Annotated in this window: 233 protein-coding genes and 2 pseudogenes (1 of these 235 only partly in view); 133 read left to right on the top strand and 102 right to left on the bottom strand. The window is 62.0% G+C overall.

What is annotated here, in order from left to right; translation table 11 throughout:
* From RhoBH5_RS12830 to RhoBH5_RS12785, 10 genes are all read right to left on the bottom strand, one after another.
* On the bottom strand, positions 1–668 hold the 5' end (the start) of the coding sequence (locus RhoBH5_RS12830; protein ID WP_037132261.1) for an MCE family protein. Its footprint begins 727 nt before the window's first position; 668 of the gene's 1395 nt are visible here — the first part of the coding sequence; it begins with the start codon at positions 666–668; its stop codon lies off the left edge, out of view.
* Positions 665–1912, bottom strand: a complete 1248-nt coding sequence (locus RhoBH5_RS12825) for an MCE family protein (RefSeq protein WP_270008379.1) — start codon at positions 1910–1912, stop codon at positions 665–667. The genes RhoBH5_RS12830 and RhoBH5_RS12825 overlap by 4 nt, the downstream gene beginning before the upstream one ends.
* Complete coding sequence (locus RhoBH5_RS12820) at positions 1912–3216, bottom strand: MCE family protein (protein ID WP_007734341.1); 1305 nt, start codon at positions 3214–3216, stop codon at positions 1912–1914. Before RhoBH5_RS12820 ends, RhoBH5_RS12825 begins: the two co-directional genes overlap by 1 nt.
* Complete coding sequence (locus RhoBH5_RS12815) at positions 3213–4271, bottom strand: MCE family protein (protein WP_003945728.1); 1059 nt, start codon at positions 4269–4271, stop codon at positions 3213–3215. The genes RhoBH5_RS12820 and RhoBH5_RS12815 overlap by 4 nt, the downstream gene beginning before the upstream one ends.
* Positions 4268–5287, bottom strand: a complete 1020-nt coding sequence (locus RhoBH5_RS12810) for an MCE family protein (protein ID WP_192712139.1) — start codon at positions 5285–5287, stop codon at positions 4268–4270. Before RhoBH5_RS12810 ends, RhoBH5_RS12815 begins: the two co-directional genes overlap by 4 nt.
* Positions 5287–6471, bottom strand: coding sequence for an MCE family protein (locus RhoBH5_RS12805; RefSeq protein WP_003945815.1), 1185 nt, complete (start codon positions 6469–6471; stop codon positions 5287–5289). Before RhoBH5_RS12805 ends, RhoBH5_RS12810 begins: the two co-directional genes overlap by 1 nt.
* A gap of 11 nt (positions 6472–6482) precedes the next feature.
* Positions 6483–7334, bottom strand: a complete 852-nt coding sequence (locus RhoBH5_RS12800; protein WP_042920421.1) for an MlaE family ABC transporter permease — start codon at positions 7332–7334, stop codon at positions 6483–6485.
* Between the two features lie 64 nt (positions 7335–7398).
* Positions 7399–8163, bottom strand: coding sequence for an MlaE family ABC transporter permease (locus tag RhoBH5_RS12795; protein WP_003945687.1), 765 nt, complete (start codon positions 8161–8163; stop codon positions 7399–7401).
* Positions 8164–8665: 502 nt separating this feature from the next.
* Positions 8666–9583, bottom strand: a complete 918-nt coding sequence (locus RhoBH5_RS12790; RefSeq protein ID WP_047269585.1) for a 3-oxoacyl-ACP reductase — start codon at positions 9581–9583, stop codon at positions 8666–8668.
* Positions 9584–9692: 109 nt separating this feature from the next.
* Positions 9693–9884: a ferredoxin gene (locus RhoBH5_RS12785; protein WP_007734330.1), complete on the bottom strand. Its 192-nt coding sequence runs from the start codon at positions 9882–9884 to the stop codon at positions 9693–9695.
* Positions 9885–10149: 265 nt separating this feature from the next.
* On the opposite strand from RhoBH5_RS12785, the gene RhoBH5_RS12780 reads away from it, so the two are divergent.
* The 3 genes from RhoBH5_RS12780 to RhoBH5_RS12770 all read left to right on the top strand — a co-directional run bounded on the left by RhoBH5_RS12780 (position 10150) and on the right by RhoBH5_RS12770 (position 14158).
* Positions 10150–11331 carry an acyl-CoA dehydrogenase family protein gene (locus RhoBH5_RS12780; RefSeq protein ID WP_003945878.1) on the top strand — a complete coding sequence of 394 codons (1182 nt, stop codon included), beginning with the start codon at positions 10150–10152 and terminating at the stop codon, positions 11329–11331.
* Positions 11332–11343: 12 nt separating this feature from the next.
* Positions 11344–12465 (top strand): acyl-CoA dehydrogenase family protein, encoded by a 1122-nt coding sequence (locus RhoBH5_RS12775; RefSeq protein ID WP_192711956.1) that lies wholly within the window; start codon positions 11344–11346, stop codon positions 12463–12465.
* Positions 12466–12526: 61 nt separating this feature from the next.
* On the top strand, positions 12527–14158 hold the full coding sequence (locus tag RhoBH5_RS12770; RefSeq protein ID WP_192711955.1) for a long-chain-fatty-acid--CoA ligase: 1632 nt from the start codon (positions 12527–12529) through the stop codon (positions 14156–14158).
* 9 nt (positions 14159–14167) lie between these two features.
* Here the strand turns inward: RhoBH5_RS12770 and nagB are convergent, their stop codons facing one another.
* From nagB to RhoBH5_RS12725, 9 genes are read right to left on the bottom strand one after another with little or no spacing between them, the layout of a single operon-like run.
* Positions 14168–14947, bottom strand: coding sequence for a glucosamine-6-phosphate deaminase (gene nagB, locus RhoBH5_RS12765; RefSeq protein WP_054188081.1), 780 nt, complete (start codon positions 14945–14947; stop codon positions 14168–14170).
* Between the two features lie 11 nt (positions 14948–14958).
* Positions 14959–16140: an N-acetylglucosamine-6-phosphate deacetylase gene (locus RhoBH5_RS12760; RefSeq protein WP_073512001.1), complete on the bottom strand. Its 1182-nt coding sequence runs from the start codon at positions 16138–16140 to the stop codon at positions 14959–14961.
* Entirely contained in the window at positions 16140–16772 is a 633-nt protein-coding gene (locus tag RhoBH5_RS12755) for an SGNH/GDSL hydrolase family protein (RefSeq protein WP_245219755.1), read from the bottom strand. The genes RhoBH5_RS12760 and RhoBH5_RS12755 overlap by 1 nt, the downstream gene beginning before the upstream one ends.
* Positions 16773–16828: 56 nt before the next feature.
* Entirely contained in the window at positions 16829–17536 is a 708-nt protein-coding gene (locus tag RhoBH5_RS12750; protein WP_192711953.1) for an N-acetylmannosamine-6-phosphate 2-epimerase, read from the bottom strand.
* A complete protein-coding gene (locus tag RhoBH5_RS12745) occupies positions 17533–18462 on the bottom strand; it encodes an ROK family protein (RefSeq protein ID WP_270008378.1) in 930 nt (309 codons plus the stop codon). Before RhoBH5_RS12745 ends, RhoBH5_RS12750 begins: the two co-directional genes overlap by 4 nt.
* A 1-nt stretch (position 18463) precedes the next feature.
* Positions 18464–19393, bottom strand: coding sequence for a dihydrodipicolinate synthase family protein (locus tag RhoBH5_RS12740; RefSeq protein WP_270008377.1), 930 nt, complete (start codon positions 19391–19393; stop codon positions 18464–18466).
* A gap of 46 nt (positions 19394–19439) precedes the next feature.
* Entirely contained in the window at positions 19440–20498 is a 1059-nt protein-coding gene (locus tag RhoBH5_RS12735; protein ID WP_270008376.1) for a Gfo/Idh/MocA family protein, read from the bottom strand.
* The gene (locus RhoBH5_RS12730) at positions 20495–21490 is read right to left on the bottom strand and encodes a Gfo/Idh/MocA family protein (RefSeq protein ID WP_065351957.1); all 996 of its coding nucleotides are present in this window, start codon (positions 21488–21490) and stop codon (positions 20495–20497) included. Before RhoBH5_RS12730 ends, RhoBH5_RS12735 begins: the two co-directional genes overlap by 4 nt.
* Entirely contained in the window at positions 21487–22545 is a 1059-nt protein-coding gene (locus tag RhoBH5_RS12725) for a Gfo/Idh/MocA family protein (protein ID WP_042449499.1), read from the bottom strand. The genes RhoBH5_RS12730 and RhoBH5_RS12725 overlap by 4 nt, the downstream gene beginning before the upstream one ends.
* A 274-nt stretch (positions 22546–22819) precedes the next feature.
* Here RhoBH5_RS12725 and RhoBH5_RS12720 point away from each other — a divergent pair, with 274 nt between their 5' ends.
* The 6 genes from RhoBH5_RS12720 to RhoBH5_RS12695 all read left to right on the top strand — a co-directional run bounded on the left by RhoBH5_RS12720 (position 22820) and on the right by RhoBH5_RS12695 (position 29362).
* Positions 22820–24445, top strand: a complete 1626-nt coding sequence (locus RhoBH5_RS12720) for an ABC transporter substrate-binding protein (RefSeq protein ID WP_270008375.1) — start codon at positions 22820–22822, stop codon at positions 24443–24445.
* Between the two features lie 43 nt (positions 24446–24488).
* Entirely contained in the window at positions 24489–25448 is a 960-nt protein-coding gene (locus RhoBH5_RS12715; protein WP_003945671.1) for an ABC transporter permease, read from the top strand.
* On the top strand, positions 25448–27526 hold the full coding sequence (locus RhoBH5_RS12710) for a dipeptide/oligopeptide/nickel ABC transporter permease/ATP-binding protein (RefSeq protein ID WP_269613361.1): 2079 nt from the start codon (positions 25448–25450) through the stop codon (positions 27524–27526). The genes RhoBH5_RS12715 and RhoBH5_RS12710 overlap by 1 nt, the downstream gene beginning before the upstream one ends.
* Entirely contained in the window at positions 27523–28341 is an 819-nt protein-coding gene (locus tag RhoBH5_RS12705; RefSeq protein WP_042449495.1) for an ABC transporter ATP-binding protein, read from the top strand. The genes RhoBH5_RS12710 and RhoBH5_RS12705 overlap by 4 nt, the downstream gene beginning before the upstream one ends.
* Before the next feature lie 60 nt (positions 28342–28401).
* Entirely contained in the window at positions 28402–29139 is a 738-nt protein-coding gene (locus tag RhoBH5_RS12700; protein WP_007734278.1) for a FadR/GntR family transcriptional regulator, read from the top strand.
* A 67-nt stretch (positions 29140–29206) separates the two neighbouring features.
* On the top strand, positions 29207–29362 hold the full coding sequence (locus RhoBH5_RS12695; protein WP_003945810.1) for a hypothetical protein: 156 nt from the start codon (positions 29207–29209) through the stop codon (positions 29360–29362).
* 55 nt (positions 29363–29417) lie between these two features.
* On the opposite strand, the gene RhoBH5_RS12690 is transcribed toward RhoBH5_RS12695, so the two are convergent.
* Positions 29418–30533, bottom strand: coding sequence for an NAD(P)H-dependent flavin oxidoreductase (locus tag RhoBH5_RS12690; RefSeq protein WP_007734277.1), 1116 nt, complete (start codon positions 30531–30533; stop codon positions 29418–29420).
* Entirely contained in the window at positions 30533–32206 is a 1674-nt protein-coding gene (locus tag RhoBH5_RS12685; protein ID WP_039973409.1) for an acyl-CoA synthetase, read from the bottom strand. The genes RhoBH5_RS12690 and RhoBH5_RS12685 overlap by 1 nt, the downstream gene beginning before the upstream one ends.
* Before the next feature lie 79 nt (positions 32207–32285).
* On the opposite strand from RhoBH5_RS12685, the gene RhoBH5_RS12680 reads away from it, so the two are divergent.
* A complete protein-coding gene (locus tag RhoBH5_RS12680; RefSeq protein WP_007734275.1) occupies positions 32286–33110 on the top strand; it encodes a crotonase/enoyl-CoA hydratase family protein in 825 nt (274 codons plus the stop codon).
* Between the two features lie 137 nt (positions 33111–33247).
* Here the strand turns inward: RhoBH5_RS12680 and RhoBH5_RS12675 are convergent, their stop codons facing one another.
* Together RhoBH5_RS12675 and RhoBH5_RS12670 are read right to left on the bottom strand one after the other, a co-directional pair.
* Positions 33248–34222, bottom strand: a complete 975-nt coding sequence (locus RhoBH5_RS12675) for a hypothetical protein (RefSeq protein ID WP_042920440.1) — start codon at positions 34220–34222, stop codon at positions 33248–33250.
* 173 nt (positions 34223–34395) lie between these two features.
* On the bottom strand, positions 34396–35433 hold the full coding sequence (locus RhoBH5_RS12670) for an LLM class F420-dependent oxidoreductase (protein ID WP_125050319.1): 1038 nt from the start codon (positions 35431–35433) through the stop codon (positions 34396–34398).
* A 73-nt stretch (positions 35434–35506) separates the two neighbouring features.
* Here RhoBH5_RS12670 and RhoBH5_RS12665 point away from each other — a divergent pair, with 73 nt between their 5' ends.
* From RhoBH5_RS12665 to RhoBH5_RS12640, 6 genes are all read left to right on the top strand, one after another.
* On the top strand, positions 35507–36484 hold the full coding sequence (locus RhoBH5_RS12665) for a Zn-ribbon domain-containing OB-fold protein (RefSeq protein ID WP_021342921.1): 978 nt from the start codon (positions 35507–35509) through the stop codon (positions 36482–36484).
* 10 nt (positions 36485–36494) lie between these two features.
* Positions 36495–37565, top strand: coding sequence for a thiolase domain-containing protein (locus tag RhoBH5_RS12660; protein WP_007734273.1), 1071 nt, complete (start codon positions 36495–36497; stop codon positions 37563–37565).
* Positions 37565–38746 carry a thiolase domain-containing protein gene (locus RhoBH5_RS12655; RefSeq protein ID WP_070160561.1) on the top strand — a complete coding sequence of 394 codons (1182 nt, stop codon included), beginning with the start codon at positions 37565–37567 and terminating at the stop codon, positions 38744–38746. The genes RhoBH5_RS12660 and RhoBH5_RS12655 overlap by 1 nt, the downstream gene beginning before the upstream one ends.
* A 36-nt stretch (positions 38747–38782) precedes the next feature.
* Positions 38783–39646 (top strand): TIGR03619 family F420-dependent LLM class oxidoreductase, encoded by an 864-nt coding sequence (locus RhoBH5_RS12650; protein ID WP_270008374.1) that lies wholly within the window; start codon positions 38783–38785, stop codon positions 39644–39646.
* A gap of 9 nt (positions 39647–39655) precedes the next feature.
* Positions 39656–40066, top strand: coding sequence for a nuclear transport factor 2 family protein (locus RhoBH5_RS12645; protein WP_007734269.1), 411 nt, complete (start codon positions 39656–39658; stop codon positions 40064–40066).
* Positions 40067–40239: 173 nt separating this feature from the next.
* On the top strand, positions 40240–40620 hold the full coding sequence (locus RhoBH5_RS12640; RefSeq protein WP_020906296.1) for a VOC family protein: 381 nt from the start codon (positions 40240–40242) through the stop codon (positions 40618–40620).
* A 194-nt stretch (positions 40621–40814) separates the two neighbouring features.
* On the opposite strand, the gene RhoBH5_RS12635 is transcribed toward RhoBH5_RS12640, so the two are convergent.
* The gene (locus RhoBH5_RS12635; protein WP_007734267.1) at positions 40815–42065 is read right to left on the bottom strand and encodes a cytochrome P450; all 1251 of its coding nucleotides are present in this window, start codon (positions 42063–42065) and stop codon (positions 40815–40817) included.
* A gap of 174 nt (positions 42066–42239) precedes the next feature.
* Here RhoBH5_RS12635 and RhoBH5_RS12630 point away from each other — a divergent pair, with 174 nt between their 5' ends.
* The 4 genes from RhoBH5_RS12630 to RhoBH5_RS12615 all read left to right on the top strand — a co-directional run bounded on the left by RhoBH5_RS12630 (position 42240) and on the right by RhoBH5_RS12615 (position 45130).
* Entirely contained in the window at positions 42240–43403 is a 1164-nt protein-coding gene (locus RhoBH5_RS12630; protein WP_003945509.1) for a steroid 3-ketoacyl-CoA thiolase, read from the top strand.
* A gap of 1 nt (position 43404) precedes the next feature.
* Positions 43405–43893: a nitroreductase family deazaflavin-dependent oxidoreductase gene (locus RhoBH5_RS12625; protein WP_047269597.1), complete on the top strand. Its 489-nt coding sequence runs from the start codon at positions 43405–43407 to the stop codon at positions 43891–43893.
* Positions 43894–43950: 57 nt separating this feature from the next.
* Complete coding sequence (locus RhoBH5_RS12620) at positions 43951–44364, top strand: hypothetical protein (protein ID WP_007734258.1); 414 nt, start codon at positions 43951–43953, stop codon at positions 44362–44364.
* 94 nt (positions 44365–44458) lie between these two features.
* Complete coding sequence (locus tag RhoBH5_RS12615; protein ID WP_003945460.1) at positions 44459–45130, top strand: GNAT family N-acetyltransferase; 672 nt, start codon at positions 44459–44461, stop codon at positions 45128–45130.
* Between the two features lie 67 nt (positions 45131–45197).
* On the opposite strand, the gene RhoBH5_RS12610 is transcribed toward RhoBH5_RS12615, so the two are convergent.
* Entirely contained in the window at positions 45198–46112 is a 915-nt protein-coding gene (locus tag RhoBH5_RS12610; RefSeq protein WP_003945561.1) for an SDR family oxidoreductase, read from the bottom strand.
* Between the two features lie 102 nt (positions 46113–46214).
* Between RhoBH5_RS12610 and echA20 the strand changes: the two genes are divergently transcribed.
* Genes echA20 through RhoBH5_RS12590 form a run of 4 tightly spaced genes read left to right on the top strand, consistent with a single transcriptional unit; the run spans position 46215 to position 49717 of the window.
* Positions 46215–46991, top strand: coding sequence for a (7aS)-7a-methyl-1,5-dioxo-2,3,5,6,7,7a-hexahydro-1H-indene-carboxyl-CoA hydrolase (gene echA20, locus RhoBH5_RS12605; protein WP_003945611.1), 777 nt, complete (start codon positions 46215–46217; stop codon positions 46989–46991).
* A gap of 7 nt (positions 46992–46998) precedes the next feature.
* Positions 46999–47907, top strand: coding sequence for a cholesterol ring-cleaving hydrolase subunit IpdA (gene ipdA, locus RhoBH5_RS12600; protein ID WP_042449482.1), 909 nt, complete (start codon positions 46999–47001; stop codon positions 47905–47907).
* Positions 47904–48659, top strand: coding sequence for a CoA-transferase subunit beta (locus RhoBH5_RS12595; protein WP_042920450.1), 756 nt, complete (start codon positions 47904–47906; stop codon positions 48657–48659). Before ipdA ends, RhoBH5_RS12595 begins: the two co-directional genes overlap by 4 nt.
* A complete protein-coding gene (locus RhoBH5_RS12590; RefSeq protein WP_270008373.1) occupies positions 48656–49717 on the top strand; it encodes an NAD(P)H-dependent flavin oxidoreductase in 1062 nt (353 codons plus the stop codon). The genes RhoBH5_RS12595 and RhoBH5_RS12590 overlap by 4 nt, the downstream gene beginning before the upstream one ends.
* Before the next feature lie 78 nt (positions 49718–49795).
* Here RhoBH5_RS12590 and RhoBH5_RS12585 read toward each other — a convergent pair whose 3' ends face one another.
* Complete coding sequence (locus RhoBH5_RS12585; RefSeq protein WP_007734248.1) at positions 49796–50515, bottom strand: IclR family transcriptional regulator; 720 nt, start codon at positions 50513–50515, stop codon at positions 49796–49798.
* A gap of 250 nt (positions 50516–50765) precedes the next feature.
* Here RhoBH5_RS12585 and RhoBH5_RS12580 point away from each other — a divergent pair, with 250 nt between their 5' ends.
* Both RhoBH5_RS12580 and RhoBH5_RS12575 read left to right on the top strand, forming a co-directional pair.
* Positions 50766–51530, top strand: a complete 765-nt coding sequence (locus tag RhoBH5_RS12580; RefSeq protein WP_058039200.1) for an SDR family NAD(P)-dependent oxidoreductase — start codon at positions 50766–50768, stop codon at positions 51528–51530.
* Between the two features lie 83 nt (positions 51531–51613).
* Entirely contained in the window at positions 51614–52768 is a 1155-nt protein-coding gene (locus tag RhoBH5_RS12575; RefSeq protein ID WP_269613097.1) for a Rieske 2Fe-2S domain-containing protein, read from the top strand.
* 245 nt (positions 52769–53013) lie between these two features.
* On the opposite strand, the gene RhoBH5_RS12570 is transcribed toward RhoBH5_RS12575, so the two are convergent.
* On the bottom strand, positions 53014–54219 hold the full coding sequence (locus RhoBH5_RS12570) for a winged helix-turn-helix domain-containing protein (RefSeq protein ID WP_007734244.1): 1206 nt from the start codon (positions 54217–54219) through the stop codon (positions 53014–53016).
* 34 nt (positions 54220–54253) lie between these two features.
* On the bottom strand, positions 54254–55513 hold the full coding sequence (locus RhoBH5_RS12565; protein ID WP_270008372.1) for a TetR/AcrR family transcriptional regulator: 1260 nt from the start codon (positions 55511–55513) through the stop codon (positions 54254–54256).
* A gap of 541 nt (positions 55514–56054) precedes the next feature.
* Between RhoBH5_RS12565 and RhoBH5_RS12560 the strand changes: the two genes are divergently transcribed.
* From RhoBH5_RS12560 to RhoBH5_RS12510, 11 genes and pseudogenes are all read left to right on the top strand, one after another.
* Complete coding sequence (locus RhoBH5_RS12560) at positions 56055–56864, top strand: MlaE family ABC transporter permease (protein ID WP_270008371.1); 810 nt, start codon at positions 56055–56057, stop codon at positions 56862–56864.
* The gene (locus RhoBH5_RS12555; RefSeq protein WP_003945491.1) at positions 56864–57721 is read left to right on the top strand and encodes an MlaE family ABC transporter permease; all 858 of its coding nucleotides are present in this window, start codon (positions 56864–56866) and stop codon (positions 57719–57721) included. The genes RhoBH5_RS12560 and RhoBH5_RS12555 overlap by 1 nt, the downstream gene beginning before the upstream one ends.
* Before the next feature lie 3 nt (positions 57722–57724).
* On the top strand, positions 57725–58948 hold the full coding sequence (locus RhoBH5_RS12550) for an MCE family protein (RefSeq protein ID WP_007734237.1): 1224 nt from the start codon (positions 57725–57727) through the stop codon (positions 58946–58948).
* Positions 58945–59976 (top strand): MCE family protein, encoded by a 1032-nt coding sequence (locus RhoBH5_RS12545; protein ID WP_042449469.1) that lies wholly within the window; start codon positions 58945–58947, stop codon positions 59974–59976. The genes RhoBH5_RS12550 and RhoBH5_RS12545 overlap by 4 nt, the downstream gene beginning before the upstream one ends.
* Positions 59976–61031 (top strand): MCE family protein, encoded by a 1056-nt coding sequence (locus tag RhoBH5_RS12540; protein ID WP_007734231.1) that lies wholly within the window; start codon positions 59976–59978, stop codon positions 61029–61031. Before RhoBH5_RS12545 ends, RhoBH5_RS12540 begins: the two co-directional genes overlap by 1 nt.
* Positions 61028–62125 (top strand): MCE family protein, encoded by a 1098-nt coding sequence (locus RhoBH5_RS12535; RefSeq protein WP_003945762.1) that lies wholly within the window; start codon positions 61028–61030, stop codon positions 62123–62125. The genes RhoBH5_RS12540 and RhoBH5_RS12535 overlap by 4 nt, the downstream gene beginning before the upstream one ends.
* A 32-nt stretch (positions 62126–62157) precedes the next feature.
* Positions 62158–63186 carry an MCE family protein gene (locus RhoBH5_RS12530; protein WP_228401890.1) on the top strand — a complete coding sequence of 343 codons (1029 nt, stop codon included), beginning with the start codon at positions 62158–62160 and terminating at the stop codon, positions 63184–63186.
* On the top strand, positions 63183–64403 hold the full coding sequence (locus tag RhoBH5_RS12525) for an MlaD family protein (protein ID WP_047269602.1): 1221 nt from the start codon (positions 63183–63185) through the stop codon (positions 64401–64403). Before RhoBH5_RS12530 ends, RhoBH5_RS12525 begins: the two co-directional genes overlap by 4 nt.
* Positions 64390–64947, top strand: coding sequence for a hypothetical protein (locus RhoBH5_RS12520; protein WP_047269603.1), 558 nt, complete (start codon positions 64390–64392; stop codon positions 64945–64947). Before RhoBH5_RS12525 ends, RhoBH5_RS12520 begins: the two co-directional genes overlap by 14 nt.
* Positions 64948–64971: 24 nt before the next feature.
* Positions 64972–65877, top strand: coding sequence for an oxygenase MpaB family protein (locus RhoBH5_RS12515; protein ID WP_047269604.1), 906 nt, complete (start codon positions 64972–64974; stop codon positions 65875–65877).
* A 484-nt stretch (positions 65878–66361) separates the two neighbouring features.
* Positions 66362–66688, top strand: a pseudogene (locus RhoBH5_RS12510) (transglycosylase family protein); the annotation flags it as partial.
* 368 nt (positions 66689–67056) lie between these two features.
* On the opposite strand, the gene RhoBH5_RS12505 reads toward RhoBH5_RS12510, so the two are convergent.
* Both RhoBH5_RS12505 and RhoBH5_RS12500 read right to left on the bottom strand, forming a co-directional pair.
* Positions 67057–67548, bottom strand: a complete 492-nt coding sequence (locus RhoBH5_RS12505; RefSeq protein WP_270008370.1) for an NUDIX domain-containing protein — start codon at positions 67546–67548, stop codon at positions 67057–67059.
* Between the two features lie 101 nt (positions 67549–67649).
* Positions 67650–68237: a hypothetical protein gene (locus tag RhoBH5_RS12500; RefSeq protein ID WP_154100282.1), complete on the bottom strand. Its 588-nt coding sequence runs from the start codon at positions 68235–68237 to the stop codon at positions 67650–67652.
* An 89-nt stretch (positions 68238–68326) separates the two neighbouring features.
* Between RhoBH5_RS12500 and RhoBH5_RS12495 the strand changes: the two genes are divergently transcribed.
* Entirely contained in the window at positions 68327–69283 is a 957-nt protein-coding gene (locus tag RhoBH5_RS12495; RefSeq protein WP_058227638.1) for an SMI1/KNR4 family protein, read from the top strand.
* Between the two features lie 235 nt (positions 69284–69518).
* Here RhoBH5_RS12495 and RhoBH5_RS12490 read toward each other — a convergent pair whose 3' ends face one another.
* Both RhoBH5_RS12490 and RhoBH5_RS12485 read right to left on the bottom strand, forming a co-directional pair.
* On the bottom strand, positions 69519–70940 hold the full coding sequence (locus RhoBH5_RS12490; protein WP_065351939.1) for an alpha/beta hydrolase: 1422 nt from the start codon (positions 70938–70940) through the stop codon (positions 69519–69521).
* 5 nt (positions 70941–70945) lie between these two features.
* Entirely contained in the window at positions 70946–71218 is a 273-nt protein-coding gene (locus tag RhoBH5_RS12485) for a DUF2277 domain-containing protein (protein WP_003945457.1), read from the bottom strand.
* Positions 71219–71350: 132 nt separating this feature from the next.
* Between RhoBH5_RS12485 and RhoBH5_RS12480 the strand changes: the two genes are divergently transcribed.
* Together RhoBH5_RS12480 and RhoBH5_RS12475 are read left to right on the top strand one after the other, a co-directional pair.
* Complete coding sequence (locus RhoBH5_RS12480) at positions 71351–72229, top strand: bile acid:sodium symporter family protein (RefSeq protein WP_270008369.1); 879 nt, start codon at positions 71351–71353, stop codon at positions 72227–72229.
* A gap of 82 nt (positions 72230–72311) precedes the next feature.
* Positions 72312–73322, top strand: coding sequence for an ABC transporter substrate-binding protein (locus RhoBH5_RS12475; RefSeq protein ID WP_270008368.1), 1011 nt, complete (start codon positions 72312–72314; stop codon positions 73320–73322).
* Between the two features lie 47 nt (positions 73323–73369).
* On the opposite strand, the gene RhoBH5_RS12470 is transcribed toward RhoBH5_RS12475, so the two are convergent.
* Complete coding sequence (locus RhoBH5_RS12470) at positions 73370–73957, bottom strand: TetR/AcrR family transcriptional regulator (RefSeq protein WP_042449458.1); 588 nt, start codon at positions 73955–73957, stop codon at positions 73370–73372.
* A gap of 96 nt (positions 73958–74053) precedes the next feature.
* Between RhoBH5_RS12470 and RhoBH5_RS12465 the strand changes: the two genes are divergently transcribed.
* Complete coding sequence (locus tag RhoBH5_RS12465) at positions 74054–75454, top strand: cytochrome P450 (protein WP_007734205.1); 1401 nt, start codon at positions 74054–74056, stop codon at positions 75452–75454.
* 98 nt (positions 75455–75552) lie between these two features.
* Positions 75553–75870, top strand: coding sequence for a DUF4333 domain-containing protein (locus RhoBH5_RS12460; RefSeq protein WP_020906277.1), 318 nt, complete (start codon positions 75553–75555; stop codon positions 75868–75870).
* A gap of 54 nt (positions 75871–75924) precedes the next feature.
* Here RhoBH5_RS12460 and RhoBH5_RS12455 read toward each other — a convergent pair whose 3' ends face one another.
* From RhoBH5_RS12455 to RhoBH5_RS12440, 4 genes are all read right to left on the bottom strand, one after another.
* Complete coding sequence (locus RhoBH5_RS12455; protein ID WP_007734192.1) at positions 75925–77073, bottom strand: acetyl-CoA C-acetyltransferase; 1149 nt, start codon at positions 77071–77073, stop codon at positions 75925–75927.
* Positions 77074–77084: 11 nt separating this feature from the next.
* Positions 77085–77756: a TetR/AcrR family transcriptional regulator gene (locus RhoBH5_RS12450; RefSeq protein ID WP_003945807.1), complete on the bottom strand. Its 672-nt coding sequence runs from the start codon at positions 77754–77756 to the stop codon at positions 77085–77087.
* Positions 77757–77832: 76 nt separating this feature from the next.
* Positions 77833–78645 carry an SDR family oxidoreductase gene (locus tag RhoBH5_RS12445; RefSeq protein WP_003945582.1) on the bottom strand — a complete coding sequence of 271 codons (813 nt, stop codon included), beginning with the start codon at positions 78643–78645 and terminating at the stop codon, positions 77833–77835.
* Positions 78645–79874 (bottom strand): acyl-CoA dehydrogenase family protein, encoded by a 1230-nt coding sequence (locus RhoBH5_RS12440; RefSeq protein ID WP_007734188.1) that lies wholly within the window; start codon positions 79872–79874, stop codon positions 78645–78647. The genes RhoBH5_RS12445 and RhoBH5_RS12440 overlap by 1 nt, the downstream gene beginning before the upstream one ends.
* A gap of 55 nt (positions 79875–79929) precedes the next feature.
* Here RhoBH5_RS12440 and RhoBH5_RS12435 point away from each other — a divergent pair, with 55 nt between their 5' ends.
* The 8 genes from RhoBH5_RS12435 (at position 79930) to RhoBH5_RS12400 (ending at position 88323) form a co-directional block, all read left to right on the top strand.
* Positions 79930–81471 carry a FadD3 family acyl-CoA ligase gene (locus RhoBH5_RS12435; protein WP_270008367.1) on the top strand — a complete coding sequence of 514 codons (1542 nt, stop codon included), beginning with the start codon at positions 79930–79932 and terminating at the stop codon, positions 81469–81471.
* A complete protein-coding gene (locus tag RhoBH5_RS12430; protein ID WP_007734183.1) occupies positions 81468–82340 on the top strand; it encodes an enoyl-CoA hydratase in 873 nt (290 codons plus the stop codon). Before RhoBH5_RS12435 ends, RhoBH5_RS12430 begins: the two co-directional genes overlap by 4 nt.
* Positions 82340–83500 carry an acyl-CoA dehydrogenase family protein gene (locus tag RhoBH5_RS12425; RefSeq protein WP_270008366.1) on the top strand — a complete coding sequence of 387 codons (1161 nt, stop codon included), beginning with the start codon at positions 82340–82342 and terminating at the stop codon, positions 83498–83500. The genes RhoBH5_RS12430 and RhoBH5_RS12425 overlap by 1 nt, the downstream gene beginning before the upstream one ends.
* Positions 83497–84462: an acyl-CoA dehydrogenase family protein gene (locus tag RhoBH5_RS12420; protein WP_007734178.1), complete on the top strand. Its 966-nt coding sequence runs from the start codon at positions 83497–83499 to the stop codon at positions 84460–84462. The genes RhoBH5_RS12425 and RhoBH5_RS12420 overlap by 4 nt, the downstream gene beginning before the upstream one ends.
* Entirely contained in the window at positions 84459–85511 is a 1053-nt protein-coding gene (locus RhoBH5_RS12415) for an acyl-CoA dehydrogenase family protein (protein WP_003945931.1), read from the top strand. Before RhoBH5_RS12420 ends, RhoBH5_RS12415 begins: the two co-directional genes overlap by 4 nt.
* 146 nt (positions 85512–85657) lie before the next feature.
* Positions 85658–86422, top strand: a complete 765-nt coding sequence (locus tag RhoBH5_RS12410) for an SDR family NAD(P)-dependent oxidoreductase (RefSeq protein WP_270008365.1) — start codon at positions 85658–85660, stop codon at positions 86420–86422.
* A gap of 122 nt (positions 86423–86544) precedes the next feature.
* Positions 86545–87210 (top strand): hypothetical protein, encoded by a 666-nt coding sequence (locus RhoBH5_RS12405; RefSeq protein WP_042920471.1) that lies wholly within the window; start codon positions 86545–86547, stop codon positions 87208–87210.
* Between the two features lie 225 nt (positions 87211–87435).
* Complete coding sequence (locus RhoBH5_RS12400; protein ID WP_007734173.1) at positions 87436–88323, top strand: alpha/beta fold hydrolase; 888 nt, start codon at positions 87436–87438, stop codon at positions 88321–88323.
* A 1-nt stretch (position 88324) separates the two neighbouring features.
* Here RhoBH5_RS12400 and RhoBH5_RS12395 read toward each other — a convergent pair whose 3' ends face one another.
* Positions 88325–89143 carry an HAD family hydrolase gene (locus RhoBH5_RS12395; RefSeq protein ID WP_031332850.1) on the bottom strand — a complete coding sequence of 273 codons (819 nt, stop codon included), beginning with the start codon at positions 89141–89143 and terminating at the stop codon, positions 88325–88327.
* Positions 89144–89205: 62 nt separating this feature from the next.
* A complete protein-coding gene (locus RhoBH5_RS12390; RefSeq protein WP_007734171.1) occupies positions 89206–89676 on the bottom strand; it encodes a MarR family winged helix-turn-helix transcriptional regulator in 471 nt (156 codons plus the stop codon).
* 111 nt (positions 89677–89787) lie between these two features.
* Between RhoBH5_RS12390 and RhoBH5_RS12385 the strand changes: the two genes are divergently transcribed.
* From RhoBH5_RS12385 to RhoBH5_RS12375, 3 genes are read left to right on the top strand one after another with little or no spacing between them, the layout of a single operon-like run.
* Positions 89788–90285, top strand: coding sequence for a VOC family protein (locus tag RhoBH5_RS12385; RefSeq protein ID WP_007734170.1), 498 nt, complete (start codon positions 89788–89790; stop codon positions 90283–90285).
* 37 nt (positions 90286–90322) lie between these two features.
* Positions 90323–91111, top strand: coding sequence for a pirin family protein (locus RhoBH5_RS12380; protein ID WP_270008364.1), 789 nt, complete (start codon positions 90323–90325; stop codon positions 91109–91111).
* 1 nt (position 91112) lies between these two features.
* Positions 91113–92177 (top strand): maleylacetate reductase, encoded by a 1065-nt coding sequence (locus RhoBH5_RS12375; RefSeq protein ID WP_270008363.1) that lies wholly within the window; start codon positions 91113–91115, stop codon positions 92175–92177.
* A gap of 7 nt (positions 92178–92184) precedes the next feature.
* Here RhoBH5_RS12375 and RhoBH5_RS12370 read toward each other — a convergent pair whose 3' ends face one another.
* Positions 92185–92706 (bottom strand): Lrp/AsnC family transcriptional regulator, encoded by a 522-nt coding sequence (locus RhoBH5_RS12370; RefSeq protein WP_058227650.1) that lies wholly within the window; start codon positions 92704–92706, stop codon positions 92185–92187.
* A gap of 109 nt (positions 92707–92815) precedes the next feature.
* Here RhoBH5_RS12370 and ald point away from each other — a divergent pair, with 109 nt between their 5' ends.
* Both ald and RhoBH5_RS12360 read left to right on the top strand, forming a co-directional pair.
* Positions 92816–93916 (top strand): alanine dehydrogenase, encoded by a 1101-nt coding sequence (gene ald, locus RhoBH5_RS12365; protein ID WP_003945541.1) that lies wholly within the window; start codon positions 92816–92818, stop codon positions 93914–93916.
* A gap of 53 nt (positions 93917–93969) precedes the next feature.
* Positions 93970–94845, top strand: coding sequence for an aldo/keto reductase (locus RhoBH5_RS12360; RefSeq protein WP_063315018.1), 876 nt, complete (start codon positions 93970–93972; stop codon positions 94843–94845).
* On the opposite strand, the gene RhoBH5_RS12355 is transcribed toward RhoBH5_RS12360, so the two are convergent.
* From RhoBH5_RS12355 to RhoBH5_RS12345, 3 genes are all read right to left on the bottom strand, one after another.
* Positions 94846–96096, bottom strand: a complete 1251-nt coding sequence (locus RhoBH5_RS12355; RefSeq protein ID WP_007734160.1) for an NADH:flavin oxidoreductase/NADH oxidase family protein — start codon at positions 96094–96096, stop codon at positions 94846–94848.
* Between the two features lie 28 nt (positions 96097–96124).
* Positions 96125–96628 carry an SRPBCC family protein gene (locus RhoBH5_RS12350; RefSeq protein WP_019746932.1) on the bottom strand — a complete coding sequence of 168 codons (504 nt, stop codon included), beginning with the start codon at positions 96626–96628 and terminating at the stop codon, positions 96125–96127.
* A gap of 72 nt (positions 96629–96700) precedes the next feature.
* Entirely contained in the window at positions 96701–97276 is a 576-nt protein-coding gene (locus RhoBH5_RS12345; RefSeq protein ID WP_270008362.1) for a TetR/AcrR family transcriptional regulator, read from the bottom strand.
* Positions 97277–97361: 85 nt separating this feature from the next.
* On the opposite strand from RhoBH5_RS12345, the gene RhoBH5_RS12340 reads away from it, so the two are divergent.
* The 3 genes from RhoBH5_RS12340 to RhoBH5_RS12330 all read left to right on the top strand — a co-directional run bounded on the left by RhoBH5_RS12340 (position 97362) and on the right by RhoBH5_RS12330 (position 100916).
* Positions 97362–97820 (top strand): PaaI family thioesterase, encoded by a 459-nt coding sequence (locus RhoBH5_RS12340; RefSeq protein ID WP_003945940.1) that lies wholly within the window; start codon positions 97362–97364, stop codon positions 97818–97820.
* A 227-nt stretch (positions 97821–98047) separates the two neighbouring features.
* Positions 98048–99349: a TrpB-like pyridoxal phosphate-dependent enzyme gene (locus RhoBH5_RS12335; RefSeq protein WP_003945451.1), complete on the top strand. Its 1302-nt coding sequence runs from the start codon at positions 98048–98050 to the stop codon at positions 99347–99349.
* Between the two features lie 142 nt (positions 99350–99491).
* Positions 99492–100916, top strand: coding sequence for an outer membrane protein assembly factor BamB family protein (locus RhoBH5_RS12330; protein WP_158170148.1), 1425 nt, complete (start codon positions 99492–99494; stop codon positions 100914–100916).
* Positions 100917–101558: 642 nt separating this feature from the next.
* On the opposite strand, the gene RhoBH5_RS12325 is transcribed toward RhoBH5_RS12330, so the two are convergent.
* A complete protein-coding gene (locus RhoBH5_RS12325) occupies positions 101559–102776 on the bottom strand; it encodes a PucR family transcriptional regulator (protein WP_041814672.1) in 1218 nt (405 codons plus the stop codon).
* Positions 102777–103177: 401 nt separating this feature from the next.
* Here RhoBH5_RS12325 and RhoBH5_RS12320 point away from each other — a divergent pair, with 401 nt between their 5' ends.
* Together RhoBH5_RS12320 and RhoBH5_RS12315 are read left to right on the top strand one after the other, a co-directional pair.
* Positions 103178–104518 carry an MFS transporter gene (locus tag RhoBH5_RS12320; protein ID WP_058039219.1) on the top strand — a complete coding sequence of 447 codons (1341 nt, stop codon included), beginning with the start codon at positions 103178–103180 and terminating at the stop codon, positions 104516–104518.
* A 257-nt stretch (positions 104519–104775) separates the two neighbouring features.
* A complete protein-coding gene (locus RhoBH5_RS12315; protein WP_003945449.1) occupies positions 104776–106086 on the top strand; it encodes an NAD(P)/FAD-dependent oxidoreductase in 1311 nt (436 codons plus the stop codon).
* Positions 106087–106251: 165 nt separating this feature from the next.
* Here RhoBH5_RS12315 and RhoBH5_RS12310 read toward each other — a convergent pair whose 3' ends face one another.
* Together RhoBH5_RS12310 and RhoBH5_RS12305 are read right to left on the bottom strand one after the other, a co-directional pair.
* The gene (locus RhoBH5_RS12310; RefSeq protein WP_070161117.1) at positions 106252–107124 is read right to left on the bottom strand and encodes an alpha/beta hydrolase; all 873 of its coding nucleotides are present in this window, start codon (positions 107122–107124) and stop codon (positions 106252–106254) included.
* Entirely contained in the window at positions 107121–108347 is a 1227-nt protein-coding gene (locus tag RhoBH5_RS12305) for a metal-dependent hydrolase family protein (RefSeq protein ID WP_256261713.1), read from the bottom strand. Before RhoBH5_RS12305 ends, RhoBH5_RS12310 begins: the two co-directional genes overlap by 4 nt.
* 98 nt (positions 108348–108445) lie before the next feature.
* Here RhoBH5_RS12305 and RhoBH5_RS12300 point away from each other — a divergent pair, with 98 nt between their 5' ends.
* Positions 108446–109009, top strand: coding sequence for a TetR/AcrR family transcriptional regulator (locus RhoBH5_RS12300; protein WP_270008361.1), 564 nt, complete (start codon positions 108446–108448; stop codon positions 109007–109009).
* Positions 109010–109259: 250 nt separating this feature from the next.
* Complete coding sequence (locus RhoBH5_RS12295) at positions 109260–109628, top strand: cupin domain-containing protein (RefSeq protein ID WP_058039220.1); 369 nt, start codon at positions 109260–109262, stop codon at positions 109626–109628.
* Positions 109629–109654: 26 nt separating this feature from the next.
* On the opposite strand, the gene recD is transcribed toward RhoBH5_RS12295, so the two are convergent.
* Genes recD through recC form a run of 3 tightly spaced genes read right to left on the bottom strand, consistent with a single transcriptional unit; the run spans position 109655 to position 118122 of the window.
* Positions 109655–111523: an exodeoxyribonuclease V subunit alpha gene (gene recD / locus RhoBH5_RS12290; protein WP_069146985.1), complete on the bottom strand. Its 1869-nt coding sequence runs from the start codon at positions 111521–111523 to the stop codon at positions 109655–109657.
* The gene (locus RhoBH5_RS12285; protein WP_270008360.1) at positions 111520–114837 is read right to left on the bottom strand and encodes a UvrD-helicase domain-containing protein; all 3318 of its coding nucleotides are present in this window, start codon (positions 114835–114837) and stop codon (positions 111520–111522) included. Before RhoBH5_RS12285 ends, recD begins: the two co-directional genes overlap by 4 nt.
* Before the next feature lie 3 nt (positions 114838–114840).
* Positions 114841–118122: an exodeoxyribonuclease V subunit gamma gene (gene recC / locus RhoBH5_RS12280; protein ID WP_270008359.1), complete on the bottom strand. Its 3282-nt coding sequence runs from the start codon at positions 118120–118122 to the stop codon at positions 114841–114843.
* 97 nt (positions 118123–118219) lie between these two features.
* On the opposite strand from recC, the gene RhoBH5_RS12275 reads away from it, so the two are divergent.
* The 4 genes from RhoBH5_RS12275 (at position 118220) to RhoBH5_RS12260 (ending at position 121835) form a co-directional block, all read left to right on the top strand.
* Complete coding sequence (locus tag RhoBH5_RS12275; RefSeq protein ID WP_063315026.1) at positions 118220–119053, top strand: ABC transporter ATP-binding protein; 834 nt, start codon at positions 118220–118222, stop codon at positions 119051–119053.
* Positions 119050–119880: an ABC transporter permease gene (locus RhoBH5_RS12270; RefSeq protein ID WP_063315027.1), complete on the top strand. Its 831-nt coding sequence runs from the start codon at positions 119050–119052 to the stop codon at positions 119878–119880. Before RhoBH5_RS12275 ends, RhoBH5_RS12270 begins: the two co-directional genes overlap by 4 nt.
* Positions 119877–120674, top strand: coding sequence for an ABC transporter permease (locus RhoBH5_RS12265; protein WP_003945590.1), 798 nt, complete (start codon positions 119877–119879; stop codon positions 120672–120674). The genes RhoBH5_RS12270 and RhoBH5_RS12265 overlap by 4 nt, the downstream gene beginning before the upstream one ends.
* A gap of 78 nt (positions 120675–120752) precedes the next feature.
* The gene (locus tag RhoBH5_RS12260; RefSeq protein WP_270008358.1) at positions 120753–121835 is read left to right on the top strand and encodes an ABC transporter substrate-binding protein; all 1083 of its coding nucleotides are present in this window, start codon (positions 120753–120755) and stop codon (positions 121833–121835) included.
* A gap of 10 nt (positions 121836–121845) precedes the next feature.
* Here the strand turns inward: RhoBH5_RS12260 and RhoBH5_RS12255 are convergent, their stop codons facing one another.
* Positions 121846–122445, bottom strand: a complete 600-nt coding sequence (locus tag RhoBH5_RS12255; protein WP_031332839.1) for a TetR/AcrR family transcriptional regulator — start codon at positions 122443–122445, stop codon at positions 121846–121848.
* Positions 122446–122563: 118 nt separating this feature from the next.
* Between RhoBH5_RS12255 and RhoBH5_RS12250 the strand changes: the two genes are divergently transcribed.
* Positions 122564–123508 (top strand): alpha/beta hydrolase family protein, encoded by a 945-nt coding sequence (locus tag RhoBH5_RS12250; protein WP_081557356.1) that lies wholly within the window; start codon positions 122564–122566, stop codon positions 123506–123508.
* 17 nt (positions 123509–123525) lie between these two features.
* On the opposite strand, the gene RhoBH5_RS12245 is transcribed toward RhoBH5_RS12250, so the two are convergent.
* Positions 123526–123882, bottom strand: a complete 357-nt coding sequence (locus RhoBH5_RS12245) for a hypothetical protein (protein WP_270008357.1) — start codon at positions 123880–123882, stop codon at positions 123526–123528.
* A 125-nt stretch (positions 123883–124007) separates the two neighbouring features.
* Here RhoBH5_RS12245 and RhoBH5_RS12240 point away from each other — a divergent pair, with 125 nt between their 5' ends.
* Entirely contained in the window at positions 124008–124442 is a 435-nt protein-coding gene (locus RhoBH5_RS12240; protein ID WP_003945598.1) for a cupin, read from the top strand.
* On the opposite strand, the gene RhoBH5_RS12235 is transcribed toward RhoBH5_RS12240, so the two are convergent.
* Positions 124431–125636, bottom strand: a complete 1206-nt coding sequence (locus RhoBH5_RS12235) for a cytochrome P450 (protein WP_270008356.1) — start codon at positions 125634–125636, stop codon at positions 124431–124433. The two genes, RhoBH5_RS12240 and RhoBH5_RS12235, sit on opposite strands and share 12 nt — an antisense overlap.
* A 139-nt stretch (positions 125637–125775) precedes the next feature.
* On the opposite strand from RhoBH5_RS12235, the gene RhoBH5_RS12230 reads away from it, so the two are divergent.
* The 3 genes from RhoBH5_RS12230 to RhoBH5_RS12220 all read left to right on the top strand — a co-directional run bounded on the left by RhoBH5_RS12230 (position 125776) and on the right by RhoBH5_RS12220 (position 129514).
* Positions 125776–126636 carry an SDR family oxidoreductase gene (locus tag RhoBH5_RS12230; RefSeq protein ID WP_270008355.1) on the top strand — a complete coding sequence of 287 codons (861 nt, stop codon included), beginning with the start codon at positions 125776–125778 and terminating at the stop codon, positions 126634–126636.
* On the top strand, positions 126633–127361 hold the full coding sequence (locus RhoBH5_RS12225; protein WP_042920495.1) for an acetoacetate decarboxylase family protein: 729 nt from the start codon (positions 126633–126635) through the stop codon (positions 127359–127361). The genes RhoBH5_RS12230 and RhoBH5_RS12225 overlap by 4 nt, the downstream gene beginning before the upstream one ends.
* Before the next feature lie 95 nt (positions 127362–127456).
* The gene (locus RhoBH5_RS12220; RefSeq protein ID WP_020906162.1) at positions 127457–129514 is read left to right on the top strand and encodes a neutral/alkaline ceramidase; all 2058 of its coding nucleotides are present in this window, start codon (positions 127457–127459) and stop codon (positions 129512–129514) included.
* Between the two features lie 81 nt (positions 129515–129595).
* Here the strand turns inward: RhoBH5_RS12220 and RhoBH5_RS12215 are convergent, their stop codons facing one another.
* The gene (locus RhoBH5_RS12215) at positions 129596–130792 is read right to left on the bottom strand and encodes an MFS transporter (protein WP_270008354.1); all 1197 of its coding nucleotides are present in this window, start codon (positions 130790–130792) and stop codon (positions 129596–129598) included.
* A gap of 143 nt (positions 130793–130935) precedes the next feature.
* On the opposite strand from RhoBH5_RS12215, the gene RhoBH5_RS12210 reads away from it, so the two are divergent.
* Entirely contained in the window at positions 130936–131382 is a 447-nt protein-coding gene (locus tag RhoBH5_RS12210; protein ID WP_003945852.1) for a MarR family winged helix-turn-helix transcriptional regulator, read from the top strand.
* Here the strand turns inward: RhoBH5_RS12210 and thrS are convergent.
* Entirely contained in the window at positions 131379–132599 is a 1221-nt protein-coding gene (gene thrS / locus RhoBH5_RS12205; protein ID WP_270008353.1) for a threonine--tRNA ligase, read from the bottom strand. The two genes, RhoBH5_RS12210 and thrS, sit on opposite strands and share 4 nt — an antisense overlap.
* Before the next feature lie 330 nt (positions 132600–132929).
* On the opposite strand from thrS, the gene RhoBH5_RS12200 reads away from it, so the two are divergent.
* Entirely contained in the window at positions 132930–134204 is a 1275-nt protein-coding gene (locus tag RhoBH5_RS12200; protein WP_003945674.1) for a DUF445 domain-containing protein, read from the top strand.
* Positions 134205–134206: 2 nt separating this feature from the next.
* A complete protein-coding gene (locus RhoBH5_RS12195) occupies positions 134207–135031 on the top strand; it encodes an Abi-alpha family protein (RefSeq protein WP_003945623.1) in 825 nt (274 codons plus the stop codon).
* Positions 135032–135098: 67 nt separating this feature from the next.
* Here the strand turns inward: RhoBH5_RS12195 and hsaB are convergent, their stop codons facing one another.
* The 4 genes from hsaB to hsaA are packed head-to-tail and all read right to left on the bottom strand — an operon-like array spanning position 135099 to position 138646.
* The gene (hsaB, locus tag RhoBH5_RS12190; RefSeq protein ID WP_003945677.1) at positions 135099–135683 is read right to left on the bottom strand and encodes a 3-hydroxy-9,10-secoandrosta-1,3,5(10)-triene-9,17-dione monooxygenase reductase subunit; all 585 of its coding nucleotides are present in this window, start codon (positions 135681–135683) and stop codon (positions 135099–135101) included.
* Positions 135680–136582, bottom strand: coding sequence for an iron-dependent extradiol dioxygenase HsaC (gene hsaC / locus RhoBH5_RS12185; RefSeq protein WP_003945585.1), 903 nt, complete (start codon positions 136580–136582; stop codon positions 135680–135682). Before hsaC ends, hsaB begins: the two co-directional genes overlap by 4 nt.
* Complete coding sequence (gene hsaD, locus RhoBH5_RS12180) at positions 136582–137460, bottom strand: 4,5:9,10-diseco-3-hydroxy-5,9,17-trioxoandrosta-1(10),2-diene-4-oate hydrolase (RefSeq protein WP_003945808.1); 879 nt, start codon at positions 137458–137460, stop codon at positions 136582–136584. The genes hsaC and hsaD overlap by 1 nt, the downstream gene beginning before the upstream one ends.
* 10 nt (positions 137461–137470) lie before the next feature.
* Positions 137471–138646 carry a 3-hydroxy-9,10-secoandrosta-1,3,5(10)-triene-9,17-dione monooxygenase oxygenase subunit gene (hsaA, locus tag RhoBH5_RS12175; RefSeq protein ID WP_039973406.1) on the bottom strand — a complete coding sequence of 392 codons (1176 nt, stop codon included), beginning with the start codon at positions 138644–138646 and terminating at the stop codon, positions 137471–137473.
* A 195-nt stretch (positions 138647–138841) separates the two neighbouring features.
* Here hsaA and RhoBH5_RS12170 point away from each other — a divergent pair, with 195 nt between their 5' ends.
* Both RhoBH5_RS12170 and RhoBH5_RS12165 read left to right on the top strand, forming a co-directional pair.
* The gene (locus RhoBH5_RS12170) at positions 138842–140002 is read left to right on the top strand and encodes a Rieske 2Fe-2S domain-containing protein (protein WP_003945847.1); all 1161 of its coding nucleotides are present in this window, start codon (positions 138842–138844) and stop codon (positions 140000–140002) included.
* 2 nt (positions 140003–140004) lie between these two features.
* Positions 140005–140376, top strand: a complete 372-nt coding sequence (locus tag RhoBH5_RS12165) for a hypothetical protein (RefSeq protein WP_003945499.1) — start codon at positions 140005–140007, stop codon at positions 140374–140376.
* Positions 140377–140449: 73 nt separating this feature from the next.
* On the opposite strand, the gene RhoBH5_RS12160 is transcribed toward RhoBH5_RS12165, so the two are convergent.
* The 7 genes from RhoBH5_RS12160 to RhoBH5_RS12130 form a co-directional block, all read right to left on the bottom strand.
* On the bottom strand, positions 140450–141283 hold the full coding sequence (locus RhoBH5_RS12160) for a hypothetical protein (RefSeq protein WP_069146974.1): 834 nt from the start codon (positions 141281–141283) through the stop codon (positions 140450–140452).
* Positions 141284–141480: 197 nt separating this feature from the next.
* Complete coding sequence (locus RhoBH5_RS12155; RefSeq protein WP_007734097.1) at positions 141481–142107, bottom strand: TetR/AcrR family transcriptional regulator; 627 nt, start codon at positions 142105–142107, stop codon at positions 141481–141483.
* Between the two features lie 74 nt (positions 142108–142181).
* Positions 142182–143438 (bottom strand): NAD(P)/FAD-dependent oxidoreductase, encoded by a 1257-nt coding sequence (locus RhoBH5_RS12150; RefSeq protein WP_221741620.1) that lies wholly within the window; start codon positions 143436–143438, stop codon positions 142182–142184.
* Positions 143438–143629: a rubredoxin gene (locus tag RhoBH5_RS12145; protein WP_007734094.1), complete on the bottom strand. Its 192-nt coding sequence runs from the start codon at positions 143627–143629 to the stop codon at positions 143438–143440. Before RhoBH5_RS12145 ends, RhoBH5_RS12150 begins: the two co-directional genes overlap by 1 nt.
* A 30-nt stretch (positions 143630–143659) precedes the next feature.
* A complete protein-coding gene (locus tag RhoBH5_RS12140) occupies positions 143660–143830 on the bottom strand; it encodes a rubredoxin (RefSeq protein ID WP_007734092.1) in 171 nt (56 codons plus the stop codon).
* Positions 143827–145002 (bottom strand): alkane 1-monooxygenase, encoded by a 1176-nt coding sequence (locus RhoBH5_RS12135; RefSeq protein WP_003945652.1) that lies wholly within the window; start codon positions 145000–145002, stop codon positions 143827–143829. The genes RhoBH5_RS12140 and RhoBH5_RS12135 overlap by 4 nt, the downstream gene beginning before the upstream one ends.
* A 171-nt stretch (positions 145003–145173) precedes the next feature.
* Entirely contained in the window at positions 145174–145650 is a 477-nt protein-coding gene (locus RhoBH5_RS12130; protein ID WP_007734089.1) for an HIT family protein, read from the bottom strand.
* Between the two features lie 140 nt (positions 145651–145790).
* On the opposite strand from RhoBH5_RS12130, the gene RhoBH5_RS12125 reads away from it, so the two are divergent.
* Positions 145791–147398: an FAD-dependent monooxygenase gene (locus tag RhoBH5_RS12125; protein WP_270008436.1), complete on the top strand. Its 1608-nt coding sequence runs from the start codon at positions 145791–145793 to the stop codon at positions 147396–147398.
* Here RhoBH5_RS12125 and RhoBH5_RS12120 read toward each other — a convergent pair.
* The 6 genes from RhoBH5_RS12120 to RhoBH5_RS12095 are packed head-to-tail and all read right to left on the bottom strand — an operon-like array spanning position 147385 to position 152964.
* Positions 147385–147873 (bottom strand): VOC family protein, encoded by a 489-nt coding sequence (locus tag RhoBH5_RS12120; protein WP_270008352.1) that lies wholly within the window; start codon positions 147871–147873, stop codon positions 147385–147387. The two genes, RhoBH5_RS12125 and RhoBH5_RS12120, sit on opposite strands and share 14 nt — an antisense overlap.
* Positions 147870–148622, bottom strand: coding sequence for an SDR family NAD(P)-dependent oxidoreductase (locus tag RhoBH5_RS12115; protein WP_019746895.1), 753 nt, complete (start codon positions 148620–148622; stop codon positions 147870–147872). Before RhoBH5_RS12115 ends, RhoBH5_RS12120 begins: the two co-directional genes overlap by 4 nt.
* Before the next feature lie 3 nt (positions 148623–148625).
* The gene (gene dmpG, locus RhoBH5_RS12110; RefSeq protein ID WP_007734084.1) at positions 148626–149669 is read right to left on the bottom strand and encodes a 4-hydroxy-2-oxovalerate aldolase; all 1044 of its coding nucleotides are present in this window, start codon (positions 149667–149669) and stop codon (positions 148626–148628) included.
* Entirely contained in the window at positions 149666–150568 is a 903-nt protein-coding gene (locus RhoBH5_RS12105; RefSeq protein WP_047269619.1) for an acetaldehyde dehydrogenase (acetylating), read from the bottom strand. The genes dmpG and RhoBH5_RS12105 overlap by 4 nt, the downstream gene beginning before the upstream one ends.
* An 8-nt stretch (positions 150569–150576) precedes the next feature.
* Positions 150577–151362 (bottom strand): 2-keto-4-pentenoate hydratase, encoded by a 786-nt coding sequence (locus tag RhoBH5_RS12100; protein WP_003945480.1) that lies wholly within the window; start codon positions 151360–151362, stop codon positions 150577–150579.
* A gap of 3 nt (positions 151363–151365) precedes the next feature.
* Positions 151366–152964: an FAD-binding protein gene (locus RhoBH5_RS12095; protein WP_047269620.1), complete on the bottom strand. Its 1599-nt coding sequence runs from the start codon at positions 152962–152964 to the stop codon at positions 151366–151368.
* Positions 152965–153079: 115 nt separating this feature from the next.
* Between RhoBH5_RS12095 and kstD the strand changes: the two genes are divergently transcribed.
* From kstD to RhoBH5_RS12080, 3 genes are all read left to right on the top strand, one after another.
* Positions 153080–154804 (top strand): 3-oxosteroid 1-dehydrogenase, encoded by a 1725-nt coding sequence (gene kstD / locus RhoBH5_RS12090; protein ID WP_007734077.1) that lies wholly within the window; start codon positions 153080–153082, stop codon positions 154802–154804.
* Positions 154794–155651 (top strand): MaoC/PaaZ C-terminal domain-containing protein, encoded by an 858-nt coding sequence (locus tag RhoBH5_RS12085; RefSeq protein ID WP_003945880.1) that lies wholly within the window; start codon positions 154794–154796, stop codon positions 155649–155651. The genes kstD and RhoBH5_RS12085 overlap by 11 nt, the downstream gene beginning before the upstream one ends.
* A 69-nt stretch (positions 155652–155720) precedes the next feature.
* Entirely contained in the window at positions 155721–157484 is a 1764-nt protein-coding gene (locus tag RhoBH5_RS12080; RefSeq protein WP_042449392.1) for a cholesterol oxidase substrate-binding domain-containing protein, read from the top strand.
* Between the two features lie 136 nt (positions 157485–157620).
* Here RhoBH5_RS12080 and RhoBH5_RS12075 read toward each other — a convergent pair whose 3' ends face one another.
* Positions 157621–157857 carry a hypothetical protein gene (locus tag RhoBH5_RS12075; RefSeq protein ID WP_231782917.1) on the bottom strand — a complete coding sequence of 79 codons (237 nt, stop codon included), beginning with the start codon at positions 157855–157857 and terminating at the stop codon, positions 157621–157623.
* 484 nt (positions 157858–158341) lie between these two features.
* On the opposite strand from RhoBH5_RS12075, the gene RhoBH5_RS12070 reads away from it, so the two are divergent.
* The 4 genes from RhoBH5_RS12070 to RhoBH5_RS12055 all read left to right on the top strand — a co-directional run bounded on the left by RhoBH5_RS12070 (position 158342) and on the right by RhoBH5_RS12055 (position 161879).
* Entirely contained in the window at positions 158342–158629 is a 288-nt protein-coding gene (locus tag RhoBH5_RS12070; RefSeq protein WP_270008351.1) for a MerR family transcriptional regulator, read from the top strand.
* A 133-nt stretch (positions 158630–158762) separates the two neighbouring features.
* Positions 158763–159950 carry a serine hydrolase domain-containing protein gene (locus tag RhoBH5_RS12065; RefSeq protein WP_231782916.1) on the top strand — a complete coding sequence of 396 codons (1188 nt, stop codon included), beginning with the start codon at positions 158763–158765 and terminating at the stop codon, positions 159948–159950.
* A 188-nt stretch (positions 159951–160138) separates the two neighbouring features.
* Positions 160139–160948, top strand: a complete 810-nt coding sequence (locus tag RhoBH5_RS12060; RefSeq protein ID WP_003945630.1) for a PE-PPE domain-containing protein — start codon at positions 160139–160141, stop codon at positions 160946–160948.
* Between the two features lie 82 nt (positions 160949–161030).
* Positions 161031–161879, top strand: coding sequence for a sterol desaturase family protein (locus tag RhoBH5_RS12055; protein WP_209922145.1), 849 nt, complete (start codon positions 161031–161033; stop codon positions 161877–161879).
* Between the two features lie 18 nt (positions 161880–161897).
* Here the strand turns inward: RhoBH5_RS12055 and RhoBH5_RS12050 are convergent, their stop codons facing one another.
* Both RhoBH5_RS12050 and RhoBH5_RS12045 read right to left on the bottom strand, forming a co-directional pair.
* Positions 161898–163205: an FtsX-like permease family protein gene (locus tag RhoBH5_RS12050; protein ID WP_058039238.1), complete on the bottom strand. Its 1308-nt coding sequence runs from the start codon at positions 163203–163205 to the stop codon at positions 161898–161900.
* Positions 163202–164047 carry an ABC transporter ATP-binding protein gene (locus RhoBH5_RS12045; protein ID WP_007734065.1) on the bottom strand — a complete coding sequence of 282 codons (846 nt, stop codon included), beginning with the start codon at positions 164045–164047 and terminating at the stop codon, positions 163202–163204. The genes RhoBH5_RS12050 and RhoBH5_RS12045 overlap by 4 nt, the downstream gene beginning before the upstream one ends.
* Here RhoBH5_RS12045 and RhoBH5_RS12040 point away from each other — a divergent pair.
* A complete protein-coding gene (locus tag RhoBH5_RS12040; RefSeq protein ID WP_042920562.1) occupies positions 164022–164771 on the top strand; it encodes a helix-turn-helix transcriptional regulator in 750 nt (249 codons plus the stop codon). The two genes, RhoBH5_RS12045 and RhoBH5_RS12040, sit on opposite strands and share 26 nt — an antisense overlap.
* A gap of 9 nt (positions 164772–164780) precedes the next feature.
* Here RhoBH5_RS12040 and zapE read toward each other — a convergent pair whose 3' ends face one another.
* The gene (gene zapE, locus RhoBH5_RS12035) at positions 164781–165728 is read right to left on the bottom strand and encodes a cell division protein ZapE (RefSeq protein ID WP_270008350.1); all 948 of its coding nucleotides are present in this window, start codon (positions 165726–165728) and stop codon (positions 164781–164783) included.
* A 111-nt stretch (positions 165729–165839) separates the two neighbouring features.
* On the opposite strand from zapE, the gene RhoBH5_RS12030 reads away from it, so the two are divergent.
* Complete coding sequence (locus RhoBH5_RS12030; RefSeq protein ID WP_007734055.1) at positions 165840–166406, top strand: TetR/AcrR family transcriptional regulator; 567 nt, start codon at positions 165840–165842, stop codon at positions 166404–166406.
* 10 nt (positions 166407–166416) lie between these two features.
* On the opposite strand, the gene RhoBH5_RS12025 is transcribed toward RhoBH5_RS12030, so the two are convergent.
* Positions 166417–167577: a lipase family protein gene (locus RhoBH5_RS12025; protein ID WP_047269627.1), complete on the bottom strand. Its 1161-nt coding sequence runs from the start codon at positions 167575–167577 to the stop codon at positions 166417–166419.
* 209 nt (positions 167578–167786) lie between these two features.
* Between RhoBH5_RS12025 and RhoBH5_RS12020 the strand changes: the two genes are divergently transcribed.
* Entirely contained in the window at positions 167787–168581 is a 795-nt protein-coding gene (locus tag RhoBH5_RS12020; RefSeq protein ID WP_270008349.1) for a putative protein N(5)-glutamine methyltransferase, read from the top strand.
* Here the strand turns inward: RhoBH5_RS12020 and RhoBH5_RS12015 are convergent.
* Genes RhoBH5_RS12015 through RhoBH5_RS12005 form a run of 3 tightly spaced genes read right to left on the bottom strand, consistent with a single transcriptional unit; the run spans position 168572 to position 170985 of the window.
* Complete coding sequence (locus RhoBH5_RS12015) at positions 168572–169201, bottom strand: TetR/AcrR family transcriptional regulator (RefSeq protein WP_270008348.1); 630 nt, start codon at positions 169199–169201, stop codon at positions 168572–168574. The genes RhoBH5_RS12020 and RhoBH5_RS12015 overlap by 10 nt on opposite strands.
* Positions 169202–169231: 30 nt before the next feature.
* On the bottom strand, positions 169232–170032 hold the full coding sequence (locus tag RhoBH5_RS12010; protein ID WP_003945537.1) for an ABC transporter permease: 801 nt from the start codon (positions 170030–170032) through the stop codon (positions 169232–169234).
* Positions 170029–170985, bottom strand: a complete 957-nt coding sequence (locus tag RhoBH5_RS12005) for a daunorubicin resistance protein DrrA family ABC transporter ATP-binding protein (RefSeq protein WP_003945489.1) — start codon at positions 170983–170985, stop codon at positions 170029–170031. Before RhoBH5_RS12005 ends, RhoBH5_RS12010 begins: the two co-directional genes overlap by 4 nt.
* Before the next feature lie 440 nt (positions 170986–171425).
* On the opposite strand from RhoBH5_RS12005, the gene RhoBH5_RS12000 reads away from it, so the two are divergent.
* Positions 171426–172988, top strand: coding sequence for a glycoside hydrolase family 71 protein (locus RhoBH5_RS12000; protein WP_142006470.1), 1563 nt, complete (start codon positions 171426–171428; stop codon positions 172986–172988).
* A gap of 33 nt (positions 172989–173021) precedes the next feature.
* Here RhoBH5_RS12000 and RhoBH5_RS11995 read toward each other — a convergent pair whose 3' ends face one another.
* The 6 genes from RhoBH5_RS11995 to RhoBH5_RS11970 form a co-directional block, all read right to left on the bottom strand.
* A complete protein-coding gene (locus RhoBH5_RS11995; RefSeq protein ID WP_270008347.1) occupies positions 173022–174473 on the bottom strand; it encodes an MFS transporter in 1452 nt (483 codons plus the stop codon).
* Entirely contained in the window at positions 174470–175318 is an 849-nt protein-coding gene (locus RhoBH5_RS11990; RefSeq protein WP_003945658.1) for a mycofactocin-coupled SDR family oxidoreductase, read from the bottom strand. The genes RhoBH5_RS11995 and RhoBH5_RS11990 overlap by 4 nt, the downstream gene beginning before the upstream one ends.
* Positions 175319–175421: 103 nt before the next feature.
* Positions 175422–176561, bottom strand: a complete 1140-nt coding sequence (locus RhoBH5_RS11985) for a serine hydrolase domain-containing protein (protein WP_270008435.1) — start codon at positions 176559–176561, stop codon at positions 175422–175424.
* Between the two features lie 180 nt (positions 176562–176741).
* Positions 176742–177152 (bottom strand): VOC family protein, encoded by a 411-nt coding sequence (locus RhoBH5_RS11980; protein ID WP_270008346.1) that lies wholly within the window; start codon positions 177150–177152, stop codon positions 176742–176744.
* Positions 177153–177286: 134 nt separating this feature from the next.
* Positions 177287–178288, bottom strand: coding sequence for an AraC family transcriptional regulator (locus RhoBH5_RS11975; protein WP_270008345.1), 1002 nt, complete (start codon positions 178286–178288; stop codon positions 177287–177289).
* 31 nt (positions 178289–178319) lie between these two features.
* A complete protein-coding gene (locus RhoBH5_RS11970; RefSeq protein WP_058227269.1) occupies positions 178320–178886 on the bottom strand; it encodes a GNAT family N-acetyltransferase in 567 nt (188 codons plus the stop codon).
* Between the two features lie 85 nt (positions 178887–178971).
* Between RhoBH5_RS11970 and RhoBH5_RS11965 the strand changes: the two genes are divergently transcribed.
* Complete coding sequence (locus RhoBH5_RS11965; RefSeq protein WP_270008344.1) at positions 178972–180276, top strand: HNH endonuclease signature motif containing protein; 1305 nt, start codon at positions 178972–178974, stop codon at positions 180274–180276.
* Between the two features lie 111 nt (positions 180277–180387).
* Here the strand turns inward: RhoBH5_RS11965 and RhoBH5_RS11960 are convergent, their stop codons facing one another.
* The 6 genes from RhoBH5_RS11960 to RhoBH5_RS11935 all read right to left on the bottom strand — a co-directional run bounded on the left by RhoBH5_RS11960 (position 180388) and on the right by RhoBH5_RS11935 (position 187428).
* On the bottom strand, positions 180388–181557 hold the full coding sequence (locus RhoBH5_RS11960; protein ID WP_019746856.1) for a lipid-transfer protein: 1170 nt from the start codon (positions 181555–181557) through the stop codon (positions 180388–180390).
* Positions 181554–181994, bottom strand: coding sequence for a MaoC family dehydratase (locus RhoBH5_RS11955; RefSeq protein ID WP_270008343.1), 441 nt, complete (start codon positions 181992–181994; stop codon positions 181554–181556). Before RhoBH5_RS11955 ends, RhoBH5_RS11960 begins: the two co-directional genes overlap by 4 nt.
* Before the next feature lie 2 nt (positions 181995–181996).
* Positions 181997–182998 carry a bifunctional MaoC family dehydratase N-terminal/OB-fold nucleic acid binding domain-containing protein gene (locus RhoBH5_RS11950; protein WP_270008434.1) on the bottom strand — a complete coding sequence of 334 codons (1002 nt, stop codon included), beginning with the start codon at positions 182996–182998 and terminating at the stop codon, positions 181997–181999.
* 7 nt (positions 182999–183005) lie between these two features.
* Positions 183006–184157: an acyl-CoA dehydrogenase family protein gene (locus RhoBH5_RS11945; RefSeq protein ID WP_058227266.1), complete on the bottom strand. Its 1152-nt coding sequence runs from the start codon at positions 184155–184157 to the stop codon at positions 183006–183008.
* Complete coding sequence (locus RhoBH5_RS11940) at positions 184142–185182, bottom strand: acyl-CoA dehydrogenase family protein (protein WP_270008342.1); 1041 nt, start codon at positions 185180–185182, stop codon at positions 184142–184144. Before RhoBH5_RS11940 ends, RhoBH5_RS11945 begins: the two co-directional genes overlap by 16 nt.
* A gap of 83 nt (positions 185183–185265) precedes the next feature.
* Positions 185266–187428: an acyl-CoA dehydrogenase gene (locus tag RhoBH5_RS11935; protein ID WP_042920534.1), complete on the bottom strand. Its 2163-nt coding sequence runs from the start codon at positions 187426–187428 to the stop codon at positions 185266–185268.
* A gap of 94 nt (positions 187429–187522) precedes the next feature.
* Here RhoBH5_RS11935 and kstR point away from each other — a divergent pair, with 94 nt between their 5' ends.
* Positions 187523–188161: a cholesterol catabolism transcriptional regulator KstR gene (gene kstR / locus RhoBH5_RS11930; RefSeq protein ID WP_003945752.1), complete on the top strand. Its 639-nt coding sequence runs from the start codon at positions 187523–187525 to the stop codon at positions 188159–188161.
* An 87-nt stretch (positions 188162–188248) separates the two neighbouring features.
* On the top strand, positions 188249–190789 hold the full coding sequence (otsB, locus tag RhoBH5_RS11925) for a trehalose-phosphatase (protein WP_270008341.1): 2541 nt from the start codon (positions 188249–188251) through the stop codon (positions 190787–190789).
* A gap of 3 nt (positions 190790–190792) precedes the next feature.
* Here otsB and RhoBH5_RS11920 read toward each other — a convergent pair whose 3' ends face one another.
* The gene (locus RhoBH5_RS11920) at positions 190793–191881 is read right to left on the bottom strand and encodes a LacI family DNA-binding transcriptional regulator (protein ID WP_007733995.1); all 1089 of its coding nucleotides are present in this window, start codon (positions 191879–191881) and stop codon (positions 190793–190795) included.
* Between the two features lie 139 nt (positions 191882–192020).
* On the opposite strand from RhoBH5_RS11920, the gene RhoBH5_RS11915 reads away from it, so the two are divergent.
* The 7 genes from RhoBH5_RS11915 (at position 192021) to RhoBH5_RS11885 (ending at position 197919) form a co-directional block, all read left to right on the top strand.
* Positions 192021–192971 carry a metal ABC transporter solute-binding protein, Zn/Mn family gene (locus tag RhoBH5_RS11915; RefSeq protein WP_042920537.1) on the top strand — a complete coding sequence of 317 codons (951 nt, stop codon included), beginning with the start codon at positions 192021–192023 and terminating at the stop codon, positions 192969–192971.
* A gap of 120 nt (positions 192972–193091) precedes the next feature.
* Positions 193092–193934 (top strand): metal ABC transporter ATP-binding protein, encoded by an 843-nt coding sequence (locus RhoBH5_RS11910; RefSeq protein WP_020723636.1) that lies wholly within the window; start codon positions 193092–193094, stop codon positions 193932–193934.
* Positions 193931–194812 carry a metal ABC transporter permease gene (locus RhoBH5_RS11905; protein ID WP_270008340.1) on the top strand — a complete coding sequence of 294 codons (882 nt, stop codon included), beginning with the start codon at positions 193931–193933 and terminating at the stop codon, positions 194810–194812. Before RhoBH5_RS11910 ends, RhoBH5_RS11905 begins: the two co-directional genes overlap by 4 nt.
* Positions 194813–194846: 34 nt before the next feature.
* Positions 194847–195608, top strand: coding sequence for a LamB/YcsF family protein (locus tag RhoBH5_RS11900; RefSeq protein WP_270008339.1), 762 nt, complete (start codon positions 194847–194849; stop codon positions 195606–195608).
* Complete coding sequence (gene pxpB, locus RhoBH5_RS11895; protein ID WP_080961071.1) at positions 195605–196219, top strand: 5-oxoprolinase subunit PxpB; 615 nt, start codon at positions 195605–195607, stop codon at positions 196217–196219. Before RhoBH5_RS11900 ends, pxpB begins: the two co-directional genes overlap by 4 nt.
* A gap of 57 nt (positions 196220–196276) precedes the next feature.
* Positions 196277–197149, top strand: a complete 873-nt coding sequence (locus RhoBH5_RS11890; protein WP_270008338.1) for a biotin-dependent carboxyltransferase family protein — start codon at positions 196277–196279, stop codon at positions 197147–197149.
* A 77-nt stretch (positions 197150–197226) separates the two neighbouring features.
* On the top strand, positions 197227–197919 hold the full coding sequence (locus tag RhoBH5_RS11885; RefSeq protein ID WP_039973380.1) for an LpqN/LpqT family lipoprotein: 693 nt from the start codon (positions 197227–197229) through the stop codon (positions 197917–197919).
* A gap of 88 nt (positions 197920–198007) precedes the next feature.
* Here the strand turns inward: RhoBH5_RS11885 and RhoBH5_RS11880 are convergent, their stop codons facing one another.
* Complete coding sequence (locus RhoBH5_RS11880) at positions 198008–198697, bottom strand: hypothetical protein (RefSeq protein ID WP_270008337.1); 690 nt, start codon at positions 198695–198697, stop codon at positions 198008–198010.
* A gap of 308 nt (positions 198698–199005) precedes the next feature.
* Here RhoBH5_RS11880 and RhoBH5_RS11875 point away from each other — a divergent pair, with 308 nt between their 5' ends.
* Complete coding sequence (locus RhoBH5_RS11875) at positions 199006–199725, top strand: hypothetical protein (protein WP_003945935.1); 720 nt, start codon at positions 199006–199008, stop codon at positions 199723–199725.
* A 181-nt stretch (positions 199726–199906) separates the two neighbouring features.
* Complete coding sequence (locus tag RhoBH5_RS11870) at positions 199907–200704, top strand: helix-turn-helix domain-containing protein (protein ID WP_270008336.1); 798 nt, start codon at positions 199907–199909, stop codon at positions 200702–200704.
* A 4-nt stretch (positions 200705–200708) separates the two neighbouring features.
* On the opposite strand, the gene RhoBH5_RS11865 is transcribed toward RhoBH5_RS11870, so the two are convergent.
* A complete protein-coding gene (locus RhoBH5_RS11865) occupies positions 200709–201698 on the bottom strand; it encodes an iron-siderophore ABC transporter substrate-binding protein (RefSeq protein WP_003945426.1) in 990 nt (329 codons plus the stop codon).
* A gap of 200 nt (positions 201699–201898) precedes the next feature.
* Here RhoBH5_RS11865 and RhoBH5_RS11860 point away from each other — a divergent pair, with 200 nt between their 5' ends.
* Together RhoBH5_RS11860 and RhoBH5_RS11855 are read left to right on the top strand one after the other, a co-directional pair.
* The gene (locus RhoBH5_RS11860; protein ID WP_075832090.1) at positions 201899–203527 is read left to right on the top strand and encodes an ABC transporter transmembrane domain-containing protein; all 1629 of its coding nucleotides are present in this window, start codon (positions 201899–201901) and stop codon (positions 203525–203527) included.
* Complete coding sequence (locus RhoBH5_RS11855) at positions 203524–205305, top strand: ABC transporter ATP-binding protein (protein WP_270008335.1); 1782 nt, start codon at positions 203524–203526, stop codon at positions 205303–205305. Before RhoBH5_RS11860 ends, RhoBH5_RS11855 begins: the two co-directional genes overlap by 4 nt.
* 34 nt (positions 205306–205339) lie before the next feature.
* Here RhoBH5_RS11855 and rlmB read toward each other — a convergent pair whose 3' ends face one another.
* Genes rlmB through carD form a run of 5 tightly spaced genes read right to left on the bottom strand, consistent with a single transcriptional unit; the run spans position 205340 to position 209406 of the window.
* The gene (gene rlmB / locus RhoBH5_RS11850) at positions 205340–206311 is read right to left on the bottom strand and encodes a 23S rRNA (guanosine(2251)-2'-O)-methyltransferase RlmB (protein WP_003945749.1); all 972 of its coding nucleotides are present in this window, start codon (positions 206309–206311) and stop codon (positions 205340–205342) included.
* A gap of 2 nt (positions 206312–206313) precedes the next feature.
* On the bottom strand, positions 206314–207708 hold the full coding sequence (gene cysS / locus RhoBH5_RS11845) for a cysteine--tRNA ligase (RefSeq protein WP_003945830.1): 1395 nt from the start codon (positions 207706–207708) through the stop codon (positions 206314–206316).
* Positions 207709–207719: 11 nt separating this feature from the next.
* Positions 207720–208196: a 2-C-methyl-D-erythritol 2,4-cyclodiphosphate synthase gene (gene ispF / locus RhoBH5_RS11840; RefSeq protein WP_003945901.1), complete on the bottom strand. Its 477-nt coding sequence runs from the start codon at positions 208194–208196 to the stop codon at positions 207720–207722.
* Entirely contained in the window at positions 208197–208895 is a 699-nt protein-coding gene (gene ispD, locus RhoBH5_RS11835) for a 2-C-methyl-D-erythritol 4-phosphate cytidylyltransferase (protein ID WP_039972758.1), read from the bottom strand.
* 22 nt (positions 208896–208917) lie between these two features.
* Positions 208918–209406 (bottom strand): RNA polymerase-binding transcription factor CarD, encoded by a 489-nt coding sequence (carD, locus tag RhoBH5_RS11830; RefSeq protein ID WP_003945666.1) that lies wholly within the window; start codon positions 209404–209406, stop codon positions 208918–208920.
* Between the two features lie 265 nt (positions 209407–209671).
* Between carD and RhoBH5_RS11825 the strand changes: the two genes are divergently transcribed.
* Both RhoBH5_RS11825 and radA read left to right on the top strand, forming a co-directional pair.
* Entirely contained in the window at positions 209672–210307 is a 636-nt protein-coding gene (locus RhoBH5_RS11825; protein ID WP_270008334.1) for a hypothetical protein, read from the top strand.
* Between the two features lie 98 nt (positions 210308–210405).
* Complete coding sequence (gene radA, locus RhoBH5_RS11820) at positions 210406–211839, top strand: DNA repair protein RadA (RefSeq protein ID WP_003945739.1); 1434 nt, start codon at positions 210406–210408, stop codon at positions 211837–211839.
* A 23-nt stretch (positions 211840–211862) separates the two neighbouring features.
* Here radA and RhoBH5_RS11815 read toward each other — a convergent pair whose 3' ends face one another.
* Entirely contained in the window at positions 211863–212423 is a 561-nt protein-coding gene (locus RhoBH5_RS11815; protein WP_003945494.1) for a PaaI family thioesterase, read from the bottom strand.
* Positions 212424–212858: 435 nt separating this feature from the next.
* Between RhoBH5_RS11815 and RhoBH5_RS11810 the strand changes: the two genes are divergently transcribed.
* The 3 genes from RhoBH5_RS11810 to RhoBH5_RS11800 all read left to right on the top strand — a co-directional run bounded on the left by RhoBH5_RS11810 (position 212859) and on the right by RhoBH5_RS11800 (position 214745).
* The gene (locus RhoBH5_RS11810) at positions 212859–213101 is read left to right on the top strand and encodes a hypothetical protein (protein WP_270008333.1); all 243 of its coding nucleotides are present in this window, start codon (positions 212859–212861) and stop codon (positions 213099–213101) included.
* A gap of 73 nt (positions 213102–213174) precedes the next feature.
* On the top strand, positions 213175–213975 hold the full coding sequence (locus tag RhoBH5_RS11805; RefSeq protein WP_270008332.1) for a hypothetical protein: 801 nt from the start codon (positions 213175–213177) through the stop codon (positions 213973–213975).
* Positions 213972–214745 (top strand): phage antirepressor N-terminal domain-containing protein, encoded by a 774-nt coding sequence (locus tag RhoBH5_RS11800; protein WP_270008331.1) that lies wholly within the window; start codon positions 213972–213974, stop codon positions 214743–214745. The genes RhoBH5_RS11805 and RhoBH5_RS11800 overlap by 4 nt, the downstream gene beginning before the upstream one ends.
* Before the next feature lie 90 nt (positions 214746–214835).
* On the opposite strand, the gene RhoBH5_RS11795 is transcribed toward RhoBH5_RS11800, so the two are convergent.
* Together RhoBH5_RS11795 and RhoBH5_RS11790 are read right to left on the bottom strand one after the other, a co-directional pair.
* Positions 214836–215042, bottom strand: a complete 207-nt coding sequence (locus RhoBH5_RS11795) for a hypothetical protein (RefSeq protein WP_270008330.1) — start codon at positions 215040–215042, stop codon at positions 214836–214838.
* Positions 215043–215186: 144 nt separating this feature from the next.
* Positions 215187–215405 carry a hypothetical protein gene (locus RhoBH5_RS11790; protein WP_270008329.1) on the bottom strand — a complete coding sequence of 73 codons (219 nt, stop codon included), beginning with the start codon at positions 215403–215405 and terminating at the stop codon, positions 215187–215189.
* An 81-nt stretch (positions 215406–215486) separates the two neighbouring features.
* On the opposite strand from RhoBH5_RS11790, the gene RhoBH5_RS11785 reads away from it, so the two are divergent.
* The 26 genes and pseudogenes from RhoBH5_RS11785 to RhoBH5_RS11670 all read left to right on the top strand — a co-directional run.
* Complete coding sequence (locus RhoBH5_RS11785; protein ID WP_270008328.1) at positions 215487–215693, top strand: hypothetical protein; 207 nt, start codon at positions 215487–215489, stop codon at positions 215691–215693.
* On the top strand, positions 215690–216487 hold the full coding sequence (locus RhoBH5_RS11780) for a phage antirepressor KilAC domain-containing protein (protein ID WP_270008327.1): 798 nt from the start codon (positions 215690–215692) through the stop codon (positions 216485–216487). The genes RhoBH5_RS11785 and RhoBH5_RS11780 overlap by 4 nt, the downstream gene beginning before the upstream one ends.
* The gene (locus tag RhoBH5_RS11775) at positions 216484–216669 is read left to right on the top strand and encodes a hypothetical protein (RefSeq protein ID WP_270008326.1); all 186 of its coding nucleotides are present in this window, start codon (positions 216484–216486) and stop codon (positions 216667–216669) included. The genes RhoBH5_RS11780 and RhoBH5_RS11775 overlap by 4 nt, the downstream gene beginning before the upstream one ends.
* A gap of 110 nt (positions 216670–216779) precedes the next feature.
* Positions 216780–217133 carry a hypothetical protein gene (locus RhoBH5_RS11770; protein ID WP_270008325.1) on the top strand — a complete coding sequence of 118 codons (354 nt, stop codon included), beginning with the start codon at positions 216780–216782 and terminating at the stop codon, positions 217131–217133.
* On the top strand, positions 217130–217357 hold the full coding sequence (locus RhoBH5_RS11765) for a hypothetical protein (protein ID WP_270008324.1): 228 nt from the start codon (positions 217130–217132) through the stop codon (positions 217355–217357). Before RhoBH5_RS11770 ends, RhoBH5_RS11765 begins: the two co-directional genes overlap by 4 nt.
* Positions 217354–217512: a hypothetical protein gene (locus RhoBH5_RS11760; RefSeq protein ID WP_270008323.1), complete on the top strand. Its 159-nt coding sequence runs from the start codon at positions 217354–217356 to the stop codon at positions 217510–217512. Before RhoBH5_RS11765 ends, RhoBH5_RS11760 begins: the two co-directional genes overlap by 4 nt.
* Positions 217509–217790, top strand: a complete 282-nt coding sequence (locus RhoBH5_RS11755) for a hypothetical protein (RefSeq protein ID WP_270008322.1) — start codon at positions 217509–217511, stop codon at positions 217788–217790. Before RhoBH5_RS11760 ends, RhoBH5_RS11755 begins: the two co-directional genes overlap by 4 nt.
* 1 nt (position 217791) lies before the next feature.
* Complete coding sequence (locus tag RhoBH5_RS11750; protein WP_270008321.1) at positions 217792–217926, top strand: hypothetical protein; 135 nt, start codon at positions 217792–217794, stop codon at positions 217924–217926.
* Positions 217923–218093, top strand: a complete 171-nt coding sequence (locus tag RhoBH5_RS11745) for a hypothetical protein (RefSeq protein ID WP_270008320.1) — start codon at positions 217923–217925, stop codon at positions 218091–218093. The genes RhoBH5_RS11750 and RhoBH5_RS11745 overlap by 4 nt, the downstream gene beginning before the upstream one ends.
* Positions 218090–218935 (top strand): PD-(D/E)XK nuclease-like domain-containing protein, encoded by an 846-nt coding sequence (locus RhoBH5_RS11740; RefSeq protein ID WP_270008319.1) that lies wholly within the window; start codon positions 218090–218092, stop codon positions 218933–218935. The genes RhoBH5_RS11745 and RhoBH5_RS11740 overlap by 4 nt, the downstream gene beginning before the upstream one ends.
* Positions 218922–219950 (top strand): hypothetical protein, encoded by a 1029-nt coding sequence (locus RhoBH5_RS11735; RefSeq protein ID WP_270008318.1) that lies wholly within the window; start codon positions 218922–218924, stop codon positions 219948–219950. The genes RhoBH5_RS11740 and RhoBH5_RS11735 overlap by 14 nt, the downstream gene beginning before the upstream one ends.
* Positions 219947–220216: a hypothetical protein gene (locus RhoBH5_RS11730; protein ID WP_270008317.1), complete on the top strand. Its 270-nt coding sequence runs from the start codon at positions 219947–219949 to the stop codon at positions 220214–220216. The genes RhoBH5_RS11735 and RhoBH5_RS11730 overlap by 4 nt, the downstream gene beginning before the upstream one ends.
* Complete coding sequence (locus tag RhoBH5_RS11725) at positions 220213–220542, top strand: hypothetical protein (protein WP_270008316.1); 330 nt, start codon at positions 220213–220215, stop codon at positions 220540–220542. Before RhoBH5_RS11730 ends, RhoBH5_RS11725 begins: the two co-directional genes overlap by 4 nt.
* Before the next feature lie 73 nt (positions 220543–220615).
* Entirely contained in the window at positions 220616–221587 is a 972-nt protein-coding gene (locus tag RhoBH5_RS11720) for a hypothetical protein (protein WP_270008315.1), read from the top strand.
* A gap of 136 nt (positions 221588–221723) precedes the next feature.
* Positions 221724–221900 (top strand): hypothetical protein, encoded by a 177-nt coding sequence (locus tag RhoBH5_RS11715; protein ID WP_270008314.1) that lies wholly within the window; start codon positions 221724–221726, stop codon positions 221898–221900.
* Positions 221897–222238, top strand: coding sequence for a hypothetical protein (locus RhoBH5_RS11710; protein ID WP_270008313.1), 342 nt, complete (start codon positions 221897–221899; stop codon positions 222236–222238). Before RhoBH5_RS11715 ends, RhoBH5_RS11710 begins: the two co-directional genes overlap by 4 nt.
* Positions 222235–222381 (top strand): hypothetical protein, encoded by a 147-nt coding sequence (locus RhoBH5_RS11705; RefSeq protein WP_270008312.1) that lies wholly within the window; start codon positions 222235–222237, stop codon positions 222379–222381. The genes RhoBH5_RS11710 and RhoBH5_RS11705 overlap by 4 nt, the downstream gene beginning before the upstream one ends.
* Positions 222378–222737 carry a hypothetical protein gene (locus RhoBH5_RS11700; protein WP_270008311.1) on the top strand — a complete coding sequence of 120 codons (360 nt, stop codon included), beginning with the start codon at positions 222378–222380 and terminating at the stop codon, positions 222735–222737. Before RhoBH5_RS11705 ends, RhoBH5_RS11700 begins: the two co-directional genes overlap by 4 nt.
* 150 nt (positions 222738–222887) lie before the next feature.
* A complete protein-coding gene (locus RhoBH5_RS11695) occupies positions 222888–223463 on the top strand; it encodes an HNH endonuclease (protein WP_270008310.1) in 576 nt (191 codons plus the stop codon).
* Between the two features lie 49 nt (positions 223464–223512).
* On the top strand, positions 223513–223833 hold the full coding sequence (locus tag RhoBH5_RS32675) for a helix-turn-helix domain-containing protein (protein ID WP_442972458.1): 321 nt from the start codon (positions 223513–223515) through the stop codon (positions 223831–223833).
* Positions 223834–224019: 186 nt separating this feature from the next.
* The gene (locus tag RhoBH5_RS11690) at positions 224020–224307 is read left to right on the top strand and encodes a zinc finger domain-containing protein (protein WP_270008309.1); all 288 of its coding nucleotides are present in this window, start codon (positions 224020–224022) and stop codon (positions 224305–224307) included.
* Entirely contained in the window at positions 224304–224885 is a 582-nt protein-coding gene (locus RhoBH5_RS32670; RefSeq protein WP_442972456.1) for an NUMOD4 motif-containing HNH endonuclease, read from the top strand. Before RhoBH5_RS11690 ends, RhoBH5_RS32670 begins: the two co-directional genes overlap by 4 nt.
* Complete coding sequence (locus RhoBH5_RS11685) at positions 224873–225427, top strand: crossover junction endodeoxyribonuclease RuvC (RefSeq protein ID WP_270008308.1); 555 nt, start codon at positions 224873–224875, stop codon at positions 225425–225427. The genes RhoBH5_RS32670 and RhoBH5_RS11685 overlap by 13 nt, the downstream gene beginning before the upstream one ends.
* Positions 225424–225879: a hypothetical protein gene (locus tag RhoBH5_RS11680; RefSeq protein WP_270008307.1), complete on the top strand. Its 456-nt coding sequence runs from the start codon at positions 225424–225426 to the stop codon at positions 225877–225879. Before RhoBH5_RS11685 ends, RhoBH5_RS11680 begins: the two co-directional genes overlap by 4 nt.
* Positions 225876–226847 (top strand): hypothetical protein, encoded by a 972-nt coding sequence (locus RhoBH5_RS11675; protein ID WP_270008306.1) that lies wholly within the window; start codon positions 225876–225878, stop codon positions 226845–226847. Before RhoBH5_RS11680 ends, RhoBH5_RS11675 begins: the two co-directional genes overlap by 4 nt.
* 277 nt (positions 226848–227124) lie before the next feature.
* Positions 227125–227757: pseudogene (locus RhoBH5_RS11670) on the top strand (hypothetical protein); the annotation flags it as partial.

The raw sequence follows: 227757 nt of genomic DNA, 5'->3' as shown, positions 1-227757 counted from the left end.
GCGTCGCTGCTGACCACCTGGGTGTCCAGGAGTGGACCGGCCTGCTCGATCAGGGTCTTGGTCGCGTCGGAGTTGTTGTTCGCCTCCTCGACGAACAGCCGAGCCGAGTCGATCAGCTTCTGCAGATCCGGGCCGGCACCGTTGAACGCCTTGAAGGATTCGTCGATGACAGTCTTGAGCTTGGTGTCGGAAATGCTCTGCAGCAACACATCTGCCTGATCGAGCATCGCGCCGACATCCTGCGGAATGCTGGTTCGGTCTTCGGGAATCACCGATCCGTTTTCCAGATGCCCGTCGACCACGATCGCTCCGGAGCTGTCGGTGTGCGGAATCAGATCGACGAACTGCTCGCCGATCGCCGACACACTCTTGACCGCAGCGTCGACGTCCGAGGGCACCTTGACGCCGCTCTCGAGAGACAGACGCGCATTCACGCCCGTTTCCGACAACTCCACCGCGTTCACGACGCCGATGGTCTGACCGCGGTAGGTGACGTTCGAGTTCTTGTACAGCCCACCGGTGGCAGGCAATTCGACGGTGACGTCGTATCGGCCGATACCGACCATAGCGGGAACACGCACGTACTGAGTGGCCATCACTATCAAACCGACGACCGTCAAGACGGCGAAGATGATGAGCTGGATGCGGACGAACTTTGTGAGCATCATGGTGCCGGTGCCCCCTGAGGAAGTCCTGGAATGTTGATCGGCGGAAGTCCCGGAATCTGAATGGTATTCGGATCCGCTGCCGGAGCCTGTCCTGCGGGAGCCTGTCCGGCAGGGGCCTGTGCGGGCGGTGCGGCAGGCTTGAGCGGATCGCTCAACGGGTTGCCTGTCTGTCCGGCCAGCCCGGCCTGCTTACCCAACACGCCTTCCGGTCCGGAGAGCGTTCCGGCCAACGGAGTTCCGGTGAGGAAGTTCGCGTCCAGTCGGGGCAGCGAGATGTCGATGGTCATCGCCAAGTTGGCGTAGTCACCGCGAATGACGTTGTCGATTCCGTTCTGTGGGAACGGGAACGTCAAGAGGACTCCGAGAACCTGCGTGAGAGCGTTGCCCGAATCCGCCAACGCTTTCAGAGTCGGCGACAGCGCGCGAACGTTGGTCGCGAAATCGTCACCGCTCTCATGGATGACGCGACTGGCCACCTCGCTGAGACCACCGAGGGAGGTCAAGGCGTTGGTGATGTCCTGACGCTGAGCGACAAGAACCTCGAGTGCCGGCGGAATACCTTCGAGCGCTTTGTTCAGGGTGTCGTGCTGGGCCTGGACCGTCGAGGACAGTCGATCGAGTCCCTCCATCGCCGAAACGATGTCGCCCCGTTGCTTGTCCAGACTGCCGACCAGCTGATCGAGCTGAGGCAGGAGGTCGCGAACCGAATCTTCACGCCCACCGAGAGCGGCGTTGAGTTCCTTCGTGATGTCCTGAACCTGAGCGAGACCGCCGCCGTTGAGAACAACCGACAGCGACGACAGCGTCTGTTCCGTCGTCGGGTAAGCGCCCGCCCGCTCGATCGGAATCAGGTCACCGGCTTCGAGTCGGCCCTCGGGCTCCTCCCCTACCGGCGGCGCCAACTCGATGTGCTGAGAGCCGAGCAAGCTGGTCTGACCGATTTTTGCCGTCGCGTTGGCCGGCAACTGAACCTCGGGATTCAGCGACACCGTCACCAGAGCGTGCCAGCCTTGAACCTCGATGTTCGAAACGCTTCCCACTGCCACGTCATCCACCCGGACGGGCGAATTCTGCGACAGCGTAGTCACGTTCGGCATCTCGATCTGAACCTCGTATGCGCCTTCGCCCCGGCCTTGAGTGCCTGGCATCGGCACCGAGTTGAGACCGTTCCATTCACAACCGCTGGCGCCGAGAGCCACTGCCGTGGCCAACACGGCAACCGTGGTCTTGCGAGCTACCCGCATCAGTTCCCTCCGCCCATGTTGAAGAGTTCGGCGAGATCCTTGGGAACACTCGTCATGGGAGCACCTGACATCGGTCCTGCGACGGTTTCCGGCTGATTCTGACTTGCCGCTTCCAATCCCGGCTCGGTGTAGACGATCTGATCCGGGAAAGCCTGCACACCCGCGACCGGGTTGAACAGGAATCCGGGGTAGTTGCCGATCATCGTGCTGAGCACCGGCCCGAGGTACTGCTTACACAGGTCGGCACTGTTCTGGGAGTTACCACTCTCGATACCTTCGATGGAACCACAGATCCACTGGATCGGATTCTTGAAGTTACTCAGTGCAATTGCGCCGGTCATACTGCCCTGAGCCGGCTTGTAGATCTGATAGAAGTTGGCAAGCGACGTCGGTCCGGAGTGCAGAACCTGCTCGATCTCCGGGCGCTTGTCAGTCAGTACCTGAGTGGCATCGGCGAGACGCGCAACCGATTCGCTCAGTCCCTCGCTGTTGTCCTTGACGAACCGCTGGACGTCGCCGACGGCCAGGTCGAGATCACTGAGGGCGGTACCCAACTCGTCGGAGCTGCTTGCGAGAACGCTTGTCACCGAAGCGAGGTGACCGCTGAACTGCACGATCTGCTCGTTGCTCGAGGACAACGCAGTGACAAATGCCTGCAGGTTCCGAATGGTGGAGAACAAATCGGTCCGGCCTTCGGACAGCGTGTGCATCGTGGCCGAGAGTTCGCGCAGCGTCGACCGAATCGACTCACCGTTACCGTCGAGGTTCGTTCCCACGGTGTCGATGAATCGACCGAGGGAACCCTGATCGTCCAGACCCTCCGGTCCGAGGGCGTCCGACAGTTTGGTCAGTTCGGTCTTGATCTCGTCCCACTCCACCGGAACGGCGGTGCGCTCGATCGGGATCTCGCCGCCGTTGGGCATCTGTTCCCCGCCGGAGTACACGGGGGTCAATTGCACGAAGCGTGCGGACACGAGGCTTTGAGCAACGATGAGCGCCTTGGCATCTGCCGGAACGTCGACGCTCGAGTCGATCTTCATCTCGACGTACGTGTCCCGATCACGCGGTTCGATCTTGGTCACCTTGCCGACGTTGACACCGAGCACTCGCACGACATCGCCCTCGTAGAGACCGGTGGTCGAGACGAAGTGCGCGGAGATCTTGGTCTTGCCCAGGCCCGGGATGAAGAGGTAGGCCGCACCCGCCACGAGCAGCGCGACCAGCACACCCGCTCCGATCAGCACCCACTTCTTGCGTGGGTTGGTGGAGCCCTGTGGATCCTGTGAAGTCATGGTCTCGGTCATTCTCCCGGCCCCCTGATCGTCGGTGGAATACCGGGGAAGAAGTCTTCCAGGTCGCCCGGAACCTGCTCGGGCGCGACGCTGGTGTCCACCAGGGTCTTCCACCAGTTGCTCGGCAGAATGTTGATGATGAAGGCGTCGAAGAACGGGCCGCTGGCCACGGTCTCACCGAGCGCGGTGATGTACGGTCCGAGTCCGTCGAGCGCTCCCGCGATGTTGTCCTTGTTCTGCTGGAGAACCTCGGCGACCGAATTCAGCTTCTCGAGGGTCGGCCCCATCTGGGCCTCGTTCTCCTGCACGAGCGCTGACAGTTGACGTGAGACTGCGCCGGTGTTGACGATCAGTTCGCTGATCGCGTCACGCCGCAAGCTCAGTTCGGCAAACAACTTGTTGCCGTCGACCAGCAACGAATCGATCTGACCGCTTCTGTCGGAAAGGATCTTGGTGACATCTTCGGCCCGCGAGAGCAATTGGAGCAGGCTCTCGTCGCGTGAGTTGATGCTCTGCGAAAGCCGCGTCATTCCGTCCAATGCGGTGCGAAGTTCTGGCGGAGTATCGGCCAGGGTGTCCGAGATCGCGTTGAGCGAATCGTTGATCTGTTCCGTGTCGAGTTCGGACACCGTTGTCCCGAGGTCACCCAGAGCGTCGTTGAGCGAGTACGGGGAGTTGGTGCGTTCGACCGGAATCGGCGTGTCCGTCCGCAACAGTCCGGATCCTTCCGGCCGTACCGCCAACGACTTTCGCCCGAGAACCGTGTTGGTCTTGATATCAGCCGCTGTCTGCTCGCCCAGGGCGACACCGTCCTGAACGGTGAAGGTGACCAACACCTTCTGGTCGTCGAGTTCGACGTCGCTGACCTTGCCGACCTTCACGCCGGCCATGGTCACGTCGTCGCCGGTGACCAGGCCGCCGGCATCTTGGAAGTACGCCGAGTAGCGAATGCCACCGTTGATGAACTGGAGTTGATCGTATTGAAGCGCGGCACCGACGGTTGCCACCGCCAGGACGAGACCGATGACACCGATCTGTACCGGATTACGTTCACGGGTTGGGGTCATGAGACTTTTGCGCACCTTCCCGTGTCCTGAACTGCCGTGGGCAAGATGATCGTCGTCCCGTCGGGTCCGGAGAACTTGAAAGTGTTGGCGCACAGATAGAACTGGAAGAATGCTCCGTACGTGCCCACTCGGATCAGCTTCCGGTAGTCGGACGGCAGACGATCGAGAGCGGTGTTGATGTCGTCCTTGCCCAGGTCCAGCTGCGTCATCGTTCGGTTGGTCTCCCCGATCAGCGTCTGGATGTCCGGACGTGTCGCCTGCAGCAACGACGCGAGATCTCCCGTGGCACCGGCGATCTCGGTGATCGAGCTGCCGATCGGGCCACTGTCCTTCGCCAATCCACTGACCAACTGCTGGAGCTGATCGATCGTGGTGGAGAACTGATCGCCCTTGTCGTTGATGGTGCCGAGTACGTCGTTGAGATTGGTGATGACGTCCCCGATCAGCTGGTCTCGGTCCGCCAACGTGCTGGTGAACGAACTGGTGTTTCCCAGCAACGAAACCAGCGTTCCGCCCTGGCCCTGGAGTACCTGCAGCAGGGCCCCGGAGAGGTCGTTGACCTGCTGCGGGTCGAGCGAACGAAGCAGCGGCTTGAATCCGCCGAGCAGCAGATCCAGATCGAGAGCGGGCGACGTCTGATCGACCGGAATGGATCCTCCCGACGGAAGCGTCTCGGTGGAACCGGCGCCCTCGAGCAGTTCCATGTAGCGATCGCCCACCAGGTTCTCGTAGCGCACAGTCGCTTTGGTGCTCTTCATCAGCGAGTACTTGGTGTCGACGTCGAACTCGACCTCGGCCTGGTTGGAGTCACCGATGGACACTCCGGTGACCGACCCGACCGGAACACCGGCGATGCGGACCTTGTCGCCGGACTTGAGTCCCGAGACGTCCGAGAAGGTGGCGTGAAATCCGTTGCTGCTGCTGAAGCGCACCTGACTGAAGACGATCGCCAGTCCGGCGAAGATGACCGCCATGACGACGGTGAAAATCAGCAGCTTGACCGTGGTCGGTCTCATCACTTCCCGTCTTCCTGCTCGTAGGAGTCACCGAAGAGATACTGGAAAATGGTCGGCACGGTAACGCGCAGTTCGGTGTTGGGAACGAAGGGCACGTTGCCGGTGTTGGTGACTGCGAACGGTGCATGCCCGTCGACCTTCGGATCGAATTCGGGCAGACCATAACAATTGGGTCCGCCGGAGGCCGCGACCTTGGGGAGAGATTGCGGATTCTGGTACGCCTCGGCGCCGTACATGAAGCTCGCACTCAGCATCAGCGCCGCTTTGTCCCCGGTGCCTGCCAGTGGCTCGAACTTGATCCGACCGTCGTTCAATCCGACGATGAAGCACGTCAGACCCGACGAGTACTTGTCGAGCAGGGTCGTCGTCGCGGTCAGAGTGTCGAGGGCGGTGGTCAGGTTCTGCTCGTTGTCGGTCAACAACGCGTTGCCGGTGTCCGCGAGGCCGGTGACGTTGAGCAACAGCAAGTCGAGGTTTGCCTGCTCGGCCACGATCGATCCGCTTGTCGCGGTGGCATTGTCGAGGATGCGCATCAGATCCGGTGCCACGTCGGCGTACAGATTGGTGACATCGGCGGCGCCGACCAAGTCTTCCTGGAGCTGCGGTAGAACCGGATTCATCTTCTTCAGATAGGTGTCACCGAGCTCGAGAACCTCACCCAGCGACTCGCCGCGCCCGTTGAGTGCGGTGGAGATCGCGCCGAGTGTGGCGTTGAGCTTTTCCGGTTCGATCTTCGCGAGTACGTCCGAAAGATGTTCGAAGACACTGTTGAACTCGACGGTGACGCTGTCCGAAGCGATGACAGCACCCTCCTGGATCGGCTGGGTCGACGGATCGTCGGGGATCACGATGTTGACGTACTTCGCACCGAACACCGTGGTGGTCTTGATCTCCACCCGGGCATTCGACGGAATCTTCGACATCTGGCCCGGGTCCATCGCCAACTTCAGGTTTGCCTGGTCCCCGACGAGTGAGATCGACTCGACGCGGCCGACCTGCACTCCGCGCAACTTCACCTTGGCATTGGGTTCCATGACCAGGCCGGCACGCGTGGACGTCACGGTGATGGGCGTGCTCTTGGTGAACCCACCCGAGAACATGGTGAGAGCAACGGCGACGATCGCCACGAGTCCGAGGACCAGGCCGGCTGCGGCCAACTTCTTGTGCCATCTGGGTACGGTCATCGCTTGCCCGCCTATCCCGACAGGTTGAAGTTGCCGGACCCGCCGTAGATGGCGAGTGAGATGAGCAGGGTGACCGTGACGACCGCGATCAACGAGGCGCGCACTGCGTTACCCACCGCGACACCGACGCCGACCGGGCCACCGGTTGCGTTGAAGCCGTAGTAGGTGTGGATGAGCATGACGGCCAGCGCCATGACTATCGCCTGGGCGAACGACCACAGTATGTCCGTGGGTATCAGGAAGGTCGTGAAGTAGTGGTCGTACACGCCGCCGGACTGGTTGTAGAGGAACACCGTCGCAAAGCGGCTGGCGACGAACGACGCGATGACCGCCAGTGAGTACAGCGGGATGATCGCGATCATGCCGGCCATGACGCGGGTGCTGACCAGATACGGAATCGACGGGATCGCCATCGTCTCCAGCGCGTCGATCTCTTCGGAGACGCGCATCGCACCGAGCTGCGCGGTGGAGCCGGCGCCGATGGTTGCGGCGAGGCCGATTCCGGCGATGACCGGCGCTGCGATGCGAACGTTGATGAAGGCGGCGAAGAAGCCCGTCAGTGCTTCGACGCCGATGTTGCCCAGCGAGCTGTAGCCCTGAACGGCGATGGTGCCACCGGTGAACAGTGTCAGGAATCCGACGATCACGACGGTGCCACCGATGACGGCGAGCGCACCGGTGCCCATGCTGATCTCGGCGATCAGTCGCAGAGTTTCACGTGGATAGCGCATCAGCGCCTTGGGAGCGTGACCGAGAGCCTTCGCGAAGAACAGCGCTTGATCACCGATGCTGTCGATACTGCGAGAGAGCGAACCGATCTGTCGACGTGTGCGCGGGAAGCGTCCCGCTGCGGCCAACGCCATCAGATCTCCTCCCGTCTGTCGTTTGTCGTTCTGTCCACTTCGATCTCTCCGACTGCCGTGGGCCTCATCCGGCCGTCAACTTGATACCGATGGTCGTGATGAGCACGTTGACGACGAAGAGCGCCATGAACGCGAACACGACGGTCTGGTTGACCGCGTCACCGACGCTCTTGGCGCCGCCTTTGACGTTGAGTCCGAGGTAGGCCGCAACCAGGCCGGCGATCATGCCGAACAGCCCTGCTTTGACCATGGAGAGCATGAGCTCACCGAATCCGGTGAGCAGTGTGATGCCGTTGACGAACGCGCCGGGGTTCACGTCCTGGATGAACACTGAGAAGACGAAACCGCCGAGGATGCCGATGGTGCAGACCAGTCCGTTGAGAAGCAGCGCCACACCTGTCGACGCGAGCACTCGGGGAACGACCAACCGGTGGATGGGATTGATCCCGAGCACCTTCATGGCGTCGATCTCTTCGCGGATGGTTCGGGCCGAAAGATCCGCGCAGATGGCGGTTGCGCCGGCGCCGGCGACGATCAGCACTGTGACGATGGGGCCGACCTGTGTGACGGTGCCGAGGGCAGCTCCGGCACCACTGAGGTCGGCTGCACCGATCTCGCGCAAGAGAATGTTGATGGTGAAGCTGACCAGCACCGTGAACGGGATTGCGACCAGCACCGTCGGCACCATCGAGACTCGGGCCACGAACCAGGCCTGATCGATGAACTCTTGCCGCTGGAAAGGGCGGGAGAAGACTGCCCTCAAGGTTTGGGCGGACATCTGAAAGAAGCCACCGACCGCTCGTAATGGCACCTCGACGAGGTCTACCATTCGCCCTCCTCGTCCTTGGTTGCCGCAGTACTGTCTGTTCTCATAGTCCAGCCCCCGACAGCTTGTGACTCAGGTCATATTAACTAGAACGTGTTCACCTGTCAAAAACAAGTGTCCAACTCTAAGGAGTAGCCTCACGGCGCCGATCCGAAACCGGAAGATCGGAGACATGGGAAGCATCCCTTTTCGATGTGATTTTCGCCGAAATATCCTGGAAATTAATACTTTTGAATGATCGGCGCCTTTCGGCACCAGGTTCGCAATTCAGCCATGCGAGAGCCTTGACTGGGCACGCCGATCGAATATCGCATCGTTCGCAGGAATGCAAAATTGGAACACAGTCCAGTTTTTTCGAGACCGTTGGTCTCGTTACAGAACGCAGGCAAACTGCCGCGCCCACCGACTCGTGAACACGCTATTTCTACCAGGAAGTGGACACGTAGACCGTCTGAGTGTGAACAACGGTTCTACGTGTCGCGCACCCGAGAATCAGCGCCGTCGATCAGCCCAACGCGCGCAGGGCCGCCGATGCCGAGAACATCTTTGCCGGGTCACGGTCAGCGAAGTAGTCACCCATCACCGCGGACAGCGTTTCCGGCGACCAGGAATCTCCCTCGGCGTCGAACCGCCGCTCGACGACGGGCGCCGCCATCAGCGCAACCATCGGTCCGTACACCACGAATACCTGACCGTTGACGGCGTCGGCCGCTGGTGATGCCAGGTACGAGACGAGCGAAGCCACGTGCTCGGGCGAGAGTGGATCCATGCCGTCGGCCGGCGCGTCGCCGAACACGCCTTCGGTCATCGACGTCCGTGCCCGCGGGCAGATCGCGTTGGCCCGTACGCCATAGCGCGATAGCCCACGTGCGGCCGACAACGTCAGCGCCGTGATTCCGGCTTTTGCAGCGCCGTAGTTGGGCTGCCCTTCCGGTCCGAGGAGACCCGCCTCCGAAGAAGTGTTGACGATGCGCCCGTACACCGGCGCCCCGGCTTCCTTGGATTTCGCCCGCCAGTAGGCAGCGGCGTTGCGGCACAAGAGGAAATGGCCGCGAAGGTGCACTTCGAGTACGAGATCCCAGTCTTCGTCGGACATGTTGAACAGCATCCGGTCGCGTACGACCCCTGCATTGTTGACGACGATGTCGACACTGCCGAACTGACCCTGCGCTGCTTCCATCAGTGCGTCGGCAGTAGAACGCTCACCGACGTTGCCTGCCACGAATTCGACCTTGGCACCGAGACCACGGATTTCCTCGAGCGTCGCTTCGACGGCCTCGTTCGGGGCCAGATCGTTGACGACCAACGAAGCACCGGCCTTCGCCAGACCGATGGCCTCGAACTTTCCGAGCCCCGATCCGGCACCGGTCACGATGGCGACCTTGCCTTCGAGACTGGTTTCTGGGCTGTTCACAGCATTCATCGAAGCGCTCTCCCGGTTCTCTGCGGTCGTGTGTCGAGTTAGCCGGCTCGATTGCCGTGACCCACGAGTTCGCAACTTTAGAACGTGTTCTTGTTTTGGGCAACCATCGTCACGGATGTTCGGTCAGTGCCGCGCGCGGGCACTGAGCGATCGCGGAACGGACATCCTCCCAGCGATCCTCCGGTGGGCGCACAGAACTGATCACGAGCTCCTCGTTGTCGTCGAGGTCGAAAATATCGGGCGCGATCCCGACGCACACACCGTTTGCCTCGCAACGGTCCAGATCAACCCTGACCTCCATGGCGATTCCTCTTCTCTACTCACAACTGCTCACACGAACACGGATACGAAACGAGTGCCGCAGGGCTGTGCCGCACACCGTTCCTGGCGATAACACTAGAACCTGTTTCAGTCGTGTGCAATGATTCGAAAAAGTACCGAGAACGGACGTCGAACGATCCGCCGGAGACGGCGAGGGCGCCCCTTGTCGCCGATGAACGCATCGATAGAACCTGTGTCAATCGAATGGTTGACGCTTTGATTCGTATCTCTATGGAGAGGTAACCATGCACATCACCTACACCCCTGAGCAGCAACAGCTCCAGGAGGAGTTGCGTGCCTACTTCGCACAACTGATGACTCCCGAGCGGCGTGAAGCGCTCGCCGCCACGACGGGTGAGTACGGCGAAGGCAATGTGTACCGCGAAGTCGTCGCGCAGATGGGCCAGGACGGCTGGCTCACCCTGGGTTGGCCGAAAGAGTACGGCGGACAGGAACGCTCCGCGATGGACCAGCTGATCTTCACCGACGAAGCCGCCATCGCCGGTGCGCCGGTGCCGTTCCTGACGATCAATTCGGTAGCGCCGACAATCATGCATTTCGGTACGGACGAGCAGAAGGCCTTCTTCCTGCCCAAGATCTCTCGCGGTGAGCTCCACTTCGCGATCGGCTACTCCGAGCCCGAGGCCGGCACCGACCTGGCCTCTCTGCGCACGTCGGCGGTCCGTGACGGTGACGATTACGTCATCAACGGGCAGAAGATGTGGACCAGCCTGATCCAGTACGCCGATTACGTATGGTTGGCGTGCCGCACCGATCCGGAAGCCAAGAAGCACAAGGGAATCAGCATGCTGATCGTCCCCACCACGGCAGAAGGCTTCTCCTACACACCGGTTCACACCATGGCCGGCCCCGACACCAGCGCCACCTACTACCAGGACGTACGGGTCCCGGCGTCGTCGATCGTGGGTCAGGAACACGGCGGCTGGGCACTGATCACCAATCAGCTCAACCACGAGCGCGTTGCCCTCACCTCGGCCGGACCGATTCTGACCGCGCAGCGTGAGGTCCGCGAGTGGGCACAGAACACCAAGCTGCCCGACGGCCGACGCATGATCGACCAGGAATGGGTGCAGATCAATCTGGCTCGCGTGCATGCCAAAGCCGAGTACCTGAAGTTGATGAACTGGGAAATCGCCTCCGCAACCGATCACGCTCCCGGCCCCGAAGCTGCGTCCGCCAACAAGGTGTTCGGTACCGAATTCGCCACCGAGGCTTACCGCTTGCTGATGGAAATCCTCGGATCCTCCGCCACGATCAGGCAGAACTCCCCCGGCGCTCTTCTGCGCGGCCGCATCGAACGTATGCATCGTTCTTCGCTGATCCTGACGTTCGGCGGCGGTACCAACGAAGTGCAACGCGACATCATCGGAATGACAGCTCTGCGGCTTCCCGCATCGAAGCGATAAGGACCCACGATCATGGAATTCACCCTTACCGAGGCCCAGCAGGACCTGTCCGGCCTGACACGATCCGTAGTCACCGAACTGGTCACCAACGATCGCCTTCGTGAACTCGACGCCGCGGAAGACCGCTTCGACGCCATCTTGTGGAATGCGCTGGCTTCGGCCGGCGTCCTCGGTGCGGCCCTTCCGGAGTCGGTCGGCGGAGACGGATTCGGGGTCCTCGAGCAGTGCAGCATCCTGGCCGAACTCGGACGCGGTGTTGCAGCCGTTCCGTTCCTGACGTCCATCGTCGGGTCCGCCGCAGCGATAGCGGAATTCGGCTCGGACAAGCAGCGAGACGAATGGGCGAGCGCTGCCGCCGCCGGCGAGAAGGTACTCACCGCGGCCCTCGCCGAGGAATACAACGACGACCCGGCCCACCCCGTCACGCGTGCCGAGAAGACCGCCGAAGGTTGGCGCATCGACGGAGCCAAGATCACCGTCGACAGTGCACCGCTCGCAGATCTGTTCCTCGTCCCCGCCATCACCGAGGACGGCGTCGCGGTCTTCCTCGTCGAACCGTCGGACGCGGGCGTGAGCATTACCAGGCAATCGACCACAGATTTCTCGAGCGCGGGTCTCGTCGAATTCGATTCGGTGCAGATCCCGGCCGATCGTGTTCTCGGCTCGGTTGCCCAGGGATCGGACATCGCGGCGTGGATCGTCGAGCGAATTCAGCTCGGTTCGACCGCCTACCAGTACGGAGTGCTCGATCAAGCGTTGAAGCTGACCGCCGAATATGCCACCGAGCGTGTGCAGTTCGGTCGACCGATCGGTAGTTTCCAGGCAGTGGCCCAGCGCCTCGCAGACGGATACATCGACGTCAAGGGTGTTCGTCTGACTCTGTGGGCTGCCGCGTGGCGTCTGAGCGAAGGACTTCCTTCCGACGGCGCTGTACAGACGGCCAAGTTCTGGGCTGCAGATGCGGGACACCGCGTCGGGCACACCGCTGTTCACGTTCACGGCGGTGTCGGTCTGGACGAGGACCATCCGGTTCACCGCTACTTCCTCGCGGCCAAGCATCACGAGTTCCTGCTCGGCAACGCAACAGATCAGCTTCGCGCACTGGGCAAGGAACTCGCCGCAGTCCCTGCCTGAGTGCGTCCCACCGAGTGGAAATCCATGACCTGGTCCGAGACGAATCGATGATGATGCAGCTATGAGTCAGAGCCCCACTGTTTCCGATCTACTCCTCGGAGTCAGCGAGATCGACGACCGCGGTATCCGTTTCGAGGACCAGGTCATCACCTGGCGCGAGCACGTTCAAGGCTCGTTCGATCGAGCAGCGCTGCTGGACACGCTGCTCGATCGAACGCGCCCCAGGCATTTCGGACTTCTGATGGAGAACGTCCCCGAGTTCTCGCTGCTGCTCGGAGCGGCATCGTTCTCGGGTTCGGTCGCCGCCGGGCTGAACACGACCAGGCGCGGCCCGGCATTGGCGCGAGACATTGCGCTCTCCGACTGCCAGGTCATCTTCACCGAGAACAACCAGGCACATCTACTCGACGACGTCGATCTCGGCGACGTCCGGGTGATCAACGTGGATTCTCCGGCCTGGGCGGAATTGTTGGCGCCCTTCTCCGATACGCCGGCCTACGCATCGACGGCGCAGCCCGACGATCTGTTGATGCTCATCTTCACTTCCGGAACCAGCGGTGATCCCAAAGCGGTTCGGTGCACGCACCACAAGTTGGCCTCTCCCGGGGTCATGCTTGCCGATCGTTTCGGGCTCGGCGCCGACGACGTCGTCTACATGGCGATGCCCATGTTCCATTCCAACGCGATGATGGCGGCGTGGACGGTCGCGCTGCACGCTCGTGCGGGAATTGCCATGCGACGCAAGTTCTCCGCTTCGGGTTTTCTACCCGACGTTCACAAGTACGGAATCACGTACTCCAACTACGTCGGAAAGCCGTTGTCCTTCATCGCTTCCACCCCCGAGGTGCCGAACGAGCGGGACAACACCTTGAAGATCATGTACGGCAACGAGGGTTCGGCGCCCGCCGTCGCCACCTTCGTCCGGCGCTTCGACGCTCGCGTCATCGACGGGTTCGGTTCCACCGAGGGCGGCATTTCGATCTCCGCGGCACCGGTTCCCCGGCCAGGCGCCCTCGGACTGCTCCCGGACGGCGTCAAGATCCTCGATCCCGAGACCGGAGCGCCATGCCCGCCTGCAGTCTTCGATGCCGACGGCCGGATCACCAACGCCGACGAGGCAACTGGTGAACTGGTCAATGTCACCGGCCCAGGCACATTCGCCGGGTACTACAAGAACCCGGAAGCCGACGCCGAGCGAATGCGCAACGGCCAGTACTGGAGTGGCGATCTGGCGTACACCGACGTCGACGGTTACGTCTACTTCGCGGGACGCAGTTCCGGTTGGCTGCGAGTGGACGGCGAGAACATCGGTGCCGCACCCATCGAACGCTCCCTGGTCGGTTACCCGGGCTTCGCGCAGGTGTCCGTGTACGCAGTCCCCGACAGCGACGTCGGCGACCGCGTCATGGCGTCGGTGATTCCGGTCGGCGATGTCGACAACTTCGACCCGGCAGCCGTAGCCGAATACATCGATTCCCGGCCGGAACTCGGGCCGAAGCAGAAGCCGACCTTGATCCGAGTGTGTAGTGAGTTCCCGAGAACGGCGACGTTCAAGGTGGTCACTCGAACGCAGAGCGCCGAACGCTGGAACACCTCCGATCCGGTGTGGATCCGTCGGCGTGGGGAATCCGACTTCCAATTACTCACTCCCGAAATGGCACTCGGACTCGAGAAAACGCGAGAGCCCGTCTAGTCCGATGTCTCAGTAGTGCTGAGCAAGCGGTTTGTGCGCCGACACCGTTTTGTAGAACTCGGTGAGCCGAAGCTGTGATGCCGCTGCCTCGTCGATCACCACTGTCGCGTGTGGATGCAGTTGGAGGACCGATGCCGGGCACACCGCGGCCAGCGGCCCCTCGACGGCAGCGGCAATCGCAGCGGCCTTGTGCTCGCCGGTCGCGATCATCACCAGATGCTTTGCTTCGCAGATAGTTCCGAGGCCCTGGGTGATCACGTGCCGTGGTACGTCGTCCGGACTCTCGAAGAATCGGGCGTTGTCGGTTCGAGTCTGTTCCGTCAGCGTCTTGACCCTGGTCCTCGAATTCAGTGAGGACGTCGGTTCGTTGAAACCGATGTGACCGTTGCCGCCGATGCCCAGAAGTTGTACGTCCACCGGACCATTCGACGCAATCGCCCGGTCGTAGGCTGCCGCGGCGGCAAATGGATCCGGCGCGGTTCCGTCGGGGCTGAATACCCTTGCCGCGTCCAGGTCCAGGTGATTCACCAGCTCGGTGCGGATCACCTGGGCATACGACTCAGGGTGGCCTTCCGGCAGGCCGACGTATTCGTCCAACAGGAACGCCTGCACGCCGGCAAAACTCAACCCTTCCTCGCGGTGACGGCGCGCGAGTTCGCGGTACACCGAGAGCGGTGAAGATCCTGTCGCCAGGCCCAAAGTCCGTGCACCTGAATGCACCGCGTGTTCGAAGATGTCGGCAACAACGGTGCCGGCCGCCTCCGCACTGTCGACAATGACAATTTCCATCGGTTGATTCCTCAGCTTTCGGTGTAGTTCATGAGCCAGTTCCCAGCGGCCATGACGGCGCGGGTTTCGAGTTCTGGACCGGTGACGATCAGATCGGCGCGGCAACCCGGCACGAGATCGCCGACCATTCCGGCCAGCCCCATCAGCGAAGCAGGCGTTGCCGTCGCTGCGATGACAGCCGAAAGCAGATCGACGCCGGCGTGATTAACAGCCCGGCGGACTATGTCCATCAACCGACTCGTCCCGCCGGCAATGGCCGTTTCCCCCTGGCCGGCCAATCGCGCCACGCCATCGATCACGTCGACGTCGAGAGGCCCGAGTGGGTAACGGCCGTCGGGCATTCCGGCGGCAGCCATCGCGTCGGAGACCAACGCGATCTGATGCGGACCGACCAGATCGAACACCGTCGCCACCGTCTCGTCGGCGAGATGTACTCCGTCCCCGATCAACTCGACCACCATCTGTCCTTTCGCGGCCGCGGCAAGACACGCCGCCACTGCGCCGGGAGCGCGATGATGCATCGGAGCCATACCGTTGAACAGGTGAGTGGCACTGAGCGGTGCATGCGCCGAGTGTGCGATCGAACGTGTCGCAATCGGGTTGGACGCATCGGTGTGTCCGATACTCACGACGGCCCGGTGACGCTCCAGCAATGAGGCAAGTTCGCCGAAGTGTGCTGTCTCCGGAGCGATCGTCATCGAGCGGATGTGCCCGCGGCCGGCTTCGAGCAGCGACTCGAGCAGAGCCGGGTCGCCGTCGAGAATGCTGTCGGGATCCTGGGCGCCACAACGGAGTACCGACAGGAATGGACCTTCCAGGTGAATTCCGGCCAGCGTGCCCTCGTCCACCAGTCCTGCCAGGAGCTCGATGCGACTGCGCAGGATCTGCGGCGGCGCGGAGACGAGCGAGCCGATCACCGAGGTCGTGCCGTTCGTCCGGTGGTGATCGGCAGCCACGGTGGATCCGAACTCGTCTGCCTCGGGGAAACCGAATCCGCCGGCGCCGTGGCAGTGAACGTCCACCAACCCCGGGATGATCGTTGTCCCCGCAGCTGCCCGTTCGGGTAACGGGTCGGTTCGCTGCGACGCGGGCCCGGCCCACACCACACGATCACCGGAAATCTCGACGACACCGTCCGGAAGCAGTTGCCCACCGGTCACCAGTTGTCCACGAAGAATTTGTCCACGATGCATCACGACATCACCTGCGGTACAACGGGAACTTCGGTATCCGCGATCGACAACTCACGGAGCACGGCGTCCGCGAGCACGTAGTGCCCTTGTTCGTTCGGATGGAATGCGTCAGCCAGGAGAGCCGGCGGTGGGCCCTCGGGAGAATGGGCCGTCCACTGCGCGTAGTGGTCGACGAACACCACGCGCGTCGAGGCGGCAACCTGCCGCACGACCTCGACGTACTGAACCAATCCCGCTCTGGTGGGCGCATTCTCGACGTCGATCGGTGGCGGCGTCTGCAGGATCGGCACCGCACCGATCGCTCGTGTCCGGAAGATCGTGTCCAAGAGGTCGTCTCGAAACCGCTCCAGTCCTTCTTCGCCATCCAATGCGTCATTCGTACCGAGCATGATCAACACCACCGAGGGTTCGAACACCTCGATGCGGTGTGCGAAACCCGCACGCACATCGGAGGATCGATTGCCGCTCACCCCGGTGTTGACAAGGACGTGGTTGAACAAGGAAAGCTCACCACGGATGCGCTCGGCGCAGTGTTCGACGTAACTTCGATGACCGTCGGTGTGCGTCAATCCCTGAGTGATGCTGTCGCCGGTGAAGACCCACCGTATCGGCGTCGAGGAGTCTACGAGCAAAGTTTCCAGTCGAATCCGTTCAGCAGTCCTGCACTTCAAAGCCTTCGACGTCGGGGTCACACCCTCTGCCTTCCGGCGCCCGATACTGCGGCTGCAAATTTCGACGTGATGAACGCCGGATCCGTGATTGCGGTTCCGACAACCACCGAGTCTGCACCCAGGGCGATGGCGCGTGCCGCATCCTCCGGGCTGTGGTACCGCCCCTCGGCGATGAGGACTGCATCTGGAAGTGCCTGCCGCAGTTCCGAGATCAGCTCCAGGTCCGGGCCGGCCAGCCGTCGGCTGTTCTCGGTATATCCCGCCAGTGTGCTGGAGATGATGTCGGCGCCCGCCGCGGCGGCAGCGACGCCGTCCTCGAGTGTTCCACAGTCGGCCATGACGAGGCCGCCGCGATCATGGACCGCTTCGACGGTGTCGGCAAACGTCAGCCCATCCGGACGTGGCCGCAGTGTGGCATCGGCAGCCACGATCTGCGCACCCGAGTCCACGACTTCGAGGGCTGATTCCCTTGTCGGCGTGATGAAGACGCCTTCGGAGCCGATCTTCGTCAATCCGATCACCGGTACCTTCACTGCCGACACGACTGCTGCGACATCCGGGGTACCGCCCACGCCGCCGCAGCGGATCGCCACCGCTCCTCCGTCGACCGCGGCGCGGGCCATCCTCTCGATGGTCCCGGTGTCGCGCAGGGCATGGCCGTGTCCGGCCTGACAGGACACGATCAGCTTCCCGCTGATGATCGTGAGCAGTTCTTCGACAGTCACGGTGCTACCTCGATTCGTGTTGCGGCGGCCAGGAGCGCAGCGCCGACGAGCGGCGCATCGGTGCCCAAACGAGCAGGAAGAATGGCGGTTTCGGCAATGGGGCCCATCGCTTCCACCCGGAAAGCGGAGGTCAGCGGCGACAGGAGGTCGGCTCCGATCTGGGCTGCACCGCCGCCGATGACGATCACCTCGGGATCGAATGCGGTGGCGACGCCGGCCAGGACGCGGCCCAGCAGAGTACCGGCGTCGGAGACCACGGCACGGGCGATCGGATCGCCCGAGTGCATGAGCGCCACCACTGCCTGTAACGGTTGAGTGGGCACACCCGCCCGCGCTGCGTACTCGGCTGCCATCGCCGGGCCAGACGCGACTGCCTCGAGGTGATCGGTTCTGCCGCAACCGCAACCTATCGCCCCGGAAACCGGAACCAACAGATGCGCGAGTTCGCCGGCTGTTCCGTGGGCACCGTGGTACAGCTGACCGCCCACGGTCAACGCGCCACCGATTCCGGTACCGATCGAGACGAACAGTGCAGAGGTTCGACCGCGACCGGCGCCGATCATGTTCTCGCCGTGAGCCATCGCGCGCACGTCGTTGTCCACCGTCACCGGTAGGCCTGAGTGTGCCTCGAGTTCTCCGCGAACCTCGGCGCCACTCCATCCAGACAGAATGTCGGAGGCGAAGACGACGCGGCCACGCACCCGATCGATGATTCCCGGTGCACCGACTCCGATTCCGGCTACCGTGTGATTCGCCCTCAGACGGTCGATCAACGCGGTAGCGGTCCCGAGAACGGCTTCCCTACCCGCCGTCGGTGTTGCCGCACGAACGGTGTCGATCACGTCTCCGTCGGACGTCACCACCGCGGCAGCCACTTTGGTGCCGCCGATGTCGATACCGATCCATCGCTTCTGCCCAGATGTCATGTCAGAGGAGCCCGGCCTGTTCCAGAACGACCTTGATCGTTGCGGTCTCGGACTCGTCGAGCGAGAGCATCGGCGCGCACATCGTGTTGCCGGTGATGACGCCGCGCAGGGCCAGAGCCGTCTTGAACGCGCCCAGACCCGCGGCACCGGCACTGACGCGACCCGGTGTCGGCGCCTCGACGATGGAGAACAGATCGGCGAGTCGATCCTGCTCGGCCTTCGCTGCGGCCCAGTCTCCTGCCTGCGCAGCGCGCCACAGTCGTACGTAGCCGTGCGGGTCCACGTTGGCCAGGCCGGGCACTGCGCCCGAAGCACCCATCAGCAGGCATCCGTCGACGACTACCTCGTGCCCGGTGAAGACGGCGAAGTTTTCGAGCCCGGCCGACTGACGGAGCAACATACGGAAACTGACGTCGTCGCCGCTCGAATCCTTCACGCCGGCGATGACTCCCTCGCGACCGAGCTCGACCAGCATTGCCGGGCTGAGCTTGCTGTGGACACGAACCGGGACGTCGTAGGCGAACAACGGAAGATCCACTGCGGCGTGGATGGAGCGGAAATGCGTTGCCGTCTCGGCTGCATCGGTGATCGCGTAGAACGGCGCCGTCGCGACGATGGCATCCGCGCCCGCTTCACGCGCCTGCTCGGCGACGGCGATGACCCGGTTGGTGGTCATGTCGTTCACTCCGACGAGGACCGGTACCTGGCCGCCGACGTGACCGATGGCCGTCTGCACCACCTGGGCGCGCTGAGCGTCGGTGAGGTAACCGACCTCACCCGAGGAACCGAGGACGAACAAGCCGTCGACTCCGGCTTCGATCTGCAGTGAGAGCAGGCGTTCGAGCGACGTGGTGTCGACCTCGCCCTCGAGCGTCAGGGGTGTGACGATCGGCGGGACGATTCCGCTGAAGGTGGTGGTTTCCGTGCTCATGGGGTCTCCATATGTTGGTTGTCGGATTGAGTTGTGGGTGCGGCTGTCAGGGAGAAACGGAGACCGGCTGACCGCTCGAGGCGGACAGATAGGCAGCATCGATCACGCGCATCGACGCGCGGGCGTCTGCCACGGTGTAGTCGGGTTCGGTCCGTGTGGGAAGTCGATCGAGCCCGTGAGAGAGAAAGCTCGACACCGCGTTGTCCGAACCGAAGCCGCCGATGGGTAGTGCGGTCACGTCTCCCGAGGCCGCGAAGTGGGTCACCGCGGGTTTGTCGTCGTCGGAACTCGCGTATCCGTGGGATCCGAGGACGCGAACCGTCGCGGTATTCGCGCCGAAACCCGGTGCTGCGGGGATTCTTCCGACGGTCACCGTCGCGGTGACGCCGTTTTCCAGGGCGAGCGAGATCAACGCCGTGTCTTCGACTCCGAACTGCTGGTGGGCCCCGCCGTAGAGTGTGCTCGTCTCGGCGTACACCTCGGTGACGTCCAGGCCGGTGAGGTATCGGAGGTAGTCGGCGGCGTAACCGGCGAAGTTCACTACTTCTCCCCCGCCGGAAAGCGCGGGATCCACCACCAGTTCGGGACGCTCGACAGACGTCGCGAAATGTGTTCCGCTTGCGAGGAACTCGATGTCGACGTGGCGCGGCAGTCCGAGATTTCCGGCGTCGATCCATCGGCGCAGTCGCCGGAGCGCAGGTGAATGAGTGCGGTTCACCACCGTGCAGATTCGCCCGTTCGACCGTGCGGCTTGCTGAACCGCCGCGGCCTCCGCCTCGTCGACGCCCACCGGCTTGTCCACCAGGACGTCGAGTCCGGCGTTCAATGCGGCAATCGCAAGCCGCGCATGCCTGGTCGGCTCACTGCAGATGATCGCCAGGTCAATCCGTTCGGGGTCGAGCAACTCGCCGAGTTCGTCGATCCACTCGATGTCTGCGGCCTTTGCCATCGCGATCCCGTCCTCACGAATCCAATCGGGGACCGAGGATTCGTCGGAGGCCCCGACCAGGCTCACTCGAGGATCGGATCGCAACAGGTCCGCATAGGAGCCGGCATGCCTGACGCCGCTGACAAATCCGACGCGGATCGAACCGGTGCCGGTCATTGGTTTTCTCCGATCGAGACAGCGCGGCCGGTGTCGAGCGATTGCTGGGCAGCGATGGCAGTCGCGAGAGCTGCACGCACCTGCCAGTTCTCGACTATCGGGCTCGCGGAACCGTCGAGAGTGGCGATCCAGTGACGCATCTGATGCGACATCGCGTCCTCGATCGACGACGGCGGCGCGTTGGTCGTGTCCGTCATCAGTCCCGGGTCGTCGCCGGTGTCGTGCGCGAGCGTGCCGGAAGTCCCCGACACCACGATCCGGCGTACCATCTTTCCCGATTGTGGTAGCGCGTAGGCCAATTCGATGAGAGCCAGCGATCCGTCCTCGAAGCGAACGGTCAGATGGAAGCTGTCGTGCACGGGCATCCCCGCCGCGAAGGTGGGGAAACTACGAGCGAACACACGGGTCGGACGACGACCGATCAGCCACGTCACCAGATCGAGTGCGTGGGTTCCGTTGTGAACGGGGTGACCACCCGAACGTTCCTTGTCGTGTTGCCAGCCTCGCCAGCCCCCTGGCCAGACATGGCCGGTGTACCAACTGAGATGGATCAACCGGGGGTCGCCGATGGCACCTTGTGCAACCGAGTTTCCGATCGAGGTGATCGACGGCTGGAATCGTACGGTCTGTCCGACCATCAGTGAGGTGCCGCCACCTTCGGTGGCCTCGACCATGGCGTCGAAGTCCGCGACTGTCAGCGCGGCCGGCTTCTCCACGTGCACATGCTTTCCCGCGCGGCCCGCGGCTATCGTCACGGGTGCGTGGTCGGGAGTGGCCCCGACGACGTTGACCGCCTGCACGCTCGGGTCGGCGAGAATCTTCGCCAGATCGGTACTGGCCTTCGCGCCCGGCGCCAACGCCGCAACCGATGCGGCCCGGTCCAAGTCACTGCCGAATACGTAGGCGACTTCGACCGACGGGATGCGCGCCAAGGCGCTGACGTGGTCCCGCGCGATTCCGCCACTACCGATGACGGCTACACGCACCGTCACTTGGCACTTCCCGAGAGCGCTGCCGGTTCGCCGCCACCGAGTCGCACCTGTTCGGCGACGACGAGTGCGCGTTCACGTGCGTACGTCAACGGCGAGTCGGGATCAGCCTTGCCGTCGAGAACTGCTGCCATCTCGTCGATTTCGTGACGAATCGCAGCCTGCATCCACAGCGAGGATCCTCCGTTGCCCGAGTTGTACTTCTGCGTCCTGCTCGCAGCGTCGATCAACGATTGGTTCTCGGCGTCGACGTCGAAGATCGGCCACGACTCTACGACCTGTCCCCCGCGCAGTCGGCTGACCCGGCCGGTGTGGAAGTCCGCGTGGACCGAACCTTCGGTGGCATCGACGGTCAGCTGCCACGACGAAGTGTGTGACCGCGTCGAAATGGTGTGTCTGCCGATCGCGCCGCCGGCGAACGACACCACTGTATTGCGGAAGCCGTCGTCCGCGGTGGCGATGCTCGACACGGCAGTCACCTCGCCGCCGAGCCAGCACATCAGGTCCAGTTCGTGAATCTCGTGAGTCAGTTCTCCACCCGTTCGGCTCTTGTCGAGCTTCCACCACTGTGGATCTGCGCCGTCGGTGTCGATCCAGCGTGAGCGAGACGTTTCGATCGCAGCGACCTCGCCGAGCTCCCCCGACGCCAGCAGGTCCGCCAGACGTCGTACACCCGGCATCATCCGCATGATGTGCCCGACCATCAACGGCGAACCGCTCGCGTCGGCGCTCGCGATCATGTTCTGCGCATCGACCAGTTCGACGGCGAGTGGCTTCTCGACAAAAACTGCCTTGCCGTGTTCGAGCGCCGCGATGGCAGGTTCGGCGTGCGCGTGATTGGGCGTCGCGACGACAACGAGGGCCAACTCCGGGTGAGCGGCCACCGCGTCGTGATCGTCTGTCGGGGTTGCCGAGAACTCTGCGGCGACGTCCTTGGCCCGCTCGAAGTCACGGTCGCACAGCATCGTCAGTTCGAAACGTGGATGGGCAGCCAGCTCGCGAGCGAGGGAACTACCGAAGAATCCGCAACCGACCACACCGACTTTGTATCGGGTCATGAAGTCTCCAAAGATTGGATGAGGGATGTCCTATGTTATACGGCCAGCGTCATCGCTCGTCAATTCGACGTCGGTAACACAGTCTTCATCTATGCAGGTGAGCGCACTATTTTTGGCTCGAAACCGGCGAAACGTCGAAGTTCGGCGCCGCCAGTTCCGAAGATTCTCTAGACGCTTTCTGATCCACAATGTAAGTTACGCAACATCGGACGTCGAACATAGGACATCCCCTATCCACTCCCTTGATGTCCCGCTCCCCGCCTTGGAGGCCGCCTTGAAGAACGAACGACCGCTGAGCTCCGCGTTCACCCGCCGAGACCTGTTCCGGTACACCGGGCTACTGGGAGCTGCAGCAGGTATCACCGCGACTCTCGCGGCCTGTGGCGGCGGGCCGTCGTCGACCTCGGTTGTCGGCGGTTCCGCGAGCACCGGCGATCTGACCACCGCCATCGGATACGGCAACGACCAGAGCTTCGACCCGATGCAGACTGCATCCGGTTTCCTCATGGCAGCGGTCAACCACGTCTACGAGGGACTGCTCGAAAACGATCCAGGCACCGGTGAGACGTATGCGGCGCTCGCACAGGCCGTCCCGACCGACGCCACCGCCTCGAGCTGGACCATGAAAATCCGCGAGGGAGCAACCTGGCACGACGGCACTCCGGTCACCTCGGACGACGTCGTCTTCACCTTCGATCGCATCCTCGATCCACAGCAGAACGTACTGATCCGCTCCTTCTTCTCCTCCTGGCTGCAGTCCGTCACCAAGGTCGACGACCAAACGGTGACCCTGAACTTCAACTACCCGTTCAGCGCTGCCGCACAGCGTCTCTCGATCGCCAAGATCATGCCCAAGCACGTCTTCGACGGCCACTGGGACGAGGCCAAGTCCGGAGCGCTGGTCGTCGGTTCCGGTCCGTACAAGCTCAAGAGCCACACCCCCAAGAGCAACACAGCTTTCGAGGCCTTCGAGGCGTACAACGGGCCGCGTCCGGCCAACTTCGCGACCATGAACTGGCTCTCCATCGTCGACACCTCCTCACGCATCGCGCGCGTCTCGGGCAACAATGCCGGTGCACAACTCGCCGACAACATCCCCGTCGCCAACGTCCCCACTCTGACCTCCGGTGGGCGCACCGTCGAGGGCAACCCGGGCATGAACCTCATGTACCTGCTCTTCGACACCACTCAGGCACCGTTCGACGACGTTCGTGTTCGCCAGGCGATGTTCTACGCGATCAACACCCCGAAGATGATCGAGATCGCCCTCGGCGGCAAGGCAGCACCGGCCACGAGCTACCTGTACGAGCGCAACCCCGACTACGCGCGAGCGTCCACCGTCTACTCGTACGATCCGGACAAGGCCCGCTCACTCCTCGCTGCCGCCGGCGTCAGTGGCCTCGACCTGACACTGCTCTCCACCAACGTCAGCTGGCTGGCCGACTGCTTGCCGACCATCAAAGAGTCTTGGGACGCAGTCGGATTCAACACGACGCTCGAACCGCAGGACACCAGCGCCATGGTGAGCAAGCTCAACAGCGGCCAGAAGTTCCAGATCGCCGCCGGTACGTCCAACCCGCAGGCATTCGGCAGCGACGTCGACCTTCTCGTCCGCTACACGTACAGCAAGGGCGGCTTGTGGACGAAGACCTACGCCAAGTGGGACGACACCCCCGAAGCGCAGAGGATCTACGCCACCATGGACGAAGCCACCCGCGAGACCGACCCGGCAAAGCGCAGCACCCTCGTGCAGTCGTACCTGAACCAGATCGCCGAAAATGCTGTCTACTACCCGGTTCTCCATCAGGAACTCCTGACTGCGTGGGATCCGAAGAAGATCGCCGACGTCACTCCGCTGCCGTACCCCGGCGTCAACCTGCTTCAGGCGAAGCCGGCCTGATACCCGCCCGCTCGGCCGTTTCCCACAACTGAGAGATCCCCCGATGGCAAGAGTCCTCCCCATGCTGATCAGGCGATTACTGATACTGATCCCCCTGATCCTCGGCATCATCGCGTTCGTCTTCATCGTGATGCAGTTCGCGCCCACCGATCCCGCAACCGCGGCGTTCAACGGTGGCAACCCGACTGCGGAACAGTTGCAGCAGTTCAAGGAAGAGAACGGACTGCTCGATCCGCTTCCGCTGCAATACGTTCACTTCGTGACCGATCTGGTCAGCGGCAACATGGGTGACAGTCTGATTTCCGGTACCCCGGTGTTGGATTCGATCTCCACCGCTCTGCCACTGACCATTCAGCTCACGGTTCTCGGACTGGTGATCGCCATCGTGCTCTCGCTGATCTTCGGCGTCACCAGCGCACTGTTCCGCGATCGTTGGCCGGATCAGGTCATCCGAGTGATCTCCCTCGGTGGTGTGGCGGCACCGTCATTCTGGTTGGCACTGCTGATGATTCAGTATCTGGCTGTTCAACTCGGATGGTTCCCCACCGGTGGCTACGTCAATCCGAGCGACTCCGTCAGCGACTGGCTCTGGTACATGGCGCTCCCGGCGCTGTCCCTGTCACTGCCCGTCGCAGCACAACTCACGCGCATCATCCGCACGTCGATGGTCGAGGAGTTGGACAAGGACTACGTCCGGACCGCGATCGGCAGCGGCCTGCCCTATCACGTGGTGATCGGACGGAATGTGTTGCGTAACGCGCTGATCAACCCGCTCACCGTCCTGGGCCTCCGTGTCGGTTACCTCCTCGGTGGCGCTGTGGTCATCGAGCAGATCTTCGGCCTGCCCGGCATGGGTCAGCTCATGATCAACGGCGTCACCAACGGTGACCCCGCAGTCGTTCAGGGTGTTGTCATCGTCATCGCGGTCGGCTTCGTCGTCGTCAACCTCGCCGTCGACATCCTCTACCTGCTCGTCAATCCACGACTTCGGAGCGCAGCATGATGAGAAGAAAACTCACCGAGAAGCTTTCGCGACCCGGCATCACCTTTTCTCGCTTCCCCCTCTCGGCCTGGCTGTCGATGGCGGTTCTCGCGATCATCGTGCTCGCCTGCCTCTTCGCGCCGCTGATCACGCAGTACACCCCGCTCGAACAGGCGGTGGGTACCGCGGGCCCCAGCGCCGAGCACTGGTTCGGGCAGGACAGTCTCGGTCGAGATCTGTTCAGCCGCTTGCTCTACGGCGGACGCTGGTCGCTGACCATCGGTCTCGGTTCCACCTTCCTCGCACTGTGCGCCGGCGCTCTCATCGGATCGGTGGCCGCAACGAGCCGAAAAGGCGTCGACGAGACCATCATGCGAGTGCTCGACGTGGTCATGGCGTTCCCGGGCATTGCGCTCGCTGCCGTACTCGTCGCGGCCTTCGGTGGTTCGATCCCGGTTCTGATCGTCACTATCGCGTTCCTCTACACACCGATGGTGGCTCGCGTCGTTCGCGCGAACGTTCTCGCTCAGTACGGTGAGGACTACGTCGCGGCCGAAAAGGTCATCGGCGCAAGAACTTCACACATCGTCGTCAAGCACGTCGTAGCCAACTGTGCTGCGCCCGTTCTCGTCTTCTGCACTGTCATGGTCGCCGACGCCATCGTGCTCGAGGCCAGCCTGTCGTTCATCGGAGCAGGTGTGCGTCCCCCGGACCCGTCGTGGGGATCGGTGATCGCCGACGGCAAGAACATGGTCCTTCTCGGTGGTTGGTGGGCAACGGTGTTCCCCGGTCTGCTGATTCTTCTGACGGTGCTATCCCTCAACGTGCTCGCCGAGGGCCTGACGGACGCGATGGCCGATCCGAGTCTGAAGAAGACCAAGAAGACGCCCTCCGCACTCCAAGCAGCGCAGACCGCCGCAGCGGAGGAGACCTCCAACGAACTCATTCTGGAGGACGAAGCCGCATCGGTCGCCAACACTCCGGAGTTGATCGACGACTTCGCCGACCCGAGCGTCGTGAAAGATGCCCTGAAACCGGCCGCCGAGCCGACTCCTCTCGAAACTCACCTGAAGATCCTGGCGGAAACCGAGCGATCTCGGTCCGATCGTCTTGTGTACGAGGGCGATGCCGCACCACTCCTCGAGGTCCGCAATCTCACGATCCGGTTCCCGGAACGCTACGGAGACACGGCGATCGTCGACAACGTGAGCTTCACCGTCCGCCCGAACGAGACGATGGCGCTCGTCGGCGAGTCCGGTTGCGGAAAGTCGCTCACGTCGCTGGCGATCATGGGTCTGCTACCCAAGACGGCAGTGGTGACCGGCGAGATCCTGTTCGACGGAGTCAACGTCCTCGAGCTGAACAACCGGGAGCGAAACAAGCTACGCGGACACGACATGGCCATGATCTACCAGGATGCGCTGAGTTCACTGAACCCGGCGATGCTGATCCGCGCGCAGTTCAAGCAGCTAACGAAGCGCGGCGGTACCCGCACAGCCGAGGAACTGCTCGAACTCGTCGGACTCGATCCGGTGCGCACTCTCGCCAGCTACCCACACGAGCTTTCCGGTGGTCAGCGTCAGCGCGTTCTGATCGCCATGTCGCTCACCCGCAGTCCACGGTTGATCGTCGCCGACGAGCCCACCACCGCCCTCGACGTCACCGTCCAGGCCCAGGTCGTGGACTTGCTCAACGATCTTCGGGAAAAGCTGGGGTTTGCAATGGTCTTCGTCAGCCACGACCTGGCTCTGGTAGCCTCCCTGGCCCACAAGATCACGGTGATGTACGCCGGTCAGGTCGTCGAGTCGGCGCCCACGAGTGATCTGCTCGTCGATCCCCGCCACGAATACACCCAGGGCCTTCTCGGTGCCGTTCTCTCTATCGAGGACGAAGCGCCGCGACTGCATCAGATTCAGGGAACTGTTCCCTCGCCCGGAAACTTCGCGGCGGGTGACCGTTTCGCCGAGCGTTCCACTCGCCCGGACTCCGACCCCCTCCGTAAGCCGGAGATGGTCCGAATCGACGGGACCGAGCATTGGTTCGCCGACCAGTCCGCGACTCCCGTACGTACAGAATCGGAATTGGAGAGCGTGCGATGACTACAGCTGAAGCACCCATCCTGGAACTGAAGAACATTCACGTCGTCCACAAGACCCGTTCGGGATCACTGTTCAAACCGGGCACGGTTCACGCGGTCAACGATGTCAGTATCGACGTACGACGAGGGACGACGATCGGCATCGTGGGCGAGTCGGGTTGTGGCAAGTCCACTCTGGCCAAAGTCATGGTCGGACTGCAGAAACCGACGTCGGGCGACGTGGTCTTTCGCGGCCGAAGCGCTCTGACCCGGTCGGCCGGCGTGCGCAAGGAGTTCGGCCGGGCGATTTCGATCGTCTTCCAGGATCCGGCTACCGCGCTCAATCCCCGAATGACGGTGGCCGACATCCTCACCGATCCACTCGACGTCCACGGCATCGGCAACCGCGCGAGCCGAACCGCCCGAGTTCGCGAGCTGGTCGGTTTGGTCGGACTCCCCCAATCTGCGCTCGAAGTCATCCCGAGCCAGATCTCCGGCGGTCAGCGGCAACGTGTCGCGATCGCGCGTGCACTCGCGCTCGAACCTGACGTCATCGTGGCCGACGAGCCGACGTCGGCGCTCGACGTCTCGGTGCGAGCGCAGATCCTGAATCTGCTCAGCGACATCAAGGCTCGGTTGGGGCTCGGCATGGTATTCATCTCGCACGACATACAGACGGTGCGGTACGTCTCCGACACCATCGTCGTCATGAACGCCGGGCGGATCGTCGAGCAGGGGACGGCCCAGGAAGTATTCGACAACCCGTCGGATGCGTACACGGCCAAACTGCTGGGTGCGGCGCCCAGCCTCCTGCAACGCACCGTTGACGTGGGTTGACCAATGGAGCGGATGACCGGACATAGGATGAAGGACGTTCGTATCAGAAAAGGGGAATCGATGTCTGTCCGGAGTGGCACACAGGGCGCTCGTTTCAGCGCGCAAAACCGCATGCGCGCACTTCAGACGGACATCATGAACTTGATCCTCGAACGCAGGCTCTCCCCCGGCGACCCGATGCCCACCGAGGCCGAACTGTCCGAGGAATTGGGTATCGGCCGAAACACGCTCCGGGAGGCGCTCAAGGTTCTGCAGGCCTTGGGTGTCGTCGAGATCCGTCACGGCTTCGGAATGTTCGTCGCCCCTAGCAACTTCGACGCTCTCGCCGACGGCCTGACCTTCCGTGGCCGGTTGTCCTTGCAGGGCACCGGGCACGAGGCGATGGAACTGGTCGACATTCGTCAGGCACTCGAGACCGGACTGATCGGTGCGGCGATGGCCGAGATGACGTCGGCCGACCACGCCGACCTCGACGAACTCGTCACCGGCATGGAGGTCCGTGCCGCAGCCGGGAAGAACTTCTCCGACATCGACGCGACCTTCCACTCCCGCCTGTACTCCCCGCTGGACAACCAGGTCCTCGCTCAATTGATGGACGTCTTCTGGCAGGTGTACAGCGAGATCCAGCAGGCCATCGGGCATTCGGATACGCCACTGATCGACATCGCGTCGAAGCACCGTGCGATTCTCGACGCGATCCGTACGGGTGATGCAGTCGAGGCGGCGCACACTCTCGATGTGCACTTCGGTGGCCTGCGCGAGCGGATCGCGAGTCTCCATGCGTCCGAAGCGCAGTAATTTCGAAACACGTGATTTTGCTCCGCTGGCTCACCATCGCGCCCGTTCTTCCGGCAAAATTACAGGTATGAAGAACCCGAACCTGACGCCTTCGCGCGTTCTCGCAGTTGTCCTCGCTGCCGCCCTGGTCATTTTCGTGATCGCACGCCGCCGCGACGACGGCGCCCTCAGTCGCGGAGAATGGTTGTCGGACACCGTCGGACCGGACGACCTCGCCGGCTGAAACGACGTGTGCCCTCGGCCGAAACTCGGCCGAGGGCACACGCACGTGTCATCTACTACTTCATCGAATCCAGTCGGGTTCGCGCGTCTTCGAACCCGGACACCAGCTCTGCCATGACCTCGGCGACCGGGCGGATCTCGTTCATCCGTCCCACGATCTGACCGACGGGCATTGCCACAACTTCCGGGTTCTCCGATGCAGCGATTCTCTGATGAGCGTCGCTGACCAGAAGGTTCTGCAGCGGCATCGGCAATGGCGCCGGTGCTCCCGGGTTCGACCAGGCTTCCGTCCACTTGGTCTTGAGCAACCGAGCGGGCTTACCCGAGTAGATGCGCGAACGAACGGTGTCGGCCGACGTCGCGCCCAACAGTGCACGCTGAATAGCGGACGGGCCATCGCCCGATGCACTGCCGAGTTTGTATTCGGACGTGGTGAGCCAGTACGAGCCCATCCACACTCCGGACGCACCGAGTGCAAGTGCGGCAGCCACCTGACGGCCGCTGCCGATACCCCCGGCAGCCAGTACGGCAGCTGAATCACCCAGTGCATCAACGATTTCCGGAACGAGAACCATCGACGCAATTTCGCCGGTGTGACCGCCTGCCTCGTAGCCCTGCGCGATCACGATGTCGACACCGTTCTCGACGTGACGACGTGCATGCTCGACGGCGCCGGCCAGCGCTGCTACCGGTACGCCCTTCTCGTGCGCCTGATCGATGACGTCCTTCGGCGGTGATCCCAATGCATTCGCAATCAACGCGATCCGGTGTCCCAGAGCAACATCGACGTGAGACCGCGCCACCGAGTGAAGCCATCCCAATACGCCGGTCGCATGCTCGACGTCGTCGGAAAGCGGCGGCACACCGAGCTCGTCGAGCGTGCGGTTGACGAAGGCGCGGTGCTCCTCCGGAATCAGCTTGTCGAGATCGACGGCGCCGCCCTCTGTCGGCACCTTGGCCGGCATGACGATGTCGACGCCGTACGGCTTACCGTCGGTGTTCTCGTCCATCCACGTCAGTGCGGCTTCGAGCTCTTCCGGGTCGTTGAACCGGACGCAACCGAGCACGCCCAGACCTCCCGCGCGGCTGATCGCGGCCGCGACGTGCTCGGAAGGAGTGAATCCGAAAATCGGGTATTCGATGCCGAACTTGTCGGCGAGATCCGAACGCATCAGGCTTCCACGCTTTCGTTTGCGGACGCCACAGGAGCGCCGTTTCCGTTGTGATCATCGGCCTCGCGCGATTCCGTTTCGGCCTTCGCCCAGCGGTAGTCGGGCTTGCCTGCCGGGTTGCGCTTGATCTGGTCCACGAACCACACGCTGCGCGGAACCTTGTATCCGGCAATCTCTTTGCGTGCTGCGGTGGCGATGTCGTGCAGCGTCGGCGACGTGCCTTCGCGTACCTGGACCACTGCGGCAACGCGCTGACCGAAGCGCTCGTCGGGGATACCGACCACCAGGACGTCGAAGATGTCCGGGTGCGCCTTCAAAGCGCCTTCGACCTCTTCCGGGTACACCTTCTCGCCGCCGCTGTTGATCGACACCGAACCGCGGCCGAGCATCGTGACCGTGCCGTCGGCTTCGACCTGCGCATAGTCGCCGGGGATCGAGTAGCGAACGCCGTTGATGGTGCGGAAGGTTTCGGCGGTCTTGACCTCGTCCTTGTAGTAGCCGAGCGGGATGTTGCCCTTGCGAGCGAGCATGCCGCGCTTGCCCGATCCGGGTTCGACCTCGTTGCCGTCGTCGTCGAGAACCGTTGTGGAGGCGTCGATCTTGACCGTCGGACCGCCAGTGTGCTTCTGCCCCTTGCTCAGCACGGCCAGTCCGCCGAAGCCGGTCTCGGATGCTCCGATGGAGTCCGTCAACAGTCGGTTAGGCAGCAGTTCGAGGAACTGCTCCTGGATACTCGGCGAGAAGAGTGCAGCACTGCTGGCCATCACGTAGAGCGTCGAAAGATCGTACGGCTCACCGGTCTCCGGGTTTCCGGCGATGAGTGCGTCGAGCATCGGGCGGCCCATCGCGTCACCCGTGATGAAGATCAGGTTGACCTTGTGCTTGTCGATGTTCTGCCACACCTCGTGGGCGTCGAATTCCGGGTGCATCAAACAGGTTCCGCCGCCGAAGAGGCTGTGGAATACCGCCGACTGCGAACCGCCGTGAATCATCGGGGGGATCGGGTAGCGGATCATGCTCGGGTTGGCGGCGCCGACCTTCGCCATCTCGTACTCGTCCTCGACCGGAACTCCGGTGACGAAGTTGATGCCTCCGCCGAGAACACGCCACCAGTCCTCGTGACGCCACATGACGCCCTTGGGACTTCCGGTGGTGCCGCCGGTGTAGAGCATGAAGATGTCGTCGTTGCTGCGCTCTTCGAAATCACGCTCACCCGAACTCTGCGCGAGTGCGTCCTCGTAGCCGATGCCGAAAGCACTGAAGTCCAGATCGGTGCCGTCCTCGACCACGATGACGGACTTGACCTTGGGAGTGTTCGGCAGGACGTTCGCGACCTTGTCCGAGTAGCGGCGCTCGTGAATGAGCGCAACCATGTCGGAGTTGTCGAAGATGTACTGCAACTCGTTCTCGACGTACCGGTAGTTGATGTTGACCATCACGGCCCGGATCTTGAAAACCGCGACCATGGCCTCGATCGCCTCGATGACGTTCCGGCAGTAGATGCCGACCTTGTCACCCGGCTGAACGCCATGTTCACGCAGGTAGTGACCGAGGCGGTTTGCTCGGTCCTCCAACTGTGCATAAGTCATCTCGCGGTTGTCCGAGACCAGCGCAACGCGGTCCGGAACGAGGTCGATTGCGTGCTCTACGAAGTCTGCGATGTTAAGGGCCACGAGTTCAAAGTAGAACGTGTTACCGTTTCTGGCAAGACCCAATTTGAGAGCCAGCTCACAGACCCGCCAGGAGCCATCAGTGTCCACTTCGACGACCGAAAAATCAGACATTTCGGAAACCGCGCCGCATTGCCTCGTGGAGAAGCGTGGCCACGTTCTCATCGTGACCATGAATCGCCCCGAGCGTAAGAACGCCATCACCGGCGAGATGATGGCGATCATGGTCGACGCCTGGGATCAGGTCGACAACGACCCCGAAATTCGTGTCGCCATCCTCACCGGTGCGGGCGGCGACTTCTGCGCCGGCGCCGACCTCAAGAACATGTCCGCCAAGCCGCCGGGAGATTCCTTCGCGGGCGGTGGCGTCGACATGTCCAAGATCGAAGGCCTCCTCAAGGGTCGTCGGTTGACCAAGCCACTGATCGCCGCCGTCGAGGGTGCAGCTATCGCCGGCGGAACCGAAATCCTGCAGGGCACCGACATCCGCGTCGCGGGTGAGAGCGCCAAGTTCGGCGTCTCCGAAGCCAAGTGGGGGCTCTTCCCGCTCGGCGGTTCCGCAGTGCGCCTGGTGCGACAGATTCCGTACACGATCGCGGCGGACATCCTGCTCACCGGTCGTCACATCAAGGCTCCGGAGGCCAAGGAGATCGGGCTCATCGGCCACGTGGTCCCGGACGGCCAGGCCCTCGACAAGGCGCTGGAGCTCGCGGACCTGATCAGTGCAAACGGCCCTCTCGCCGTGCAGGCGATTCTCAAGACCATCCGCGACACCGAGGGCATGCACGAGGAAGAGGCCTTCCAGATCGACGCACAGCTGGGCATGAAGGTGTTCATGAGCGCCGACGCCAAGGAGGGCCCGCGGGCTTTCGGTGAGAAGCGGGCGCCCCAGTTCAAGGGTGTCTGACCCACCCCTGTCTGAGCCACCCCCGTCTGACCGACCCCCGGCTGAGCCCCCTTTCCTGTCCGCTCTCGGTCCCACCCACCCCCTTTTCGAGCGAACGTACCTTTCGGCGCCTTCAGTGCGCCGAAAGGCACTTTCGCTCAGCCGGTTTCGTCCAATTTCACCCATCTCGACCTCGCGAACACCTGCGGCCGGGGACGTGACTGCGCCAATCTGTAGTGCGCACGCAGGTCCTCGATCACGCGATCAGGGTCCGTTCGCAGTGCACTGGGCACCGTCGGCAACACGATGATTCCCGCATTCTGCATACGCGTCCGACGCTCCACCGTGCGCTTGTAGTCCGTCGGCGCGGCATGCCATTCCAAGGAGTCGATGTCCCACGCGAAGGCAACCGAATCGATCCATCCGTCCGGAACTGCGATGAAGTCCCCGTTGGCATCCCGGATCTCATGGTTGAACAACATTTCCGGCAGCCCGCTCCGCTGCCACAATTTTCGCGCGTGAACCTCCGGAACCGAGTGGACGTTCGCGTTCACTTCGCGCAACACGACCCGAGGTAGCGCGGAACCCCGACTGCTACCCGCTTCGAGTTCCTTCGCAAGTTCGCGCACCGAGACATCGCCGCGCTGAACAGCCTCAGCGATGAGTGCCCGTGTGGGATCGAGCGCCTTGTACCGCCTCGCAGCGTCGAGTAACGCTCGCGGCAGCGGAGCACAGCGCAGACCGTTCCGAATCTCCGGCTCGGGCAGTCGAACAGTGCGCTCCACCGTGACGAACCCAACCGATTGAACTCGACGGTCGATGGGGATGAGCACCTGCACATCCCCCGAGTGCGTTCGATATCCGTACTCCGACATGGCTGATCGCCCGGTCAGCAGGGAATCGTCACCGCTCAACATGAGCGCAGCGATCGAGCGTTGACGTGGCGTCGGTTGACCGTTTCTGAGCAGAATGACCCCCGGCAATATGCGCTGCCACGGTCCACCTACCCGACACCGGGTGTGCACTGCGGAGTTGGACACGCCCAATCGCGCCAACTCCGCCGTTCGGATCACTCCGCTTCGACTGACGCGGTAAATCGCGTCCAGATCATCGCCCCACGTTCCTCGCCGCATGGTTGCAGCATGACTCGAGCATCAGCGCGGGCCCCGGCGGCGAACTGGGGTTTCGGTGCGCCTGTGGATAACTTTGGGCGAGCGAAAGGTACGTTCAGCGCCTCAGATGCGCTGAACGTGCCGTTCGCTCGAAGAAAAAGGGGGGTACCGCTCGAAAATGGGGGGTGCCCCGCTCAACCACTCACCGCGGCCGCGAGCTCTCGCACATGGTCGGCGTCGCGGCAGGTCACCAGCAGCATCGTGACTCCGGCTTCCTCCCAACGCTTCACGTCTGCGCGCACCTCGTCGACGTTGCCGATGATCATGGTCTCGGTGACCATCTCGTCGGGGACGACGGCAGCAGCTTCGTCCTTGCGGCCCGACATGAAGAGGCGACCGATCTCGTCGACCTCCTTCTCGTAGCCCATCCGCTTGTAGACCTGCGCGTGAAAGTTCAACTCCGGGGCGCCCATTCCGCCCACGTAGAGGGCGGTCATCGGCTTGAGAGCGGCGATGGCAGCGGCGCGATCGTCAGTCACGATGACCTGGCACGTGGCGGCCACCTCGAAATCTTCGCGACTGCGACGGGCCCCGGCGCGCGCGAACCCTTCGTCGAGCCACTTGTTGTACATCGGGGCCAGGCGCGGGGTGTAGTAGATCGCCAGCCAGCCGTCGGCGATTTCACCGGCGAGCGCGACGTTCTTCGGCCCTTCGGCGCCGAGCCAGATCGGGATGTCCGCACGCAGCGGGTGCGTAATGGGCTTGAGCGGCTTGCCAAGTCCCGAACTACCCGGTCCCGCATACGGCAGAGGGTAGTGGGGGCCGGGACTGGTGACGGGCGCTTCACGGGCGAGGACCTGGCGCACGATCGAGACGTATTCGCGGGTGCGCGCGAGCGGCTTCTCGAACGGCTGGCCGTACCAACCTTCGACGACCTGCGGTCCGGATACGCCGAGCCCGAGGATCGTTCGCCCACCGTTGAGGTGATCGAGAGTGAGCGCGTGCATGGCACAGCTGGTCGGTGTTCGCGCCGAAATCTGTACGACGGAGGTGCCGAGACGGACGTTCTCGGTGCGCGATCCCCACCAGGCGAGCGGGGTGAAAGCGTCCGAGCCCCACGACTCCGCTGCGAAGACCGCGTCGAATCCCGCGCCTTCCGCGGCCTCGATCAGTTCCGGGGCGTTTGCCGGCGGCTGTGCGCCCCAGTATCCGAGTTGCAACCCAAGCTTCATCGCAGGCCTCCACATTGCCGGTGATCAGAAGTGACTCTTGCCACAATCTCTAGAACCTGTTCTACTCGATCTTGTGACCATCGGAAAGAGCGGGGTGGCCGACAAGCCCCTGAGCGCACCATTGAATCTCCATTTCGACTACACCAGATCGACGGGACCGACCATCGGCGCGTTCGTGACTGCCCTGCGTGATCGCAAGGTGATCGGCGCACGCGGGTCGAACGGTCGTGTCTTCGTGCCGCCACCGGAATTCGATCCGGACACGGCCGAACCACTGACCGACTTCGTCGGAGTCTCCGACGGCGGAACGGTCGTGAGTTGGACGTGGATGCCCGAACCCATCGAGGGTCAACCACTGACGAAGCCTTTCGCGTGGGCCCTGATCAAGCTCGACGGCGCGGACACGTCCATGCTCCACGCAGTCGACGTCGACTCCCCCGACGACATCAGCACCGGCCTGCGGGTCCGTGCTCGCTGGGCGTCGGAGCGGATCGGGCAGATCAAGGACATCGAGTGCTTCGAACCAGGTGAGAGCGAAAATGGAATCGCGACAGTCGATTCCACCGCCGATCCTGTCACCATGATCACGACGCCTGTCGACCTGCACTTCATGCATTCCGCTTCGGCCGAGGAGAGTTTCTACCTCCGCGGTCTCGCAGAAGGCAAGCTCATCGGTGGTCGCAGCGGACCCGAAGACAAGATCTACATCCCACCGCGCGGCGCCAATCCCACCAACGGGAAGCCGACGAGCGAGCAGATCGAACTGCCGGACAAGGGAATTGTCACCACCTTCTGCATCGTCAACGTCCCGTTCCTCGGGCAGCGAATCAAACCGCCCTACGTGGCCGCCTACGTGCTTCTCGACGGGGCCGACATTCCGTTCCTGCACTTGATTCTCGAATGTGATGCCGCGGACGTACGGATGGGCATGCGCGTCGAAGCCAAGTGGAAGCCTCGCGAAGAGTGGGGTTACACCCTCGAGAACATCGAATACTTCCGGCCGACAGGTGAACCCGACGCCGAGTACTCCACCTTCCAACACCACCTGTGAGGCTCCTGAAATGACTTCTGCAGACATCGCAGTCGTGGGCTTTGCTCAGGCACCCCACGTCCGCGAAACCAACGGCACCACCAACGGCGTCGAGATGCTCGTCCCGTGCTTCCAGCAGCTCTACAGCGATCTGGGAATCACCAAGTCAGACATCGGCTTCTGGTGCTCCGGATCTTCCGACTACCTGGCCGGACGAGCGTTCTCCTTCATCTCGGCCATCGACTCCATCGGAGCGGTCCCGCCGATCAACGAATCTCACGTCGAGATGGACGCTGCGTGGGCCTTCTACGAAGCGTGGATCAAGATCTTGACCGGTGAGGTCGAGACCGCGCTGGTGTACGGATTCGGCAAGTCCTCCGCCGGGCACCTGCGCAAGATCCTGTCCATGCAGCTCGATCCGTACCTCGTCACTCCGCTGTGGCCGGACTCCGTCTCGATCGCCGGACTTCAAGCCCGACTCGGACTCGACGCGGGTAAGTGGACGCACGAGGACATGGCGGAGGTTGCCGCTCGTAGCCGTCGTCACGCGCTGAGCAATCCGAAGGCTCAGCTCGCAGGCGAGGTCGACATCGAGGCCCTTCTCGCCAGCCCCTTCCTCGCAGATCCGTTGCGCGCACACGATTGTGCGCCCATCACCGACGGCGCGGCAGCAATCGTCCTGGCCTCGGGTAACCGCGCCCGCGATCTCTGCGAGCGGCCGGCGTGGATCACCGGACTCGAGCATCGCATCGACTCCCCCAACCTGGGTGCACGTGACCTGACCACCTCACCGTCCACTACGTCGGCAGCCAAGGCGGCAACGGGCGGCGAGGTCGGCAACATCGACGTCGCCGAACTGCACGCACCGTTCACTCACCAGGAATTGATCTTGAAGGAAGCGATCGGCCTGACCGACGCCACCACGATCAATCCGTCCGGCGGTCCGCTCAGCGGCAACCCACTGTTCGCCGGTGGTCTGGAACGAATCGGCCACGCCGCCAAGGCAATCTTCGACGGCCAGGCGAATCGCGCTCTGGCCCATGCAACAAGCGGCCCTGTGCTGCAGCAGAACCTGGTAGCAGTCTTGGAGGGACGGAACTGATGGCCGGAACGCCTCAACTCGCGGCCGTGCTCGGCACCGGCCAAACTCACTACGTCGCAAAGCGTCACGATGTCTCGATGGCGGGCTTGGTTCGTGAAGCCATCGACGCCGCGATGCTCGACGCCAACGTCGGCTGGGACGACATCGACGCCGTCGTCATCGGAAAGGCCCCCGACCTGTTCGAGGGTTCGATGATGCCCGAACTCGCCATGTCGGATGCTCTGGGCGCAAACGGAAAGCCGTTGCTGCGTGTTCACACTGCCGGATCGGTGGGCGGTTCGACAGCTATCGTCGCCTCCAGCCTGGTCAAATCCGGTGTCCACAAGCGGGTTCTGACGGTTTCCTGGGAGAAGCAGTCCGAGTCGAACGCCATGTGGGCGCTGTCCGTACCGGTTCCGTTCAACATGCCTGTCGGCGCCGGTGCCGGTGGATACTTCGCCCCGCACGTCCGTTCGTACATTCGTCGATCGGGCGCACCGGAGCACATCGGCTACCTCGTCGCGGTGAAGGATCGGCTCAACGGCAGCCTCAATCCGTATGCGCACTTGCGGCAGCCGGACATCACTCTCGAATCGGTACAGGCATCTCAGATGCTCTGGGATCCGATCCGATACGACGAGACCTGCCCGTCCTCTGACGGCGCGTGCGCTCTGGTGATCGGCAACGAGGAAGCGGCCGCAAAGGTCGAGGCCGAGGGTCGTTCGGTCGCGTGGATCCACGCGACGGCCATGCGCACCGAGCCGACCTTCTATGCCGGACGCGATCAGGTCAATCCGCAGGCCGGCCGTGACGCTGCAGCAGCACTGTGGAAGTCAGCGGGAATCACCGATCCGCTCAACGAGATCGACTGCGCCGAAATCTATGTCCCGTTCTCGTGGTTCGAGCCGATGTGGCTCGAGAACCTCGGCTTCGCGGAGGAAGGCCAGGGCTGGAAGCTCACCGAGGCGGGTGAAACCGCGATCGGCGGCAAGCTCCCGGTCAATGCCTCGGGCGGTGTTCTCTCCTCCAACCCGATCGGCGCCTCGGGCATGATCCGTTTTGCCGAGTCGGCGATGCAGGTCATGCACCGCGCCGGCGATCACCAGGTAGCCGATGCTCGCAAGGCTCTCGGCCATGCCTACGGCGGTGGCTCGCAGTACTTCTCGATGTGGGTCGTCGGCTCCGAACGTCCCACCACGTAAGCAGCAGCACACACGCCGATCAGGAAGAGGCCGAAGATGAAGTACACCGTCGGGGTTGCCATGAACCCCTTGGACCAGTTAGCCGGTATCGCCAAAACTGCCGAGGAATGCGGCTTTTCGTCGATCGCTCTCCCCGATTCACTGTTTTTCATGGAAACGCAGGCGGCGGATTACCCGTACACCCCGGACGGGTCTCGGATGTGGAATGCCGAGACCCCCTGGGTCGATCCGCTCATCGCCGCGGCTGCAATGGGCGCGGTGACCGAGAAGATCGAGTTCTACACCCAGGTGCTCAAGCTGGGTAGCCGCAATCCCGTCCTGCTCGCGCGGCAGGTCGGTTCCGTGGCCGCATTGACGAACAACCGTTTCGGCTTCGGCGTCGGAATCGGTTGGGCTCCGGAAGAGTTCGAGTGGTGCGGCGCTCCGTACAAGCGTCGGGGCGCACGTGTGGACGAGATGATCGACGTCCTCAAACTGATCCTCGGCGGCGGCATGGTCGAGTATCACGGTGAGTTCTTCGATTTCGATCGCCTGCAGATGAGCCCGGCCCCCACCAAGCCGGTTCCGTTCTACGTCGGCGGCCACACCGAGGTCGCACTCAAGCGTGCTGCGCGAGTCGGCGACGGTTGGACCTCGGCGATGATCAAGTTCGACGACCTGGTGGGTGTGATCGCACGACTACGCGAACTGCGCTCCGAGTACGGCCGCGAGAACGAGCCGTTCGAAATCCAGACGGTGTGCATCGACCGTTTCGGCAAGGACGGTTACGCAGAGCTCGAAGATGCCGGCGTCACGGACATCATCACCGTGCCTTGGGTTTTCGACGGAATCGGATTCGATGCCCCGCTGGAGGCAAAGCGGGATTCGATGCGCAAATTCGCCGAGCAGTACATCAACTGAGGAGCCGCGATGACCGACGAACACCCCGCCCGCGTCGCGGGTAACGCTTCGCGCGCCGCAGCAAGTGGCAAGAACAAGGAAGCCTGGCTGGACCTCTTCGCCGAGGACGGTTGGGTGGAAGATCCGGTCGGGCCTTCGGGCTTCGATCCCGAAGGCAAAGGCCATCACGGGCGCGAAGCGATCTCCAAGTTCTACGACATGACGATCGCGAACGCGGACAAGCTCGAATTTCTGATCGACGATTCCCTGGTGTGCGGCAACGAGAACGTCAACATCGGCAAGATCCGAACCACCATCGGCGGCTCGATCATCGACGCCGAGGGCGTGTTCGTCTACCGGGTGAACGACGACGGCAAGATCGCGTCGCTTCGAGCATTCTGGGAAGTGGACCGTGCGATGAAGACGGCACGCAAAGCCTGAGAACCCACAGTACGAGCGCGGCCCCGGTCATCGACCGGGGCCGCGCTCGTCGTATTCGAATCAGCCTGTCGTACTTGCACCGAGAACCTCGAAATGGTTTCCTGGTTCCCAACGTCGCGTGTCGATGACGGACTGCGTCAGGCATGGAGGCGTCGTACCGCAAGGGGTCACTCATGACCATTTCGTTCAATCACACCATCATCGCCGCAAAAGACCGACAAGAGTCTGCGTGGTTCTTCACTCACATGTTCGGTCTTCCAGGCCCAGTCGAAGCCGGCTACTTTCTCGGCGTTGAACTCGAGCACGGCGTGACGTTGGACTTCGCACAGGTGGAAGAAGGCGCCGAGGTTGCGTCTCAGCACTATGCCTTCCTCGTCTCCGAGGATGACTTCGACGGCATCTACCAGCGGATACAGGCGTTGAAACTGGATCACTGGGCCGATCCGCGCCAGTCGAGTACCGGCTTCAACACCAACGACGGTGGGCGTGGGGTCTACTTCCTCGACCCGTCGGGACATTTCCTGGAAGCCATCACCAAACCGTACGGCGGCTGAATTGGAGATTGAACTACAAACGGCGGCGCCTACGGGAGATGAGGGATCCCGCAGACGCCGCCGCAGTTCCAGGTTGCCAACAAGTGGCTTCCCGGAACGTCTACTGTAGTTCTGCGTGTTCGAGAGTGCAGAGGCAACTCCCGAAAACCTACACAGAACCTACTCGCCGGTTACCAGGTCAGTATATGTCCGGATCAGTGTTTGACCGGGCAGCCCGATGTCTTGTAATCAACCTGAAACTCTTTGATGCCGTTGAGCCAGCCCGAGCGAAGGCGTCGGGGATCCCCGAGCCTGGTGATGTCGGGTAGGTGATCGGCGATCGCATTGAAGATCAGATCGATTTCCAGACGGGCCAAGTTGGCGCCGATGCAGTAGTGCGCACCGGTGCCGCCGAATCCGAGGTGCGGATTGGGGTCACGCATGATGTCGAACTTCGTCGGGTTCTCGAAGACGTCCTCGTCGAAGTTGGCCGACGCGTACATCATCACGACGCGATCGCCCTTCTTTATCTTCTGTCCGCCGAGTTCGGTGTCTTCGAGCGCGGTGCGCTGGAAGGAAGTCACCGGGGTCGCCCAACGAACGATCTCGTCGGCCGCCGTCTTGGGGCGTTCCTTCTTGTACAGCTCCCACTGGTCGGGATTGTCGAGGAAGGCAACCATGCCGTGTGTGATGGCATTGCGAGTGGTCTCGTTACCCGCGACCGCAAGCAGGATCACGAAGAAGCCGAATTCCTCTGGGGAGAGCTCATTTCCGTCGATGTCAGCTTCGATGAGCTTGGTGACGATGTCATCGGCGGGACACTTCTTGCGCTGATCCGCCATCTGGTACGCGTATCCCAGAATCTCCATCGACGCTGCCTGCGGGTCGATGTCGAACTCGGGATCGTCGTACGACGTCATCTGGTTGGACCAGTCGAAGAGCTTCATTCGATCTTCCTGCGGCACACCGAGAAGCTCGGCGATTGCCTGCAGCGGAAGTTCGGACGCGACCTGAACCACGAAGTCACCGGCACCGCCGGCAGCCGCGGTCGTGACGATCTTTTCGGCACGCTCGGTCAGTTCCTCGCGCAGGCTGTTGATGGCGCGCGGGGTGAATCCACGAGATACCAGCTTGCGCAGCTTGGTGTGCTCCGGAGCGTCCTTGTTGATGAGAATGAATCGCTGCATCTCGACGTTCTCACGCGGGATGTCGTCGGCGAAGCGAGGAATCGCAGTGTTCTCGTGGGTCGAGAAGATGTCGCTTCGCTGCGAAACTTCCTTGACCTCTTCATGACGGGTGACCACCCAGAAGCCCTCGTCCTGGAATCCACCGATTTCCGGGGGCTGCGGATTCCACCACACGGGGGCCGTCTTCCGGAGTTCGGCGAACTCCTCGAACGGCATGCGTTCCGCGTAGATGTCGGGGTCCGTGAAGTCGATTCCCTCGGGGAATGCGGGCTGTGCCACTGATGTCTCCTGCCCTAAGCCTTTTCATCACAGGGGTGATGGGGATCCGTGATGTGTAACACGTTCTACTCTCATTGAAACACAAGCCTGCTTACTAGGAAAGGAAACGTCGGCAGGTCTTGCTTCCCGCAGAGAACCTGTTCTACTTTTTCATTACAAGGAAAGGAGCCCGCTGTGGGCACACCAGTAATCGTCGAGGCTGTCCGTACACCGATCGGCAAGCGCGGAGGTTGGCTCGCCGGTCTGCACGCCGCCGAGATCCTCGGAGCTGCACAAAAGGGAGTTCTCGACCGGTCGGGAATCGACCCGTTGCTGATCGAGCAGGTGATCGGCGGCTGCGTCACCCAGGCCGGCGCTCAGTCCAACAACATCACGCGCACGGCCTGGCTGCACGCCGGACTTCCGTGGCAGACCGGCGCAACCACCGTGGACTGCCAGTGCGGTTCGGCCCAGCAGGCGAACCATCTGATCGCCGGTCTGATCGCCACCGGCGCCATCGACGCCGGTATCGCCTGCGGCATCGAAGCCATGAGCCAGGTTCCCCTCGGCGCCAACGTCGGCGATCAGGCCGGACCGCGCCGACCCGCGACGTGGGACATCGACATGCCCAACCAGTTCGAAGCTGCAGAACGCATCGCGCGTCGACGCGGACTGACCCGCGACGACGTCGAAGCCCTCGGCGTCCGCTCGCAGGCGCTGGCCAAGCAGGCTTGGGAGGAAGGACGTTTCGACCGCGAGGTTCTCGAACTCTCGGCACCCCAGGTCGACAAGGAAGGAAACCTCACGGGCGAGACCAAGGTCGTCAATCGCGATCAGGGCCTGCGCGATACGACGGCGGAGTCCCTTGCCCGACTGAAGCCCGTCCTCGAAGGCGGGATTCACACGGCCGGAACGTCTTCCCAGATCTCCGACGGAGCGGCCGCAGTCCTGCTCATGGACGAGGACAAGGCTCGCGCGCTCGGATTGAAGCCGCGAGCCCGCATCATCGCCCAGGCGCTGGTCGGCTCGGAACCGGAATTCCACCTCGACGGACCGGTGCAGGCAACCAGCCGTGTCCTGGAGAAGAGCGGAATGAAGATCGGCGATCTCGATCTGTTCGAGATCAACGAAGCATTCGCATCCGTCGCACTGTCCTGGGCTCAGGTTCACGAACCTGACTTCGACAACGTCAATGTCAACGGCGGCGCGCTCGCTCTCGGCCATCCGGTCGGCAGCACGGGATCTCGCCTGATCACCACCGCACTGCACGAACTCGAGCGTCGCAACGGCTCGACGGCTCTGATCACGATGTGCGCCGGCGGCGCACTGGCCACCGGAACCATCATCGAGCGTATCTGAGATGACTACTCCCCCAGCCAAACCCAAGGGACTCGACGCTCCGGCGACGGTCAAGATCATCAAGTGGATGTCGAAGGCGAACGTCGCGATGTATCGCGCCACCGACGGGCGGCTGGGTAGCAAGTGGCGGGTCGGCAGCGCGTTCCCTCGCGGGCTGCCGATCTGCCTGCTGACCACCACCGGTCGCAAATCCGGCGAGGAGCGGATCAGCCCGCTGCTGTTCCTCGAGGACGGCGAGAACGTGATTCTGGTGGCGTCGCAAGGCGGTCTTCCGAAGAACCCGATGTGGTACCTCAACATCAAGGCAGACCCGGTGGTGACGGTGCAGATCAAGTCTCGGATCCGCTCGATGAAAGCCCGCGTCGCGGCCGAGGACGAGCGCGCTCGGCTGTGGCCGATGTTGAGGGCGATGTATCCGGATTTCGACAACTATCAGGCCTGGACCGACCGGGTCATTCCCGTCATCGTGTGCGAGCCACTGGAGAGTTAAACGAACTGTTTACAACAAAACGTTTACATTGACCCGGGTTCGTGCCACCCTGGGTTCATGACCGATGACCAGTTCAGACCGATCGATTCCGGCCGCGAACGCGCACATCGCGAGTACGCCGGACTCTTTCGAATCAGCGAGCGCCACGGCGCGACCCCAAGCCAGCGCGCGCGGCAATCTCATCCGGAGATGCTCGAGCCCTACGGCGCGGTGCGCGTCGTGGCTCGTCTTGCGGGTGGCACCGACACACCGCAGCCGAACGAACCCGAGGTCGACGATGCCGACGTCATGGCCGCGTTGACTCTGATCCCCAAGGCCCGAGCCGAAATGGAACAGCTGGAAGCACTGTTCCTCGGGATTGCCCGCGAACGGGGCATGACCTGGCAGGACATCGCTTTCGGGCTGGGACTCGGAAGCACTCAAGCCGCCCGCCAGCGCTACGAACGGCTCGTTCGCCGCACCGGAGGCTGAACGCGTGCCATAACCGGCGAGTTGGAGCACTATTGACTCGTACGGTCCGCACGGCGTTTCGACAGAGCCTCGAACACAGCAAGGAGTCGCATATATGACGACGCATATTCAAGATCAAATCCTGGACCGACGCGAGATCACCTCAGCCCTCGTGCGTGCGCTGGAGCGTCGCCACGAGGTGCTGGACGCAGTGGTCGACAGCAAGGACCACCAGGAGGCACTGACCACCGTCGCGGAACTCCTCGGCACGTCGGAAGCAAATGCCGAAGCAGTTCTGAGCCTCAAGTTCAGCGCACTGACCAAGGCAGCGCGCGATCGCATCCAGGGCGAGCTGGAGAATCTCGACGCCACTCTCGAATGGACGACGCTCGATCGTCCCGCGAGCAGCGGGCAGAACTTCACCCTGCGTCCGTTCAGCGACAGCGCAGAAGACAAGGCACTGTTCACGATTCGCTCGGCCGAGCAGCTCGGCGAAGACGGCAAGCCGTGGAGCGAGGATCGGATCGAAGCCGAGCGCGTCGGCGGTCTCGGTCGGATCGACGACGAGAGCGCTGCCTGGTTCGTCGCCGAGGACGTCTCCGGTGACGGCCCGAAGAGCGTCGGCCTGGTATTCGGCGAACTCGACGGCCAAGAGGTGAACGTGGCGATCTGGATCGCGCCGGAATCTCGCAAGAAGGGCTACGGCACAGCCTGCGTGAAGCATTCGCGGCGCGAACTCGCAGCTGAGTTCCCCGGCACCGTGTTGGTGGTTCGGGCGCCCGCGTAGGCGGCACGCCGCCTGTGAGTGGTTGAGGAGTTCCTGCACTCCTTAACCACTCACGGGGCCGGAGGCCCTACGCCCCGTACACCGGCGTCGGAATCTCCGCCTTCTCCAACAGCGTTGCCACGACGGGCCCGATCTCCTTCGGGTCCCAGCGATCTCCCTTGTCCTCGCTCGGGCCGTGACGCCAGCCCTCCGCGACGGTGATCTTTCCGCCCTCTACCTCGAACACCCGGCCCGTGACGTCCTTGGACTCGGCGCTACCGAGCCAGACGACCAGCGGCGAGATGTTCTCGGGCGCCATGGCGTCGAAGCCCTCTTCCGGAGCTGCCATCGCTTCTGCCATCGCCCCGCCCGCGCCGACAGTCATGCGTGTGCGCGCAGCAGGCGCGATCGCGTTGACACTGACTCCGTAATTCTTGAGCTCGGCGGCGGCCTGGATGGTCATCTCGGCGATACCGGCCTTCGCCGCAGCGTAGTTACCCTGGCCGATCGAACCTTGCAGTCCTGCACCCGAACTGGTGTTGATGATGCGTGCGTCGACGGTCTTGCCTGCCTTGGCCTCGGCGCGCCAGTAGGCAGCTGCGTGACGGAGCGGCGCGAAGTGCCCCTTGAGGTGCACGCGAATCACCGCGTCCCACTCGCCTTCGCTCATGCCGACCAGCATGCGGTCCCGCAGGAAGCCTGCGTTGTTCACGAGTACGTCCAGGCCACCGAAGGTGTCGATCGCGGTCTTGATCAGATTCTCGGCGCCCGCCCAGTCGGCGACGTCGTCTCCGTTGACCACTGCTTGACCACCGGCGGCGATGATCTCCGCGACAACCTGCTCGGCCGGACTCTCACCGGTCGCGGAACCGTCGGCACCCGCACCGATGTCGTTGACGACGACCTTGGCGCCCTCGGCAGCAAATGCCAATGCATGCGCACGTCCGATACCGCGGCCAGCCCCGGTGATGATGACTACGCGTCCGTCGACCAATCCACTCATATTTGTCTCCTAATGCACTCTGCTCGGGCTTGTCGGCTCCGCTTGTGTGCTAACTTACCAAGCAATCGCTTGGTTTGGTACACAGACGTAAGGAATCCCGATATGGGCATCAGCACCTCCTCCGACGGAACCGGCATCACCACGGTCACCATCGACTACGCGCCGGTCAATGCAATCCCGTCCAAGGGATGGTTCGAGCTTGCCGACGCCATCCTCGACGCGGGCAAGGATCTCAACACTCACGTAGTGATCCTGCGAGCCGAGGGACGCGGATTCAACGCCGGCGTCGACATCAAGGAGATGCAGGCCACCGAGGGATTCGACGCGCTGGTCGCCGCCAACCGCGGTTGCGCCGCGGCCTTCGCGGCCGTCTACGACTGTGCTGTACCCGTCGTCGTGGCCGTCAACGGATTCTGTGTCGGCGGCGGCATCGGACTCGTCGGCAACGCGGACGTGATCGTCGCTTCCGACGACGCGATCTTCTCCCTCCCCGAGGTCGACCGCGGCGCACTCGGCGCTGCCACACACCTCTCGAGGCTGGTGCCACAGCACATGATGCGCACGCTCTACTACACCGCACAGAGCGTCGACGCGCACACACTCAAGCAGTTCGGCAGCGTCTACGACGTGGTCCCGCGCGAGAAGCTCGACGAGTGCGCTCGCGAGATCGCCGCGAAGATCGCCGCCAAGGACACCCGCATCATCCGGTGCGCCAAGGAAGCCATCAACGGCATCGACCCGGTGGACGTCAAGGGCAGCTACCGCCTCGAGCAGGGCTACACCTTCGAACTCAACCTCCTCGGCGTGTCCGACGAACACCGCGACGAGTTCGTCGCCACCGGCAAGCCGCGCGAGAACGCAACCCAGAAGGAAGGCTGAGACAAACATGGCTAGCAAGCGTGACAAGACGAAGTCGCTCGACGAGGTAGTCGGCGAACTCCGCAGCGGAATGACGATCGGCTTGGGCGGCTGGGGATCTCGCCGCAAGCCGATGGCCTTCGTGCGTGCGATTCTGCGTTCGGACGTCAAAGACCTGACCGTGGTCACCTACGGCGGACCGGATCTCGGACTGCTGTGCTCGGCCGGCAAGGTCAAGAAGGCATACTACGGTTTCGTGTCCCTCGACTCCGCGCCGTTCTACGACCCGTGGTTTGCCAAGGCACGCACCGCCGGTGAGATCGAAGTCCGCGAGATGGACGAGGGCATGGTCAAGTGTGGCCTCGAAGCAGCTGCCGCTCGCCTTCCCTTCCTCCCGATCCGCGCCGGCCTGGGTTCGGATGTCCGCAACTTCTGGGGCGACGAACTCAAGACCGTCACCTCCCCGTACCCCGAGGCCGACGGCCGCTCCGAGACCTTGATCGCGATGCCTGCGCTCAACCTCGATGCGTCGTTCGTTCATCTCAATCTCGGTGACAAGCACGGCAATGCCGCGTACAACGGCGTCGACCCGTACTTCGACGACCTGTACTGCATGGCCGCCGAAAAGCGATACGTCTCCGTCGAACGCATTGTCGAGACCGAGGAACTGGTCAAATCCGTTCCACTGCAGAACCTTCTGCTCAACCGCATGATGGTTGACGCCGTCGTCGAGGCACCCAATGGTGCGCACTTCACGTTGGCCGGCGAAAGCTACGGCCGCGACGAGAAGTTCCAGCGTCACTACGCCGAGTCCGCCAAGACCCCCGAGTCGTGGCAGGCGTTCGTCGACACCTTCCTCTCCGGCAGCGAAGAGGACTACCAAGCCGCAGTAAAGAAGTTTGCCGATTCATCAAAGGCAGGGGAGCAGGCAAAATGAGCGAATCCACCGTCACCCGCGCAGAGTACGTTGTTCTCGCTTGCGCTGAAATCTTCTCCGGTGCAGGCGAAATCATGGCCAGCCCGATGTCGACGTCGTCCACCATCGGCGCTCGCCTGGCTCGACTCACCACCGAACCCGACCTGCTGATCACCGATGGTGAAGCCCTCATTCTCGAGGACACTCCGGCCGTCGGAACAAAGGGCCCCGTCGAAGGATGGATGCCTTTCCGCAAGGTGTTCGACGTCGTCGCTTCCGGCCGCCGTCACGTAGTCATGGGCGCCAATCAGCTCGATCGCCACGGCAACCAGAACCTCTCCGCCTTCGGCCCGCTTCAGCAGCCGACGCGTCAGATGTTCGGTGTGCGCGGCGCCCCGGGTAACACCATCAACCACGCGACGAGCTACTTCGTCCCCAAGCACTCCAAGCGAGTGTTCGTCGACAAGGTCGACGTGGTGTGCGGTGTCGGCTACGACCAGATCGATCCCGAGAATCCGGCTTACAAGTACCTGAACATCCCCCGCGTCGTCACCAACCTCGGTGTCTTCGACTTCGGCGGACCAGGAAACACCTTCCGCGCGTTGAGCCTTCACCCCGGCGTCACCGCCGAAGAGGTAGCCGAGAACACCTCGTTCGAGGTTGCCGGACTCGCCGAGGCCGGTATCACCCGTGACCCCACCGTCGAAGAACTTCACCTCATCCGCGAAACCCTCGATCCGCGCAACCTCCGGGACCGTGAGGTCTCGGCATGACCCCCACCCTGAAGACCGCGCTGACCGAACTGGTCGGTGTCGAGTACCCGATCGTGCAGACGGGTATGGGCTGGGTTTCCGGTCCCGCTCTCACGTCGGCAACGGCTAACGCCGGTGGTCTCGGCATCCTGGCTTCGGCCACGATGACGTACGACGAGCTCGAGCACGCGATCAAGAAGACGAAGCAGCTCACGAACAAGCCGTTCGGCGTCAACATGCGTGCCGACGCCACTGACGCCCCGCAACGCGCGGATCTGCTGATCCGTGAAGGCGTCAAGGTCGCGTCGTTTGCGTTGGCTCCCAAGAAGGAACTGATCGCCAAGCTCAAGGACCACGGCATCGTCGTCGTGCCCTCGATCGGTGCCGCGAAGCACGCGGTCAAGGTTGCATCCTGGGGCGCGGACGCCGTCATCGTCCAAGGCGGCGAAGGTGGTGGCCATACCGGCGGTGTGGCCACGACATTGCTTCTCCCCTCGGTTCTCGACGCGGTCGATATTCCGGTCATCGCCGGTGGCGGATTCTTCGACGGCCGCGGGCTGGCTGCCGCACTGGCGTACGGCGCTGCCGGTGTCGCGATGGGAACGCGATTCCTTCTCACCAGCGACTCTTCGGTGCCCGATTCCGTCAAACAGGAGTATCTCAAGCGCGGACTGACGGATACGACTGTCTCCCGCAAGGTCGATGGCATGCCTCATCGTGTGCTCAACACCGACCTGGTCAACAGCCTCGAAGGTTCCAGCTATGCAACCGGTTTGATCGCCGCGGCCAAGAATGCCACAAAGTTCAAGGCCATGACGGGCATGAAGTGGTCGACCCTCGCCAAGGACGGTCTCGCGATGAAGCGGTCGGGTGACCGCACGCTGATGCAGATCATCATGGCAGCCAACACCCCGATGTTGCTCAAGGCCGGACTGGTCGAGGGCAATACGGAAGCCGGTGTTCTTGCTTCGGGTCAGGTTGTCGGCATGATCAACGATCTGCCCAGCTGCAAGGAACTGATCGAAAGCATCATGGAAGGTGCCGCGGGGCGTATCGACGCGCTTGCGGCTCTTCGCTGACACAGCTCTATCCGAGTGCGTCTCCCCCACTGCGCTTTACGCGTAGTGGGGGGAGGCGCACTCTTTGCGTTTGTCGGACTATCCCGTCTTCTCCTGCTCGAACCCGTCGATCATTCCGAAATACTGCGAGATCGCTGCTGCCGCCATCTGTACGGGAGCGGCGTTCCGCTTGTCTATCGTGCCGCGAATCAAGGGCCCACAAATCGAGAGACCTACTGGCATGTGGTCGAGCACCCCGATTCGCGCACCGATACAGCCCATCCCGGAATTGCAGATTCCGAACGCAACTGAGTGTTGGCGAACGCCATTGGCGTTGTGCGACGATGCCACCGATCTGTTGCCGGCGCTCAACAGTGACTTCCCGATGGTCGACGCTTGCGCTGGGATACGTGAGCCGACGCGAGTCTGAAGGTCGGGGACCATCAGGCTCCCGATCTTCTGGATGTAGCGCACATGGTTTCCTTCCAACACCCCGAGGTGCACGGCGTGTCCAGTCACGAAATGTAATTGCTGAAGTAGGGGCGTAACCACTCGATCCACTTTGTTTCGATACAGCGAGAGCGCGCCCAGATCTCCTAGCTTGTCGCCTATCTCGTACTCGAGTCCTTCGCGGCGTAGCCAGTTCATCCTCACGAGTTTCAGTAGCATCCGGTGCACGGACGATCGCGGAATCCCGGTTCGGCGCGCCACCTCCCCCAATGTCAGCCGAGGCGCGTCACGAAAGCAGTCCACCACCACCGACAGTCTGTCGAGAGTTGACATGGGGATGGACTCTTCGGTGATCGGTCCGACCAACATCGATGTCTCCGTTCCGGTGGCCCGCCGCTTCGGCAGCCAACATTCGTTCCGCCCATCTGAGCTTCCGTGGACACACGACGCCAGTACGTTTCCCACGCAGCGGGAGATGCATCTGCATGGGCTCTCACCAGCACCTATACCGATGATCGGTCATGTTCGTTGAGCCCGAATCCATCCCTCGTCACAGTGATGACCCGAGCCCATCAGATCATGCGGCGCCGAGCAGAACGCTTCAAAATCAGGAGGACACATGAATGCTTCATCCCCGTCGACAGGCGTGATCATCACCGGCGGCGCATCCGGAATCGGATTGGCCTCCGCCCGCGCGCTCGCGGCGATCCGACGACCAGTCGCTCTCTGGGATATCGACGAGGCAAAAGCGGTCGATCAGGCAGCAGTGATCTCCTCCGAATTCGGCATCGACGCCATCGGAGTGGGAATCGATCTCACGAGAGCGGACGACTACGCGGCCGCATTGGCCACAACCCGTTCCTCACTTCCCTCCATCGGCGGACTTGTTCACTCCGCCGGGGTCGTCGATATCGGATCCCTCGAAGGAGTGACGCTCGACGTGTGGGAGACGGGTATCAACACCCATCTACGTCCGCTCATCCTGTTGGTTCAACAGTTGATGCCTGATTTCACGGCCAATCCCGGTTCGGCAATAGTCGGAATCGCTTCGATCAACGCAACTTTGGGCAATGCAATCAACCCTGTCTACTCCGCTGCAAAGGGTGGGATGTTGTCGATGGTCCGATCGCTGGCGGACCGACTGGGCCCGGACGGCATTCGGATCAACTGCGTCTCTCCCGGACAGATTCTGACCCCTCTGCTTCAGCCGACCGTAGACGCATTGGGTGACGGGGCATTCGAACGACGCATCCTCCTCGGCAGGCTCGGTCGCCCGGAGGAAATCGCACACGCTGTCCGCTTCCTGCTGTCCGACGAAGCAAGTTACATCACCGCAACGGAATTGGTTGTCGACGGCGGCAACGTCTCGTCGCAGCGTATGTGACTTGCCCAGAGATTTACACCCCTTCGACTGTCGTACAACGTCGCTCGGTCCAGCCCACCGGGTGCACTCACGAAAGGAAGAACATGACAATTGCGGATGTCAATGAATCGGAAGAGGTTCGCATCATCGACCAGGGAGAACCTCCCACTCGATTTGCCCGCGGATGGCACTGCCTCGGCCTCGCCAAGGACTACAGCGACGGGAACCCGCATTCCGTCGAAGCTTTCGGTACCAAACTGGTCGTCTTCTCCGACTCGCATGGCGAACTGAAGATCCTCGACGCGTACTGCCGTCACATGGGCGGCGACCTGAGTCAGGGCACGGTCAAGGGCGATTCGATCGCGTGCCCCTTCCACGACTGGAGGTGGGGAGGCAACGGTAAGTGCACCGCGATTCCCTATGCTCGACGTGTCCCCCCGCTTGCCAAGACCCGCGCTTGGACTGCGCTCGAACAAGACGGGCTGCTCTTCGTCTGGCACGACCCCGAAGGCAATCCGCCTCTTGCCGAAGTCGCTATACCGATCATCAAGTCTGCGGAGCACGAGTGGACCGATTGGGTCTGGAAGTCGATAGTCATCGATACGAACTGCCGAGAAATCGTCGACAACGTCGTTGACATGGCGCACTTCTTCTACGTGCACTTCTCGTTCCCCACCTATTTCAAGAACGTCTTCGAAGGACACGTCGCCATCCAGGAGCAGAGCGGCATCAACCGCGACGACATCGTGACCTGGACCGACCCCGACGTACCGAAGTTGGTGTCGAATCTTTCGACAGCGGCCTACCACGGACCGTCGTTCATGATCGACGACTTGCGCTACGTCTACGAGAACTTCACGACCGATTCGGTGCTGATCAACTGCCACTACCCGGTGAGCCCGAACAAATTCGTACTCATGTACGGCATTACCGTCCAGAAGTCCGCAGAGATGCCCGCCGAGTTCGCCGATCAACTTGTCGACGCGATGATCGGGTACATCGGTGTCGGGTTCGAGCAGGACATCGAGATCTGGAAGAACAAGACCCGCATCGACAATCCGCTGCTCTGCACCGAGGACGGTCCGGTATACCAACTGAGGCGGTGGTATGAACAGTTCTACGTGGACGTCGCCGACGTCACGCCCGAGATGGTCGACCGTTTCGAATTCGAGATGGACACAAGCAAACCCATCGAAGTGTGGAAGCAGGAAGTCGCTGACAACATCGCACGCAGGGCCGCCGCAGGAGTAGGGCAATGACCATGGAACCGCTGGACTGCGAGCGGTGCGGAACATACGTCCTCGTGGAGAAGAACAGCTGGCATCACACGTCGACCCAGTGGCGATCAGATTCGCGTACCGCATGTTTGGAGTACCGCGACGATGCTGAACCGCCGAGAATTCGATCCGGAAGTTGTTCCGCATTGAGAAATTCCATCAATCAGGCAGCTACCGACGGACGCATAACAGTTCCCGAATGACAATCGTCCTCGCGACCTGAAGGCTCACGTCATAGCGGCGGCCAACTGCTGAGACAACGTACCTTTGTTCTCCACCTCGACGGTGTCGCAGCCCTGCCAACGCGCAGTTCTCCGAAGGAGTTCCGCCAACCGCGGCGCAGTGTCGGCGTCCGCGGTGGGTTCGGCCCACGCCGCGCGGACAAGCAGTCGACGGTTCTGACGGTCGTTCTTCAGATCGACTCGGGCGCAGATCTTGTCGTCGATCAACACCGGGAGCACGTAGTATCCGTGAACTCGCTTGTGCGCCGGAGTGTAGATCTCGATCCGGTAGTGAAAGTCGAAGAGCCGCAACGCTCGATCGCGTGCCCACACTACCGGGTCGAAGGGTGACAACAGCGCATCCGCACGGATGGACCTGGGACGCTTCGCTCGCGGATCGATCCACACCTCCCTTGCCTTGCCTCGACGCTCCCAGCCGTCGACGGACACCCGGCGCACGCTGCCGGCGTCTTCGAGTTCCTGCAAGGCCGTTCGTGCTTCTGCGCTGGGCAGACGAAAGTAGTCGGCGATGTCGTCGAGGGTGCCGAGACCGTGTGCCTTCACACCCCGCAGCACCAGTTCGCGTATCGCCTCCGACCGCTCGACGTGTGCGTCGAGTATCTCGGGTGCAAGCATCTGCTCGGCCAGGCCGTAACGACGCTCGAAACCGGCGCGCCCCGCCGAGACCACCTCGCCCCAACGGAACAGCGTCTCGAGCCCGACCTTCACGTCGGACCACCCCCACCACGGACCGCGCCGCGTGTTCGCCTCGTGTTCGATCTCGCTCGCCGCCATCGGACCGTTGTCGCGCAACTCCTGCCGCAACCAATCGAGGAAGACGCGCCGATCGGAAGCCCACCCGTCCTTGTCACTCAACGCTTTGGCGCGAAACTGGTCCATCCGCCAGCGGAACAACGGCCACATGTCCACCGGCAAGAACGTTGCTTCGTGACCCCAGTATTCGAGGTATCCCGAACCGGGGGTGAAGGCAAGCTGATCGAGTCTGGATTTGTCGTATGCGCCCAATCGCGCATAAACGGGTAGGTAGTGACTGCGTTCGAAGACATTGACCGAGTCGATCTGCAGCACCTGCAGCCGGTCCATCACGCCGACCAGATTGCGACGCGTCACCGTCGTGGGATGCGATTTGCCGAATCCCTGAGCGGCAAGCGCTATGCGACGGGCAGCTGCCAGTGACACGACTTCGCTCATAGTGGGCCAGACTACGCACACCCACCGACACGCTTCAGGCGGCCGAAGCCCGACGGCCGAACAGTACTGCCGACATGAACACCTGCAACATGGCCGCGTTCTCTGCGGCAGCGTCGAACTTCATCATGCGGCCGACATCCGGGACCAGATTGAGCGCAGCGTGAACTACGAACTTCGCCTCTACTGCCGACAGCTCAGGACGAATCTCGCCGAGCACTCGCGCCCATTCGACCACGTAAAGCTTCTGGCGATTCTTCAGATCGCTTCGATGACTCGGCAGAAGGTTGTTCATCTCGGAGAAGTAGACCGACATCAATTCGTGCTGTGCAAACGACAACTCCACGTACATCGCCGACAGTGACCGGAGCACTTGTTCGTGCGAAGTCGCGGAGTCGAAGACCGCTGCCGTCGCCAAGTCCAAGCGATCTGCAGCTCGATAGAACACGGCGCCGAGAAGCTCTGCCTTGCTGGGAAAGTAGCGGTACATACCGGACGCGTTCAAGCCGGCGGCCGCGGCGATCTCTTCGATGCTGACGTCGTGATACCCGCGAGAGTCGAAAAGGCGCACGGCTTCCTGCAAGAGACGTTCACGTTTGTTCGTGGTCACGGTTCGAGGTAACGAGGACTGCTCCAAGCGGCTAGCGGTGATTGCACCCTCACCTTGATCTATCGCCAGACACGCGTCGAGCAGAACCTTCTCCATCGCTCGCTGGGGCAGCAACAGGTTATGGACGGTGATACTGCCGATGACGCTGAACATCGCTGCCACGACAAGGGTCTCGTCCCTCGCCGTCATCGCGGGTTCGGAGCGCGAAAGATGCCGGGCTACTCGGCGATTGACCGTACTGGCTTGCGCTCGAACGGATTTCCGATCATCGGTGTCGAGAAACCGGCTCTCCCAACGATAGATTCCGGCCGTACGCCGATTGCGGATCGTCGTTCGTATCACTGCAATCAGATCTTCGCGCAACCGCTGCGCATCGGTTGCCGCAGGCGCAACCGAAACGGCATCGAGGGCACTGGCGAGCGCTCCGGTCAACTCCAGTGCCGCGTGGCGGAACATCGCGTACTTGTTCGGAAAGTGCCGATAGAGCGCCGAACCCGAAATACCGACCGCCGACGCGATGTCGTCGACACTGACAGCAGGATATCCGCGCTCACTGAACGCGATTGCCGCTGCAGCCGCGATCTGCGCCTTGCGGTCCTTCGGTCGCCTCTTGACGGAGTCGGACCTCGGCTGCCGAACAATCCCATTCGACGTCTGCGCGTCGACGAACTGATCGTTCAGGCTCACCGTGTACCCCACTCTCCAGCCCTCACGCACAAAGCACTTCGATCCGCCTGCTCATCAGACGAGAATCAGCATAAGCATGATTCTGAAATCTCGTACACCGATTTCAGCACATCGCGCGTCTAGAGTTTCATACATGCAGGTAACGCTGCCTTTGATCAGAACACACCACTCGCCCTTCGCCACCTCCCCCGTTGCTTCCACCGAGAATCTTCGTTAACAAAACGTTGCCTGTGGCCACCAGCAGTGGGTAGGGTCACCGCTCGAAGCATCCAGCCCGCATCCACGAAGCAATCCGACTGACAGATTCGGAATATTCGTAAACATACACAGGATGTCGATATGAACAGTTCCGATATCTCCACGTCAATGAAGGAAACTCGGTCAACAGGGCTGACAGTTCGACGAGAATTTCGGTTCACATAATGCTTGCTTGGACACATATATGTGTGAGATGCTTCACAGGCAGTTCGCTCGACCGCCAGCGCTCGAACAGTTCGAACTCCGTGCCGAACACTGTTGATCTGCAAAGGAATTCAATTAGATGACGTACGAGCTGCCAGCCGCGAAGGGCCCGGTGCGAGACGTAGCGTTACAGGGGGGCTATCTGATCGGATTCTCGGTTCAGGCACTCTTCGGCCTGTTCACGGCAATCCTGCGCAGACGACTCTCATTGCACGAGACGGTTACTCAGACCCTGTTCATCGGTCGCGTCAGCACCGGCCCGTCGCTGTTTCTCATGATTCCGATCGGTGTATTCATCGCCGTCTCGGTCGGTGAACTGGCCGGCCGGATCGGAGCCGGTGGATATTCCGGAGCTGTCGTAGCTTTCATCATCGTCGGTCAGGCCGCGGCGCTGGTGTGCGCGTTGATGATGGCCGGTGTCGCAGGATCGGCGATCTGCACGGATTTGGGTTCACGAAAGATCCGGGAAGAGATCGACGCGATGGAAGTGATGGGCATCGACGTGATCGAGCGCCTCGTCGCACCGAGATTGGTTGCGGCAGTGATCGTCTCCCTTGCACTGTGTTCGATGGTCACCTTCGGCGGTGTGATCGCGTGCTTCCTGTACCACATCTACGTCCAGCATCTTCCGGCCGGAACGTTCATGGCAACGTTCAGTCAGTACGGGCGATCTTCCGACTTCGTCATGGCTTTGGTGAAGGCTGCGGTCTTCGGCATCGCTTCGACTTTGGTCGCCACCTTCAAAGGTCTACATGCAAAAGGTGGCCCACGCGGCGTTGCCGACGCAGTCAACGAAGCCGTGGTCATCGCGTTCGCGCTCGTCTTCATCGTGAACACAGTGTTGTCCGCGCTCTACACCGTAATCGTCCCGGCAGTCGGTGAATTCTGATGTCGCTCGTCGATCTCCGTGTTCGAGCACGTCAAGCGAGCAGACCCCTGCGAACCGCGGGCGACGGCCTCGTCTCCCTCGGTCAGCACGTCACTTTCTACGTCCGCACTATCGCATCGATCCCCTTTGCGCTCACCAAGTACCGCAAGCATGTACTCGGTCAGATCAGCGAGGTCAGCTTCGGCACGAATTCCTTGTTGTCCGGCGGCGGCACCATCGGGATCGTCTTCGCGATGTCGCTGGCCGCGGCGATGATGTTGGGCGTCGAGACCCACCGGGGCCTGGAGCTTGTCGGGATGACCTCGCTCTCCGGCATGCTGTCCGCGGTTGCCAACACCCGTGAACTGGCCCCTGTTGTCGTCGCGATCGCGTTGGCCGCCAAGGTCGGAACGGGTTTCACCGCCCAGATCGGGGCCATGCGTATCTCCGACGAAATCGACGCGCTGGACTCGATGGCGATCCGATCGATCCCCTTCCTCGCGGGTACCCGGGTGATCGCTGCCATGATCTGTGTCATCCCGATCTACATGATCGGACTCCTGGCCAGTTACCTCTCGACCCGACTGGTCGTCGTGTTCTTCAACGGCGCATCGGCCGGTACTTACGACTACTTCTTCCATCTGGCGATCTCTCCGCAGGATCTCCTGTACTCGGGTCTCAAGGCCGTGGTGTTCGCCGCTGTTGTCGCGCTGGTTCACTGCGCGTACGGCTACTATGCCTCCGGTGGTCCGGCCGGCGTCGGGCAAGCGGCCGGGCGCGCGCTCCGAACTGCGATCCTCGCGATCGGAATCCTCGACGTACTGATGACTTTCGCGCTGTGGGGCCTCGTGCCCCAGATCCCGGGAATGGGGGTCTGAGCCGTGGACAGACTCACTACACGCACGAAGATCGTGTACGCCCTTCGCGGCGCGATCGCCATAGTCGTAGCCGTCGCCGCCGCCGTGACAATGGTTCTACGCGGTTCGGGAAATCTCGAGCAGAGCACCGACATCTTCGTCGCTGTTCCAGCCACAGCCGGTCTCATCAGCGGTGAAGCTCCGGTTCGGTACCACGGCGTCAACGTCGGCCGAATCGGCGAAATCGAATCAGGAACCGCCGAATCCGTTGTGCAGTTGCAGATTCAGACCGATGACGCGTCGAAGATTCCCGCTGACGTGGTGGCTCGCGTTGTTCCACGCACGTTCTTCGGCGACATCTACATGCAGCTCGTGGACAGTCCGAATGAGCAGGGCCAGACGACTCTGGCGGACGGAGACGAGATCCACATGGACGACGGTCCCGAAGCCGTTGCGCTCTACGACGTGTACACCAAGTTGGTGGGCGTCCTCACTGCGATGCAGCCCGAGAAGTTGCAGACAGCCCTGACTGCGCTGGGCCAGGCGCTCGACGGAAACGGAGCCGAGATCGGTACCACGATAGACAATCTCAGTGCCGCGTCCGGCGTACTGACACCCGCCGCACACCAATTCCTCGAATCGACACCCGAATTCAAGTCGGTCGTCGACGCGTTGGACCGTGCGACCCCCGACATTCTCGATACCTTGGCAGCCGCCACAACTGTCTCGAACGACATGGTCGCCAACAGAGCGAATCTCGAGTCCTCGATCGGCGCGGCCGCAGTCTTCGCCGCTACCGTCGACGATTTTGTCGGGGCGAACAACCGAAACATCATCACTGTGATCGATTCCGCCGGAAAGATACTCGCAACCACCGCGGCCAATCCCGGAGGACTGCGTTCCACCCTCGCGAATGCCAGTACGTTCGGCGCCGCGGGCGCTCGGGTCTTCGCCACCGGAAAGTTCGACATCACAGCAGTTGCCACGTTCGCCGAACCGCTCCCATACACGGGTGATGATTGCCCGCAGTACGGTGACTCGCGCGGAGCACAGTGTTCGGGCTCCAACCTGACGCCTGAACAACCCGTCAGTGCCCCGGTCGTGGGCGGCGTAGCCGAAGCGGCCCCCCTGCGGTACCTCGAAGATCAACTACTGGGCGGATCGCCGGAACCCTCGGATACCCCCAACCCGGCAACAACACTGATGTTGGGGCCGATGGTCAGAGGTAACGAGGTGACCGTCCCGTGAAGGTCCGTCCTGGCCAGGTAATTCGGTTGTCACTCTTCTGTCTCACCGGCGTCGCCTGCGCGTCGTTCGTGGCGAACACGTTGTCGGTCCCGGTTCGCGGAAGCACCGATTCGTACTCGTTCGAGTTCACCGACGTCGAAGGACTCAACCCGGGCAACCCGGTCACCATGTCGGGTGTGCGTATCGGCCGCGTGGACTCGGTTGCGTTCGCCGACAACGGAGGCGGGACGAGCAAGGCGATCGTCGACGTCGAAATCGAGTCGCGATATTCCCTCGAGTCGGATGTCCGTGCCGCCGTGCGCTACGGCGACATGCTCGGTGCTCGATATCTGGCACTGACGCAGGACGACAGCGCAACAACGGTATCCGCACGACAGCTCGAACCAGGTGACACGATACCGCTGGCGCAGACAACACCGCCGATCAACTTGACGGCCCTGATGAACGGGTTCAAACCGTTGTTCGCCGCGCTGCAGCCCGAGCAGGTCAACACGCTCACGCGAAGTTTTGTCGAAACCTTCAACGGCCAGGGCCAGGCAATGACCACCCTGCTCGACCAGATCGCGACCATGAGTTCCGGCCTGGTCGACCGTCAGGACGTCTTCGCGCAACTACTCACGAACATGAACACTCTTCTCACCTCCGTCGACGAGCGTCAACCCGAATTGGTCGGTCTGTTGGACGGTTTGAACGATCTGAGTACTTCCGTCGTCGGGCAGAACGATCAACTGGTCTCGCTCTTGGATCAGGGAAACCGCACTGTCTCGTCGTTGGCTCAGATCATGGCCGGGTCGAACGGTGCATTCGGTCAGACCGTGCAACAACTCGAAAGTGTCACCGGGAGTTGGATTGCGAGCACCGACGAGTTCAACAGACTTCTCGTCAACCTTCCCCAGTTCGCCGACGCCGCCAACCGGATCGGAAGTTACGGAAGTTTCATCAGCCTGTATCTGTGCAATTTCACTCTGAAGGCAGGCGACATGGAAGCCAACATCTTCGGTCCGACACACTCGCCGGTGTGCTCATGATGTTCCTGGTCAAGCTGATCGACGTGTTCGTCGGCATCATGCTCTTCCTGTTCAAAGGGGATCGCCGTCGCAGCGGTAGCGGCACCGCTCTCGCCCTGGGCAGTCTCGGAATCTTCGTTCTGGTGGTGGGACTCGGCGCCGCCTTGGGCATTCCGAAGCTCTGGTACAACGTACGCACGTCGGCATACACAGCCGAGTTAGCCAATGCCAGCGGGCTTTCCGACACCGATCCGGTTTACGTGGCCGGGGTTCCCGCGGGCCGAGTGGATTCGATCGACCTTGCCGGCGACCACGTCGTCGTCAACTTCCGCTTGGACAAGGACCAGCCTTTGGGAAACCAGAGCACGGCGACGGTCAGGCTCAAGACGGTCCTCGGCAAGCGCTACCTGGAGATCGTGCCGGCCGGAGTGGTCGACGACTCCGAGGCGCGGGTCATCCCGCTCTCCCGCACAACCGTGCCGTACAGCCTCGACGACGTCAGCAGTGATGCCACCACTGCGGCAACAGGCGTCGACCTACAGGCGATGGAGTCCATGATGAACACCCTTTCGCAGGTGATTCCCACTGATTCCGATCAGGTGGGCCGGGCTCTGGCCGGAATCAGCGGCGCCTCGGCGGCTTTCGCGCAGAACAGTGAACAGATCGACCAGATTCTCATCATGTCTCGTGAGCTGTCGGACATGGCTGCGGCACAAACCGATTCGATCGTCGGTACTGCGGCCAATGCTCAGACGATCGTTCGAACTCTTGCGATGCGCAAGGACGCACTGACTCAGCTGGTCGACAACCTGACAATCATCATCTCGAAGCTCTCCACCACTTTCGTCGATCGTCAGGACGAGTTCGGAGCCATGACCGACAACCTCGTCGCGGTCACCACCACGCTGAAGAACAACGCAGATCAGATCGACCTGCTGTTGACTCGTCTTCCTTCCGCGCTGCGTTCGGTCACCGATTCAACCGGCACCGGCAATTGGACCGACGTCAACGCGCCGGCGGCCGTGATCCCGGACAATCTGCTCTGCGCGCTCGGCATCATGGAGGGCTGCAAGTGAATACACGAAAAGCCGTCACGGCCATGCTGGTAGTGACCTTGGCGATCGCCCTGCCCGGTTGGTACATATTCGGACGAACAGATCAGTCCAAGACCGTCTACGCCGATTTCAGCTACGTCGGCGGAATCTACGAGGGAAGCAAGGTCACCGTCCTCGGAGTCGGCGTCGGGACGGTCACGTCGGTGGAACCTCGCGGAACTTCTGTTCGAGTAGCGATGTCGATGCCCGACTCCGTGGACCTGCCCGCCGACGCCTCGGCCTATGTCCTCAATCCATCGGTGATCAGCGATCGACACATCGAACTCGGCCCGGCGTACACCGGCGGAGAGACACTGAAAGACGGCGACCAGATTCCGATCGAACGTGCCCACTCCCCCATAGATTTCGACGGCTTGATGGGAAGCGTCAGCACTTTGGCCGACGCATTTGCCGGGGATGGGGGCAATCTCGGCGATCTCGTGAGCCGCGGCGCCGCCGGGTGGCAGGGCCAGGGCGATCAATTCAACACCGCAATTCGCAACCTCAGCACAGCAACCGGAGTTGTCGGCGCTCGGTCGGAAGACATCGGTGCCCTTGTCGACAATCTCAACACTTTGATGAATGCTCTGGACGCACGGCAGGTCAGCCTCGACGAACTTGTCGGCGACCTCGGCGTCCTGGGTGATCAATGGGCGAGCCAGAACATGGACATCTCACAGCCTCTGCAGGATCTGCAGGTGGTCTTCGACCAGTTGAACAGTTTCATGACAACTCACGGCGATGATGTCGGTGCCATAGCCGACAACGTGCGAGTTCTCGGTGACACTCTGGCTGCCAAAGAACCCGGCCTCGCCGAGTTCATGGACCTGGTGCCGTTGATGATGCAGAACCTCTCCCAGACAATCGGTCCTGATCAGCGCGGGCGCATTCGGCTCAACGTCTCGACTGCATTGACTCAGTTCGCGGTGGCGAAACCGCTGTGCGACACCTACAAGTTGCCGATCTGCACCGGAGCCGGGTTCACGAATCCGATTTCCTTCCCCCTCAGCACTTCTGATCCGCTCGGCATCGCCTCCGCGATTTCCGGCGGAGCCGTCCCCGGAGGTGGCAATTGACGCGGCAATCGGTTCGAATAATCGCCGGTATCGTGATCATCGGTGTGGGTTCTGCGGCCGTGCTCGCCTTCGGCGGCTGTAGCGCAGGCATTCAAGACCTACCCCTGGGTCGTTCGGCCGACGGTGACGCGTACAACGTGGCGCTGCAGCTGGCCGGCGCCGACGGCCTGGTGTTGGGAGCAGACGTCCGCAGCGGCCAGAAAGTCATCGGTCGAGTATCCGCGCTGTCAGCCGATGTCGTCGGAGCCGATGTGACTCTGAGTCTGGACGCCGCGACGCCATTGCCCGACAACGTCGAAGCTTCCGTCGAACTCCCGTCCGCACTTGGCAATCCGTTCATCAGACTCTTGGTGCCGGAAGTTCCGTCCGGCTCCACGCTCAGCGACGGAGACACAATTCCGGAGTCTCGCACCGAGATCGGTCCGCAGGTCGAAAGTGCGCTTGCCACCCTCGGCACGGTTCTGACCGGAAGCGGCATCGACCAACTCGATACCGTGGTGCGCGAGCTGAACACCGCGTTTTCCGGGCGCTCCGGTGAAGTTCGTTCTCTGACCGAGACCCTCACCTCGCTCATGGCAGAGGCAAGCAGTCACCGCAGCGAGTTCGACGAGGCCGTCGACCTCGCTGCCCGGGTCTCCTCCCAACTGGCCGGCCAACGCGTAGTTGTCGACAACTACCTCGATTCCGTTCCACAGGTGGTGTCGATTCTCGTGGGACAGAAGGATCAGATTGCGAGCCTGTTGAACTCGACCGTTCAGCTCGCCACCAACGCAAACACCATTCTCGACTCGTCTCCCAACGGCCTCGACGCGATGCTGCACGATGCGTCGACCGTTGTCGGGACTCTGGATTCGTTCAACTCGGAGATCGGCCAGACGCTGACGAACATGAACGGGTTGCTCGAAAACTTCACCGGTGCAGTGCAGGGCGACTACCTCGTTTTCGACGGCGCCCTGGATATTCCGGGAACGATCGACAAGCTCTGGAGCGGCGGTATGGCCGGTCAATCGATCGCACCAGCGGGAACTCTCACCGATCTACTTCAGGGAGGTCTGCGTTGAGTCGCCTTGCGCTTGTTCAACTTGTCCTGTTCGCTCTGATCGCTGCTGTGGTCATCCCTTTCGGGATCGTCTACGTGGTCGGCCCTCAGGGTTTCGGGGGTCAAATCCGGCTGCACGCCAACATGTCCGACGCCTTCGGACTGACCAAGGGCACGGTCGTCACGTATCGCGGCGTACAGGTGGGGAAAGTGAGTGAAGTCGAACTCGACGCAGGCACCCGCACGGCTCGGGTGGAACTCTCACTCAACGACAACACCGAGATACCTACCGACAGCGTCGCCAAGGTGACGATGGGGACCGCAGCCGGAATTCAGAATGTCGACATCTACCCCAACACAGACCACGGCCCGTATCTTAGGGACGGCGACGAGATCGCCATGCCCGCGGATCAGCAACCGGTCCAGATGAGCCAGTTGATGCTTCAGGCGTCCGGTGTCTTGGAAGGGATTGATCCACAAGCGATCAGCGACATCGGGACCGAGCTGGGGAATTCGTTCAACGGGCTCGGCCCGAGCTTGGCGACGATGATCGACAACGGTGGGACCATGTCGGCGCAGTTGAACGACCAGTCGGCCGAACTCGCTGCGCTGCTGTCGCGAACCTCCACGTTGGTGGACTCCATGGCGACACAATCGGATTCGTTCGTCCGGGGAATGGCAGCTGCCAAGAACTTCACCGAACAACTCGAATCCAATGCGCCGGTGCTGATCTACCTCACCGATCATTCGCCCGCCGCCCTGAACAGCGCTCAACAGTTGTTCGACAAGTACCACAACACTTTCGGAGCGGTCCTGGCCAATCTCGTCACTGTCGCACCGATCATCTCCGACCGCACAGAGGCCCTGGAAACCGGACTTGTCACGATTCCTGAAGGTCTCGCCAAACTGGCATCCATCGTCAAAGGCGATCGCGCCGACTTTGCCTTGGTTGCGACCCAGGGGCCGGTCTGCAACTACGACACCCCTCGGCGTGAGGTCGGCGATCTGTCTCCCACCAGTCCGAGTCTGGCGATGTACTGTCCCCCCGCCGACGACCTCGTCCAACGCGGAGCACAGAATGCTCCGCGTCCGAACGACCTCGGTTTGCAGAACTCGACCGTCCCGGGCACTCCGATCGGACCGCCCGTCGTCGCAGATCCGATTCTCGTCCCGACCGGAGTCGACGCCCTGAACTACTGGAGATTGATGTTGGAAGGACTGGGAAATGGCACACGGTGACAACGCACTACTCGACGAGACAGAAGCCGAGGTGGCCGAACATCCGACTTCTCCGTCGCTACTTCACCGCCTGAAGGAGCCACGCAACGCACTGATCTCACTAATGGCGGTAGCGCTGGTCGCAGCATTGGCGGTGCTCGGATTCCAGATGTACTCGGCGAATCAGGAAGACACGCTGCGGCAGGAGGCTTTGGACACCGCACGGGATTACTCAACCATCATGTCCTCCTTCGATTATCAGAACCTCGATGTCAACAAGGACACCATCGCCTCGATGTCGACCGACGAGTTTGCCGGCACCTACCGAACGATGGTGGATTCCCTGAGGGAAGTCGTTGCCGGGGGCCAAGGCCAGGCGAGCGCGACGGCGACAGACGTCGGCATCGGATCACTGGACGATTCGTCGGCCAAGGTGCTCGTGTTCGTCGACCAACAAGCCAAGAATGTCGCAGCGCCAGAGGGAAACACACAGAAGTACCGCATGGTCGTGTCCCTGGTCCGCTCGGGCGACCGGTGGCTCGTGAGCAACGTCGAGACCAAGTAACTCACCACACGCGGAGGAAGATCCATGCCCACTCACTACCTGGATTCGGAAAAGTCCGAGTCGTCGCTTCGCACCGATCAGACACGCATCACCATCACGGCCGAGCGTAGACGGTGGGCACGTAAGCCCGCACACATCACCGACGCACTCGATTTCTGGTCGTTCGCCGGAGCCGCTGCCAACGTCATCCTGCAACTCGGTTGGCCCGAGGTGGCGTACGGCGTCATGGAGAGCAAGGTCGAATCGGGTGCTCTGACAGCGCATCCGTGGAAGCGTGCACGAACCACGACGCAGTACCTGACGGTCGCGATCCTGGGTGACGAGGAAGAGCGAAAGGCTTACCGCGAGGCCGTGAACTCGGTGCACCGACATGTGAAGTCGGATTCAAACAGCCCGGTCAAGTACAACGCCTTCAATCGCGAACTCCAATTATGGGTTGCTGCATGCCTGTTCATCGGTTTCGAGGACAGTCATCAGTTGCTGCACGGCAAGATGTCCGATGAACAGGCGGAGTCGTTCTACAAGTCCGCGTCAACTTTGGGAACGACGCTGCAGGTCACCGAAGAGATGTGGCCGGCCACACGTGCCGACTTCGAGCGCTACTGGAACCTCGGTTGCGAACGCGTCGTCATCGACGAACGCACCAAGCAGTACCTGATCGACTTGGTCAACCTACAGATGATCGCGTGGCCGATACGCCTGGTGTTCCGAAACTTGTTGCGGTTCCTGACGGTCGGATTCCTTCCACCGATCTACCGCGACCAACTCGATCTCGAGTGGACCGAAGACGATCGCCGCCGGTTCGAACACCTCTTCATTTTCGTGTCGTTCGTCAACAGGTTCATCCCACGCTCCGTTCGTCAGGCCGGCAACACCATTCAGATGCGCGACATTCGCCGCCGGATCAAGGCGAGCAAGAATCTCGTCTGAGCCAGCGGCGCGTTATTCGTTGTCAATTCTGCTGCCCTACAGGTAAATCGGGCCGGTCGGTCGACAACAGATCACGGCTGGACATGGGTTCCAGCACGACTGGAAACCGGGTCGAAAAGCCGACAAACCGGGCTGATTGAGTGTCACATTCGCCGCATATCGACGCCGTCGAGGCACGTTTAAGGTGACTTACATCACATTTTATCTCGTTTATGTAACGCCGGGAGAGGTGGCATATCGCCATGCGACCTGGGAAAACACTCTTTGATGCATTTCTGTTGCACAAACATGTGTCGACACGCCGACCCGTGACCAATCCGTAATCATCTCTTATGGTTGGTGACAGCCCGATCAACCGGGCATTACCGAATCGCCACCGCCCGTCCCACCCCGCGGTTCGGACTCGACAACATTCCTAGTGGTGGGAGCGGAGCTGAGACGGTCACCGTCCTCCGTCGGCGGGACTCGAGAGGATTTACCAAAAATGACCAAGACCACCGTTACCCGTGCACTTGCCTCTGTCGCCGCAGCCGGAGCCCTCGCAGCCGGAGCCCTCGGATTGAGCGCAGGCACCGCATCCGCAGCCACCCACGACTGGTCGGGTGTCGCAGAATGCGAATCTTCGGGCAACTGGGCCGCGAACACCGGAAACGGCTACTACGGCGGACTCCAGTTCAGCCAGAGCACGTGGGAGGCCTACGGCGGAGCGGGCAGCGCCGCCAACGCCAGCCAGGCAGAACAGGTCCGCGTTGCTGAAAACGTCCTTGCCGGTCAGGGCGCCGGCGCGTGGCCGGTGTGCGGACAGTACCTCCGCTGACCCCAGTTCGAGTAGTGCGTCACTGCCCGGTGTTCGTCGAGAATTCGACGAACACCGGGCAGTGTTGTATACCGATACCTATTTCCCACCACCACTACTGTTGAAAGATGTTACAGCGGTGCGTGATCCGTCGGGATGCCGCGGAGCGAGCGAGGTATATCGACTCGCCTTCCGATCCCCCATCATCCCTCGAAGAGCCATCCACAATTTTTGGGCCGTCCTTGCCAACCGGTTGTGAGAACTGACCGGCGCAGCCGTAGAAGCGTACGGGATGGGGTCCTTACGCACGTAGTGCTCCATAACCCCAGCGTAGCCGTGTTTCGATGCCGAAATGTTCGTTTTCAATCGCTACCTCGCATCCCTCACGGCGACCGAACAAATCGATCCGGCGCACTCGATGGCCCATCCTTGACCAGGCGTGCAAACCGGTCGGGTAAATCGCGTGGCCCGAACACTTCTCGACCACTGTGTGACAAGAGGCGGTCAACGCTCCACCACTCGGAGTGCTCGACCAGCTCGGCGGCCAGCGCTTCGCGCCCCAACGACCCACAGGGCTCGAATACGGTCGCCACCGGCACGAGGAAGTAGTCGTTGATCGCACCGCCCCAACCCGGCAATATCGCCGGGTCACGGATCTCCTCATGCCACACATGGGTGGCTGCGCCGTAGTCGCGCAAGCCGATCTCCTCGTCCAATTCGCGCGCGAGCGCCTCGGACGGGGTTTCGTCTCCTTCCAAGCCTCCGCCCGCAGGACACCAGACCGTCAGCCCACCCCCGGGCGCGATGAATCGGTAAAGCAGAAGACGGGACTGGTCGTCAACGACCAACCCCCTGGCCGAATGCCTCAGACGCATGAGTGCCACTGTAAACCCGGCTCGCGCCCTGGAACGGTGGATGTGCAGTGCTCACATCAGTATTCAATCACCGTCACGCTCCACGCTCGTAAGTCGTGAGCCTAGGGCAAATCCCAACTCAACCAGCCCTGGTCGACACTCGGAATCCAACCGCCGCATGGCTGTCCGTGCTCCAACGCAAAAACGACGTCCTCCAATAGCGCGGCGACGGAGGGCCAGGTTGTCCCTTGGTCGGCGCTGTCTCCGAGGAATTCGCGTACACATCCGCTTGCTTGACCGGTCCGCGTATCGACGAACAAGAGATCGCCCCGAATGTTGGCAGCTATGGGAATGTATGCCGCCAAAAAGGTGTCAGCCACCGTTCCCGCTGGCTGATCAGGCAAAGCGATGCCACCGGCGGCTGTTGTCGTCTCTCCCCACTCTGTCGTCATCGATTCCCACACAGACGCGACACGATCCAAAGGCAACGGTTGAAACTCCGGAAATATCAGGGCCGAGTGCCCTCCGTCGGGGTTTCCGTTCTGCAAACCGAACCACGTCCGTAGCTCGGCCGGCCACGTCCTGCCCGTAAATGTTTCCACGGATTTCAGGACGTCCACTGGCGCGGGCGGGTCGATAGCGGCAGCCGTTACCGGGGCTTCCCGCTGACACCAACCGTTGAGTCTGCGCCAGTGCTCTTCAACGCTCATGAATGCACGCTATCCCGGCCTCACGGATCCATGACATCTGACGGCCGCGTTCGATCTCGCAGCGGGATTTCTGTCGATAGATTCGAACCATGACTCTTACCGACGCATGGCTCGCCTTCATGGAGGTACTCCGCGACCGTGCACCGGTCACCGCCGCTGCGGTACGTCCGCCTCGGACTCGGTCCGATCGGGAAACCGCCGAACGCGTCACTAATCCATGGCCGGAGGACCTACGCGAGTTCTTCGCCCTGCATGACGGCCAACCCTTCCGCTCCGACGACAACCAGTTCGTCGGCGAAGCCCTACCAGGAGTGGAACTGCTTTCACTCGACCATGTGGTTTCCACGCACAGACGTTGCCGTGAACAATTGCATCCTATCGACTACCTCGGACCCGACTGGCCCATCACCGTTCGAGCACAACACGCAGGTGAAACTGCAGAGATGTTCCTCCCTACCTACATTCCGTTCGCCGAGGACGGAGCCGGTGATTTTCTCTATGTCGATACCCGAGGTGGCCTACACCACGGCTGCATCCGCTATTTCGCCGCCGAAGCCGCCGACGAAGGCGGCTCCCTTTTCGGCTCTCTGGCCGACTACGTGGATTCGGTTCGTCGAAGTATCGAGTCAGGATCCGAGCACTCGTACTTGATGCCGACAGTCACTGACGGCGTGCTGGTCTGGGACGTCGACTTTTCGGATCAGCCGATCCCACATCCCCAGCCGAGCCCGATACCGCTGCACCTGCCGTTTCCGCTGAAGGACTTTCAGCCTTCGCTGGTCAATTCAGATGACGACCTCATCGACCTCGACGCCGTCCGCAAATCTGTCCTCGACACTGCGCAGTCCCTCCACCCCGGTTCGCATGTGCAGGGCGGCGAGGCGATATTTCCGCAGGTCCCGCGCCAGCGCGGGGTGACCGTGAACTCCTACGTCCAGATAGACGGAGTGCCCAGATTTTACCTGACGATCGTCACGGGAGTCGAGAACAACGTCATCGTCTACGAAATGCCTCCAGGAGGATTCGAATTCATAGTCGACGACTGACTTCTCTTGGTAAGTAAGGAGATTCCATGTCAGCGAGACTTTGCTGAGTTGACCTAAATGATCGGCACTTGTCCCCCGTTGTTGCGCCCATTTGATCCAGGCGCGCCGTTCCGGGTCGTCAGGGGACGCCTAAAGTACGGCGAGCGACGCCGATGTGGTCGGGGTCGGGGTATCGGACAGATCTCTATACACGAAATAGTTCCAGTCGATTCATGCGGTCGCTCAGGTGGCACGATCAATCAATAACAGCACGCTCCGGCAGTCCGGCAACCACAACCGCGAGGTTGTATCCCGACATCCGCAGTTCTCCGTTGTCCCCTGTCCTCGCGTACTCCGCATGCCCGAACGCCCGCTCGTGTTTCACTCCATCCGGGGTGATCCCCTCGGCCGTGGACAACCGATGGAACTCGGTGCGCGTCGGATCGCCACCGAAACGGCCGAACCCCGCGATACTGTCGCCTTCCGCTTTCATGACGTAGACGTGGCGGTCGGCGATACCGAGGTCCGACTCCACCTTGGCTCGCACCCCGGGTGAACCGTAGAACACCACGTCGTCGACCGCTGCGCTTGCCCCGCGTTGCAGCGCAAGAGAAGTCGCGAGGGATCCGTAGGAGTGGCCCAACGCGGTGATATGGACTCCGTCGTTGACCGACGCAGAACGAAGACCGTGAAAAAAGCTGCCCAATGCGTCGGCGGCTATGCCGGCCTTGGACGATCGACTGACGTCGAAGCTGGCCCGACCGATGTCGAACTTTCCCGGCCCGATCACCTGTGGCGCGTCGTATCCGATCCAGGCGATGGTGGCCACGCTTTCCTTTCGGCCGGCCAGTTCGAGCTGCCGCATCGCCTCGGCTCGTAATCGCGTTGCCTCGCCGACCATTCCGCGCATCGAGTCCTTGACGTTGGTGTTCAGTCCGGGAATCGTCACGGAGATGTGATCCGCTGTGTCCGGATCACCGATCGCAATTGCAGCGAAGCCGCGTTCGCCCGAGCGCATGTCCATGAGCAGTAACCGTCGATCAGGTTCGGCGCGAAACAACTCGTCGAGCGCGTCCAGATCCTCGAGTTTGCGTTCGGCGTACCACTGGCCCGCCCCGGTGTTACTCAGTCTGCCGCCGAAGAACTCGCGGTGAAGTTCTTGCGAGATTCGGACTGAATCATCTTGCAGCCGTGCTCGTTCCGATTGAATTCGATCGAGATTGGCCGGGCTGCGAATCGCAGCAGGAATGCCGTCGAGGTTGGCGATCAGGCCTGGTGCATGACGCAACATCTGACGCTGCCGATCAGGGCTGAACGCTCGCCACTCCTCCCCCACACGCACAGCTTTGTCACGGAGGTCGGTGCCGACCTGAGACCGCAGAGACAACGCATGATGAAGATCCGCGCTGACCAGCAGTGCCTCACCGATCAGTTCTCGAACTGCGACCTCGAGCAACTGGGCGTGCACGTGGAGCGGGTGACCGTCGGCGATGGGCGCAACGGCAGAGACGGTTCCATCCTGACGAATATGCAAGTCGTCGGCGACGGCCTCTTTGCGCAGCGTATCCAGCCGTCGACGGATGTCGCGAACGCGGTGAGCGACCAGAACGCCTTCCAACCCAGCAGACAGTTGATCCAAGGCTTCGACGTCCCATACGTCGATATCTGTGAGATCCACTCGGGTCAGGACGAACGAGCAGCGATCCGGGCCTGTACTTCCGGGCGACGCAACGGAGGGACGGTCTGAGGTGGCTGTCTGCGAGGCGGCAACGCACTGAGCAGGCGCGTCGTCGTTTCGGTCACCTCACGCACCGCCTGTTCGAAGGCGTCTCGGTTCGCGTCGGACACCTTGGCTATTCCGCTCACCTTACGTACGTATTGGCGAGAGGCCGCCTCGATCTCCTCCGGCGTAGCAGCGGGCTCGAGTCCACGAAGTTCAGTGATGTTTCGGCACATAATTCGACGATAACCCTGCTCACCGACGCCGTCACGGTTCGATACATCAATGTATCCAAACTGCCACGCAGATCCGGGCATCACGGTAGTTTCAGTGAAATTCCCCCAGTGACTGGAAGTAGCCACTAACTCATGGACTCTGCACTCACCTCCGTCGGCCTACCCGCCGCACTCGCCATCATCATGTTCGGCCTCGGGCTTTCCTTGACGGTCGGAGATTTTGCCCGCGTGGCAAAAGCGCCGAAAGCCGTCTCGATTGCCCTGATCTGTCAGTTGTTGTTGCTCCCGGCCGCGGCCTTCGGTCTGGTCACGTTGTTCGACCTCGACCCACTGCTCGCTGTCGGCATGATGCTCCTCGCCGCATCACCGGGCGGCACCACGGCAAACCTGTTCAGCCATCTGTTCCGCGGCGATGTCGCTCTCAATGTGACACTCACTGCGGTCAATTCGGTGATAGCGGTGGTCACCCTTCCGCTCATCACCAACTTCGCGTTGGGCTACTTCGAACCCGAGGACGCGGACGGCACCCTCGGACTGCAGTTCACGAAGGTACTTCAGGTCTTTGCCGTCGTACTGATTCCTGTCGCCCTCGGAATGTGGGTTCGATTGCGCTCGAACGCCTTTGCCGAGCGCATGGACAAGCCCGTCCGCATCGGATCCGCGGTGGTTCTGGCACTGGTGATCGTCGGAACGGTTGTTTCCGAGCGCGAGAACATCGCGGACTATCTCGTCGACATCGGCGTCGTCGCTGCCTTGTTCTGCCTACTGAGCCTCTCGATCGGTTACGTCGTTCCCCGGATATTCGGCATCGAGGATCGTCAGGCCATCGCCAGTTCCATGGAAATCGGCATCCACAACAGCACGTTGGCGATCACCATCGCCGTCAGTCTCCTCGACAACGTGCAATTGGCAGTGCCGGCCGCGGTGTACGGCGTTCTGATGTTCCCGCTCGCCGCAGCCTTCGGCGCCGCCATCACCCGAAAGTCACGGACCATGGCCGAAATCGACTAATATCAGGCGGTTTTCGATATAGGTGATCTGGTATCGCCAACCCTACGATAGATACGGACTCAGACCGAAGGGTATCGAAAAAATGCTGACCAACACACCTACCGTGCCGGACGAACGCGTCTGGCAAGAGCTAGTCGACGCACTTACCCGTCGCCAATTCGGCATCGGAGCCGGGATGGCAGCAGTCGCAACTATTCTGTCGTCCTGCAGTTCCAGCGACGGTTCAGGTACCGATGATGACGCTCAAATGCGCACCGTCACCACGCCGTTGGGGACCTACGACATACCTACCAACCCGAAGCGGGTCTTGGCCGTCGACGCCCGAACCGACCTCGAGCTCGCCATTGCCCTGGAACTACCGGTGTTCGGATACAACATCTCGCCCGTCACCAAGTGGGTTCCCGTCGACGGCTCGGCCGAATACCTCAGCGACAAGCCCAATCTGGAGCAGATCCTCGGACTCGCACCCGATCTCATCATCTGCGTCAACGCCGACAACGAGTACTGGCCCGCTGCAAAGCTCCAAGCCATCGCTCCTGTCCTGACGACCGAATCGAAGCAGACGTGGCGGGAGAACCTGACCCAGCTCTCCGATTGGCTGGGCCGAACACCCACCATGGATCGCCTGATCACCGATTACGACGCTCTGATCACCGACATTCGCACTCGACACGCTTCGGCGATCGCGGGCAAAACCGTCGCAAGCTTGTCCTACAGTCCGGACAAGGCCACGATCTACATCGACAGCCTGCCCGTGTCGGAGGAAACGGGAAAGAAGAATCGTCAACCCACCGACATGACGCTCGCCGATATCGGCGGAAGAACATTGAACACAACCGGTTTCGACAATCAGGGACGACTGAGCATCGAAGAGATGGATCGTCTGCAAGGCTGCGACGCGTTCATGGTTTCTGTCACCGACAGCAGTGACACCACCTTCGATCAACTCTCGGACAACAAGTTGTGGCAAAGACTTCCGGCTGTGCAGGCCGGGAACGTCACCGTTCTGCAAGGAAGTATGTACTACGGGTCCATCTACACCAACATGTACGTGGCCAAGGGCTGGGACGATCTCTATTCGACGCTCGACTGATCAGACTTGTCCGTGGAAATGCCGGCCGCTCCCGCGCGGTCGGCTTTTCACATTTCGAGGTCGATGCCCAACGCTCCCGAGAGGGTCCGCAGACAGATCACTCTCAACTCTTCCTGCGGTATGGAAGGTTGATCGAGCCAGTCGAGGCAGACAGCTCGGACGAACGCGATCCATCCCCGAACTGCAACGGCAGCGAGCTGTCTTCTTTCGCCCTCGAATCCCAGTGCATCGAGGATTCGAATCTGCTGCTGTTCGAGTTCGCGCTCGACAATCGCCCGGATACCGGCCTCGGCCGAGAGCGTCCCGACGTTGATGGCGCGCACTCCCCTGCTGTGCGACTTCACGTACGCGAAGTAGGCGTCCAACCCGGCTGCCACCTGTTCGCGCACCGGTAGCGTCGCATCGGGTGCGGTCACCTCGAGCAGGTGCTGCGATTCGCGCTCGACGATTGCGGCGAAGAAGTCTCGCTTGGTCGGAAAATAGTGGTACATCAACCCGCGCGAGACGCCCGCAATCTCGGCGACCTCTTCGATCCACACATCCTCGTACGAGCGATCGGCAAAAAGTTGCGCGCCGATGTCGAGCAACTGCGTGCGCCGCTGCTCTCGGTCCAGGCGTTTTCGTGGTGCGACCATAGGCAAGTCAGATTACTACTTGACACCGATTCAGTAAGGCGTACTTTGCGTACTAGACATCAATTCAGTAAGCGATCTCACCCCGGGGGACACACAATGAGCGTCGACACCACTCCAGAGGCGACGACCGATGCTCGGATCCCGCATCCGGCGTGGCGCCTGCCGGTCCTCGGGGACGTTCTCGGGATCAATATCCGGACACCGCTGCAGAACTCCGTGAGCATCGGCCGCGAACTCGGCCCGATCTTCGAGAGAAATGTCCTGGGAAATCGCTTCGTCTTCGCCTCGGGCGCGGACATGGTGGCAGAACTGTCCGACGAGTCCCGGTTCGCGAAGCACCTTGCACCTGGAGTCAAAGCACTCCGCGGAATCGGCGGCGACGGCCTGTTCACGGCGTACAACCACGAACCCAACTGGGGCAAGGCGCACAATCTCCTGGCCCCGGCGTTCAGCCAGACTGCGATGCGCTCGTACCACCGCACCATGCTCGACGTGGCCGGCGAGTTGGTCGACCATTGGGACAGTCGTGAAAGCGACTCCCCCATCGACGTCTCCGCAGACATGACCAAGCTGACGTTGGAGACCATCGGACGCACTGGATTCAGCTACTCGTTCGACTCCTTCGAGCGTGAAGAACAGCATCCGTTCGTCAAGGCAATGGTCGGCGCACTCTCCCATTCGCAGCGCACGACGTTCCTGAAGTCGACCGCCCTCGGGCGAGTGCTCGCACGTCGCGCCGATCAACGTGACGAGGTCCGCAAGGCGTACATGGCCGAGGTTGTGGACGAAGTGATCCGTGCCCGGCGGACAAGTACCGAACCGGGGCCCGAAGATCTTCTCGAACTGATGCTGCGGGCGGCACGCGAGAACGATCCCAACCGTATCGACGAACTGAACATCCGCCATCAGGTCGTGACCTTCCTCGTCGCCGGACACGAAACGACCTCCGGCGCATTGTCGTTCGCGCTGTACTACCTGTCACGAAACCCTGACGTGCTGGCCAAGGCGCAAGCCGAGGTCGACAAGGTATGGGAGGGCGAGGAGCCCGCCTTCGAGAAGATCGCGAAACTTCGATACGTACGACGCGTCCTCGACGAATCATTGCGTCTGTGGCCGACCGCTCCCGCCTACGGGCGCGCGGCGCTCGAAGACACGACGCTCGTCGGCAAGTATCCGATGAAGAAGGGCGATTGGATGCTCGTGCTCATCCCGTCACTTCATCGTGATCCGGTGTGGGGCAACGATCCCGAGGCGTTCGATCCGGATCGCTTCCTGCCTGCCAACATCAAAGCCAGGCCGGCGCACGTGTACAAGCCATTCGGAACGGGTGAACGCGCCTGCATCGGAAGACAATTCGCCATTCACGAAGCGGTCCTCGTGTTGGGCACCATCTTGCAGAAATACACGATCGAGGCCGATCCGGACTACGAGTTGAAGGTAGCCGAACGGCTCACCCTGATGCCCGAAGGCTTCAACTTGACGGTCCGCCGACGCTGACCTCGCAAAACTGCGTCGCGCAACTCGGTTGAAACAGTCCCGAATGCGGTAATCCCTGAGGTGGCAGCAGCGAGCACCGGCGCACCCTGGGAGTTCACATGACAAAGAGGCCTGCAGTGGGAATCGTCTTACTCTCGGCGGCATTGGCCACGGGAGCTTGCTCGGCAAGCGTCGGGACGCCGCAAGTGGACAAGTCCGAAGTCGCAAGTCAGATCTCCACTCAACTAGCCGAGAAGATCGGCGAGCCACCCGACGACGTGACGTGTCCGGAGAACCTCGACGCCGAAGTCGGCGCATCGATCACGTGCATCCTGACCGAGCAGGGCACCGAGTACGACGTCACAGCTACCGTGACCAGCGTTGACGGTGAAAGTGCGAACTTCGACATCAAGGTTGCGGATGTGCCGAACAACTAACTGCTGTGCGCCTTTATTAACCGCCGGGGGTTAATAAAGGCGCACAGCAAGGCGTCAGAGACGCTCGATAATCGTCGCGTTCGCGGTGCCGCCACCTTCACAGATGGTCAGCAGGCCGTAACGACCGCCGGTGCGCTCGAGTTCGTTGAGCAGGGTTGCCATCAGCTTGGTGCCGGTCGCGCCGAGCGGGTGACCGAGTGCGATCGCGCCGCCGTTGACGTTGACCTTGGCCGGATCTGCGCCGATTTCCTTGATCCAGGCCAGGACGACCGGGGCGAAAGCTTCGTTGATCTCGACGATGTCGATGTCGTCGATGCTCAGGCCGGCCTTCGCGAGAGCATGCTTCGTGGCCGGGATCGGCGCACTGAGCATGAAGATCGGGTCGTCGCCGCGTGCGCTGAGGTGATGAATCCGGGCGCGAGGCTTGAGGTTGTACTTCTCCACCGCTTCCGCCGACGCCAGCAGCAGCGCACTCGCACCGTCGGAGATCTGGCTGGCCACTGCCGCGGTCATGCGTCCGTCTTCGACGAGAACCTTGAGCGTCGCCATCTTCTCGAGGCTGGTCTCGCGGGGTCCTTCGTCGACGGTCGCGTCGCCCATGGCGACGATCTCGTTGTCGAAACGACCCGCGGCGATTGCAGCCTTGGCGCGCTCATGGCTCTGCAGGGCCCACTTCTCGAGCTCTTCGCGGCTGATGTCCCACTTCTCGGCGATCATTTCGGCGCCCTTGAACTGCGAGACCTCTTGGTCACCGTAGCGCTCGGTCCAACCGACCGAACCCGAAGTCGGCGTGTCGAATCCGTACTGCTGACCGACGATCATCGCTGCCGAGATCGGAATCTGGCTCATGTTCTGAACGCCGCCGGCAACGATCAGATCCGCGGTGCCCGACAGGATGGCCTGAGCGCCGAAGTGCACTGCCTGCTGGCTCGAACCACACTGACGGTCGACGGTCACCCCGGGAACGTGCTCCGGGAATCCCGCTGCGAGCCAGGACATACGGGCGATGTTGCCGGCCTGGCCGCCGATGGCGTCGACGCAACCGAAGATCACGTCGTCGACGTCACTGGGGTCGATACCGGTGCGCTCGACCAGTGCCTTGACGACGTGCGCACCGAGATCGATGGGGTGCACGCCGGACAGCGCGCCGCCCCTCTTGCCGATCGGTGTGCGAATGGCGTCGACGATGTAAACCTCGGACATAGCGTTAGCTCCTAGTTTCGTTGTGCAGCAATAGTTCTTGAAGTTGATTCAGCAATAGCGTCTGAAGTTGTGGCCGGATCGGAGAGCCCGTCGAGCACGATCGCGAGATATTGAGCCGCGACGGCGTGAGCCGAGAGGGATCCACCCGGTCGGTACCAGCGAACCGCGACCCACACGGTGTCGCGCATGAAGCGGAAGACCAATTCGACGTCGATGTCGGAGCGGAAGGTCCCGTCCGCGACGCCGGCTTCGAGGACGCCGACCCATAGGTCCCGGAATTCGGTGTTGCGCTCGGCCAGGTAAGCGAAGCGCTCGTTCCCGACGAGGTGCTTGACCTCGTCCTGGTAGATCGCCACAGCCGAATGTGAGGCGTCGATGGCCTCGTACGACGTCACGACCAGTGCTTCGAGCGTCGCGCGACTGTCCAACCCCGCCGCGACGATCTCGCGGTATTTTCCGAAGAGTTCGTCGAGGAACTGGTGCAGGATCTCGTCGACCATCGACTCCTTGGAATCGAAATGGTGATACAGGCTGCCGGACAGGATCCCGGCGGCGTCGGCGATGTCGCGGACGGTCGTCGCGCGCACTCCGCGATCGGCGAAGAGCCCCGCCGCGATCTCGAGCAGCTCGTCGCGGCGCCCGGACTTGCCGTTTGATTCGTCGGAATTTCGAGGTGGCGTCATGTATTCAATCCTATCCAGGGCCTTCCCCTGTGCGCGGTCAGCGAGTCCAGGGGCTCCTTAACCGCGCACGGGGACGCTAGGCCCTCTGCGAAGAAACGGAGACGATCTCGCCGGTCATGTAGGTGGAGTAATCGCTGGCGAGCATCGCGATGACCGTTGCGATCTCCCAGACCTCCGCGGCGCGGCCGTAGGCCTCACCGGAAGCCAACTGGTCGAGCAGTTCCTCACTGGTGACCTTCGCCAGGAACGCGTGACGCGCAATGGAAGGCGAGACCGCGTTGATACGGACTCCGTACTCCGCTGCTTCGATGGCGCTGCACCGAGTCAGCGCCATGACGCCGGCCTTGGCTGCGGCGTAGTGCGCCTGGGAATGCTGCGCGCGCCAACCGAGAACGGACGCGTTGTTCACCAGAACACCGCCGTGGGGAACGCTCTTGAAGTACCGCAGGGCTGCGCGCGTCGAACGGAAGGTGCTGTTGAGGGTGATGTCGAGAACGCGATCCCACTGATCGTCCGTCATGTCGACGACGGGAGTTTCGCCGCCAAGGCCCGCGTTGTTGACGACGATGTCGATACGTCCCAACTTCTCGGCCGCGCCGACGAACAACGCGTCGACCTGCTCGGTGCTCGATACATCGCAGATGATCGATTCGACCTGCTGACCGGGGAATTCGGCCTTCAGCTTCTCCACCGTCTCACCGAGTCGACGCTCGTGGAAGTCGGAGACGAGAACGTCGCCGCCCTCGAGAAGCACCCTGCGCGCAGTGGAGAAGCCGATGCCTGTTCCGGCTGCGGCGGTGATGATCGCCTTCTTGCCCGCGAGCAGTCCGTGGCCCGGGGTTTCCTCCGGCGCAACGGAAAGCGGGGACGCGGCTTTGGTGTCAGACATTAACGAGCCTCTCGGGGAAGACCGAGCACGCGCTCGGAAATGATGTTGCGCTGAATTTCGTTGGAGCCGCCGTAAATCGTGTCGGCGCGGGTGAAGAGGAAGAGGCGTTGCCATTCGTCGAGCTCGAGGTGCTCGGGATCGGTGATGTCCGAGGCATTGCCTTCGGAATCCGCCCACGGTGCAACCAACGACGACGCACCCTGCACGTCCATCGCCAGCTGTCCCAGATCACGATGCCAGTTGGCCCACAACAGTTTTGCGACGGACGCTTCTCCGCCACCGGTTCCGGCGTCGACCGCGTCGAGAGTGCGCATCGCGTGGGCGCGCATCACGCGCAGTCCGACCCACGCGCGGGCGATCTTTTCGCGAATGTGCGGATCCTGGTCACTGCCATTGGCTTTCGCCAGGTCGACGACGCCTTGGAGCTCGCGGGCAAATCCGATCTGCTGTCCGAGCGTGGATACACCGCGCTCGAAGGTGAGCAGCCCCATCGCGATCTTCCAGCCCTCGCCGGGTTCCCCGACCACCAGATCGGCATCGGTGACGGCGTCGTCGAAGAAGACCTCGTTGAACTCCGATGTGCCGGTGAGCTGCTGAATGGGCCGAACTGTCACACCGGGCTGATCCAACGGGACAAGCAGGAAGCTCAACCCCTGGTGACGCTTGGAGCCCACCTCGGTGCGGCAGACCACGAAGCACCACTGCGCGACGTGAGCCAGTGAGGTCCACACCTTCTGGCCGTTGATGATCCACTTGCCGTCTTCGAGGCGTGCGGTCGTGGAGACGTTCGCGAGGTCGGAACCGGCGCCGGGCTCGGAGTAGCCCTGCGACCACAGTTCACTGACCGTGTTGATGCCAGGAAGGAATCGGCGCTTCTGCTCGTCGGTGCCGTACGCGATCAGCGTCGGGCCGAGCAGCTCTTCACCGATGTGGCTGACGCGAGCGGGCGCACCGGCCTTCGCGTACTCCTGATGGAAGATGACCTGCTGGGAGATGCTTGCTCCCCGCCCGCCGAACTCCTTCGGCCACCCGAGGCACGTCCACCCCGACGCTGCGAGGTGCTTGTCCCACTCGAGTCGTTGCTCGAAGAACTCGTGCTCACTGCCGGGGCCGCCCTTACCCTTGAGCTGGGCGAATTTGCCCGTCAAGTTCTCGGCCAACCACTGCGCGACCGTGGCCGCAAACTCGTCGTCCGTCATCTGCCCGTCCGGGCTCTCGCTCTGGTCCACATATGTAAGATAACCTACCAAGCACTTGCTAGGTAGCGTGTCAGGTAGGAGTCCAGTGACCGAACAACCGAGAACCATCCCATCAGCCCTCATCCGGGCCGCCGAGGAGTTCGGTGAGCGCGCGGCTATCGCCGATGGCGACACCCGACTGACCTTCGCACAGCTACATCAGCGCGTCCGCGATTTCGCCGGCGCACTGATCAACCGTGGGGTGAAGGCAGGCGACCGCGTCGTCATCTGGGCGCCCAACACGTACCACTGGGTGATCGCCCTGCTCGGCGCTCAGTACGCCGGCGCAGCCATCATCCCGATCAACACGCGCTACACCGGCACCGAAGCACTCGACATCGTCGAGCGCGTCGACGCAGCTGCCCTGGTGGTCGTCGGCACGTTCCTCAAGGCCGATCGGTACCAGCAGTTGCTCGACGCCAATCCGGACCTGAGGATCCCCACCGTCATCCAGGTACCGATCGACGGGGACGACGACCGTGACGGCGTCATCGAGTTCGAGGACTTCCTTGCGCTCGCCACCGACGCCGCCCGCACCGAAGCCGATGCGCGTGCTGCGAAGGTACAGCCAGACGACATCAGCGACATCCTCTTCACCTCCGGCACCACGGGACGCAGCAAGGGTGCGATCACCGCGCATCGTCAGTCCATCGCCGTCGCCAAGTCGTGGGGTGAAAGCGCCGAGGTCACCGCCGACGACAACTTCCTCATCATCAGCCCGTTCTTCCACACCTTCGGGTACAAGGCCGGAATCCTGGTCTGCCTGTTGAACGGTGCGACGATCGTGCCGGTGTCCGTCTTCAACATCGACGACACCCTCGCATTGGTCAGCAGCGAGAAGATCAGCATTCTGCCTGGCGCCCCGACGATCTACCAGACCATCCTCGATCATCCCCGCCGCAGCGAATACGACCTGTCCTCGCTCCGCATCGCGATCACGGGCGCAGCACCCGTGCCGGTTGCTCTCGTCGAGCGCATGCAAGCAGAGCTTTTCGACGCCGTCCTCACGGCATACGGTTTGACCGAGGCAGTGGTTGCGACCATGTGCCGCACCGACGACGACCCGGTCACCGTCTCCACCAGTTCCGGCCGCGCGACAGCCGATTTCGAGGTCAAGATCGGCGACCAAGGCGAGATCCTGCTTCGCGGACCGAACGTCATGCTCGGGTACCTCGACGACCCGGAATCCACCGCCAAGGCAATCGACGCCGACGGCTGGCTGCACACCGGAGACGTCGGAACCCTCGACGAGCGCGGATATCTCGACATCACCGACCGTCTGAAAGACATGTACGTCAGCGGCGGATTCAACGTCTACCCCGCCGAGATCGAGGGCATGTTGGCTCGCCTGCCCGGCGTCCACGAGTCTGCTGCCATCGGCATCCCCGATCACCGGATGGGAGAGGTGGGCCGCGTCTACATCGCCCAACTCGACGGTGCCGGCCTCACCGAAGAGTCGGTAATCGCCTTCCTCAAGGAGAAGATCGCAGGCTTCAAGGTGCCCCGCGAGGTGCGCTTCGTAGATCATCTGCCCCGTAACCCTTCGGGCAAGGTCCTCAAAACGGTTCTGCGCGAGGAACAATCATGACCGTTCCCTTCGAAGCCGACGTCGTGACCTACGAGGTTCGTGACTCGGTCGCCGTCGTGACCTTGAATCGACCCGACTACCGCAACGCCCAGAACTCGGTGGTCACGTACGCCCTCGACGCGGCATTCCAGCGCGCCGTCGAGGACGACGAGGTGAAGGTGATCGTCCTGGCAGGCAACGGACCTCACTTCAGCGCCGGACACGACCTGGGAACTCCGGGACGCGACCATCACGTCGAGTACGAGAACAAGGCCACCATGTGGTGGGATCACGTCGACAAGCCAGGCGGTGACCAGCGTTTCGCCCGCGAGATGGAGGTCTACCTGGGCATGTGCCGCCGTTGGCGGGAGATCCCCAAGCCCACCATCGCGATGGTGCAAGGCGCCTGCATTGCCGGCGGGCTCATGCTCGCCTGGGTCTGCGACATGATCGTCGCGGCCGACGACGCCTTCTTCTCCGATCCCGTTGTCCGCATGGGCATCCCCGGCGTCGAATACTTCGCGCACCCGTGGATGGTCGGTTCACGATTCGCCAAGGAAATGCTCTTCACCGGCGATAGGTTCACCGCGCAACGTGCATACGAAATCGGCATGGTGAACCGCGTCGTCGCCCGCAAGCATCTCGAGAAGGAGACGTTCGAGCTCGCCGGACGTATCGCCGAGATGCCGCGCTTCGGACTGGCTTTGACCAAGAAGGCCGTCAATCAGTGCGAGGATCAGATGGGGATGCGCAACGGCATCGACTCCGTCTTCGGTCTGCATCACTTCGCTCACGCTCACAACGCCGAAGTCGGCAAAGACTCGCTTGGTGGTCTCGACGCCAAAGCTATGGCTGCCAGTGCTCGCGCACCGCAGGAAGGAACAAACTAGTGGATCTCGTATTCGACGACGCCACAACCGCATTCCGTGACGAGGTTCGCTCGTTCCTGGAAGCGAATGTGCCCGCGACTCCCCTGAAGTCGATGGATACCGCCGAAGGCTTCGAAGAGCACCGTCAGTGGGAGCACACTCTCGCCGACGCCGGCTACGCCGTCGTCTCCTGGCCCAAGGAACTCGGTGGACGCGATGCGTCCCTGCTCGAGTGGGTCATCTTCGAGGAGGAGTACTACCGCTCGGGCGCGCCCGGCCGCGTAAGCCAGAACGGCATCTTCTTGTTGGCTCCCACACTGTTCGAGCATGCAAATGCCGAGCAGTTGGCTCGCATCATGCCGCGCATGGCTCGTGCCGACGACATCTGGGCCCAGGCCTGGTCCGAGCCCGAATCCGGTTCCGACCTCGCTAGCCTGCGTTCGAGTGCGAAGAAGGTCGACGGCGGCTGGCTGCTCAACGGTCAGAAGACGTGGAGCTCACGCGCGAGTTACGCCGACTGGGGCTTCGGCTTGTTCCGCTCCGATCCGGACGCGCAGCGCCACAAGGGCATCACGTATTTCATGTTCGACCTCCGGTCGAAGGGTGTCACCGTTCGCCCGATCGATCAGCTCGACGGTGAGCCCGGCTTCGCCGAGATCTTCCTCGAAGACGTCTTCGTTCCGGACGACCCGGCCAACCCAGGTGATTCGGGTGTGATCGGAAACGTCAACGAAGGTTGGCGGGTCGCGATGAGCACCGCGAGCAACGAGCGTGGTCTCTCGCTGCGCAGCCCCGGCCGCTTTCTCGCCACCGTCGACCGCCTGCTCGAGCTGTACAAGTCCAGCGGACGCACCGACGACAGCGCTCTGCGCAACCAGGTCGCCGACGCCTGGATCGGCTCTCGCGCTTACCAACTCAACACATTCGGCACCGTCACCCGTCTGGCCGACGGTGGACAGCTCGGCGCCGAGTCCTCGATCAACAAGGTCTTCTGGTCCGAGTGGGATATCGCCACCCACGAGACTGCTCTCGAACTTCAGGGCCCTGAAGCCGAGTTGGCCGACAACTGGATGGACGGATACCTGTTCTCCCTGTCCGGCCCGATCTACGCAGGCACCAACGAGATTCAGAAAAACGTCATCGCTGAGCGTCTGCTCGGCCTACCGAAGGCGGACCGATGAGATTCGCGCTCGACTCCTCCCACCAGGACTTCGCTGCAAGCATCGATGCGCTGCTGACCAAGTCCGACATGCCCGCCGTCATCCGTTCGTGGAACGACGGTGACACCGAGCCGGGCAAGAAGCTCTGGCAGCGCCTCGCCGAGACCGGCGTCAACGGTCTCGTCATCTCCGAAGAGCACGACGGACTCGGCGCCGACGCCGTCGACCTGGTCGTTGCGCTCGAACAGCTCGGTCGGCACGCAGTACCCGGACCGGTCGTCGAAACGATCGCCGTGGCGCCGACGCTCCTGGCTTCCGTTGCACCGGAACGTCTCTCTGCTCTCGCCGAGGGTTCGCTGGCAACCGTCGCAGCTCCCCCGCGCACACCGTTCGCGCTCGACGCCGATGCGGTGGATCTGGTTCTGCTCGCGCAGGACGGTGCCGTATCACTCGGCGTCCCTGGCGAAGCCAAGGCATCGGTGGATCTCTCCCGCAAGCTCTACGAGGTTTCAGCCGGCGAATCGCTGGGCTCCGCCGACTTCTCGGCCGCCTTCGACATGGGCGCTCTTGCCACTGCCGCGCAGTTGCAGGGCCTGGGCCAGACACTGCTCGAGGTCACCACCGAATACGCGAAGCAGCGCAAGCAGTTCGGCAAGGTCATCGGACAGTTCCAGGCCATGAAGCACCACCTGGCCGAGGTTGCCGTCTCCCTCGAGATGGCTCGCCCCCTGCTGCACGGCGCCGCACTGTCGGTTCGCGATCAGTCGGCCGACGCCTCGCGTGACATCTCTGCGGCCAAGGTCGCGTGCGGGGATGCTGCGTACAAGGCCGCTCGCGTCGGACTCCAGGTTCACGGCGCCATCGGCTACACGATGGAACACGATCTCTCCTTGTGGCTCACCAAGGTACGGGCGCTGCTCACCGCGTGGGGCACACCGTCCGAGCATCGCGCACGCGTCGTCGAAGCGCTGGTTGCATCATGAGCATCGACACCGAAGACCAGGCAGCATTGCGCGCATCGGTACGCGATCTCCTGAGCAAGCATTCCGACTCCGCTGCCGTCCGCGCCGCCATCACCACAGAGATCGGCTACGACGCCGCTTTGTGGAGCAAGCTGTGCGAGCAGATCGGCGTCGCCGCGTTGGCGATTCCGGAGGAGTTCGACGGCGTCGGAGCAGGTTTGGGCGAAGTACACGTGGTCCAGGAGGAATTGGGCCGCACGCTGACCCCGTCACCGATGCTGGGTTCGGCGATTCTTGCCGCACAGGCACTGCTGCTTTCCGGTGACAACGACGCATGCTCGCGACTGCTGCCCGGTGTCGCGTCCGGCGAGAGCACGCTCGCTCTGTGCTGGGCAGGTGCCGCGGGTTGGAGCACCTTCGGCGTCGAGGCAACCGAAGACGCGTTGACCGGTACGGCGTCGTACGTCCTCGACGGACACGTCGCAGACACCCTGCTCGTTCTCACGGCCGACGGGTTCTACGAAGTGGATCCAGCGGCCGAAGGCGTCTCCCGCCGACGCGTCCCCACCATGGATCCGACGCGAACGCTGGCGGAGGTCACGTTCTCCGGTGTTCGTGGTCGGCCACTGGAGTGGTCCGAAGATCTGGTCGATCGGATCCGAACCGTCGTTCTGATCGCCTTGTCTGCTGAACAGGTCGGAGCGGCAGCAGCGATCGTCGAACAGACCGTGGAATACACCAAGTCGCGCAAGCAGTTCGGTCGCGCGATCGGTTCTTTCCAGGCCCTCAAGCATCGGATGGCCGACATGTACACGTTGGTCGAGACGGCGCGGTCGATGACGTACGCCGCCGTGGCGACGCAGTCGGCGGACGACGCGGCAGTGGCGAAGGTCTACTGCTCGGAAGCCTTGCAGCAGATCACCTCCGAAGCGGTTCAGTTGCACGGCGGAATCGCGATCACCTGGGAGCACGACGCTCAGCTGTACTTCAAGCGTGCACACGGCAGCGCTCAGCTTTTCGGTCAGCCGAGCACCTACCTGCCGAGCCTCGCGCAGGCAGCGGGCCTCTAGGAGACGTCGGTGCTTGTTCGCTCGGGATTGCGAGCGAACAAGCACCACTGGTGCCCAGTCAGTGGAATGCCCAGCAGATTAATAGCTCTGGATCGCGCAGAATCGGTCACCAAACAGCTGTCCATCCCACAGACCGGAGTTTTCTCGTGAATCGATTCGACGACAAGCGCGTCCTCATCAGCGACGCAGGATCCGGAATCGGCCAGGCCACCGTTGCCCGCATCCTGGCAGAAGGTGGCACCGTCGTCGCCGCCGACATTTCCGAGACCGGCCTCGAACAGACGCTGAACGCAGCGAAGGACGCAGGCCATTCCGATCGCCTGACCACGGTGAAGGTCGACATCTCCAGCGAAGAGTCTGTTCGCGAACAGGTCGGCGCTGCGATCAAGGCTCTGGGCGGGCTCGACGTGCTGGTCAACGCGGCGGGCATTCTGCGCTCCGCGCACACCCACGAGATGACACTCGATTTCTGGAACACCGTCATCGGGGTCAACCTCACCGGAACTTTCCTCATGACGAGGGAGTCCCTGCCGGCACTGCTCGAAAGCGGGGCAGGCGTCGTGGTCAACTTCAGTTCCACGTCGGCCACCTTCGCCCACCCATATATGACGGCATATGCAGCGTCGAAGGGCGGAATCCAATCCTTCACGCACGCTCTTGCACTCGAGTACAGCAAGCAGGGCCTTCGCGCCGTGGCCGTCGCACCCGGCAGCATCGCGTCGGGCATGACGTCCGATCCCGGCTTCCCGGCCGACATCGACTTCACGCTGCTCGGCAAGCTGGCCCCGGCAATCGGTGAGGGTTTCGCTCCCCCGTCCGCGGTCGCCGGCGTGATCGCGATGCTCGCTTCCGAGGACGGCTCGTTTGTCACCGGAACGGAAATCCGCATCGACGGCGGCACGCATATGTGACCACTTGCTGTGCGCCTTTATTAACCCCCGGCGGTTAATAAAGGCGCACAGCAGCGAGGCGGCATACTTATCTCGTCGTCCGGAACCGGTCCGGCGGTACGACGTGCGGTGGGGAGCCAGCGGTGAGCGAGTCAACAGGCACTACGAACCTCGAGCCCGTGCTGATCAGTCCCGTCGTCGGCGGAATGATTCGCACCTGGTCCGAGGACGAGACCCGCTTGTGGAGCGTCGACGATCCCGCGGCGCTCGGCGCACTGTTGGGACGCGGTCTCGTAGCCCGTACGACCCTGCCGGACAACAAGTTCCGAGAGGTTGCGTTTCTGGATACCCAGACCCAGGCCCTCACTGTGCAGCCGCGCTTCGCTTCCCCTGACAGCACTGCACTTGCCGCACCGTTCAAGCTCACCGACGCGTCCTCCCCGACCGGCGACGCTTGGGAAGATCTCGAATCGGTACTCGCGTCCATAGCGATCTCCGCTGCTGGACGTGGCGAATTCTGGCTCGCGGAACTCGGCGGGTGGGATTCTCCGCACGAGCCGAACTGCCTCTTCACGACCGTCGACGAATCGGGACTGGCCAACGCGGTCATGGAGGCCACCCCCGCGCCCGCCGGAACCGGCGTCTGGCCGGAGGTTCCGAGCGGACAAACCGGCGTTTCCGTTTCGGCACCAGCCTCACAGGACACCATCGAGGCTGCCGGAATCTTCGCGGTATCAGCGATCGAGACGTGGGGCGTCACACCGTGGGACATCAACCTCACTTTCGGCAAACTGGTCGATTTCGCCTGATCAGCGGCGCCGACACGCGGCGGTGAGTTGTACGTCTCCCCTCAGCCGACGGCTCACGGTTCGTCACAACACGCCCGATGGCGACGACATCGGGCCCCTCGGTGGGCATACTGAGGGAACTGGGGTTACTCCCGGTCACAAATACCCGTGGATCCGCGTCGGGGCGGGTGCGGTCCGACAACACGCGAGCAGCCACAGACACTGGCGGCTCCGAAAGGTTCAATCATGGCAACCGACCAATTACAGACGGTTGTATTGCACGGCGACCAGCTCAAGTACGTCGACCAAGGCAGTGGCCCCGTTGTGGTGCTCATTCACGGCCTACTGGGCGCGCACTCCAATTGGGAGCCGCAGATCGAGACGCTCTCGCGTCATTACCGCGTGATCGCCCCTGATCTCTTCGGACATGGTGCGTCGGACAAGCCTGCCGGCGACTATTCACTCAGTGCTCACGCCGCCACCGTTCGCGACCTCCTCGAAGCCCTCGATATTCCGTCGGCCACCCTCGTCGGCCACTCCCTCGGTGGTGGGATCGCGATGCAGACGCTGTATCTCTTCCCCGAGCGTGTGGAGCGGCTGTGCCTGGTAGCCAGCGGCGGACTCGGCCCCGAGGTGAGCCCACTCCTGCGCGCAGCAACTCTGCCCGGCAGCGAACTGGTACTTCCCGTCCTCGCGTCCCGGACGCTGACCGACGTGACAGACAAAGCGCTCGGACTTTTCAACAAGATCGGCCTGTTCAAGCTCGGTGCCAGCGCGAGTGAGGCCCGTAAGAGCTTTGCTTCGGTATCGGACGCGTCGACGCGTCAGGCATTTCTGGCGACGGCACGATCGGTCATCAATTACAACGGTCAAACCGTCAATGCCACTCCGCATTTCGCCAACTTCAAGAATCTGCAGGCACTACTGGTATGGGGTGAGGAAGACACCATCATCCCCAACGCCCACACCGAGAACGCTCGCGCCGAACTACCGCTGGGGCGGGTGGAGATCTTCAAGCGCGCCGGACATTTCCCGCACCTTGACTACCCGGATCGCTTCGACCGTGTCTTCTCCGAATTCATGACGGACTGCGGAGTCGGTATCGGCACCGGACCCAAGGCCGTCAGCAGCTGAACTAGCGCCCCGCAACCAACTCTTCGAGGTAGCTCGCCACGCCGTCCTCGTCGTTCGTGGGCAAAATTCGGTCGGCGAGCTCGATGACCTCGGTTCTGGCGTTGGCCGGCGCCAGAGCTGTTCCGGCCCAGGTCAGCATCGCAACGTCGTTGAAGGCGTCACCGGCTGCGGCCACTTCCGACGCGTCGATGCCGTCGATCGCGCACAACTGCGCGAGAGCGCTGGCCTTCGAGACGCCCGCTGCAGCCATTTCCATGTACGGGGCGCCGGAGTGGGTCAACTCCACACCCTCGATGCCCGCAGCGACCGCAGTTCGGTACAGGTCGGCGCTGGGAACCTCGGCATGCCGGGCCACGATCTTGACCATCGGCTCCACGTCCAGCGGCAGCGTATCGGCGAGCACCATCTCGTGCAGGTGCCGGTGATGGTCCGCGAACTCGCACAGAGCGGCATACTCCGGCTCGGCAAAGAACTGCGTGGGTCCGACGTTCGCGAACACGACGCCAGGAATCAGAGCACGAACCTGCTCCATAGCTGTTGCAGCCAAAGATGTTTCGATCGAAACGGTGTCGACGATCTCCGGAGTCCCGTCCGCCAGGTCGAGAATGACAGCTCCGTTGGCACACACAGCTTTACCGCGAAATCCGCACGAGCTCGCCAACGTGTGTACCGAATGCCTGGCCCGGGCCGTCGCCCACACAACTTCGATCCCCGCGAGCCGCGCGTTCTCCATGGCCTGCGCGGTGCGCGCCGAAATCGTTCGGTCGGAGCGCAGCAGGGTGCCGTCGAGGTCGGTTGCGAACATACGAATACGGGTCACCAGACAATGATGGCAGTCCGTTCGCAGCCCTCACCAACTACGTGACATGGGCCGTTGCTCTGTCAATTACTTGCTTGGGCCTCGAGAAGGTGCCGACGCATCTCACCGAAGACCACACCCAGCCGCTCGACATCTCGCGGGCTCAGCAGGTCGAACATGCTCTCCCGTACAGCGGCCACGTGCGCCGGGCTTGCCGACGCCAATTTCTCGGCACCCGAGTCGGTCAGCTCCGCATTAGCGCCCCTCTTGTCGTCGACACACTCGACCCGGCGCACCCACCCGGCACCGACCAGCCGATTGACGGCCCTGGTCACACCACTTCGGGTAGCCATCACAGCGTCGGCGAGCTCACTCATGCGCAGTTGCCGGCCGGGCGCTTCGGCGAGAGCGACCAGCAGTTCGAAATCGGTGAAGGAAATGTCGGAGTCTCGCACCAACTGCTGATCGAGAACACGCTGGAGCAGTCGGGTCGAGTCCAGGTAAGCCCGCCAGGCCGTTTGCTCCGAGTCGCTCAACCACCGCGTCGATTCCATGACACCAGCATATCCGAAGTAGTTGACAACGAAATCAAATGATCTATTCTCAATGTAGTTGATCAGTCAACTACCTGTTCGAAGAGAAGGTTCAACCGAGAGGCGGGCGCTATGAGCGACAACAACGCAGTGCAGTTCGAGGAACGCCGGGCCGAGATCAGGGATCGACATCTGCTCCCCGCCGACAAACGACCCGCATCGACCGCACGCGGCCTGCACCATACGGCCCTGATCAGCAGTGACGTCGAACGAACCGTGAAGTTCTACCAGGATCTCCTCGGATTCCCACTCACCGAGTTGATCGAGAACCGTGACTATCCCGGGTCGTCGCACTTCTTCTTCGACATCGGCAATGGCAACCTTCTGGCGTTCTTCGACTTCCCGGGACTCGACGTGGGCCCGTACCAAGAAGTACTCGGCGGCCTCCACCACATCGCGATCAGCGTCGAACCTGCCAAGTGGGCGAAGCTACGTACCAGACTGACCGAGGCCGGCGTCGAACTGATCGAGCACAGTGAGGTTTCGCTGTACTTCCGCGATCCCGACGGCGCTCGACTCGAACTGATCGCAGACCCACTCGGTGAGATGTACGGCAATCACGTCCTCTGAAAACTTGCTCTCCCCCATACCATTCGGAAGGCACACCATGACCTCCACTCTGTCGCAGCCGAACCTCGATATCCGTCGATCCGGGGATCGTTTCAAGTCCAATGCCGGCTGGCTGGACTCGAAGCACTCGTTCTCGTTCAGCAATCACTACGACCCGAAGAACACTCACCACGGTCTTCTTCTGGTGAACAACGACGACATCGTCACGCCGGGAATGGGATTCGACACCCATCCCCACCAGGACATGGAGATCGTCACCTGGGTACTGAGAGGTTCTCTCGTACATCAGGATTCGATGGGGCATTCGGGCGTCATCTACCCCGGTCTTGCCCAGCGGATGAGCGCTGGAACGGGAATCCTGCATTCGGAGAAGAACGATTCGTGGCGACTCGGTGACGTGGCGGGTGCGCATTCCGACAAGCACAGCGACCCGGTTCACTTCATCCAGATGTGGGTCGTCCCCGACGAGGCCGGAATCACGCCCGGATACGAGCAGTTGGAGATCGACGCCGAATTGCTTGCCGGTGGACTGGTTCCCGTCGCGTCGGGCATGGACGCGTACGCCGATCACTCGGCAATCCGGATCAGGAACAAGTACGCCGCGATGCACGTTGCGCGTCTGCAACCCGGACAACCTGTGACCCTGCCGGACGCACCGTTCCTGCATGTTTTTGTCGCCGACGGTCAGGCCGCCATGGAAGGCGTCGGAGTGCTCGAACAAGGTGACGCGGTGCGAGTATCCGGCGGTGGAGGTCAGCAGCTCAGCTCCGATACCGGGGCAGAGGTCATCGTCTGGGAAATGCACGCCACCGTTTCGCAGGGATGACATGAAGTCCTTCTCGTACGACGCTTCACCGGCTCGAATTGTCTTCGGCCAAGGGATGATCCGCGAGATCGCCGAAGAAGTGCGGCGGCTCGGCCGTAGCCGAGTGATGGTGCTGGCAAGCCGTCGACTGGACGCGCTTGCCGCCGACGTCACCGAATCTCTCGGCGACATGGCCGTCGTCCGCTTCGACGGCGCTGTGATGCATACTCCAACCGAAGTCACGACAGCCGCGCTGAAGCTTGCCGAGACCCATCACGTGGACATCGTCGTCGCGATCGGCGGCGGTTCGGCAACCGGGTTGTCCAAGGCATTGGCACTACGAGCGGGGTTCGATCAGATCGTCGTTCCGACAACGTACGCGGGATCAGAAGTCACTCCGGTGTTGGGTGAAACAGAGAACGGACGCAAGACAACTCGCTCCTCTCCCCACATCAGACCGGAAACCGTCATCTACGACGTCGACCTCACTCTCGATCTGCCGCTGGATACCACCGTCACCAGCGCCGTCAACGCGATGGCGCATGCGGTTGAAGCGTTGTACTCCACCGAGTCCAACCCGATCACGGACTTGATGGCGATCGAGGCGATCTCCGGGATCGCCCGTGCGCTGCCGAGCATTGTCGATGATCCGAAAAATCTGGAAGGTAGGGCCGAACTACTGCAAGCAGCCTGGTTGGCCGGAACCTGCTTGGGCACGGTCGGTATGGGGCTTCATCACAAGTTGTGCCACACCCTCGGTGGCAGCTTCGGTTTGCCGCATGCTCCCACCCACACCGTTGTCCTTCCCCAGGCAATGGCGTTCAACGCGCCTGGCGTCCCGGAAGTCATGTCTCGAATAGCGACTGCCTTGGGTGTATCCGACGCCGCCACCGGCGTTTTCGACCTCGTCACCTCGTGCGGCGGACCGACCTCTCTGCGAGAGGTGGGAATGAGTCACGATCAGATCGGCCGTGCAGTCGAACTCGCGAACGCCGCCGCTTATCCGAACCCGCGTGAGATCACCCCGGCAGGCCTGAGCGAACTCCTCGAGAACGCCTGGTCCGGGCGTCGACCCGCCATCAGGTGAGAACGAATCAGGCAGTACCGCCTCGCGGCCTGACATGTTCGAAGATCAGAATCGTCTCGGTCGCAGCAACCGCCGGATGCGCCGAGAGATTGTTGACAACGAAGTCACGCAACTGCGCCGAATCCGTCGTTGCGACGTGCAGCATGTAGTCGTCGACACCGGCAACGAAGTACACGTTGAGCACCGAGTCCAGCTTGGCGAAATCGTCGCCGAGCCGGCTGAGGTGCGACCGTGCGTTGGCCTGCAGTCGAACTGCGATCATCGCCTGCAGATCCATTCCGAGAGCGGCGGGGTCGATGTCCGCATGGAATCCCCTGATCACGCCGTTGTCCACCAAGGCGCGCACACGTCCGAGGCATGTCGACGGCGCAATTCCCGCGATCGCGGCCAGCGCATTGTTCGGAATCCTCGCATCCTTCGCCAGCTCTTCGAGCAGAACCCGGTCGATCTCGTCCAACTTCATTGCTGCCCGAACATGCTTCGGCGAGGCAGCCGTCTGAATACCGATTTTTGAACTTTCACGCACCATACATACAGCGTAGAGAATTATCTTCACTTCTCTTCACTATCTGGCGACGAAACTTCATGCTTGGCACCTGCCATTCGAAGAAACAACAGACTCAGTTCGGAGCCGTGTCATGAAGGTCGGAATCCCCCGCGAGATCAAAAACCACGAGTACCGCGTGGCCATCAGCCCAGCAGGCGTCCACGAACTGGTCGGCCGAGGACACGAAGTCGTCATCGAAACGGGTGCAGGCGTCGGCTCCTCGTTCAGTGACGAGGATTTCAAGGCCGCGGGCGCGCAGATCCTCGGATCTGCCGATCAGGTCTGGACGGACGCAGATCTACTCCTGAAGGTCAAAGAACCTATTGCAGAAGAGTATTCGCGACTCCGTAAGGATCAGGTGCTCTTCACCTACCTGCACCTGGCGGCGTCGAAGGAATGCACCGACGCGCTCCTGACGTCGAAGACCACCTCCATCGCCTACGAAACAGTTGTCGGTTCCGACGGTTCACTGCCCCTCCTCGCCCCGATGAGTGAAGTAGCCGGACGCCTGGCACCGCAGGCGGGCGCCTATCACTTGATGCGTCACGGCGGCGGACGCGGAGTTCTGATGGGCGGCGTCCCCGGAGTGCGCCCCGCCAAGGTCGTGGTGATCGGTGCGGGAGTCTCCGGCAAGAACGCCATCGCCGTGGCCTACGGCATGCAGGCCGACGTCACCGTTCTCGACCTGTCGATCGCGCGCCTGCGGGAAATCGACGAGCTGTACCACGGCCAGGTCAAGACCATCACGTCCAACAGCCTCGAACTCGAACAGGCAGTACTCGACGCCGACCTGGTCATCGGCGCAGTGCTGGTCCCCGGGGCGAAGGCGCCGACTCTCGTCTCCAACAGCCTGGTGGCGCGTATGAAGCCGGGTTCTGTCCTGGTCGACATCGCCATCGACCAGGGCGGCTGCTTCGAGGATTCACACGCGACCACGCACGCCGATCCGACGTACCAGGTTCACGGTTCGGTCTTCTACTGCGTTGCGAACATGCCCGGAGCGGTCCCCCGTACGTCCACCTACGCACTCACCAACGCGACGCTTCCGTACGTCGTCGCCTTGGCCGACAAGGGGTGGAAGGACGCGGTCGCGACAGTTCCCGGCCTGGGGTCAGGTCTGAGCACACACGACGGCCTGCTCCTGTCCGACAGTGTTGCAGCGGCGCATGGGTACTCGGCTACCACTCTCTGACCCAGGCAGCTCTGACCCAGGCAAGGACAGCTCGAGATCGCTAGCCTTGATCCATGAGCATTCCTGACATCACGCTGAATTCCGGAACCACGATCCCGCAACTCGGCCTCGGAGTCTGGCAGGCCACCAACGACGAAACCGAGCATGCAGTACGGTTCGCACTCGACGAGGCCGGCTACCGGCACATCGACACCGCTGCCGCCTACGGAAACGAAGAGGGCGTCGGACGAGGTATCGCCAACTCGTCCGTCGCGCGAGAGGACATCTTCCTCACCACGAAGCTGTGGAATGCGGATCAGGGCTACGAGCCGGCGTTGAAGGCTTTCGACACCAGCATCGACAAGCTGGGCGTCGACTACGTCGATCTCTACCTCATCCACTGGCCTCTGCAGGACAACGACCGACTCCTCCGAACGTGGGACGCACTCGAAAAGATCGCGGAATCGGGCCGCGCCAAGGCAATCGGGGTGTGCAACTTCGAGCCGCATCATCTGCAGCTTCTCGTCGAACGCGGTGGATTGTTGCCCGCAGTCGATCAGGTGGAACTGCACCCGCACCTCACGCAGCAGGCCATTCGCGACAAGGCCGCCGAGCACGGGATCAAGGTCGAATCGTGGAGCCCACTCGGCGGTACCAGTAACGCAGGTTGGGGTAAGGCGTCCAAGCCCAACACCCTGCTCACCGACCCGATCATCACTCGAATCGGTGACCGCCACAGCAAGACTGCCGCGCAGGTCCTGATCCGTTGGCACCTTCAGAACGGCCTGATCGTCATCCCGAAATCCGTACACGATGCTCGAATCGCTCAGAACATCGACGTATTCGACTTCGAACTCACCGATCTCGACCTGAGCGAAATCGACACTCTCGACGACGGCACCCGCGTCGGCGCGCATCCCGATGAACTCAACATCGGTGCACCGAACTGATCAAGCCGCTCGTTTGGTGGGGCGAAGCGCATCGAATCCGTTTCGCCTCACCATCGTTCCGAGGGTCTTCCACCACGGCCGAGCCGGATCCGGCTCGCTTCCGTCGCCCATCCGGTGCAGCTGATCGGTATGCCACTGCAGGTCGAGTGCACCGTCGAGCATCGAGATGTCGGCAACCTTCCCCAACAACTTCCGCGCTCCGAACTCAACAGTCGGCACGGTCAATCGTTCCCGATCCGATTCCAGGAGAACGGTTGCCGCGTCGGGTATCGTGATCGTCGGCCGGCCGAGGCCGATCACGTCGCACGCGCCGGAAGCCAGTGCCTCGACCATCGCCGATCGCGAGCGGAAGCCGCCGGTGACCGCCAAGGGAATGTCGCCGGCAATCGCTCGGACTGTCTCGGCGTACTCGAGGAAATATGCCTCTCGATCGCGAGTGCTCTGCTTCTGCGCTTTACCCATCATGGCCGGCGATTCATAACTGCCACCGCTGATCTCGATGAGATCCACCGACTCTTCGGTCAACGCGCGCACTACTTCTCGCGACTCGTCTTCCGAGAATCCACCTCGTTGGAAATCAGCCGAGTTGAGCTTGACCGAGACCGCGAATCCCGGAGCAACGGCAGAGCGTATGCGCCGAACGATCTCGATCAGAAAGCGTCGTCGACGCTCAGGATCTCCACCCCACTCGTCCGTCCGCTGATTGGACAAGGGCGAAAGGAACTGCGCAACAAGATAACCGTGCGCTGCGTGTATCTGCACGCCCCCGAAGCCGGAGGACTCGGCGACGCGAGCGGTTTCCGCGAACTTGTCGATGATCTCGTCGATCTCAGCGGTCGAGAGTTCTCGCGGCGTCGCCATTCCCGGAATCTTCAGCGCGATCGCGCTCGGGGCGACCGGTCTACCTCTGCTGGCAATCGGGTTGGATTGCCGCCCTGGGTGGTTCAGCTGCATCCAGATCTCGGCGCCGCCGTTCTTAGCGGTCTTGGCCCAGGCAGTCAGTGCTTCGGCATCACGATCGTCGTCGACGACGACATTGCCCGGTTCGGCGATCTGCGATCGATCGACCATGACATTGCCGGTGATCAGCAAACCGAACCCGCCACTGCCCCAACGACCGTACAGCGTTTCCAAGCGAGTGGACGGTCCATGAGTGCGGTCACCCAGAGCCTCGCTGAGCGCAGCTTTCATCGTGCGATTCCGCAGGATCTGCCCGCAGGGCAAAGTCAACGATTCTCCGAGCGTGGTCATGGATGCCTCTCGTATGAAGGGAAGAAAGTCAATGGCGTGGCGCAGAACCGAAGTGCCGCTTGGTATCGCGCACGAAGCTCGAGAAGATCAGCGAGTTGACCGGTAGCCCGCCGCGCACCGCGAGCGACAGCTTCGGACGCGGCGAGAATGCAAAATTCCACTGCAGTCTCGAACCCACTGCGAGCTCGTCGACGCGGTAGTCCTCCGCGAAGGATTGGAACAGCGGAACATTGGACTGTTCGACGTAAAACGAGTGCCGACGCGTTTCGTCGTCCCAGGTGATGAACTTTTCGCGCATCTGCATCGCACCGCCGCCCACCTCCGCGATTCGGCGCGTGCCGACGCCGTAGGGGCGCGGCGAGGTGTAGTGCACTTTTGTGAGCAGTCGGCACCACGACAAAGGCTCGTCGGCGGTCAGACCGGCCCAGACGGCGTCAGGTTCGGCGGCGAGATCGATCGAGTACGTGAAGATATGCGGTGCCGTGTCGAAGAAATCGACACCGACCGGTTCGAGGTCGAACCAATGTGTCATCGCCTACTCCTGCCCAATTAGCCGTTACATGAAGTTACGGATACTTGACGACCGAAGTCAACCCCCGAAGGCTCAGCGGGACCAAGCCTCCGAACGAGAGAGCCCCTGCAGTGAAGCGATGACCTGTTCGAGCGGCTCGATACTTCGAGTCGTCTGGCACACCGCCACTGCACCTTCGACCGACGTGATCGTCAGGTTTGCCATCGATTTTGCCTGCACTGCAAGATAACCCGCAGTTTCGAGTTGCGATTCGATCAACTTCTGCCATCCCAGCATGACCTCAGCCGACACTTCCGCGACTTCTGGCTCACTGGCACGCGCCAACCCGCCGGCAATCACCGGGCAGCCGATCGCGAAGTCCGAGCGTGTGAGATTGAGTCGCCAGATGTCTCCGACCGCTTCGATCACGTCGGCCGTGGAACCGGTAGCCGCAGCCGAGCTGATTCGTCTGGTGATGATCGCACCGGCCGCGCGCACAGCTTCGACCATCAACTCGGTCTTGCCGCCTGGAAAGTGATGGTAGATCGACCCACGGGGCGCGCCGCTGTGCTTGATGACGTCGCTGAAGGATGTCGCATCGACGCCGTTGCGGCTGATCAGTTCGACCGCACTACGAATCATGCGATCACGTGAGCTCAGCTCTGCCATGTCACAGATCCTTCGGCCGTCGGTACACCTGTCGACTCATACGCTACGTTATGTATGACGACCTACATAGTGATGGGATGAAACAATGAGTGACGAGACAACCGCGACCGTCGATCCGGCGCAGATGACAGGCCTCGAACTTCTCCGCTGGATGGGAACGCAGGTCAACGACCGGCCCAGCATCGGACGCCTCCTCGGCATGGAGATGCGCGAGGTCAACGAAGGATCCGTGAGCTTCGCCCTGACCCCGCGCGCCGATTTCAGCAACCCGCTCGGCACTGTGCACGGCGGCATCTGCGCAACGCTGCTCGACTCGGTCATGGGCTGCGCGGTACACACGATGCTTCCGGCCGGCGTCGGCTACACGACCCTCGAACTCAAGCTCAACTACATCCGCACGGTGCCTCTCGACGGTGACGAACTGACAGCCCACGGCAGCGTCATTCACGTGGGCGGGCGTACCGCGACGGCAGAGGGCAAGGTCCTCGACAAAAACGGCAAGTTGGTGGCGCATGGAACCACGACGTGCATGATTTTTCGCTAAGCCCGACGTGAGCAGGGTGCGAGTGCCGATGTACGATCGGCTCGTGACCCTGCTCACTGCGCACCTCTGGTGGCCCGACCGCTGACGGTCAGCCGCAACTGCGTGTTGCCCGGACCGATATCGGGTGGTCCAGCAGGCTCCTCTCAGGATCCCCGATCCGGCAAATGCCGTACGCGTCGTCGCTACGACCGCCAAGATCAGGTACCGAATCCACGAAGGAGAGTTAGTTGACCACCACCCCACTCAACCGTTCGCTCGAGCCTTTGGGCGTCTCCATCCCGTCGAAAGTGCCGACGCACTGGTACAACCTGGCGGCTGACCTCCCCGAGCCTGTTCCCCCGCACCTGCATCCGGGCACTCGTGAGCCGCTCGGCCCCGAGGACTTGGCGCCGCTGTTCCCGATGAACCTCATCGCGCAGGAAGTCGCAACCGAGCGCTACATCGAGATCCCGGAGACGGTTCGCGAGATCTACGGCATGTGGAGGCCCTCTCCCCTGTTCCGCGCGCATCGACTCGAGCGCGCTCTCGGCACACCTGCCCGCATCTACTACAAGTACGAAGGCGTGAGCCCGGTCGGTTCACACAAGCCGAATACTGCTGTCGCGCAGGCTTACTACAACGCAATCGAGGGAACCACCAAGCTCACCACCGAAACCGGTGCGGGACAGTGGGGTGCGTCGCTGTCGTTCGCGGGCGCGCTGCTCGGACTCGACGTCGAGGTATGGCAGGTTCGCTCGTCCTTCGATTCGAAGCCGTACCGACGCATCCAGATGGAGGCGTACGGCGGAATCTGTCACCCGTCGCCTTCGGACCTGACGGAAGCCGGACGCGCACTGTTGAAGTCGCATCCCGACACCACCGGCTCGCTCGGTATGGCCATCAGTGAGGCCGTCGAGGTCGCTGCGCAGGATCCGAACACGCACTACTCACTCGGTAGCGTGCTGAACCACGTCATGCTGCACCAGACCGTGATCGGTCAGGAAGCAATGGTCCAGCTCGAAGAAGCCGGCGACGCCGTCCCCGACACCGTGTTCGGTTGCGCCGGTGGCGGTTCCAACCTCGCCGGACTCACCTTCCCGTTCCTGGGACGAAACCTTCGCGAAGGCACCAAGACTCGTCTGGTCGCCTGCGAGCCGTCGGCATGCCCGTCCCTCACCCAGGGCGAGTACCGCTACGACTTCGGTGATGTCGCCGGCCTGACGCCGCTGCTCAAGATGCACACTCTGGGTAAGGATTTCGTACCGCCGGCCATCCATGCCGGTGGCCTCCGCTACCACGGCATGTCGCCGATGGTCTCGCACGCGGTCAACCTCGGACTCATGGATGCAATTGCCGTCGATCAGGACGACGCACTCCAGGCAGGTCTGATTTTCGCCCGCGCCGAAGGAATCATCCCGGCTCCGGAATCCACCCACGCGGTTGCCGGCGCTATCGCTCACGCCCGTGCCGTCACCGAACCCGAGGTGATCGTGATCGGGCTGTCCGGCAACGGTCAGTTGGATCTTCCGGCGTACTCGCCTTACGTCTGACGCCGTCGGTGTGGTGGTCTCGTGCGTACGAGGCCACCACACTTCGTCACACCGAGCACGTGGGCTCGATCTCGCGATCGACATCGTGCCGGCCGTCCGCGAAACGAACCGATCAGTTTGATCGATCGGTTACGGTCTTTCGATGCAGCTTCGGTTGAAGGAACATTGGAAACTGGTCGCACTCGGACTGGCATTGCTCGTGGCGATCGCGTTCATCGTCGTATCGGTAATCTCCGACTCCAGTGATGCGGCATGGCCGAAGCAGAAGACAGGCGGTCCGATCGTCGAGCAAGGCGTTGTCGACGTAGACCTCTCCGATCCTCCGCAACAAGCCTGGGAACTCGATGTCCGAGCGCTCACGGACAACCCCGGGGACGTGCTGCTGTCGATGCCTTCCACGCTCGATAGCTACTACGGCTACGGCAACACGTACCAAGTCGGTGACGTGCTGGTGGCCGCGACTGCTTATCCGCTTCCCAAGACCGACGAGTCTTCGTCGAGTCAGGGAGTCGGTGCCGTCACACTCGTCGGGGTGAATCCCGACGACGGAAGTCCGCTGTGGAAAACGCGAATCGGCGGAGTCATCGGCCAGTGCAGTCAGCAGAACGAATCCACGATCATCGCGTGCTGGGGCGATCGACGGATGATCTTTGTCGATACCGCGACCGGAACTCTGATGTCCGACCTCGGAACCGACTTCGATCTCAATGGCGCCACCATCGCCGGAGACACCGTGTACACGTCCGGCGAAAGGATGGACGGAACGGTTCGAACACGAATTCTTGCCAGCGGCACCACAACCAATTTGACTGCCAACTTCGTGCGTACCTTCGAACCAAGTGAGAAGTTCGGAGCCGTCTACACGGTCCCTCACACCGACACTGTCATTGCGATGGAACAGGGCGACGGCGGGGACCCGCAGTACCGCTATCGAATCTACGATCTGCAGTCCGGCGCCGAACGATTCCGATTCGAGGGCGATTCGCTTGTCCCTACCGGGAACGGATTGTTCCTCACCAGTGTCGGCGGCCGGTCGGGATATGCCGGAACCCAAAACCTCTTGGCTTCCGACGGATCCACGATTCGTGCGATACCGATTCCCTCGTACTCATCGTCGTCCTACCCGAGTAAGCCCTCGACGGCGGTGCCGATGTTTCTCGGCGACGGCGCCTACGATCCGGAGTCGGGTGACGAACTCTGGCGCAGTTCACAAATCGTCAACACCGCGACGGCCGGGACAGGAAGCGCCATCGCCGCAGTGGTAGGAAAAACAATCCTCGTCACGTCGCCGGAGACCCGCACAATCTCGGGTCTCGACGTCGAGAGTGGCCGACAACTGTGGCAAACACCCTGGCAAGACGCGTACTGGGTTCGAAGCGGTGCGACTGATGGCGATCACTTCGTCTTCAGCGACTACACCGGCATGCATTCGATCAGGGCTCGCGACGGAAAGATGATGTGGTCGGTCCCCCTTCCGCCAGAGGTCGATCCGCGCGGAGTCGTCGTCTCGAATGCCGGCAAAAACGTGTCGTTCTCCTGGCAAAACCACTTCACCGTTTGGCGATAGGCCGGCAACATCACCGGTTCAGTGTCGTACTGACCAGCCGGCTCAGCAACCAGCAAATGGATAGACGTACAGCCTCGATGGCCACAATCCAGTCTGGCGCGTTTGTTCAATTTCGGGGGAACGATCTCGAACAACTGCATGTATCTCCGCGACTCCGACTTCGGAAAGATCAGACCAGACCTGCGGTGAAGGGGTGCATACGAATCGCACCGACTCAGGTATCTGATCCAATCCAACGATAAAGGGAGCCAACGGGAATGGATGCGAAATCCCCAATTTGCAGTCGGCAACAAATAGTCCAGTTCGCGCGCGAACATCTGCGTACCGGGGGACCGAACTCAGACCAAATTCGTCGTCATTTCGGTTTGCAAAAACGCGCGTTCTTCACGCAGCTCGACACCCATCTGGACGATTCTGCACTTTCAATGCCCGAAAAAGTTGCACTCCGCCGCATCTGCCGACAGGAGGATAGAAGGTGCCCGATCAAACGTATGAACGTCTCAGCAGGTCAAGCCAACCCACCCCGGCCGATGTACGACGCGCTTCCTTTCCCACCCCAGAACCATCATGCTTGACGATCGAAAGCCGCCAACTACGTTGAGCCGCTGGATTCTTCCGCAGTCCCCTCTTCTCGGATCGGGATCATCGGAGATCCAACAGCCGCGCGACTTTCAGGCTCAAATGCAAGGCCAACCGGTCGTCGCCGTTTGCCAAGTCTGCTCGTGTTATCTCCTGAATTCGCCGCAAGCGATAGTACAAGCTCCCTCGATGCACACAGAGCGCCTCTGACGTTCGCTTTACGTCACCGGCATTGTCCAAAAAGCTCTCCAGCGTCGCGAGAAGAGCCTCACTTTTCGAGTCCTCATGGCTGAGCAAGGACTGCAAACCTGAGTGAATACTGTTCTCGAGTCGATCCTCCGACAGTTCGGCCAGAAGTCCGTAGACGCCGAGATCCCGATAACGCACAACATTTCCGAGCACCTTGACGACCTGGGCCACATCTGCGGAACGTCTGGACTCTTCGTAGGATTCGCGCACATCCGCAACCGAGGTTCGCGGTTCACCGATACCGACCCAACATTCGATGTTCTGGCGCCCACTTTCAGACAAGACTCGCTCCCGGGCTGCCACGATCAGCGAGTCCAGATGGGTTTGAGTCGAGCGTTCGGCCACCGATACGATCAACAGACTGTGGTCGGGGCGGTCGAGTTGGATTGCACTGTTCCGCGGGAGCCTCCGACGAAGCTGATCGACGCCGACGGCAACACTCAGACGATCTCTTTCGGTCAATGTCGACTGGTCGCCAGGACGGAGCAACACAGTGACCACGACTGCTGGACCCGCAGCCAACAAGCCCTCCTCGGCCAACCTGTTTGCCGCGTCCTCGCGCAGCGACCGCTCGCCCGACAGGACGTCTCGAGTAAGTTCCCGCTCCCGACTTCGGGACAACTCGTCCAGCAACTGTTCGCGGTGGAGGATCATCGCTGCCGCATCAGCCGTGCGCCTCAAGACCTCGGCTTGATCCTCGTCAACTTCGCCCTCCGAAGTCAACAGCCAGACGAAGCCCAGCAGCGCATTGCGGTACCGGATCGGCATCCCGACCCGGCCAAGGGTCAGCCCTAGTTCTTCGTTGACGGGAACAGTGAAGAGATCGAGGGCTTCACGGCCTCCACTCGCGTAGATGAAGTCTACGATCTCGCGTGAAACATTCCGCTGTAGAACGGAATTCATTCTGACTGAATCGACGGCACTGTCATGCGAGTTGTACGCGAGCAGACGAATCTGTACATCATCGATCGCAACGGAACGGTCCAGTCGGCGCCCGGTAGTGTCCACCAAATGCTGCAGTTCTCCGACCATGGTCGAACTGTACGAGCCCCCTCTCCGGTTTGCAACATATGCCCAAATTTCTACGTAGAAAATTGAACACATGACAGTGATGCAACTAACTTTTGCGCCATAGGCTCGCTTCATGCCAAGCACTCGAGACCCGTGACGTCTTCACTCGGTCCACAAACCGGCAGAAGTGGCAGCGACGAGAGCTGTTGCAGCCGTGGGATTTGCATAGTGGGGCGCGAGGCCGGCCGGCACGATCTCCCTCAGACGAGGTCGCCTCCGACCCGAAATCGACAAACGACCTTCGTTCGCCAGTTCAACATCGAATCCCACCGACCTCTTTCAATGTCGAATACCTCGAATGACATCGGTGACCGTGATGTCGCAAAGCCGTTGCCATTCAGCATATCCCGAGAGGAATCATCATGACCGGCACAGCGAATGCTCCTGCAGGGCATCAAACCGAGACTCCACCTGGACGTCGATCGGCGCGCCGTAGGGCCCTGATCGCCGGGGCGACAGGCAACATCGTCGAATGGTTCGATTTCACGATCTACGGTTTCACTGCCGCAGTTCTCGCGACAGTGTTCTTCCCTCCGGAGTTCGGCAGTGGCGCACTGCTTGCCACCTTCGCTCTTTACGGAGTCGCCTTCTTGGCCAGACCTGCCGGCGGCATATTCTTCGGACGGCTTGGTGACCGCCTCGGCCGACGGAGGTCACTGTCCCTGGCAATTACGCTCATGGGCTGCTCGACGGCGGCAATCGGTCTCCTACCGACGTACGCTTCGATCGGTGTTGCCGCACCGCTGTTGCTGCTGCTGTGCCGATTGGTTCAAGGATTCTCGGCCGGGGGCGAATACACCGGAGCTGCCACCTTCGTCGTCGAGCATGCGCCGTCCCACCGCCGAGGCTTGTACGCAGGGATAATCAGCTCTTCGTCATTTGTCGGCAGCATCTTGGCCACGGTCACAGTCTTGTCATTCAGCTCGGTCGGCGCTGAGCACTTCGCCGACGGAGGATGGCGTTGGCCGTTCATCATCGGAGGCGTTGTCGCCATGGTGGGCCTGTTCATGAGGCTTGCCGTCGAGGAGACTCCGGCGTTCAAGGAAATGCAAGAAAACGATTCCCTTCCAACCCGCCCACTCGCAGATCTGTTCCGCAATCACTGGCGGACTCTGCTCACGTCCTTCGTGTACTTCGCCTCGCTCGGTGTCGTTACTCATATGCTGCTCGGCTACATGCCGACATTTCTGGTTCTCTCAGCCGATGTTCCGAGCACGGTGGCACTGCTGATGACAACCGGCGCTTTGGTTCTCGCAGTACCGCTGTTCATCTTCTTCGGCGCCACAGTCGACCGAATCGGCCGGAGGCCACTCGTCAGAATCGGCATGGTGATGTCAGTTTTCGTCTCGGTGCCCAGCTACATGCTCATCGGTACCGGAAACATTTTCGCGATTGCCGTTGCACTGGCTTCTCTGGTCCTCGCGCTTTCCTTACTCGCGTCCGCTTTGCTCGTAATTCTCGAAATGATGCCGACGCATGCGCGATTCACCGGCACGGCAATCCCCTACAACATCGCATATGCACTTTTTGCAGGGACCGCTCCTCTGGTGTGCGCAGCACTGGTCAACGCCACTGGAAGCGATCTGTCGCCTGCCTTCTATGCGACCGCCATCGCTTTGATCGCGCTTCCCATTCTGTGGCGAGGGATTCCGGAAACGAAAAACTGGTCTGCCACGCAGGGCAGCCCGACGAAACATTTCTGACAACGGACGCGCCACGGCTGTGATTTTTTGCGCAGCTGTCGATAGCGTTCCGATGGCCGCCACGAGAGAGTTGAGGACGACGAACACCTCTGGACTTTCAGGTGCCAAATTCATTAAGACAGAGCCGAATCCGAGAAGTCGGGATGAAGCTCTCCAGAGGAAGTCGACGGCGTCGGAATTACCAGAACCCAAGCTTGCCGGATCGAACAGCTGTGCTTTCGATCCGGCGAAGCCATCAGTAGAAAGAGAGGCCGAAAGTGCCTACCGACAAGACCGATGCAGTTGTGGTCGGAGCTGGAGTGATCGGCAGCTCCATCGCCTACGAACTGGCCGCTCGAGGCTACGAAGTCCTGGTCATCGACAAGTCTGGTGGTCCGGGCTACGGCTCGACCAGTGCATCCAGTGCGGTTATCCGGTTCAACTACTCCACATTCGACGGTATGGCTGCGGCTTGGGAGTCGCTGCATTGCTGGCAAAACTGGAACGAGCATCTCAACGCGACAGTCGACGGCGCGCTTGCGAAGTTTCGGCAATGCGGGATGGCACTGCTCGATGTCGACGTCGCGCCCCACGCGCGCACGATCGGATTATTCGAGAAGATAGGAATCGATTACCAGCTTTGGGACGCAACGACACTCGTCGAGAAGATTCCCGGTATCGACGCCGGCAAATACTATCCTCCGAAGCCAGTCGACTCGGAGTCCTTCTTCGCAGATGCCGAAACCACGCTCGGCGCGCTGTACACACCTCAGGCGGGGTTCGTCGACGACCCGCAACTGGCTGCCGCGAATCTTGCTGCGGCAGCACGTTCGCACGGTGCAGTTTTCGCATACAACACGCGTGTAGTGGCAGTCGAGCAGTTGCCTGACGGCATCTGGCAGCTAGGGCTCGACGACGGGGAAAGTGTGAAATCCAAGATTGTCGTCAATGCCGCCGGCCCCTGGTCAGGAGCGTTCAACAAGCTGTCGAACGTCGGGGCCGACTTCAAGGTTTCGGTTCGGCCCTTGCGCCAGGAAGTTCATCACGTCACCGCACCCACTGGCTACAACGACGACGAGATCCTCGGCCCGATGATCGCCGATTTGGATCTCGGAACCTACATGCGAGCCGAACCTGGAAACGGATTCCTTGTCGGCGGAACCGAACCGGATTGCGATCCGCTCGAGTGGATCGACGATCCTGATACCGCCAACCCGAATCGCACTGTTGCCCGGTTCGAAGCGCAGGTTTTCCGCGCCGCCAGGCGTTTCCCCACCCTGGAGGTCCCGTCACAACCGAAAGGTATTGCCGGCGTGTACGACGCAGCATCCGACTGGACCCCGATCTATGACAAGACAGACAGGCAAGGTTTCTACGTCGCCATGGGCACCAGCGGGAACCAATTCAAGAATGCCCCTATCGCTGGGCGCCTCATGTCCAGGATCATCGACCAGGTGGAAGCTGGACACGATCACGACGCTGATCCCCTGACCTATGTCGGGATGCACACCGGGCTCGAAATCGACCTCGGCGCATTCTCCCGCCTTCGGGCACCCAATGCCGAGTCGACCGGGACCGTCATGGGTTAGAAGTGTTGTCCGGCTTGGAGAATCGATAGCCGCGACAACTGAATAGACACGGCTGTGGGTGTCCACCACGTGGTGGACACCCACAGCCGACTTCTCCTTCAACGGCGTCTACGGAAAATCGCCCGTCGAACGTGTCAGCGTGCACATCGTCGCCGGGACGAACAGCTACCGTGCATGGCATTTTTTCAAGTAGCTAAGGAACGATGCCTGCAGCCCGGTTACGTGCGTCTCGTGCAACAACGCGGTCGAAACATCCTGCGACCGTCCCTTGCCATGCAACTGCTCCACGACGGCGAGAACGTTGCGTGACAGTCCGCGATAGATCGGAATGGGTCCAGTCAGTTCGGCTTCGTTCAGCGTGACGTGCAGCTGCGGAACAACTGAGCCCACGCCACGCTCGGGCAGTGCCTCGACCAGTGTGTGGATCTGGCTGTCGGCGTTCACAACTCCGGGACTACCCGCACCGAAGGTCGCGAATGGGGGCGCGTCGCGCAGCCATGCGTAGAGGGCGAAAAGGCCTCCGTACGAGTACCCGAAGAGTCCGTGCCCGGACTCGCTGACACGTAGCTCCGACGAGTACAGGCGAGGGTGGAGTTCGTTGGTCAGGAAGTCGAGGAAGACGTCCGCGTGGGTGTCTGCCAGCTCCTCGAGGTAGGCGTCCACATACTCCTGGGTCATTGCACCCGAGTCGCGAGCAGCGGCAAGAGTGGCCGTCATTTCGTCGCCTACCGGTTCCCCGGGCGGCACGAGATCGCGGTTGCGTAGTCGTGCCCAGTTGGCAGCTTCTTCACCGGCATAACCGACGCTGACCTGGATGTACGGGGCGATCGTCAGATACGGGTCTGCCTGCGTGACGATGAGCGGAGCGGTAAGACCTACAGCCCAGTTGCCGTCCATCACGTATATCAGCGGTAAGGGATCCGTGGAGTCCGCGTAGCCGGGGGGTGTGGTCACCCAGATGCCGTAGCTGTACCCCGACTTCGCCGTTATTTCGAAGTACTCCGTGTCTGCAAAACATCCGTGCAGCATTGCGCTCATCGAACCTCTCCCTTCACTACGTGGCCGGCCTTCACGACGAGAACAGCCATGTCCGGATCGGCGAACACCTTGGCGTCGTGGAGCGGGTCTTGCTGCCAGGCGACCATGTCCGCCTGCATTCCGACGCGGATAGTTCCAACGGTGTCCCCGATACCGAGGATGTCGGCGTTGACGCTGGTGGCCGATACGAGAGCATGCATCGGCGACTCCAACTCGGCCCGCAAGCGCAACTCCTCGCCTCGGCGCTGCTGGTGCGGCCCGATGAGGTCCGAGCCCAGGCCGATCCTCAGGCCTGCTGCGCGAGAGACCGCGAGTGCCGAGGCCATGCGTTGACGTACTCCGGCGGCGCGGTCTCGTATTGCAGGGTCCAGGTCCATGCTCTCGGTGTCCGTCAACTGCTCGACCACGGCGAAGGTAGGGACCAGAGCCACGTCATGCTCGCGCATCAGCTGGGCGGTCTCTTCGTCGATGTCGGTGCCGTGTTCCACGCACCGGACACCGGCTCGCACTGCGTTGCGAATGCCCGCATTGTTGTGCGCGTGCACCGTGACGTAGGTGCCCCGCGACGCTGCTTCTTCCACTGCCACGGAGATTTCCTCGACGGTGAACTGTGTGTCGGTGAGGCTGTCATGGCCTCCGACGACACCGCCGGTGACGCACAGTTTCAGAAATGTTGCGCCTCGGCGGAACGATTCGCGCACGTTGCGTCGTAGCTCGTCGGCATTACCCGACATCAAGGACAAGGCGCAGAGCCCGGGAATGTGGTGCATGTTCCACAGCTCGGTCGGCTCCCATGCGGCCCCGTAGTAGCCGTGTCCACCGGTCTGGCACTGCACAGGACCGCACGAGAGGACACGCGGACCACGCACCTTGCCGCTCGCAATAACGTCGACGACTCCGCCGTCGATGCCACCGACGTCTCGCACCGTGGTGAAGCCCGCGTCGAGGGCATCGCCCGCGGTGGCGAAGATGCCCGCAGCCAGTTCGGCTGCCGAGAGCTCAAACCCGAATTGCCTTCGGATCGGACTCGAAATACCCAGGTGCACATGAGCATCGATCAGCCCCGGAGTCAGAAGCATGCCGTCCAAGTCAACTGTCGTCGAACCCGACGGCGCCTGTCCGATCGCGGTGACAATGCCGCCACTCACGCACACGTCGACTTCGACCGGGTCGGTGCCCGATCCATCCGCGACCATGCCGCCGGCAAACCATACGTCAGTCAAAGGGACCTCCCGAGCATTGGAAACCACTCTCCTAAACACTGGTGAATTCGATATGCGGTACCGTACTCAACAGTGGTGAACCCGTCAATGGAGGTAGCGTGAGATCGCCGGTTGGGGAGGGTCGAGAGCGACTGTTGCAGGCACTGTTCGACGAGTTCGGTGAAACCGGCCCAAGCCCGAAGCTGTCGATGCGCCAAGTAGCGGAGCGACTCGGAGTGCACCACACGCTGCTGACCTATCACTTCGGATCACGACCGGGGCTCCTCAGCGCCGTGCTGTCGGAAGCTCGCCGCCGTGACAACCTCGTCATCGCCGCGATTGGCAAGGATCTCGGGTTCGCGGCCCTGTGCAGGGCGATCTGGACCTTCTACTCGAACGCCGAGCACGAAGATCGAAGCCGCACCTTTTTTCACCTGGCCGGACTTGCGGTTTACGAGCACAAAGCATTTCAAGATTTCGCCGCCGACCTCGACGATTTGGCGCACCTCCTCGAAGCGGCGGCCCTCCGCGAAGGGTTCACAATGGTGGACGCAAAGCAGCAGAGCATCATCGCAACCGCATGTCTGCGAGGACTGTTGCTACAGAGGTTGCTCACCCCCGACGCCGAGGTCGACGCGGCAGCCGAGCGCTTCATCACCTCGTTGACAGCGTCCACCACGTAAACCCCTCATACACAACCGATCACCCCCGTTCGAGATCACCGGCGCGGGGGCGTTTTCCCTGGGCTCGGGCATGTTTCGGCGTGAGACGGTTCCCTGAGCCCCGGTTGAATGATGGTCGATCACCCTTTCGACATCTGTACGAGCGAAACGCCGAAAGATGCGACAAGTGAATGTATCCCGGCTCAGCAGACACACGACATCATCGACAAGTCCGATGATTCACATGAGTTTCGAAAGTCAGGATTGAATTGTGACCATTGCCTTCCGTGCCGCAGAGTTGAACAGCGCAAGTGGGATCTTCCAGCAAGCACTGCTCGGCCAACCCAGTGCAGAGCCACTCGGCGGAGACATCATCACTCGTGCAGATGTCGAGTTCACCAGTGACGACGGCCGCATTCAATCCGGAGTCTGGGAGAGCGAACCGGGAAAGTCGCGGTGGGAGTTCCTCACCCGCGGCGAGATCATCACCATCGTCTCCGGCGCCATGACCGTGGAGGAGGACGACGGCGATCCCGTACATCTCGTTGCCGGTACGAGTGCAATCTTCCCAATCGGATGGAAGGGTACGTGGACGGTCACCGAGACCGTACGCAAGGTGTTCGTCGTATACAACGTATGACCGAGAGAATCCGCAACATCCGACTTTCACGGCCCGTCGTACGGACGGATCTCACGACGCAGCCCACTTGCCCTGAGTACCTGTCGCTGCACTCCCGCCCTCACGGAATCCTCGGTGCCGATTACTCTCACATGGTTTCTGGCGCGAGTGATCGCCGTGTACAACAACTCCCGAGTCAGCAGTGACGACGCCTCGGCCGGCAACATCACCGATACGGTGTCGTACTGGCTGCCCTGGCTCCGGTGAATCGTCATCGCGTAAACCGTCTGCACCGACGAGAGTTGGCTCGGGTGAATCAGAAACGCATCACTGCCCCGCTGGAATGCGGCAATAGGCACGCCATCCTCACGCTGCACGATCACCCCTGCATCCCCGTTGTAGATCTTCGCCTCGTAGTCGTTGGCCGTCACCAACAGGGGTTGGCCCGGATACCACCGCGTCGGGTCAAGAAACTGCCCTGATGCCGTGCCGACCCACTCCATCGCCTGCTGCGCCCACCTCCCGACACCGTACGGTCCGTCACGGTGGGCGCACAGAAGGCGGTGCGATTCCAAGCCTTTCAGCGCGCCGATCGCATCACCCACCTCGGCCGACGCCGTCACCACCTCTGAACTCGCAACGATGTCGGCGCGCAATGCGTCAACATCCTCGGGCGAATGGAAGGAGACGGCTGGATCACCGCTGCGCAGGATACGCAGAACCTCAGCGGAATCTCCCGCTCGAACTGCCCTGGCCAACGACGCGATGGTTCCGTCGAAGCGGCGCCCGCGTGAGAGTTGAATGATCCCGCCCCGCAGACGATCCTGTTCATCCGCACTCAATGCCTCTTCGGAACCAGTGGCCGTGAGATCGTCACCCACCAACTGTGTCAGCGTCGGATTTCCACTGACCTTTACCGGGCGGGCGACAAGATCAGCAAGAACAGCGCCCGCGTCGACTGAGGTCAACTGATCGGGATCGCCGACGAGCAGTAGCCGGGCATCGGGGCGAACGGCTTCGAGCAGGCGCGCCATCAACGTGAGGGAGACCATCGACGTCTCGTCGACGACGACCACATCGTAGGGAAGTCTGTTGGTCGCATTGTATTTGAAACGACTCGAACTCCCCCGCTGCCAACCGAGTAGGCGGTGCAGGGTCATGGCCGCGAGTTCTTCGGGAAGGCCAAGGCTCGCGGTCTGCTCACGTACGGACTCCTGCAGCCGTGCTGCGGCTTTACCCGTCGGTGCGGCCAGACCGATGCGAGCATTCGAACCCAATTCCTCCGACAGGAGAGCGAGAATACGTGCGACCGTATGGGTTTTGCCGGTTCCGGGCCCACCGGCGATGACGGTGGTCCACTGTGTCGCGGCGAGAGCAGCTGCTATCCGTTGACGATCCGGCGCGATGGTCGGCCCGTTCTCGTCGACGAACAGCGAATCCAGCCGCGATCGGACCGCTTTCAGGTCGGCGGGCGGCCACGTGGACGCCCGCTCGTCGAGCACTCGCCGAATCGTCTGCTCCTGCAGAAAATATCGATCGAGGTAGAGGAGTTCACCGTCGTCCGTGTCGACCAACCGGAGCGGTCTGAGAGGTCCGGCGTTTCCGCCGATCACCAGAGGGCTCAGCCGAAGGGCGGCAACGATCTCCGACGGTTCGGGCCACGGCAACGACGTAAGTTCCTCCTCCGTCGCATTGTCGACGCTCACATCACGCATCCGTCGTAGATCGAGGCACACCGAACCTGATCGCACGGCCCGAACTGCCAACGCCGCGGCCAGCATCACTTCTTCGGAAGTTTCACCGCCCAGGCTGCACACTCTCGTCGCGACATGAACATCGGCGGCAACCAGAACCCCGGCTTCGTTGAAGATTCGCACGATCCCTTTGGCGCGCTGCGCCAATTGCGCCTCGGTCATCGAATCTTCTCCCCTACTGTGTGGGACGCATCAAGACCGGCCAGCAGATCCGATAGTTCAACCGTCAGCTGAGCAGGCGGTTTCCATTCGAAGACACCGCATTCCGGCGGGCTGTCCGGGCCGAGCATCCCACGCACGAATTGATACTGCGCGCCCCCGAGATGACGGTGCGGATCGTAGTCGGGCAGGCGCCACCGCAGATACCGATGCAGTGCAACCGAATACAGCAGTGCCTGCAGCGGATAGTGCGAGCGCATCATCTCCGTCGCCATGAGTTCACGCGTGTAGTTGGCAGCCGTCAGATCGCCGCGACCGATCCGGTTGGTCTTGTAATCGACGATCACGAACGACGGGCCCGGGATCCGCAAGACTGCGTCGATACTGCCCGTCAGGAATCCGCGCATCGGTGACGTCTCGACACGGTCCAGATAGTCGGCGTACGACGCCAGAATGTCGTCGGAGGAAAGGTGGCGCCTCAACAGTTCCGATACTCCGCGGAGTGTGACACTCATCGACACCGGATCGTCGCCACCGGCCAGTGGGAGTTCGAAATCGAGTTCGGGAAGACGATCTTTCGGCGCGATCGTGGCCAAGGTTCCGAATCCCAAGGGAGTCTGCATCACCAGATACAGCGCATCCGCGAGTGCTTCGGAGTCGACCTCGGCCGCCCGTACCGAGACCGCCTCGGCGCAACGCATCCCGAGTTCCGCTCTCAGATCTGCCACAGCCGTGTCCACCACCTCGAGCACCTCATGCACCAGCGTGCCGAATGCGGCGCCCGCGGGAAGTCCGTTCATGGGTGAAGGGAACGCCTCCAGGGGCGAGGGGGTAATGCTCTCGAGGTCTACGGAATCCTCTGGCTCGTCGTCTTTTTCGGGATCCTCGACCTCACTGCCCGTGGTCGTGACCGCGTGGTGCGCTCCGGCGGTGAGTGCCGAGTACGACGTACGACGCCACAGAGTGTCCAGGTCTCGATCGAAACGCGCCGCGGCCAGTTCGGTCACGTCCGCAGCCGCTCTGGACCAGTGGACGGGCGAGGGCGGATGGGGACCAACAGGTTCCACCGAGATCACGTCGGACGCTGCTGCCGGCCAGGTTGCGAGCCGTGCTGCGGTTGTACCGTCGTCGAGCACCTTCACTACCCGAGCAGGTTCGGCGATGCCGGGTGTACGTCCGAGCATCAACCGGTGCAGCGGCGAGCGGGAGGTCCCGTAGCTGGGTGCCCACCAGAGCACGAGTTGGCACTGCGCCCGGGTCAGCGCCACGTACAGCAGCCGCAGTTCTTCGCCCGCTTCTTCGGCCTCCGCAACAGTCTTTCTGGCGTTGTACCCCGGGCCTTCCTGCCCGCCGACGTCGAGGATGCGGCGTCCCTCCGGGTCGTGCAACAGCTGCGTCGGCGAGTTGAAGCCGCCAACGCTCTCCCAACTGAACGGGACGTAGACGATCGGGAACTCGAGCCCTTTGGTGGCATGCACCGTAGCGATTTGCACTGCGGCAGCGTCACTGTCGAGGCGGCGGCTTCGATCGGTGGCGCTCCCGGACGTCGGTTCCTTGATCCGATCGGAAAGCCAGCGAACCAGTGCGCTCAACCCGAACGCTTCCTCGGTCGCGACGCGACCGAGGAGTTGTGCGACGTGCCGCAGATCGGTGAAATCTCGTTCGCCGGACGGGGCCGCGAGTACACGCTTCTCCAGATTTGTTTCGGCAGAGATTCTTTCGAACACAGCCGCAAACCCGACGCGTGCGAACAGCCCGGAATAGGAGCGCAGTTGACCTGCAAGTTCTGCAACGACGTTGTCGCCGTCCTTGTCCAGTTCTTCGGAGGTGCGCCCGAAAATCGGCGAGAGGGCCGTCAACCGGACACGATCGGAGCGATGGGGCTGCTCGATCGCCTGCAACAGCCACAGCCACTGGGTCGCACTGGGTGTCGCGAAAACACTGGACCCTCCGGTCAATACGGAAGGTACACCGACGGCATCGAGAGCATCACGGATCATCGCCACGTGCTTGTGGGTGCGCACCAACACCGCGACGTCTCCTGGTTCGACCGGGCGTGGATCACCGTCGACTGCCAAGCGGGCATCGCCGCCCAGGAGCGCGACCACGTCTGCTGCGACGTCGTCCGCGACGCGACTGCGAAGTCTGCCTACGGCCGGAAATCCCGAACGATTGAGCGGTCCGGCTCCGGTACGGGGCAGATGGCGTACACGCATCGGCACCGGGCCGAACAACCGAGACTTTTTGTGCGAAGCCTCCACCGGATGCGCGACGATGCCTTCGTTGCCGAGTGCGGCACCACCGTAGAGGTGTTCGAGTGCCGCCAACAACCCTGGGTCGCTACGCCAATTGGTGGTCAACTCCTGGTGCGCATCCGCCTGATCGACCGCATCGAGATAACTCAGAACTTCTGCCCCGCGGAACGCATAGATGGCTTGTTTGGGATCACCGACCAGGACCAGGGTGGTGTGTCCGTGGAAGGCCAACCGCAGAATGTCCCACTGCAACGGATCGGTGTCCTGGAACTCGTCGATCAACACAACCTTGAACTTTTCGCGCACCCGACGACACGCGACGGGACCGTATTCCGGATCCGTCAATACACCGTGCAACAGCGTCAGCAGATCGTTGAAGTCGCGAATTCCTTTGGTCCGCTTACGTCGTTCGACCTCGACACGAGCAGCAGCCGCGAAGAGGACGTGCTGACCGGGTGCGGTCTCCTCCTCGCCGTCGGGTTCGAGAATTGCCTGACCATCGCCGACGGCGCTTCGGGCGATGGCCAGCGCGTCCTTCGTGGAGAACGGTGGAGACGAGTCCGTCCGGCTGTAGCGGCTGAGGTACAAATCCGAGACGACCTCACTGATCAGGTCGTCGACCGACTCCACAAAAGTTGTGTCCGGTTCGCGTTCCCCGGCGATGCCGAGTCCGTCGAGCATCCTCTGACAGAAACTGTGGGTGGTCGTGATGGTGCCGGCGTCGAACTCCGCGAGAGCGCGCAGGAGTCGACGACGCCGCACGCCGATCTCCTCGTCGTCAGCTGTGGCGAGGTACGCCACCAGATCATCATCCGACCGCCTCGCCGCCTCCGGGTCGACCAGAGCGGCGGACACTCCCGCGAACCTCTCCCTGGCACGCTCACGAAGTTCCTGAGTGGCGGCCCTACTGAATGTCACCAGCAGAACTTGCGATATGTCGGCGAGACCTTCGGCAACACAACGGGTCGCGAGTCCGACGATCGCGTAGGTCTTGCCAGTTCCGGCGCTCGCTTCCAACACCGTAGTGCCGGTAGGCAGTGGCCCCAATAGATCGAAGTCCACGGGTTACTCCGCTCTTTCGTTGGTCAGCAACGGATCCCACAGTCGTCGGGCGAGAACTCCGAATCGAGTCGGTTCCTCGGCCCAGACGAATTCGTCGTCCGACGGCGGATCCGCAGCCAACTCCGCAAGTGTTCGAGCTTCTCCGAAAACGTAAGCGTTGCTTGGATCGATCATCTCGCCGTACTGCCCGGTCCACTGGGTGTCCGCACCGTTTGTCGCATCGTCGACCGACTCCCCACCAAAGCGTCGGCGCGCATATTCGGCTGAAGTCGCGGCCCACATCGGCAACGGGCGCTGCAGCCCCCGCTCCCGTAGGTCCACCAATTGCTGCAGTATCTCGACCGCATTGCCTGGCGCATCGAGCACCGACCGTGCCGCTGCGATCTTTCCCCGACCCCGTCCGATCGAGACTGCATCGAGCGGACCGGGTCGTCCGTGTGATTTCAAGGCGAGGAGATTGATCCAGGCCGTCATCCGATGTTTAGGCGCCAGTGAGGAATACGACGCTCGCACCACTGAATTGCCGTGCACACCGGTTACCGTTCCGGTGAGACGACGCCCGTCACCGAGGTCGATGTCGACGTCGACAGCCTCGGAGTCGCCCTCGAGGTGTGGCAATGCAAGACCGGCAAGTTGGTCTACCACCCACTCGACGTTGCCCAGAACCGTAGCGCCCAGGTTGTAGGGCGGCAGAGTGCCGCGGCGCCACTCGGCTGCACGGAAATCCGCCGAGCTGCGTCCAGCCAAGCGCGAGAGAAGCATTCGGTCACCCAGAGCCCAGGTGGACAGTGGATCGAGCTCGGTTGCCAGCGAATCCGCGATGTCGTCGTCGAGTTCCGGTACCCGGACGCCGAGGCGTTGGCGCAGAAAACCACGCGCGGGATGTACCAGGAAGTTCACCAAGTCGGCGAGGTTCACTTCCTTCGGATGCACCTCGAGTAGCTCGGCCGACAAGACTGTCGGCAATTCGACCGGTGTTCCGGAGGCAGCCCTCGCACCGGCCAGCGCTGCCGTGTCGAAGCTGAACGGCTTGTTCGGCGCGAAGTTTCGATTGTCGAACGATTGCAACGGATGCCGTGTCAGCACTCCGTTGATCGCTTCCGGACCCACCGTCGCACTGAGTACGTCGAGAAGGCCACTGAGGGGGATCGCCGGTGGTCTGACGACACCGGTGACCGGATCGGCACCGGTATACAACAGAATCAGATGTTCGCCCGCAGACATCACGGCATCGAGAAGCAGTTGCCGGTCTTCACTGCGCAGATCACGCTCCCCCACAACGGGATCACGGGACAAGATGTCGTCGCCGTCGACTCCACCGGTTCGAGGGAACACCTCGTCGTCGAGTCCGATCAGCACGACCACGCGATGCGGTACCGAACGCATCGGAACCATCGTGCACACCGTCAGTTCGCCGGTTCGGAAGTTGGCACGCGTCGGTCTGCCCGCGAGGCTGCGCGAGAGCATCGCGCGAACATCGGCCAGACGTAACACCGTCTCTCCGCCGAATTCGACAGCAGCTACCAGTTCGCGGTGGGCCCCCGCGCTCTGCCAGGAATCTGCGGGCGCTGTGTCGGTCAGCAGATCCAGGGCCCGCATCAGCACACGAAGCCATTCGGCCGGTGAATGTGGGCCGGCAAGATCGCGAAGCGAGACGGCCAGGCGATCGACGAACTCTGCGAAACGTCCAGTCAGGTCGATGTCTGTGCCGTCCACGTCATCGAGTGGTAGCGCGAGATCCAGCCAGGCATTTTCCGATTCGTCCGCGCTGACCCCCAACAAGATTCGGTCCATGGCGGTGTTGAAGGTGTTCTGCGGAAATGCATCGAGGCCGAACGTGGCACGCTGCCGACTACCGATTCCCCAGCGAGCACCCGCTTCCGTCGTCCATTCCCGCAATCTTTCCAACTCGTCGTCGCCCCACGAAAAACGTGTGCGGACAGGCTCGGTCGCGGCCAGGTCGAGAACCTCACTGGCTGTGGCCCGGCCGTCGGCCAATTCGAGGAGAGAGCCGAGAACGGCCAGGACAGGATTGGTCTGACGTAATCCGCGGTCTGCCAGCCTTACTCGAAGGAGATGCCCCGGGTGGCCATGGACGCCTTGCCCGAATGCAGCACGAACCAAAGGTGCGTACGTTTCGACGTCCGGGCACATCACGAGTACGTCGCGCGGCTGCAATGTCGGGTCGTCCTCGAACAATCGGAGCAGACATTCGCGGAGCACCTCGACCTGCCGTGCCGGCCCGTGGCAAGCGTGGACCTGAACTGTCCCATCCGGTTCCGCTGCAACCCTGGGAGCACGATCTGCGATGACATCGGCCTTGACCGTCGCCAGGAGGGATTTCGGGCCGGCTGGTTCGGGAAGATGCACCGACTCGAACTCGGCGGCACCGAGGCTGATCTGAAGTTCACGAACGTCGCGAGCAAGACTCGACAGCAACGGATTGGCGGATATCAGCGCTGACCCGTCTTCCGAACGTCGGATCGTGCTCCTACTTCGAGGCGGTATGCGCGAGCTCATCTTGGTCCACAGCGCGGGGCTGGGATGCGGGAGCCAGATGTGCACGTCCCGATTCGCACTGAGTGCGCTCAAGATCATTCGCTGATCGACCGGCAGCCGGGTCGGCCCGAAGACCGACAGACGTTCCGGTAGGTCGACCAAGGCCGGGTCCTCGACCAGCGCGCGGCTCACTTGCCCCAGTCGCTCTGCGGGCCCCGGAACGTCGATCTTGTCCGCGACGATGCACCACAGACGTGCCTGCCATTCGAAATCCTCCGACAGCGCCAATCCGTGTCCGTCGGTCAACCGCCCGGCGGCCCAGTCGATCAGCATCTGCGGGCGTTGCGCGGCATAACTGCGGAAGAGTTCGGTGACATGTGTGGCGGAGGCAAACCGTCGACCTTCACGATGGCCTTCGAGATGTTTCGCCAGGACTCCGCACCAGGGCTCGCCGAGGGACTCGTCGATCACATCGAGAACCGTCCACACCAATCGCGTCGGCGACCATGGGTCGTCGTCAGCCGTGATTCCACTGACCGCGGCCACGGACTCCGCGACCAGGCGCGCGGGTGAAGGAAACGCGATGTTCGCAGAAATTCCGTCCACTGCTGACGGTCCGGACGTGCCTAGCTGGGAGGACAGCCGCTGATTGAGCCAACGCTCGACGCCCTTGGCCGGCACCGCAACAGTTTCCCGGGCGAATGGATCCGACAGCGGGGTACGGAGGAGCGTGGCCAACGCCGAGACCAAGGTGTCCGAACGCTCGGCCCGGTACAACTTCAGCAATCTTCGCTCCCCTCACTCCGTCCAGACGTCCATCTCACCACGGCGCTGTGACAGGAGACGCCGAACCAGCCTCACGCAGCGGTGACGCGCAGGCAACATGACCGCAACCGGACGTTCGTACTGTGCGGGAATGACCAGTCCCGTCACCACACCTCGCCCCGCTGGAACCGGTCTCGACATCTCCGGCCTCGGCAAGACCTTCGAGATGGGTCGTCGGTCGGTGACCGCGCTGACCGACGTGTCCCTTCAAACCAGCGAAGGCTCTTTCCTGTCTCTGCTCGGGCCGTCCGGATGCGGGAAGTCCACCGTTCTTCGCATCCTTGCGGGCCTCGATAATCCGACGTCGGGAACGGCCCTTGTCAACGGGCAGTCGCCCGCCGAGTTACGCAAGCGCCGCGAACTCGGAATCGCCTTCCAGGATTCGGCTTTGCTGCCGTGGCGAACAGTGGCCTCCAACATCAAACTGCCCCTTCAGGTTGCCGGCATCGATCCCGACCCCGGACTGATAGCCGACCTGATCGCTCTCGTCGGCCTCGAAGGATTCGAGAAGGCCAAGCCCGCTCAATTGTCCGGCGGTATGCGTCAGCGTGTGTCGATCGCACGATCGCTCGTGGTCAAGCCGAGTGTCCTGCTACTCGACGAGCCTTTCGGCGCGCTGGACGACATGACCCGACAACGACTCAACATCGAATTGCTCAGGATCTGGACCGAGAAACCGGCGACCACGTTGATGGTGACTCACGGAATCGCCGAAGCCGTGTTCCTCTCCGACGTCGTTGCCGTCATGACGCCGCGGCCCGGACGCGTCCTCGAAGTCGTGCCGATCGACCTGCCGCGCCCGCGTACACCCGAGATGATGCGTACACCCGAGTTCCACGAGATCCACGACTACCTCTCCGGACTGCTCTTCGGAAAAGCAGGCGTCGCATGACAATTACCGATATCGAGAACGTCGCGACCGCGGCGGCGCAGCCATCTGTACCGCGCCGGATCCGATTTAGGCGTCCTACGTGGTTCGGCGGTGCAGTCGGTATCTGCGGACTGATCGTGCTCTGGTGGATTCTGGCGGCGGCCGGTGTTGCGGGAGGCACGATTCCGACGCCGTGGGTGGTTGTCTCGACGATGTTCGACGACGGTTGGTCGCTGTACGGACCCAATTTCACCGTCACGGCTTCCGGTGCGCTGCAGGGCTTTCTCTGGGGAAACCTGCTGGCGATAACGCTTGCCGTGCTTGTCGTTCTCATTCCGCCCATCGAGGGATTGGCCACACAACTGGCGATCCTGAGCTACTGCACACCGCTGTTGGCGCTTGGCCCGATCATCCTGGTCGTCTTCGGCGGCCGGACCCCCACAATCTTTCTCGCCGCAATGTACTGCTTCTTCACCACGATGGTCGGCACACTCGCCGGCCTGAGATCGGCCGACAAGACGAGCCTCGATCTCGTCGCCGCCTACGGCGGTGGGCGTTGGCAGAAGTTCACCAAAGTTCAACTTGTGAGCGCACTTCCGAGCACCTTTGCTGCCCTCAAGATTGCTGCACCTTCGGCCGTACTGGGTGCAATTCTCGGCGAGTATCTCGGCGGGGTGGACAGCGGGATCGGCGTCGCACTAACGGCCGCTCAGACGTCGTACAACGTCCCGCGAACGTGGGGAATGGCTATCGCCGCCGCCTTGCTCGCCGGTCTGGGGTACGCCGTCGTCGCAGCGATCGCCCGGCTCGTCACCCCGTGGACGAGCGCTCCGGGAGCACAGAAATGACCGCGGTACGAGGAACATTGAGATTCCTCGCCCCGATTGCCATCGCCTCGGCGCTGTTGCTTGTCATCTGGGTGGTCTTCCTCAACGCCTTCCCCCAGGTCGGCCCGCGTGTGGGAAAGACGCCGGCCGACGTCTGGGAGTACCTGTTCTCCGGCCCAAAATCCGCCGACGCTCGTTCGGGCATCATCGACAACCTGTTCATCACTCTGCGCGACGCCGGTGTCGGCTTTGCCGTCGGAATGACTGCCGCGCTCGTGGTGGCATCGATCTTCGTCGTTTCCCGCACTGTCGAACAGACTTTCATGCCCGTTGCAATGCTTCTACGATCTGTTCCTCTCGTTGCGATGACCCCGATCATCGTCCTGATATTCGGCCGCGGAATCGTGGGTGTGACGGTCATGGTTGCGATAGTGGTGTTCTTTCCGGCCCTGGTCATGATCATGGTCGGTCTGCGCGCCGCTCCAGCTCAGGCACAAGACCTCATCGCTGCGTACGGCGGGAGTCGTTGGACCGCATTGCGAATGGTGTCCGTACCGTCCGCACTTCCGGCGGTGTTCGCCGCCGCTAGGGTGTCAGTGCCCGGCGCTTTGATCGGAGCACTGATCGGCGAATGGCTCGGTAGCGGTCAAGGCTTGGGTTCGAGCATGATCAAAGCCATTCCGCGCTACCAGTACAACGAATTGTGGGCATCTATCGTGGTGATCACCGTGGTGTCGATCGTCCTCTACGCCGTGGTCGGGATCTTCGAAAGCATCGCTCTGTCTCGTTTCGGTCCTTCGGCGGGCAAGTCGTGACATCTGTTAACACGACCTCAACAAACTCTCTCTCCCAAGCAAACTGAACGAAACCGACTGGCCCTAGTGTTCCGATTCATGACGCCATTCAAGCCCGTCCGCCAGCTGGACCGCAGGGCCTTCTTCCGCTACTCCGCGCTGACCGGCATCGCAGTCGCCGGTAGTGCGTCATTGCTCGCGTGTAGCAGTGACTCCAGCAGTTCGAGTGGCGGAACCACGGACGACTGTTCCGAATTCGGAACAGTTGCAGTGCAGTTGTCCTGGATCAAGAACATCGAGTTCGCCGGCGAGTACTTCGCTCTCGACAAGGGGTACTACAAGGATGCCGGGTTCGGGAATGTCGACCTGGTGGCAGGTGGCGCAGCCGGTACCGGCGTCGAAGCCGGCTTGGACACCGGCAAGGTGTGGATCGGAATGTCCGCACCGCAGCTCACAGCCCCCGCTGTGCTCGACGGACTGGAGGCGAAGATCGTCGGGGCCACGTTCCAGAAGAATCCGTTTGCGATTGTCAGTTCCGCTGCGGCACCGATCAACTCACCGCAGGACATGATCGGCAAGAAGATCGGCGTCCAGGATTCCAATCAGCTCGTCTTCGGAGCTCTCCTGGCAGCAAACGGCCTGACCGAAAGCCAGATGACGATCGTGCCCGCGCAGTTCGATCCGAGCCCCCTGGCAAACGGCGAGGTGGACGGCTGGGTCTCCTACGTGACCAACGAGCCGATCACACTGGCCGCCAAAGGTTTCCCCAACGCCCACTTCCTCTTCGCGGACTACAACCTGCCGTTGGTCGCCGAATCGTTCACGGTTCTCCAGTCCACCATCGACAACGAGAGGGACAAACTCAAGGCATTCCTGAAGGCCGAGATCCAAGGATGGAAGGATGCGGTCGCCGATCCGGCAGAGTCGGCACGGCTTGCCGTCGAGGTCTACGGCAAGGACCAGAACCTCGAACTCGAAGAGCAGATCAAGGAAGCCACCGCACAGAATGATCTGGTGGTGTCGGCAGATACCAAAGCCAACGGGTTGTTCACGATGACACCCCAACTGATCGAACAGAACATCGCGGCACTGTCGAAAGCGGGGCTGGAGATTACGGCGGAGCAACTGTTCGACATGTCGATCCTCGAAGAGGTGTACGCCGAGAATCCGGAGCTGATCTGACTGCCGAGCGTCAGCGAACCTCCCGCGCGAGTACGCCCGAGATGAATAGCTGTACAAGGACCTCGGCCTTGTACCGGTCATCGGACCCAGCACCGATACAAAGGTTCCCGATGCCTTTGAGCACGTTGTACGCATCGACCCGCGAAGCAGTGCCAACGGACTCGAGCGCTGCCGCGAGGAGGGAGTCACATACCGGGACGAGGCGGTCGACGAAGTAGGTATGCAGAGCGTCGGACCCCGCGCTGTCTCCCTGCAGTGCACCGGCGAGCCCATGCTTGGTGACCAGGAACTCCACGAACAAAGCCACCCATGCCCGCAAAGCCGCCTCGGGCGTTGCACTCTCCGCGAGCATCTGTGGGCCCGCGTCCGCACACGCCTCGACTTGGTGTCGGTATACGGCGACCACCAACTCGGGACGCGTCGGGAAGTGGCGGTAGATCGTCCCCATGCCGACGCCGGCCTTCGCCGCAATCTCCCGCACCGGAGCGTCGACCCCGGACTCTACGAACACTGCTGCCGCCGCGTCGAGCAGCGCCTGCTCGCTCCGACGTGGGCGACCGACTTGCTTGGGAGACGCGACGCGCGACTGCTCGTCCTGCGCATCAGCCATGTGCACTCCTCGCTGACTCACGACATATGTTTGCATTACGGAACAACGCTCCGTAATGTTGCGGAGCGACGCTCCGATAAACAGTATCGCAGGGTACAGCCTCAGCAAGGAACTTGCCATGACCTCATCAATGATCGACACTCTGAACGGCATCATCGGCGCCGGCGCCCCGGTCGTCTCCGTTGCCCCCGTCGAGTTGTTCGCCCCCGATCGACCTGTCCCGCTGGAAGTACGTGTGTCTGCTCCGGCAGCAGGCACGAACCTCCCCGTTGTGGTGTTCTCCCACGGCAACGGCTGGAACCTCGATGGATACTCGCCACTCACGGCATTCTGGGCATCCCACGGATTCGTGGTGATCCAGCCGACACATCTGGACTCGCGCCGGAACGGTTTCGGGTTCGACCACCCGGTTTTCCCGACGATCTGGACCGAGAGGATCGCGGATCTCACACGCATCCTTGATCAGCTCGACACCATCGAATTTGCCGTGCCCGGGCTTGCCGGCCGCATCGACCGCAGTCGAGTTGCCGCCACTGGTCACTCCTGGGGCGGGCAAACCGCTCAGTCGCTCCTCGGAGCAAGGATCTTCGACGAGGCCGGCCAGGTCGGCCAGGACATGTCCGACAGTCGCGTCACCGCGGGAATCCTGTTCGCGGCAACCGGTCTCGGCGGCGAGAACCTGCATCCGTTCGCGCAGGCGAACTTCCCGTTCATGCGCCCCTCGTTCCAGGAACTGACGACGCCGACACTCGTCGTCGCGGGCGACCACGACCAGTCCAAGATGTCCAGCCGCGGACCTGACTGGTTCACCGACGCCTACACGCACAGCCCCGGAGCCACCGACCTCCTTTCCTTCTACGGTGCCGAGCACGCACTCGGCGGAATCGTCGGATACGAAGTCGCCGAGACCACTGACGAGAACCCAGAGCGGGTCGCCGCCATCCAACGGATGAGTACTGCCTACCTTCGGACCGCGTTGCGCATCGATGAGACCAGCTGGCCAGCGGCCCGGGCCGCATTCAGCGACAACGCCGACCCGATCGGCCGAGTCGACACCAAGTAATGCGGCAGTGATCCAACTTATTGGCCGAAGTTGAACCTGAGATTCGCATTTATCAAGGTGTTGAGCCGCTTTCGCATGCTGACAACCTCTGCCTCGGGCGGTATCGGATCGTCCAAGAAGAGCGTCCAACGCAGCATCGTGCTGTTTCCGACCGGCTCGATGTCGAATCGGATGACGGCGTCGGGGCGGTCCGGCCAGATCGACGACCAGATCACCAGCTCCGGTTCTTCAGCCCTGACGGTCTCCGGTGCGATCTCGCTCTCGAGAAGTTCCAGCCAGTGCCGGGCGGGCTGGCGGTACGGATCGATCAATGCCTCGAACATGAAGCGCGCAGGCGGCGGCTGGCTCCGGCGCCTCGTCGCGACTTGCTGCATGGCACGAGCGTAACCGCCTCTCAAGGGCATACCTCTGCCTTCGCAGTGCTGGATCCACGAAAACTGGGATAAACCGGGCATCGACGGAGGACACTCAGGAGCACATCCGTCTGGGAGGGCCGCTCATGCGTAAACGCCATCAGGTTCTGCTTGCAGTGTCCGCAGCGATCGGACTGTCGCTGACGCCGATCAATGCGTCGGCAACACCGAGCACGGGAGTACACGGAGAAATCCTCGGGCAGGTGACTTTCGACGGCAAGGACTACATCCTGCGCCAGATCACCATCGACCCCGGTGGTTCCACCGGTTGGCACTTCCACGACGGGACGCTCTACGCGCTGATTGCGCAGGGCACGTTGAGCCACTACCGATCCGATTGCTCCGTCGACGGGATCTACAGCGCCGGAAATACTTTGATCGAACCGAGCGGTTCAGATCATGTGCACATCGGAAACAACTCGCAGACAACACCATTGGTGCTCGAGGTCGTCTACGTCAATCCGGCGGGCAGCCCCCTCTCCGAAGATGCTGCGCCTCCTAACTGCCAACTACCCGGCTGACGGGGCAGAAGAGTTAAACCGCACCGGCATCGATTCGAGCCCGGACACGAAGTTGGCCGCACGCCGCTGCAACGGCGCGTCGGTGGCAAGTTCCATGTCCGGCAGCCTGGCGAAGAGTTGCTCGAACATGATCCGTCCCTCCAACCTGGCCAGCTGATTGCCCAGACAGAAATGAGTTCCGAAGCCGAAGGCCACGTGTGGATTCGGTGTGCGGCCGACATCGAACCGTTCGGCGTTCAGGAACACGGACTCGTCGAAATTTGCCGATTCGAAGAGCAGCAGCATCTTCTCACCTGCCTTCAGCTGCGCGCCGAAGAAATCGGTGTCACGGGTCAGGGTTCGAGCCATGTTCTTGATCGGCGAGGACCACCGCAGCATCTCCTCCATTGCCAAGGGAATGGCATCGGGATCGTCGACTAGCTCCCGGCGCTGGTCCGGATGGCGCAGTAGCTGTTCCATGCCGCCGCTGAGCACGTGCCGTGTGGTCTCGTCACCGCCGATCAGGATCAGCAGGGATTCGTTGACGATTTCCTGATCGGAGAGGGCTTCGCCGTCGACCGCACTGTGAATCAACGTGCTCACCAAATCGTCGGCCGGGTCGCTCCTCCGCTCGGCGATGGTTCGCATCATGTACGCGGTGAAATCGACGTACGCAACCATCATGGCCTGCAGTTGATCCTGGGAAGCGTTGCTTCCCAATGCCTTCACCAGATCGTCCGACCACCGCAGAAACAACGCGCGTTCCTCCGGACGGACACCCAACATGTCGCCGATGACGGCCATCGGCAGCGGTGCCGCCAGGTCTGCGACGAAGTCGGCTTCTCCTTTCTCACAGACGGCGTCGATCAGTTGATCGCAGATCTCCCGGATACGGCCGGCCTTGGCTTCGACCTTCTTACGTGTGAAACCCGCATTGACCAAGCGTCGACGTGTGAGGTGCTGCGGGTCGTCCATGTCGATCATCTGCGGCAATGGACCGGTTTCGGGGCGGATGCCACCGGCGTTGGAGAACAGTTCGGGATCCCGCTCGGCTGCGACGACGGCGTCGTAACTCGCGGCCGCGGTGATTCCGTTGGCGTCGTCTCGGTACACGGGCTCGTGATCGCGCATCCAGCCGTACGCGTCGCGCACATTGCCGAGGTCTCCGCTGTAGAAGCGTCCGTCGATCAAATCGAAGGTCGGTCTGGTAGCCATCACTCCACCTCTCGCACAACCCTTGCCTCAATAAGTAGAACCTGTTCCTATATAGCGTGGGGCGTTTTCACCGAAGCCGAACCGGAAAACCTCCAGAAGCAGCACGCGAGCCCGCCGGAGCAACGACCAGGAGACACGCATGGACGACGACACCGCCTCAGCGGCCATACCCACTTTCGCCGGCACATCGATACTGGTGACCGGCGGCGGTAGTGGCATCGGCCTGGGCATCGCTCGTTCGCTGGTTGCGTCCGGCGCTCACGTCACGATCTGCGGACGCAACAAGGAGAAACTCGAAGCTGCCGCCGAATCGATCCGTCAGTCGAGTCCGGAAGGATCGGTCAGCGCCTCTCCTACCGACGTCACGATCGAGGCAGACGTCGTCGCTGCTGTCGCCGCGGCGGTGTCCGTCACCGGAAAGCTCGACGGAGTCGTGGCCTGCGCCGGCGGGAACGAAACCATCGCACCGGTCACGCAACTCGACGTCGACGCCTGGCGCCGCACCGTCGACCTCAACGTCACGGGGACCATGCTGACGATCAAGCACGGCGCGCGGGCACTGGTGGCAGGAGGCGGTGGATCCATCGTCGCGATCTCGTCGATCGCCAGCAGCAACACACATCGCTGGTTCGGCGCGTACGGCGTCTCGAAGTCCGGCGTCGACCACCTGGTGCAATTGGCGGCAGACGAACTGGGCGCCAGCAGCATTCGTGTCAATGCGATCCGGCCGGGGCTGACCCGAACGGATCTGGTCGCGCTCATCACCGACGGTGGCCCCATCCTGGACGACTACCTGGCCAACACGCCGCTCGAACGCGTCGGCGAGGTCGAGGACGTCGCCGGACTCGCTTCTTTCCTACTCGGACCGCAATCCACCTGGATCACCGGGCAGATCATCAACGTCGACGGAGGCCAAATGCTGCGCCGCGGACCGGATTTCCGCTCGATGCTCGAACCCGTCTACGGCTCCGACGGACTCCGTGGGGTGGTAGCGCCATGAGCTACACGATTCTGGGCAAGAGGGTCGAGATGCCCGTCGAAGTTCGCACCGCGTCGGCCTTCATGGCGTTGTACTCGGTACCGAGCACAACCGCGCAGTCGATCATCGACTACACCGGCTTGACCGTGCTCCAGTACCGCCCCGGCCGGGCGCTGTGCGGCCTGGTTTTTGTCGACTACATCGACGGGGATCTGGGTCCGTACAACGAATTCGGAGTGACGTACATGGTGCGCAGCCACACTGCGCCTCCCGAAACCTCGGTGCTGGGAGATCTACGTTCGCTCGCTGCCGGAACTGCAGGGGCACTCATTCACGAGTTGCCGGTGGACGGAGAGTTCACCAAGGCCGCCGGCCGGGAAATCTGGGGATTCCCGAAGGTGCTCGCCGAGTTCGACACCGAGCACGTCGGCTCGGTCAAGCGCGGATCCGTCTCGCGCGACGGCAAACTCATCACACAGTTGAGTGTGAAATCCGGCGTCAGCGTGCCGGGCGGCGGAGCCAACATGTCGTTGGCCGCGTACTCACATCTCGACGGCGCCACCAGGTGCACGTCGTGGGACATGGCACCGACCGGCGTCAAATCTCGCCCTGGTGGAGCCGAGGTTCAACTGGGCAGTCACCCGATGGCGGCGGAGCTTCGGAAACTGGGACTCCCCCGCCGGGCCCTGATGACCACGACCATCAAGAACCTGGCGATGACGTTCGGGGAGGCCACAACAATCTGAGTGTCGGCCGACGGCACCCCTTTCGGTCACGTGTGACTCGGGCTACACTCCTGGACGGTTGACCAACTCGCGTCAGACCGCCCGAAAGGACACTCGTGCAGATCACCCGACGCACCGTACTGGCAGGCGCTGCCGCCGCACCTGCGCTCGCCGCTCTGTCGACGAACCAGGCCGTCGCAGCTTCGCCGGCACGCACCGTTTCACCCGCACGCACCGACAAGTCGTCGGCGTCACTGCAGGTGGGCGTCGGAATTTCCGACGTGACCGGACCGGTCGCCGAAGTCGGCATGATGGGCTACTCGAGCTTCGATCAACGCGCCGAAGGCCTGCACCAGCGAATGCGCGCACGCGCCTTCATCTTCGAGTCCGGCGGGTCGCGGGTCGCCTACGTGTGCGTCGACAACTGCATGATCTTCCAGTCCGTTCACGACGAGGTCCTGCGCCGACTGGCCGGGAGGTTCGGTGACATCTACGCCGAGCGCAACGTCATGTTGACGGCCATCCATTCACACGCGGCATGTGGTGGGGCCTCGCACAACTACGCGTACAACCTCGCAGTTCTCGGCTTCGAACTGCAGGTGTTCGAAGCCGAGGTCAACGGCATGGTCGAGGCGATCAGCGCTGCGCACGAGAACCTGGCGCCAGGCACGGTCCGTTTCGGGCGGTCCGATCTCACCGATGCCAGCGTCAACCGATCGCGAGTGGCGTTCGATCTCAATCCCGAAGAGGACAAGGCCTACTACCCCGGTGGCAACGACCACCACATGCGTGTCATGCGGATCAGTCGGGGCAGCAAGGACATCGGGGCGATCAACTGGTTCGCCACCCACTGCGCCTCGCTCACGAACGAGAACCATCTCATCTCCGGGGACAACAAGGGCGCCGCGGCGTACTTCTGGGAGCACGACGACCAGGGCGTGCGCTACCTCGACGGCGACACCAGCTTCATTGCTGCGTTTCCGCAGACCAACAGCGGCGACATGTCACCCAACCTCTTCCTCGAGCCCGGACGCGGACCGACCGAAGACGAATTCGAGAACGCACGCATCATCGGGCTGCGCCAGGTAGCGGCAGCTCGAACTGCCTTCGACGCGGCGTCCGACACCGTCACCGGTGGCGTCGACAGTCGGATCATGTACCTGGACATGGCAAATCAGGTGGTGAGCGGAAGATTCACCCCCGACGGACGCGAGCACCGCACCGCTCCGGCCGCGATCGGCGCGGCAATGAGCGCCGGAAGCGTCGAGGACGGACCGGCAATCCCGATCTTCCCCGAGGGCACCCGAAACCCCATGATCGACGCCCTGGGCGGTATGGATGCTCCTGTGCCTCAATGGCTTCAGGATGCACAGGCGCCCAAACTCGTAGTCGTTCCGGTCGGCCTGCTGCCACCGGGAGGATGGGTGCCGAACGTACTCAAGATCCAGATCCTGCGGATCGGTCAGTTCTACATCGTCGGTGGCCCTGCGGAATTCACCATCGTCTCCGGATTACGAGTGCGTCGAACCGTCGCCGAGGAGCTTGGGGTTCCCCTCGAGAACGTCATCTTCCAGGGATACGCGAACTCGTACTCGAGCTACTGCACCACACCACAGGAATACGATTCGCAGCAGTACGAGGGCGGTTCGACGATGTTCGGTCGTTACACACTGCCGGCCTATCAGCAGGGGTATGCCGCCCTTGCAGCCGCGATGCGCGACGGCACCGAACCTCCTCGCGGCCCCGCTCCGGCCGACCTGTCCGGGTTCCAACCCAGCTTCGGACCTGGCGTCGACTTCGACGAGCCCTTGCCGGGAACACAATTCGGCGACGCAACCGTCCAACCCGGCGACACCTCACCGGGTGGGCAGGTTGCCGTCGAGTTCGTCACCGGCCACCCCAAGAACGACACTCACCGAAACGGGACCTTCTACGAGATCCAGCGCAATACCGGCGGATCCTGGACACGGGTCGCCGACGACAACGACTGGTCCACCAAACTGCACTGGCGCCGGGTCGGGAGCAACGGTTCCGTCGTGCGCATCACGTGGGATGTTCCGGCCGATACTCCGGCGGGTACGTATCGAGTCCAACACTTCGGTGCGTCGAAGGCTCGGGGTAGCGGCGCGATCACGCCTTTCTCCGGGGTGACCGCCGAATTCCGTCTCACCTGACCCGCGTGAACGTATCGCTCCCCTTGTTGGACAAGGGGAGCGATACGTTCACGCGATGGGGTCAGAGCGCAATGGCCAGGTTCAGGCGGCGGTCGGGTACAGCGAGGTGCTCATCGTCGACTGCTCTGACGCTGCCGGGCGGTCGATCTTCGCCGCCACGAGCAAGACCAGCAGACCGGCGAGCGTGACTGCCGCTCCCATCCAGATCGGGGAGGTGAAGCCGAGTCCCGCGGCGATGGTGATTCCGCCCAGCCATGCCCCGAGTGCGTTGCCGACGTTGAAGGCGGCGATGTTGGCACCCGATGCCATGGTCGGTGCGGCCGACGCGTAGTTCATGATCCGCATCTGCAGACCGGGAACCGTCGCAAAACCGAAGGCGCCCATGAAGAACAGCGAGATCACGGTCATGACCTTGCTCTCCGCGGTGGCGGCGAACACGATCAGAACGACGGTCAGGATCGCGAGAATCCAGACCAGCGCCTTCGTGAGCGAACGGTCGGCCGCCTTGGCGCCGAGGAAGTTGCCGACGAACAGGCCCGAGCCGAAGAGGATGAGCAGCCACGGAACGCTGGACGTCGCGAAGCCGGTGACCTCGGTGAGGGTGAAGGCGATGTAGGTGAAGGCTCCGAACATTCCGCCGTAGCCGAGGATGGTGATGGCGATCGAGAGCCATACCTGCTTGTTGCGGAACGCCCCCAACTCTCCGCGCAATCCGCCGCCGGTCGTGCTGGCGGGTGTCGTCGGGACGAGTGCTGCAATTCCGATCAGGGCGATGACGCCGATGACGGTGATGGCCCAGAACGTCGAGCGCCATCCGAGTTGCTGGCCCAGCAGCGTACCGAACGGAACGCCGAGAACGTTGGCGATGGTCAGGCCCGCGAACATCATCGCGATGGCGCCGGCGCGCTTGTTGGGCGCGACCATGTCGGCGGCAACCACCGAGCCGATTCCGAAGAACGCACCGTGGCACAGCGCCGCGACGATGCGTCCGCCCATCATGACCTCGTAGGAGGGCGCGAGCGCGGACATCAGGTTGCCGATGATGAACAGCACCATGAGCGAGAGAAGGACCTTCTTGCGCTCGAAGCGGGTGACGGCAGCGGTAAGGAGGATCGCGCCGAGCGCCACCGACAGTGCGTAGCCCGAGATCAGGTAGCCCGCGACGGACTCGGTGACCTCGAAATCAGCCGAGACCTCGGGCAGGAGGCCCATGATGACAAATTCGGTGAGGCCGATCCCGAACCCGCCCATAGCGAGGGCAATGAGACCCAATGGCATCTCGATGTTCCTTTCACAGATTTACGCGTAAGCCGTTAGCGGGCGTGTGCATTAGTTGCAGGCGCGCTATAAATAGTTGCACGCGCGCGCTACATGCGCAAGCTGGTAACCTTGAGCGGCAGGAAACGGACAAGGAGAATCACATGGGGATCGCCGACGACGCCGTCGAAATCCGTTCGCAAGGGTGGCGCACGCTCGCAGCACTGCACGGCGCGCTCGACACCGAACTGGAACGCGCCCTCCAGCGTGAGCACAAACTGTCCGTCGTCGAATACACCGTGCTCGACGCACTGAGCCGCCAGGACGGCTGGCACATGCGCATGGCCCAGCTGGCCCGCGCTGCCGCACTGAGCAGCAGCGCCACGACGCGCTTGGTCAATCGACTCGAAGATCGAGGACTGCTGACGCGCATCCTGTGCGCCGACGACCGTCGAGGCATCTACACGGAGTTGACGCCGGCCGGCCGCGAGCTTCTCGAAAGCGCGCGGCCGACGCACGACGCCACCCTCGAGGCCGCGCTCGACGAGGCATGCAAGACACCCGAACTCGCGCCGTTGGTGCGCGCCCTCCACGAGCTTCCCGTCGGCTAGAAAGCTGCCGGAAGCAGGGCGCGCTCTTTGATGCCCGAGACCACCTGAGCGACAAACACACTCGCATCGACGACCACCCGCCCACCACGCGCGGGGACCAGAACGTCGACGGTGCCGCCGTGCACCTCGTTGTCTCCGATCACCGCGATGTACGGGTCACGGTGAGTGCGTGCCTCGCGGATGCGACGTCCCAACGATCCGTCAGGCGCGATCGCCACTCGAACATCGCGAGCCTCGAGATCGGCCCGCAAACGCTCGGCCTCAACCTGGTGCCGGTCGCCGACGGGCAGAATCGAGACTTGGTTGGGTGCCAGCCACGGCGGCATCCGCCCTTCGAACCTTTCGATCAAAAGCGCAGTCATGCGTTCCATCGATCCGAGCAAGCCCCGATGGATCATGACGGGGCGAGCCTTGGATCCGTCTTCTGCGGTGTACTCGAGGTCGAACCGCTCCGGTTGATTGAAGTCGAGTTGCACGGTCGAGAGTGTTTCCTCGCGGCCGTGCGCGTCTCGCACCTGGACGTCGATCTTGGGACCGTAGAACGCTGCCTCCCCCTTCGCTTCCACGTACTCGATCGAGCGTGCATTCAGCGCCCCGCGAAGGTGATCCTCGGCGTCCGCCCACTGCTCGTCGGTGCCGAGGTACTGCCCCTCTCCCCCTCTGATCGAGAGGCGGTACTTCCGTTCGGCAATCCCCAGAGTCGAGTAGCAGCGCTCGATCGCGTCGAGCGCGACGATCACTTCCGCTTGCACTTGTTCGCGACTACAGAAGACATGCGCGTCGTCGAGATTGATCTGTCTGACTCGACTCAATCCGCTGAGAACACCGGAGAGTTCGCTACGGAACATCGAGCCGAGTTCACGAACGCGGAAAGGTAGCTCGCGATAACTACGACCGCGAGCGGCGAATACCTGAGCGTGATGAGGACAGTTAGCCGGACGAAGGAGAAATGACTCTCCGCCTATCTTCATTTCGGGAAACATGTCGTCCGAGAACTTGGACCAATGCCCAGATCTCTCGTACAACTCTTTCTTCGCCATAACGGGGGTATAGACACCCCGGCATCCGGATCGCGCTGCTTGTTCGGCGGCGAGCTTCTCGAGTTCGTTCCTGATGATCGCGCCGTCCGGTAACCAGAGTGGGAGGCCGGCCCCGACGGTGGGGGTGGTGGCGAAAAACTCCAGGTCGCGCCCGAGTTCGCGGTGGTCAACGCTCATGAGAGGTCTCCAAATCGTTCAAGGGGAGACGCACACGGAGCGACGAAACAGGAAAGCCCCGGGGCGATAACTCCCGGGGCTGAAAGGGTTCGGTCAGCAGTTCCTAAACGATGCGCCGGAAGAGAACCGGCGTCGTCGTGTTGTGCGCAATACTGACCATGTACGTGAGGTTACATCAACTTCCGACCCACCTACAGCCCGAATTGTCGGGCCTCTATGCTGACGCAACTGGGAAGGCGCAGCAGTAGCCAACGAAACACCCACGAAGAGCGAAGTTTCGGCAATCATGTCCGAACGTGAGGTTCTCGGATATGAGGAGGATGTGCGACGGTGCCGGACCACTTGCTCGAACAGTTGATCACCATTCCTTTGTTCACCGGAATCATCGGGTACATCACCAATTGGTCGGGCGTCCTGATGCTGTTTGCGCCGATCAACTTCCACGGGATCAAAGTGCCCGGCCTCAAACTGCTCTTCCCGTTCCTCCCCCGACGCGTCCAGGTGATCCCCGCGATCACCAGCGACGGCAGATTCGGTTGGCAAGGCATCGTCCCCTCGCGGGCGGAGAAGATGGCGTCGATCGCCGTCGACAAATCCCTCGCGAAAGTCGGCAGCATCGCCGATTTCTATCGCGTCCTGGACCCGGACAGCATCGCCGAGCACTTGGTGAACATCTCCCGCAGTGAAGTGCGCGGCGTGGTCACCAGAATCATGACGGCCGAGAATCCTCAGCTCTGGCACAACCTTCCGACGTCGGTGAAGGAGGCCGTCTTCCGCAAGGTGGAGGACGATCTGCCGGCCAGCGTGCGCATGATCACCGACCGCATCGAAGAGGACATCGACGAGTTCATCGACGCGAAGCTGATGGTGATCCGCTACCTCTCCTCGCACCCCAAACTGCTCAACGACATCTTCCGCACGATGGGCAACAAAGAGCTCAGGTTCATGCAGAACTTCGGCTTCTACTTCGGGTTCCCGATGGGCTTCGTGCTCGTCGGAATCCTCCATCTGGTTCCGCAGTGGTGGGTGCTTCCCATCGGCGGTGTGATCATCGGATACATCGTGAACTACCTCGGCATCACCATGATCTTCGAGCCGATCACCCCCAACCGTTGGGTGCCGTGGAGGCAGGGGCTCTTCCTGAAGCGACGCACCGAGATCATCGCCGGGTACGCAAAAACCCTCGCCGATCACGTCGTGACGCTCGAGAACATCGGCACCGAACTCCTCGAAGGTCCCCGCTCGGACCGAACGCGGCGGATGCTCGATCAGGTACTGCGCGAATCCGTCGACGACGCAGCCGGCTGGGCAAAGTCGGTGGTCAAGATGACCGTCGGTTCGCAGAGCTACAAGCGTCTGCCCGGACTGGCCACCACCGAAGTGCTCGACCTGTACCCAAGGGTCTTCGAGGACGCGGAGTTCGCCGAGAACCAGTCGGAGAAGATTCGTGTCTTCGTCACCGAACGCATGAGCATCCTTTCACCGGAAGATTTCAGCGAACTACTACGCTCAGCCGTCAAGCAGGACGAGTGGCTGTTGTTCGTACACGGGGCCGTGCTGGGCTCGTTTGCCGGTTTCCTACACCTCGCAATATTCGGAGTATGAGCATGAGTGAGCACGACCATCGCATGATCGTCGAAGCGGAATCGTACGACTGGGCTGCGGACATCACGCCGGTCGAATCCGTCGAAAAGCGTCTGATCCGTAGCCTCGTCGGGCTGACCGCCACGACGACGCTCACGTCGATCAAGCTGACAGGGTGGGCTTTCGGAACGGCGAAGGAGGCGACGCGGCAGATCGTTCAGGCTGCCGCCGAAGCCGCGGCAGAGGCCGCTGAATCGGCCAATGTTCAATCCGAACGTCGGGCCGAGAACTCCAACGGAGACGGCTCGCGGACCGAGAACCTACGGGCAGCAATGGCAACTCGTACCAATCGCAAGCAGAGCGTGGAGGCCACTCTCGCGGCGCTGCGGGCACGTGGCGACAGGTTGCTGGATCGTTCCGCGGACGTGACCGATCGCGACGATCTGCACCCGGCTTACGACCGGATCCTCGACGAGATCGCACCAGACGAAGCTCGAATTCTTCGGTTGCTGGCCACCTCCGGCGCACAACCGAGCGTCGACGTGCGCACGGCGCGGCCGTTCGGAGTCGGCTCGGAGATGATCGACGAGGGTCTGTCGATGATCGGAGAACTGGCGGGATGTCGACATCTGGACCGCATCAGCGCCTACCTGAACAACCTGCATCGGCTCGGTTTGGTGGCGTTCTCACGCGAGCCCGTCGAGGCCGACCGGTACCAGGTGGTCGAGGTGCAGCCGTCGGTGATCGAGGCGGTCAAGCGCGCCGGGCGATCGAACAAGATAGTGCGTCGTAGCATCCTGTTGACGCCGTTCGGTGACGACTTCTGTCATACCTGTTTTTCTCTGTAGGGCCTCCGGCCCTGTGCGCCTTTTTGGTAGTTACCACTACCAAAAAGGCGCACAGGGGGCTTGCCCCCTACAGCCAGGTATCTTCTGTCGTGGTCGTCAGGAACGCTTCCAGATCGTCACGCCAGGTAGCCGGAACAGTCTTGTCCGGCTCGATACCCGTGTACTGCCCGCGATAGAAGAGCAGCGGGCGTTCGGTCTTGATCTCACTCATCGACGAAACCCGACCGAAGACGACGTAGTGATCGCCACCGTCGTGGACGGTTTCCACCGTGCAGTCGATGTGTGCAAGGGACTTGTCGATGATCGGCGAGCCCAGAGGCGATGGCGTCCAATCGATGCCCGCGAACTTGTCCGGCTCACGTGACCCGAAACGAGCACACACCGCCTGCTGTTCCTCCGCCAACACGTTGACGGCGAACTTACCGGTCCGCTCGATTGCCGCCCACGACCGAGAACCCTTGGTGGGGCAGAACAACACCAAAGGCGGGTCGAGTGACAGGGCCGCGAAAGACTGACATGCGAACCCGACAGGCTCACCGTCGTCGACTGTCGTGATGATGGTGATACCCGTGCAGAATTGCCCGAGAACCGTGCGGAACTGGCGTGGATCGATCGCCTGCTCCGCACTCACCGACGCGTCGGGCGAACTCACGGCTTCATTCCCACCGTGAAGTCGTGACCCCACAGGCTCACGGCCGTGCTTTCCCTCGCGATCCAGTTTTCGTCCTCGACCTCTAGCCCCTCACAACCGAATTCGATGTCGAACCCGCCTGGAGTCTTCATGTAGAACGAGAGCATCTCGTCGTTGACGTGGCGACCGAGAGTCGCCGACATCTTGACCTTCTTGCGCAGTGCCCGGTCGAGGCACAGTCCGACGTCGTCGGAGTTCTCCACTTCGAGCATCAGGTGCACGATGCCCGTCGGGTTGGGCAACGGCAGGAACGCCAAGCTGTGGTGACGCGGGTTGCAGCCGAGGAACCTCAGCCACGCCGGGTCGCCGTCCGCGGGCCGGCCGACCATCTGCGGAGGCAGACGCATCGAGTCGCGAAGCTTGAATCCGAGTACGTCGCGGTAGAACCGCAGCGAAGCATCGTCGTCATCGGTGGTGAGCACGACGTGGCCGAGGCCCTGCTCACCCGTCACGAACCTGTGCCCGTACGGGCTCACGATCCGGCGGTGTTCGAGAGCAGCTCCGTGGAACACCTCGAGGGAGTTGCCCGAGGTGTCCTCGAACGCGATCATCTCGACGACGCGACGGTCCTTGAGCTGCTCCGCCGTGCCTTCCTTGAACGGAACACCGGCTGCCGACAACCTGTCACGGATATCCTGCAGCTCAGCGGCATTCGCGGTTTCCCAACCCGAGACGAGCAGACGGTCCGTGTCGTTCGGAACGATGACAAGACGCGCCGGGAAGTCGTCCATACGCAGATACAGCGATTCCGCGTCGACGCCCTTGCCCTCGATCATTCCGAGGATCTTGAGTCCGTATTCGCGCCACGCAGCCATGTCGGTGGCCCCGATGCGCATGTACGCCAGAGATCGAATACCCATCATTTACCTCCGTCGAGCAGGAAGTCGGTTGCGAGCCGGTTGAATTCGTCGAACTTCTCGAGCTGCGCCCAGTGACCGCAACCGCCGAAGACGTGGAGCTGCGCGCGCGGGATCATCTTGAGCGCGACCAGTGCGCCGTCGAGAGGGTTGACCCGATCCTCACGGCCCCAGATCAGCAACACACGCTGACGAAGCTTGTACGCCTCGCGCCAGAGCATGCCGAGCTCGAAGTCACCGCTGGAGAAGGACTTACCCATCGCCTTGGCCGCAGCCAGCGACTCGGGAGTGCTGGCGGCAGCAAAACGTTCGTCGACGAGTTCCGGCGTGATCAGCTTCTGATCGAAGACCATGATCCGCAGGAATGCTTCGAGGTTTTCTCGGGTGGGCTGGTAGCTGAACTTTCCGAGGTTCTTGACGCCCTCGGTGGGGTCCGGCGCAAACAGGTTGACACTCAGACCGCCGGGGCCCATCAGAACGAGGCGACCCGCACGGTCCGGGTAGTCGAGCGCAAAGCGAACAGCAGCGCCACCACCGAGCGAATTGCCCAGCAGATCAACGCGACCGGTGATCTCGAGCGTGTCCAGGAGATCGTTGAGCGCCGACGCACTGTGAACGAAGTACTGCGGATGCTCCGTCGGCTTGTCGGACTGCCCGTAACCGGGCTGATCGACCGCGATGACGTGAAAGCTCTTCGCCAACACCGGAATGTTGCGGGCGAAGTTAGACCACGACGACGCGCCTGGGCCACCGCCGTGCAGCAGCACGATGGTCTTGTCGTTTCCGACGCCCGCCTCGTGGAAGTGCAGTTTCAGATCGGGGCGCACTTGCGCGAACCGTGAAGTGGACTCGTAGGTGAGGGCTTCTTCGGTGGTTGTCACTGAGCCTCCTCTAGACCATCGTGTCGGTGATCGGCAGACCGAATTCGCCGGTTCCGAACATGACGTACGCGCGTTCGGGATCGTTGGCGGCGTGGACGCGACCAGCGTGAGCATCGCGCCAGAAACGCTGAATAGGAGTGCCGTTCTGCAGCGCCGTGGCGCCGGAGTTCTCGAAGAGCTTGTCGATCGAGGCGATCGCGCGGCCCGTGGCGCGCACCTGGTCACGTCGAGCGCGCAGCCGCAGTTCCATCGGAACCTCTTCGCCCGCAAGGATCAACGCGTACTCGTCGGCGACGTTGCCGGAGAGCTGACGCCACGCGGCGTCGATGTCGCTGGATGCCTCGGCGATGCGCACCTTGGCAAACGGATCGTCCTTCGACTTCTCGCCGGCGAACGCAGCGCGAACACGCTTGCCCTGGTGCTCGACGTGCGCTTCGTAAGCTCCGTAAGCCATTCCGACGATCGGCGCCGAGATCGTGGTGGGGTGAATGGTTCCCCACGGCATCTTGTAGACCGGCGCGGTGTTGTTCTCGAGGCCCGGGGCGGTCAGTTCGCTCATCGCCCGGAAGCTCAGCACGCGATGCTTGGGAACAAAAACATCCTTGACCACAACGGTATTGGAGCCGGTTCCACGCAGGCCGACCACATTCCACACGTCGTCGATCTGGTAGTCCTCGCGAGGAATCAGGTAGCTCACGAAATCGACCGCGCGGCCGTCTTTGAACACCGGACCACCGAGAACGGCCCAGCTGGCGTGGTCACAACCCGAGGACCACGCCCACGCACCGTTGACCTTGTATCCGCCCTCGACTACTTCACCCATACCCATCGGGGCGTAAGAGGACGAGATGCGAACGTCAGTGTCGTTGCCCCACACGTCTTCCTGCGCCTGCTGAGAGAAGAGGGCGAGGTGCCAGTTGTGTACCCCGATGATCGAGGAGACCCACCCTGTGGAACCACACGCGCTGGCGATCTTCTTGACCGCGGAGTAGAACAGCACCGGATCGGCTTCGTATCCGCCCCACTGCTTCGGCTGCAGCAAGCGGAAGAAGCCTGTTTCCTGGAGAGCCTTGATGGACTCGTCGGGGATACGACGCAGATCCTCGGTCTCCTGTGCGCGCTCGCGCAGTGCCGGCAGTAGTGCGTCGAGCCTCTGCATCACCTCGTGGCTGTCATGGTTACCCACTTCGACGCTCCCGTCTTCCTCGATCGGTTGGTTCACTTACACTTGAGACTAGAACACGTTCTCTTTTCTGTCGAGACGCTGACAAAGGTCCCGTTTGTGGCCGCAATGCTGTAACAAGTGCCCCCAAAATCTGGCGGAACCGGATCGAGTTCTATAACGTGTTCTACTAACAGCTAGAAGGGATGTGAGGTCACAATGGCGCAGATTCGCGAGATCGACGTCGGAACGGTGCAAACTCGTTTCGCCCGCGGTTGGCACTGCCTGGGTCTACTGAAGACCTTCAAGGACGGCAAACCGCACGCGATCGAGGCTTTCGGTACGAAGCTCGTGGTGTTCGCCGACAGCAAGGGCGACATCAAAGTTCTCGACGGATACTGCCGTCATATGGGTGGTGACCTCACACAAGGCGAGGTCAAGGGCGATTCCATCGCCTGCCCCTTCCACGACTGGCGCTGGGGCGGCAACGGCAAGTGCACCGGCATTCCTTATGCCCGCCGCGTGCCTCCGCTCGCACGCACCCGCGCGTGGACGACCCTCGAGCAGAACGGTCAGCTCTTCGTCTGGAACGACCCCGAGGGCAATCCGCCGCCCGAAGAGATCGTGATTCCTCGTATCGAGGGCGCGTACAGCGACGAATGGACCGACTGGACCTGGAACTCCATGGTCATCGAGGGGTCCAACTGCCGCGAGATCATCGACAACGTGGTCGACATGGCGCACTTCTACTACATCCACTACGCCTTCCCGACGTACTTCAAGAACGTCTTCGAAGGTGAGATCGCCACTCAGTACCTCAACACCACGGGCCGTCCCGACATCGGAATGGCCTCCCAGTACGGCGGCGACACGCTGCTTCGCTCCGAAGCTGCGTATTACGGACCGTCGTACATGGTCAATCCCCTGTGGAACAGCTACAGCGGATACGAGGTCGAGAGTGTTCTGATCAACTGCCACTACCCGATCAGCCCGGACTCGTTCGTGCTGCAGTGGGGCGTGACGGTGAAGAAGCCGACGGGTGTCTCCGACGAGATGGCCGACAAGTTGGCCGGCAAGTTCACCGAGGGCATCAGCGAGGGATTCCTGCAGGACGTCGCGATCTGGAAGAACAAGACCAAGATCGAGAATCCCCTTCTCTGCGAAGAAGACGGCCCCGTCTACCAGCTACGACGCTGGTACGAGCAGTTCTACGTGGACAAGGCCGACGTCACCGAGAAGATGACGCAGCGCTTCGAGTTCGAGGTGGACACCACCAAGGCAAACGAAGCCTGGCACGCCGAGGTCGAGGAAAACCTCGCACGCCAGAAGGCCGAGAAGGAAGCTGCAGCAGAAGCGGCAAAGAAGGAAGCAGAGGTCTAGTCGTGAGCGCCTCGATCGGAACCGACGCACGGTGGGCTCGTTGGGCCAAGGCACCGGACTTTGCCGGGCAAACGGAACGGCTCGAGGCGATCGCGGCCCAGACGATCGAGGACAAGCACGAATACCTCGACTCGGGTCTGCAGGAAGTCGACTGCAAGGCATGCGGCGCGTGCGTACTGGTTCGCAAGAACACGTACAAACACACCAGCGTTCAGTGGACTTCCGACCCGGCGCTGCGTTGCCACACCTTCAAAGAGGCAATTGCTTCCGGGCAGTCGTCGGCATTGAAAGACGGATGCCCGAAACTGCACGACAGCATCGCCGACGCGGTTAGGGACGGCACCATCACGGTGCGTGATCCCGAGGTCAGCTGACCTGATTGTGCAGAACGAGGGCCGACCCACCACGGGTCGGCCCTCGTTTTACGTTCCAGCGCCTGCGCGTCCGTCAGGCAGGCGGTCGCACCTTTCGTGCAGCCACCGCGTAGACGTCGCTCGACGTGGTGAGAGAGTTCTTTCCGCTGGCCGCCGGCACTCCCCCGCGTAGATTCACGGCCCAGTTGAGCGCACCCAGCGGTCCACACCCGCTGGCTCCCGGCGCCGCAAACACCGCATCCGAATGTGGGACTGCCGGGAACACTGCACCGGGGAACTCACCGATAGGTTCCGACGGAGGGTTTCCGGTTGTGGTCAGGTGAAGGTTGATCGGATTCGAAACCGAACCGATGTAGCAATCGTCACCGAGCAAGGGATTAGACAGTTTCAATCGAACAGGCATGGTGAGTTCCTGCTCGAGAACCTTCAGATCCGGGACTCCCACCGATTCCACCGTCGCGCTGATCTGAGTCAGTCCCAGCGGAGTATCGATCCCGAGAGCACCTCCGGGTACCGAAATCGGATTGGAATAGACCCCGTTGGACCCGTCCGGCTTGGCGACGAACGTCTCGATGAAACTGTTGTCCGGCTGGGTCGCGTATTTCACTCCGCCCGCAACCTTGAGGCTTCCGTCCGGGATCGGCACCGAAAGTGCGCCCAATTTCATGGTCCCTCCGCGAACTACGACGCTGGCGCACGTCGTCACCTCGAGATCCTCGATCGGGCACGTGCCCCAACCGTCGAAGGTCAACGGATCAACCGCTGCCGCACCGGAGGAACCGAGCGATCCGCTGCCGGAAGACCCTGACGATGATTCGTCGGCAATTGCCACACCTGCCCCGGCCATGACAAATGTTGCAACTAGCGCGACTGTCGACATCACTCGAGATTTGTTGCGGCTCTTCATCTTCGAATTCCTCCACCGTTGACGGAAATTCACGAGAGCCACCCCCTGCGGATCGCACCTCGATCTACGCCCGGCACGCTACCGAGAAGTGAGACGCGGATTCACACATAACGACGATATTTCCCACCAAAGAACTACGGCGATCACGCTCGATCGAACTTCCGTCCTAGCCCGGAAACCGTATCGATCCTGTCGGCTCAGTTCGGTTCGACTGTGCCCGAACCGATGACCTGATCGAGGAACGGCCCGAACATCTCCCCCAGGTTCTCGGCGATCTGATCGGGGGTACCGAAAGACAACGTCACGTGACTGATCGCCAGACGCACTATCGTGCTGCCGAACATCTCGGCATGGATGCGGTCGACGTTCGCCCAACTGGTCATGAAGATCTCGGCCAACCTCGCGCTCGCATGTTCGAGCAGCGGAGTCCCGTCAGTGGTGACCAAGCTCAGCAGGTCGTGCTGCGGCCGGGGACCGACAATGCTGACCACCATCGGATCCCGGGCACCGGCGTCGAAGAAGGCACGGAAGGCTGCCGAGACCGCGCCCCGCGGATCCGAATGATGGAGCGTTACTTCGCGTTCCACCTCTTCGAGGAACTCGTCAACGAAACGGATGAGGTATCCGGACGCCAATCCCTGGCGGGACGTGAACTCCTTGTACAACGTCTGCCGGCTCATGCCCGCAGCTTCCGCGATATGCGCCATCGTGATGTCGTTCCACGATTTCTCGGTCAAGAGTTCGCGTGTGGCGTCGAGCGCTGACGCACGGAGGAGTTGACGAGCTGCCTCGTGGTACGGGACACGGGCACGAGCGGTGGACATATCGGGAAGATTTCCATCGCCCGTGCTCGGTGTCAAAACGGTGGACACGCAAGCCACAGAAGTCACGAGTGCACTCAGAGCACCGGTGAGGCGACAAGACCCGCCGCAAGTTCGGTCAGATCCCTGTTTGTATCGGCAAGTACGTCGGCGCTGATGTCCGGCGAGCGTTCGATAAGGGTTCGGACGGCGCGAATGTCCTTCGGCCGGCCCACGCTCACAGCACCGACGATATTTCCCTCGCGCATGCAGATCGCAGTGAAGTCATAGGAGTCCAAGTCTCCTCGAACAATCACGGTGTCGTCCGCGCCTGGCCAACCAGCTACTTGAATGTTGCGGCCGAATTGGTTCGACCAACTCCAAGGGACGGATTCGAAGGGTTCTTCCTTCCCGACGATGGTCTTGGCAACTGCAACTGCGTGGTCCTGCGCGGTGTTCCAGTGCTCACCACGGTGCATGCCGCCGAGAAAACCGTTGGGCACGTTGGCCACATCGCCGATCGCGTACACATCAACGACGGAGGTCCGGAGGTATCCGTCTACCGAAATCCCGTTGTCCACCGCAATACCCGCCGCAGCAGCCACATCGGTATCGGGCAAGGATCCGATTGCGACGACGGCCAAGTCCGCTGTCCACTCGCGTCCGTCACGCGCACGTGCGGCGACGCCGTCGGCACCCGTCGTGAGCGTCTCGAGGTCGACTCCCGTCTGCAAGGCGACGCCCGCCGAGGCGTGCAGCGCGGCGATCTTCTCCGCTATCGACGGTGGAAGCAGCCTGGACAGGGGCACCGGTTGCGCTTCGAGAACCTGCACACTGCAACCCAAGTCGCGTGCCGTTGACGCCACCTCCGATCCGATCAAGCCACCGCCGACCACCAATAGCGAGGATCCTTCGATCAGCTGGGATTGCAAGCGTCGCATGTCTGCGATATCCCGAAGATAGTGAACGCGCTCGGAATCTTCGTTCTCCAACCGTCGGGACCGTCCACCCGTGGCAAGAATCAGAACGTCGTAGTCGATGCTGTCACCGTCGGCTAAAAGTACTGTGCGGGAATCTGTGTCGATACTCGTGACAGTTGCGCCGATCCGAAGATCGATACCCTGCTCGTTCCAGAAAGTCGACGGCCGCAACCGAACCCGATCGAACGACGCTTTCCCGGACAGTAGCTCCTTCGACAGCGCCGGGCGGCGGTACGGCTCCTCAGGTTCGCTGCCGATCAGGATGATGCTGCCGCCGAACCCTTCCTTGCGCAGGGCCTGCGCGGCACCGGAACCGGCGATGCCCGTGCCCACGATCACGACGGTGCGTGTGTCGGGCTCGCTGACCGCTGTCATCAGCGGTCCACCTCCACCATTTCGAAATCGACTTTGGCGGCACCACAATCAGGGCAGGACCAGTCTTCGGGAATCTCGTCCCAGCGAGTACCCGGCTCGATACCGTCGTCGGGCCAGCCGATCGCTTCGTCGTATTCGAACCCGCACTGGAGGCAGCGGAACAATTTGTAAGCAGTGGCAGTCTCGGACATCGGTTTTCCTTTCACCGGTGGGTATTTCGATCAGGATTGCGTGACGAGGGTGAAGTCGACCTTCTCGCGGACGCCGCAGTCGGGGCAGCACCAGTCGTCCGGGATACTCGACCACGGCGTGCCGGGCGGAAAGCCTTCTCGCGCAGCGCCTGTCGATTCGGTGTACGTGTAGTCGCAGATCGGGCAGATGTAGGCGTTCATGCGTTCACCCCGTAGGCTGCGAGGATCTTGGCCCGCTTCTTCGGCGCGATGTTGACCTGGGTGATGTCACCTCGGTAGTGCTCGAGAACGCGGTGGTCCATCACCTTGCGCCACAGGGGCGGAACTGTGGCGAGCATGATCATGCTGGCGTAGCCGCTCGGGAGCTGAGGGGCCTCTTCCATACTGCGAAGCGCCTGGTAGCGCCGTGTCGGATTCGCATGATGATCGCTGTGCCGCTGCAAGTGATAAAGGAAGACGTTGGTGCAGATGCGATCACTGTTCCAGCTGTGCGCCGGCGTGCATCGCTCGTACCGTCCGCTTGCGGTTTTCTGACGCAGGAGTCCGTAGTGCTCGAGGTAGTTGATCGCTTCGAGCAGCGAAAACCCGATGAACGCCTGGATCACGAGGTACGGCGCGATGCCGATCCCGAATACTGCAAGCGCGACACCGAACAGAACAACCGACATGAGCCAGGCGTTGAGCACGTCGTTCTTGATGCTCCAGTGCGTGGTGCCCAAACGCTCGAAGCGGGTCTTCTCGAGATGCCACGCCGACTTCAATCCCCCGCCGACGCTGCGCGGCCAGAAACCGTAGAGGGTCTCACCGAAGCGCGAGGTCGCCGGATCTTCCGGAGTCGACACTCGCACATGGTGGCCACGGTTGTGCTCGAGGTAGAAGTGACCGTAAGCGCTCTGCGCGAGAACGATTTTGGACAACCAGCGCTCGACGCTCTCCTTCTTGTGCCCGAGTTCATGGGCTGTGTTGATGCCGATTCCGGCCGTCACACCGATCGTCACTGCGAGTCCGATATTGGAGAGAACGCTCAAATCCCAACGCGCCCAGATGTAGCAGGACAGGAAGAAGGCCGTGTACTGCAGCGGCAGATAGGCGTAGGTGCACCACCGGTAGAAGCGGTCGTTCTCGAGTTCGTCGATCACCTCGTCGGGCGGATTCTTCCCGTCCTCACCCGCCAGGATGTCGATGACGGGAATGAGAGCAAACGCGATCAGTGGGCCGGTCCACCAGAAGACATTCCATCCGGTGGCGGTAACAAGCCCCACGGCGATGAAAGTTGCCGATGACGGAATCAGCGCCAGCAGCCACAAGTAGCGTTTCCGGTCTCTCCAAGTTGCGAGCCGACCATCTGGCTCGGTGTACACCAACGCCGCCATCGAATTCTCCAGTTCTCGTTCGGATCAGTGAGTGCGTCCTGCGCGGTAATCCGCGACACGAACAACATCTATGTATAGAGAGTGGACAAATGATGGCGTTTTGTCAACGATTTCTGAGGTAAAAGTTTTACAAACACGCAGATTTGTACATCACTTGGATGTGGCGGCAGATCAGCGTTCAAGGAATCGAGGGCGCAAAAGTGCGCCGAAAGGCGCTCGCGCCTCAGGCGGAACGTAGGCCGCCTCGCCATGCCGGGAATACAGGTGGTCGTCCTCGTATCGCGGAAATACGTGGACGTGGTGGTGCCAGACGTCCTGGTTGCCCGCCGGTTCGTTGTGCTGCCGGGTCGAGACGCCGTCGCAGCCGTAGGCTTCACGAATTGCAACAGCCACGGCCTGAACCAGGTCGAAAACCGAGTGCCCGACGCTCGTGGGCAAAGTGTAGAGATTCTCGAAGTGCTCGATCGGCGACACAAGTACGTGGCCGGGGTTGCCCGGCCACCACTTCGGGGAAATCCGAGCGATTGCGTGGTCGGTTCGAGCAACCAGGTCGGTCGACGAGTTGTGCTCGTCGAACTCGCCCAGCGCGAAGCGACAGAACGGGCACCGGTACCCCGGCGGCTCATGATGCAACTCGCCTGCCTTCACGTCGCGATCTTCCCACGACCTCAACGTCTGCAACCCGTGCGGAAAGCCCCAAAATGCCCGATCTGCGCGAATTTCCCCAAAACAAAAGTTCGCTTACCCATACTGAAATGACCGACTGTCCCCGACGTGAGTGGGTCCTGATGGATACCGACGTATTGGTAGCGGGCGCCGGCCCGATCGGCTTGACCACCGCGATCGAGCTGCGCAGACGCGGCATCTCATGTCGAATAATCGACCCGCTCGACGAACCGCGGCAATACGCGAAAGCCGTCGGGATTCAGCCACGCACTCTCGAACTCTTCGAGAACATGGGGGTGCTCCGCCAGGCACTCGACGCCTCGACATTGATGCGCGGTCAGATCATGTACACGAACGGCGTCGAGGTCGGCCGCGTCGACCTCACCCTCCCCGAGGACGTTCCTTACTGGTTTCTCTGTCTGCCTCAGTACTCGACGGAGCGCATCCTCACCGAGCGCCTCACCGAGTTGGGAACAACCGTCGAACGCGGAGTCGGCCTCACTGCATTCGAACAATCCGACGACGCCGTCACCTGCACCCTCAGCGACGGCAGTACCGTGACGGCTCAGTACCTGGTGGGTTCCGACGGCGCGCACAGCGTGGTCCGCAAAGGGCTGGGCCTGAGCTTCGAGGGCGGCGCATTTGCCGAGAGCTACATGCTCGGTGACGTCGAAGTCGACTGGTCGATCCCCAGCGGCTACTCCGTCCGCGTCAACCACACCAGCGACGACGGAACCACCGACGATCTACTCGTCTGCATCCCACTTCCCGGACACAAGCGGTACCGCATGTCGATGCTCGTTCCGGACGATTTGATGCCGGACGAATCGTCGAACAAAGCCGCTGTACAACACGGTTTTTCAACCGGCAAGACACCGGAACTCCATCACATCCAGGCCGTGCTCGACAGACTGTCCCCAGAACCGACCACCGCCTCGATGCTGCGATGGTCCTCGGTCTTCCGCATCAGCCACCGCATCGTCGACGCTTACGGTCGCGGACGGGTTTTTGTCGCCGGCGACGCCGCGCACATCCATCCCCCGACTGGCGCGCAGGGCATGAACACCGGGATCCAGGACGCCCACAATCTTGCGTGGAAGATAGCGCTCGCCGTCAAAGGCGTTGCAACAGCAGATCTTCTCGAGACCTACGATGCCGAAAGACGGCCGGTCGGTGAAGAAGTCGTCGGGATGACGGTCCGAAATGCTCGAGAAGGAATCGGTTCGGGAGAGTCCTCCATCGACACGGCAATGCGGCGCCAGGCTCAATTGTTGATCGACTACTCGGAGAGTCCGCTGAACACCGGGCGTAATTCTTCGAGTCCACACGTTCAACCGGGCGAGCGTGCACCCGATGCACGCGGAATGCGCCGAGACGGTGTGCAGTATCCAATTCGGTTGTTCGACTTGCTGTCCGGAGTCGACCACACGTTACTGCTGACTTCGGACGGATCCGCGGAGAGCATCAACAGCTTGGAGAAGGTCGCCGACGCCGCAATTCGATCAGCGCACGGCTTGCTGGACGTCTACGCGGTAGTGCCACCGGGAACCGTGACCGTCGACTCGCTGGTGCCGATCATCGAGGACAACGCCTCGCAACTGTGCGCCGCGTATGAGGTCGAAGGTACGGCGGCGCTGGTCATTCGCCCCGACGGCTACCTCGGATTCCGTGGTCACCCGGAGAACGTTTCCGATTACTTCACGAAAGTGTTTGCCGTCAATCAGGAATGAGCGAAGCGAACATCAACCGAATCTCGGGCGAGAGCTTCATCAACTCGACGTATCCACCCAACGGCCCGGCATCGAGGTAGGAGAACTCCATGCCGACGCCCTCTACCCGACCTTGTTGCACCACCGACATTCCGCGACGCTCGGCCTCGAGCAACGTCGCCTCGTAATCGCCTGGAACCCAAGCCATGTGATGAACTCCGACGCCGTGAGTCTCCAGGAACTCCGTGTACAGGTTGCGTCCGGACACTGATTGGATCAACTCGAGCTGTTGGCTGCCCGCATATCCGATCGACACGTGAACGACATAGTCCGCGGGCTCACCTCGATACGTTGTGGTCTCGGGACCAAAGGCGATGTCTGGCATACGTAGCCATCGCTCCACTCCCCACTGCCGAGTGAACTCCTGTTCGGCGGCCTCGATGTCCTCGACCACCCAGCAGATCTGGAAGATCGGTCCCGAGACCAACGGGGTCATGCCATTTTTCCGTTGTCCACCGAGTAGACGGCCCCGTGTATCGCCGAGGCGTCGTCGGAGGCAACGAAAGCCACCATCTTCGCAACGTCCTCGGCTTCCATCAAGCCACGCGGCGAGGCAACCTTCATGACGAGGTCGAAGTCGACTCCGTCGGGGAAGGTGAATCCGGTGACTTGAGGAGTCATCATGCCGCCGGGGCAGATTGCGTTGACACGCAGAGACTTTCCGGTGAACTCCATCGCCATCGCTCGGGTCAGTCCGATGAGTCCGTGCTTGGCAGCGCAGTATCCAGCCGAGTACGCCTGCCCTTCCAGCCCCGCGATCGAGGAGACGTTGACGATGTTGCCGCCCCGTTCCAGCAAGTGCGGCAGCGCTGCTCGGGAAAGGAAGAACGGTCCGTTCAGATTGACCGCAAGGTCATGTGCCCATTCGGAATCCGCAATATCCGCCGTATGACGAAGCGAGTGCGATCCCGCCACGTTGACGAGGATGTCGATACCACCGAGTTCGTCGACACACGCTTGCACGGCCGCATCACACTGAGCGGAATCCGAGACGTCCGTCGCCGCGAAACGACGCTCTCCATCCGCGCCAACCACCTCGACCATCGACTGTCGCAGCTTTTCCTTGTCGCGGGCGATACCGAAAACCTGTGCGCCCCTGCGGTGGAGAATCTCGGTGACGGCGCGCCCCAACCCTGAGGACGCGCCGGTTACCAAGGCCACTTTTCCGGCCAGTACGTCTGCCATGGGCTAGGAAGCCGCGGCTTCGCGCTGGAGTTCCAGCGCAATGTCGATCAACTGATCTTCCTGTCCGCCGACCAACTTGCGCTTACCTGCGCGCACCAACAGTTCCGCGGACGACACTCCGTACCGCTCGGCCTGACGCTCGGCATGCTTGAGGAAGCTCGAGTACACGCCGGCGTAGCCCATCATCAGTGCCTGACGATCGAGCAGGCACTCCTGCGGCATTGCCGGGCGCACAACGTCTTCGGCTGCATCGGCGATCGCGAAGAAGTCGATACCGGTCTTGACTCCGATCTTGTCGCAGACACCGACAAACGCCTCGACCGGGGCGTTGCCGGCGCCGGCACCGAACCGACGGGTACTACCGTCGATCTGCTTGGCTCCCGCACGAACTGCCGCAATGGAATTGGCGACGCCCAGGCCCAGGTTCTCATGTCCGTGGAAGCCGACCTGAGCGTCGTTGCCGAGTTCCTGAACCAGCGCCTCGACGCGATCGGATACCTGCTCGAGCACCAGCGCGCCGGCCGAGTCGACCACGTACACACACTGGCAACCCGCGTCGGCCATGATGCGAGCCTGCTTGGCCAGCTTCTCCGGCGGAATCGAGTGAGCCATCATGAGGAATCCGACTGTTTCGAGTCCACGCTCACGCGCGAGGCCGAAGTGCTGGATGGATACGTCTGCCTCGGTGCAGTGAGTTGCAATGCGGCAGATGGACGCACCGTTGTCCTGTGCGATGACGATGTCGTCCTTGATGCCCAACCCGGGCAGCATCAGGAAGGCGATCTTCGCGTTGGTCGCCGTCTCGACTGCAGCTTTGATCAGTTCCTGCTCGGGAGTCTTCGAGAAGCCGTAGTTGAAGGAGGATCCGCCGAGACCGTCGCCGTGAGTGACCTCGATGACCGGCACTCCGGCTCCGTCGAGGGCACCGACGATGGCTCGTACTTCGTCGACGGTGAACTGATGACGCTTGTGGTGGGAGCCGTCGCGCAGCGATGTGTCGGTGACGCGGATGTCCCAGCTCGAATCGAAATGAATCATGTCGCTCATGCCTTCACACTCAGAAGCTTCTGGGCGATTTCCTCGCCCACCTTGGTGGCTGCTGCCGTCATGATGTCGAGGTTGCCCGCGTACGGCGGCAGGAAATCGCCTGCGCCTTCGACCTCGACGAACGTGGTGACCGTTGCATAGCCACCGGAAACGACGCTCGGTTTGTCGAACTGCGGTTCGTTGAGCAACCGGTAGCCGGGCACGTACTGCTGGATGTCCTTGACGACGCGGTGAATGGAGTCGGTGATCGCGGCCTGATCGGCGTCTTCGGGGATAGCGCAGAAGATTGTGTCGCGCATGATCATCGGCGGGTCCGCGGGGTTGAGGATGATGATCGCCTTGCCGCGCTGTGCGCCGCCGATGGTCTCGATACCGCGGCTGGTGGTCTTGGTGAACTCATCGATGTTCGCGCGAGTTCCCGGGCCGGCGGACAACGATGCAACGGAGGCGACGATCTCGGCGTACGCCACGTCGACGACACGTGATACCGCGTAGACGATCGGAATGGTTGCCTGCCCACCGCAAGTGATCATGTTGACGTTGGGCGCGTCCAGGTGCTCACGCAGGTTCGCGGGCGGAACCACAGCCGGGCCGACCGCGGCCGGAGTCAGGTCGACGGCACGGATACCGGCGGCCTCGTAGCGTGGTGCTGCCTCGCGGTGCACGTATGCCGACGTCGCCTCGAAGACCAGGTCCGGTTTCTCCGCCTGGCTGAGCAACCAGTCGACGCCCTCGGCGGAGGTCTCGAGTCCCATCTTGCGAGCGCGTGCCAATCCTTCACTCTCGGGATCGATTCCGATCATCCATCGCGGCTCGAGCCACTCGGAGCGCTGCAGTTTGTACAACAGATCGGTGCTGATGTTTCCCGATCCGACGATCGCCACACTTGCCTTGGTCATGACTACTCCTACGTGAACTGAAGAGAGACGGAACCGAGGCCGCTGAACTCGGCTCGGAAGTTGTCGCCTGGATGAGCGTCGATCGCTCGCGTGCACGAACCCGGCAGAACGATGTCGCCGGCCTTGAGCCGAACTCCGAACGTGTCGACCTTCTGCGCCAACCACGCGACGGCGGTGACCGGGTTACCGAGAACCGCATCGCTGCGCCCCTCCGCAATCCGCTCGCCGTTGCAGGTCAGCACCGCGTCGATCGCCTTGATGTCGATGTCCGACGGGCGAACTCGTTCCTTGCCGAGAATGAACCCGGCGGAGGACGCGTTGTCCGCGATGGTGTCCGAGAGGCCGATCTTCCAGTCCTTGATCCGGCTGTCGATCAACTCGATGGACGGCGCATAGGCGACAGTGGCGTCGATGACGTCTTGTTCGGTGCACCCGGCGCCCGGCAGATCTGCTCCCAGAATGAAGGCGACCTCCACCTCGACGCGTGGGAAGCAGAAGCGCGACGTGTCGACCGGACGGTCCTCGAACTCTTCCATCTCGGCGAGCAGGTGACCGTAATCTGGCTCGTCGACGCCCATCATCTGCTGCATCGCCAGTGACGAGAGCCCGACCTTGTGCCCGACCACCTTTGCGCCACCGGCAACACGACGCCGGATGTTGATGAGCTGGATCTCGTAGGCGTCGACGACGTCGATGTCCGGATACGTGGCGATCAGCGGGCTGATCGGAGCGCGATCCCGTTCCGCCGAATCAAGATGGTCGGCAAGTTCGCCGCGGATCTGCGTCGAGAGCATCGTTCAGGCCTTTCCGACTGTGGAGAATGCGGCTGCGTGCTGACCGGCTCGTCGTCCGGAGAATACGCAGTCGGCGAGCGACAAGCCGCTCACATACGAGTTGGAACAGATACCGACCGCGGTACGGCCGGCGGCGTACAGACCAGGGATACCCTCCCCGGCCTCGTTTTTCACCATGCCGGACGATTCGTCGACCACCAATCCACCGAGCGTGAGCATCGGGCACGGATTCATCATGTTGGGCTTGATCGAGACGTCGTACATCGTGAACGGCGCAGACAGTATCGGCCTGACGAAGTCCGACGGTTTGCCCATCGGATCAGGTTGTCCGGCAGCGGCAGCGGAGTTATGCGCGTCGACGGTGGCTTGAAGGCCGGCGACGTCTATCCCCGCTTTGCGGGCGGCCTCGGCAATGGTGTTGCCACGCACTGCAGTACGCATCATTCCGGTGGTCTGTACCCGCTGGAACCACATCGACTGGTCACTTATCTGCGATTTCGCTTCGCTAACGAGTTCGGAATCTGCCAGCAGCCAACCGATTCCGCTGCTCTTCTCCGCCATCGCCTGACCGAGAGCGGCACCGTAACGGGACTCGTCGACGATTCGCGCACCGGATTCACCCACCAAAATGGAACCGAGAAAAGCACTCGGCGGGACGATGAATCGCCAGGCGGACACATTGCCGAGCTTGTCGGTGGCTCCCCCGGCTTCGACGCCAAGGTTGATGCCTTTGCCGTCGTCCCCGGAGGTGCCGAGCGGGATACCGCCCTTGTAGGCGGGGGCATGGGTGCGCATCATCTCGCGATTGGACACGAAGCCGCCGGCGCTCAGGATCACGCCGCCGCGCGCCTGGATGCGAATCCGCTTGGCGTGCTTCTTCTCGATCTTCGCGATGAGTGCGTCGAGAATCGTGCGCAACTGCGGCGCGTAGACGCCGGGCTTGGAGGACAGGGAGCCGAGCGTCGCGTGACGGCGACGAACTCCGGCAGGTGCGTCACGCAGCGTCAGTGCTTCGACGCCGATCACCCGGCCGTCCTCGATGATCAGCCGGTCCGCTCGCGTCTGGCCGAGCAACTGGACGCCCTTCGCCTCCGCGGACTTCGCGAGCGGGCCGTAGAGCATCTTTCCCGACGTGCCACGCCCCTTGGCGCGATGACCACGCGGAGCAGGTTTTGCGATGTCACGGAACCCGCCGGCCGATTCGCTACCCGAGAAGTAGAGGTAGTGCTTGTTGCTCGGGTACGACGTCTTGTACGGACAGAGTGAGGCCTCGAACGGCACGCCGTGACTGCGCAGCCAGTCGATCGACGCCGGGCTCTCGTCGACGAACCGGCGCAGAGTCTGCGGCGTCACAGCGTCACCGACCTCGCGGTTCAGGTAGGCGAGCATGGCTTCGGGACTGTCCTCGACACCGGCTTCCTTTTGAATCACGGTGCCGCCGCCGGCGTAGTAGATTCCTCCGGAAATCGTGCTGGCACCACCACCGAGTGCTCGGTCGATCGCCAAAACCGACGAACCGGCCGCTACAGCTTCGAGCGCCGCACTGGCGCCCGCCACACCGAACCCGACCACAAGGACGTCAACCGAAGTATCCCAGGTCACACCGCACCATCCTCAATCTCACTGCAACGTGTTTCGTTATCAATGACAACGTCCGGAAATACTTCCTGGCAGAAAGCATGGACTGACACCCCCATCATTCTATAACGTGTTCTACATGAGCAAGCAGGAATACGACATCGTCGTCGTCGGCAGTGGTGCCGCAGGTATGACAGCGGCCTTGACCGCAGCCCACCAGGGCTTGAGTGTGGTCATCGTGGAGAAAGCCGCCCACTACGGCGGATCGACCGCCCGTTCCGGTGGTGGGGTCTGGATCCCCAACAACGAGGCACTTCAAGCGGACGGTGTCACCGATACACCGGAGGCCGCACGTTCCTACCTGCACAGCATCATCGGCGACGTTGTCGCTCCCGAACGCATCGACACCTATCTCGAGCGCGGTCCCGAGATGCTCTCGTTCGTGTTGAAGAACAGCCCGCTCGAGCTGCAGTGGGTTCCCGGCTACTCCGACTACTACCCGGAAGCACCCGGCGGACGCCTCGGTGGCCGCAGTGTCGAGCCCACCCCGTTCGACGGCAACAAGTTGGGCGCCGACCGCAAGAACCTCGAGCCCGACTACGTCAAGGCCCCCAAGAACTTCGTCATCACCCAGGCCGACTACAAGTGGCTCAACCTGCTGATGCGCAATCCTCGCGGACCCCTGCGCGCCATGAAGGTCGGCATGCGATTCCTCGCAGCGAAGGCCACCAAGAAGGATCTGCTGGTTCGCGGCCAGGCACTGGTCGCCGGTATTCGACTCGGACTTCAGTCCGCCGGAGTACCCATCCTGCTGAACACCCCGCTGACCTCCCTGTACACCGAAGACGGCGCAGTTCGCGGCGTCAACGTCATCGTCGACGGCGAGGAGCAGGTCATCCGCGCTCGCCACGGAGTCGTGTTGGGATCCGGCGGATTCGAGCACAACAAGGAAATGCGTGAGAAGTACCAGCGCGCACCTATCGGCACCGAATGGACCGTCGGCGCGAAGGCAAACACCGGCGACGGTATCCGCGCAGGCCAAGAAGTGGGCGCTGCAGTCGATTTCATGGACGACGCCTGGTGGGGCCCGTCCATTCCGCTGACCGGCGGACCGTGGTTCGCTCTCTCCGAGCGCACCCTCCCGGGCTGCATGATGGTCAACATGTCGGGCAAGCGCTTCGGCAACGAGGCGGCTCCGTACGTCGAGGCAACCCATGCGATGTACGGCGGTGAGTACGGTCAGGGCGAGGGCCCCGGCGAGAACATCCCGACGTGGATGATTCTCGATCAGCGCTACCGCAACCGCTACACGTTTGCCGGTATCACTCCCCGCTCCCCCTTCCCCGGCCGCTGGCTCAAGGCCGGCATCGTGGTCAAGGCGGGAACCATCGCCGAATTGGCAGAGAAGACAGGGCTTCCCGTCGCATCGCTGACCGAAACCGTCGATCGGTTCAACGGCTTCGCGCGCAACGGCAAGGACGAGGACTTCGGACGCGGTGACAGTGGTTACGACGCGTACTACGGCGATCCCCGACTGAAGAACCCCAGCCTCGCCGAAATCAGCAAGGCTCCGTTCTACGCCATCAAGATGGTTCCGGGTGACCTCGGCACCAAGGGTGGTATCTGCACCGACGTCAACGGCCGAGCACTACGCGAAGACGGAAGCGTCATCGACGGCCTCTACGCGGCTGGCAACGCGAGCGCTCCGGTCATGGGCCACACCTACGCCGGACCAGGCGCGACCATCGGTCCCGCAATGACTTTCGGTTACTTGGCCGTACTCGACATCGTCGAGCGTGCGAAGAAGGCCGAGACAACCGAAGCACCTGCAGCTGAAAAGACGGCGGTCGACCATGCCAATTGATCCGAAGATCGCACTCGGCGCCGAGCTTGCGCCACAAGAGTTCTCGTGGACCCCGTCGGACGTGCAGCACTACCACTTGGCCCTGGGGGCAGGTGCTCGTCCGCTTGATCCGAACGAGCTTCGATACCTCGACGACGAAAAGCCTCAGGTACTACCCACCTTTGCCACCGTCGCCGCCAACTTCCACGCCACCGAAGCACCGAAGGTGTCGTTCCCCGGCGTCGAAATCGATCTGGCGAAGGTAGTCCACGGGAGCCAGGAAGTCACTGTCCATCAGCCGATCCCGGCAAGTGGAAGTGGCCGCACCACAACTCGAATCGCCGAGGTCTGGGACAAGGGCAAGGCCGCGGTGATCGTGCAGGAATCCGTCACGGTTGACGCCGAGGGCAACCCGCTGTGGACAGCTCGCTCGTCCATTTTCGCCCGCGGCGAGGGTGGTTTCGGGGGTGAACGTGGTCCGTCGGAGTCGATTACGCTTCCGGATCGCGAAGCAGATGAGACAGTGGTGACGCCTGTGCTTCCACAGCAGGCTTTGCTGTACCGGATGTGTGGTGATCGGAATCCGTTGCACTCGGATCCGCAATTCGCCTCCGCGGCAGGCTTTCCAGCGCCTATCCTGCATGGACTGTGTACTTACGGAATGGTCTGCAAGACCGCAGTGGATACCATGCTCGACGGCGACAGCAGTCGGGTAGCCGGATTTCGGGCCCGCTTTGCCGGGGTCGTATTTCCCGGCGAGAACTTGAGTATCCAGATCTGGAAAGACAATGGGCGACTCCTGATCTCAGCTTCTGTACTGGAGCGCGAAGCTCCTGCCCTGGCTGACGTAGTTCTCACTCTTGTCTGATACCAACCTGTCTGATACCCACCTGTTAGAACTCACCGTAGTTCTCGAACCCGATGGAGTAGCCCGAAGATGACGGCACAAGACGAAAAGTTCCGACTGTCCCGACGAGGTTTCATGGCCGCTGGAGCCGGCGCCGTGGCAGCGACCGCATTCGCCGGCTGGACGCCGGCCTACGCCGTCCCCGCCGGCTCTTCCGGCTCCGCGGGTGGTCCCGTGTCCACCCTCACACCGCCGCCTGCCTTCCCCGAAGGCATCGCGCTGTACCAGCAGGCATATCAGAACTGGTCCAAAGAGATCATGCTCGACGCGATCTGGACCTGTTCGCCCAAGACGCCCGAAGACGTAGTCCGCCTCGCGAACTGGGGCCATGCCAACGGCTACACCATTCGTCCCCGCGGTGCCATGCACGGCTGGACGCCGCTGACCATCGTCAACGGTGCGCCGGTCGACAAGGTCATCCTCGCCGACACCACGGTCCACCTCACCGGAGTCTCCGTCAACGCCGGTGGCAGCCCAGCCACCGTCACCGCAGGACCCGGCGCGACCCTCGACGCCATCACCACCGCACTGCAGGCACAGGGCCTCGGGTTCGCGAACCTGCCGGCGCCGGGTGTGTTGACCATTGCCGGCTGCCTCGCCGTCGACGCTCACGGCGCAGCTCTTCCCGCCGAAGGCGAAGCACACGTTCCCGGACAGACTTTCGGCTCACTCTCCAACCTCGTCACGTCCCTGACCGCAGTGGTCTGGAACGGCAGCGAGTACGCACTGAAGACGTATGCACGTAGCGACGCGGCGATCAAGCCGCTGCTGACTCACCTCGGACGCACCTTCCTCACCTCCGTCACCTTGCAGGCCGCCCCCAACTACCGCATGCGCTGCGTCAGCCACACCGACATCGGTTGGCAGGAACTCTTCGGCGCCCGCGGAGCGTCCGGACGCACCTTCGAGAAGTTCGTCCGCGAAAACGGTCGCGCAGAAGCAATCTGGTACCCCTTCACCGAACGCCCGTGGATGAAGGTGTGGTCACTTGCACCCACCAAGCCGCCGTTCTCGCGTGAGGTGACCGGACCGTACAACTACATCTTCTCCGACAACCTCCCGGAGCCGGTCACCGACATGATCGGCCAGATCAACTCCGGAAACCCGGGCATCGCACCGGCATTCGGGCAGATCATGTACGCCACCACCGTTGCCGGACTCGCCGCGACGTTCTCCAACGACCTGTGGGGATGGTCCAAGGACGTCCAGTTCTACATCCGGGCCACCACCCTGCGCCTGACCGAGGGCGGCGGAGCCGTCATCACCTCGCGCGCCAACATCGGCCAGGTCATCCACGACTTCACCCAGTGGTTCAACGGCCGCATGGAGTACTACCGCTCCATCGGACAGTTCCCCCTCAACGGGCCCGTCGAAATCCGTTGCTGCGGCCTCGATCAACCATCCGAGGTCGAGGTCGACTCGGCAGGCGCCCCCACCATCTCGGCCATGCGCCCGCGCCCCGACCATCCGGAATGGGACACTGCCATCTGGCTCAACGTCCTCGGCGTCCCCGGAACCCCCGGCATGTTCGCGTTCTACCGCGAAATGGAACAGTGGATGCGTAATCACTACAACAACAACGACGCCACCTTCCGCCCCGAGTGGTCCAAGGGCTGGGCGTTCGGCCCCGACAAGCCGTACACCGACACCCCGATCATCACCCAGGGCCTCCCCCAGACCTACCGCGACGGCGTCCCATCGAGCGACAACTGGGACACCGCCAACGCCGCATTCAACGCGTTGGATCCGCACAAGGTCTTCAGCAACACCTTCCTGGACCAGTTGCTGCCTTGAGGTTCAAGTACTGAGCGCACACTCTGACAACTCGACGGTCGTCGCCACTCCCCTTACTTTCGGGAGTGCGGCGGCCGTCGTGCGTTGCAGTGAGCGGGATGAAGGAGTCCCCCCGCATCCCGACGAGGCAGCTGCCTCAATCGCGATCAGGATGGATCGCCTCGTGCATACTTTCCACTGCCCTGGCGTGAGTTGAGAGCTCGGACCGAGCCGACCGAATCGTGGCGCTGTCGCTGCGTGCCCCCGGCTCGGGCGACGACGAGTCCTCTCCGGGGTTCGGCGCGCCACCAGCTGGATGCTCGGAGGAGCCGGTGCGCTCTTCCCTCTCCGCGCGGGCGCGCAACAACGACTCGGACTTCGGGGTATTTCGCATCGGAGCATTGTCCCAGATCCATCTCCTATGACTCACATTGAGCGCTCTCACCCCCGGCGACCAGGCCGTTCCTGAATATCAACACCTAGAATGTTCGCAACAAAATATCTACAGCCGTCAGGGTAGACATTCTCGCGGGTCTGTTGTATCTTTTTTCTCGTAGCAAGGAACGAGTCAAGAGATGCGGGAGAGATGAACTACCCGCAAGCAGTACCGCAGGGCAGGGACGTGCCGGGGCCGAATTCGTGTGTGAGTGTGTAGTCGGACCCGGCACCCCCCTTCAAAGCGGCTACCGGATGTCTTGTGCGAGTCCGGAAGTTCGAAAGAATGCAGTTATGTAAGTAAGTTCAACCCCATCCGGCCCCCGGCGCTCCTCGCGCCGGGGGCCCCGTCCGTTCAGCGAAAGAAGCGAGCCATTCCGGCAGATACACCACCGGGGGACCCCTCCGGCAGATTCGACGACGAGAACTATCCTGCGTACAGCATGGGACATGCGGCCGAGATCCTCGGTGTCAGGCAAGCTTTCCTTCGTAGCCTCGATGCCGCGAAACTGCTTACCCCACAACGCTCTGAGGGCGGACATCGCCGCTACTCCCGCTACCAGCTGCGCATCGCAGCCCGCGCGCACGAACTCGTAGCCAACGGCACGGCGCTCGACGCGGCTTGCCGCATCATCATCCTCGAAGACCAACTCACCGAAGCCCGTCGCATCAACGCCGAGCTTCAGCAAGCGCAGGACCTGCGAGAGGAACCGGACGCGCCACCCGAATGAGGACTGCACTGGAACAGCAGTTGCGCCTATACGGTCGATCTGACCCCTCCTCCTTCCAACTGCGGTAAATTCGGCCAATTGGGACATTGCTCGGCGTCGGTTGCTCGATTTCCACATCGAAGGGATCGCAGGCATGACTTCCTCCCACCACCGCGCTCGGGTGCGGCTGTCTGCTCTGTCGATCGCCTTGACCGTTGCCATTGCAACCGCTGCGTGCAGTTCCGACGATGACTCCGCAATAAACACGGGCAGCGCCTCTCCCAGCACCTCGAGCAGTCGGGAATCCACCGAGATCACGGACATCGTCCGCCGCCAAGTGGCCGACTTGGGCCTCAGTGCCGCTGTGTTCGGGGTGTGGCGAGGCGACGACGAAGTTGCTCTCGGCGCCGTCGGAGAGTCCCCTGTCGGAGTTCCGGCGACAACCGACATGCAGTTGCGCGTCGGCCAACCGATGGAACCGATGCTCTCGACAGTCCTGCTGCAACTCGACGAAGAGGGAACGCTTCCCCTCGATCAACCGATCGCGAAGTGGGAACCGAACTTTCCACGCGCAGACACCATCACTCCGCGAATGCTGGCCAACAGCACGTCGGGCATCTCCGACTACGTGACCGATCCACAGTTCCTCAAACTCTTCACGGACAACCCGATGAAGGGCTGGACTTCTCGAGAGATCCTGGATCTTGCCAACTCCCGCCCGCCGTTGTTCGAACCCGGCACCAGTTGGGCGTACGCGCACAGCGACCTGACGCTGCTCGGCGACGTCATGGAGAAGGCGACCGGAAAGCCGTTGGGCGAACTACTTCAGCAGCGCGTCTTCGATCCGCTCGGGATGGATCACAGCAGCGTTGTACTCACGTCGCAGATGGACGAACCGATCCTGCACGGTTACACCAATGAACGTGGAGTATTCGAAGACTCCACTTTCTGGAATCCGACGGCGTTCCTGCACAGCGGAAACATGAACGCGCCTGTCGCCGACGTCGGAAAGTGGGTGCGCGCACTGGGAACGGGAGAGTTACTATCCGACAAGGCTTTCGAGCAGCAGATGGCGCCGACGACTGCGGGCTTGGGAAGTATGACGGCGGACAAGTTCTTTTCCTTCGGGACCGGGCACCTCGACGGCTGGCTGGTGATGAACCCGTCGTACGGCGGTTACAACGGTCTCGCGCTCTACTACCCCGATTCGAAGACGACGATCGTCGTCTACGCCACACTCGGGCCGACAACCAACGCGGACCTCAACAACGCCGTGTCGATGGGGAAGGAGATCGGAACCCTCCTCGAGCCGGATCACCCGCCGCAGGTACCGACGCCGTGACGCCCCACACACGCTGGTAGTAAACAGCGCCGGTCGGCAACTTCCTGTTTACGCACGGATTACCTCCAGGACTTATCGCCCCATCACCATTCTCTTCAGTACCGAACGAAACGCGTCGGACCGCGGGTTGTCTCGCCAGTGAACGAGAACGTAGATAGATGGGGACAGGCCCGATGAGGAAATACGCGATGTCAGTGGCATGCACGGTTGCAGTCACAGCGGGGGTGACTCTTGTGATGTCGGTACCTGCCGGAGCGGACCCGAATGACGGTGGGTCGTGCCCGGCCGGTGCGGTATTCGCGGTCGGCGGAACGTGGGATCCGACGGGACAAACGACGCAACCCGTCACCGACCGCTACGTCGCCCAGGGTTACGCCTCCAAGCCGGTGACCTACCCCGCCAGCTTCTGGCCGCTCGGCGAACAGACGTACGACCAGAGCGTTGCCGCCGGCGCCCAGACGCTTCGCACTGAAGTCAACGCTTTCCACGCTCAGTGCCCGGGCAGCGAGATCGTCGTCACCGGATACTCACAGGGAGCACGGATTGCCGGCGACGTTCTCGGTGACATCGCACGTGACGGATCCATTCCCCAATCGCAAGTCGAAGGCGTCCTCTACGCCGACCCTCGCAACTCGGCCGGGGGCATCGAAACCGTAGTGCCCAATGTCGTTCCGGGAGCGACGATGTCCGGAGCACGCGGCGGATTCGGAGACATCGCAGTGCAGGAAGTCTGCATCGAGGGTGACGGCATCTGCAACATGCCCAAGCCGCGTGATGCGCCCGAGGTGTTCGTGGATTCGGTCTTCGGCTACTTCACGAAGCACAACACCTACACGCCGATGATGTCCGAGCCCGCTCCGCCTGCTCCCCCGGCGCTGCCGCAGACACCGTCGGTGCCACTGCAACCGGCTGACGTCGCCACTGCGATCGTGACACGGGTCGTCGAGAACATCACTCCGTATCTGAGCGCTGCACTCGCCACCGTGCTGACGAAGTAACGCGACACCGCTTGTTCGGCTGACTGAAAGTCGACCGATTCGTACAAGTCGAGGACCACCCGCGCCGTGCACCATCGAATACATGCTCACCTTCATCGTCAGATACGGGTACGTCCCGTTCATGCTCTTGGGAATCAACGGAGCCGCAATCGCGCTGGCGGCATCCGGCGCGCCGAAATGGTCACTGGTGGCATTGATTCTCTTCGCAGTGGTCTGCTCTTTCGCGGCCGAACGGACGCTTCCCTACGAATCTTCGTGGAATGCCCCCGGACCGGACAGGTTTCGCGACGCGGTCCATGCGTTTGTCAACGAATCTCTCATCCTGGTCAGCGTCGCGGTCATCCCGTTGATGGCAGCGGTGATTCCGTTCGACGGGCTGTGGCCGATCGGTCTTCCGTTTGTCGTTCAGGTCGTCTTCGCAGTGTTGGTTGCCGATTTCGGCATCACCGTCGTGCATTTGATCAGCCACAAGGTTGGATGGTTGTGGCGTTTCCACGCGGTTCATCACAGCCTCGAACGGTTCTACGGTATGAACGGACTGATGAAGCACCCCGTACATCAGACTTTCGAAACCGCCGGTGGCGTCCTGCCACTGATCCTCCTCGGGATGCCCGTTCCAGTTGCCTCGGCGCTCGCGGTTTGTGTCGCTGTCCAACTCCTGCTTCAGCATTCGAATTCCGACTACCGCATCGGCCCCCTGCGCCCGATACTCGCCCTCAACGCCGGCCACCGATTCCATCACCTCAAGTGGGCGGGAATCGGTGACGTCAATTTCGGTTTGTTCACTCTGATCTGGGATCACCTGTTCCGCACTTATTCTTTCGATCCGGAAAAGCGATTCAGCAGTGACGATCTCGGAATGGCGGCCAAGCCCGACTACCCGGACGACTACCTCGGCCAGTTGGCCGAACCGTTCCGGAGACAGAACTGACGGACGATCGGTGGAGATTCAGCCCGCGAGTACCCGTCGCATGACGGGCTTGGCTGCAAACGCACTGGCCAACACCAACGCGATCCCCACAGCCAGGGTGACGCCCAACTGAACCAGCGCCATCGGAGTGGTCAATACGGCTGCCCCTGCCAGCGGGAAGAGGAACAGCAGTGCAGCGCCGGCGCCGGCCAGTGCCATCACCACCACGGGAGTGCGAACGTGCCGCATGCGGGCGCTGTCCATCACCTCGACAGGTGTACCGGCCAGAGTCAGACTCCGATACAGCTCACGGTTGTCGAGGATCCCGGATACCTGGGTGAGCGCAGACGAGATTGCCGCCAACGTGAATGTTGCTCCGAGAGTGAACAACACCCCGGTTCTCATGTCCGCGAACAGGAACTCCTGCCCTGGCTGCAAATCCTGCCCTTCCCCGTTGCCGATCGCGGCGAGGAGAGATGTGCCTGCGGCAACAAAGCTGGCCATCGTCACACCGCTGACCGTGCGCCACACAGCCTTCGGATTATCCAAGACCCGACGCGCCGCAATCAGCGAAGCACCGTCTTTGGCGCATTTGAGCATGATCCGTCCAAGCAGCGAAATGACGAACGGACCGACCAACGCAACAACGCCGAAGCAGAGACCAAGGCCCACCAGGATTGCCGCGATGCTTGCCGCGGAGCCCCCGAATGCACTCCATCCCACAAGAACCCCCACCCCAGCCACCGCGAAGATCATCTTCGGTGCGGCGCTGGGATTGCCCGCCGTGACGCCCAACGGGCTCACGAACACCTGGCGCATCCCGAGCATCGACGTCAAAGCAGCCAGGATGGTCATTCCGAATACGATGCCCACCAGCGGAAGTGCGCCTACCCAAAGCTCACTCCACTCGAATGTCCGACCTTGAAATCTCAAGAGAGCTACGAGCGGCAACGCGAGGAGGTATCCCACCACACCGATCAACGCACCGGCCAAGCCCTGGATACCCGATTCCGCAGCGCACAGCGCAACGATCTGGCGAGGGGTGGATCCGATGAGTCGAAGCGAGGCAAGTCGTTCGTCGCGACGGCGCGCGCCCAAGCGGGCCGCCGCCAGACCGAGAGTGACGGCTGGAACGATCATCAACACCGAAGCAACCCCTGCGAGCGCTAGGTACGCCTCGGCTTCGGGTTCGCTCGATCTGCCCGCAAATGCACCGTAGCCGCCGAGCACCGTCAGCAAGAACGTCGTCGAGGCGGCAAATGCGGACACTGGGAGCGCGAAGGTACTCAAGGCCTTTCGTCCTTCACCTCGCATCGTCATCAATGCAACGCGCGCTGTGGCCTTCATGCCGCCACCTGTGTCCCGACGAGCGAACCGGCCTGCATCATCATCGTGCGATCACACCACCGAGCGACTTCGGCATCGTGAGTGACGACGACCAACGCAGAACCGATCTGTTGAGCCGAATCACGCAACACCCTCATCACTTCCCAACTCGTCTGCGCGTCGAGGGCACCGGTCGGCTCGTCCGCGAAGAGAACGGCGGGTTTGGTCACCAACGCTCGCGCAATCGCCACACGTTGCGACTGACCACCCGACATCTGACCCGGGCGACGGTCCTGCAGACCGTCCAGTCCCAATGGCGCGAAGAAGCCGTGCGCCGTCCGCTTGGCTTCGGCGATGGACAACCCGTTGAGCACCAAGGGCAAAGCGACGTTCTCGATCGCCGGAAGCTCCGGTAACAGTTGGCCCGATTGAAAAACGAATCCGTACGACTCGCGTCGGAGGCGGCTGCGGTCGTTCTCACCGAGGTTCTCGATATGCCTGCCGCTCAGCAGGATTGCTCCCGAGTCGGGCTTGACGATTCCTGACATGCAATGCAGCAGAGTCGACTTGCCCGACCCTGAAGGACCCATGATGGCCGTAGCAGTACCGGCGCGCACTTCCAGCGATACACCTCGGAGCACTGGAACGTCGCCGTACGACTTGCCCAGCGCGTGGACCGACAGGACTGCGGGTGCTTGTGCGTTGTTCATGATTCCACCTTCTCGTGAACCCCTCGCCAGCACATCGGCCCAGCGCACGATCTTCGAACCGAGTGCGGTCCTACCGGAGGATGACCGGACCCCGAGCTCTGTCAGGGTCGTCACTATGATTTCCGACATGACCTGGTCCGGCGCCGTCCACATGGAGCCCGGAATTCTCATGTTCACCGGCGCAGTGGGATCCGCGCACATGCATTCGCACGCCGCTGTTCAGATCATGATCATCGACGACGGGGACGTCACGGTCACGGACGGGGACGGCCACAGTGAAGTCGTGCGGTCCGTGGTCATTCCATCCGGGGCGGTCCACGCGTTGTCCGCCTCCGAGGGTGCGCGGGGACGGGCGATTTACATTGACTCCACCACCGGGATGGGTCTGCGCATCAGGCCACCGGAGCCGGGCCGCGGTGGTGTGGCCGACTGGTCGGACCGTGGGCAGACCGCAGTAGCGATGACGGACCGCGGCGCTGATTCGGATCTGGAATACGCAGCGAGGCTGATCGATTCACTGTCCGAAAGTAGACAGCCGTCGAGCGTACGCGCTCTTCACCCGGCGCTCGAGCATGCCCTGACGCTACTTCACGAGCGACTTTCAGGGCCGATAACGCTGACGGACACCGCCGCGCTGGTCTCCATCTCACCTGGCCGATTGGGAAGAATCTTCAACGATCAACTGCAGATGAGCTTTTCGACCTACATTCGTTGGTTGCGGCTACGACGTGCCATGGAAGTGATGAGCAGTGGCGCAACCCTGACAACCAGTGCACACGAGGCCGGTTTCACCGACAGCGCCCATCTCAACCGTATCTGCCACAGTATGTTCGGGCTCACGCCCAGCGCCGCGACCGGCGGCCTCACCTGGAATTGACGCTACTCCTCAACTGATGCTGCCCGCCGCCGACCTCGCCAGTAGCGACAGACGACTGTAGAGGCGCGCCAACCCCGGCACGTCCCGGAGGCTGCCTGCCACTTCTTCGACGTAGGCGTCGGCGTAGATCGTCAGCCGCGCATCGACGTCATAGAGAACATCGACGACATTCGCGAAACGGCGAAGGGCAAATTCCGACGCCTGGGCGAGCACCGGCACTCCGAAGATCACCCAGTCGTCGAAGCGTGCGGCGAGCGCGAGATAATCGGCAGCCGCGGTCGAACCAGCGCACAGCACCTCGAAATCGAACCAGACGACACCGTCTCGAATCGCCGAGCACTCCAATGTGCGTGTGCCTATCGTCAATTCGACACTTTCGCCCGAAGGCCGCGTAATTCCCGAGCCGACGAGGAATTCCCCTGTCGCAAATCGGTAGTCCCCGGCACCTGGCTTTCCTGCCGTCCGATAGTCGACGGAGCCACCCAACTCGATCACCTCGAGAGTCCGCTCCATCAACTCGATCGACGGAACGAACTGCTCGTGAAAAAGCGGATTGGGAAGAAGATCGGTCGGCGGAACATTGGACGTGACGACAACAGTCACGCCTTTCGCGACGATTGTGTCGAGAACCCTTGCCATGAACATGGCGTCGGCGACGTCGTCGAGGTGGAACTCGTCGAAACAGAGCACACGGATTCCATCGACGACGTGATCCAGTGCCACGCCCATCGAGCCGAGTTCATGCGCCCGAGAGTGCAGATCTGCAAAGAACCGATGAAAGTGAATGCGCCGCTTGCCGACCGGGAGCCCGTCGTAGAACTCGTCCATGAGCATCGTCTTCCCGCGGCCGACGCTACCCCAGAGATAGATCCCACCCCCGACCTCACCGCCCGAGATCCGGGCCTGCAGTGCGTCGAGGGCTTCGCGTGCCGCCAACTGCTCTTCGTCCAGTAGCATAAGACTCCTCTACGTCTGTAGAGTCGAGGCTAGTGATCGAAGGCAAATCGAGTCAATGTGACCCTCACGACGCACCATCTGCAGCATGCAACATCGACAACAAGGAACGACATGAAGCCTGATCGCAGAGCCCTCATCGCGGCATCCGCCGTCACGATCATCGCCGAGCAGGGCCCGCGTGCACTCACCCATCGGGCGGTTGATCAGTCCCTGGAACTTCCTGCCGGTTCGACGTCGTACTATTTCCGCACTCGCGAGGCACTACTCGAAGCAACCGCATTGCACATCGTGCACCGGTCACGTTCGATATTCGACGAACTCCGCGAGAGGCCCAGCGATCCTGCTGCCCTGACGGCCGAGTATCTCGATGATCTTCTTTCGCACCGCAGACACGAATTGATCGCGAGATATGCACTGCTCTTGGAAACTCCCCGAGATTCGGCATTGCACCAACTCCTCGAAGACAGCCTGTTTTCACGGGAGAAGGCAAGGCCTGTCTTCGACATCATTGGCGTTGACGATCCTGACGTCGCCGCCGAAAATTTTCTGAGCCTTCTGGAGGGCTTGATCTTCGACTACTGCCTCGGAGCGCGTAGCCGAGATCCCCGCTCCTCCGAAACCGTTCGGCAACTTCGGATCCCGATCGACATCTATCTGCGCGGAGTTGGTGCCGCCTGAAAGATGTTGGTCAGCAGAGGCTTCCGGTGCAGGGCCGTTGACCAGAGAACAGTGCCGCGACAAACGGGGTGCTGTCTGGAACCGAAGCCGGAACGGTTCCCAGATGATCAGTGGGATAGGTATGGAATGCAAAGTCGACACCGTTGGCAGTAAGGTCGGCCGCGAACTTCAGTGTCAGCGGTGCCGGAACATCGATGTCCGACAACCCCTGACCGATGAAGAACGGGCGGTCGTATCCTGCGGTCGGCACAGTGAGCAGGTCACGCGCAGCCTCCATGAATACTGGATTGTCCAGCGACTTCGTCAGCACCTGCCCGAGTGTGACGGTTCCGTACTTCGTGCGCGCCTCGGTGTAGCACATGTTGTTCTCGACGTCATCGAGGATGGTCTTGCCGAGCGGGGTCAGATACGAGTCGATGTCGATATCCGGCCGCGAAGCACGCAGTCCGTCAAGAACGTTCGCGATGTAGACCGTCGTACCCTTGAGCGGAAGCGCCGGAAAAGCCGGACCACCGAGCGGTAGAAGATTCTCGATGTTCGAGGGGACACCAGTAGCGACAGCGCCGCGGTAGTCCAACTCCGGCGCGTAAGCAGTGGCAAGCGAAGCGGTGAACATAGTCGCCTGCCCGCCCTGCGACTGCCCCATCGCAACCCATGCGCTCGACAGGTCGTCGTCGACCGCACGAGCGGCACGCACCATGTCCACAACGCTGTGTGCAGCGGAACGACCGTCGAGATACGGGTGAACACCGGGTGTTCCGAGCCCCACGTAGTCGGTGGTCACGACCGCGTATCCCTGCTCCAGCCAGTGACCCAGATGCGTCGCGGTCCGTTCGAGTGGAACACTGCTGCTCGGCGCACACTGATCCGCGACACCCACCGTCCCGTGCGCGTAGGAGATGACCGGCCAACCACCCTCGGGCGGAGCTCCCTCTGGGCGATACACCACACCGGTACTCGTCATCGGCGCATCCTTCGGGCCCGTCGACCAGTACGTGACCTTCGTTGCGCTCACGGCACCCGGGATCACCCGGTCGGGACCGAGCAACTCCTGACTCACGACAGCACCCGGAGCATCGTTCGGTTCCGCTCCGGCCGGCGCCGCAACTGTCAACGCCACCAACGCACTCGCACTCAGTCCGACGAGCGTCCTACACAGTCGCTTACTCACGTACTTCTCCTACCGATTGCGGTGACGGTGCATATGTGGTGATCGGCCCCACATCAGCTGATCGAGTTCAGACCATAGAACAGCCTTACCATTTGGTCAACCTAAATTTCCGCTCCGCATCGACCGTCGTGACACGCCTGCTCGGGTAGGGTGGCGGTGTTCGATACGTGCAGGTCCCCCGCGAGATCAGGAGGCCGAAAGGCTCTCTCATGTCAGCACCTGATCTCCCGACCTTCCCTGCTTCGCAGCAGAAGTCGGTGGCCGCGATCCTCCGAGCAGCAGGTTGCGTCTTCGCCGAAGACGAGGCTCGCCTACTTCTTCACACCGCACGCTCTCGCGATGAACTCGACGCGATGGTCGACCGACGAGTTGCCGGCGAACCACTCGAGCCCGTCCTCGGATGGGCCGAGTTCTGCGGCTTGCGCATTCACATCGACTCCGGAGTCTTCGTCCCACGCCGGCGCACCGAGTTCCTCGCCTGGCAGGCCTGCTCACTTGTCACCCCAGGAAGCGTCGTCGTCGACATGTGTTGCGGCTCAGGAGCTGTCGGTGCTGTCCTGCAGTCGACGCTCGACGCCGTCGATTTGTACGCGGTAGACGTGGAACCGGCCGCAGTGCGGTGCGCTCGCCGAAACATCACACCGCCCGAGCGTGTACTCGAAGGCGATTTATTCGAACCACTGCCGACGAACTTACTCGGTCGCGTGGATGTCGTCGTCGCCAATGCACCTTACGTCCCCACCGAATCGATCAGGCTGATGCCGCCCGAAGCCCGTCTTCACGAACCGCTGGTCTCGTTGGACGGCGGTACCGACGGACTGGACCTGCAGCGTCGCATCATCGCGGACGCCGCGCCGTGGCTACGACCGGGTGGCTGTCTTCTCGTCGAGACGAGTACGGAGCAGGTCGAAATGACTGTTGAAACATTCACTCGGGGAGGGTTTCTCACTCGGGTGGCAACCTACAGCGAGACCGCGTCGACCGTGGTGATCGGTCAGCGTTGAAGGCGATCGGATCCTGGCGTGGACCACTCCCGAGCGCGGGCGGCAAAGCCGTCGACAAAAAGCCCGAACGCGCGATCGACGCGGGCCCGGTCCCCGGTGGCCAGAAGATCCATCGACAGACCCCGCATTTGCGAGAGCAACAGAGTAGCGACAGAGTCAACATCGTCCTCGGGGCAACCCGCTTGTCGTAGACCGGCTTCCAGTGCCTCGATCCAATCGCCCACAAAACGGTCCAGGAACCGTCCGTAGCGGTCGCGGTCGCCGAGCGCGAGGGCGTAGATCTCGACCATCACCCGGAACCGCGGCAGGACCTCCGGCGTCGTACGTTCGGTCCACCACGCAGTCAGCACTGTCGCCGGATCGACCCCCGGTTTCATCGGCACCGCAATCGGAATGGACTCACCACGCATGTTCTCGATGACCTCGGAGAGCAGATTCTCCTTGCTCTCGAAATGGTTGAGCAACGACGCATGCGACACACCCACGGCCTTGGCGAGCTGCCTCACCGTCAACTCCCCGACACCGTTGTCGATGACGTAGCGGGTCAGCGCGTCGAGCAACTCCTCACGTCGCCCGGCGTATCTCAGGCTGCGTTTGTCGATGCGTTCGGGCTCCGGCACATATCCACCCTACCGGCCGGAATCACCAGGTCAGCGGCTGACTGCCTTCTGATACCGACGAATAGCGAACGGCACGAAGACGATCAGCAAACCGAAAGTCCACAACAACGACGCAATGACCGGATTCTGCAGTGGCCACGCATCCGGAACCGTCATCGCAGGATTGGTATTGCCGAACAATTCACGCACCGCCTGGGTAACCGCCGACACCGGATTCCATTCGGCGATCACTTTGAGCGGGCCGGGAAGATTGGTGGTCTCGACAAAAGTGTTCGCGATGAACGACAGCGGAAAGATGACGATGAAGCTCGCGTTGTTGAATACCTCCGGTGTCCGGATCCAAAGCCCGACAACAGCCATGACCCACGACAACGCGTACGCGAAGAACAGAAGCAGCGCATAACCCGCCACCGCTTCGAGGAAACTGGAGTGAATCCGCCACCCGACCAGAAGACCGGTCAACGACATGACCACCAAACTGATGACGTTGATCAACACGTCACTCGATGTTCGGCCGGTCAGCACGGCAGACGGAGCCATGGGCAGCGATCGAAATCTGTCGATGATTCCTTTCTGAATGTCTTCGACCATCCCCAAACCAGTCCAGGTAGCACCGAATATGACCGTCTGCGTGAAGATTCCGGCGATCAGGAATTCTCGATACGACGTGCCCGGGACGGAGATCGCACTGCCGAACACATACGCGAACAAGAGCACGAACATGATCGGCGACAAAGTGGTGAACACCAGCAGATCCGGAACGCGCTTGATCTTGATCAAGTTTCGCCTGGCGATGGTCAAACCGTCTTCGAGCGCCATCTGCACGGTCATTTCTGATCCTCCAGTTCAGCCTGGTGCCCGGTCAGTGTGAGGAAGACATCGTCGAGAGTGGGTCTGCGCAAGCCGACGTCGAATACGCGGATGCCTCGTGCCGACAGAAGATTCAGCGCCGCGACCAACGCGTCGGTGCCGTCGTCGACAGGAACGGTGACGCGACGGACATTCTCTTGAACCTGAATGTCCCCCACGGCAAGCGAGCGCAATTCCTCGCGGACGATGTCGAGATGTTCGACCTCGTGCACGCTCAATTCGATGCGCTCACCCCCGACCCGCGCCTTCAACTGGTCTGCAGTACCGCGCGCGATGACCGAGCCGCGGTCGATGACGGCGATCTGGTCGGCCAACCTCTCGGCTTCCTCCATGTATTGCGTCGTGAGCAACAGCGTGGTCCCCTGAGCCACCAACCCTTCGATGACGTCCCAGAGACCGAGTCGCGCCCGAGGATCGAGGCCGGTGGTCGGCTCGTCGAGAAACAACACCTGCGGCCGAGCAACCAATGCGCCGGCGAGATCGAGACGTCGCCGCATTCCGCCGGAATAGCCCTTGACCGGCCGATCTCCAGCCTCGACGAGATCGAACTGCTCGAGCAATTCACGCGCTCGGGCCTTACTGCTTCGGGCGCCGAGGTGATACAGCCTCCCGACCATGTCCAAGTTCTCATAGCCCGTCAGGTACTCGTCGACCGCGGCGTACTGACCCGAAGCACCGATCTTGGATCGCAACGCCCGCGCATCCTCGACCACGTCCAGCCCGGCAACCTTGGCGCGTCCACCGTCCGGAATGAGCAGCGTCGTGAATATCCTTACCGCAGTGGTTTTTCCGGCGCCGTTGGGGCCCAACAGAGCCATCACCGAACCCTCGCGCACTTCCAGGTCGATGCCGTCCAATGCCGTGACGTCGCCGTACTTCTTGACCAGCCCCTCGGCCACAATCGCTTCGGTCATGAGCCCTCCCGCATCGGTAATCCGTCGGTAGTCCGTTCCCCAGTGTGACCCAGGAGGCCGACACATTCCAGGAAATTTCGTCAGTTGCCCGGCTGCAATCACCTCCCTGGTTTCGCCGGTGCCTTTCGGCCACGAGGTACGGAACAGACCACACGTCCCAGTCCTGTCCAATACAGCCGATAAATTTCACCGACCTTTCGACGGATATATACCGGAAAGAAAAATCCGAAATTCTTGAACAAAGACCGCTTTCAGGTATTCATGATGAACGCGGCAGCGTTACACTCGTACAGCAAGTGACACTCGGGCCGGTGACAGTTGACTTATGGTGTCGAATCTCGAATTACAAACCAGACAGAGGCCGAAAAGAATTGAATCACCGATTCAGTGCACGCGGGGAAGACTCACACTTCGGGGGATCGAGAAAGGCTGACTGTGCCATGAGTATCAGAACTCGATACATCCGAACTCCGTGGATCCGAAAAACGGCGAAATATTCCTTCGAGACCATCTGCTTCACCCTGGCCGTGATTGTCGCGGCCGCACTGATCGCCGCGTACAACACACAACCACGCTCCGCGCCGACGTACACGCCGGCCTCGTTCTCGGCGAATCCTGAATCTGCAGCGCTGCCCTTCGACATTCCACCCAAGTCAGCACTGAACGGAAAGTTGGTTTTCGCTCACTACTTCCCGCCCTATCCGGTTTCGATCGACAATGCGAATCCGTCTGGCGATTACTATGCGACACAATATCTTACGGTCAACGGCGAGAACAACAAACACGTTCGCTACGGAGGATTCCTCCGCGATCGGCCGACACCGCGGCAACCCATCGCCGATACGCAGTGGCGCCAACGCGACCTCGAAAACGAAGTTCGTTCGGCAATCGCCACGGGCATCGACGGATTCTCCGTCGACATCATCGCCAAGGCAACCGACACCAGTTGGTGGGGTTCCACCGTGCCCACCGCCCTGATCAAAGCGGCCGCAGCAGTGGATCCGAATTTCAAGATCATGCTCATGCCTGATATGAACGGCGCGTTCAAAAACATGACCGCAGCTCAAATGGCAGCAGAGATGAAACCGTATTCGACCATGGCATCATCGTTCAAATTGAACGACGGACGGCTCGTGATATCTCCATTCCTTGCCGAAAACAAGACTGCGGGCTGGTGGTCGGAGTTCATCACTCTGATGAAGAATTCTTACGGCATAAATGTGGCATTTGTTCCGGTTTTCCTCGACGCTGCAGCCAACCGGAATTCTTTTGCATCGATCAGCTACGGGATGTCGAATTGGGGTAATCGAAATCCGGCAGGAAATCCGCTCTCGGGATCGAACCCGAACTCTCCGATGGGACTTGCCGCTGCCGCTCACTCCTTGGGAAAGATATGGATGCAACCAGTCGCCTTCCAAGATGTTCGTCCAAGTCAGTCGATCTACGACGAGGCACAGAATTCACAGAATCTGCAGAACATGTGGCAGATTGCGATTGCGTCCAACAGCGAATGGGTACAGCTCGTCACCTGGAACGACTACAGCGAGGGAACGTCGTTCGCGCCCAGCGTCGGCCATGGGCGTGCGTTGCTCGACATGAGTTCCTACGGGTTGTACAGCTTTCGCACCGGCGCCTCACCCGCGATTGTTCGCGACACCGCGTATCTCATCTACCGCAATCAGTCGGTCTCCGCGGTCCCCGTCAATCGCTCTGCTGCCCCTATGACACTGCGCCAATGGTCATCCCCCGCTCGCGATACCGTCGAAGTCCTTTCCTTCTTGACGGCGCCGGCGGTCGTCAAAGTGACGGTGGGAACCACGACAACCACCTGCAATGCCCCGGCCGGGATGAGCAGCTGCATAGCACCGTTGAAAGTAGGTTCCATCAAGGCTTCTGTCGTTCGCGGCACTACCGAGGTGTCCCGGGTGAGTTCGCACGCTGCGGTAACGGCCACCCCGTACAACCAGAATCTCGAGTACCTGGTTGATTCCAGTCGAAGATAACGGTGACGACGAAGATCGGGTCAGTCCGTCGACTCACCCGATCTTCGTTGCGCCATCGGTTTCGGCTGCAATTGGTAACTCGGGCAGCGATACCGCCCCCGTCCGCTCCACCTTCACTGCCAACGTCACAGCGGCGGCCAGTGCTGATACGCCCGCTCCGATCCAGTACAAAACCGCGAACGAATGCAGGGTCGGCACAGCGCTCGCACCGATCACCACCGTTGAACTGGCCAATACCGCTGCCGCAACGGCGCTTCCGGTGGAGGTACCGACCGAACGGAGCAGGCTGTTGAATCCGTTGGCCGAGGCAGTCTGATGGATCGGCGCAGATTCGGTGATCAGAGTCGGCATGGCTGCCAGGGAAAATGCCACACCGGCCGATACCACGGCAGCGCCGATCACGATATTGACCAGCGTCGGCGTCAACAGCACACGCAAGACGTATCCGATTGCGATGACGATCGCTCCTGAGGCCAACGTGGCCTTCGCTCCCCATCGCCTCGTCACCTTCGACGACACCGGCGCCAATCCGATCATCAGGACTCCGCCCGGCATCATCGCCAGTCCGGCTTCGGCAGCCGAGAGTCCGAGACCGTCCGCCGACGCCAGGGGCAACTGAAGTTCCTGCGTTGCCGCCAACGCGCTGATGAACATGGCAAAACCGAGTAATACTGCGCAGACGTTCGAAACCAGAATCGGAGCGCGAAGGGAAGTCCGCAGATCGACCAGCGGTGCCGGCGTGTGCAGTTCCCACGGAATCCATCCACAGAGCAAGACCACGCCGGACGCGATCAGAACCAGAACTGCCCAGCCCCATTCGGTTCCTTTCGAAACGGCCAGCAGCAGTGCAGTCATAGCGAGCGTGAGGACTGTGGCTCCCAGAAAGTCGAAGCGTCCGCGACTCTTCACAGCCGATTCCGGCACCACCAGCGGCAAGACGACTATCAGTGCGACCCCGAATCCACCGGTGACCCAGAAAAGCGCGGGTAGTCCCCAGTGCGCCGAGATCACCCCCGCCATCGGCATACCGAACATGCCACCGATCCCCAACGTCGCACTCATGAGAGCTACTGCACCACTGAGCTTTTCCGGAGGAAGGACATCGCGCATGATGCTGATTCCGACGGGCAGAAGTGCCGTCGCGAACCCCTGCAACGAGCGCCCGAGGATCAATAACCAGAAACTCTGGCTGAGCGCCGCAACCATGCAGCCGACGATCATCACGGCAAGACAGACGAGCATCATCGCGCGCTTACCGAACATGTCGGCGAGTCTGCCGATGAGAGGGGTTGCGACGGCACCGGTCAGCAACGTCGAGGTCACCAGCCAGGAAGCGGTGGAGGACGATACTCCCGATGCCGTCGCGAACGCAGGCAGGACCGGCACCACCAAGGTCTGTTGCAGCGCGACCACCACACCGCTCAGACTCAGGACGCCGACGACCCACCCGGTCCGCGCTTTCGCGCGAACAGTCTTGTCCGTCAAGCGTTCGAGCGAGCGGCTACTCCGGCGTCGACAGGAACCACGATGCCACTCATGTGGGCACTCGCGTCGGCGGCGAGGAACAGGACTACTCGCGTGATCTCGAAGGGATCCAGCCAACCGACCGGCTGCGCATGCAGAGTCGCGTACACGGGTTCGACGTCGTCTGCCGTCGGCGATTCGAGGTCAGGCCGCATCATCGCGTACATCATGTCGTTGTGAATCATCGGCGTCGAGATGTTCCCCGGTGCAATAGCATTCACGGTCACACCCGAGTTTGCCAGTTCGAGCGACACACTCTTCGTCAAACCGATGACGCCCCACTTGGAGGCGCCGTACGCAGCCATTTGGGTGCCACCGGAGCGACCCATCATCGAGGAAATCGTGATGATGCGACCGTAACCACGTTCCGCCATTCCACCTGACACGGCCGCAACGGTGTTGAACACACCGGTCAGGTTCGACGAGATGACTTCGTTCCACTGCGCCGACGTCATCGACGTGATCGGAGCGGGCACGGACACACCGGCATTCGCGACGGCGATGTCGACACGGCCGAACTCGGCTTCAGCGCGGGCAACGAGCGCGTCCATTGCGTCGCGATCAGCAGTGTCTGCCTTGACGGCAATGCACCGACGACCGGTGGCTTCCACCAAACGAACGGTTTCCTTCAGATCCTCCTCGTTTGCGAGGGGGTAGGCGACGACATCACTGTTCTCGCACCGGTCGCAGATCACGATGTCCGCGCCACGCTCCGCGAATGCGACAGCGTGGGCGCGCCCCTGACCGCGTGCGGCGCCGGTGATCAGTGCAACTTTTCCTTCGAAGCTGCCTTCGAGGCTGTTCATGCCGTCTCCTAGTTCGTCGTATGCAAGCGTGCGCTGTACTGCATGCGTACTCCGAACCCGCCCGAAAGAAACAGTCGATCCCGGACAGCGGGAATCCAGCCGGTTACTGGTAAACGGCGGTCTCGAATTCCAGGTATCCGTTGATGGATCCAGGGTCCGCGAACGGCAGAATCTGCGTTGCCCAGAACCCGCCGACGCCGGTCTGCCGGTCGATCCAGTAATAGAGGTTGGCAAGACCCGCCCAAGCCAGCGATCCGGCCGGCCTACCGGTGGGTGCCACCTCTTCATTTGTCATGAAGGAGTATGCCCATCCCTTGGGTACACCGGGGAAGAATTCCGCATCGTTGGACAGCGTCGGGAGAACTCCGGGCAACAACCCCACGTGCTGGCCTTCGAGCCCGTTCTGAACGGCTGCAGCTACCGTCTCCGGCGACAACACGCGACCCGAAGTGCCCGCGCCGTCGTTGAGCCACATACGAATGAACTTCATGTAGTCGCCGACAGTGCCGTGCAAACCGTGACCACCCATGTGCACCTCGGGTTCGGCCGGAAGCTCGAATCCGATGAGCGGAGTGAGGCTTCCGTCGCTCTCACGCTGATGGATCGGCGCAAGTCGATCCTTCATCGACGGGCTCATCGTGAATGCCGTATCGGCCATCTCGAGAGGTTCGAAGATGCGCTGACGCATGACATCGCCGAGTCGCTGACCTCGAATCGACTCGACGACCTGTCCGGCCCAGTCGATGTTGGTGCCGTACTCCCACTTCTCACCCGGGTCGAAGAGCAGCGGTGTCGTGAGCGCCGCTTTGCTACAGGTGATCACGCTGGGCTGCCCATGTTCCTGCGAGAGCCGGTTGTACGACTCGTTGAAGAAGTCGTAGCCGAACCCTGCAGTGTGAAGGAGCAGCATGCGAGTGGTGATGTCACGCTTGGGTTCCCGAAGAACGGGGTTTCCGCCGGCGTCGAAACCGTCCAGGACCTTCAGCTCACCGATGTCGGGAACATAGGTCGCTGCAGGTGCATCGAGATCGAGCAATCCCTCCTCCACACATTGCAGGACAGCGGTACCGGTGATCGCCTTGGTGGTGGAGAAGAGCGCAAAGGTTGTATCGAGGGTCATTGGAACGCCGGAACCGAGAGTCCGCTCGCCCGCAGCACCCTCGTAGATGTTGCCTTCTCGATCCGTGATCATCGCGACCACACCCGGGACGCGATCAGCCCCCTGAGTTGCTCGCGCCAGCACGTCGTCGAGGCGCTGCTTCGAAAGGGGCTTCCGCGCAATATCTTCGATCGTCACTGCATTTCTCCATCCGACTTGCGACTTGTCTTGTCGAACAGAATGTAACGGCGATCACACACCCGACTCTGCCTCGAAACGGCAGGAAAACTGTCTCGTTTCGGCAGAACCGGGCAGAGATTGGAGTCAGCTCTGGGGCGCTCCGATATTCACCAGCCAGGAAATGCCGAATTTGTCTGTACAGGCGCCGAATTCGTCGCCCCACATCTGCTTCTCGAGTGGAACGCTCACCGTTCCCGTTCCCGACAACTGCTCCCAGTACCCGCGCAGCACATCGCCGTCGTTGCCGCTGAGGCTGACCGTGATGTTGTCGCCGGGGTTGTACGGCATGCCGGGCGGAGTGTCGGCACCCATCAGGGTGTATCCCTGATCGGTTTCGAGCATTCCGTGCATGATCTTGTCGCCGCCTTCACCGGGATTGCCGAACTCACCGAACGTGCTCAGCGCCAGCGTGCCACCAAAGATTTCTTTGTAGAACTCCAACGCCTCACGGGCATTGCCGTTGAAGCTGATGTACGGATTGAGTCGAGTTGCCATGACGTACTCCTAGCTCGTGGGATTGCTGTCACGTTCGATTTCAATCCTTGCAGAACGCTCCGACACGAAACAACGGATCACGGCAGTTCATCGAGTGCGTAAAACGATCGTCATGACCGTTCAAACAACTGTCCTCAGAGTCGATTCCGGGTCTCGGAAGGCAACTCTCCGAACCGTTTCCGGTATGTGGCCGCAAACATGCCCAGATTGACGTAGCCCCAGGCGTTGGCGATTTCGGAGACGGTTCTCCCGTCGGAACGCAACAGTTCGCCGCGTACACCCTCCAACCGACGCGCGCGCAATCGTTGCCCCGGCGTGGTGTCTCGGTACCGTCGAAATCCCGCAGTGAGCGCCCGGACACTGACACCCACCGCAGCCGCGATCTCCGATGCCGTCGGCACCGAGCGAGCAAACGTATCGATGTACTCCTCTGCCGATCGCACGTAGGCAGGTTCGGCGGAGGCGACGTCGACGCCGAGTTGCAGCCCGGCCTGCGTCGCCCACTCGTCGAGAAGCTGAGCCGCGATGAGTTCTTGAACCCTGGCACCCAGCCTTTCGCTCGACATCGCCTCAGGCGACTCTGCAATTGCGCGAACGACGTAGTCCATCAATGCCAGCCAACTCGAGCCCCGCCCGCCAATGGTGCACTTGTGCCGCCACAGACGGTCGTCGGGAACCGACCCGTACCACTGCCGGGCGTGGTCGGCGACAAGCTGATGCGGCACAGTGAGATTCAGCTGCAGATGATCCTCGTCGAATTCGACGAAATAGTCGGTCCGACTGCAGTCGGCGACAAAAGTCTCCCCCACGGCAGTATTTGCCGCAGCTCCCCGGCCAAGGGCATGTCGACCGTTGCCTCTGATCGTCGTCAGAACCAGAATGTTTCCGGCCTCAGGCGAACATTCACCGACGGAGACCGGAATCCCGTAACAGAATCTGGTGACGTCGATCTTGCCGACTGCCGCGGAGTACATGTCCGAAGCCGGCTTCAACCGACTTCCGATCGGCGTGACCGTATACGGCATGTAGATGTTGTCGGACCACTCCTTGATGCGGTCCCAGTCCCGAGAAAAGGCCTGGTGATGCTGCATAGTGGGCCGGCCGGCCGCGCCGATGAGCAAGGCATCCTCGAACATGGTTCGAGTATCGCACCAGGGCCCGGGAAGGTCACGCGAAGTGAGATGACGTGATCTCTGGCTGTACGGCGGCGGGTCGTGTTGCAGCAAAAAGCAGCGAATCCACCGCGGTCCCCCGGATCACCATGTGTGCCCTCATTCGCCCCTCCTCCTCCATTCCGATTTTGGTGAGCACCGACGCCGACGCCGAATTCTCGGGACGACACGTTGCCTGCACTCGCTGCGCTCCGAAGCGAGCAAAGGCGAATTCCAGAACCGCGCGCCCCGCCTCCGACGCATAGCCTCGCCCTTGGAACTTCGGGTTCACGACAAAACCGAGTTCCGCCCGCCGGTGCGCGGCGGATACTTCCCACACAGCTACCGAACCGATGACCGCTCCATCGGCCTTCGACGTGATGGCCAGGGTGAACGTGCGACGTTCGACGAGCGCAGCTTCGAGTGCCGCGTCCGCCAGGAATGCCCTGGTCACCGCGGGGGTGTTCGGCCCCCAATCAACATATCTACAGACGGCAGGGTCGGACGCGTACTGATGGACGGCACCTTCATCCGCGGCAGTGAAATCTCGAAGAACAAGGCGTTCCGTAGTTAACGTGAACATCCAGCGATCCTAGAGCGAGCCCAAAAGCACCTCTTGACTCGAACGCATGTTCGAGTATGATTTGGGGAGGGGATCGGGGGATTCAATGAGTGTCTTGTTGTCGGACGTGGTGTCGGGTTCTGCGGTGGGGTTACGCGGACGCCTGTGGCAGTTGACTGCTGCCGAGTTACGTGCGGCTGCGGTGTCGGCGAGCGCGGAGATTCTTCGTCTCGAAGCCGTTCGAGTGGCCGTGGTCGACGAACTCTCGATGCGCCCGGATGATCAGGTGATCGCCAGCCGCGGGGTCGGTTCGTGGTTGGCGGCCAACACGATGCTGCAGGTTCGGGACGGGAAGAAGATCGCCGCCCTGGGTGCAGCTTTGCGGCCGTTTCCGGCGGTGGCGGCTCGGTTCGATGGCGGGGATTGCTCGTTCGAGCACGCGGTGTTGATCGTGGCGTTCTGTGAATCACCGCCGAAGGGGATGCCGGAGGAGGCGCTCCCTCGCTGTATCGATTTGTTGTTGGCTGCTGCGTCGGGGGTGGAGGCGACAACGACGAAGGTGCGGAACGTGATCGCGACGTTGGAGCGGTTGTTCGAATCGGATGAGATTCCGCCCGCTGAAGATGTCGATCTCAATGAGTTGCGGATCGCGTCGACGCTCAATGGTCGGGTGGTGGTGCGTGGGGATTTCGACGCCCTCACCGGGGAAATGCTGTTGTCGGCGTTGTCGAATCTGACGATGCCCACCCCGGCACCGGATGGAACCCCGGATTCTCGGTCGGCAGCGAAACGAACTGCCGACGGGTTCACCGAACTGATCCGCCGCTATCTGGACTGTGCCAAGACCGGAACCGATGGTGGCCAACGCCCGCACGTGAACGTACACATCAATGCTCGGGATCTGGCGGAGCACCGTGACTGCGCCGCAGCACCCTCCACTGCTGATGACGGAATGGCTGTGTCGGATCTTGATGTCGGGCACATGCCCTGGCTCGGACCGCTGTCGGTGTCGCAGACCAGGCTTCTCGGCTGCGACTGTTTCCTCTCCACCGTCCTGCTCGACGGTCACGGGGCGCCGCTCGATGCGAAACCAGGGAAGAGGTTGGTCACCGCCGAACAACGGACTGCGTTGATTGCCCGAGACAGAGGCTGTGCGTTCCCGGGTTGCACATGTGTACCGGCGTGGACCGATGCGCACCATATCCGGCACTGGGCGAACGGCGGCCCGACGGTGATGAACAACCTGGTCCTGCTGTGCCGTTCACATCATCGGTTGATGCACCGGAAATCCGGGTTCGTCGGGAAATGGGATATCCGGATCGGTGTCGACAACAAACCCTGGTTCATCCCGCCACCCTCGATCGACCCCGGGCAGCAACCCAGGCCGGCGAACACCACCTTCAAAACCTGAGAGGTCAAACCTCTTTGGCGACAACAGAACACGGACCGAGCACCGCATCGAAGGAGACCCCGATGCGGTGCCAACCGGCCGTGACGCTTGATGAAGCTGTGCCCACGATAATCAGCGAGTCAGCACAAGCCCCGATGTCGGAACGCCCGTTCCCGCAGTCACCAGTACATTCTCGACGGAGTCGACCTGGTTGACCGAAGTACCGCGGATCTGCCGAACACCCTCGGCGATACCGTTCATCCCGTGAATGTATGCCTCGCCGAGCTGTCCACCATGGGTGTTGATCGGAAGCTTGCCTCCGAGTTCGATTGCGCCACCGGCGATGAAGTCCTTGGCCTCTCCCCTACCGCAGAAACCGAGTTCCTCGAGCTGCATCAGAACATAGGGCGTGAAGTGGTCGTAGAAGATCGCCGTCTGCATGTCCGACGGGCGCAGCCCACTTTGTGACCAGAGCTGATCGCCGACAAGGCCCATCTCCGGTAGGCCGGTCAAACCGTCGCGGTAATAGCTGGTCATGATGTATTGATCTGCCCCGCTGCCCTGTGCGGCGGCAGCGATAACGGCGGGGGTGTTCTTCAGATCTTTGGCTCGTTCTGGCGAGGTGACGACGATCGCGATGCCGCCGTCGGATTCCTGGCAGCAATCGAGGAGATGCAAAGGTTCAGCGATGAATCGCGAGTTCTGATGGTCCTCGAGGGTAATCGGTTTTCCGTAGAAGAACGCCTTCGGATTGGTGGCTGCATGCTTACGGTCGGCGACGGCGATTCGACCGAAGTCCTCGCTGGACGCTCCGTATACGTGCATGTATCGCTGCGCGACCATCGCGACAAAGGATGCGGGAGTACCCAATCCGTGAGGATAGGAAAAAGCGTTATCCGTGCCCGACGAATTGACCTGCGCCACAAGGCCGGAGTTCACCTGCCCGAAACGGGCACCCGATCGCTCGTTGAACGCGCGGTAAGCGACGACGACGTCTGCGACGCCGGTGGCAACAGCCATGGCGGCCTGCTGAATCGTCGCCGCAGCGGCACCGCCTCCGTAGTGAATGCGGCTGAAGAACTTGAGGTTCGGAATCCCCACCGAACGAGCTACTGCCACTTCGGTGTTGGTGTCCATGGTGAACGAGGTAAGACCGTCGACGTCGGCGGGTGTCAGACCGGCGTCGTCCAACGCGGCTTGAACAGCCTCGGCGGCCAGTCGCAGTTCACTGCGACCGGAGTCCTTCGAGAAATCCGTGGCTCCGATTCCGACGATCGCTGCCTTGCCGGACAATGCGCTCATTCAATGTCTCCGTTTTCAGTGTCTCCATTCGAGCCCGACGCCGGAAATGCCAGTGTGACCTGTGCGGTGATGTGATCTCCCAGGCTGTTCTTGCCGACCACCGCGAGCGACACGAGATCCTCGTCGTAGGAGGTCACCGTTCCGGAGAGCGTCAAGGTGTCGTAGGCGTACCAGGGGACTCCGAGGCGGAGTTTGATCGACGTGAGTACAGCCCGCGGTCCGGCCCAATCGGTCACGAATCGCTGCACCAAGCCGGTGTCGGTGAGGATGTTGACGAAGATGTCCTTCGAGCCGCGTTTCTGTGCGAGATCGCGGTCGTGGTGAACATCTTGAAAGTCGCGGGTAGCGAGCGCCGCCGAGACCACAAACGTCGGGTCGCCGTAAATCGAGAGCTGCGGAAGAACCTCTCCCACAGTGATATCCGTCGTCAAAGTCATCGTCACTCCTTCACCGCAGAAACCGCAGACACCGCAGACACAGAAACCGGCTGCCAGGCGTACAGAGTCCAGGGAGTTCCCCCGGTCTCGTCGTCTCCGGGGAAGTCGAGGTAGACCGCCTCCACCTCCATCCCGATCGACACACTCGACGGATCGACGCCGCGCAATTCGCCGAGCATCCGCACACCCTCAGGCAGTTCGACCAGGGCAACGACGAACGGCAATGACCGACCAGGAACCTTGGGGGCGTGGTGAACGACAAAGCTGAAGACCGTTCCCCGACCTGACGCGACCACGTAGTCGGTCTGCTCCGACTTGTCTTTCCAGATCGCGGGCACCGGCGGGTGCTGTACCGAACCGTCCGCACGCAGTTGAATACGCAACTCGTGTGCGGCGACACCGTCCCAGAAGAACTGCGTGTCGAGGGATGCTGTCGGACGCAGCATTCGAGATGCGTCCAGGTCCGCAGGCACGTCAGTGGAGGAACTCTCGCTGACTGGCGGCGCGAACTTCAAGATCCGGAACATCATCTCCGAGACCAGTTCTTCGCCGACCCGCCAGAAGCTGCGAGTAGTGAAGAACCATCCTTCACCAAGACCTGTCTTCTTGGGTCCCACAACGTCTTCCAACACCGAGGAGATGGTGACTTCTTCACCCGGCTTCAAGTAGCGGTGGTAGATCTGATCGCAGTTGGTCGCGACGACGGAGGTGAATCCGGCCTCGTCGAGGATGTCCGTCATCCGGCCCAACGGATCGTCGGCTTCTCGAATTGCCCCCAGACCGCGCATCGTCCATACCTGCGCCATCGCCGGCGGTGCGACTATTCCGTCGTGTCCGGCGGCGCGGGCGGCCGATTCGTCGACATAGATCGGGTTCTCGTCACCGATCGCCTCGACCCAGTTGCGGATCATCGGCAAGTTCACGGGGTCCCGGCCGGCGCGAGGAGCGCTTGGCCCGTCCTCTCGAACCCGCTCGGCAGCAGTGAGAATGGGATCTGACACGATTTGTTTCCTATCTCGGAACGCGGGGAAGCTTCAGGCCGGCGGTGGCGATCAATTCGCGCATCACCTCGTTGACTCCACCGCCGAAGGTGATCACCAGGTTGCGCTTGATCTGCATGTCGAGCCACTCCATGAGATCAGCAGTTTCGGGATCGATGGGATTTCCGTACCGTCCGACGATCTCTTCCGCGAGTCGACCGACTCGCTGGATGCGTTCGGTCGCAAATACTTTGGTTGCCGAAGCGTCGGCAATGTCCACCGATTCCGAATCACTCGATGCCACTTGCCAGTTGAGCAGTTCGTTGAGGCGATACGTCGCGTGAATCTCACCGAGCGCGCGTCGTACGTCAACGTGATCGAGCAGGTTTTCACGCTTGGCCCAATCGAAGACGTGGTCGTAAATCCCTGCGACACGACCTGCCGGACCGAGCATGACGCGTTCGTGGTTGAGCTGCGTCGTGATCAAGCGCCAGCCCTGATTCTCCTCACCCACAAGCATGTTCGCCGGAACGCGAACGTCCTCGTAGTAGGTGGCGTTGACGTGATGCGCACCGTCGCAGGTGATGATCGGGGTCCAGGTGTAGCCGGGATCTTTGGTGTCCATGATCAGGATGGAGATGCCGCGGTGCCTTGAATCGGCAGACCCTGTCCGCACGGCGAGCCACACGTAATCGGCGTCATGCCCGCCGGTGGTGAAAATCTTCTGGCCGTTGACGACGTACTCGTCACCATTTCGTGCCGCCGAAGTGCGCAGTGCTGCAAGGTCGGTGCCGGCTTCCGGTTCGGTGTAGCCGATCGCGAAGTGCACTTCACCGGCGAGGATCGCGGGCAGGAATTTCTGCTTCTGCTCCTCGCTGCCGTACTTCTGCAGGGTCGGACCGACGGTCTGCAAAGTCACCGAAGGCAGTGGGACATCCGCCCGCACAGCCTCGTTGACAAAAATCTGCTGCTCGACTTCACCGAACCCACGTCCGCCGAACTCCACCGGCCAGCCGACGCCGAGCCAGCCGTCCTTGCCCATACGACGGATGACCTCGCGATAGGTAGGGCCATGCCGCTCCACGCGCATGATCTTGGCCTCTTCGGGCGAGATCAGCGTCGAGAAGTAGCGTCGAAGTTCAGCTTGCAATGCGCGCTGACTGTCGGTCAGATCGATGAACACCGGGCCCCCACGAGGTCGAGTCGCTGCGAAGCACCGCCGAGCAGGCGTGCCAGGTCTTTTGCAGTCGAGTAGTAACGATGAAGTGGATACGTGACGTCGACGCCCAGACCGCCGTGCAGGTGGTGAAGCACCTGCATCGTGGCAGGCACTTCTTGGGCGATCCAGTACGCCATGACGTCGAGGTCCGACTGGGCGTCCAGGCCCTCCGACACGCGCCAGGACGCCGACAACGCCGCGACATGAAGGGTCCGGGAGGTGACGTACGCGTCGGCTATCTGTTGTGAGACTGCCTGGAACGTGGCGAGCGGCTTACCGAATTGCTCACGCGAGCCGACATGTGCCGCAGTGAGATCGACGGCGCCGGACACCAAACCGTCTGCAACGGCTCCGATACTCGCCGTGGCGATCCGGTACAGCGCCTGGACGGCTTCCTCGCCGGCACCGAGAAGTTCACCGACTGCCTCGTCCATGGTGACTGCGAACTCCGGACTGCCGGACGCACTGGGAGTCGGCGTCAATGCGACGCCGGCGGCGGTCGGATCGACGAGAACGACTCCGGCGTCGGTGGGCACAAGAATTCTGTGTGCGCCCGCCGCGAAGGGAACGGCAAGCACCGTCCCGCTGACGCGATACCAGTCGCCCGACTGCTGCGCGGTGGTCGACGGCTGTGCCGGGAACTGCTGACCCGGCTCACCGAGCGCCGCGGTGAACACCCGTCCGGCGCCGACTCCGGTGAGCAATTCTTCCTGTTGAGCGTCGGTCCCCAGAGCGACTATGGGGAGTACACCGAAGCCGAGGGTTGCGAGAGCCGGAATTGGAGCAGCGGCCCGGCCGACCTCGACGAGGAGGGAACCGACGTCGGCGACGGAGAGTCCCTCGCCGCCCAGACGCTCGGGCAGGGCCAACGTGAGCAGGTCGGCATCGGCGAATGCCGCCCAGAGCGCGTCCGGCTCCAGTTCGCGGGCAAGGAGCGCGGTAGCCACCTCGGCTACCGCTTCCTGGGTTTCATCGGGAGTGAAGTCCACGCTGGCAATCCTGTCTCTGATGTAGAACGTGTTCTAGTTGTATCACCAACGTGGACATTTCTAAAGGCCTCTACTCACGCCGTCTAATCACGGGGCAGGCCCAGAATTCTCTCCGCGGCGACGGTCAACAGAATCTGCGTGGTTCCGCCGGCAATCGACAGGCATCGCGTGTTGAGGAACTCACGCGAGAGCGGACCCTCCACCCATCCGGCCGGGCCACCCAATTCCATGGCGAACTCTGCGACATTCTGACGCTGGCGCACGCCCACCAGCTTGCGGACGCTCGACGCCGGACCCGGATCCTGACCGTCCAATTGCCGCAGTGTCGTGCGCAATTCCAGCAGTGAGCCCACCATGGCGGTTCCGATCAGCCCACCGAGCTTGTCTGCCACCACAGGATCGGGGTCGCCGGCCAGCTCGAGCAATTCCTCCATCGCACCGCCGAGCGAAGAGCCACCGCTCATTGCGACCCGCTCGTTGGCGAGGGTCGTTCGGGCCAGTTTCCAGCCTCCACCGAGCTGGCCGACGACGCACTCGTCCGGGACGAAGACGTCGTCGAGGAAGACTTCGTTGAACAGGGCATCTCCGGTGATCTCGCGCAGCGGCGAGATTCGAATCCCAGCCGTCTTCATGTCGAGAAGGAAGTACGTGATGCCCTTGTGTTTGGGAACCTCGCGATCGGTCCTGGCGAGGCAGATGGCCCAGTCAGCTTCACGCGCAAGCGAAGTCCAGACTTTCTGGCCGTTCAGCTTCCAACCGCCGTCGACCTTTTCCGCGGTCGTGCGCAGTGCCGCAAGATCCGAACCTGCGCCGGGTTCACTGAAGAGCTGGCACCAGGTGATCTCGCCCTTGAGCGTCGGAGTCGCAAATCTTTCGATCTGCTCCGCACTGCCGTGCTCGAGGATGGTCGGCACTGCCCACCAGCCGATCACCAGATCGGGTCGGCCGATACCGACGGCCGCCAACTCTTCTTCGATCAGAATCTGTTGCGCGGCCTTGGCGCCCCGGCCGTACGGCTTGGGCCAGTGCGGCGCAAGGTAGCCCGATTCGGCCAACGCGTTGCGCTGCTCGGATTCGGGCAGCGCCACCAATTGCGCTACCTCTTCGCGAATTTCGGACCGGTCGGATTCGAGCTCACTCAAGTCGATCTGAAGGTGACGCCGTGCGCCGCCGATCGTCAATTCCGCGACGCGTGCGCGCCAATGAGACGATCCGCCCAGAATCTGCCGGAGCGACAGTGCTCGACGAAGGTAGAAGTGCGCCTCGTGCTCCCAGGTGAATCCGATGCCGCCGAGCACTTGAATGCAGTCCTTTGCCGTGTCGACAGCGGCATCCAGCGACACCGCGGCGGCCACTGCTGCGGCGATCGGAAGTTCGTCGCCCGACTCGGCAGCGACCGCACCATCCCAGGCGACGGCTCCGGCATTCTCTACGCGACACAGCATTTCGGCGCAGATGTGTTTGATCGCCTGGAACGAGCCGATGGGCTTTCCGAATTGTTCGCGAATCTTCGCGTACTCCACCGCAGTACGCAGGCTCCACGCCGCAATTCCGGCAGCTTCGGCAGCCCCAAGTACCGCCGCTAGGTCGGAAACCGATCCTGGCGCAATGTCATCGAGGATTCGGTCGGCATCGACCGTCACTCGATCGAAGGAGACTCGCGCCAGTGGTCGCGACTTGTCGATCGTGTCGACCGCTTCGTAGGTCACGCCTTCGCTGTCTCCGTCGACGAGAGCCCAGACGACACGCGAGCCTTCGTCTTCGGACACGACGCCCGCCGACACGAGTACCGATACGCCTGAATCGCCGCCCCAGGCGTAACCTCCTTCGCCATGAAGCTCGATGCCGCCGGACGCATTCGCCGTTGCCGCAACTGGACTTTCGTCCAATACGACGGCACACGGCAGCGCACCGTCGGCGAGCGTTTCGGACCATCGCTTGGCAGCGGGCGACGAACTACGCCCCACCACCAGAGCTGCGAGTGCAGTCGTGAGAACAGGACCCGGCACGAGTTCGATTGCCGCCTGCTCGAGCATTGCTGCGAGATCGACGATTTCGGCCCCGGCTCCGCCTACCGCTTCGGGAACGGCGACCGAAAATATCCCGAGAGACGCGAACTCGGACCATTTCTCCCGCCACGAAACTGCTGGTCCACGGCGTACCATGTCCATCGGCGTGGCCGAGCGAGCCCAGGCCTCTATCGATTCCTGGACCGCCCGCTGTTCATCGGTCGTGGCGATTGTCACAACTGGTTCCCGCCTCTCGATAAGTGACACAATTGTTTAGAACGTGTTCTAATATGACACCTGGCCAAGAGTCAAGGCGCGAAGGAATTTGTCGATGACCACAACATCCCGATCCCGCTCCAACGCGGTTGCTTCTGCAACGCTCGGGGACGACGATCTCAGCTCCAACGCGCAACGTGAACGCCGCAAGCGGATTCTCGACGCAACACTCGCCTTGGCGTCCAAGGGGGGCTACGAGGCTGTTCAGATGCGCGCCGTGGCCGAGCGTGCCGACGTCGCAGTCGGAACGCTCTATCGCTACTTCCCGTCCAAGGTTCACCTACTGGTGTCCGCCCTGGCACGCGAATTCGAGAAGATCGATTCCAAGGGCAAGATCCCGCCTGGAACCAGTCCGCTCGAGCGGATGCAGCTGATCCTCAGCCTCATCACCCGCGCGATGCAGCGCGATCCGCTCCTCACCGAAGCGATGACTCGCGCGTTCATGTTCGCCGACGCCTCCGCAGCGGCCGAGGTCGATCAGGTGGGCCAGTTGATGGACCGCCTCTTCGCACGAGCGATGACCGAAGAGGAGCCAACCGAAGAGCAGTTGGCGATCGCGCGCGTGATCTCCGATGTGTGGCTGTCCAATTTGGTGGCATGGCTCACGCGACGCTCTTCGGCTACCGATGTCGCCAATCGACTGGAATTGACGGTTGAACTGCTGCTCGGTGACGGAACTCGGAAACCCGAATAGACATCCTTTGTCGCATCTGTCATTTTTGCACTGATCGGCCGGAAACGTATCGAGCCAGGAGTCGCTGCATCACCTAGATTTGAAGAGGTGAGCGCACAAGATCTGTCCATCGAACTCCGCCGAGCGCTGTCAGGCGTGGCACGCACGCCGCGTCTGCTCGTAGCCTCCGACTACGACGGGACGATGGCACCCATCGTCGCCAACCCGGACAAGGCGTATCCCCGCGCGGAAACGGTGCGTGCGCTCCGCTCTCTCGCCAGCCTCGCGTCGACGACGGCTGCCGTGATCTCGGGCCGCGCCCTCAAGGATCTGGCTGCGTTGTCCCGACTTCCCGCCGAAGTGCAATTGGTCGGCAGCCACGGCTCCGAGTTCGACATCGGATTCGTTCACGCGATCGACGCCGACGCCAAGAAACTGCTCGACGAGATCGTCACCGAGTTGGGCCGAATCGCCGCCGACACCCCTGGGGCAACGGTGGAGAAGAAGCCCGCCAGCGTTGCACTGCACGTACGCAACACCAGTGCCGACGACGCCGAGAAGGCGCTCATCGCCGTCCGCACCGAATCGGCACTCTGGCCAGGCGTTCAGGTCACCGAGGGCAAATCGGTGGTCGAGTTGGCTGTCATCGCCACCGACAAGGGGCACGCACTCGACTTGATTCGCCATCAGGACGGCGCAACCGCTGCCGTCTTCATCGGGGACGACGTGACCGACGAAAAGGCGTTCAGCAGGCTTCAGGGGCCGGACATCGGAATCAAGGTCGGCAGCGGGGACACCGTCGCCGACTATCGCGTCGACAGCACCGAGGACGTCGCCGCTGCTCTGGCGTTCCTGCTCGACGAGCGTCGTACGTGGCTTTCCGGCGCCGACGCTCCGCCCATCGAGCGGCTCTCGATGCTCGCCAGTCCGCGCACCGTCGCTTTGGTGACCCCGGATGCGACGCTGACCTGGTTGTGTCACCCGGAACCGGATTCAGCGGCCGTCTTCGCACACCTTCTCGGCGGAACCGGGGCCGGCCACTTCTCGGTCGGGCCTCGACGCACAGCCTTGCCGCTGAGCCAGAAGTACATCGACAGCACGATGACAGTTCAGACCCGCTGGGCGAGCCTGTCCGTCACCGACTACCTCCCCCACGACGTCCCACAGGGACGAACCGACCTGACCCGCATCATTTCCGGTCAGGCCGACGCGATCGTCTCGTTTGCACCCCGTCCCGAGTTCGGCCAGGGTCAGGTCACGCTCGAGGTCGTCGACGAGGGCATTCGGGTCCTCGGCACCAACGAGCCGTACGTACTCCGCTCCCCCGGTGTGCTGTGGAACATCGCCACCGACGGAAACCAGCAGACCGCCCACGCCATCGTCGAGCCGTCCAAGGGTGACGTCGTCCTCGAATTGCGCTGCGGAACAGAAGAAATCGGCCCTTCCGACGTTCCGGAGCTCGAGCGTCGAGCGACCTCGGAGGCCTACTGGTCCGATTGGGCCAAGACGCTCGAACTCCCGAAGCTGAAGCCGGACTTGATGAAACGCTCTGCACTGACCTTGCGCGGGCTGGTCCACGCCGATTCCGGTTCCATCATGGCTGCCGCGACGACGTCCCTGCCGGAAGAGATCGGCGGAGTCCGCAACTGGGACTACCGCTATTGCTGGTTGCGCGACGCCGCCCTCACCGCAACAGCTCTCGCGAGCGTCGGATCCACCGACGAGGCCGAGAACTACCTGGACTGGGTACACCGCGTGCTCGAAACACTGCCGGGACCCGAGCGCCTGCACCCCCTCTACACGCTCTACGGGACTTCGCTACCGCCAGAGGCCGTCATCGATTCACTCCCCGGATACGCCGGCTCCCGGCCGGTCCGCGTCGGAAACGCCGCGAATCAGCAGGTTCAACTGGACGTGTTCGGCCCGATCGTCGAGCTCATCGTCGAACTGGCGAATGCACGCGAAAAGGCCGGTGATCCCGATCCTTTGAGCGACCGCGACTGGGAACTGGTGTGCGCCATGGTCGAAGCAGTGCAGCGGCGCTGGTTCGAACCCGATCACGGCATCTGGGAAATTCGCGACAACCCGCGCCACCACGTCTATTCCAAGGTTATGGGCTGGGTCACCGTCGACCGCGCCGTCGATCTTGCGACCCGCTTTTCTCGCGAGGCTCTGCCGGAATGGGCGGAACTGCGTGACCAGATCGCCGACGAAGTACGACACAAAGGCTGGAAGGACGACGTCCAGTCGTACACCGCGGCCTACGACGGCACCGATCTCGACGCGGCGACTCTGCACATCGGACTGTCGGGGCTGATCGATCCGACGGATCCGCGCTTTGCAGCGACCGTCGTAGCCACCGAGGCCGAACTACGCAGCGGCTCAACGGTATACCGCTACCATCACGACGACGGCCTGCCCGGCATCGAAGGTGGATTTCATCTCTGTGCCGCCTGGCTCGTCGAGGCATACCTACTGATCGGGCAACGCCTGCAAGCAGAGGCACTGTTCGACCAGTTGGTCGCGGCAGCGGGTCCCACCGGACTGCTCGCGGAGGAGTACGACCCCATCGCGGAACGCTCACTGGGCAACCACCCCCAGGCGTACAGCCATCTGGGCTTGTTGCGCTGCGCCCAACTCCTGGCGTGAGCGCTACCCCTTGATCCGACCTGATGTTCGCCCGGCCAGTAGTTCGGTGTCGAGCATCTCGACTATCGGAACGCCGGATCCGGACGGCGACATCAGGAGCGCACCGGCACGCCGGCCCTTCTCTTCCTGGGGCTGGCGCACCGTTGTCAGTGATTCGCGCAGCGCCTCATCGACGCCGTCGAATCCGGTGATCGACAGTTGGCCAGGTACATCTATGCCCTGCCAGCGCGCCCAGTCCAAGGCGCCGAGAGCCAGCACGTCGGTGGTGCAGACCAGTGCGGTGATCTCGGGGTTGGTCGCGAGAGCTTCCGCCGCCGCCGAGTGCCCGGACTGCGATGTGTGGACGTACCGCTCGATCACGGTGAGTGAGAGTGGGTCCATGTCGGACGCCACCATCGCGTCGCGCACTCCTTCGATCCGCTCACGCTGGACGTGGAAGTGTGGGGACTTGAGTCGTTCCTGGCTGACGACGCCGTCCATCCGGTCGCGCCCCAGCCTCATGCAGAGCACGCCGATGTCGCGGTGGCCGAGCCCGATGAGGTAGTCGGCGACCTTGCGCATGGCAGCGCGGTCGTCGATGCCCACGAGGGATGCACCGGGAATCTCGCGGGGCTGGTCGCAGACGACGATCGGAATGTGACGCTCGAGCACGGCAGCGAGATACGGGTCGTCGTCGGCCACCGAGTAGACGACAAAGCCGTCGACGCCCGCCTGCTGGACCACGGCCGCAGCATCCACCTCGTCGCGGCCGGGCCCGGCCGGGATGAGCAGCAAGCCCTGGCCGGCGTCCTCACATGATTCCGAGAGACCGGCAAGGAAGCTCATGGCGGCCGGGTCGCGGAACGAATAACTGAGTGCTTCGGTGAGCAGGAGACCGACGGCGCCGGCTTTGCGAGTTCGCAAGGAGCGGGCGACCGGATCAGGTCCGGGGTATCCGCGTCGCTTGGCCGCTTGGAGCACTCGATCCCGCAGCTCGACGGAGAGCTGATCGGGTCGGTTGTACGCGTTCGAGACTGTAGTTCTCGACACATTGAGCTCGGCGGCAAGCGACGCCAAAGTGGCTTGACGGCGTGGCTGACGGGACCGGGGCATAAACGGACGTTAGCCGTAGTGCCCGCAGACGGCGCGTTGGGGCTGAACCGAAGGTGAACTACCAGCGACTATGCGCTAATGTGTAACGGTAACGGTTTCCAATAGCATTTAGCCCAGCCTTTGTTCAGGAGAAAAGCACGTGCGTTCGTCGTCGAAATTCCGCACCGCCACCGCCCTCGCGGCCGTCTCGGTCGCCGCAGCATTCGCGCTCACCGCGTGCAGCTCAACCTCCTCGAAGGACGACGGCATCACCGTCGTCGCATCGACGAACGTGTGGGGCGACGTCGCGCAGGCCGTCGCCGGCGACAAGCTGACCGTGACGTCGATCATCAACGAGCCGTCCGCGGACCCGCACTCGTTCGAAGCGACTCCCGCCGACGCCGCCAAGATCACCGACGCATCGCTCGTCGTCTACAACGGTGGCGGCTACGACCAGTTCATCACCGACGTCCTCGACGCAGGCAAGGGCGAGCAGAAGACGGTCAACGCCTACAACCTGCTCGACGGCGGCATCCACGCCGGCGAAACCGCGGGCGAATCGCATGACGGTCACACCCACGGCGCAGTCAACGAACACGTCTGGTTCGACATCCCGACCGTCGACGCCGTCGCACATTCGGTGGCCGATCAGCTGAGCGCTCTCGATCCGGACAACGCGGCGACCTACGAGGACAACGCGAAGGCATACAGCCAGAAGCTCGCCGGCGTCACAGCGATCACCGATTCCATCGCCGCTGCCCACGCAGGCGCACCGGTGGCGCAGACCGAGCCGATCGCGCACTACCTCCTGGTCGCAGCTGAACTGAAGGACGCAACTCCCGAAGAGTTCACCAGTGCCATCGAAGACGGCAACGATCCTTCACCGGCCGCAATCGCCGCAACGCGCCAGCTCCTCTCGGAGAAGCAGGCCCGCGCACTGGTCTACAACATCCAGACGCAGGACAAAGTGACCCAGGACATGCGCACCACAGCCGAAACCGCCGGCGTGCCCGTCGTCGAGGTTACGGAGACTCTCCCCGAGGGCCTGGACTACATTCAGTGGCAGACGCAGACCGCGGAGTCGCTCGCAAACGCCCTCTCTGCCCAGTAATTATTTGCCCCACCATTTCCGAGAAGAACCGATCGGCTTGTGACAGAAACTTCCGCGAATACTCCTGTGCCCCCTGGTAACACCGTGCCTTCTGGTAACACCGCGCCTTCAGAGGCCTCCGTGCCCGCTGTGACGCTGAAGGACGCTCGATTGTCCTTCGGCGCCCGCACATTGTGGGACGGGCTCGATCTCGAGGTACAGCCAGGTGAGTTCATCGCCGTACTCGGGCCGAACGGGTCGGGCAAGACCTCGCTCCTGAAGATTCTGCTGGGCCAACTACAACTCAGCGGCGGCAGTGCACAGATCGTCGGCACGCCGGCACGGGCCGGGAACTCACACGTCGGGTACATCCCGCAGCAGAAATCCATCGACGACGGCCTCCCGCTCCGAGGCCGCGACCTGGTCGGCCTCGGCGTCGACGGTCACCAGTGGGGTACGGGCCTACTGCGTCGGGGTCGTCGCCGCAAGATCGTCGACGACGCCATCGCACAGGTCAGCGCCCAGTCGTTCGCCGACGCTCCCATCGGTTCCATGTCCGGCGGTGAGCAGCAGCGACTGCGGATCGCACAGGCTTTGGTCGGCGACCCGCGGATCCTGTTGTGCGACGAGCCGCTGCTCAGCCTCGACCTCGCCAACCAGCACCTGGTCTCGACGCTGATCGACAAGCGGCGGCGCAGCCATGACACCGCGGTGCTGTTCGTGACGCACGAGATCAATCCGATCCTGCCGTTGGTGGATCGAGTGCTCTATCTGGTGGACGGCAAATTCCGGATCGGGACGCCGGCCGAAGTGATGACGTCCGAAGTTCTCTCGGATCTGTACAACACCGACGTCGAAGTGTTGCAGGTTCGTGGCCGCCTCGTCGTGATCGGCACCGGCGACGCCATCGACGCGCTCGGCAGCGCCGGCGGACTACGCCCGGGAGAAGGCGTTCACCATTCTGATGAGGATCACCACCAGTGAGTAACAAGTTCACCGACGCGATGTCGCGGATGTTCGACGTGTCCGCCACCGTCGACCTACTGCAGTACGACTTCGTCCAACAGGCGTTGATTGCCGGTGCCATCCTCGGATTATTGGCCGGCATCATCGGGCCGCTGATCGTGAGCCGTCAGATGTCGTTCTCGGTGCACGGAACGAGTGAGCTGTCACTGACGGGCGCATCCGCCGCACTTCTCGTCGGTGTGGGCGTCGGCTTCGGTGCCATCGTCGGATCCGTGGTCGCAGCAGTGCTGTTCGGACTGCTCGGAGCCAAAGCGCGCGACCGAGATTCGGTGATCGGCGTGATCATGGCTTTCGGTCTCGGCCTGTCGGTGTTGTTCCTCTGGGCGTACGACGGTCGCACGGGAACCAGCTTCTCGTTGTTGGTCGGACAGATCGTGGCGCCGGGAAACAGTGGTCTCGAACTTCTGCTGCTGTGCGCGGTCATCGTGATCGGCACACTCGGATTCATCTACCGCCCTTTGCTGTTCGCAAGCACCGACCCCGAAGTTGCTGCAGCTCGCGGTGTTCCGGTTCGGACACTGTCGATCGTGTTCGCAGTGTTGGTCGGCATCACCGCAGCACTCGGCGTACAGATCGTCGGTGCTCTGCTGGTGATGTCGCTGCTGATCACCCCCGCAGCGGCCGCCGCGTACGTCACGGCAAGCCCACTCAAGGCCACGATCCTCTCCGTCGTGTTCGCCGAACTGGCAGCCGTCGGCGGCATCCTTCTCTCGCTGGCCCCCGGCGTTCCCGTCTCGAGTTTCGTCACCTCGGTCTCGTTCGTGATCTACCTGATATGCCGACTCTTCGGATCCGCACGTCGCAAGAATGCCGGACGGATTCCGGCGCACGCCTGAACACCGAGAGCCCATACCTACCTAGAATCGAGGTATGGGCTACAGCGTTGATCTGAACAGCGACCTCGGCGAGGGCTTCGGAGCCTGGACCCTGGGCGACGACGACGCCATGCTCGAACTTGTCACCAGCGCGAACATCGCCTGCGGATTCCATGCCGGCGACCCGACGACGCTGTTGGCGACTTGCGAATCCGCCGCCACCCGCGGCGTGCGGATCGGCGCGCAGGTGGGGTACCGAGACCTCGCCGGTTTCGGCCGACGCTTCATCGACGTCTCCCCGAAGGACCTCACCGCCGACGTCATTTATCAACTAGGGGCACTCGACGGTTTGGCCCGTGTCGCCGGATCGCGGGTCACGTACGTCAAACCCCACGGCGCGCTCTACAACGCAATAGTCCATCACCGACGGCAGGCGCGGGCCGTGGTCACCGCCGTCGTTGCCTACGACAGTTCGCTACCTGTTCTCGGACTACCGGGTTCGGTGTTCCTGGAAGAGGCGCGCGAAGCCGGTCTCGACGTGGTCGCCGAGGCTTTTGCCGATCGTGCGTACACGGCGGAAGGCACCTTGGTCCCCCGCACCGAGTCGGGCGCCGTTCTGCACGACCCGACGCTTGTTGCAGAACGGGTTCGGCGAATGGTCGTCGACGGCGAGTTGGACGCAGTCGACGGGAGCACGTTGAAAGTCGCTGCCGCATCGGTGTGCGTGCACGGTGACAGTCCGGTAGCCGTCGACATGGCCGTGGCAATCCGCGCTCTCCTCGAATCTTCCGACGTCGAGATCACGCCGTTCACATGATCGCGATCCTGCCCGCCGGTGAATCCGCAGTCCTCGTCGAGTACGACGAACTGCCGAGTGTGCTGGGCAACTTCAGGGCTCTCGACGCCAGTCGGATCCCCGGAGTGATCGACCTGATTCCCGCGGCGCGAACCATCTTGATCGAGTACGACAACACGATCACCGCGCACCAACTGGTGGAGAAATGGGTACGTGGGGCCGTACCGATCGAACTCACAGCAGACGAGAGCGGGTCTGCTGTCGAGATTCCGGTCCGCTACGACGGCCCCGATCTCGTAGAGGTGGGCAAGCTGACCGGCCTCGGGGTCGACGGTGTGATCGACGCTCACACGGCTGCGTCGTGGACCGTCGCGTTCATCGGTTTCGCCCCCGGCTTCGCGTATCTGACCAGCAACGAGAGAAAGCTCGAAGTTCCACGTCGATCGGACCCGCGCAGGCAGGTCCCGGCCGGTGCAGTCGGGTTGGCCGGACCGTTCTCGGGCGTCTACCCGCGTAGTTCCCCAGGCGGGTGGCAGTTGATCGGAACGACTGAACTGTCGGTGTGGGATGCCGAGCGCCGCCCGCCGGCGCTGCTTCTACCCGGCACCACAGTCACATTTGTCCGTGCATGATTTTGGTGCAAGCATGATTTTGGTGTCTTCACCGCGCTGTTGCGGGACAATGGATTCATGGCCTGGCTCGAGGTTGCGCGTACCGGCCCGCTCGCCACAGTTCAGGACCGCGGGCGGAGAGGCTACGGCGCCCTCGGGGTCGGAAGATCCGGCGCCGTCGACATGATCTCGCACGACAGCGCCAACAGACTCGTAGGCAACACTTTTCGAGCAGCAACCATCGAAGTCACCGCTGGGGGTTTCGCTATGCGGGCCGTCGGTTCGATGACGGTGGCAGCGACAGGCGCGCGGGTGCCGCTGGCCGTCGACGGACGGCCGGCACCTGACTACGCGAGCATCCATCTGGGTAGTGGCAGCATTCTCGAATTGGGTTACAGCACAACCGGGTTGAGAACGTACATCTCTGCACGCGGTGGCGTCGACGTCCCGCAGGTACTCGGAAGCAGATCCACCGACACGCTCTCCGGAATCGGGCCGCCGCCGCTCGCCGCCGGCGATCTGCTCCTCCTCTGGGCCGAGGAAGGGACGTGGCCCACCGAAGGGTTGATTCCACCGCCGGCACCTGCACTCGGCGCAGTTCCGATCGAGATCACGCTCGGCCCCCGAAATTCCTGGTTCACCGCCGCATCCGTTCACGCGCTCCTTCACACCACGTGGAAAGTCACCGAACACACCAACCGAGTCGGGGTCCGGCTACAGGGCCAAGGGCCTTTGCATCGCTCACACACCGAGGAATTGCCGAGCGAAGGCGTCGTGACGGGATCCATCCAGGTGCCACCAGGCGGCCAGCCCGTCGTGTTCCTCGCCGACCATCCCGTGACCGGCGGATACCCGGTCATCGCCGTCGTTTCCGACGCCGGGATTGCGTCGCTGGCACAGCTGCGGCCCGGCAGCACCATTACCTTCAAGGCCACTACTCGGCCGTCGTAGCGCTGATAGTCTCAGCCGCGCCAGCAATGCTGCCGGCGGCGCTCGGCCGTCGCCAAAACCTGAAGGACTGTCACACTATGAGCCCTAAGAGCAGCACACTTGCTCTCGGAATAGCGTCACTGATCACTGCTGCACTCGTCTTGTCCGGATGCAGCAGTTCGGAAAGCGGCGACGCCGTCTCCAGTGATACCAACACCAGTGAGACCACTGCTTCCGAAAGTTCTGCATCCTCGCCGTCTGCCGCTGCCGCGACGCCGACTTTGCGGGACGGAACACCGTTCATCGGTGAGCGGACGACGATCGAAACCGGCGACGACCCCGAAGCGCCGAGCATCAGCGTCAGCCTCCCGCCGAGCTGGACTCACGGCGAGAACATCCCTGCCGGCGTTACGGACGCGTTGTCCAGCAACAGCCAGGAACCCAGCGGTTTCATGCCGAACACCACGGTGACGGTCGAAAACCAGGGCACCGCAACAAAAGACGAGGTTCTTGCCGCTGCGCGTGAAACGATCGCCACTCTCGACGGGTGGACCGAGGTGAAGTACACCGAGATCGACGTCGACGGACAGCAGGGTTTCCGCCTCTCCGGAACCTGGACCGCCCCAAACCTGGACGTTCCGCTCTACGCCGTCATGACGGTCGTCGCTTACCAAGCCGACGACAACTCGCCGGTCTACCTGGTCAGCTTTGCAAACCAGTTCACCGACACGACGAACATGCAGACCTCCAACCAGGTGGAAGAAATCAACACCTCGATCGAATTCGGCTGAGCACCTGATGGTTTGAATATCCGATCTCCGAACAACCGCGGCGGGCCGAGACTACGACAGTCTCGGCCCGCCGTTTCACAACTCTCGCCTAGCTCGAACCGAACAGGCCGCTGAGGGAACCGAGGCCACCACTCAACGAGCCGAGCGATCCGGTTCCGCCACCGGTTCCGGGGCCAGTGGGATCAACCGGATCGACCGGGTCAACCGGATCGACCACATCCGCGGCGCGGACAGTGATGGACGGGCCCAAGTTGGCGAAATTCGCACTCGACTGGAATCCGTTGCCCATCACCGTGGCACCTACCGCCAATCCACTTCCGTACACGGTTCCCGGCGCACACGAAGCAGTGACCGTGTAGCTGGTCTTCATGGTCACCGGTTTGCTGCCGTTGTTGATCCAGCCGGCACTGGTCACCTCGACCGTCGTGGCTGTCAGTTCCGGCGTTTCAGTGGTTTCGGTCATTGTCCCGCCAACGTGAAACTTCGTGACCTTCGCCGAGCCCGGGACAAAGGTCAAGCACGCGGCATGCGTCTCGGTGAACCTGCTGATATATCCGTCGATTCCGCTCTTCTTCGACACCGTCGTGTAGGTGATCGTGTCACCGACCTTCGGGGACGCATTGTCCACGGTCCGAGTAAATGTGTAGGCACCGGAAGTTGCTGTCTCGGCAGTCGCGACTCCCGCACCCAGCGCGCTTGCACCCACAGCAAGAGCGATCACCCCCAAACCAACACCAACGGTGGACAGATTACGATTCCTGGATCCGAACTTTGCCACGAACAATCTCCACTCTTCGAGGTTCCAGGACAACTGAATTCGTTGATTACTGAAACTTGTTGCAACCCGACTCCCGAAGTACGATACAGTCGACCTGGACATTCGCCCAGCTTTTCGTCGAAATAGTCGACAATCAGTTAACAGCAGGCAATCGACACCGAAAAAGTCCTCTCAATTCGGACTTTTCCGTAAATTCTGCCGAACTGATACATAGGCAAGCGTCCGATAGGTTTCAATGGTTACCGCGGCGCAACCTTTGAAGAGTCATCCCATCGCCGTCAGCGTGAACCCCTCGAACGGAGAATTTCATGTCACGTTTTTCAATGCGCAAAACACTCACCGGAATCGCAATCGCTGCACTTGCCACCAGCGGACTCGTGATGACCGCAGGCACCGCGAGCGCCGATGCCACCCACCCGTCCGCGGCAACGGTCAACTCCTCCAACGTCCGGATCACCAAGAGCATCGTGGGCGACGGCGAAGTTGCACCCGGCGGCAAAGTCACCGTGCGCACGGTCATTTCCACAACAGGCCACCCCGAGCGTTACGTCGACCAGTTCGTCGACCGCTACCCCGCCACGTTCAAGTACATCCAGGGCACGGCAACGGTCAACGCGTGGCACTTGATCGGCGGTCAGAAGACCGAATCCGTCACGCCTTCGGTTGACACTGCCGCCCGAACCGTGAATGTGCCCAGCACCGGCTGGCTGATCTCACCCACCGGAAGCAAGACCGTGACGATCGAGGCACAGTACCTCGTCGCCGACGATGCACCGATCGGTTCGTACCAGGAAATGTCGAGCTCGATCGGTATCTCGACGTTCAATACCGAGCAGAACATCAGCGGCGTCTACGCCAAGATCCGCGCCAAGAACCCCGGCGAGGCGGCCGCATCAGGCTCGGCAGATCTGGGCTTCGGCTCTTCGGACGGCGAGGGCGGAACCGGTTCGGCCGGATCCTCCATCCTGGACAACCCGGCCGGCTTCATCTCCGACATCATCAGCGGTGTCCTGGCCAACGGCAGCTGATTCACTCGCTCCGCCTGCTCCACCTGTAAACACTCCGTCGGGGAATGTGTTCGAGGGTGGCATCGAGTCTTCGGACTCGGTGCCACCCTCGGTCTTTTGTCGCGACCGCACTCCCTCGCGCCCTGCGTCAAAGAACCAAATAGGAAAGCATTACCTAAGTCATTCGCGGTATGATCCACCGATGAGTTCCACAGGATTTCCGTACTGGGCTGTGCCGGCAGGCCGGTACGTTCCGCTCCCCTTCTCGATGACGACGTCCACCATCGGGCGTGATCAGAAGCGCGCGTGGCGTGAGATCCGCCATCCCGAACACGAACTCCTCTGGGGCGCTTCCGGCGAGATGAGCGCGTACATCGACGACGTTCGTTGGCAGATACCACCGACGGTCGGCATGTGGATTCCGGCTGGAACTCCACGGCGCATCACGCTCGGCGCATCCACCGAGGCTCGCTTCACCTATTTCCGGCCCGAGTCGTTCCCCCACCCGTGGACAAAGCCCGCGATCATCGGCATCGACGACGTGGTCAAGACGATGCTCATCCATCTGCACCAGCGAAATATGCCTACCGCGGCTCGCTTGCGCGCCGAATCCGTAGTCTTCGACACGCTCGCGCCCATCGAGGCGGCTGATGTCGCAGTACCGATGCCCGCCGATCCCCGGGCCCTCGCCGTTGCACGCCGCCTGATCGCCGACCCCGCCGATCAACGCGGGCTTGCCGATTGGGCCTACGTGGTAGGCGGAAGCCCCCGCACCCTGAGCCGCGTGTTCTCTCAAGGCACGGGGATGTCCTTCACCGAGTGGCGGATTCAAGTTCGCGTCCGCGCTGCGATGTCTTATCTCGCTGCGGGCGTTCCTGTTTCGACGGTAAGCCGTCGCGTCGGATACGAAACCCCCAGCGCCTTCACCAGCGTGTTCCGCAAGGTCACCGGACGCACACCGAAGAACTACTACTCGGACGCGTGCGAGTTGTCAGCCTAACTGGTCAGAACCCGTTCATCTTCGAGACCAGTTCCGCGAAAGCATATTTCACGCTCAGCGACGTGGGTGACGCCAAGGCCATGACTCGCGCCAGACCGAGCTGCTGAATCAGCCTGCCGTCCTTGACTGCCGGCAGGTCGGCAAACAACTTGTCCCCCATCAATCCGGGGAGCCCCTGACCACTCGCGTCGTTGAGCACGATGACGTCCGCGTCCAGTTCGTTGTACTGTTCGCGCGATGCAGTCACCGACCCCTGGGTGTCGCCGCACAGCTCTGCGCTTCCGGCCGACTGCTTCAGTCCGAGCTGGGACATCAGGATGACTCGGCCGTCGTCAGCGCAGTAATTGGTGAGGCCGTCGATGTTTCCCGAGAGGAAGGTCAAGGTTTTCCCGTTCAGATTGGGGGATCCGGCAGCCAGGTCGGCTATGGAATCGTCAGTTTCCTCGATCAGCTCGGCGGCCCGCTTCGGTTGGCCGAGTACTGATCCGATGGTCGACAACTGTTCCTGCCACGTGGTCGCCCATGCGGTCTCCTTGAACGGAATGGTGGGTGCGATCTGGGAAAGACGTGCATAGTCGTCTTCGGTGATTCCCGAGACCACTGCGATGATCACGTCCGGCTCCAACGCCAGGATCTGCTCGAACGGCACACCGGACGTGCTGTCGAGCAGCGTGGGTTCGACATCGCCCAACAATTCTTCGTCCCACGGCAGGATGCCGTTCTCCAAGCCTGCCCCACTGAACGACTCCATGGCGACGGGTGTCTTGCCCAGTGCGAGGACCGAATCCTGGCTGTTCCAGCCGATCGTCACGATCCGCTGAGGTTCGGTCTCGATGGTGGTCGACCCGTACGCGTGATCAACGGTGACCGGCAGCGCGCCGGCCTCGGCCAACTGCGTCGTGCCCTCCGACGCTGTTGACTCGGTGCTGCTCTGGCAGCCTGCGAGCAGGGCAATCGCGGCCAACGCAGCCACTATTCGGGTAGTGCTCTTCATCTTCTGTCAGCTCTCTTCGCAAACGTACTTTGTTTCGACCAGCCAGGTATATCGAGACCCGATCCCGGTAATGGGGTGTCGATACTCCATCTGTCCGCTGCCGCGTAGCCCTTGGCATCTGCGAGCACTTTCCGCACTCGCACCGGCTCTACCGTAGAACTGCACAACGAGTGTTCAGATCTGGGCGAGGAGTTTCACGAGTGTCAGCGCTGCCCGAAACTCGTTCCGGTCCGATGGAGATGATCCGAGTCGGATCATTCTCCTCCGGACGCGGCCCGCGACTGGTTGCAGCCGTCACCGGGCAGGCGTCGTATCAGGTAGCTCAAGCCCTCATCCCGGTGCTGATCGGCACCGTCGTCGACCGGGCAATCGGAAAGTCCGACAGCACAGCACTTCTCGTGTGGCTTGCGGTGCTGTGTGCTCTGTTCGTGGGACTCGCTCTGTCGTGGCGCATCGCAGTTCGCCTGAACACGCAGGTCTTCGTCTACGGCGAACACGACCTACGACTGAATGCTGCCAGACGAATACTCGATGCCAGAGGGATGAAAGCTCAGCGTTCGACCGGTGAAGTTCTCACCATCTCTACCTCGGATGCCTCACACGTCTCGGGCTTCTCCTGGGTTGTCGCCGAACAGGGCTCGGCATTTGCGGGGCTCGCCGCGGCAGTGATTTCGCTTGCCTTCGTTTCGTGGCCGCTCGCACTGATCGTCGTACTCATCACCGCTGCGCAGCTCATATTCATCCACAAGATCAGCGGTCCGTTGGACGAGCGCGTGTATGCAGAGCAGAAGAAGGCAGCCGAGGCAGGCATGCTTGCAACGGATTTCACGCTGGGACTGCGGGTACTGAAGGGTTTCGGGGCTGAACCCACCGCCCTGTCGCGATACGTCAACGCGAGCCGGGAGTCGATGAAGGCAGCGATCCGGACGGTCAGAGCAATGTCCAGCCTGACCGCGCTCAATTCCGGGGTCTCCGCGTTGGTGCTGGCTTCGGTTGCGCTTGGAGCCGCGTGGATGGCGCATCAAGGCACGATCACCGTGGGCAACTTCGTCACCGTTGTCGGCTTGAGCAGAGTGATTGCCGGTCCGATGGAAACGCTGGGGTTCTTCGGTGCCGAACTCGCTGCCAAGCGAGGTTCCGCGCGCAGACTGTCCGAACTGTTGGCCGAGCCACACCTGATCGAATCGCTGGCCCCCACGGCCGCGACCGAACCTGCCAGAACTGAAGACGCCCTATTGATTTCGGCGGACAACGGAACCGTCGTCTCAGCTCGCCGCGGAGAAGTGGTGGGTGTGCGCGCTGACGATTCCGCCGACCGACTGGCACGACAACTCGCCTATCAGACCCCGCTCGCCCCCGACTCTTACTTCGTATTCGGCACCGATGCAACCGACCTCGGCCCGGACGGAGTTCGTGATCAGGTGTTCGTCTCCGCCCATGAAGGAACCGTGTTCACCGGCACCGTCTTCGACAATCTGGCTGCACCGAACGTCGACTCGTCGGCAATGACGTCATCTGCGCTCGACGACGTGTTGACGCATCTGCCCGACGGCCACCTCTCCGAGGTAGGCGAGCAAGGAAAAAAACTCTCCGGAGGTCAACGCCAACGCCTTCTCCTCGCCCGCGCTCTCCATCAACCCCAGCCGATCCTGGTCCTCCACGAACCCACCACTTCCGTGGACTCTGTCACCGAGCATCGAATTGCACACTCCCTGAGAAACTTCCCCGACAAGGCCATTCTGGTGATCACCTCGAGCCCGACCCTGCTCCATTCGTGTGACCGTGTCGTCACGATCGACCACGGCGTTCGGGAGGGAGAGTCGCTGTGACCGATACCCTTCCGGATGCATCTGCTGTTCCGGTTGCATCCGCCCTGCCGATCGCGTCGACCAAGCAGACCGTCCGCGCATTGATCGCACTGCTTCGGCCACGCAAGCGAGCGCTCGCACTCACGACCGTCGTGCTTCTCTCTGCTACGGCCTGCGGCCTGTCCACCCCGGCACTGCTCGGACTCATGGTCGATGCGGTCACGGAGGGCAAACCGTTTGCCTCACTCCTGCGTATCACCGCGTTCATGCTCGGCGCAGCGGCAGCAGGAGTTGCGCTGACCTGGTGGAGCACACAGCTTCTGGCGAACGTCGCGCAGAACGTGCTGGCCGATCTTCGCGAGGACGTGTTCGCCGCCACCCTCGCGCAGCCGTCGTCACTGGTCGAGGATGCCGGAACCGGTGATCTGATTTCCCGGGTCTCGGGCGACGTCGAAGCGGTAAACACCGTCATCGCGCGAGTACTACCCGCCACCGTGTCTGCCCTGTTCATGATTTCACTGACGCTTGTCGGTGTGGGAGTGATCGATTGGCGCTTCACCGTGGCAATCGTTGCCGTTGCGCCGATTCACTATTTCGCTCTTCATCATTTCCTCCGACGCTCCGGACCCGTCTACCGACGCTCTCGCGCTGCGCAGGCCAGGCGGGGACAACAGCTCATCGAAACTCTGGGTGGTGCAGGCACTGTCACTGCCCTGCGGCGAACAGACGAGCATATCGGCCGAATCGCCGAGACCTCCGAGCATGCCATCAGCTTCGACATGCAGGCAGTTCGCCTGCGCACCAACTTCTTCGCCCAACTCAACGGCGCCGAACTGCTCGGACTGGCCGCCGTCCTGAGCGTCGGCTACTGGCTCGTGACCACAGGCTCGGTGTCCATCGGGGCCGCTACCGCCGCCGCCCTCTACTTCCACAGTCTGTTCAGCCCCATCGCGGTATTTCTCTCGAACATCGACGAATTGCAGGATGCGGGTGCCAGCCTGGCTCGCCTGATCGGAGTCACCGCGATGCCCGGGCGGCCCACGAGCATTCCTGCCTCGGCTCGGTCCGAACCCATCGGCGTCGAGGTGGACCGGGTTTCCTACTCGTACGACAACTCCACCCCGGTGATCGATTCGATCTCGATCTCGATCGCACCGGGGGAACGAATCGCCGTCGTCGGAAGCAGCGGCGCCGGAAAGACCACGCTCGCCAAACTGATTGCCGGCATCATTCCCGTCGGGGACGGGCGAATCACCGTCGACGGCACACTGATTGACGACCTGAGTGATGCCGAACTTCGGCACGAAGTCGTCCTCGTCAGCCAGGAAGTTCACGTGTTCGTCGGGACGATCGCCGACGATCTCCGGTTGTGTGCACCGGATTCGGACGATGCGAAGATCGCCGAAGCCGTCGACACGATGAAAGCTCAATGGATTCATGAACTTCCGGACGGACTCGAGACCAGGGTCGGGGCCGGTGGGTACCAGTTGACGGCAGCGCAGGCACAGCACATAGCCCTCGTCCGACTGGCTCTGCTCGATCCTCCCGTCGTCATCCTCGACGAGGCGACTGCCGAAGCCGGAACCACCGCAGCCGGTCTACTCGATCAGGCAGCCGAGCTAGCAGTCACCGGCCGGACCGCCGTGGTGATCGCACACCGGCTGAGCCAAGCAGTCCGCGCCGATCGCATACTCGTCATGAGCGGTGGCCGCGTAGTCGAGAGCGGGACACATGACGAACTGATCGGCGCGGACGGTTCCTACGCTGCACTGTGGGAAGCCTGGTCGGTACGGAGCTAGAACCCCGCCAGACTCACCCGAAAGCCGTTACAACTCAGCTGCTACGACGCCTGCGGGCGATGTCCGCCAGGACGACTCCGGCGGCAACCGAGGCGTTGAGCGACTCGACCGGACCGGCCATCGGAATCGACAGGATCGCGTCGCAGTTCTCGCGGACGAGGCGCGAAAGGCCCTTGCCCTCGGAACCGACCACGATCACAACGGGACCGCTGCCGTCGAAATCGTCGAGAGTGGTGTCGCCCTCGGCGTCGAGACCGACGACCTGAACACCCTTCGATGCCCAGTCCTTGAGCGTGCGGGTGAGGTTGGTTGCCCGAGCAATCGGCAAACGAGCGGCAGCGCCGGCGCTGGTGCGCCAAGCGACAGCACTCACGCTCGCGCTACGACGCTCCGGAATCACGACGCCGTGTCCACCGAAAGCTGCGACCGAGCGCACGACGGCACCCAGGTTGCGGGGATCGGTGATGTTGTCCAGCGCGACGAGCAGCGGCGGCTCGGCATGCTTGCGTGCCTCCGACAGAAGATCGTCCGGGTGCGCGTAGCGGTACGGCGGAACCTGCAGGGCGATGCCCTGGTGAAGACCGTTGGCGCTGAGGCGATCCAGATCGGTGCGGGGGACCTCGAGGATCGAGATGCCGGCATCCGCAGCGAGCTGAACGGATTCCTTCAGTCGATCGTCGCTCTCGGTGCCGACGGCGACCCACAGTGCAGTCGCCGGAACGCCGGCGCGTAGGCACTCGACCACCGGGTTGCGTCCGAGCACTGTCTCGGGACCGTCGAGAACCTTGCGGCCCGGACCCGGACGGCCACCGCGGCCCTGCTTCTCGTCGGCACGTGCGGCGCGCGCTGCACGCTTTGCCGCGGGATGCTTGGTGCGTGCCTCGGCGGGCGGCGTAGCGCCACGCCCTTCGAGACCGCGACGGTGCTTACCGCCGGAACCGGCAACCTGGCCCTTCTTGGTGCCGCCCTTACGGACTGCGCCGCGCCTGCTCGAGTTTCCAGCCATTGTTACTGCCCTGCCTTAAGGGACCATTCGGGTCCGTCGGGAGTATCGGTTACTTCGATACCCGCCTTGATGAGGCGATCGCGAACCTCGTCCGCCACCGCCCAGTTCTTTTCCGTACGTGCCTGCTGCCGACGATCGAGATCGGCCCGCACCAACACGTCCAAAGCTTCCATTGCCGTCTCGGTGTCGCCACCGGACTGCGTCCAATGCTCGTCGAGTGGGTCGACGCCCAGGATCGCGAGCATGGCCCGCACCTGGCCGGCAGCCACCCGAGCCGCGTCGAGATCACCGGCAGCGAGCGCGGAATTACCCTCGCTCGCCTTGCCGTGAATCTCGGCCAACGCGATCGGCACCGACAAGTCGTTGTCGAGAGCCGCCGCGAAACCTTCGGTCCACGTACCGAGTTCGACGCCGCCCGCACGCTTGTGTGTGCGCAGGACGAACGACTCGAGCCCCTGGTAGGACTTCGCACTTTCGTCCAACGCCTCGTCCGAGTACTCGAGATTGGAACGGTAGTGCGCACTACCGAGGTAGTACCGAAGTTCTTGCGGACGAACCTTCTTGAGCACGTTCGGCACCGAGAGAACGTTGCCCAACGACTTGGACATCTTCTCGCCACTCATCGTGACCCAGCCGTTGTGCAACCAGTACTGAGCGAAATCGTCGCCGGCGCACTTGGCCTGCGCAATTTCGTTCTCGTGGTGCGGAAAGACGAGATCGCGTCCACCACAATGGATGTCGAATGCCGCCCCGAGATAGAACTCCGCCATGGCCGAGCACTCGAGGTGCCAGCCCGGACGGCCGGGTCCCCACGGTGTCGGCCACGAGGGCTCACCGGGCTTGACGGCCTTCCAGAGGGTGAAGTCGCGAGGATCGCGCTTGCCCTCGGCCGCACTCTCGCCCTGATGAACGTCGTCGAGTTTGTGGCCGGACAGTGCGCCGTACTCGGGGTAGCTCTGCACGTCGAAGTAGACGTCGCCGCCCGCCGCGTACGCGTGGCCGTTCTCGATCAGGCGTTCCATCATCTCGACCATCTGCGTCACGTGACCGGTGGCCCGCGGCTCGATGGACGGCGGCAGCACACCCAGTTGGTCGTAGGCCCACGTGAACGACCGCTCGAACGTCGCCGCCCACTCCCACCAAGGTCGACCGGCGCCGGCGGCCTTGTTGAGAATCTTGTCGTCGATGTCCGTCACGTTGCGCACGAAGGCAACGTCGTTGCCGTGCGCCAACAGCCAGCGACGCAGCACGTCGAAAGCGACGCCGCTGCGAACGTGTCCGATGTGAGGATCACCCTGAACTGTCGCCCCACACAGGTACACCGATGCATGTCCGGGGGCCAACGGAACAAAATCCCGAAGGGCCCGCGTACCGGTGTCGTATAGGCGCAGGGTCACGACCAGCGATCTTACCTGTCGTGTTCGGTTGTCATGACCAACGCGGTGGCCATGGCGGCGATCCCCTCGCCTCGACCGGTCAAGCCGAGGCCGTCCGTGGTGGTCGCGGACACAGAAACAGGCGCGCCCAGTATCTCGGAAAGCACCTTCTGCGCCTCGTCGCGACGCGGCCCGATCTTCGGACGGTTGCCGATGACCTGCACCGCGGCGTTGCCGACGGCGAACTGGTTCTCTTCGAGCAGTCGGCGAACCTCGGCAAGCATTCGAGCGCCGCTCACGCCGTCCCATTCGGGCCTGCCGGTGCCGAAAACCGAACCGAGGTCACCGAGGCCCGCCGCAGAGAGCAACGCGTCACACAGCGCGTGGACGGCGACATCGCCGTCCGAATGGCCCGAGCACCCGTCTGCTTCCTCGAACAGCAACCCGGCCATCCAGCAAGGACGACCGACCTCGATGGGATGAACATCCGTGCCGAGACCGACGCGCATCTAATTTCCGTCCTGTGAATCCGCACTCAACGCTGTCTCCGAGCTCAGGAGCGCCCGTGCAAGGACCAGGTCGAGCGGAGTGGTGATCTTGAAGGCGAGAGCGTCGCCGGGAATCGTCTGCACCGAAACACCGAGACGCTCGACCAGAGCGGCGTCGTCGGTCGCGGCGACGTCACCGGCGTCGTACGCACTGCGCAGGACGTCGGTGGAGAATCCTTGGGGAGTTTGAACCGCACGCAACTCCGAACGCAGAGGCGTACCGGTGACTGCGCCGAGTACGTCGACCGACTTGATCGTGTCGGTAACCGGAAGTACCGGGATGACAGCGGAGCTGCCGGCCCGGAGAGTTCCGACGACGCGCGCGATCAACGCCGGCGGTGTCAATGCCCGTGCGGCATCGTGCACGAGTACAAAATCTGCGTCGCCGGCAGCGCTGAGGCCGGCTCGAACCGAATCGGTTCTTTCGGCACCACCGCCGACGACGTCGACGTCCGCTGCACGACCGAGGTCGGCTACGACGGATTCGACCAGTTCAGGCGGCACAATGACAACAACGCGGTCGATCGCTCCGGATTTCCGGAGTCCATCGACCGCGCGTGCAAGCATGGTGCACCCACCGAGTTCGACAAATGCCTTGGGCAATTTCTCGCCCAATCGCACTCCCCGACCTGCGGCAGGTACCAGGGCTACTACTGCCACTGTCAGCTTTGTTGTGTTGCAGTCAGGACGCGGCCGCGAGGACCTCGTCGAGAATGGTCTCTGCCTTCTCGGTGTCAGTGCCCTCGGCGAGCGCGAGCTCTCCGACGAGAATCTGACGAGCCTTGGCGAGCATGCGCTTCTCACCAGCGGAAAGTCCGCGGTCCTGCTCACGACGCCACAGGTCACGAACAACTTCTGCAACCTTGTTCACGTCACCTGAGGCAAGCTTCTCGAGATTTGCCTTGTATCGACGAGACCAGTTGGTGGGCTCTTCGGTGTGCGGTGCTCGCAGAACCTGGAAAACCTTGTCGAGGCCTTCTTGGCCGACCACGTCACGAACTCCGACGTACTCTGCGTTGTCTGCAGGAACCCGTACTGTGAGATCGCCTTGAGCGACCTTCAGAACCAGGTACTCCTTCTGCTCACCCTTGATGGTGCGGGTTTCGATAGCTTCGATCAGCGCCGCACCGTGATGGGGGTATACGACGGTGTCTCCGACCTTGAAAATCATGTGTCCCGTGCCCCTTTCGATTCCACTAGTTTAACACGTGAAAGAACCGACCACTCATCAACTGTGCAGGTCAGGGGCATCCTTGCTCGAGCGTAGGGGTTGACAGGGCTTGTTGTACGTGCATTCAACTGGTCTGGAGCACCCCTGCGTAACGGACTGAAAGCCCACGCAGACAACCGTTGTGGCGACCCGACGGCCAGCCCGCGGGACCTTATCTACTACTCTGCCTAGTGGAGTGCGAACCTGACGCCGTGGAGGACAAATCGTGACTGCTATCCGTAAGCCGACTCGTCGAGTCGCTACCGCCATTGCACTGGCTGCAGGCGCAGCCATCGCGCTGTCCGCTTGCGGTTCCGGACAGGTGAGCCAGACCGCCGTCCAGCAGGCCGCCGTGAACGGCAACAGCGCCGACCTCGGTGAGATCGCACTGCGCAACGTGCACATCGCTTACCCCTCGTCCGAGGAGTACAGCATCGAGCCGGGCGGCAACGCCGTGCTCGCGTTCACCGTCGTGAACGACAGCGCCGAGACCACGGACAAGCTCGTCAGCATCACCACCGATTACGCAGCACGCGTCATCGCAGGTGAAGAGGTAGGTGGCTTGACGATCAAGCCGCAGACGTCGCTGCAGGCCGGTCAGTTGCCCGCAGGCGAAGGCGCCGCGACCGAGGCCGAGACCCAGATCAAGAACAACGAAGAGAACGACGACGCACCCGCTGCGCTCTCTCTCGTCGTTCTGCAGGACATCAAGGCAGGCGTTCGCCCCGGCTTGACCGTCCCGATCACCTTCAAGTTCGAGAAGGCCGGATCGGTCACCGTCGACGTACCTGTCGACGCCGGCCCGCAGCTCGAGCGCAACGAGTCGGACAAGTCGCCCGACGTTGCAGAAGCTGGGCGCTGAGCCTCGAATTATCAAGGCGCACAATGCGCCTCGCAGAACAACTTCAAAATCACACTAGAGGCGGGGTCCATGTCGGACCCCGCCTCTAGTCTGTCCCGGTGGCCAAAGTGAAATCGAACTACCGCTGCTCCGAATGCCAGTCGGTAGTGCCCAAGTGGGTCGGTAGATGTCCGGACTGCGATTCGTGGGGCTCGATGACCGAGGTCGCCGTAGTGGCACCCGTCGCCAGTCGCGCCGGCGCCTCACTCGCCAAAGCAGGATCAAGCGCCGTGCTGCCTACGACGCCGGCCACGCCGCTGACACAGATCGACAGCACCTCGACGCAGGCCAAACCCACGGGGATCGGTGAGTTGGACCGCGTCCTCGGCGGTGGCGTCGTACCGGGTTCGGTGGTGCTGCTCGCGGGCGAGCCCGGCGTCGGAAAATCGACGCTACTTCTCGAGGTCGTCTACCGCTGGGCGATGCGCAGCGCGGATGATCGAGCGTTGTACGTCACGGGCGAGGAGTCTGCCGGTCAGGTTCGACTTCGGGCAGATCGCACCAACTCTGTCCACGAACGGATGTATCTGGCGGCCGAATCCGATCTCGCGACCATCCTCGGCCACATCGAGCAGGTCAAACCGACACTGGTCATCGTCGACTCGGTGCAGACCATGCTTGCTGCCGACGTCGACGGGGTCGTCGGCGGCGTGACTCAGGTCAAGGCCGTCACCAGCGCCCTGACCTCCCTGGCCAAGGCCAGTGGAATCCCGGTGCTTCTGATCGGCCACGTCACCAAGGACGGCGCCGTCGCCGGTCCGCGCTCGCTCGAGCATCTCGTGGACGTGGTTCTGCACTTCGAAGGTGACAAGCACTCCACCCTGCGCATGGTCCGCGGCGTGAAGAACAGATTCGGTGCGGCCGACGAGGTCGGATGCTTCGAGCTGAGCGAGCAGGGCATCAACGAGATCAGCGATCCGTCCGGCCTGTTCCTGCATCACCGTGAAGAAGCTGTGGAAGGCACTGCCGTCACCGTGATGATGGACGGTAAGCGACCTCTACTCGGTGAAGTTCAGGCGCTCGTCGCCGCCACGCCGCTACCGACACCTCGCCGAGCCGTCAGCGGGCTCGACACCGCCCGTGTGGCCATGGTTCTGGCCGTGTTGGAACGCCGCGTCGGAGTGTCGATCTCGAAGGCCGACGTCTACGCCGCGACCGTCGGCGGTATGCGGATGACCGAGCCGGGTGCCGATCTGGCTCTCGCCATTGCGGTCGCTTCCGCCGTGAAAGCCAAACCCGTCCCCAAGGGACTCGTCATCCTCGGCGAGGTCGGACTCGCCGGGGAGGTTCGACGGGTTGCCGGGGTGAACCGACGGCTGATCGAAGCTGCCCGACTGGGATTCACCAGCGCCATCGTGCCGGTCGATTCCGGCCCGAACATTCCCGGCATGCGCGTCAACGAAGTAGCGAATCTGGCCGAGGCACTGGCCTACGCCGGATTGATGGGCGGCAAACAAGCCCCGTCTCGCCCCAAGCTCACGCCGGTGAAGTGATCGTCCCTCGGCCGACTACCTCGTCAGACCGACGAGGTGCCGAACGGGGACGTCGGTTCGCCGTCCACGAACTCCTTGGTCTTGGCGAAGTGTTCCGAGGTGATGGTCAGGAACAGTCCCCGGGAGGTTCCCACCACCGTGTCCGGATCCGCTGTCGGACCTTCGACGATCACCGCTTCTGCACTGGTGTAGACCTTGCGGCGTACAACGCCGTCGATGCGAGCCCGGAATTCGAGCACCGATCCCAACGGGATCGGCCGGGCGAAGTCGATCTCGAGGTGCCCGGTCACCACCGGCGAGCCGAGAGCCATACATGCCATACCTTGAGCCTCGTCGAATGCCGTCGACAGAATGCCGCCGTGAATGACACCTGGACCGCCCTGATACTTCTTGGCGACCTCCAGACGACCGGTCACTTCCAGTCCGTTACCAGCCCTGAAACTCATCGCCATTCCCGCAGGCTGGTCGTCGCCGCAGCCGAAGCATTTCGACCAGTGCTGAGGCAGCTTCTCGCCGGCGGCCGGAAAGAATTCGACCGGCTCCGGGACAGTCAGGTCATCAGGCAGGGTCCAGGTACTACTCATGGGAATGGGCTTTAACGCCACCATCTGGACCACCCGCAGGCTCAAGTTGACCGCCGTAGCTTAGCCACATCAAGTCATAACCAAAAGTGTCAGCAATCCTCTTAAGGTTCCCCAGTAGGTCATGGGAATCCCTCCCCTTCTCCATGTGACCCCAGACGCGCGGCGTAATGCCGCATGCAAATGACGCCTCGTTTATGGAGAGGCTCGTCGTGCCTCGGATTTGACCCTGCTCCGACCGGATGAGTACGAGCCGGTTCGGCAGGGAATCGACCGGGCGTCGACTGCGGGGGGATTCATGTGCAGCTGTCATGCACAGAATGATGCCACCGCCTAGGCATGTTTGCAACACTTTGTTACGTGACGAGCTGCACATAGGCGAACTGGCATGCATGTGTCGCGTTGACATTCCCATGTCGCAATGCGACATTTCTTCCCATGGCAACCGCAGCACGTGAACTCATCGAGTCGCGACTTACCGGAACAAGCCTGGCCGCATTCGTATCGCAGCGCCGCCGCGCAGGAGCAGGTTGGCGGCTCCTCGCAGACGAGATCAACGACATCACCGGATACCCGGTCTCGCATGCAACATTGCGACGTTGGTTCCCAAATGCACCGCAGCGCAAGGAACTTCGGCCAGAGCCTCACCGATTCAAGCCGCACAACACGATGGCTTCCTGATTAGTCCACCCCACAAAAAATGCCCGCCCGGTCTCTCACCACCGGACGGGCCATCCCCCAGAAAGGAACTCTGATGCGTGATTCTACGGCACCACTACAACCGCTTCATCCCATTGAGGTGATTGCGATGGCGCACGACATACTCAACTGTGCAGTGACGCGCGACATCCTCGCCAGTTTTCCAATCGATCGAAGCCCTGAAGATCGTGTCGATCGACTTCCCCGGGCCCAAGAAGATGATCTCGCGAGCATCCCTGGTCGGACTACTTCGCACACGTTCGAGGTGCTGCTCGAATGCGCTCTTGACATCGAGACTGACCTTTCCGAACTGCGATACAGCGTCGACAACCGCGTCCGCTACCACTTCACCACCCACGTCTACAACAACGGCGACATTGAAAGCATCATGGGCGCAGTCATTGAGCACAACGGCAACCCCGTTGTCATCGACATCGAAGACCCAGTTGTATTCAACGCGGTCCTGCGCAATTGCGACGGCCCGTTGCGCGATCGCATTCGAGTCGCCTGCCAGGTCGTTCGCATCCTTCGCGATGCGATTTGCCTTCTCAGCCTCCCTGACCGCATCAGAGGCCGAATCGGCACCAGCCTTCGCAATGCGGTTCGCGTCCTTGGAGAGCTTGTAAGCGCGGACCGCGACGAACAGTCCTACGCCGCCGACAATGAAGCCGCCCCCGCCGAGTACCGCAGTGATGACCGCAAAGACGATCTGCGCTCCGTCCACGAAACTTCTCCTTCTGTTGTTGATGCTGGCGCTCACAGCGTAGGAGAAGGCGACGTCGCGGGGGTTGAGCACACAGCCCCCGTGACCGACGCCCGACTGCTCGACGCCTACCTCGATGGCGGTGCGGCATGAGCACTCTGACGAACATCCCCGTTGCCGACACCCCCGGAATCCTCGCGGCCGAGATTGACGGTAAGGCGATCGCCGCATTCCGTCCGATCGTCGACATGCTCGGCATGGCCTACTCGGCGCAGCTCCAGAAGCTGAAGGCGAAGTCGTGGGCAGTCGTGTCGAAATTCAACACAACTGGAGCGGACGGCAAGACGTACGAAATGGTGGGCGTCGATCGCAAGACTCTTACGATGTACCTCGCCACCCTCGACGAGAACCGCGTCAAGGATGAGGTTCGTCCAATCCTCATCGCACTCCAGGCCGAGGCCGCCGACGCCCTCGATGCCTACTTCAACAAGGGTGCAGCGATCAACCCTCGCGCCGACGAGCATCAGATCAACGCGCAAATCTTCCAGTCCCGAGCGCGCATGGAACTACTTCAGGCCGCGAAGGGTTTGATTCACCCTGACCATCTCGAAGCGAAGGCGCGCGTCCTTATCGCCTATGGACTCGGTGAGGGTGCCCAGCTCGATCCCGCACGGACACCGTTGTACTGCAAGGACTTCCTCGCGTCGAAGAATGCTTCCCGCGCTCGCATCTCGTCCATCGCCAGCCAGTTCGGCAAGAAAGTCAAGAAGGCGTACATCGAGGCGACTGGCAACGAGCCGAAGAAGTATCCGCTCACCTTGCCGAACGGACAGACCCGCGAAGTTCTTGCGTACACCGAAGCGGATCGTCCACTGCTCGAACAGGTTTGGTCCGAGCACTACGCCCCGTTGACCCTGGTTTAGGAGACTCAGATGCCAAATTCTACGGCACCACACAACCCCCTCACCCACGACGACGTGCGCGCCATCGTGAGCGAGGAGATCGACAAGGCTTTAGTTGCGAGATTCGAGCGCGGCAAGTCTGTGACGAAGCTCGATGACCTCAACCTCCAAGGCTCCGGCAAGGATTACTGCACCCATTGCGGCAGCAGTCAGCGCCTGAGTATCCCGTCCGTTCAGGCTCAAGTTGTCGATGACCCGTTTGAGCTTCTTCGCACGAACGGCTTCATTGGGGATGTCCTTGCTTCCGTCGAGGCTCACAAATCTTCTCCTTCTGTTGATGGTGTTGGCACACACAGCGTAGGAGACGGGCAGGTTGCGGGAGCTGAATCGGCTCCCGCAACCGACGCCGACAACCCCCTTGCTTACGGCGACATACGAGCCATCCTGGGGGAGGGAATTCAGTCAGTCCTGGCCACCCTTGGATTCGAGATCGATCACTCGCCGCTCCAGTTCGGCAATGATGTTGACGAGCGCCTGCATGGGCGGGTCAGCGGGACGCGCGGGAGGGCTGCCGATTCGGAAGTTGGCAAGACTGGCCCCGGCCTTGTTCGCGGAGGCCTGCAGTCGCCGAGCCAGTGGGAATTCCTCGGGAATGACACTGTCGGCGCTGTACTCGGTCACAATTCTTCTCCTTCAGTAGTTGGAACTAGCACCGCAACTGTAGGAGACGGGCAGGTCACGGGGGTTGAAACAGCAGCCCCCGTGGCCAATGCCGGAGTCGATCTCGTCCACATTGACCTCTCCAACCAACTGCGCACAGCACTTCAGGCGGAGAGTGCAGCCAGGCGCGATCACCGATCAGCTCGCATCGCACATCAAGCGGCGTCAAGGAATCTCGAAGACGCCGAGCGTGCCGTCGAGGCTGTGCAGTCCAAGATCCGCAAGCGCGTCGCTGGCGGTGCGGCATGAGCGCCGACCTGAACCTCTTCAATCAGGATGACGACGAGTCTCCGTTCGACGCAATCCGTCGCATCCGCCCGGACGGTACCGAGTTCTGGTCGGCACGCGACCTCATGCCACTGCTCGGCTACCCGACCTGGCAGCACTTCCTTCCCGCTATCGGTCGGGCTCGCTCGTCTGCTGAAAATCAAGGCCAGGACATCGCCACCCTTTTCACGGTTGACCGTGAAAAGGGTGGAGGCAGACCGCGTGAGGATTTTCAGCTTGCCCGCTTCGCTTGCTACCTCGTGGCCATGAATGGTGATCCTCGCAAGCCTGCAGTCGCGGCAGCCCAGGCCTACTTTGCCATCCGCACCCGCGAGGCCGAGGTTGCCCCGAAGCCCGCAGCGCTGACCGGACCCGAACTCCTTGCGCATGCAGTCATCGAAGCCCAAGCCATGATCGCAGCGAAGGATGCAGTGATCGCCGTCCTCGAACCCAAGGCCATCGTCGCTGACAAGATCCTCGACGCGACCGGGGACTACGAAGTCGCCGACGCCGCAAAGGTCATTTCACGAGCAGGTGCCGTCACTGGCCGCAACCGACTCTTCAACGACCTGAACGAACGCGGTTGGATCTACCGACACCAGGGCGACGGCAAGTGGCGAGTCCGACAAACGGCACTGAACACCGGATACATGGCCGAGTTGCCGCAGTCGCACTACCACCCGAAGACCGGCGTACTCGTCCTCGATCCCCCGCAGCCCCGCGTCACCCCCAAGGGTATTCAGCGAATCCTCAAAGATTACGGAGTGCAGCGATGACCAACACCCTCGCCTACGACGGAATCCCCATCGCAATCGTCGAACGCGTGAAGCCTGCCCAGAAGTCCGACCGCAACTACGGCGGCTACTTCCGATTCGTATACGTCGGCGGCGGAACGGATTCCGCGTACGGCGACGAACTCCACGTCTTCGAATCCGAACGATTCAGCTCTGCCCCCTAAAGCCCCGGTGGCGTCACCCCAGTAAGACCGTTACCCGGCCCAGATGACCGGAAGTCGGCGCCACCGGCCCAATCTCTCCCATTCATTCCCCCAAGACAGGACCCTCCGCGATGACGCATGTCCAAAACCCCATTCATCTCCCTCCATTGTCCGAGATTCGTGAGCCCGAGATCGCCGCTGAGGTCTGGCGCAATCACGTCGCGATGGAGATTCAGAGTGACCCCGAGCAGTACACGCGCAACCACGGCATCGACATCGAAGCGGAAGCCCTCGCGGCCGGCCAGCTCGCACGTCGCGACTTCCACGATGAGCCTGAAACTGATCCCGAGGTTGCCGAGTTCACCACCGAGGAAGTCCAGGCAGTTGCCAACGACATGCGGTCAGCGCTCCTGACCTGGATCACATGCCTTTCTCTCGCAGCGTTTTTCGGATTCGTTATATGGGCTTCATGGGTGTCGGCATGAAGTCCCTCCGTTGGTTCGACTGGATATTCGTCGTCGTTACGACACTCTCGGCCATCCTGTCGCTGATCGCAACTCATTGGAACACCGCAGTCATCACGGCCTGCATGACGATTTTCTATGTGTCGCTCCGCATCGAACAGGCAACGTGTCGCGATTTGCTCACCGAAAATGCGATTCTCCGCGCAGTACTTCATATTTCGATGACCACCGGGGGGAAGAGATGAAAGACCTCCGTGCAATGGCCGAGGCCCTCGACGCGCACGCACTCGATCTCGCCGAGGCGGACGACTACGAGGGCGCGAAGTTGGTCATCGAAACCGCGATGGCATTCGAGGCGCGGCACCGTCAAACCCTCGACGTTGGATGGCCGAAGTCATGAGCGACCTCGATGCCGAGGGTGTCATCTTCGAGATCGTCGAAAACCTACCCAAGGTCGAAGGTTTCGGCCCCTGGACTCAAACGCCGATGGACACCTTCGCGAACGCAAAGGCGCTCGGCCTCGCTACCGCATACATCGAGATCACCACTCCCAGTGGCGACGACTCGATGATCCACCTCGTTGCCGACGAGGTCGCCACTCAGCTGCAGCACGCTCCCGAATTCGGCGCCGCAATGGATCACGCCTACGACATGACCGACCACAAGAACGGAGTGTGACATGGCAACCCCCACAGACGGATACCAACACCTCGACCTCGGCGTGGACCCATTCTCCGAGGAATGCCTTCCCGCCGATCCTGATCCCTTCCATGAGTACGACCCCCGCGACGACGGACCGGAGTGGCAACGATGAGCGAGCACACAGATGGATTCAACCGAGTCGTTACGACCCGTGAAGGCAACAAGATTCGCGTCGACTGCTATCGACTCACCGTCGACGTCGCCAATTCAAAGGAAACCTGGCAGCACGTCTATGGCGGTCTCCATCCCATCGAGGTCATGACAGGAGTGAATCAATGACCGCACCAACCGAACCCGGCGTCTACGACGGAGTTCCCGACACCGCCTACCACGCCGACCGAAACTCCCTCTCGTCATCCGGTGCCCGCAGCCTCCTTCCTCCGTCCTCGCCCGCCAAGTTCCGCCACAACCAGGACCACCCGATCTTCAAGGACGAGTTCGACTTCGGTCATGCCGTCCATAAAGAGGTACTCGGCGTCGGCATGAAGATCCTCGAAGTCAAGGCGAACGACTGGCGCACCAAGGCCGCTCGCGACGCCAAGGAAGCCGCCCACCAATCGGGCAAGATCCCCCTCCTGACCAAGGATCTGGAGAAAGTCCACGCCATGGCAACAGCAGTGCGCGAGCACCCGACTGCCGCCCAACTGCTCAGCAACGGCAAACCGGAACAGTCGCTCTACTGGCGAGATCAAGCCACCGGAATCATGCGCCGAGCCCGTCCCGACTGGATGCCCAACCCCACCGGTTCCCGAATGATCCTCGTTGACTACAAGAGCGCGAACTCCGCCGACAAGGACGACTTCGCCAAGTCTGCAGGAGATTACGGCTACCACTGCCAGGCCCCCTGGTATCTCGATGGCGTACGAGAACTCGGACTCGACCCCAATCCCGCCTTCCTGTTCGTGGTCCAAGAGAAGGAAGCGCCCTACCTGGTGAACGTCGTCGAGCTTGCACCCGACGCACTCGAACTCGGCAGCCAACTGAACCGAATCGCCATCGAGAGCTACGCGACCTGCATGCAAACAGGCATCTGGCCGGGCTATGGCGATGACATCAAACTCGTCGACCTCCCGCCGTGGATCTACAACCGAAACGAGGAACTCACCAATGTCCAGTCCTGAGCGATACCAGCCTGTAGCCCAACCGCCGGCGCCGAGGACCGCAGTCAGTCAGGCGACGGCGATCGAGCAGTCGCGAGCGGTCGCCGAAGTCCAGGCCGCAGTCGTGGTGGCACAGAACATGCCTCGCGACATGCAGCGCGCCGAAGCCGAGATGCGTGATGTGTGCGGTCGCCTCTCGATGGCAAACCACGCGTTCTACGACGTGCCCAACCGTGGCACCGGCCCAACGGTGCACCTCATGCGAGAACTCGCCCGGGTCTGGGGAAACATCCAGTACGGCGTCCATGAACTCAGTCGCGACGACGAGGCCGGGCACTCTGAGATTCAGGCATTCGCATGGGATGTGCAAACCAACACTCGTTCGACCCGTACGTTCATCGCCCCTCACGCCCGCATGGCCAACAGGCAGCGCCGCAAACTCACCGACCTCGGCGACATCTACCTGTCGAACCAGAACGTCGGCGCACGCGCTGTCCGCGAATGCATCTCGACGGTCCTGCCTCGGTACTTCACCGAAGAAGCTCAGGATCTCTGCCGAGCAACACTTGAAAAGGGCGAAGGCAAGCCATTATCCGAGCGCGTCTCCGACATGGTCAGTGCATTCGCGAGGATCGGAATCAAGGTCGAGCAGCTCGAACAGAAGCTCGGACTGAGCAAGGGTTCCTGGACGGCCGCGAACGTCGCCGACATGGGCATCACGTTCGTCTCGATCACCCGCGACGGCCTCGACAAGAACGAAGTCTTTCCGCCCGCACGCGTAACTGCAGACGAAGTCAAAGCCGCCTCAAATCCCGTTGCAAAACCGGACACTGCGCAGGTCAGCGCCCCGACAATCCGAGAGCGTCTCATCGCAGCTCTCGTCCGCGAAGGCAAGGCCGACGAAGCCGAGCAGTTCGGCTACCTGTCTGGCGAGTTCAAGAAGAACGTCACGGCATTTAGCGATCTGACCGACGGCGAGATGACCGAGATGACCGAGTTCCTCGAGGCTGAGCAGGCGAAGCAGGCCGCGTCATGACTGCGTCCACAGCCGAAGAGGTTCTGGCCAACATTGCGACAACGGCGGAGAACTACTTCCGCTCTAAGCATGGACTGGCAACGAAACCGAAGCCAAAGCCTAGGCGCATTCGCACGGTGACCTACGAAAAAGTCAGCGAGAGCGGCGGATTCATCAGGACGCACCGCCGGTTCACCACTACCACCCCAGACGGCGGCTGGATCGGCGAAGGCGAAGAGATGTCCAGCAGACCTATAAGCCCCACAACAGAAGGAGATTCACAGTGACCGAGCAGAACCCCCTCATCGAGGAAGCTCACGTCAAGTTCGCAGGCTCGTCGGCCGAGATGTTCGAAATGGAGGAGGTCGACACCAAGGTCGTTTTCACCGTCATGGGAACCATCAAGGGCGACTCCCGCGAAAAGCAGACCAATGGCGTCAAGCGCACGATGACGGTCAGCATCACCAAGGTTGTCAGAGGCGTCAGCGAGGCGATCTACGAAGGCGATGAGGAAGACCCCAGCCTCTTCGATTCCGAGCCCTCTGACGACCACGAATCCCCCTCGAACGTCGTTGGCATCGGCCAGGGACCACAGTTCTCCGCTGGCGACTAGCCAACCCCCGCAGTAGATCCCTGGGCCGCCGTCGTATTGGCGGCGGCCCGCCTATGCACAGGAGTTATCCACAATGAGCACAGCTAATTTCGATCCCGCTCTCGTTGAAACGCTCTCCCATCTCGCATGGGAAGCCTCGCAGCAGTCCGCGTACACCCGCTGGCAGGACACCGAGTCCGATGATGATCAGCCGTCGGTGATCGGATGGGAGGACCGCACCGAGGAGCAACGTGATGACACCCGAGTTGGCGTCCGTTCGATCCTTCGCGGACTGCGCAGGCGCGCCCTGTTCCCGGCAACCGAACCCGCCGAGGCAACCACCCAATCCGCCGATGGTGACTGCTTCGAGGTCTGTGAAGGGCATCCGGTCGAGACGCCTGATGCTGCTGGCACCCCGATTGAGTTGACACTCGGAACTGATGAGATCACCGAGCCGTGGTCGCAAACTCAATTCGCGGTCATGAGCGAAGTCGGTGACCGGGTGTTCGAAATCGATTGGGATCGTGGCGGTACCGAGGAGGCTCTCGACTGCATCGTCGGTGGCCGACTGGTCACCCGCGATGTTCACTACGGCGCTTGGAAACTGGTCGACTCGCCCGATCCTGACCCCGCCCCTGCTGTACCCGCCGAGGAGGAGACGAAAGCGGAGGTGCCGACCAAGTTCCGCAAGAAGCCCGTCGAGGTAGAGGCGATGCAGTGGGACGGTGGATATGAGACCGCCGACGCGCTGTGGGAGTGGACTCAGCACGTTACCTCCCGCAAGGAAGATGGCACACCGCACATGGTCGCCACCGACTTCATGGTCCTCGGCGAAGATGACTCTTACGAGGTATTCAACTGCTACGACGAGGATTTGGAGCCGATCCCCGGCAACGAGGTCGACCAGCGACGCAGCGAAGGCTACAGCGCCGTCATTCACGATCGGCTGCACGACACCTGGGTGAACGTGCGTGAGGGTGACTGGATCATCAAGGGCGTCCGGGGCGAGTTCTACCCCTGCAGGCCTGACGTGTTCGCCGCGACCTATGACGAGGTGTCGTCGTGACCGCGCCTGATCCGAGGAACGTATGCCGCGAGTGCGACGAGCCCGTGGACGCCGACGGAATCGCCCTAGGTGAGTGTCCGGCCGGGAGAGCGACATGCGACGCCTGCTACGCCTGCATCTGCGACGGGAGCTGCTGATGACCAACACCTTTGATGCAGGGCTCACCGACACGTGCGACAACTGCATGCGGCCGATCAGATTGATTGAACACCGCTGGCGGCATGACTACCCGCTCTACCATGGCTATCTGACGTGCGACTGGTGGCTCACGTTCTGCCACGGACTCGAAGCAACTCCAGGCGGTGCGCTATGACTGATCCGGGGTTGACCGACCTCATCGCAGCGCACAAGATCCAACTCTTTGGCGTCGACGGCCCGCACTATCAGGCAGAGACGGAGTACGACGGATGCCTGTGCGGATGGCAAGGGGCAGAAGAAGACCATCCCGCGCATGTGGCGTTGGTGGTGGAGCAGCACACCAACGGGCGGATGGCGGAGTTGGAAGCGCGGATCACCGAAGCGCAGTCCCTCTGCCATGACACCGGGCGCTACAACGCGGCACGGCAAAAGCATTGGAACATCAGAGTCTTCGCGTGTGACGTACTCGCGGCATTGAAGGGCCGCGCAGCTTTGGAAGGGGAACAGCAATGAGCGAATACAGCCAAGCGATAAGGGAGCTCGCGACGCGAGACCTGATCGACTGCGGATTGACGGCTGAACAGGCCGAAGAGTTGGTGTCGGACGCCGAAGCACTAGGGCGTCGCCTCGCCAAGCCTTCCGAGGAGTCGTTGTGAGTGAGATCCGATCACAGGCCACACCCGCGAGAGACGAACTGGCCGAGAAGGTATTCGACCTACTTGTCACAGCCGAGAGTATGGGTGAGCAGCGCAGAAACGTCATCGCCCACGGAATCGCAATGGGCCTGGAAGACGCTGGCTGGTCGAAGCCTCGCACGGTGAAGTTCAGTGAACTCGGTTCGCTGCCAATCGGAGTAGTCATCCGTAACAACGAAGGCGGAACCATCGCCGTCCGCGAATCCGAAAAGGACTGGTTCATCCCTGGATTGGACTACGAGATCGAACTCTGGGAACTCGAAAACCCCGAGGGCGAGGACTTCACCATCCTCTTCACTCCAGGAAGCACGGGATGACCGCCGACCGATGCCCAGTGTGTTGCCGATCCGTCGCGATTGCAGACGACCGCAGCACGTGCCGGCACCGCGACACATTGGGCAATACGTGCCCCATGTCCGGGCATGAAATCCCGATTTCAATAGATTTCGACCGAAAGGAGTCACGAGATGGCCGTCTCCAAGAGACTCAGATTTGAAGTGTTACGCAGAGATTCATACACCTGCAGGTACTGCGGAGCGTCTGCACCCGACGTGAAGATCGTCGTCGATCACGTCATCGCCACAGCCCTTGGCGGTAGCGATGATCCATCGAACCTCGTTGCCGCATGCTTCGATTGCAACTCCGGAAAGAGTGCCACCCCGGTCGATGCTGCAACCGTCGCGGACGTCAGCGAGAAGGCACTCCACTGGTCGATCGCAATGGAGATGGCAGCAAATCGTCGCGCCGACAGCGAGTCTCAGAAACGCGCCCGAAACGAACGCTTCGAGACGGAGTGGATACTTGCAGCGCCACATCAGTTTTCGTCAACTCAGCTGCCGATTGACTGGCGTTCGTCGCTCGACCAGTTCGCTCGCGCCGGATTGTCTGATCGGGACATGATCGAGCTGATCCCCAGGGCGATGGGCGCAGCGACGGCCAACAAGTGGAAGTACTTCTGCGGGTGCTGCTGGACTGTCGCGCGGGAACTGCGCGAACAGGCACAGGAGCTCGTGGAGCTGATTTCGACCATGGGAGACGAGTGATGTGGCCTGGCAGCTCGTCAAAGAGGTTTTCGATACAGCCCCCGAGTGGATGGCCCCGACGGAGCGGCTCGTGCTCCTGGCGCTCGCCGAGTGGGCGGACGCTGGCGACCGTACCTGCTGGCGCACAGCAGCTGAACTCGCCGGGCGAATCGGGATCTCCGAGGAAGGTTTGCGCAAGTCGATTCGCAAGCTCGCCTCCTTTGGCATCGATCCTCGACTTCCGGTCGCTTTCAAGTCGGACGGCAGCCCAGTCTTCGCGTACCGAGGGAGGGCGACGACATTCAAATTGCCCTACCTCACCGCTGCCGTCGCTCCTGGCAAAGCTGGTACTGCAGTCCCACCATTCAGCTCGTCCACACCCTGTGGATAACTACTCTCACACCCTGTGGATAACTCGTCCGAACGGCTCGAGAAAGGTGGGACTGTGGTCCGGAAAGGTGGGACTGCAGTACCGCGAAGGTGGGACTGTGGTACCACCCAGTCCTTCCGAACCCAAAAGAAACCAATCTTTTAGCGCGGGGTCGATTGCGAGTTGTGCACAGGTGGGTGTCCCGTGATGAGAAATCCATCCATGGATCAGGAGATGGAGCAGCGGCTCGCGCTCACGGTTCGTTGCCGTCATTGCGGCTCTCGCCCGAACGAGGTGTGCACCACGACAGACCTCCACGGCGTCAAGCATCCGTTGGTCAACTTCCCGGCACATCTCAACCGAATTCGCCACGCAGAGCGTCAGCAGCGTTTGAATGCCGATCGGGCACAGGAGCCCAACCTTGCTCCTCCAAGCCGCCCTGAGGGCAACCAGGCGGCAAAAACCGCTATCGAGGGATCGGAGCGAGAGCGGTGACGGGGCAATGGCGTGCGGTAGTCGGCTACGAAGGCATCTACGAAGTTAGCGACCTCGGCGAAGTTCGAAGTGTGAGTCGCACCGATGCGCGGGGTCACCGACGAACGGGACGACTACGGGTTGCCTACCCCTCAGTCAGCTCGGGACACCTGACCGTCACCCTCTACAAGCGCGGTCGCCGTAGCACGAAGTTTGTCCATCGCCTCGTGATCGAGGCGTTCACCGGACCAAGACCAGATGGCATGGAGGCATGTCACAACAACGGCGTTAGGACCGACAACCGAGCAAGCAACCTCCGCTGGGATACGCGGTCGGCGAATCAGCGTGACGCAGTCGCGCACGGAACGCATGCGCAAGCCGCCAAGACGAAATGCCCTCACGGTCACGACCTTCGGGACCCGAATCTCTGCAATTACGGAAGGCGCTCAGGTTCTCGTCCGTGCCTGGCTTGCAACAAGGCTCGCCGCTACATCGCACACAGCCGGCCGCACCTCGATTTCCAGGAAACGTCCGATCGGTTCTATCGGCGAATTATGACCGGCGAATTCACGCAGAGGAGCCTTGAATGCACATCGTAGGCTTGGACCCCTCTTTGACGGCGGCCGGTGTAGCAATCCTGAGCCATCCGAAAAATGCTGACAGCCCGAATATCCCGAAGCTCAACACCGTCGGCGTGAGCGGGTCAGAATCGGCGACCCTCGCCGAGCGAAGCATCCGGATCGTCGACCAACGCGATCGCATCATCCGTTCGATGCCCCCGAGCGTCTGCCTCGTCGTCATCGAAGCGTTGCCGTTCAGCGCTCCGAAGTTCGCAGGTCTCTACCAGGAGCGATGCGCGCTCTACTACGCGCTCGTCGAGTTCCTGGCGCGTCGAAAAATCCCGGTCGTCGAGGTGAGCGCGACCACGCTCAAGAAGTACGCAACGGGCGACGGCAGGGCGGACAAGCGCGAGGTCGTCAACGCCATGCGTGATCTATGGCCGCACGCGAGGGTCCGCAACGACAACGAAGCTGACGCGCTGGCACTCGCGACGATGGGGGCAATGCGTCTCGGCTGGCACGAACCCGAAATGGTGCACCACTTTTCGCCGAATGTGAACTGGACAGGAGTGAAGCGATGATCTGGCTACGGGTGATTCTCATCGTCGCAATCGTGATCATGATCGTGATCATGATCGCCTGGGCGCTATTGGAATTGAACCTCCGATCGACCACCAAGCGTCTGGAGGCTGCCGGAGTGACCTTCGAGGCACTGACCGGACGAAAACTGGAACCAGAACTTGCGACCGATCAATTCGAGGCGTGGACACATTGCCCGAGTTGCGGCGAATTCGACTGTCATGCAATGCGAGAACCGCTTCCATGGATTCGCCAAGATTGGCTCGCCTGGAACAGTGGTCGAACGGCATGGATTGAACGCAACACGTGGACGCAAACGATCACGTCGTGGGGCGGGCACACGTCCAGGGTGATTGACAGCGCGCCCGAATATCCGATCGCAGAACCAGTCAACGAAACACGGTTCGCAACAATCCGAATCTGCAAGTGCGGCAAAGAATGGGGGCAGAAATGAGCGACATCATCGACGAGATCGACGCGCTGGTCGACGAGCAGCTCAGCAGCTACAGCCAGCGAACTGGATACGACTACAACGCGTCTCAAGATCGGTGCTGGCACTGCGGCGAGGACTGGCACGGGCTCAAGATCACTGCACGCATGGAAGAGATGCGTCGGGTGTATCAGCAAGAGTCTCGCCGGTTGGAGTACCTCGGTGAAGGTGAAACGGGCTACGCCGAATCGGTGATCGATCCTGACTATCGCTACGCCGACGACGACAGCGAAGTTCTCTGCCCCGGATCGAATTTCATCGGCCCGTGGGCGACGAAGCGGCAGATCGAGCGGATGCGTTCGAGTGAGTTGAGCTATCTCGATGTCGGATGGATTGAGCCTCAGGCGCTGTCGAATCCGTACACGCTCGACAGTCTCATGCGATTGAGGTCGGAGTTCTTCGGTAGAACGCGCCCGAATCCGTTCGTGCAGATGCGAGAACCTGGTGACCCCGGCATCGAGAGTGAGCCGTGGAGAGCGCAAGACGACAGATACATGTACGCATTCCCTCAGCGCGTCATCCTCGGCGTCGGCCCCATTGAGGCTGAACGCATTATTGCGAGAGAGCAGGCGGTCCGGGGAGTTGAGGCCGCGCAGGTGATCATCGACGAGGGCAGGCCGTACAGGTACGGCGAAGACTTCTCGTTTGTGAGCCCGACGATCTCTCCCGAGATGCAGTTCCCAAGGGAAGGTCCATATGCCGCGAGCAGATCGCTGAACCGGATGCAATACGTGATCAATCGGCTCCGTGACCTTGGCGTACTCGACGAACCGGTCACCGTGCGCAGGTGGCTAGCAGGTGACCCCGAACCCGACACTCGCACACCACAAGAGCGCGCACTGCCTCGTCCGAGCACGACACCGCCGATGTGGGCCGTGCAGGTTGGAAAGCAGCGCAGAACTCGCACCAATTCACGAAGGAGGCACCGGTGATCGTTCACAAGTCGACTACTGGTCTCTATCGGCCACTTTGGACGGTCTGGACGCAGAATCGAGGTATAGACCGAAGGCGTTCGGCCGTTTTCGGTCCCGAGCGATTCATCGCCGAGGGCAAGCTCGAAATCGGCAAACTGCGTGGCGGAGGTCGAGTCTCATGACAACGGAATGCAACAACTGTGGGCGCACAGTGAACGAGAACCTTGCATTGTGTGGCGAGTGCCTGGAATCCCTTCGGGCGGAATTGCGTCGAGTGCCGGGTCTTGTGTCGGACATGACCATCACTCGGGCACGTCTCGATCGAATGAGTAGCGGCCTGGTTCGAGGAAAGAGCGCTGAAACGGCCCTGCCGATCCGGCTGGACAAGTTTGACCGCCGGCCAACTCAGTTCCCGCTCGATAGTCTGACGAACGAAATCACGACCTGGGCAAGGCTTGTTGCCGATGAAACTGGACAACTCGACGGACTCAACGCTGCGTTGGAAAGTTTCGAATTTCGACAGTCCGTACACGCACAACGCCATCGCAAACATGATCCGGCATGGCTCTCGACCGAGACTGCGCTCGACGCCGAACTGGCCGCCATCTGGCTTGCTGATCACGCGGGCTATCTCGCATGGATGCCTGCCATTGCCGAGATGCACGACGGCATCACCGACGCGATTGCTCGGTGCCGCAGAGCGGTCGACCGACTTCCCGAGTTGTCGTACAAGGGACCGTGCCCGCACGCGGGTTACGACGAGGAGCGGCAACCGTTCACCTGCTCGGCCGACCTGTACGTCGAGCGCGGCGAGGATTACGTGAGCTGCCCGCGCTGCTGGACGCATCATCGGGTGAGGGATCTGGAGCGGGATCGACTGTCCGAAATCGACGACCGGCTGTTCACCTTGCCGGAAACGAGCCGACTA

The sequence above is a fragment of the Rhodococcus sp. BH5 genome, assembly GCF_027583855.1.
In the GTDB taxonomy this organism is placed as follows: domain Bacteria; phylum Actinomycetota; class Actinomycetes; order Mycobacteriales; family Mycobacteriaceae; genus Rhodococcus_F; species Rhodococcus_F qingshengii.
The sequence above is the reverse complement of the archived record's forward strand: the minus strand, read 5'-3'. Positions and strand labels throughout refer to the sequence as shown.

Coding starts and splice junctions, on each gene's coding strand:
- RhoBH5_RS11680 (WP_270008307.1), top strand. CDS start 225,424: ATGATCTGGCTACGGGTGATTCTCATCGTCGCAATCGTGATCATGATC.
- RhoBH5_RS12815 (WP_003945728.1), bottom strand. CDS start 4,271: ATGACCCCAACCCGTGAACGTAATCCGGTACAGATCGGTGTCATCGGT.
- RhoBH5_RS11885 (WP_039973380.1), top strand. CDS start 197,227: ATGAGCCCTAAGAGCAGCACACTTGCTCTCGGAATAGCGTCACTGATC.
- RhoBH5_RS12420 (WP_007734178.1), top strand. CDS start 83,497: ATGAGATTCGCGCTCGACTCCTCCCACCAGGACTTCGCTGCAAGCATC.
- RhoBH5_RS12740 (WP_270008377.1), bottom strand. CDS start 19,393: ATGAGCACGGAAACCACCACCTTCAGCGGAATCGTCCCGCCGATCGTC.
- RhoBH5_RS11970 (WP_058227269.1), bottom strand. CDS start 178,886: ATGTTCACGTTAACTACGGAACGCCTTGTTCTTCGAGATTTCACTGCC.
- RhoBH5_RS12480 (WP_270008369.1), top strand. CDS start 71,351: ATGGACTCTGCACTCACCTCCGTCGGCCTACCCGCCGCACTCGCCATC.
- RhoBH5_RS12515 (WP_047269604.1), top strand. CDS start 64,972: ATGCCCACTCACTACCTGGATTCGGAAAAGTCCGAGTCGTCGCTTCGC.
- RhoBH5_RS12800 (WP_042920421.1), bottom strand. CDS start 7,334: ATGGCGTTGGCCGCAGCGGGACGCTTCCCGCGCACACGTCGACAGATC.
- dmpG (WP_007734084.1), bottom strand. CDS start 149,669: ATGAGCGACATGATTCATTTCGATTCGAGCTGGGACATCCGCGTCACC.
- carD (WP_003945666.1), bottom strand. CDS start 209,406: ATGATTTTCAAGGTCGGAGACACCGTCGTATACCCCCATCACGGTGCG.
- RhoBH5_RS12465 (WP_007734205.1), top strand. CDS start 74,054: ATGAGCGTCGACACCACTCCAGAGGCGACGACCGATGCTCGGATCCCG.
- RhoBH5_RS12350 (WP_019746932.1), bottom strand. CDS start 96,628: ATGACACATTGGTTCGACCTCGAACCGGTCGGTGTCGATTTCTTCGAC.
- RhoBH5_RS12055 (WP_209922145.1), top strand. CDS start 161,031: ATGCTCACCTTCATCGTCAGATACGGGTACGTCCCGTTCATGCTCTTG.
- recD (WP_069146985.1), bottom strand. CDS start 111,523: ATGACCGAGGCGCAATTGGCGCAGCGCGCCAAAGGGATCGTGCGAATC.
- RhoBH5_RS12650 (WP_270008374.1), top strand. CDS start 38,783: ATGAAGTACACCGTCGGGGTTGCCATGAACCCCTTGGACCAGTTAGCC.
- RhoBH5_RS12540 (WP_007734231.1), top strand. CDS start 59,976: ATGTTCCTGGTCAAGCTGATCGACGTGTTCGTCGGCATCATGCTCTTC.
- RhoBH5_RS12645 (WP_007734269.1), top strand. CDS start 39,656: ATGACCGACGAACACCCCGCCCGCGTCGCGGGTAACGCTTCGCGCGCC.
- RhoBH5_RS12085 (WP_003945880.1), top strand. CDS start 154,794: ATGCCAATTGATCCGAAGATCGCACTCGGCGCCGAGCTTGCGCCACAA.
- RhoBH5_RS12215 (WP_270008354.1), bottom strand. CDS start 130,792: ATGCCATTGGGTCTCATTGCCCTCGCTATGGGCGGGTTCGGGATCGGC.
- RhoBH5_RS11960 (WP_019746856.1), bottom strand. CDS start 181,557: ATGAGCGCATTGTCCGGCAAGGCAGCGATCGTCGGAATCGGAGCCACG.
- RhoBH5_RS11865 (WP_003945426.1), bottom strand. CDS start 201,698: ATGAAGAGCACTACCCGAATAGTGGCTGCGTTGGCCGCGATTGCCCTG.
- RhoBH5_RS12310 (WP_070161117.1), bottom strand. CDS start 107,124: ATGAGCGCAATGCTGCACGGATGTTTTGCAGACACGGAGTACTTCGAA.
- RhoBH5_RS12265 (WP_003945590.1), top strand. CDS start 119,877: ATGACCGCGGTACGAGGAACATTGAGATTCCTCGCCCCGATTGCCATC.
- RhoBH5_RS12150 (WP_221741620.1), bottom strand. CDS start 143,438: ATGACAGCGGTCAGCGAGCCCGACACACGCACCGTCGTGATCGTGGGC.
- RhoBH5_RS12520 (WP_047269603.1), top strand. CDS start 64,390: ATGGCACACGGTGACAACGCACTACTCGACGAGACAGAAGCCGAGGTG.
- RhoBH5_RS12105 (WP_047269619.1), bottom strand. CDS start 150,568: ATGACCAAGGCAAGTGTGGCGATCGTCGGATCGGGAAACATCAGCACC.
- RhoBH5_RS12715 (WP_003945671.1), top strand. CDS start 24,489: ATGGCAAGAGTCCTCCCCATGCTGATCAGGCGATTACTGATACTGATC.
- RhoBH5_RS12575 (WP_269613097.1), top strand. CDS start 51,614: ATGACAATTGCGGATGTCAATGAATCGGAAGAGGTTCGCATCATCGAC.
- RhoBH5_RS12615 (WP_003945460.1), top strand. CDS start 44,459: ATGACGACGCATATTCAAGATCAAATCCTGGACCGACGCGAGATCACC.
- RhoBH5_RS12775 (WP_192711956.1), top strand. CDS start 11,344: ATGGAATTCACCCTTACCGAGGCCCAGCAGGACCTGTCCGGCCTGACA.
- RhoBH5_RS12505 (WP_270008370.1), bottom strand. CDS start 67,548: ATGCGTCTGAGGCATTCGGCCAGGGGGTTGGTCGTTGACGACCAGTCC.
- RhoBH5_RS12080 (WP_042449392.1), top strand. CDS start 155,721: ATGACGGCACAAGACGAAAAGTTCCGACTGTCCCGACGAGGTTTCATG.
- RhoBH5_RS11955 (WP_270008343.1), bottom strand. CDS start 181,994: ATGACTTTGACGACGGATATCACTGTGGGAGAGGTTCTTCCGCAGCTC.
- RhoBH5_RS11720 (WP_270008315.1), top strand. CDS start 220,616: ATGAGCACAGCTAATTTCGATCCCGCTCTCGTTGAAACGCTCTCCCAT.
- RhoBH5_RS12415 (WP_003945931.1), top strand. CDS start 84,459: ATGAGCATCGACACCGAAGACCAGGCAGCATTGCGCGCATCGGTACGC.
- RhoBH5_RS12655 (WP_070160561.1), top strand. CDS start 37,565: ATGGCCGGAACGCCTCAACTCGCGGCCGTGCTCGGCACCGGCCAAACT.
- RhoBH5_RS12115 (WP_019746895.1), bottom strand. CDS start 148,622: ATGGCAGACGTACTGGCCGGAAAAGTGGCCTTGGTAACCGGCGCGTCC.
- zapE (WP_270008350.1), bottom strand. CDS start 165,728: ATGCTACTGGACGAAGAGCAGTTGGCGGCACGCGAAGCCCTCGACGCA.
- RhoBH5_RS12705 (WP_042449495.1), top strand. CDS start 27,523: ATGACTACAGCTGAAGCACCCATCCTGGAACTGAAGAACATTCACGTC.
- RhoBH5_RS12325 (WP_041814672.1), bottom strand. CDS start 102,776: ATGGTCGGAGAACTGCAGCATTTGGTGGACACTACCGGGCGCCGACTG.
- hsaC (WP_003945585.1), bottom strand. CDS start 136,582: ATGGGTATTCGATCTCTGGCGTACATGCGCATCGGGGCCACCGACATG.
- RhoBH5_RS12230 (WP_270008355.1), top strand. CDS start 125,776: ATGGACGACGACACCGCCTCAGCGGCCATACCCACTTTCGCCGGCACA.
- RhoBH5_RS12400 (WP_007734173.1), top strand. CDS start 87,436: ATGGCAACCGACCAATTACAGACGGTTGTATTGCACGGCGACCAGCTC.
- RhoBH5_RS11920 (WP_007733995.1), bottom strand. CDS start 191,881: ATGCCCCGGTCCCGTCAGCCACGCCGTCAAGCCACTTTGGCGTCGCTT.
- RhoBH5_RS12675 (WP_042920440.1), bottom strand. CDS start 34,222: ATGCGGCGAGGAACGTGGGGCGATGATCTGGACGCGATTTACCGCGTC.
- RhoBH5_RS12445 (WP_003945582.1), bottom strand. CDS start 78,645: ATGTCTGACACCAAAGCCGCGTCCCCGCTTTCCGTTGCGCCGGAGGAA.
- RhoBH5_RS12760 (WP_073512001.1), bottom strand. CDS start 16,140: ATGCATCGTGGACAAATTCTTCGTGGACAACTGGTGACCGGTGGGCAA.
- RhoBH5_RS12795 (WP_003945687.1), bottom strand. CDS start 8,163: ATGGTAGACCTCGTCGAGGTGCCATTACGAGCGGTCGGTGGCTTCTTT.
- RhoBH5_RS12640 (WP_020906296.1), top strand. CDS start 40,240: ATGACCATTTCGTTCAATCACACCATCATCGCCGCAAAAGACCGACAA.
- RhoBH5_RS12260 (WP_270008358.1), top strand. CDS start 120,753: ATGACGCCATTCAAGCCCGTCCGCCAGCTGGACCGCAGGGCCTTCTTC.
- ald (WP_003945541.1), top strand. CDS start 92,816: ATGAAGGTCGGAATCCCCCGCGAGATCAAAAACCACGAGTACCGCGTG.
- RhoBH5_RS12000 (WP_142006470.1), top strand. CDS start 171,426: ATGAGTATCAGAACTCGATACATCCGAACTCCGTGGATCCGAAAAACG.
- RhoBH5_RS12725 (WP_042449499.1), bottom strand. CDS start 22,545: ATGACCCGATACAAAGTCGGTGTGGTCGGTTGCGGATTCTTCGGTAGT.
- rlmB (WP_003945749.1), bottom strand. CDS start 206,311: ATGGCTGGAAACTCGAGCAGGCGCGGCGCAGTCCGTAAGGGCGGCACC.
- kstD (WP_007734077.1), top strand. CDS start 153,080: ATGAGCAAGCAGGAATACGACATCGTCGTCGTCGGCAGTGGTGCCGCA.
- RhoBH5_RS11815 (WP_003945494.1), bottom strand. CDS start 212,423: ATGAGTAGTACCTGGACCCTGCCTGATGACCTGACTGTCCCGGAGCCG.
- RhoBH5_RS12555 (WP_003945491.1), top strand. CDS start 56,864: ATGTCGCTCGTCGATCTCCGTGTTCGAGCACGTCAAGCGAGCAGACCC.
- RhoBH5_RS11975 (WP_270008345.1), bottom strand. CDS start 178,288: ATGTTCGAGGATGCCTTGCTCATCGGCGCGGCCGGCCGGCCCACTATG.
- RhoBH5_RS11715 (WP_270008314.1), top strand. CDS start 221,724: ATGACCAACACCTTTGATGCAGGGCTCACCGACACGTGCGACAACTGC.
- RhoBH5_RS12460 (WP_020906277.1), top strand. CDS start 75,553: ATGACAAAGAGGCCTGCAGTGGGAATCGTCTTACTCTCGGCGGCATTG.
- RhoBH5_RS11890 (WP_270008338.1), top strand. CDS start 196,277: ATGGCCTGGCTCGAGGTTGCGCGTACCGGCCCGCTCGCCACAGTTCAG.
- RhoBH5_RS12245 (WP_270008357.1), bottom strand. CDS start 123,882: ATGCAGCAAGTCGCGACGAGGCGCCGGAGCCAGCCGCCGCCTGCGCGC.
- RhoBH5_RS12820 (WP_007734341.1), bottom strand. CDS start 3,216: ATGACCGAGACCATGACTTCACAGGATCCACAGGGCTCCACCAACCCA.
- RhoBH5_RS12330 (WP_158170148.1), top strand. CDS start 99,492: ATGCAGCTTCGGTTGAAGGAACATTGGAAACTGGTCGCACTCGGACTG.
- ipdA (WP_042449482.1), top strand. CDS start 46,999: ATGGCTAGCAAGCGTGACAAGACGAAGTCGCTCGACGAGGTAGTCGGC.
- RhoBH5_RS11690 (WP_270008309.1), top strand. CDS start 224,020: ATGAGAAATCCATCCATGGATCAGGAGATGGAGCAGCGGCTCGCGCTC.
- RhoBH5_RS12810 (WP_192712139.1), bottom strand. CDS start 5,287: ATGAGACCGACCACGGTCAAGCTGCTGATTTTCACCGTCGTCATGGCG.
- RhoBH5_RS11685 (WP_270008308.1), top strand. CDS start 224,873: ATGCACATCGTAGGCTTGGACCCCTCTTTGACGGCGGCCGGTGTAGCA.
- RhoBH5_RS11780 (WP_270008327.1), top strand. CDS start 215,690: ATGAGCGCCGACCTGAACCTCTTCAATCAGGATGACGACGAGTCTCCG.
- RhoBH5_RS11755 (WP_270008322.1), top strand. CDS start 217,509: ATGAGCGACCTCGATGCCGAGGGTGTCATCTTCGAGATCGTCGAAAAC.
- RhoBH5_RS12695 (WP_003945810.1), top strand. CDS start 29,207: ATGAAGAACCCGAACCTGACGCCTTCGCGCGTTCTCGCAGTTGTCCTC.
- RhoBH5_RS32675 (WP_442972458.1), top strand. CDS start 223,513: ATGGCCCCGACGGAGCGGCTCGTGCTCCTGGCGCTCGCCGAGTGGGCG.
- RhoBH5_RS12125 (WP_270008436.1), top strand. CDS start 145,791: ATGGATACCGACGTATTGGTAGCGGGCGCCGGCCCGATCGGCTTGACC.
- RhoBH5_RS11675 (WP_270008306.1), top strand. CDS start 225,876: ATGAGCGACATCATCGACGAGATCGACGCGCTGGTCGACGAGCAGCTC.
- nagB (WP_054188081.1), bottom strand. CDS start 14,947: ATGGAAATTGTCATTGTCGACAGTGCGGAGGCGGCCGGCACCGTTGTT.
- RhoBH5_RS11875 (WP_003945935.1), top strand. CDS start 199,006: ATGTCACGTTTTTCAATGCGCAAAACACTCACCGGAATCGCAATCGCT.
- RhoBH5_RS12385 (WP_007734170.1), top strand. CDS start 89,788: ATGAGCGACAACAACGCAGTGCAGTTCGAGGAACGCCGGGCCGAGATC.
- RhoBH5_RS11980 (WP_270008346.1), bottom strand. CDS start 177,152: ATGGCAACTCGACTCAATCCGTACATCAGCTTCAACGGCAATGCCCGT.
- kstR (WP_003945752.1), top strand. CDS start 187,523: ATGACCACAACATCCCGATCCCGCTCCAACGCGGTTGCTTCTGCAACG.
- RhoBH5_RS12060 (WP_003945630.1), top strand. CDS start 160,139: ATGTCAGTGGCATGCACGGTTGCAGTCACAGCGGGGGTGACTCTTGTG.
- ispF (WP_003945901.1), bottom strand. CDS start 208,196: ATGCGCGTCGGTCTCGGCACGGATGTTCATCCCATCGAGGTCGGTCGT.
- RhoBH5_RS12745 (WP_270008378.1), bottom strand. CDS start 18,462: ATGACATCTGGGCAGAAGCGATGGATCGGTATCGACATCGGCGGCACC.
- RhoBH5_RS11870 (WP_270008336.1), top strand. CDS start 199,907: ATGAGTTCCACAGGATTTCCGTACTGGGCTGTGCCGGCAGGCCGGTAC.
- RhoBH5_RS12145 (WP_007734094.1), bottom strand. CDS start 143,629: ATGTCCGAGACTGCCACTGCTTACAAATTGTTCCGCTGCCTCCAGTGC.
- RhoBH5_RS11965 (WP_270008344.1), top strand. CDS start 178,972: ATGAGTGTCTTGTTGTCGGACGTGGTGTCGGGTTCTGCGGTGGGGTTA.
- RhoBH5_RS12010 (WP_003945537.1), bottom strand. CDS start 170,032: ATGACCGTGCAGATGGCGCTCGAAGACGGTTTGACCATCGCCAGGCGA.
- RhoBH5_RS12370 (WP_058227650.1), bottom strand. CDS start 92,706: ATGGTGCGTGAAAGTTCAAAAATCGGTATTCAGACGGCTGCCTCGCCG.
- RhoBH5_RS11805 (WP_270008332.1), top strand. CDS start 213,175: ATGCGTGATTCTACGGCACCACTACAACCGCTTCATCCCATTGAGGTG.
- RhoBH5_RS12700 (WP_007734278.1), top strand. CDS start 28,402: ATGTCTGTCCGGAGTGGCACACAGGGCGCTCGTTTCAGCGCGCAAAAC.
- RhoBH5_RS12450 (WP_003945807.1), bottom strand. CDS start 77,756: ATGACGCCACCTCGAAATTCCGACGAATCAAACGGCAAGTCCGGGCGC.
- RhoBH5_RS12790 (WP_047269585.1), bottom strand. CDS start 9,583: ATGAATGCTGTGAACAGCCCAGAAACCAGTCTCGAAGGCAAGGTCGCC.
- RhoBH5_RS12430 (WP_007734183.1), top strand. CDS start 81,468: ATGACCGTTCCCTTCGAAGCCGACGTCGTGACCTACGAGGTTCGTGAC.
- RhoBH5_RS12270 (WP_063315027.1), top strand. CDS start 119,050: ATGACAATTACCGATATCGAGAACGTCGCGACCGCGGCGGCGCAGCCA.
- RhoBH5_RS12690 (WP_007734277.1), bottom strand. CDS start 30,533: ATGCGTTCGGATCTCGCCGACAAGTTCGGCATCGAATACCCGATTTTC.
- RhoBH5_RS11800 (WP_270008331.1), top strand. CDS start 213,972: ATGAGCACTCTGACGAACATCCCCGTTGCCGACACCCCCGGAATCCTC.
- RhoBH5_RS12805 (WP_003945815.1), bottom strand. CDS start 6,471: ATGACCGTACCCAGATGGCACAAGAAGTTGGCCGCAGCCGGCCTGGTC.
- RhoBH5_RS12065 (WP_231782916.1), top strand. CDS start 158,763: ATGACTTCCTCCCACCACCGCGCTCGGGTGCGGCTGTCTGCTCTGTCG.
- RhoBH5_RS12320 (WP_058039219.1), top strand. CDS start 103,178: ATGACCGGCACAGCGAATGCTCCTGCAGGGCATCAAACCGAGACTCCA.
- RhoBH5_RS12355 (WP_007734160.1), bottom strand. CDS start 96,096: ATGACCACGCTCGGAGAATCGTTGACTTTGCCCTGCGGGCAGATCCTG.
- RhoBH5_RS12610 (WP_003945561.1), bottom strand. CDS start 46,112: ATGAGTGGATTGGTCGACGGACGCGTAGTCATCATCACCGGGGCTGGC.
- RhoBH5_RS12560 (WP_270008371.1), top strand. CDS start 56,055: ATGACGTACGAGCTGCCAGCCGCGAAGGGCCCGGTGCGAGACGTAGCG.
- RhoBH5_RS12020 (WP_270008349.1), top strand. CDS start 167,787: ATGTCAGCACCTGATCTCCCGACCTTCCCTGCTTCGCAGCAGAAGTCG.
- RhoBH5_RS12770 (WP_192711955.1), top strand. CDS start 12,527: ATGAGTCAGAGCCCCACTGTTTCCGATCTACTCCTCGGAGTCAGCGAG.
- RhoBH5_RS12100 (WP_003945480.1), bottom strand. CDS start 151,362: ATGCTCTCGACGCAGATCCGCGGCGAACTTGCCGACCATCTTGATTCG.
- RhoBH5_RS12140 (WP_007734092.1), bottom strand. CDS start 143,830: ATGAACGCCTACATCTGCCCGATCTGCGACTACACGTACACCGAATCG.
- RhoBH5_RS11695 (WP_270008310.1), top strand. CDS start 222,888: ATGGCCGTCTCCAAGAGACTCAGATTTGAAGTGTTACGCAGAGATTCA.
- RhoBH5_RS12595 (WP_042920450.1), top strand. CDS start 47,904: ATGAGCGAATCCACCGTCACCCGCGCAGAGTACGTTGTTCTCGCTTGC.
- RhoBH5_RS12240 (WP_003945598.1), top strand. CDS start 124,008: ATGCGTAAACGCCATCAGGTTCTGCTTGCAGTGTCCGCAGCGATCGGA.
- RhoBH5_RS12390 (WP_007734171.1), bottom strand. CDS start 89,676: ATGGAATCGACGCGGTGGTTGAGCGACTCGGAGCAAACGGCCTGGCGG.
- RhoBH5_RS12375 (WP_270008363.1), top strand. CDS start 91,113: ATGAAGTCCTTCTCGTACGACGCTTCACCGGCTCGAATTGTCTTCGGC.
- RhoBH5_RS11760 (WP_270008323.1), top strand. CDS start 217,354: ATGAAAGACCTCCGTGCAATGGCCGAGGCCCTCGACGCGCACGCACTC.
- RhoBH5_RS11990 (WP_003945658.1), bottom strand. CDS start 175,318: ATGAACAGCCTCGAAGGCAGCTTCGAAGGAAAAGTTGCACTGATCACC.
- RhoBH5_RS12485 (WP_003945457.1), bottom strand. CDS start 71,218: ATGTGCCGAAACATCACTGAACTTCGTGGACTCGAGCCCGCTGCTACG.
- RhoBH5_RS11740 (WP_270008319.1), top strand. CDS start 218,090: ATGACCGCACCAACCGAACCCGGCGTCTACGACGGAGTTCCCGACACC.
- RhoBH5_RS12255 (WP_031332839.1), bottom strand. CDS start 122,445: ATGGCTGATGCGCAGGACGAGCAGTCGCGCGTCGCGTCTCCCAAGCAA.
- RhoBH5_RS12470 (WP_042449458.1), bottom strand. CDS start 73,957: ATGGTCGCACCACGAAAACGCCTGGACCGAGAGCAGCGGCGCACGCAG.
- RhoBH5_RS12825 (WP_270008379.1), bottom strand. CDS start 1,912: ATGCGGGTAGCTCGCAAGACCACGGTTGCCGTGTTGGCCACGGCAGTG.
- RhoBH5_RS12120 (WP_270008352.1), bottom strand. CDS start 147,873: ATGACCCCGTTGGTCTCGGGACCGATCTTCCAGATCTGCTGGGTGGTC.
- RhoBH5_RS11710 (WP_270008313.1), top strand. CDS start 221,897: ATGACTGATCCGGGGTTGACCGACCTCATCGCAGCGCACAAGATCCAA.
- RhoBH5_RS12785 (WP_007734330.1), bottom strand. CDS start 9,884: ATGGAGGTCAGGGTTGATCTGGACCGTTGCGAGGCAAACGGTGTGTGC.
- RhoBH5_RS12040 (WP_042920562.1), top strand. CDS start 164,022: ATGACCTGGTCCGGCGCCGTCCACATGGAGCCCGGAATTCTCATGTTC.
- pxpB (WP_080961071.1), top strand. CDS start 195,605: ATGATCGCGATCCTGCCCGCCGGTGAATCCGCAGTCCTCGTCGAGTAC.
- RhoBH5_RS12275 (WP_063315026.1), top strand. CDS start 118,220: ATGACCGCAACCGGACGTTCGTACTGTGCGGGAATGACCAGTCCCGTC.
- RhoBH5_RS12170 (WP_003945847.1), top strand. CDS start 138,842: ATGGCGCAGATTCGCGAGATCGACGTCGGAACGGTGCAAACTCGTTTC.
- RhoBH5_RS12580 (WP_058039200.1), top strand. CDS start 50,766: ATGAATGCTTCATCCCCGTCGACAGGCGTGATCATCACCGGCGGCGCA.
- RhoBH5_RS11750 (WP_270008321.1), top strand. CDS start 217,792: ATGGCAACCCCCACAGACGGATACCAACACCTCGACCTCGGCGTGGAC.
- RhoBH5_RS11705 (WP_270008312.1), top strand. CDS start 222,235: ATGAGCGAATACAGCCAAGCGATAAGGGAGCTCGCGACGCGAGACCTG.
- RhoBH5_RS11765 (WP_270008324.1), top strand. CDS start 217,130: ATGAAGTCCCTCCGTTGGTTCGACTGGATATTCGTCGTCGTTACGACA.
- RhoBH5_RS12195 (WP_003945623.1), top strand. CDS start 134,207: ATGAGTGAGCACGACCATCGCATGATCGTCGAAGCGGAATCGTACGAC.
- RhoBH5_RS11810 (WP_270008333.1), top strand. CDS start 212,859: ATGGCAACCGCAGCACGTGAACTCATCGAGTCGCGACTTACCGGAACA.
- RhoBH5_RS12070 (WP_270008351.1), top strand. CDS start 158,342: ATGGGACATGCGGCCGAGATCCTCGGTGTCAGGCAAGCTTTCCTTCGT.
- RhoBH5_RS12585 (WP_007734248.1), bottom strand. CDS start 50,515: ATGTTGGTCGGACCGATCACCGAAGAGTCCATCCCCATGTCAACTCTC.
- RhoBH5_RS12455 (WP_007734192.1), bottom strand. CDS start 77,073: ATGTCCGAGGTTTACATCGTCGACGCCATTCGCACACCGATCGGCAAG.
- thrS (WP_270008353.1), bottom strand. CDS start 132,599: ATGAGCGTTGACCACCGCGAACTCGGGCGCGACCTGGAGTTTTTCGCC.
- RhoBH5_RS12620 (WP_007734258.1), top strand. CDS start 43,951: ATGACCGATGACCAGTTCAGACCGATCGATTCCGGCCGCGAACGCGCA.
- RhoBH5_RS12780 (WP_003945878.1), top strand. CDS start 10,150: ATGCACATCACCTACACCCCTGAGCAGCAACAGCTCCAGGAGGAGTTG.
- RhoBH5_RS11900 (WP_270008339.1), top strand. CDS start 194,847: ATGGGCTACAGCGTTGATCTGAACAGCGACCTCGGCGAGGGCTTCGGA.
- RhoBH5_RS12660 (WP_007734273.1), top strand. CDS start 36,495: ATGACTTCTGCAGACATCGCAGTCGTGGGCTTTGCTCAGGCACCCCAC.
- RhoBH5_RS11745 (WP_270008320.1), top strand. CDS start 217,923: ATGAGCGAGCACACAGATGGATTCAACCGAGTCGTTACGACCCGTGAA.
- RhoBH5_RS12155 (WP_007734097.1), bottom strand. CDS start 142,107: ATGTCCACCGCTCGTGCCCGTGTCCCGTACCACGAGGCAGCTCGTCAA.
- RhoBH5_RS12380 (WP_270008364.1), top strand. CDS start 90,323: ATGACCTCCACTCTGTCGCAGCCGAACCTCGATATCCGTCGATCCGGG.
- RhoBH5_RS12045 (WP_007734065.1), bottom strand. CDS start 164,047: ATGTGGACGGCGCCGGACCAGGTCATGTCGGAAATCATAGTGACGACC.
- RhoBH5_RS12345 (WP_270008362.1), bottom strand. CDS start 97,276: ATGGCAGAGCTGAGCTCACGTGATCGCATGATTCGTAGTGCGGTCGAA.
- RhoBH5_RS12360 (WP_063315018.1), top strand. CDS start 93,970: ATGAGCATTCCTGACATCACGCTGAATTCCGGAACCACGATCCCGCAA.
- RhoBH5_RS12495 (WP_058227638.1), top strand. CDS start 68,327: ATGACTCTTACCGACGCATGGCTCGCCTTCATGGAGGTACTCCGCGAC.
- RhoBH5_RS12735 (WP_270008376.1), bottom strand. CDS start 20,498: ATGACCGGCACCGGTTCGATCCGCGTCGGATTTGTCAGCGGCGTCAGG.
- RhoBH5_RS11775 (WP_270008326.1), top strand. CDS start 216,484: ATGACCAACACCCTCGCCTACGACGGAATCCCCATCGCAATCGTCGAA.
- RhoBH5_RS12250 (WP_081557356.1), top strand. CDS start 122,564: ATGACCTCATCAATGATCGACACTCTGAACGGCATCATCGGCGCCGGC.
- RhoBH5_RS12050 (WP_058039238.1), bottom strand. CDS start 163,205: ATGAAGGCCACAGCGCGCGTTGCATTGATGACGATGCGAGGTGAAGGA.
- RhoBH5_RS12005 (WP_003945489.1), bottom strand. CDS start 170,985: ATGACCGAAGCGATTGTGGCCGAGGGGCTGGTCAAGAAGTACGGCGAC.
- RhoBH5_RS12590 (WP_270008373.1), top strand. CDS start 48,656: ATGACCCCCACCCTGAAGACCGCGCTGACCGAACTGGTCGGTGTCGAG.
- RhoBH5_RS12075 (WP_231782917.1), bottom strand. CDS start 157,857: ATGCGAAATACCCCGAAGTCCGAGTCGTTGTTGCGCGCCCGCGCGGAG.
- RhoBH5_RS12625 (WP_047269597.1), top strand. CDS start 43,405: ATGACTACTCCCCCAGCCAAACCCAAGGGACTCGACGCTCCGGCGACG.
- RhoBH5_RS12030 (WP_007734055.1), top strand. CDS start 165,840: ATGAAGCCTGATCGCAGAGCCCTCATCGCGGCATCCGCCGTCACGATC.
- RhoBH5_RS12570 (WP_007734244.1), bottom strand. CDS start 54,219: ATGAGCGAAGTCGTGTCACTGGCAGCTGCCCGTCGCATAGCGCTTGCC.
- RhoBH5_RS11770 (WP_270008325.1), top strand. CDS start 216,780: ATGACGCATGTCCAAAACCCCATTCATCTCCCTCCATTGTCCGAGATT.
- RhoBH5_RS12475 (WP_270008368.1), top strand. CDS start 72,312: ATGCTGACCAACACACCTACCGTGCCGGACGAACGCGTCTGGCAAGAG.
- RhoBH5_RS12210 (WP_003945852.1), top strand. CDS start 130,936: ATGGGGATCGCCGACGACGCCGTCGAAATCCGTTCGCAAGGGTGGCGC.
- RhoBH5_RS12135 (WP_003945652.1), bottom strand. CDS start 145,002: ATGGCGGCGTTGGTGTACACCGAGCCAGATGGTCGGCTCGCAACTTGG.
- RhoBH5_RS12710 (WP_269613361.1), top strand. CDS start 25,448: ATGAGAAGAAAACTCACCGAGAAGCTTTCGCGACCCGGCATCACCTTT.
- RhoBH5_RS12670 (WP_125050319.1), bottom strand. CDS start 35,433: ATGAAGCTTGGGTTGCAACTCGGATACTGGGGCGCACAGCCGCCGGCA.
- RhoBH5_RS11735 (WP_270008318.1), top strand. CDS start 218,922: ATGTCCAGTCCTGAGCGATACCAGCCTGTAGCCCAACCGCCGGCGCCG.
- RhoBH5_RS11730 (WP_270008317.1), top strand. CDS start 219,947: ATGACTGCGTCCACAGCCGAAGAGGTTCTGGCCAACATTGCGACAACG.
- RhoBH5_RS12160 (WP_069146974.1), bottom strand. CDS start 141,283: ATGAAGAGCCGCAACAAATCTCGAGTGATGTCGACAGTCGCGCTAGTT.
- RhoBH5_RS12500 (WP_154100282.1), bottom strand. CDS start 68,237: ATGAGCGTTGAAGAGCACTGGCGCAGACTCAACGGTTGGTGTCAGCGG.
- echA20 (WP_003945611.1), top strand. CDS start 46,215: ATGGGCATCAGCACCTCCTCCGACGGAACCGGCATCACCACGGTCACC.
- RhoBH5_RS12225 (WP_042920495.1), top strand. CDS start 126,633: ATGAGCTACACGATTCTGGGCAAGAGGGTCGAGATGCCCGTCGAAGTT.
- RhoBH5_RS12235 (WP_270008356.1), bottom strand. CDS start 125,636: ATGGCTACCAGACCGACCTTCGATTTGATCGACGGACGCTTCTACAGC.
- RhoBH5_RS12340 (WP_003945940.1), top strand. CDS start 97,362: ATGAGTGACGAGACAACCGCGACCGTCGATCCGGCGCAGATGACAGGC.